This is a genomic window from Blautia sp. NSJ-140, from assembly GCF_022868965.1.
GTDB lineage: Bacteria > Bacillota > Clostridia > Lachnospirales > Lachnospiraceae > Blautia_A.
Window position 1 is genome coordinate 1 of the sequence record NZ_JALIFS010000003.1, and the last position, 230,686, is coordinate 230,686.

Genomic DNA, 230,686 nt, shown 5'->3' on the forward strand with positions numbered 1-230,686 from the left:
GACCGCTGGTGGACCGGTTGGCTTGCCAAAGCCATGGCCGGGTAGCCAAGTCCGGAAGGGATAAACGCTGAAGGCATCTAAGCGTGAAGCCCCCCTCAAGATGAGATATCCCATTCTTAGTGAAGTAAACCCCCTTGAAGACGACGAGGTAGATAGGGCAGAGGTGGAAGTGTGGTAACACATGGAGCTGACTGTTACTAATCGGGTGAGGGCTTGACCAATAAGCCGAGGAAGCGGGGATAACCTCCGCTGGTGAATCGGTACGCAGGTTAGAATTGATTCAACAAAAAGATTAACCATCAACAAGCATGTATGTAGTTTTTAAGGTACAAAGGGAAAGAGGAAATCAGGAGAAAAATCAGTACATGGATTTTTCTCCTGATTTTGTTGTATATGATCATACATCTCCCACCATTTACATCTCCTTTTCCATATGCTACAATAGGTAAGACCAAAGGAGCCTGACCAGACTGTGAGGAGGTGTAGGCTTCGATCTTTGAACTTGATTGGGGTAATTTCATCGTAAGGAGGAAAGAAAAGAGTATGTTTAATTTTCTTGTGACTGCCGAAGGCGGTCTAACAACGGCAGGATATGTCGTATCTGTTATTGCAGTCCTGATTTTGATAATTCTGATAGCAGTATTACTTCAGAAAAACACATCTGTATTAAAATTTACCACACAGCAGCTGGTTACCTGTGCAGTAGCATTGGCACTTGCATATGTAACCTCCTACATTAAGATATTTAAACTGCCATTTGGCGGATCTGTGACCTTGTTCAGTATGCTGTTTATTGTTCTGATCGGTTACTGGTATGGCATTAAGGTAGGAATTCTTACCGGCCTTGTATATGGGATTTTTCAGTTCCTCCAGGAGCCATATGTCCTTTCATTTTTTCAGGTATGCTGTGATTACATTCTGGCATTTGGAGCCATGGGACTTTCAGGATTATTTACAAAATCCAGAAAACATGGTCTTCTTAAAGCATACATAATAGCAATTCTGGCAAGAGGGGCATTCCATGCACTTGGCGGATATCTTTACTGGATGGATTATATGCCGGATAATTTTCCGAAGTCTCTGACAGCTTTGTATCCGATCATTTATAATTACAGTTATATTCTTCTGGAAGGTGTACTGACGATCGTAGTGATTTCTATTCCGGCAGTATCCAGTGCACTTGGGCGAATGCGAATAATGGCAACTGGTGGAAACCGACAATCTGCAGCCACCGAAAAATAATTAATACAGACACATAAATAAAAAGAGATCGTTCAAGCTATTACGATCTTTTTTTTATTGAAAAATCGCAAAAAGTTATATAAAACAAACCAAAAACACAAAGAATACTTTTCACCTAAAGAAAGTTGTGCTATGATAATCAGGCGGAATAATTTCCCATTCAAACGGATGAATGCAAGTCCCCGCCCACAGTTTATTGCTTCTCGCAACCACATAGGAGACTTCCTTGATTCGGTTAAAATATTACAGACAGATATAACATATCTGAATATATAAAATACAAAAGAAAAAGCAGCCATACAGTTGCGAAAAGGAGGAGAAAAAGATGTCTAAGAAAATCGAACGAAATGATCCCTGCTGGTGTGGAAGCGGAAAAAAATATAAAAAATGTCATGAAGCATTTGATGAAAAAATGGAACTCATGAAAAAGAAGGGGTATGCAGTTCTTGACCATGATCTGATCAAGACACCTGCACAGATCGAGAAGATCAAAGAGAGCTGCAAGATTAATGTTGCAGTTCTTGATTATGTTGCAGAGCATATCAGACCAGGTGTAACGACACAGCAGATCGATGACTGGGTACATGAAGAAACAGTACGTCATGGCGGAATTCCGGCACCACTTGATTATGAAGGTTTTCCAAAAAGTGTATGTACATCTATCAACGAGGTAGTATGCCACGGAATCCCGGATGAAGAAATTGTTTTAAAAGAAGGTGACATTGTCAATGTAGATGTATCTACCATTTATCAGGGATATTTTTCTGATTCCTCCCGTATGTTCTGTATTGGGCAGGTAAGTCCGGAGAAGGAGAAGCTTGTCCGTGTGACAAAAGAATGCGTAGAGCTTGGCCTTGAACAGGTAAAACCATGGACACCGATCGGAAATATGGGAAGTGCCGTACACAAACATGCAGTGGAAAACGGCTATACAGTTGTGAGAGAAATTGGCGGACATGGTGTAGGTCTTGAGTTTCATGAAGATCCATGGGTAAGCTACACATCTAAGGAAGGTTCAGGTGTACTCATGGTACCAGGAATGATCTTTACTATTGAACCGATGGTCAATATGGGATCTGATGAAATCTATACAGATGAGATCGATGACTGGACAGTGCGGACAGAGGATGGACTGCCATCGGCACAGTGGGAGATCATGGTCCTTGTCACAGAAACAGGACATGAGGTCCTTTGCTGGTAAAAGCCCTCGAAAATCTGGAAAAAAAGTCCTTGCAATGAGAAGTTATCTAGTGTATAATCACAGATGTTGTGATAAAAGATGGTCCTCTGTTACCATATGTGTATTAAGAACATCCAGTATAATTAAGGAGAGAAAGAAATGAACGAAATTATTAAGAACATTGAGTCCGCTCAGCTGAAAGCTGAAGTACCGCAGTTCCGCGTAGGAGACACAGTAAGAGTACATGCACTGATCAAAGAGGGAACACGTGAGCGTGTTCAGATCTTCGAGGGTACAGTACTTAAGAGACAGGGCGGAAGCACAAGAGAGACTTTCACAGTAAGAAAGAGCTCCAATGGTGTTGGTGTTGAGAAAACATGGCCGCTTCATTCCCCACATGTAGTTAAGGTTGAGGTTATCCGTCATGGTAAAGTACGCCGTGCGAAACTGAACTACCTGAGAGATCGTGTAGGTAAAGCAGCTAAGGTTAAAGAGCTTGTAAAATAATTTCATAAGTAAAGAGGCAGGGACAATAACATTTGCTATTGTCCCTCTTTTTACATCAGTGCGTATGCGTGTAAAAGCACATACAGGGGATAGAATATGGGATTAAATAAGAAGATAAATATTGAAAATCTGAAGGAAAACAGAGCTGTTTCCGAAGCAAGGGAGAAGCTTCGTGATGACAGGACAAGAGGAATCGTGAAGTGGGTATTTGAAATTATTGTGACCCTGGTTTTTGCTGTGCTGGTTGCAATCTCTGCATTTCAGACTGTGACATTGCAGGAAAGTGCCATGGAACCCACGTATTCTGTAAGTGAAAAGTTTTTTGTAAACAGGGCTTTATATAAGATCAGTTCACCAAAACGTGGAGATGTGATCGTTTTTAAAACAAGCGCCAGTGATTCGGCAGCCCTGCATATCCGACGTGTGATCGGCCTTCCTGGGGAGACTGTTCAGATTAAAGACGGGAAGATCTATATCAACGGCAAGGTTTATGAAGAAAACGGAGCTTATCAGGATATGACAGATGGAGGACTTGCGAATAGTGCTATAACTCTGGAAAGCGGGGAATATTTTGTCCTTGGTGATAATCGCAATAACAGTGAAGACAGCCGCTTCAGCGATATCGGAAATATCAGTAAGAAGTACATTATCGGGAAAGTTTGGTTTACAGTTTCTCCGAAAAATAAAATAGGTTTTATAAAATAGATCAAAGTAAACAGATTAAAGTACAGATAAATGAGGTGAATTATGAACGTACAGTGGTATCCAGGCCATATGACGAAGGCGAAGCGTCAGATGCAGGAAGATATCAAGCTGATCGATCTGATCATTGAGCTTGTAGATGCAAGAGTTCCTCTTTCCAGCCGAAATCCGGATATTGATGAGCTGGGAAAAAACAAGGCACGTATGATCCTTCTCAACAAAGCAGATCTTGCCGATGAGAGACAGAACCGTGCCTGGATGGAATACTTCAAAGAAAAAGGAATCTATGCGGTAAGTATTGATTCCCGCAATAAGGGATCTATGAAGGCCGTTTCTGCGGCGATCACAGAGGCATGTAAGGAAAAGACAGAGAGAGACCGAAGACGAGGAATCAAAAACCGTCCGGTACGTGCGATGGTTGCAGGAATCCCTAATGTTGGAAAATCAACATTTATCAATACCTTTGCAGGAAAAGCCTGTGCCAAGACCGGTAATAAACCAGGAGTTACAAAAGGAAAACAGTGGATACGTCTGAATAAAAGTGTGGAGCTTCTGGATACCCCAGGAATTCTCTGGCCGAAATTTGAAGATCAGGAAGTTGGAATGCGTCTTGCCTATATCGGTTCGATCAAGGACGATATTCTGAATATTGAAGAACTTGCCCTGGGTCTGATCGGATATCTGCAGGAGTTTTATCCGGCAGCGATCAGAGAGAGATACAATGTAGAAGAAGAGCTGAAACCGCTGGATATCCTTACTGCAGTTGCAAAAGCAAGAGGATGTCTGAAAAAGGGCGAAGAGCTTGACTATGAGAAAGCATCCCGCCTTTTGCTGGAAGAATTTCGTTCCGGAAAACTGGGAAAAGTGACTCTGGAGTTTCCAAAAGGACCGGAGGAAGTGTAATGGAAACAATGAAAGATATCAAGGCGCGTTTTGCGTCAGCGAAGGAGGGCGAATATAACGCCCTTTTTCGTCATTATGAAAATGATGAGAGAAGCGGTGTACAGAAACTGATCCAGCAGTATCACAAAAAGCTTCAGGCTTTGGAGGATGAGCGTGTACGTACAGAGAGCATGAAGAAATATGAACATGAATATGAGCATCTTGGATATCTTTGTGGGATCGATGAGGTAGGAAGAGGCCCTCTTGCCGGACCGGTTGTCGCCTGTGCGGTGATCCTTCCGAAAGACTGCAATATTTTATGGCTGAATGATTCTAAAAAGCTTACAGCTAAGAAGAGAGACGAATTGTACGATGTGATTCTGGAGGGAGCAGTTTCTGTTGGAATCGGAATGGCAAGTCCGGAGAGGATTGATGAGATCAATATCCTGCAGGCAACCTATGAGGCAATGCGTCAGGCAGTGAGCAGGCTCTCTGTACAGCCACAGCTGCTTTTGAACGATGCGGTTACCATACCGGAAATCCAGATTCCGCAGGTACCTATCATCAAAGGTGATGCAAAAAGTGTATCCATTGCGGCAGCAAGTATTGTTGCCAAAGTGACCAGAGACCGGATGATGGAAGAATATGATAAGGTTCTTCCGGAATACGGATTTGCCTCCAATAAGGGATATGGTTCTGCAGCGCATATTGAAGCACTGAAGAAATATGGACCAAGTCCGATACACAGAAAAACATTTATCACACATTTTGTATAAAAATACTTAAGATACCGACATCAAAAACAGAAAGGTTTTGTTTATCTGAAGGAAAATAGAAGACAGAAGGGCAGCTATTATGAAGGAATTGCTGCAGCGTTCCTGGCAGAAAAGGGGCTGCAGATCAAGGAAAGAAATTTTCGCTGCCGAAGTGGGGAGATCGATCTTGTTGCGCAGGATGGAAGATATCTGGTGTTTATTGAAGTGAAATACAGAAAGAACGGAAAGAGTGGAAGTCCTTTTTCAGCGGTAGGGAGAGAAAAACAGCGGATCATCAGCAAAGTGGCAATGTTTTATCTGATTGCCCATGGATACCGGGAGCTGCCTCCCTGCCGTTTTGACGTAGTAGGAATTGATGGAGAGAACATCCACTGGATAAAAAATGCTTTTGATTTTTGCAGTTGAAAGGACTGGTCACATAAGATGAAAATAAAATGGTATAAAGATAAACAGCTAATGAATGTAAATCAGAAGAATGAGGTTACCTGGCTTACATATCCTGCTTTTGAGAAATTTCCCGGGATCGTACATGGCTTCAGTACCCGCCTGGGAGGAGTAAGCCAGGGGATTTACGAATCTATGAACTTAAGCTTCACAAGAGGGGATGATGAGGCTGCGGTGAGGGAAAATTATCGCAGACTTTCTGATGCTATGGGATTTTCCATGGAAGATATCGTAACTTCTGATCAGACACATACCACCAATGTACGTGTGGTCACGGAAGAAGACAGAGGAAATGGAATCACAAAACCAAGGCCTTATGCAGATGTGGACGGAATGATCACCAATGTGCCGGGACTGGTGCTGGCAACGTTTTATGCGGACTGTGTACCACTTTTCTTTATAGATCCGGTACATAAAGCTGTGGGACTTTCTCATTCCGGCTGGAGAGGTACTGTAGGAAAGATTGGTAAAGCGACGGTGGAAAAGATGACTGAGGAATTTCAGACAGATCCTTCAGAGCTTTATGCAGCCATTGGTCCTTCTATCTGTCAGGATTGCTATGAAGTCAGTGAAGATGTGATCGATCAGTTTAGAGAGGCGTTTGAAGAAAAATACTGGGATGCGCTTTTTTACAGAAAACCAGATGGGAAATATCAGCTGAATCTGTGGGAGGCGAACAGGAGGATCTTTCTGGATGCAGGCATAAAAGAAGAGCGGATCTCAATGCCGGGCATCTGCACCTGCTGTAATCCGCTCTTTCTTTACTCACACAGGGCTTCTCACGGGAAACGTGGAAACCTGGGAGCATTTATTACTGTTCGTTGACTTTTTTCATGAGATTCATGATCTTTTCGTTGCTGGAACGAACCTTCTCGACAGATACATCATGATTGATGATATCGATGATACTTGCAAGATATTTGCTCATATTTGCTTCGATATAGTATGGACGGTCAAGAAGCTCAGGAATACGATAGTTAAGGTTGGTTGTGATGACTCTGTCCAGCCAGCCTTTTTCGTAATATTCATCAAATTTGGCTACGCCATCTGTAAACAGACCGTAGGTTGTGCAGACGAATACACGTCCGGCTTTACGCTCTTTGAGCTGACGGGCAACATCCAGCATACTTTCTCCGGAAGAGATCATATCGTCGATGATGACAACGTCTTTGCCCTCTACGGAATCTCCGAGGAATTCGTGAGCAACGATCGGGTTCTTTCCGTTGACAACGGTGGAGTAATCACGGCGTTTGTAGAACATACCCATATCGACTCCAAGGATATTGGAGAAGTATACAGCACGGGACATAGCACCTTCATCCGGGCTGATGATCATGAGATGATCATTGTCAAGCTTGAAATCAGGGACATTTTTGACCAGAGCCTTCAGGAACTGGTATGTGGGGAAAAAGTTATCAAAGCCCTTCAGCGGAATAGAGTTCTGTACACGTGGGTCATGAGCGTCAAAAGTAATGATGTTGGAAACGCCCATGGCACTTAACTCGCGAAGTGCAAGTGCACAGTCAAGAGATTCCCTCTTGGTGCGTCTGTGCTGACGTCCCTCGTAAAGGAATGGCATGATAACGTTGATACGGTGTGCTTTACCGGTGGCTGCGGAGATGATTCTCTTCAGATCCTGGTAATGATCATCCGGAGACATGTGGTTTTCATGACCGCATACGCTGTAAGTAAGACTGTAATTGGTCACATCTACCATGATATAAAGGTCTGTTCCGCGGACAGATTCCTTGATGTAACCTTTACCTTCACCGGTCCCGAAACGTGGGCATTCGCAGTCTACAAGGAAAGATTTTTCTGCATATCCCTGTGGGATGATGGTGGATTTCTTGGCGGCTACAAGTTCTTTACGGAATTTAACCAGCTTTTTGTCAACCTCCTCGGCCAGTTCGCGGCATCCGGCAAGTGCGGCGATTCGGATCGGGGCAACAGGCATAGACTTTTCCAGCAATTCTATGTTTGGCATAATATTCCTCCTAAGTGTATGTCATTAAAAATTCTCAGTCTATTTATAACATCAGACCCACGTGTCAGTCAAGGTGTTTTCTCAAAGTGTTGATTTTTAAGAGCAAAGTTGTTATTATATACGGGATAGAAAAGGGAGATAATGATGAAATTAAGAAAGCATATGATTTCCAGGGTGCTGCCCGACAGTATTGCCGAGGAGCTGGGGCTGGAGCCGGGAGACAGACTTGTGTCTGTGAACGGACAGCCTGTGGAAGATGTCTTCGATTACCGGTATCTCATGAATGAAGAGCTCGTGGTGCTTTTGGTAGAGAAGCCTGATGGCGAGGAGTGGGAGCTGGAGGTAGAGAAGGAATATGAGGAAGACCTTGGAATAGAATTTGAGAACGGAGGACTGATGGATGACTATCGCTCCTGTTCAAATAAGTGTATGTTCTGTTTTATTGACCAGATGCCGCCGGGTATGCGTGAGACGCTGTATTTTAAGGATGATGATTCCAGGCTTTCCTTTCTTCAAGGAAATTATGTTACGCTTACCAATATGAGTGAGAAGGATATTGAGCGTGTGATCCGCTATCATCTGGAACCGATCAATATTTCGTTCCAGGCAATGAATCCGGAACTCAGGTGTAAAATGCTGCATAACCGTTTTGCAGGAAAGGCTCTGGATAAGGTGGATATGCTGTACAATGCAGGAATCACCATGAATGGACAGATCGTACTGTGTAAGGGTGTCAATGACGGAGACGAGCTGGAATACAGCCTTGAAAAGCTTTCTGCTTATGCGCCGATCCTTCAGAGCGTTTCTGTTGTACCGGTAGGACTTACCAAATACAGAAAAGGTCTTTATCCTCTGGAACCTTTTAATAAGGAAGATGCTGAAAAAGTCCTGGGGCAGATCGAACGCTGGCAGAAGATCATGATGGAGAAATATGGGATCCATTTTATCCATGCTTCAGACGAATGGTATATTCTGGCAGACAGGGAGCTTCCCTGTGAGGATGAATATGATGGATATCTGCAGCTTGAGAATGGTGTGGGAATGCTCAGGCTTCTGGAAACAGAAGTAAAAGAAACGCTGGAGGGGCTTTCCGGTGACGACCGTAAGGTGACAGGCAGGATCGCCACAGGAAAACTGGCGGCGCCTTTTATCGCACGCTATATAAAAGAAATCCAGAAGAAATATCCCAATGTGCAGATTTCGGTCACAACCATCGAGAATCGTTTTTTCGGTGAAAAGATCACAGTGTCCGGTCTGATCACCGGGCAGGATCTGAAAGAGCAGCTTTCCGGTCTTGATCTTGGAGAGAAGCTTCTGATCCCATGCAGCATGCTGAAAGGTGATGAGGAGATTTTTCTGGATGACATGACACTGGAAGAACTTTCGGAAGCACTGAACACAGAAATTGTAATCGTAGACACAGGAGGACATGATCTGGTGGAAGCCGTGATCTACCCTCCGGAACATAAACAAACAAGAAGGAGACAGATTTATGAGCAAACCAGTAGTAGCAATAGTGGGAAGGCCTAATGTAGGCAAATCCACTCTGTTTAACGCTCTGGCAGGTGACAATATTTCCATAGTAAAGGATACACCGGGAGTAACCCGTGACAGGATTTACGCAGATGTCACATGGCTTGACAGGACATTTACCCTGATCGATACAGGTGGAATTGAGCCGGACAGCAGCGATATCATCCTCTCCAGAATGAGAGAGCAGGCACAGATCGCCATTGATACGGCAGACGTGATCATTTTTATCACAGACGTCCGTCAGGGCCTTGTGGATTCCGATGCCAAGGTGGCAGACATGCTCCGCCGCAGCGGCAAGCCGGTACGTCTTGTAGTTAACAAGGTAGACAGCCACCAGAAATATATGATGGATGTATATGAGTTTTACAATCTTGGAATCGGAGAACCGATCCCGATTTCCGCAGCTAACAGACAAGGCCTTGGAGACATGCTGGATGAGGTGATCAAAGAGTTCCCGGATAAGAGTGAAGAGGAAGATCAGGATGATATTCCAAAGATCGCCATTGTAGGAAAGCCGAACGTGGGAAAATCTTCGCTGATCAATAAGCTTCTTGGAGAGGAGCGTGTGATCGTATCCAATATCGCAGGAACCACTCGTGATGCTATTGACACAAAGGTTACCTGGAACAAAAAAGATTATATTTTTATCGATACCGCAGGACTTCGACGCAAGGGTAAGGTAAAAGAAGAGATCGAGCGCTACAGTGTTATCCGTACTGTGACGGCTGTAGAGCGCGCAGATGTGGTTGTAGTTGTGATCGATGCCTCCGAGGGTGTTACCGAGCAGGATGCTAAGATCGCAGGAATCGCTCATGACAGAGGAAAGGGTATTATCGTAGCGGTAAATAAATGGGATGCCATTGAGAAAAATGACAAGACCATCTACAAGCATACGGAAAAGATCCGTCAGATCCTTTCCTTTATGCCATACGCGCAGATCATCTTTATCTCTGCAAAAACAGGTCAGAGACTTCCGAAGCTTTTCGAGAATATCGATACAGTTATCGAAAATCAGACACTCCGTATCCAGACAGGTGTTCTTAATGAGATCCTTTCTGAGGCAGTCGCTCTTCAGCAGCCGCCGTCTGACAGAGGAAGAAGACTGAAGATCTTCTATATGACACAGGTTGCGGTAAAACCGCCGACATTTGTTATCTTTGTCAATGACAAGGAACTGATGCATTTTTCCTATGTAAGATATCTGGAGAACAAGATCAGAGATGCTTTTGGATTTTCTGGAACTTCTCTGAAATTTATTATCCGCGAGCGCGGGGAAAAGGAATAAAAGTATGGAACGTATTATTTGTCTTGTTATCGGTTATGCATGCGGGCTTTTTCAGACAGGCTATATTATTGGAAAAATCCACAAGACAGATATCAGAAAGCATGGCAGCGGGAATGCTGGTACTACGAATGCCTTCCGGACCTTTGGAAAGAAGGCGGGAGCGATCACCCTGCTGGGAGACTGCCTGAAGTGTGTACTGGCTATTGCGATCGTGAGAATGGTTTATGGAAATTCCATGAATGGTATCCTTCCGCTTCTTATCCTTTATGCGGCATTAGGATGTATCCTTGGACACAATTTTCCGATTTCTATGGAATTTCGTGGCGGAAAGGGAATTGCTGCTTCTGTGGGCATGATCATTGCTTTTGACTGGCGGATATTTATTGTATGTGCAGTTGTCTTTTTTGCGCTGTTCTTTACAACACATTATGTATCGCTTTGCTCTCTCAGTGCATATGCGGTGGCTTTTATCCTGGTCCTTGCTTTTGGGCATATGGGAAAATATGGGATGGATCAGCCGCATACCGTTGAGCTTTATATTGTGATGGCAGTTCTTACAGCAATGGCGTTCTACAGACACAGGGCAAACATTGTAAGACTGTTTCATGGAACAGAGAATAAGGTGTTTTTAAGCAGTAAGAATAAAAAATAAGAGGTAAGATTTATGGCAAAAATCAGCGTACTGGGTTCGGGAAGCTGGGGATTAGCCCTGGCACTCCTGTTGCATAATAATGGCCATGAAGTCCTTCTCTGGTCAGCAAGACCGGAGAATGCCCGGAAACTCCGGGAAAAAAGAGAAAATCCTGACAGGCTTCCGGGGGTACGGCTTCCGGATGAAATCGATGTCCTGACGGATATGGAGCGTGCACTTAAGGACGTGGATGTAACAGTTCTGGCAGTAGCTTCCCCGTATATCCGGAGTACTGCACACAAGATGGCACCGTTTGTCTGCAAGGATCAGAAGATTGTCAATGTTGCAAAAGGCATTGAGGAAAAGACACTGAAAACACTCAGTGAGGTGATCGAAGAAGAAATCCCGCAGGGTAATGTAGCCGTACTTTCCGGTCCAAGCCATGCGGAAGAAGTAGGACGCGGACTTCCTACAACCTGTGTGATCAGCGCACATTCACAGGAAACTGCGGAATACCTTCAGAGCATTTTTATGAGCCCTGTGTTCCGTGTGTATACAACACCGGATATTCTTGGGGTAGAGCTTGGCGGAGCATTGAAAAATGTGATCGCACTGGCAGCAGGTACTGCCGACGGCCTTGGATATGGAGATAATACCAAGGCAGCACTGATTACCAGGGGAATCACGGAGATAGGAAGACTTGGCAAAAAAATGGGTGCGCAGATGGAGACCTTTTACGGCCTGTCCGGGATCGGAGACCTGATCGTGACCTGTGCAAGTAAGCATAGCCGTAATCGAAAGGCCGGATACCTGATCGGCCAGGGATATACGATGGAAGAAGCTATGAAAGAAGTGCAGATGGTTGTGGAAGGCGTTTATTCTGCAAGAGCTGCAAGAGAGCTTGCAGAGAAATATGAGGTGGAGATGCCTATCATAACGGAAGTGAACCGCGTACTGTTTGAAGGAAAATCAGCAGCGGAAGCAGTAATGGACCTGATGCTGCGTGATAAAAAAGTGGAAACGCCCATGCTTCCGTGGGAAAATGCGTGAGCGGATCAGTCAAGTATTTATCAGTTTCAGACATGTGAAATACTAAGCGCAGAATTATAGGATTACCATATCAGGTGAAAAGAAAAAAAGATATCTGCCAGGAGATCACTTATAATCTGGCAGATATCTTTTTGCATTATTATGGAAATTAAAACTGAATATCACGGAGATCTTCCGGAACATGAGAAGTATGCAGATCTTCGTTCAGTGTATCGATGATCGCCATATCTTCATCCTCGATATTGAAGTCAAAGATGTTTCCATTGCTACGGATTCGTTCCGGGTTGATGGATTTCGGAATGACAGAAATTCCCTTCTGTATTGCCCAGCGAAGTCCGATCTGAGCAGGTGTCCGGGCATATTTGGTCCCCAGAACACACATTACATCATTATCAAAATATGCACCTCTTGCCAGAGGAGCATAAGCCTGTACCTGAATACCGAAAGCCTTGCAGTATTCGATCAGTTCAGTAGGGTAACACAAAGGATGGCACTCGATCTGGTTTACAGCAGGAATAATCCCGGATATCTTACGAAGCTCTTCCAGATGCCGGATATCAAAATTACTGACGCCGATACTTAAAGCACGTCCGGAGTCAAGAATGGATTCCAGCTCTTTCCAGGTGCTTAAATAGCAGCCGGGAACCGGCCAGTGTATCAGATAGAGATCTACATAACTGACTTTCAGACGGTCGAGGCTACGGGAAAATGCTCCCTGGACATCGCCGAGACGCTGCGCATTGTTCCAGATCTTGCTGGTGATGAAAAGATCCTTTCTGGGAACTCCGCATTTGGCAATGGCACGTCCAACGCTTTCTTCATTTTTATAAACAGAAGCGGTATCGATCATGCGGTAGCCGGCGGAAATAGCAGATGTGACGGCTGCTTCGGCCTGTACGTCATCGGGCAACTTGTATACGCCAAGCCCCAGAAGAGGCATTTCTCTGTCGTTGTTCAGAAAAACAGTTTTTTTCAAAATAATTCCTCCTTGTATGTTCTGCTTTCCATGCTTTTGCTATTATAGCACAAAAATATGAAAGAATCACATCAATTATATTACAAAAGTGATAAAGCTTAGACTTGGCCAGGAAAGCAGATTGGGTAAAGAGTAATGGTTTGAAGAAACTAACTTCGTTAAAAATGAAACAATCGAGTTAATTTACTGTCAAAGTTTTTGGAAAAATAGGAAAAACAGCATATAATTTTGGCTATTTTTTATAATTATTTTCTTGATAATAACAGTGAAAAGATGTATAATGAATTTAATTGATAAATTCTTGTCATGAGAGTGTCCGTACGGCGGATACAGGAAAGGGGTATTTATGCATTTAATCAAAGATGAGAATGGCAATCTTGTTCAGCATGGACATGCAGATAGCCATGAACATACACATGAGCACACCCATGAGGATGGTGTGACTCACAGCCATACACACAGCCATGCGGAAGGAGACAGCCATTGTCATACACACGGTGATGGGCACTGCGGTTCCTGTGAGAATGGTGACTGCAAGAATGAGACTGTAGCACTTCTTACCTATATGCTGCAGCATAACGAGCATCATGCTGCAGAACTTGATCAGATGGCTGACAATCTTAAGAAGCTTAACATGGATGCAGCTGCTAAGACGATCAAAGAGGCAGTAGCAGATTTTCAGAAAGGTAATATGAGGCTTGGACTTGCCCTTACACTTGTTAAGGAAGAGTTGAAATAAAAACTGACAGAATAGTTTTGACAGCATAGTGGTTAAATGACGCCACTTATTTGGAGGAATGATTATGTGTCTTGCAACAGTATATAAGGAAGAAGATAATTCTGTAATTTTTAAGAATGTAAGCCGGATCGATGTAGACGGAAATAAATTGATCCTTCGTGATATCATGGGAGATGAGCGTGAGGTAGAAGGCAGTATCCTTATGGTGGATCTTGCAAACAGCATCGTGAAACTGCAGTGTAACTGATATGATCAAGACGTAAGATGTGGAGGGACGATCGATGAAATTATCTGAAGCAATGAGAGAAAAAATGTTGCTTTCCTTTGAACTTTTTCCGCCAAAGACAGAAAAAGGCATGGCAAATCTGCCGGGAACCATTGAACATCTCATGAAGTATAGACCGGAGTATATTTCCTGTACATACGGTGCCGGCGGCGGAAATGTCGGAGCCAACAGGGAAGTATGCCAGATGATCAGGAATGCAGGAACTATTCCTGTAACACACTTCACAGTGATCAAGAACACAAAAGAAGGAATCAGACAGCAGTTGGAACGGTATCTGTCAGATGGCGTTGACCATATGTTGGCACTTCGCGGAGATATTCCGCTTGGTGAGACAACGACCTGCGGAGACTTCAATTATGCGACAGACCTTGTTAAATTTGTCCGTGATGAATTTGGCGATAAGTTTGAGATTGCAGTAGCCGGTTCACCGGAAGGCCATATCGCATGCAGAAGCTTGGATGCTGACATTGCTGTTTTGAGACAGAAACAGGACAATGGTGCTGATTATATCATGACTCAGCTCTGCTGGGATATGGAACAGTTTAAATACTGGTTGGACGCTATCCGCGAGGCTGGAGTGACAATGCCTGTAGATGTTGGCGTAATGCCGATTTTGGATCAGGCAGCTACCATTAATATGGCCCTTTCACGTAACGGCTGTGTAATGGACAGTGAGCTTTGCAGGCTGATCTCCAGGAACTGGCTGTTCCCGAATCCGTTTAACGCTAAAGATGCTGATGGTAAACCATTTGACATGTTCTATGAGGACAAGGTTAAACGATTCAAAGAAGAAGGAATCGAATACACCATCAGACAGATCGATGAGTATCGCGCTCTTGGTGTTGACGGTATCCATCTTTATGCATTAAACAAATGGAAAGATGTATCCGAGATCATTGACAGATCCGGACTTCGTACACTTATCTAATCATTAACGAAATAAATAAGAATTCCGGCACGATGCGGAGGTGTCAGAACAGTATCAGGCACCTCCCTTATGCGCCGGCATAACAGATATTAAATCAGGAGGTGCCCGTTTTATGGCACATGTTATTGCAGTCGCCGGAAAAGGCGGCGTTGGAAAAACTACATTATGCGGAATGCTGATCCAGTATCTCTGCGAAAAGAAAAAAGGACCTGTACTGGCGGTAGATGCAGATGCCAATTCAAATCTGAACGAGGTTCTTGGCGTAGAAGTAGATACGACTCTTGGCGATGTCCGTGAGGAGATCGCACATGCCGAGATGACAGAGAAAAGCCCGATTCCAAAAGGAATGTCCAAGGCAGATTATGCAGAGGTACGTTTCGAGGATGCTCTTGCTGAGGAAGATGATTACGATCTTCTTGTGATGGGAAGAACCCAGGGAAAAGGATGCTATTGCTTTGTGAATGGCCTGCTTCAGGCACAGCTTGCCAAATACCAGAAGAATTATCCATATATTGTTGTGGATAATGAAGCAGGAATGGAACATATCAGCAGAGGAATCCTTCCGAGCATGGAGACAGCAATTCTTGTAAGTGACTGTTCCAGAAGAGGCGTACAGGCAGTTGGCAGGATTGCAGAGCTTATTAAGGAATGTGATATGAAACCTTCCAGAGTGGGCCTTATTATCAACCGCGCACCAAAAGCAGAACTGAATCCGGGAATCCTTGAGGAGATCCAGAAACAGGGACTCGATCTGATCGGTGTAGTACCACAGGATGAGACAGTTTATGAATATGACTGCGACGGGAAACCAACCGTTACTCTTCCTGAAGATAATCCGATGAGAAAAGCAGCTTTTGAAATTTTTGATAAATTAGGTTTATAATTAAATATAAACCTTTTTTTAAAAAAGAGAATAACCCATGGGTGGGGATGGGTTCCTGCCCGGGGCTTATTATAAAAAAGAAAAAATAAATAGATGTGCTATTAAAGGAGGTCTATAATGAGTGAATTCAAATTAACTACAGTGGAGGAATTTGAAGCCGCTACAGCCCGTCTTCTCGAGACAGGTGCAAAGGTAGGAGCAGATGCATGGCAGATCCGTGCAAAGAACCAGACTCCGCACTGTAAATTCGGTGAGCAGGGTATCTGCTGCCGTATCTGTGCAATGGGACCGTGCCGTATTACACCGAAGGCTCCAAGAGGAGTCTGCGGATGTGATGCTCATGGTATCGTAGGAAGAAACTTCCTTAAATTTACAGCTGGTGGTGCAGCTACTCACTCCGATCATGGTCGTGAGATCTGTCATACACTGTACTGTGCAAAAGAGGGCGGAAATTATCAGGTAAAAGATCCTGAGAAACTTCTTCGCATTGCTAAAGAGTGGGGCGTAGAAACAGAAGGCAAGGATATCTATGATCTGGCTCATGAGATGGCAGAGATCGGTCTTATGGAATATGGTAAACCGTTCGGATATCAGAGATTCCTTGACAGAATGCCTGCAGGACAGAAAGAAAAACTGATCGAGAACGAAATCGCACCACGTGCTATCGACCGTGAGGTTGCAAGTTCCCTGCATATGAGTCATATGGGATGTTCTTCTCTTCCGGAAGCACTTGTAAAACAGTCTATTCGCTGTGGACTGGCTGATGGATGGGGCGGTTCCATGATGGGAACAGAGTTCTCTGATGTATTATTCGGAACCCCGAAGCCGCTTGACACAGAGGCTAACCTTGGAGTAATGGTTGAAGAGAACGTAAACATTGTTGTACACGGACATGATCCGAGTCTTTCTGAGATGATCTGTGAGTATGCAGACAGCAAAGAAATGATCGATTATGCAAAATCTGTAGGAGCAAAAGGAATCACCGTTTCCGGTGTATGCTGTACTTCTAATGAGGTAGCTATGCGTCGTGGTGTTCCGATGGCTGGTAACTTCCTGCAGCAGGAGAACGTGGTACTGACAGGTGCCTGCGAGGCAATCGTAGTTGACGTTCAGTGTATCTTCCCTGCATTAGGACCTCTGAGCAAATGCTTCCATACCAAATTTGTTACAACTTCTCCGATCGCTCAGATGCCGGATTCTGAATTTATCAGATTCAACGCTGAGACAGCAGGAGAAAATGCAAAAGCAATCGTTAAGATGGCTATCGATAACTTCAAGAACAGAAAACCTGAGCTTGTACATATCCCACAGATGAAACAGAAAGCTACTGTTGGTTACTCAGTAGAAGCAATCGTTAAAGTTCTTGATGGTGTTACAAACTCTCAGGTTGACGTAACAGGAACAACCAAACCATTACTTGAGTGCATCACTTCCGGTGTTATCCGTGGTGCTGTCGCTATGGTTGGATGTAACAATCCTAAGATCCGTCCTGACTATGCACATATCGAACTGATGAAGAAGTGTATCGCAAATGATATCATTATCATTGCTTCCGGATGTTCAGCACAGGCAGCTGCAAAAGCTGGTCTGATGGACAAATCTGCAAGAGATCTCTGTGGTGCAGGTCTGAAACGTGTCTGTGAGCTGGCTGACATCCCGCCGGTACTTCATATGGGATCCTGTGTAGATATCTCCCGTATGATGATTCTGGCTGCTGAACTTGCAAAAGATTCAGGACTTCAGATCAATCAGCTTCCGGTAGTAGGATGTGCTCCTGAGTGGATGTCTGAAAAAGCTGTATCCATCGGTAACTATGTAGTTGGTACCGGTATTGATACATTCCTTGGTGTTGATCCATATGTTTCCGGTTCTTCAGAAATGTGTGAACTTCTTACAGAGGGAACAAGAAAATGGACAGGTGCTGCTTATACAGTAGAGACAGACATCGAGAAATTAGTTGATCTTATGATCGAGAGAATTGAAGAGAAGAGAACAGCATTAGGAATCTAATCCGTTGCGATCTTTAAAATGTTATAAAAGGTGGAAGACGTAAAATGAAAATAGCAGTAACCGGTAAAGGCGGAGTAGGAAAGACAACTTTCGCAGCAACACTTGCAAGATTGTACGCAGATGAGGGTAAAAAAGTCCTTGCGGCGGATGTGGATCCGGATGCGAACCTGGGTCTTGCCCTTGGATTTGACGAGGAAACCTTGGATTCTATTGTTCCGATCTCAAAAATGCGTAAGCTTATAGAAGAACGTACCGGAGCCAACAGCCAGAATCAGTTTTATAAGCTGAACCCAAAGGTAGACGATATTCCGGATACTTATGGAAAAACCTGTAATGGCGTAAAGCTGCTTGTCCTTGGGACTGTGGAAACAGGTGGAGGCGGATGCGTCTGTCCTGAACATGTGATGCTTAAAAGAGTGATCAATAACCTTGTGATCCACAGAGATGATGTGGTGATCATGGATATGGAAGCCGGCCTGGAACATCTGGGCCGGGGCACCACGGAGAGCATGGATGAATTTATTGTAGTGATCGAACCAGGGGCAAGAAGTGTACAGACCTATAAGAATGTTAAACGTCTTGCAAAGGATCTGGGAGTTTCTCAGGTTAAGGTCGTGGCCAATAAGGTAAGAAATCCGGAGGATGAGGAATTTATTCGGAATAAGATCCCGGCGGAGGATCTGCTTGGAATGATCCACTACAATACAGAAGTTATAGATGCTGATCGTCAGGGAAAATCTCCCTACGATTTCAGTGAAACTGTAACAGCTGAAATCAGAAAAATCAAAGACAAAATTGATCAGAATTCAATTCTGTAAAAATAGGAGGTATTACAGTGACTTTATTTGATAGAGTATTCGGCGGAAACGATGCTGTATATGGTTTAACAGAGGGTGCTATCGACGGCGCGATCGCTCAGTATGGCGAAGACAAAGCTGTCAGCTTCCCGAATACCGCTTACAGCCTTCCTTGCTACTATGCTGTAACAGGAACAAAAGTTACAACATTAAAAGAATTAAAAGAAGCTCTTGGCGTTGTTAAAACACTTATGACAAGAGAGAAGAGACTGAACGATGCGTTCATGTCCGGTGTTGCCACAGCACTCTGTGCAGAGTTTATCGAAGTTCTGAAATATATCGATGGAGCAACTCCTTATGAAGAGCCATGTTATGGACATCTTGGAGATGCAGTGATCCGTGAGCTCGGTGTACCGCTTGTAACAGGCGATATCCCAGGCGTTGCAGTTATCCTTGGTTCTGCTCCTACTACAGAAGAGGGTGTTGCCCTTGTAAAGAGCTATCAGGCACAGGGTATCCTTGTAACACTGGTTGGAGGAATTATCGACCAGGTTGCTGAAGCTGGAATGAAGACAGGCGCTAACGTACGTGTTATTCCTCTTGGAAAAGATGTTACATCTGTTGTTCATGTAGTTTCTGTTGCAATCCGTGCAGCTCTGATCTTCGGTAATGTAACACCTGGAGATGCAGGAACACTTATGAAATACACAATGGATCGTGTACCGGCATTCGTTAACGCATTCAAACCTCTGGATGATGTGATCGTAGCATGCGGCGCAGGTGCTATCGCACTTGGCTTCCCGGTTGTTACAAATGAGACAGAGAATATCTTCCGCGTACCGAAGAGCCTTATCGTTCAGGAGGACGTAAGCAAATTCAACGCTACTTCCCTTGAGGCACGTGACATTAAGATCAAGATCACAAATATCGATATTCCGGTTGCTTTCGCATCTGCATTCGAGGGTGAGATCATCCGTCGTAAAGACATGCAGGTTGAGTTCGATGGTTCCCGTGTAGACTGTGCAGAGCTTGTACATACCTGCGATGCATCTGAGATCGAGGATCACAAGATCACAGTAATCGGACCGGAAGTAGATGAGATGGAATTCGGCAGCAAGAACAGTATTGCGTATGTTGTTAAAGTTGCAGGTAAAAACATGCAGGCTGACTTTGAGCCGGTTATCGAGCGTAAATTCCACAACTACATCAACTGTATCGAGGGTGTATACCATACAGGACAGCGTGATATGCAGCGTATCCGTATCAGCATTGACGCATTTAATGCAGGATTCAGAATCAAACATATCGGTGAAGTTCTTTATGCATCTGTTAAAAATGAGTTCGATGCAGTTGTTGATAAATGTGAGGTTGTTATCTATACAGATCCTGCTGAGTGTACAAGAATCCGTCATGAGGTTGCAATCCCGATCTTTGACAAACGTGATGAGCGTCTTGATACTCTGACAGATGAATCTGTTGATGTATATTACAGCTGTATCCTTTGCCAGGCATTTGCGCCAAGCCATGTATGTGTAGTAACACCGGAGAGACTTGGACTTTGTGGTGCGGTTTCATGGCTGGATGCAAAAGCTACACATCAGCTTGACCCGGCTGGTCCTTGCCAGATCATCACAAAAGAGCGTCCAATCGATGAGAACCTTGGTGCTTATGAGGACGTTGATGAGGCAGTTCAGAAATTCTCCCAGGGTGCTCTGGAGCACGTTACACTGTACTCCATCATGCAGGATCCGATGACTTCCTGCGGATGCTTCGAGTGTATCTGCGGTATCGAGCCATTCTCCAACGGTGTTGTTATTGCCAACCGTGAGTATGCAGGCATGACACCACTTGGAATGACATTCCCTGAGATGGCATCCATGACAGGTGGTGGAGTTCAGACACCTGGATTCATGGGACATGGTAAACATTTCATTTCCTCCAAGAAGTTCATGAAGGCTGAGGGCGGTATCGAGCGTATCGTATGGATGCCGAAAGAACTGAAAGAATTCGTAGCTGACAGACTTAATAAGACTGCAAAAGAGCTTTACGGAATCGATAACTTTACAGACATGATCGGTGATGAGACGATTGCAGAAGACCCAGAGACACTGGTTGCATTCCTTACAGAAAAAGGACATCCGGCTCTCGGACTTGATCCGATGATGTAATTTGTCAGGGAGAAAGGATGTGCGGACATCCTTTCTCCTGTAAACTGTTAAAAAGTTTGTTGCTTTTTTAACAGAAATATAGTGCTGCATCTTGCCAATAACTGGTGTTATGTAGTATAATATGAGAAGCTCTGTAGTTTTTAATTATTATTTTTAAGGAGGCTAACGAAAAATGCCGTTTAATCAGAAACCACAAAAGTTCAATGCAAAGATTAATGCTGTCACAATCGGAAGCGGAGATAAGACTGTGACAATTGGTGGGGATTGTACATTCCCATTTTATTCCTTTGACGCAGAGTCAGAGAACTGCCCGAAGATCGGTGTAGAAATCTCTGATATGGGTCTTGAGGGCGTATCTGAAGGTATCAAAGCTTACTATGAAGGCGCTACAACAATGGCTGACATTGCTAAGAAAGCTGCAGCTATGGAGGGTGCTGACTTTGTTGCACTTATTCTTGAGGGCGGCGACCCGAACGGTGTTAACAAATCTATCGATGAGCTGATCGCAGTTGTTAAAGAAGTTGCAGATGCAGTTGACTGTCCGCTGGTTGTAGAGGGATGCAAGAATGTTGAGAAGGATGCAGAGCTCCTTCCGAAGGTTGCAGAGGCTCTTCAGGGCAGAAATGCACTGATCCTTTCCGAGAAAGAGGAGAACTACAAAGCGATCGGTGCAGCAGCAGGTCTTGCTTACAATCAGATCGTAGGCGCTGAGTCTGCCGTTGATATCAACCTTGCTAAACAGCTTAACGTTGTTACTACACAGCTTGGTGTAGATGCTAAGAAGATCGTTATGAATATCGGTAGTGCAGCAGTTGGTTATGGATATGAGTACGTAGTATCTACTATGGACCGTATCAAAGGTGCCGCTTTAGGCCAGAATGATAACATGCTGCAGATGCCTATTATTACACCTGTATCCGCTGAGACATGGAATGTTAAAGAGGCAATGGCTTCTGAAGCAGACATGCCGGCATGGGGACCACAGGACGAGCGTGGAATCGACATGGAAGTTGAGACAGCAGCAGCTGATCTTGCAGCTGGTTCTGATGCAGTTATCTTAAGACATCCGGAATCTGTTAAGACAATTTCCAAGCTGATCAAAGCACTTGCGTAATAAATAGGAGGATAAAGAGCTATGGCACTGAATGGTATTCAGATCTTTAAATTAACACCAAAGAAAAACTGTAAGGAATGTGGATGCCCTACATGTATGGCTTTCTCTATGAAAGTTGCACAGGGCGCTATGAAAATTGAGCAATGTCCTCATATGTCAGAGGATGCATTAGCATCTCTTTCTGAGGCAACTGCACCGCCAATGAAAACTATCAAAATCGGAACAGGCGATGGAGAGTTTACACTTGGTGGCGAGACTGTTCTTTTCAGACATGAGAAGACATTTGTAAGCAAAACAAGATATGCCGTATCACTTTGCACATGCATGAGTGATGAAGAAGTAGAAGCAAAACTTGCAGAGATCCCGCACGTTGACTATGATCGTATCGGTGAGAGAATGCATGTAGAGCTTGTTTATGTAAACTGCGATGAGAATGCAGATGCTGCAAAATTTACAGCACTTGTAGAGAAGGCTAAAGGTCTTGGAAGAACACTGATCCTTGGCTGTACAGATCCTGAGATCGCAAAAGCTGCCCTTGAAGTATGTAAGGACGGCAAACCGGTTCTTAACGGAGCAAACGCTTCCAACTACGAGGCAATGAGCAAGGTTGCTACAGATGCAGGCGTAGTTCTCGGTGTATCCGGTAAGGACATCAATGAGTTATATGATACTACAGCAGCTATTGAGAAACTTGGCAACAAGAATCTCGTACTTGATACAACAGGAGCTGACATCAAAGAGACCTTTGCAAATACTGTACAGGTTCGTCGTGCAGCTCTTAAGAATCAGGATAGAACATTTGGTTATCCTTCTATCGTTAACCTTGTTAAACTTGCGAAGGGTGACAAACATTTACAGGCAGCACTTGCTTCCCTGTTTACTATGAAATATGGTTCCATCATCGTTATGGAGCAGATGACATATGCAGAGGCACTTCCGCTGTTCGGACTTCGTCAGAATGTATTTACAGATCCTCAGAAGCCGATGAAGGTAGAGCCGGGTATTTATCCTCTGAACGGAGCAGACGAGAATTCTCTCGTTGTAACAACAGTAGACTTTGCTCTTACATATTTCGTAGTATCTGGCGAGCTGGAGCGTTCCGGTGTTCCGCTTAACCTGGTGATCAATGATGCAGGCGGACTTTCCGTACTTACATCCTGGGCAGCAGGTAAATTCTCCGGAAACAGCATCTCCGAGTACATCAAAGAGAATGTTGAGCCGAAGGTTAAATGCAGAAGACTGGTTATTCCTGGTAAAGTAGCAGTTCTTAAGGGCGATCTTGAGGCTAAGCTTCCTGGATGGGAGATCATCGTAGGACCAAGAGAAGCAGTACAGCTTGTGAAATTCTTAAAAGACCTTGACGCATAAGCTTGAGGTTTAAGAAATCAGCTGTCCGGCAATATCGCCGACAGTTATAAGCGGCTGTGCAGGTTTGCTGCACAGCCATATCCTACTAATATGTAAAGGAGAACACGAGTATGGCAAAATTTGTAACAATTGGGGAGAGACTTTCAACAACAGCACCGGCAGTAAATAAAGCATTTACTGAGAGAGATCCTGAGCCGATCATCAAAAGAGCAAAACAGCAGCTTGATGCAGGCGCTACATATCTTGACGTAAACATCGGACCTGCTGAGAACGATGGCGAGGACCTTATGAAATGGGCAGTACAGCTCCTTCAGTCTGAGTTTGACAATGTTCCGCTTGCTCTGGATACTACAAACCAGAAAGCTATTGAGGCTGGTATTTCCGTATACAACAGAAGCAAAGGTAAACCGATCGTAAACTCTGCAGATGCTGGAGACAGAATTTCCAATATCGACCTTGCAGCAGCTAACGATGCGATCTGTATCGCACTTTGCTCTTCCGGTATGGTTGCATCAGACAATGACGAGCGTATGATGCATTGCCAGAACATGCTTGAGAGAGGTCTTGGCCTTGGTATGGAAGCAGAGGATCTCTGGTTTGATCCGCTTTTCCTTGTTGTAAAAGGAATGCAGGACAAACAGATGGAAGTTCTTGAGGCAATCAAGATGTTCTCCGAGATGGGTCTGAACTCCACTGGCGGTCTTTCCAACAACAGTAACGGTATGCCAAAACATATCCGTCCGATCATGGACTCTGCTCTTGTAGCTATGGCTATGATGAATGGTCTTACATCTGCAATCGTTAACCCTAACGACCTTCGTCTTATGGAGACAATCAAATCCTGTGACGTATTCAAGGGTAACACACTTTACGCAGATTCTTACCTTGAGATCTAATTTGGCGTGTGAACAAAACAGGAGCGCTGTTTCAGAGGCTGGGGGCTTCGGCCTTCAGCCTCTTTTTTACTAATATAGTTTAGTCTAACTCCCAACGCCACAGGTGGAAGACGAATAACTTTTACGAGGCGAGAAAGGTGGTTGCCGAATGTTTAAGGTGACTTTTGCTTTTGAAAATGGCAGTACGGTAGAAGCATTTGCCAATGCGGGGGATAATTTACTGGAGGTTGCTCGTGGCGCCAATGTGGCTATCGATGCACCATGTTCCGGAAACGGAGCCTGTGGAAAATGTCGGGTACAGTTAAAAAGCGGAGAACTGGACTCAAAGAAAACTCTTCATATTTCGGATGAAGAATATGGCGCAGGCTGGCGTCTGGCCTGTATGAGCAAGATCAGTGCAGATGTGGAGGTTCTTGTTCCGGATATTGCATCCGCATATAAGAGCCGAATGAAAGTGGCTGATTTAAGCTCAAAAGAAGAAATTGCTATTTTTGAAAATGCCAAGCATGAAGTTGAGATGGCTGGCATAGAACTTACAAACAGTCTTGATGTTATAGAAGTACACATGGAGGAACCATCTCTGGATGATACCATGCCGGATAATGAGAGACTGACACGGGCACTGCGGAAATATATGAATCTTAAACATATCAGAATTCCCTATTCCGTGCTGAAAAAACTTCCGGATGTACTTCGAAACAGTAAATTTTCAGTGAAATGTGTGGTTCGTACAACACCGAACGACATGTTTGTATACGATATTTTTGACAGTAAAGAAGATGTTGTGATCGGTGGTCTTGCCGTAGATATCGGTACCACAACAGTTTCTGCAGTTCTGATCAATATGGAAAGCGGAGAGATCCTGGCCAAAAGCTCTTCCGGAAACGGACAGATCCGTTTTGGTGCGGATGTTATCAACCGTATTATTGAATCTCAGAAACCTGGAGGAAAAAAGAAGCTTCAGGATGCAGTGATCAAAGAGACCATCAATCCGATGATCCACGAGATGTGCAGAAGCATTCACTTCCCGGAGGAACAGATCTACCGGATGTGTGTTGCTTCCAATACAACCATGAATCATCTGTTTGCAGGGATCAATGCGGATCCGCTTCGCATGGAGCCGTATATTCCTACATTTTTCAAAACAAATTCCTTATTTGCATCCGATGTGGGAATTGAGATCAATCCGGATGCACATATTATCATGGCTCCGAATATCGGAAGCTATGTAGGTGGAGATATCACTGCCGGTACACTGGTAAGTATGATCTGGAACAGACCGGAATTTTCTCTGTTTATCGACCTTGGTACTAACGGAGAGCTTGTGTTCGGTAATTCCGATTTTATGATGAGCTGTGCATGTTCCGCAGGTCCTGCCTTTGAGGGTGGAGATATCAGCTGCGGTATGCGTGCTACAGACGGTGCTATTGAGGCATGTACCATTGATAAAGAAACTATGGAACCGACATATAAGGTTGTAGGCGAACCTGGAACCAAACCGGTAGGACTTTGCGGTTCCGGTATCATTGATGTGATCAGTGAACTTTTTATGACAGGAATCATCAATCCGAAGGGCAAATTTGTTCGTGAAGGCAAAAGAATCCGTCACGATCATTATGGCATGGGAAGCTATGTGATCGCGTTTGAAGAGGAAGCCGGTTCTGCCAAGGATGTTGAGATCACAGAAGTAGATATTGATAATTTTATCCGTGCCAAAGGCGCTATTTTCTCTGCAATCCGTACTATGCTGAATTCTCTTGATTTCGATGTTTCCATGATCGATGACGTATATGTTGCCGGTGGAATCGGAAGCGGGATCAATATGTCTAATGCAGTGCATATCGGAATGTTCCCGGATATTCCTCTTGAGAAATTCCACTATATTGGTAACTCTTCTCTTACAGGTGCTTATCTGATGCTTCATTCCACACCGGCAGAGAAAAAGACATACGAACTTGCATCCAATATGACTTATCTGGAGCTTTCTACAGTTCCGACTTATATGGATGAGTTTGTAGGTGCATGCTTTATTCCACATACGGACACAAATCTGTTTCCGTCTGTTATGGAAGAACAGCAGAAGAGATAAAGCAGACTAAAACAGCAGAGGTAAAACATGGCTTTTAGTATAAATGACTTGAATTATGAAAAAGACAGCAAGGAAAGAATGCCCTGGGAGCATTATATAGAGGAGTTCAGTAAGGCAGACCCGGCAGAAATTGCCGGACGTCTTTCACTTCCTTATGACGAAGAGAAGAAAGTACTGACTCTGAAATTCCTGGAAAGCGTTTATTATATTTCCTGGCCGGATTTTCAGGTAACTCATGAAGAAGACGATGCGGGATTTTATCCTCTTGAGGAAATGCATTATGCAAAGATCCTTGCTATCCGTTTTCTGCTGAACGGGAATGTATCTCAGGGAAGCGGAAGGTTTAAAACATACAGGGAAATGCCCTGGGGAGAGGTTTATCTCCGTCAGTTTGATGGCAGGTGCATCAAACGCCTGGCTTTCACATACGGAAACAGACTTAAGGATTTCAAGGAAATCATGGAACACATCCATGCGGTTCTCGTGGATCATGGAGATATTGCATACCAGGTGGAGATCTTTCCAGGATATGTAGTTCAGATGATCCTCTGGGAGGGGGATGATGAATTTCCGCCGTCCTCACAGATCTTGTTTTCTGATAATTTTCCGGTTTCCTTTGCGGCTGAGGATATGGCCGTTATGGGAGACGTTATCATTGGGTCTTTAAAGGCATTTCTGAAATGTCTTTAAAAATGAAAAATAGTTAAGAACAGGATGGGACCTGTTTTTATAGAGATGCAGTTTTAAGGGATTAAAAACTGTAAAAATACCTAAAGGGAGGTAACATTATGGGATTTAAAAGTGACATCGAAATTGCACAGGAGTGCGAAATGCTTCCAATCACACAGATTGCAGAGAAGGCAGGTATTGACGACAAATATCTGGAGCAGTACGGTAAGTACAAAGCAAAAATTGATTACAATCTGTTAAAAGAGAGTGACAAGAAAGATGGTAAGCTGATCCTCGTAACAGCTATCAACCCGACACCTGCAGGAGAGGGAAAAACAACAACAACCGTTGGTCTTGCAGATGCAATGCAGAAAATGGGCAAAAAAGTAATGGTAGCTCTTCGTGAGCCATCCCTCGGACCGGTATTCGGTGTAAAAGGTGGTGCAGCAGGCGGCGGTTATGCACAGGTAGTTCCGATGGAGGATATCAACCTTCACTTTACCGGTGACTTCCATGCGATCGGTGCGGCAAACAACCTTCTTGCAGCAATGATCGACAACCATATCTTCCAGGGTAATGACCTGAACATTGACCCGAGAAAGATCACATGGAGACGTTGCGTGGACATGAACGACCGTCAGCTTCGTAATGTAGTAGATGGTCTTGGCGGAAGAACAAACGGTATGCCTCGTGAAGACGGATACGACATCACAGTTGCATCTGAGATCATGGCAGTTCTTTGCCTCGCAAGTGACATCAAAGACCTGAAAGAGAGACTTTCCAGAATCATCATCGGATATACCTATGGTAAAGTTTCCGAGCAGAAACCGGTAACAGCTGGTGATCTTCATGCAGAGGGTGCTATGACAGCACTTCTGAAAGATGCCCTGAAACCAAACCTTGTACAGACACTGGAGCATGTTCCTGCAATCGTACACGGCGGACCATTCGCAAACATCGCTCATGGATGTAACTCCGTAACAGCTACAAAGATGGCTATGAAACTTGCAGATTATGCTATCACAGAGGCTGGATTCGGTGCTGACCTTGGTGCAGAGAAATTCCTTGACATCAAGTGTCGTATGGCAGGTCTTCATCCAAGCGCAGTTGTTATCGTAGCTACTGTTCGTGCACTGAAATACAACGGTGGTGTTCCGAAGGCAGATCTGAACAACGAGAACCTTGAGGCTCTTGAGAAAGGTCTTCCAAACCTTCTGAAACATGTAAGCAATATCAAGAATGTATACAAACTTCCATGTGTAGTTGCTATCAATGCATTCCCGACCGATACCAAGGCAGAGCTTGACCTGGTTGAGGCAAAATGTAAAGAGCTTGGCGTTAACGTTGCACTTTCCGAGGTATGGGCAAAAGGCGGCGAAGGCGGCATGAAGCTTGCTGAGGAAGTTATCCGTCTTGTTGAGGAGCCAAACGATTTCACATATGCTTACGAGCTTGAGGGATCCATCGAGGATAAACTGAATAACATCGTACAGAAAGTTTACGGTGGTAAGAAAGTTGTTCTTACAGCAAATGCTCAGAAACAGGCAAAACAGCTGGAAGCACTTGGATTTGGCAACTGCCCGATCTGCGTAGCTAAGACACAGTACAGCCTGACAGATGATCAGACAAAACTTGGTGCGCCGAAAGATTTTGAGGTAACAGTACGTAACCTTAAGATCTCTGCTGGTGCAGGATTTATCGTAGCTCTTACAGGTGAGATCATGACTATGCCAGGTCTCCCGAAAGTACCGGCTGCAACTAAGATTGATGTAGATGAGACAGGAAAGATCACAGGTCTCTTCTAATCACAATAGAAGATATGAAACAACCGGAGGGGGCTTTTTATAAGGCCCCCAATGGGCTCTCAGGAGTGCTAAAATAAGAATATAAGGAGGAGAGTCCTATGGGATTTTCTACAAGTACTTGTACTGAATTTGTCGAGGTATTAAGCTCCAAGGCACCGGTTCCAGGCGGCGGCGGTGCATCTGCCCTTGTAGGTGCTGTTGGTACAGCTCTTGGAAATATGGTTGGAAGCCTTACTGTCGGTAAGAAAAAATATGCGGATGTAGAAGATGAAATGTGGGAGCTGAAAAAGAAATGTGATCAGCTTCAGAAAGATTTCCTTCATCTGATCGAGAGAGATGCGGAAGTTTTTGAGCCTCTTTCCAAGGCTTACGGAATGCCAAGAGAGACAGAAGAAGAGAAGGCTGAGAAGGCTCGGGTAATGGAAGCAGCCCTCAAGGAAGCATGCTCTGTTCCTATGGAGATCATGGAGAAATGCTGCGAGGCTATTGAACTTATCGTTGAGTTCGGAGCAAAAGGTTCCAAGCTTGCAATCAGTGATGCCGGTGTAGGTGCTGCATTCTGCAAAGCAGCTCTTAAGGGAGCAAGCCTGAATGTGTACATTAACACAAAATCCATGGCTGACCGTGCGTATGCAGAGGAATTAAATAAAAAAGCAGACGCTATGCTTGAGAAATATACAAAGATTGCAGACGAGACATTTGACAGTGTTCTCGGAAGACTGAAATAGGAGGAACCAGACAAATGGCAAAGCAGTTATTAGGTAAAGAAGTTACAGCAGCTCTCAATGAGAAGATCAAAGCTAACGTTGCAGAGCTTCAGGCAAAAGGTGTAGATCCTACCCTTTGCATCATCCGCGTTGGTGAGAACCCAAGCGATATTTCCTACGAGAGAGGTGCTACAAAGCGCTGTGAGACTCTTGGTGTTGCATGTGAGAAGATCCTTCTTCCGGAGGATGTTTCCCAGGATGAGCTTCTTGCAACCATTGATAAAGTAAACAAAGATGACAAGATCCACGGAGTTCTTCTGTTCCGTCCGCTTCCGAAACATCTGGATCAGGCAGTGATCGAGAATGCACTTGCAGCAGAGAAGGATGTTGACTGTATGACAGATCTTTCAATGTCTGGTGTATTCACAGGCAAGAAGATCGGATTCCCGCCATGTACACCGCAGGCATGCATGGAGATCCTTGATCACTATGGAATCGACTGCACAGGCAAAAAAGCGGTTGTTATCGGAAGAAGCCTTGTAGTTGGTAAACCGGCTGCCATGATGCTTGTTAAGAAAAATGCGACAGTAACGATCTGCCATACAAGAACCGTTGATATGCCGTCTGTTGCAAAAGAGGCGGATATCGTCATCGTTGCAGCTGGTCGTGCTGGTGTTGTCGGCGCTGATTATGTCAGAGAGGGACAGACCATTATCGATGTTGGTATCAATGTCAATGCAGAGGGTAAGCTTTGTGGTGATGTTGATTATGCGGCAGTTGAGCCAATCGTTGATGCGATCACACCGGTTCCTGGCGGAGTAGGAAGTGTTACAACTTCTGTTCTTGTAGGACACGTAGTTGAAGCAGCAATGAGAAAAGCGCAGTAATAAAGGATTGATTATTGATATATGTACAGATTCCGAAATAGTTTTTGTTTACGGATGATGATGCTTGCAGGCGTTCTGGTATTCGGAACGCCTGTGGGTGTTTTTGCAGAAGAAGCGGATCATTCCATGGAGGGACAGATCTCCAAGCCCCAGCCATCCGGAGAGAGTGATGCAGATAGTTTTGTGGATGATTCCACAGATAATACTTACGGATATTATACGATCATGGGGTGTACCACAGTGACTGGGGAGGATATGGTGGCGCAGTATGAGGCGCAGAATGTGGAATATCCTTCCGGTATCCTGACAGAGGGTGGTGCACCGGACATTGATACGTTTTGCACAATTGTGACAGAGGAAGCGGATGCGGAGGGTGTCCGCGGGGAGGTTGTTTTTGAGCAGGCGATGCTTGAGACCGGTTGGCTTCAGTTTGGCGGAGATGCCAGTGCCGGGCAGTTTAATTTTTCCGGACTTGGGACTACCGGCGGCGGTGTTGCCGGAAATTCCTTTCCGGATGTCAGGACCGGGATCCGGGCTCAGGTACAGCATCTGAAAGCTTATGCGTCTTCGGATGAACTGAACCAGGTCTGTGTGGATAACCGCTTTCAGTATGTGACCCGGGAGAGTGCACCTTATGTGGAATGGCTTGGGATTCAGGAGAATCCTTACGGCGGTGGATGGGCCGCCGGGAGAAGCTATGGATATAAGCTTAGAAGCCTTCTGGCAAATCTGAAAGGTGAGGAATATACCTGGCCGGAGAGCACAGAGACTGTGGAGAAATGATGAAATGGAGATGTGCGTCTGAATAAAAACAGGCGCACATCTTTTTGTGTCAAAGATTAATTAATTCAATTCCAGATTTTCAAGTTCCTGAGATGGAATCTTAGGGTCTGAGCCATCTACATATTTCTTGAGTGCTTTGGAGGTTTTTGCGAAGCCGGCATTGGTTCCGGCACCGCCGATGCAGCCTCCCGGACAGGCCATTCCTTCGATCATGCAGTTTTTGATCTTACCGGCTTTGGCCAGAGTGAGGACTTTTTTGCACTCAGCGAGGCTTTCAGCGTGTTCGATGTGGACGGGGACATCAGGATAATATTCCTTCAGACAGGCTTCGATAGCACCTGCTACGCCGCCTGCGATGGCATATCCTCTTCCGGCAGCTGTTGCAGTCTGGGTTTCTTCCGGAATGTCCTCGCATGCAGATGGAATGATATCTCTGGCATCGAACAATCCCCAAAGTTCTTCGAAAGTGATAACGAAATCCACATCACTTCTTACGGAATGACGCATGGCTTCCAGTTTTTTGGAGGCGCATGGTCCGATGAATACTACTTTCGTATTGGGATGTTCTTTTTTTACAATGCGGGCAGTTGCCACCATCGGGGTCAGTTCCTGTGAGATGTTGTCGATCATAGCCGGGAAGTATTTCTTCGCCATTACAGACCATGACGGGCAGCAGGATGTAAGCAGGAACGGGAGATTGCCGGTGGCTACTTCTGTTGCATAATGATGGGCCTCGGAAATACAGCCGATATCTGCGCCGAGTGCTACTTCATAAATATTGGAAAATCCAAGCTGAGTTAAAGCAGAGCGGAATTTACCGGGAGTTACATCTTCACCGAACTGATTGATGTAAGCTGGTGCAACTTCTGCAATAATCTCAGTTCCCTCACGGAGGGCATGTGCCAGCTGGAAAATCTGGGATTTATCAGAGATGGCACCGAATGGGCAGCTGACCATACACATGCCGCAGGACACACATTTATCCTGGTTGATGGAAGCGCGTCCCTGTTCATCGCTTTCGATGGCTTTTACACCGCAGGCGCGTTCGCAGGGACGTTCTTTATGGGCGATGGCGTCGTAAGGACAGACAGCTTTGCATCTTCCGCAATGGATACATTTGTCCTGGTCGATGAAAGATTTTCCGTTTACCATGGAAATGGCGCCTTTGGGGCAGGTGAGTAAACAGGGATGTGCAACACAGCCGCGGCACATGTTGCTGACTTCGTATTTGTTGGATTCACATGCGGAACATGCGGAAGGAATCACCTGCATAAGAGGTGGTTCATAATATTTTTCATCAATATTGCTGGCTTTTACGCCATCAGTAAGATGTACAGAACGGTTCTCCGGGCGGAGGGAAAGTCCCATGGCCAGACGGACACGTTCACTTGCAACAGCTCTTTCACGATAGATGCTCTCGCGGTATTTCGCACGTTCCTCTACAATATTGTAAGGGATGGATTCAATATCGTGAATCAGGGATTCGTCCGTGGATTCAAATCCGATCTTCGCAATTTCTGTAAAAATCTTTCGCCGGATCTGTTTAACTGGTGTGTCGAGATTTCGCATAAATGTTCTCCTTTTCAAAAAATGATTAAAATGTTTTCCACGCACTTTTTATTCATCTTATAGTAATTGAGAAATAAAATCAACAATAGGAAATGTTTTTTTAGCAGAAACAAAAAAAGAATATTTGTTTCTTTATTGTCATGAATGTTAAAAAATGCACATTTATTATAAAAAATAGATGCAAAACCAGTAAGACGTTGTAAACTTTCTAATATATTCTGAAAAAAACGAAAAAATATCTTGTGAAAAATGACGATATAAGTTATAATTAAAAGCACGAAAATAGTGCAATATAATGATAGGCACGTAAATGAGGCACTGACAGAGTGTTAAAGCATTAACCTGTAGTGGAACAGGTTGATCAAGTGGAAAATCTATGAGAAACAAGGAGGGAACCGAATGTTAGACCAGACGTATTACAGGAAAACGGACGAGATCATCGAGCACTACGGCCGGAAAGCTGCATCACTGATTCCGATCATGCAGGATATTCAGGCTGAGTACCGTTATCTTCCGGGAGAGCTTCTTACTTATGTTGCGGAACAGATTGGTGTAAAAGAAGCGAAGGCGTACAGTGTAGCTACTTTCTATGAGAACTTTTCCTTTGAGCCGAAGGGCAAGTACATCATCAAGGTATGTGACGGTACTGCCTGTCATGTACGTAAGTCCATGCCTGTAAAGGAAGCAATGCTGAAGGAGCTTGGACTGAGTCATAAGAAGCATACTACAGATGATATGATGTTTACCGTTGAGACAGTCTCCTGTCTTGGTGCCTGCGGACTTGCACCGACACTGACTGTAAATGATGAAGTTCACCCGAAGATGACTCCTGAGAAGGCTGTTGAGCTTTTAAATGAATTGAGAGGTGAGAGCGTATGAGTATAACCAGTATGGAAGATCTGAAAAACAAACAGGCTGAGGTTAAGAAGAATCTTGATGGCTATACCTGCCGTGTTCTCGTCTGTTCCGGTACCGGATGTATTGCTTCCGGTGCTCAGAAGATTTATGAAGAAATGTCAAGACTTTGCGAGGGAATCGAGGGCGTTGCAGTTGAGATGCAGAAGGATGTTCCTCATGTAGGAATCGTTAAGACCGGATGCCAGGGCTTATGTGAGCTTGGTCCTCTTATGAGAATTGAGCCATATGATTATCAGTATGTACATGTTCAGGTAGATGACTGTCGCGAGATCGTAGAGAAGACCGTGATCTGCGGACTGCCTGTTGAGCGTCTGTTTTATCGTCATGATGATGAGGCCTGTCCGCATCCGAGTGACATTCCGTTCCTGAACCAGCAGACAAGGATCGTTCTTGAGAACTGTGGCAAGATCGATGCAGAGTCCATTGATGAATATATTTCCGTAGGCGGCTTTTCCGCAATGGCGAAGGCGTTCTTTGAAATGACCCCACAGGATGTTATTGATGAGATCACGAAATCCGGCCTCCGCGGCCGTGGCGGTGCAGGTTTCCCTGCAGGCAAGAAATGGTCACAGGTTGCACGCCAGCCGGAAAAAGTCCGTTATGTAGTATGTAACGGTGATGAGGGTGACCCGGGAGCCTTTATGGATGGCTCCGTAATGGAAGGTGATCCTTACAAGATGATCGAGGGTATGGTGATCGCTGCCTATGCAGTAGGTGCAGAGGATGGTTATATCTATGTACGTGCCGAGTATCCTCTTTCTGTACAGAGACTCCGGATGGCCATTGAGCAGGCAGAGTCCTATGGCCTTCTTGGCGATAATATCCTTGGTTCCGGTATCAATTTCCACTTACATATCAATCGCGGTGCCGGAGCGTTCGTATGTGGTGAAGGTTCTGCCCTGACTGCCTCTATCGAAGGCAACAGAGGTATGCCTCGAGTAAAACCTCCGAGAACTGTCGAGCAGGGTCTGTGGGGTAAACCTACCGTTCTCAATAACGTAGAGACCTACGCCAACGTACCGAAGATCATCCTTCAGGGTGCTGACTGGTTCCACACCATCGGTACAGAAGGAAGCCCCGGAACAAAGACCTTCTCACTTACCGGTTCCATTGAGAACACCGGTCTTATCGAGGTGCCGATGGGAACAAGTCTCCGTCATATTATCTATGATATCGGCGGCGGTCTTAAGAGTGGTGCTGCATTTAAGGGAGTACAGATCGGCGGACCATCCGGTGGATGTCTGATCGATGACCAGATCGATCATCCGCTTGATTTTGATTCCGTTAAGAAGCTGGACGCTATCATGGGATCCGGCGGACTGGTTGTTATGGATGAGAATACCTGTATGGTAGAGGTTGCACGTTTCTTCATGAGCTTTACACAGCGTGAGAGCTGTGGTAAATGTGTTCCTTGCCGTGAGGGTACCAAACGTATGCTTGAGATCCTGGAGAGGATCGTTGAAGGTAAGGGTGAGCTTTCCGATCTGGATGAGCTGGAAGAGCTTGCGAACATGGTTCAGAGCATGGCACTGTGCGGCCTCGGTAAGAGTGCACCGCTTCCGGTCATCAGTACTCTGAAGCGTTTCCGTGACGAATATGTAGAGCATATCGTAGATAAGAAATGTCGTGCGAAGGTCTGCACGGCGCTCCGTCAATTCCATATCAATCCTGAGTTCTGTATCGGCTGTGGCAAGTGTGCGAAGAACTGTCCGGCTGGTGCGATTTCAGGAAAGATCAAGCATCCACATGTAATCAACAACGACGTATGTATCAAATGCGGATCCTGTAAGGATAACTGTAACTTTGATGCGATTTATGTGGAAGCATAGAAGGGAGGATATCTTATGGGTACAATGACAATTGACGGAAGAAAAGTAGAATTTACCGACGAAAAAAATGTCCTGACAGTCATCAGGAATGCCGGTATCAATATCCCCACACTGTGCTATCATTCAGAGGTTTCCACATTTGGTGCCTGTCGTCTCTGTACAGTTGAGGATGACAGAGGCAAGACATTTGCTTCCTGTTCCGAGCAGCCGAGAGACGGAATGGTTATCTATACCAATTCCGGCCGTATTAAGAAATATCGTAAACTGATCGTGGAGCTGCTTCTTGCAGCACATTGCCGTGACTGTACAACCTGTGTAAAGAGCGGCGAATGTATCCTGCAGGAGCTGGCACATCGCCTTGGTGTGCGTAATATCCGCTTCGAAAATACAAGAGAACAGCATGAGATCGATGACAGTTCACCGTCCATCATCCGTGATCCGAACAAATGTATCCTCTGCGGCAACTGTGTACGTGCCTGCGAGGAGCTTCAGGGAATCGGAGCTCTTGGATTCGCATTCCGTGGAACAGAAGCCATGGTTATGCCTGCATTCAATAAAAAGATTGCTGAGACACAGTGTGTAAACTGTGGTCAGTGCCGTGTTTACTGTCCGACAGGTGCGATCTCTATCCGTACACATATGGATGAAGTATGGGATGCACTGGCTGATAAGAATACTCGTGTTGTTGCACAGGTTGCACCGGCAGTTCGTGTTGCAGTTGGTGATCATTACGGACTTGCCAAAGGCAGAAGTGTTATGGGTAAAATCGTTAACGCGCTTCACAGAATGGGCTTTGACGAAGTATACGATACCACATTCAGTGCCGACCTTACCATCATGGAAGAGACCAAGGAGTTCCTAAACAGAGTGGAGAAGGGTGAGAATCTTCCGCTTCTGACTTCCTGCTGTCCTGCATGGGTGAAGTTTATCACTGATCAATATAAAGAATATGTTCCGAACATTTCTACCTGCCGTTCCCCACAGGGAATGATGTCTGCGGTTATCAAGGAATACTTCCGTGATCCGGAGCATGCAGCAGGCAAGAAGACCGTTATGGTTTCCATTATGCCATGTACAGCCAAGAAGGCAGAGGCAATCCGCCCGAACAGCTTTACCGATGGCGAGCAGGATACCGATATCGTTATCACAACCACAGAGCTTCTCCGCATGATCGATAACTTTGGTCTTGATTTTGCAACACTGGATCCGGAAGCATGTGATATGCCGTTTGGATTTGGTTCCGGCGGTGGCGTTATCTTCGGTGTTACCGGTGGTGTTACCGAGGCAGTTCTTCGAAGACTGAGCCCGGATCACAGCAAGGAAGCCATGCATGAGATTGCAGAGTGCGGTGTTCGTGGTGAAGAGGGAATCAAGGAATTTACCGTGCCGTATAAAGGAATGGATATCAATGTATGTGTTGCCAGCGGCCTTGCAAATGCAAGAATCGTTATGGAACGTGTAAAGAACGGTGAGGCAAACTATCATCTGATCGAGGTTATGGCGTGCCGCCGTGGATGTATCATGGGTGGTGGTCAGCCGACCAGATCCGGTGACAGGACCAAGGCAGCCAGAGCAAGGGGTCTGTATAATGCAGATAATACCATGATCATCAAGAAATCCGATGAGAACCCGCTGGTTCTGGAGCTTTATGAGGGACTTCTCAAGGGCAAGGAGCATCATCTGCTTCATAATGAGTTTTATATTAAAGACTGATGTAAGGAATACAAATGGCTGCTGTTCTCGTTGAACAGCAGCATATAAGAAGCCTTCCGGGCATATACTGTGGTATGCGGGAACTATCTTTTGCAGATGGTTTCCGGAGCTTACAGGCCAGTATATGCAGGGAGGCTTTTTTATATGGAAAACTTTCAGGTTTACCGTGATATCCAGGCACGGACGGGCGGGGATATCTACATAGGGGTTGTGGGCCCGGTCCGTACAGGAAAATCCACATTTATCCGGAGATTTATGGAACTGGTGGCACTGCCTGCGCTTAGTGAGGGAAAAAGAGCAGAGCTTCAGGATGAACTGCCGCTCAGTGGCGCCGGGAAAATGATCACAACTGTAGAACCCAAATTCATTCCAAAAGAAGCGGTGGAGGTATCCATAGGGGAAAATCAGAAGATCCGGGTAAAGCTTATTGACTGTGTGGGCTTTTTGGTAAAGAATGCATCCGGAAATGTGGAAGAAGGCAGGGAACGGATGGTCAAAACACCATGGCAGGAAAAAGCAATCCCGTTTCATGATGCGGCCCGGATCGGGACGGAAAAAGTGATCAGCCAGCATTCCACCATTGGAATTGTAGTTACAACAGATGGAAGCTTCGGGGAAATTCCAAGAGAAAATTTTATTCCGGCAGAAGAACAGACGATAAAAGAGCTGAAAGCCCAGGGAAAACCCTTTCTGATCCTGGTAAACTCCCAGACTCCCTACAGTGAGGAAACCGGAAAAACTGTAAAACATCTGGAAGAGAAATTCGGAGTATCCGTTCTGGCAGTCAACTGTGAACAGCTTAGAAAAGAGGATGTGACCAGGATCCTGGAGAAGATCCTTTATGAATTCCCGGTTAGTGAGATAGAGCTTTTTGTTCCCAGATGGGTGGAGATGCTTTCTCCGGAACATGAGGTAAAGGCGGCTCTGTTAAATGAGATTCGGGAAAAGATGACAAGACTTACTCATGTGCGTGATGTAAGCAGAGAATCGGTATATCTGGAATGTCCATATGTGGAAGATACATTGCTTGAACAGATCAGTCTTTCCGATGGAAAAGTCCGTATCCGGATCGCAGTAAAAGACATTTATTATTATCAGATGCTCAGTGAAATGAGCGGGATATCCATGGAAAGCGAATATGAACTGATCCAGACCATAAAAGAGCTTGCCGGTATGAAGGAACAATTTGTAAAAGTCCAGGCTGCCCTGGAAGCGGTAAAAGGAACAGGGTATGGGGTTGTTGTGCCTGAGCTTTCCGAGATCACTATTGAGGAACCTGAGGTGATCCGTCAGGGAAATAAATTCGGAGTAAAGATCCGGTCAAAAAGTCCGTCCATTCATATGATCCGGGCGGAGATCGAAACGGAGATCGCTCCGATCGTTGGTACAGAACAGCAGGCGGAGGATCTGATAAAGTATATCAGAGAAAGTCCGGAGCGAGGGGAAAGTATCTGGGAGACCAATATTTTCGGAAAATCCATCCAGCAGCTGGTGGAAGACGGAATCCGGAACAAGCTGGCCATGATCAGTGAAGAAAGTCAGGTGAAGCTTCAGGATACTATGAAGAAGATCGTAAACGACAGCAAAGGCGGACTGGTGTGTATCATCATATGAATGGAGAATAGAATTGCAAAGCAAAAAGGACGTTCTTCAGCAGACGTCCTTTTTTTGATGTTGTTTTTTCCATTCTGCGATAAACTGAAGCTGTTCCTGGTCAGATAGTTCCTGGGAAGCGGCGTCATTTCCTGCAGCGGCACAGCAGAAAAGAACAAAGATCTGGAGTCCGAAGAATACAAGAAAAAAGAGAAGCATAGAAAAACCTCCTTTATTTTTCAGATATGTTAAGTATTGGAGGAGATAATGTATTTTATACATTATATTGCAAGAAAATCTAATTATCACCGGGTATGAAGATTTTTAAAACAGGAGGAAAAGAAACCATGAAAAAGAGAAGATTCGCACAGCTTGTTCTCATGATCACAATGCTGTTTTGCCTGACATTTGGTACAGTGTGTGCGCAGGCGGCAACAACAGCAACCACAACAACCGCAAAAGCAGCCATTAAAAATGGCTGGAAAAAAGAGGGCGGCCAGTATTATTACTACATAGGACAGGCTAAGGGCTGGCATACCGGTGTTTATGGAAACTACAGCTACGGAATGGACAATCAGATCCAGAAAACAGTTGATTTCCGTACAGGAAGAGGAAACTAAATAAAAAATATACAGCAAAGATCCCGGGGATTCAGATGTAAGATCCCGGGGTCTTTTTATATAAAACGAGTAGCGGGAAAGATGGCCGCAGAATAAGCTAAAGAAAGGTCAGCTGTCCGACGGGAGAGCTTTGGAAAGGTATAAAAGGATGTATACAGGGAAAGGGATAGGCGTGGCAGTTCTGGATACCGGTATTTTTCCCCATATAGATTTTGGCAGCCGTATTTCCGTGTTTCGTGATTTTACAGGAATCAGACGCAGCCCATATGATGATAACGGACATGGGACTCATGTCAGCGGGATCCTTGCAGGGGACGGAACTGCATCAGGTGGAAAATATAAAGGGGCTGCACCTGGCTGTAGTATCGCTGCTCTGAAGGTTCTGGATCGTTTCGGGAACGGAAGCAGGGAGGATGTGATGCGGGCATTTCGGTGGATCATGGAGTTTGGAAGCATTTATCATATCCGTATCGTTAATATTTCAGTGGGAACAACATCCCGGGATCATAAGGAACAGACAGATCTTCTTGAAGGAGTGGAAAAACTCTGGGATCTGGGATTTGTGGTGGTAGCTGCAGCAGGAAATCAGGGACCGGGGGCCGGCACGGTAACAGCACCGGGAAGCAGCCGGAAGATCATTACCGTAGGCTCCAGTGATATGCTGAATGGCAGAAAGGCAGTTTCCGGAAGAGGCCCTACCTTTGACTGTGTATGCAAACCGGATCTGGTAGCGCCGGGAAGCCAGGTCATTGCCTGTGCACCGGGACTGCCGTACTCATATGGGCTCAAAAGCGGAACCTCCATGTCGACGCCTCTGGTGTCAGGAGGAATCGCCTGCCTTCTGGAAAAAGATCCTCGGCTTTCTAATGTAGAGGTAAAGATGTTGTTAAGAGAAAGTGCAGAAGATATGGGACTTCCCAGAAATCAGCAGGGATGGGGAAAATTTAACTGTGAAAAACTGTTGGCAGGTTGAATTATTATACAATTCTTATAAACAAAGCGTGGTAACGCACAAAAGCGTTGACGGAACCGGAAAATATGAGTACAATGTACAGTAAAAGTGCTGAAGAAAGATTCTAAAGGAAAGAGCACCTGGAATCCGAACAGGAGAATAAACCTCAAAAGGAGAAAATAATATGGAAAAAATCAAAATGCAGACACCTTTAGTTGAGATGGACGGAGACGAGATGACCCGTATCCTGTGGCAGATCATCAAGGATGAACTTCTCACACCGTATCTGGAACTGAATACAGAATATTATGATCTTGGTCTTGAGCACAGAAATGAGACAGATGATCAGGTTACCATTGATGCAGCAGAAGCAACCAAAAAATACGGAGTAGCCGTAAAATGTGCCACGATCACACCAAATGCAGCCAGAATGGAAGAGTACGACCTGAAAAAAATGTACAAAAGTCCAAACGGAACGATCCGTGCCATTCTTGATGGAACTGTATTCCGTGCGCCGATCGTTGTAAAGGGAATCGAGCCATGTGTAAAGAACTGGGTGAAACCGATCACACTTGCACGTCATGCATATGGAGATATCTATAAGAATACAGAATTCTATATTGACAAGCCGGGAGATGCATATCTTGTATTTGAGGGCGAAGATGGAGAAGAGCGTAAGGAGCTGATCCAGCATTTTGACGGAGCAGGTGTTCTCCGTGGCATGCATAATCTTGATGATTCCGTAAAGAGCTTTGCGAGAAGCTGCTTTAATTATGCATTGGACACAAAGCAGGATGTATGGTTCGGAAGCAAGGATACCATTTCCAAAACATATGATGGAAGATTTAAAGAGATTTTCCAGCAGATATTTGATGCAGAGTTTAAGGATAAATTTGAGGAAGCTGGCCTGACCTATTTCTACAGTCTGATCGATGATATCGTAGCCCGTGTTATGAAGGCAGATGGCGGTTTTATCTGGGCATGCAAGAACTATGACGGAGATGTTATGAGTGACATGGTATCTTCCGCATTTGGCTCTCTTGCCATGATGACCTCTGTACTGGTATCACCGAAGGGATATTTTGAGTATGAGGCTGCCCACGGAACAGTTCAGAGACACTATTATCGTCATCTTGAGGGAAAAGAAACATCCACAAACTCCGTTGCAACGATCTTTGCATGGACAGGAGCTCTCCGCAAGAGAGGTGAACTGGACGGAAATGAGGCACTTGCTGATTTTGCAGAAAAACTGGAAAAAGCAACACTGGATACCATTGAAAGCGGAAAGATGACCAAGGATCTTGCATTGATCACTTCCCTGAAAGAGGTACAGGTATTGAACAGCAAAGAGTTTATCCTTGCTGTAAAGACAAAACTGGATGAACTGATGGCATAAATAACAGAAATTTCAGAACTTCAAGTAATCTCATAAAAATAAAAAACTGCACCGGAAGATCCTGGGATGGATCACGGTGCAGTTTTTTCATGAGGGATATATGTGGATCATCTTATCTCTGTCAGACCGAAGCGTTCATGGCCTGCTGTACATGTTCCACAAGGATCTGCCGGACCTGGGGATATTCTCCAAGTCCCTTCAGTACAGGGGTGACTTCATATCCTTCGGAAGAAAGACGGTTCATCCAGGAGTCCGAATCTGCACCGGCCAGATCGTTCTGTGCATGGTCGCCGGCTACGATCATGAAAGGCGCCAGCACGATCTTTTTCGGATGAAAGCTGTCGGCAGCCCGGAGAAGGGAGTCCAGGGCCGGATAGGCTTCTACAGTTCCAAGAAAAATATTTTTATGTCCGGTATCTTTAAAACGGTAATCCAAAGCAGCATAAACCGTGTTTGCGTAGTGCTCTGTTCCATGTCCCATCAGTACAAGTGCAGTGTCCGGATCCATGTCCCGGAATTCATCTGCAACTACCCGGACGATCGCCTGGTTATCTTCTTCCGTTGTGAGAAGAGGATTTCCGAAAACAATACTGGAAAAACGGTCACGAAAAGAAAGCGCATCGGCTTTCATCTGATCATTTTCGATACCGTTGATCACATGAGTCGGCTGTACGATCACATCGGTGATACCATCCAGAAGCATCTGTTCCAGAGCTTCCTTTACCGTGTGGATCGTAAGACCGTCCCGCTTTTTCAGTTTGGCAATGATCATTTTGCTTGTCCATGCACGGTAGGTGGGACAGGCAGGGAATGCATCGGCAATATCGTGCTCGATGGCTTCGATGGTAAGTTTACGGGTGTTTTCATAGCTTGTGCCGAAACTTACTACTAGGATCGCTTTTTTTGAAGCTGAGTTCATACGGGGATTTCCTCCATCCTGATAATTATGGTGATTATGATAAACTCTTTATATTTCTCCGCTGGAATATAAAGATAATCCGCAATTTCTACCATAAGATATTATAAAAGGGAGGGCTGACATTGTCAATCGTAGTTGACTTTCCCTGTGGAAATGTTTATCATTATAAAAGATTGTGAAAACAAAGGAGAAACGTAGGACATGAGTATATTCATGCTTGGAATCGATCATAATATGGCACCTGTAGATGTCAGAGCGCAGTTTGCCTTTACCCGCAAAAATACCGGAGAGGCGCTGCACAGGCTGAAAGAAGAAGCTGGGATCTGCGGGTGTATTATTCTGTCGACCTGTAACCGGCTGGAACTGTGGGTAAGTACTGCAGATGAGAAGAAGCCGTACCTGTATCAGTGGCTTTGTTCGTTGAAAGGTGTGCAGGGAGAACAATACCAGAAGTATTTTACCAGCAGAGAAAATGAAGAGGCGGTGGAGCACCTTTTTTATCTTACCAGCGGACTGAAATCCCAGATTCTGGGGGAAGATCAGATCCTGACCCAGGTAAAAGAGGCGTTGAGCATGTCAAGGGATGAGTTTACCACAGACAGTGTTCTGGAGGTGCTTTTCCGTATGGCGGTAACTGCAGGCAAGAAGATCAAAACGGAAGTGCCGTTTTCCCATGGAAATCCTTCTGTGATCCATCAGGCTATCCGTTTTCTGGCAGAAGGCGGTTACGATGTTCGCAATAAAGTCTGTATGGTGATCGGAAACGGTGAGATGGGGAAGATGGCTGCCCAGACACTGCGTGAAGCAGGAGCGGATGTGACGGTTACGATCCGTCAGTACAGAAGTGGTGTTGTGAGTATTCCGGTTGGATGCAGCAGGATCAATTATGGTGAGAGAATGGACTATCTGCCGGAGTGTGACCTGGTGGTCAGCGCAACAGCAAGCCCCAATTATACACTGACGGAAGAATTGTTTGAGGATGTACGTGTGGAACGACCTATGATCCTTATCGATCTGGCAGTTCCAAGAGATATTGATCCGGAGATCCGAAAAAAAGATAACATCACACTTTATGATATGGACAGCTTCCGAACCGACGAGACACCGAAGGAACTTGCAGATAACCTGGAAGCAGCAGGCTCCATTGTGAAGGACCAGATGAACGAATTTTTCCAGTGGCTGGAAGGTCGTGATATCATCCCGCGCATCCAGGAGATCAAAGCGGATGCTGTGGAAGATCTGAACCTGAGGATCGAAAAAATCTTCCGGAAAACTCCTATGGAGGATTCAGACAGAGAAAACCTGAAAAAAGCAGTGGATATTGCAGCCGGAAAGGTTGTAAACAAGCTGATCTTCGGGCTTCGGGACAGTCTGAATCAGGATGCTTTTCTGGAATGTGTGGAAGGACTGGAGAAACTTTATGAAGAATAAACCTTATTTCCCCATGTTTATAGACCTGTCCGATAAAAATATCGTTGTGGCAGGAGGCGGCAATATTGCTACCAGAAGAATAAAGACTCTTCTGAAATTTACAAGAAATATCACAGTGGTGGCTACAAAAGTGACCCAGGAACTTATGGACCTTGGAAAAGCAGGAACTGTAACTTTACATATCCGTCCCGTGAAACGTTCAGACTTTGCCAACGCATATATGGTGATCGCAGCCACCAATGACTGGAAGCTGAATGATGAGATCCACCGTGTCTGTAAGGAGGAGGGCATTTATGTCAATGTAGCCTCCGACCGGGAAGCCTGTGATTTTTATTTCCCAGGCGTATATATGCGGGATGAAATGGTAGTTGGAGTTACAGCCAGCGGACTGGATCATAAAAAAGCAAAGCGTGTAAGGGAAGAAATCCAGAAAGCGCTGGAAAAAGTACTGGGAGAGCAGGATGAAGATGAAGAGAGATAAGATCGTGATCGGCAGCAGAGAGAGTAAGCTTGCAGTGCTGCAGAGCGAAATGGTCCGTGACTACATAAAAGAAAAAAATCCGGATCTGGAAGTGGAAATCCTCACTATGAAAACTACCGGGGATATCATTCTGGACCGTACACTGGATAAGGTTGGCGGAAAAGGGCTTTTTGTAAAGGAACTGGATAAAGCACTGATAGATGGAAGAAGTATTCTTTCTGTACACAGCCTGAAAGATATGCCTATGGAGGTTCCGGAGGAACTGCCGCTGCTGGCTTTTTCCAAAAGAGAAGATCCGAGAGACGTACTGGTTCTTCCTGATGGAGTTTCTGAACTTGATAAAAGCAAGCCCCTTGGGTGCTCCAGCTTAAGGAGAACCTTACAGCTTAAAAAACTGTATCCGGATATGGATGTCAGAAGTATCCGCGGAAATCTTCAGACAAGACTCCGGAAGCTGGATGAAGGACAGTACAGTGCATTGATCCTGGCTGCTGCCGGTCTTAAGAGACTTGGATTGGAATCCAGGATCAACCGGTATTTTACAGCAGATGAGATCATTCCGGCTGCTGGTCAGGGAATCCTTGCTGTACAGGGAAGAAAAGGGGAAGCTTATGATTTCCTGGAGGACTACTGTGATAAGGATGCCTGGGCCGCGGGAAGTGCGGAGCGTGCTTTTGTAAAGCTCCTGGATGGAGGATGCTCTTCTCCGGTGGCTGCCCATGCGGAAATTCTCGGGGATGAGATCTATCTCAGAGGGCTTTATTATAATGAAAAAGACGGTTCCTATGTAACAGGAACACTGCGTGGCAATAAGGCAGATGCGGAAAGCTTAGGCAGGGAACTGGCAGAAACTCTTCGGAAAAAAGGAGAAAACAGATGAAAACAGGAAAAGTATGGCTGGTAGGAGCGGGTCCTGGCGATATCGGCCTTTTTACATTAAAAGGCCTCAAAGTGCTAGAACAGGCAGATGTGGTCGTCTATGACAGTCTGGTAGGTCAGGGAGTTCTGTCAAGAATCCCGGAAAATGTCAAGCTGATCAATGTAGGCAAACGTGCCAGTCACCATATCATGCGTCAGGAAAATATCAATCAGGTACTTCTTGAGGAGGCACAGCGGGGTCTTCGTGTGGTGCGCCTGAAAGGCGGAGATCCATTCCTCTTTGGAAGAGGAGGAGAGGAACTGGAGCTTCTTCGGGAGAATGGGATTCCTTATGAGGTTGTTCCGGGTGTTACTTCCTCCATTGCAGTACCGGCATATAACGGGGTTCCGGTAACACACAGGGATTTCTGTTCTTCAGTCCACATCATTACAGGACATAAGAGGGCCGGAGAAGAATACGATATAGACTTCCGTGCGCTTGTTGATACAAAGGGAACTCTTGTGTTTCTGATGGGCGTGTCCGCGCTTCCGGATATCTGCGAGGGTCTGATAGGTGCAGGAATGGAAAAGGATATGCCTGCGGCGATCCTGCAGAAGGGAACTACAGCAGGTCAGAAACGGATCGTAGCAACAGTTTCTACCCTGGAAGAAGAGGTGAAACGTCAGGGAATCGAGACCCCGGCGATCATTGTGGTGGGTAAGGTGTGTACACTGGCAGAGAAGTTTGGCTGGTATGAAGAACTGCCGCTTTCAGGATGGAAAGTCCTTGTCACAAGACCGAAAGAGCTTGTTTCCAGAACTGCGGACAAGCTTCGTGAAAAAGGCGCGGAGGTTCTGGAACTTCCGGCGATCCGTACTGTCCCCATGGAAGACCAGAACCGTCTCTATAAAGCACTGGATCACCTGGAGGAATATCAGTGGCTTGTATTTACCAGCCCTACAGGTGTAAGGGTATTTTTTGAGGAACTGATCCGTCATGGAAAAGATATCCGTGCCATGGGAAATGCCCGTTTGGCCGTGATCGGGGAAGGAACAAAAAAGGCCCTGAAGGAAAGAGGTCTGCTGGCAGATTTTGTGCCTTCGGTATATGACGGGGATACTCTTGGAAAGGAACTTTCAGAGCTTCTCTCCGGTGGAGAAAAGATACTCATCCCGCGGGCAGAAAAGGGAAATGAAAAACTCACTGCATTTCTTGCACAGGCAGGTGCTGTGATCGAGGATGTTCCGACCTATCAGACTCTTTACGAAAAGAGCCAGCTCATCGATGAGAAGAAGGAATTTGAAACAGGACAGATCAGCTGTGCGGTGTTTACAAGTGCCTCCACTGTGAAGGGATTTGTGGAGGGAACAAAAGGACTGGATTATTCAAAGGTTAAGGCAGCCTGCATCGGCAGACAGACGAAGGCGGCTGCTGAGAGCTTTGGAATGAAAGCATATATGTCAGAAAAAGCCACCATTGACAGTCTTGTCAAGCTGGTGGAGGATATGAAAAGGAGCGAATGATCATGGAACTGACAAAAAGACCAAGAAGATTAAGAGGCAGCGAAAACCTTCGTAAAATGGTACGTGAGACAAGAATGGATAAATCTTCTCTTATGTATCCTATGTTCGTAATGGAAGGAGAAAATAAGGAAGAAGAAATTCCGTCCATGACTGGGCAGTACCGTTACAGCCTGGACCGTCTTCCATATAAACTGGAGCAGCTTTCCAAAGCCGGTGTAGGCAGTGTGATGTTTTTTGGTATTCCTGACCATAAGGATGAAGTGGGCAGCGGTGCCTATGATCCGGAGGGAATCGTTCAGAGAGCTCTTCACATTGCAAAAGAGAAATTTCCGGAGCTTTATTATGTAACAGATGTATGCATGTGTGAGTATACTTCCCATGGCCATTGCGGTGTTCTCTGCGGTCATGATGTGGACAATGACAAGACGCTGGAGCTTCTTGCAAAAACAGCACTTTCCCACGTGGAGGCAGGTGCAGATATGGTTGCTCCGTCTGATATGATGGATGGTCGTGTTGCAGCAATCCGTCAGTGTCTGGACAAGGCCGGACACTACACAACACCGATCATGTCCTATGCAGTAAAATATGCTTCTGCATTTTATGGCCCGTTCCGTGAGGCTGCAGATTCTGCGCCGTCCTTTGGCGACAGAAAAAGCTACCAGATGGATCCGCACAACAGCAGAGAAGGACTGAAAGAGGCACTTGCAGATGTGGAAGAGGGCGCAGATATCATCATGGTAAAACCGGCTCTTGCATACCAGGACATGATCTGGCAGGTAAAGGAGATCACAAACGTTCCGGTTGCCGCATACAGTGTCAGTGGTGAGTATGCAATGGTAAAAGCAGCAGCTGCAAACGGCTGGATCGACGAAGAAAGGATCGTGGGCGAGATGGCTACCGGGGCATTCCGTTCCGGTGCGCAGATCTATCTTACCTATTATGCGGAGCTTCTGGCAAGACTTATGGATGAAGGGAGAATCGGCTGATGACAAGATCAGAACAGTTATTTGAGCGTGCGGTAAAAAGAATCCCGGGAGGCGTAAACAGCCCGGTAAGATCTTACGGAGCGATCGGTGAGGCACCTCGTTTTATTGAAAAAGCAGATAAATGCTACATCTATGATGTAGATGGAAACCGCTATGTGGATTACATTGATTCCTGGGGCCCGATGATCCTGGGACATAACTTCCCGGAGATCCGCGAGAGTGTGATCAAGGCCTGCGAAAATGGTCTGAGCTTTGGCTGTGCTACAGGAATCGAAGTAGAGATCGCTGAATTTATCTGTGAACATATTCCACATGTAGATATGATCCGTATGGTAAACTCAGGAACAGAGGCTGTTATGAGTGCCATCCGTGCAGCAAGAGGTTTTACCGGAAAAGACAAGATCATCAAATTTGCAGGCTGCTATCACGGACACAGTGACTGCCTTCTGGTAAGTGCCGGTTCCGGTGTCATGGCAAGTGGTATTCCGGACAGCGCCGGTGTTCCGAAGGGCTGTACACAGGATACTATGACGGCTACCTACAATGATGCCGCCAGTGTGGAAGCACTTCTCAAACAGGAAGAGGGAAATGTGGCAGCAGTGATCGTGGAAGCAGTAGGAGCAAACATGGGTGTGGTTCCTCCGAAACCAGGTTTCTTAAAGCGGCTTCGTGAGCTCTGCGATGAGCACAATTGTCTGCTGATCTTTGATGAAGTGATCACAGGCTTCCGACTTGCCTTTGGCGGAGCAGCAGAGTATTTTGGTATCCGTCCGGATCTTGTCACCTACGGGAAAATAATCGGCGCAGGAATGCCGGTAGGCGCTTATGGCGGACGTAAGGAGATCATGGATCTGATCTCACCGTGTGGTCCTGTATACCAGGCAGGTACCTTAAGCGGAAACCCGGTTGCCATGGCTGCAGGTTTCACACAGCTGAAATATCTCTATGAGCATCAGGAAATCTACAAAGATCTGGCTGCCAAAGGTGAGAAGCTTTACGGCGGCTTGAAGAAGATCGTGGAGGAAAAAGGTCTTCCATATCAGGTAAACTATGATTCTTCTCTGGCAAGTATTTTCTTTACAGACCAGGAGGTAAAAGACTATGTTTCTGCAAAAACATCCAACCTGGAGCTTTTTGCAAAATATTTCAAGGGAATGCTGAAACGAGGCATTCATCTTGCACCTTCCCAGTTTGAGGCGATGTTCCTTTCCACAGCGCATACAGATGAAGTAATTGATGAAACTCTGGAAGCAATGAGAGGCGCTTTGGGAGATCTGTAAAGAGGCGTAATGGATGCGCAGGAGCCGATCCATTTGCGTGGATCATGTGTGAACGCCATAGTGAACGGCAGCTTTGCGTAAAAAATTGCACAAAAGATAACAGGATGGTAACTTGTTCTTGCAGAAGCTTTGTGATAAAATAAACACAAAAATACGTAACCAATGTAAAAAGCAGGAGGCCAGAACTTATGGGAAAAAAGAAGTACGTGGCTTACGTGGGAACATATACCCATGGAACCAGTAAGGGAATTCAGGTATACGATGTAGATGTAGAAAAAGGAACACTCACAGAACGAAGCGAAGTGGAAGTCAGCAATGCTTCTCATCTGGCGGTATCAAAAAACGGTAAATATCTGTATTCCATTGAGGATGAAGGTGTAGCTGTATTTGAAAGAGACAAGAACGGTGATCTTACCCGCCTCAACAGTGTGGATATCAACGGAATGCGAGGCTGCTATCTTGCAACAGATGTGGACGGAAGATATCTTTATGTGGCAGGGTACCATGATGGTAAGGTAACGGTTGTACATACACATAAAGACGGCCGTCTGGGAAGTGTTATGGACGGCGTTTTCCACAAGGGACTTGGAAGCGTGGCAGAGCGTAACTTCCGTCCGCATGTTAATTGTGTACGTCCGACACCGGATAATAAGTATCTCTGTGCGGTAGATAATGGTATCGATCAGGTTAAGATCTATCGTATCAATAAGAAGAAAGACAAACTGGAGCTGGTTGACATTCTTCGCTGCCCGAGAGAGAGCGGCCCTCGTATCATCCGTTTCAGTGATGACGGAAGATTTGCATATCTTCTTTTTGAGCTCAGCAATGAGGTGAAGGTATACAGCTATGACGGAAGCGGTAAGAATCCGGAGTTCCAGCTGCTTCAGAGCATTACCACTCTTGGAAAAGAGGATTCCAATGATGCGCTTCATAACGCAGCTTCCGGTATGTCTCTTTCTGCGGACGGTAAATATCTTTTCTGTACAACAGCAGGGGAAAATACTGTGACTATGTATGCAGTAGACCAGGAAACAGGCCTTCTGACCAAGAAATTTACACTTCCGATCAGTGGTGATTACCCGAAGGATCTTATGATCTTCCCGGATAACAAGCATATTGCTGTTGCCAATCATGCCAGCAACAGTATTACCGTTTTCACTGTGGATTATGAAAAGAATATCATCATGATGAACGAAAAACCGAGAAAGATCGAGACACCGAACAGTATCCATATCTGGCCGGTACCGGATACATGCGAGCAGTTGGATTAAGATCGGGATTAATCAAAGTAAGCTTTATACAGGCGGACAAAAACAGACTCAGGGACGAGTAGGAACTTTCCCTGAGTCTGTCTTTTTTTGCACATTTATAATTTCTATCCGACAGGTCAAAATACGAAATTACCGCTGATAAAATTCGTGGATACGATCCATCCGTGCACTCATATTGTTAAAAAGCGCATCTGTAATGGTAAGTGCTGCCATAGCTTCCACAACGACTACTGCACGTGGTACGATCACCGGATCATGCCGGCCTTTGATCTCAAGCTCCAGATTTTCTCCGGTGTTGGTCACAGTAGACTGAGACTGACTGATGGAAGGCGTCGGTTTGATATGTGCACGGAGAATGATATCACTGCCGTCACTCATACCGCCCATAATACCACCTGCGTGGTTGGAGGTTTTGGAAATAATACCGTCTTTCTGTACAAAACCGTCGTTGTCTTCGGAACCGGTAAGACGTGTCACATTGATGCCGTCACCGATCTCAACAGCTTTTACAGCACCAATGGACATGATCGCATGAGCGAGGGTAGCATCCAGCTTGTCAAAAACCGTATCGCCCAGACCGGCAGGAACGTTTTTGATGCGGCATTCGATCACGCCGCCGGCACTGTCCTGACTGTTCAGGCACTGTTCGAGATAGGCAGATGCCTTTGCGGCTGCGTCGGCATCTGGCATGCAGAGTGCATTATTTCGGATCTCTTCTTCTGAGAAGGACCGGATCTCTACAGGACCGATGGATCTTGCGTAGGTAGTAAATGTAATGCCAAGTTCGTTTAACAGCTTGATGGCAATGGCACCGGCTGCCACACGTCCGGCGGTTTCTCTTCCGGAGGAGCGTCCACCTCCACGGTAATCACGGAATCCATATTTCTGTTCAAAGGTAAAGTCTGCGTGACCGGGACGATAGGAGTATGCGATATTTCCGTAATCTCTGGAACGCTGATCTGTATTGCGGATCAGAAGAGAAATTGGAGTACCGGTAGTCTTTCCTTCAAAAACTCCGGAAAGGATCTCCACCAGATCGCCTTCCTTACGGGCAGTTGTATAACGGCTCTGACCGGGCTTTCTCCGGTCAAGAAAAACCTGGATATCTTCTTCACAGAGAGAAAGACCTGCGGGACAGCCGTCGAGAACGGCACCGATGGCCTTGCCGTGAGATTCTCCCCAGGTGGTAACCACGAATTTTTTTCCGAATGATGACTGACTCATTTGTATAACTTCCTTTCGTTGGAATTCTGGAATCATTATATAGGAAGCCGGAAAAAATGTAAAGAACGTGGAATGCAGAATGAATTTTTATGTAAAGATCATGTGAAATTAATTAAAAGCCTTTTTAAAAAGAAAATGTATGAATTGACAAAGCTATTTTGACTATTTATAATAAAAAAGAATTTTGCTCTGGCAAAAGAAAAGCAAGAGAAGGGAAGTGGGAATCGTGGTAAGGATTTACAAGACAATAGACGGAGCCATCCACCAGATACAGGAACCGGAGGAAGGCTGCTGGATTGCGCTGACGAATCCGACGGCAACAGAGATTTTTGAATTTTCCGAGAAGTTTGATATAGAGGTTGACGATTTACGATCCCCTTTGGATGAGGAAGAACGGTCACGTATCGAAGTTGAGGATAATTATACACTGATCCTGGTTGACGTTCCTATGATCGAGGAACGTAATGACAAGGACTGGTATGGGACAATACCGCTTGGCATCATTGTGACGGGATCTATGATCTTTACCATCTGCCTGGAGGACACACCGGTTCTTACCAGATTTATGGAGGGAAGAGTCCGGAGCTTTTTTACCTATATGAAGACCCGTTTTATCTTTCAGATCCTTTACAGAAATGCGAGTATGTACCTGCGTTATCTGCGTATCATTGACAAAAAAAGTGAGCAGGTGGAAGAAAAACTGCATCTTTCCACAAGAAATGAGGAGCTGATCGAGCTTCTGGAGCTGCAGAAATCCCTGACTTATTTTATTACGTCACTCCGGTCTAACGAGGTTGTGCTGGAGAAGCTTCTGAAGATAGACAGCATCAAAAAATATCCGGAGGACACCGATCTTCTGGAGGATGTCATCACTGAGAATAAGCAGGCGATCGAAATGGCCAATGTGTACAGCGGTATCCTGAACGGAACTATGGATGCTTTTGCATCGATCATCTCCAACAATATGAATATCGTTATGAAAGTACTGGCGATCATTACCATTGTCATGAGTATTCCGACCATTGTGTTCAGTGCTTACGGAATGAATGTGGCTGGTTCCGGTATGCCTTTATCAAGGAGTCCATTGGGATTTCTGATCATTATCCTGATTTCTGTGGCGATTAGTGTTGTGGCAGCGATCATTCTTTCCAAGAAGCGATTTTTCTGATTTTCAAAAGTTTTCTGAAAGGAGATTTTAATGAAATTTATTGATAAGCTGGAACGTAAATTTGGAAGATTTGGGATTCCGAATCTGACTGTTTACATCATCGGATGCTATGTGCTGGGATATTTTCTGGCCATGTTTGCTCCGGGAGTTTTGAATATGCTGAGTCTTGATATGTCCATGGTCATGAAGGGACAGATCTGGAGACTGGTGACATGGGTGATCTATCCGCCATCCAGTGTGGGAGGAACCGGAAATCTTGTGATGTTCCTTCTCGCAATCTTTTTCTTCTATTATCCGATCGGTACTTCACTGGAACGTACCTGGGGAACTTTCCGGTACACATTGTATATTTTTTCAGGTGTTTTGTTTACTGTGATCGCAGCAGTGCTTTTACATGTATTTACAGGTGGTTATGTGGTGATGAACGGGATCGCCTACTCTCTTGGCGGAAATATTTTTACCACATATTATATCAGTCTTTCCATTTTCCTTGCCTATGCAGTCACATATCCGGATCTTCAGCTGCTTCTTATGTTTGTGATCCCGATCAGGATGAAATGGATGGCCTTTGTATACGGACTGTTTATTGCGTGGGATATCGTATCTTATCTTCGAGTCGGGCTTTGGGTAGGCGTGGTGCCGATCGTAGCATCACTTTTAAACTTTGTGATCTTTTATTTCAGTACCCGAGATATGAATCGTTACAATCCGAAGGAAATTCACAGGAGGCAGCAGTTTAAGAAGGCGATGGCTCCTTCCAGAACGGGCTCTGGTCCGGATGGGATCGCCAAGCATAAATGTGCGATCTGCGGACGTACTGAAAAGGATGATCCAAACCTGGAGTTCCGTTTCTGCTCAAAGTGCAACGGAAATTATGAATATTGTCAGGATCATTTATTTACACATAAACACGTACAGTAAAACGCACAAACGAAGGAGAGCATTATTATGAAAAAAACTAAGATTATCTGTACACTTGGACCTGCCAGCAATAACAGGGAAACTCTGAAGGCTCTTATGGAGAATGGAATGGATATTGCCAGATTCAACTTTTCTCACGGAGACCACGAGGAACAGAAGGGCCGTGTGGATATGATCAAAGAGCTTCGTGAGGAACTTGATATGCCTATTGCCATGCTTCTTGACACAAAGGGACCGGAGATCCGTACCAGACTTTTAAAGGACGGACAGAAGGTTAAGCTGGAAGCAGGAAAACAGTTTGTACTTGGAATTGGCGATTTTGAAGGCGACAGCACAAAGGTCGCTATCACATATGAGACACTTTACAAGGATGTAAAACCGGGAAACAGGATTCTCATTGATGATGGTCTGATTGAGCTTGAGGTTAAGACAATCAGGGGAACTGATATTGTCTGTGATATCTTAAACGGTGGTGAGCTGGGAGAGAAGAAGGGTGTGAATGTTCCCTATGTAAAAGTAAATCTTCCGGGAATCACAGAGCAGGATAAAAAGGATATCATCTTTGGTATCGAACAGAAATTTGATTTCATCGCGGCATCTTTTGTCCGTTCCGCAGAGGTGATCCGTGAGATCCGTAAGCTTCTGAATGATAATGGCGGAAAAGATATCGGTATTATCGCGAAGATCGAGAATGCAGAGGGTGTTGAGAATATTGATTCCATCATTGAAGCATCTGATGGTATCATGGTTGCCAGAGGAGATCTCGGTGTGGAAATTCCTGCAAGCCAGGTACCTCACATCCAGAAGGAGATCATCCGTAAGTGTAACGAACATTATACACCGGTTATTACGGCAACACAGATGCTTGATTCCATGATCCGTAATCCGCGTCCTACACGTGCAGAGGTAGCTGATGTTGCCAATGCGATCTACGACGGAACCGATGCGATCATGCTCTCCGGAGAGACAGCAGCCGGCAAATATCCGATTGATGCTCTTAAGATGATGGCAGATATCGCAGAGATGACAGAGCCGCATCTGGATTATAAAGTGTTTATTGAACATCGTTCCATGGACGGAAGAGAGAAGATCTCCAGTGCAGTGGCACTTGCAACGGTGCGTACTGCAAAGAACCTGAAGGCGAACGCTATCGTAACACCGACAATGAGTGGAAATACAGCCAGACTGATCTCCAATTTCCGCCCGAAGGTTCCGATCTATGCGATCACACCGAACTCAACTATCCAGCATAAACTTCAGCTGATCTGGGGTGTAACACCTCTGAAAGGATATCAGAGAGATACCACGGACCATATCATGTCTCAGGCTATGAATGTTGTCCGTAGCCGTCATCTGATACATAAAGGAGACCTTGTTGTATTTACAGCAGGAGACCCTGCGACCAACATGACAAACGGTCGTGGTGCAGTGACAAATATGATGCACGTGATCGAGGCAGAATAAGACTGAGGTTTCTTCGGGAATAGCAGTCGAAAAAACAGGAGATGCAGTTATTATGAAAAAAGAACCATTTGTGACACTTGAGAAACTCAACGAGATTACTGAAAAGTTTCCGACACCCTTCCATCTCTATGATGAGAAAGGAATCCGTGAGAATGCAAAAGCCCTGAAAGAGGCTTTTGCATGGAACAAAGGATTCAAGGAATTTTTTGCGGTAAAGGCAACACCGAATCCATATCTGATCAATATTCTGCAGGAGTATGGCTGTGGCTGCGACTGCTCCTCAGAAACAGAACTTATGATGGCCAAGGCAGTAGGCTGCAAAAAGGGCGATATCATGTTTTCTTCCAATGACACACCGGAGAAAGAGTTCAGATATGCAGATGAGATCGGTGGAATCATCAACCTTGATGACATCACACATATTGAGAGCGTAGAGAAAGCTCTCGGAAAAATCCCGGAAGTGATCAGCTGCCGTTACAATCCAGGTGGAGTATTCAAGATCAGTAACGGTATCATGGATAATCCCGGAGATGCAAAATACGGAATGACTACCGAGCAGATCTTTGACGCATTCCGTATCCTAAAATCCAAAGGTGCCAAAGAGTTCGGAATCCATGCATTCCTTGCAAGCAACACAGTGACAAATGATTATTATCCAATGCTTGCAAAGGTTATGTTTGAGCTTGCCGTGAAGCTTCAGAAGGAGACAGGTGCACACATTAAATTCATCAACCTTTCCGGTGGTATCGGAATTCCTTATAAACCGGATCAGGAGCCAAACGATATCCGTGTGATCGGTGAGGGTGTCCGAAAGGTTTATGAAGAAGTCCTTGTTCCGGAAGGAATGGGTGATGTTGCGATCTATACAGAGCTTGGCCGTTTCATGATGGGACCGTATGGCTGCCTTGTCACAAAAGCGATCCATGAGAAACATACACATAAAGAATATATCGGCGTAGATGCCTGCGCAGTAAATCTGATGCGTCCGGCTATGTATGGTGCTTATCATCACATTACGGTTATGGGTAAGGAGAACGAACCGTGTGATCATAAATATGATGTGACAGGTTCCCTCTGTGAGAATAATGATAAATTTGCCATTGACCGTATGCTTCCGAAAATCGATAAGGGAGATCTTCTTGTGATCCATGATACAGGTGCTCATGGTTTTGCAATGGGCTACAACTACAATGGTAAACTGAAATCTGCAGAGATCCTTCTTCATGAGGACGGCAGCTTTGAGATGATCCGTCGTGCCGAGACACCGAGAGATTATTTTGCAACATTTGACTGCTTCCCTGTTTTTGAGAAACTTCTTCAGGATGAAGACGAATTGAAATAAAATAGCAGAAATATATAAAAACAGCCTTCTGTGCATCCTGGTAATGATGCTGGAAGGCTGTTTCATGTTTAAGCGTCTGATAAGAGGTATAAGACCGCGAGCAAGGCGGAAGGGGGTCAATGCAGGGTTACTGCTTCCGGCTTCCGGAGATTTCTGCCAGGGCCTTTCTAAACTCAAAGAAAAACAGGATGGCGGTAAATGTAACTGCCAGGATATCTGCAACCGGCTCGGCCATATAAACTGCATTTGTCCGGTCAGAACGGAAAATATGGGGCAGAATATAGATCAGCGGGATGACCAGAACAAATTTTCGGACAATAGCCACAATGATGGAATCTTTGGCTCTGCCAAGGGAGATAAAGGTCATCTGGCAGGCAATCTGGATACCAAAGATAAACACAACTGCCATATAGATCCGGAGAGCTGTCTTTGTGAAAGCAAGTAATGTACTGTCCGAAGTAAACATTCCGGCAAAGAGCTGCGGGAAGATCATAATGATCAGCCACAGGATCACGGAATAAGAAACACTTGTTTTTACAAGAAGCTTAAATGTAGAACGTACACGTTTTTCGTTACGTGCACCATAGTTGTAGCTGATGATAGGCTGTGCACCCTGACCAAGCCCCTGAAGAGGAAGCATGGCAAACTGCATGACGCTGGTAAGGATGGTCATGGCTCCTACGGCAACATCCCCGCCGTATTTTAAGAGGGAGGAGTTGTAGCAGACAGAGATAACGCTTTCACTGAGCTGCATGACAAAGAGAGAAGAGCCAAGAGCCATACAGGGCAGAATGATATCGGCTTTCAGTTTCATGGTGCTTTTCCGAAGCTTCAGGAAGGTCTTTTTTCCAAAGAGGAATGAGAGGACCCAGATGCAGGAAAATGCCTGGGAGATCACCGTTGCCAGAGCAGCGCCCCGGACACCCATGTGGAATCCGAAAATAAAAACCGGATCCAGAATAATGTTGGAGATCGCACCGATCAGTACAGAGAGCATTCCGGTTTTTGCGAATCCCTGGGCTGTGATGAAATTATTCATGCCAAGAGTCAGCTGTACAAAGATAGTTCCTACTGAATAGATATTCATGTAACCCACCGCATAGTCGATGGTGTTTGCACTGGCGCCGAATGCAAGGAGAAGGATGCGGTTTCCGAGAAACAGGATAACAGTCAGGATCAGGGAGATGATGATCTGCATGGTGAAGCAGTTTCCGAGAGTCTGTTCGGCTTTTGACGTGTCATTTTTACCCATAAAGATGCTGGCTCTGGGAGCGCCTCCGTTTCCGACAAGAGCAGCAAAGGCGGATACGACCATGATAAGCGGCATACAGACACCTACACCGGTAAGGGCAAGAGCACCCTCTCCGGGAATATGACCAATATAGATACGGTCGACGATATTGTAGAGCATATTGATGAGCTGTGCGGCAACTGTAGGAAGTGCAAGCCGCAGAAGCAGCTTTCCGACAGGCTCGGTTCCTAAAAAGCTTTTGTCTTTTTCCATTTTTTTATTCCTTTCGTGATTTTTTTGTATTATATAATAAAGACCTGACAGATTTCTCCGTCAGGTCTTTTATGCGAATGCCGCTGGCCGGACTCGAACCGGCACGGATTGCTCCGCTTGATTTTGAGTCAAGTGCGTCTGCCAATTCCGCCACAGCGGCATAACCATTTATTATAATAGCACAGTATCAGGTGGTTTGCAAGGAATTTTTCAGAATAAAGGTATTATTTGGAAATATTTTTAATTCTAAAATGTTTATGAAATCGGATGAGGCATCCTTGAAATTGACTGAAAAAAGTGGTACAGTGTACTACAAGGCTGTACCACCTGATATAGCACTGTGGATATAGCAATATACTATAAGATAACGGAGGAGACTGCATGAATCTGAATTCCAAAAAACCAGAGAAGCGGCCGCTGTATGTATATTATATCATTGCGGTCGTCATTATTGTTCTGCTGAATGTTTTTGCTCTTCCTGCTCTTTCTGAGAGAAGTGTAAAAGAAACCGATTACACCACCTTTCTGAAAGCCGTAGACAGAGGAAAAGTATATGAGGCAACCCTTAATTCCGATTACATTTATTATACTATGAAAGTGGATGGAAATGATGTCTATTGCAAGACGGTATCTGTGGATGATCAGGATCTTGTATCACATCTTTACGATGCAGGAGTAAGTATAGAGGGAACTGCACCCCAGAGGCAGTCATTGCTTTTGTCTTTGATCCTGGGATATGTACTTCCGATCGCGATCTTTGTTCTTCTGGGACGCTGGCTCAGCAAGAAGATGATGAGCTCCATGGGCAGCGGAGGACCGGGAGGAATGATGTCCTTTGGCAAAAGCAATGCCAAGGTTTATGTGAAATCCTCTACGGGAATCAAATTTTCAGATGTTGCCGGTGAGGATGAAGCCAAGGAGCTTTTGACGGAAATTGTAGATTTCCTTCATAATCCGGAGAAATACAGAGAGATCGGTGCTTCCATGCCGAAGGGTGCCCTTCTTGTAGGCCCTCCAGGAACCGGTAAAACCCTTCTTGCCAAGGCAGTTGCCGGTGAGGCGGAGGTTCCGTTTTTCTCAATTTCCGGTTCGGAATTTGTGGAGATGTTTGTTGGTATGGGTGCTGCCAAGGTACGTGATCTTTTTAAACAGGCCAATGAGAAAGCACCATGTATCGTATTTATTGATGAGATCGATACCATCGGCAAGAAACGTGACGGCTCCGGAATGGGCGGCGGAAACGATGAGCGTGAACAGACACTGAACCAGCTTCTGACAGAGATGGACGGTTTTGACGGTTCCAAGGGTGTTGTGATCCTGGCAGCTACCAACCGACCGGATTCCCTTGACCCTGCACTTCTTCGTCCTGGACGTTTTGACAGAAGGATCCCGGTTGAGCTTCCGGATCTTCAGGGGCGTGAGGAAATCCTGAAGGTTCATGCCAAGAAGATCAAAATTGCGGACACAGTCCGGTTTGATGAAATTGCCAAGGCGGCAGTCGGGGCCTCCGGTGCGGAGCTTGCCAATATTGTCAACGAGGCAGCTCTCCGTGCAGTCCGCGATGGACGGAAATTTGCCACACAGGCGGATTTTGAAGAAAGTATTGAAGTTGTTATTGCCGGATATCAGAAAAAGAACCGTGTACTTTCCAATAAGGAAAAACTGATCGTTTCCTATCATGAGGTTGGTCATGCACTGGTTGCTGCCAAGCAGACAGATTCTGCACCGGTCCATAAGATCACGATCATTCCACGTACCTCCGGTGCACTGGGATATACCATGCAGGTGGATGAACAGGAACATTTCCTGATGAGTAAGGAAGAACTGGAGAATAAGATCGCTACATTTACAGGCGGCCGTGCAGCGGAAGAGCTGATCTTCCATTCTATTACTACCGGTGCCTCCAATGATATTGAGCAGGCGACCAAGATTGCCAGAGCGATGATCAGCAGGTATGGTATGAGTGATGATTTTGACATGGTTGCCATGGAAAATGTGAGCAATCAGTATCTTGGCGGAGACGCAAGTCTCACCTGTTCCTTTGAGACGCAGACGCTTCTGGATAAGAAGGTTGTGGAGCTTGTAAGACGGGAGCATGAAAAGGCTACGAAGATCCTGACGGATAATATCGGAAAGCTTCATGAGATTGCCAAGTATCTGTATGAGCATGAGACGATTACCGGTGAGGAGTTTATGAAGATACTGAATGAAGCACCGGTGGAGATTGAGGATACACAGGAAAATTAATCAGGATAGCAAGAAAAAAGCGGGGTCCGAGAGACTCCGCTTTTGTTGTAAAAATATAAATTGTTTAGATTATTTACCAGATTTCCGGGTGTACCTTGGAGCAGGTGAGAGCAAGGCTTCCGGGGCCGATGTGGCAGGAAACGCTCAGGGAGAGAGGGAAGATGTTGACTTCACCGATGTTTGGGAAGGTGGTGAGGACTTCTTTTCGGAATTCTTCGGCCGCTTCCAGGTTGTGGGAGTGGATGACATCCAGGTTGATCTTTTCTCCGAAGCGGTCTGCAATGTCATCTTTGATGGCTTTAGTCATAGTGTTTTTTGCCTGAGTCATGGTGCGGGCCTTGGAGAAGGCGTCCAGCTTTTCGCCCTGAATCTGCAGAACCGGCTTCAGACGGAGCATGGTTCCGATGGCTGCTGCAGCAGGAGTGATGCGGCCGCCCTGTTTCAGGTACTTCAGAGTAGCTACAGTGATATAGATGCTGGAGTCGAAGCGGGTTTCTTCCAGCCAGGTTCCGATCTCATCGGCAGAGAGACCGTTTTTAGCCTGCTGGACAGCCTCGATGGCAGAGTAACGTAAGGTTCCGGAGATCCTCTGGTTATTTACGACACGTACACGGCCATCATAGTCTTCTGCAAGCATACGGGCAGTCTGCATGGAGCTGGAGAGACCGCTGGACATGGGGATATGTACGATCTCGTCGTAGTCTTTGAGCAGCTTGTCCCAGAGGGTAGTGACGGATTCCGGTGTGGGCTGGGATGTGGAAACTCTGCAGCCTGGATTTTGTTCAAGATGCTGAAAGAATTCTGATTGGTTCATGTCAATGTCTTCCAGATATTCCTTATCATCTATAAAAAACGGCATTGGAAGCATGTAGATGCCAAGATCTTTTACCTGAGCGGGAGACATGCCGCAGTTACTGTCTGTAACGATTGCTATAGATTTCATAATGGTGATCCTCCTTGCCTGGATTTTCATATTTGGTCAGTTTTTCTGTTTCCTGACCGTGACATCTCAAGTATACCACAGGAAACCGCCCTTGTCATTCAACGTTTAATTCGCTATAATGGTAACATTCTGGGAAGTGTTTCTCCGGCCCGGGCGAATTGTCGGGCTGAATTTCAGAAGAAGCTTTTGGGTAAGAGAGAATCTGCTGCTTTGAAAGAGAGGGAAAATATGAATTGTCGTATTGCAGAGGGAATGGTTAATAGATATATCGATCATACGTTGCCGTTGAATGATCTGGAGGATTTTCTGAAGCATATTGAGAAGTGTTCCTCCTGCTACGATGAGCTTGCCACATATTTCATTGTACATAAGGCCATGCAGCAGCTGGATGAGAAACAGGAAGATTCTGTTCTGGATTTTAAGGAGCTTCTGGAAGAGGATATCCGAAAATCCAAAAGGTATATCCGAAAAAAGAAATTTCACAGAGCGATCGCTGCAGTGGCAGTCTGCGTTCTGATCGCAGCACTGGTGGTCTTTCTTGTTTTTGTGATCCTGGAACTGAAGGAGGGAATTTGATTTTGAGTGAAAAAATATTACTGATCGATGGTCACAGCATCCTGAACCGTGCGTTTTATGGTCTGCCGGATCTTACCAATGCAGAAGGACGTCATACAGGTGCGGTATATGGATTTCTGAATATTATGTTCAGGATCATGGAGGAAGAGAAGCCGGAGTATCTTACCGTTGCGTTTGATCTGAGTGCACCTACGTTCCGGCATAAGAGATATGAAGCCTACAAAGGCACCCGAAAACCTATGCCGGAGGAGCTTCGGGAACAGGTTCCGCTGATCAAGGAGATGCTTTCTGCCATGGGAATCAACATCATGTCCCTGGAAGGCTATGAAGCAGATGATCTTCTTGGTACGGTCGCCAGAAGAAGTGAAGCAAAGGGCATGGATGTTACCGTTCTTTCCGGAGACCGGGATCTTCTTCAGCTTGCCACAGATAAGGTGCTAATCCGGCTTCCGAAGACTGTCCGGGGAAAGACAACCATTGAAAACTACCATACAGCGGAAGTTCTTGAGAAATATCAGGTAACGCCGCCGCAGATTATAGAACTGAAAGCACTGATGGGCGACAGCTCCGATAATATTCCGGGAATCCCGGGCGTTGGAGAGAAAACCGCGACCAAGATGATCGTGCAGTTCGGTTCCATTGAGAATGCTCATGAGCATCTGGAAGAGGTAAAGCCTAATAAGGCGAAAGAATCTCTCCGCGAGCATTATGATCTGGCGCAGCTTTCCAAAGAACTTGCAACCATCAACACAGACAGTCCGCTGGAATTTTCCTACGAAAAAGCGAAAGTGGAAAATCCCTATACTCCAGAGGCATATGAATTGTGTAAACGCCTGGAATTTAAGAACATGCTGAACCGTTTTGATCCGGCTACGACAGCAGATTCCTCCATGGAACTGGAATTTTTTACCTGCAATGATCTTTCCGGTGTGGAGGCACTGTTTGAAAAAGCAGCGCAGAAAGATCAGGTGGGTATTTCTGTTCTTGCAGATCCGGATCAGGTGTATACTGTGGGATTGGTCCTGGATGAAAAAGAAATCTATCAGATTCCGGTGGGAGGACTTCTCACAGGGGATTACCTTTGCGGAAAACTGAAAACTCTGGCGGACAGTACGGTACTCTGTGCTATGGATATTAAATCAGTTCTCAAACATGTTTCCCTTGACGATTCGAAGAAGGTTTTTGATGCAGGGGTTGCTGCATATCTTCTGAATCCGCTGAAATCTTCTTATTCCCATGATGACATCGCCAGAGAATATCTGGATGGTATGATGCTCCCCTCAAAGGAAGACCTTCTTGGAAAGACTTCTCTGAAAAAGGCCTGGGAAGAGGAGTTGGAATGTCTTGGAAATTATGCCTGCTATCAGGCGTTTGTGCCCTGCATGGCCCGAAAAGTTCTTCTTGAAAAACTGGATGAAACAGGCATGCGTAAGGTTTATGATGAGATCGAGCTTCCTCTTGTCTTTACCCTGGATTCTATGGAAAAATGGGGGATTTCCGTTAAGGGTGAAGAGCTTAAGAGCTATGGCGAAAAACTTAAAGTCCGTATCCAGGAGCTGGAAAAAACCATCTGGCAGGAAGCCGGGGAGGAGTTTAATATCAATTCCCCGAAACAGCTGGGTGTGATCCTTTTTGAAAAGCTGGGACTTCCAGGTGGAAAGAAGACCAAGACAGGCTATTCCACAGCTGCGGATATCCTGGATAAGCTGGCGCCGGATCATGCCATCGTAAAAGATATCCTGGAGTACCGCCAGCTGACCAAGCTGAAATCCACTTATGCAGATGGTCTCGGAAATGTGATCGGAGAAGATGGAAGGATCCACTCTACTTTTAATCAGACGATCACAGCAACCGGTCGTATCAGCAGTACAGATCCGAATCTCCAGAACATACCGGTCCGTATGGAACTGGGCAGGCTGATCCGTAAGGTTTTTGTGCCGGAAGAGGGCTTTGTATTTCTGGATGCAGATTATTCCCAGATCGAGCTTCGTGTGCTGGCACATATGTCCGGCGATGAAAAACTGATCCAGGCTTATCGTGAGGCGGAGGATATCCACCGGCTCACCGCATCCCAGGTGTTTCATGTGCCGCTGGATGAGGTGACATCCCTTCAGCGAAGAAATGCCAAGGCGGTAAATTTCGGAATCGTTTATGGGATCAGTTCCTTTGGACTGAGCCAGGATCTGAGTATTACCAGAAAAGAGGCAGCTGCCTATATTGAGAAATATTTTGAGACCTATCCGAAGATCAAGGGTTTTCTGGACGGTCTGGTAAAGGATGGCAAGGAACACGGTTATGTGACAACTATGTTCGGCAGACGAAGGCCCGTGCCGGAGCTGAAATCCAGTAATTTCATGCAGCGCTCCTTCGGAGAACGTGTAGCCATGAACTCTCCGATCCAGGGTACTGCAGCAGATATCATCAAAATAGCCATGAACCATGTTTACGAACGAATGAAAAAAGAGGGACTGCGTTCAAGGCTGGTGCTGCAGGTTCACGATGAGCTTCTGATTGAGACAAAGAAAGAAGAGATCGAGGAAGTTTCCCGTATTCTGGAAGAAGAGATGAAGGGAGCTGCAGATCTTGCAGTGGAACTTGACGTAGATATGCACCAGGGTGACAGCTGGTATGAGGCGAAATAAATGAGAGTGATCGGAGTAACCGGCGGAGTAGGGGCCGGAAAAAGTACAGTACTTGGAATCCTGGAAGAAGATTTCCAGGCATATGTGATCCAGGCAGACCAGCTTGGTCACATTCTGATGGAACCGGGGGAAGAGTGTTACGATGCGGTGATCGCATTGTTTGGAAAAGAAATCATAAAAAAAGATAAAACTATTGACCGGAAACGGATTTCTGATGTAGTATTCACAGATAAGGATATGCTTTTGAAATTAAACGGGATCATTCATCCGGCTGTAAAGCAGAGAATCCTGGATCTTCTTGGAGAACAGAAGGATGCCGGAAGAGGAATCTGTGTTGTGGAAGCTGCTCTTTTTCTGGAAGAGAATTATCAGGAATTCTGTGATGAAGTCTGGTATGTGTATACAGAGGAGGAAATCCGGATCCGTCGTCTGATGGAAAGCCGCGGCTATTCCAGAGAGAAATCTCTTGGCATTATCCGAAACCAGGTATCTGACCAGGTTTTCAGAGAACATACGGATTATGTGATCGGGAATAATGGAGATCTGAAGGAAACCCGGAGACAGATCAGAGAAGGGATAGAGAGAAATGAGACTTTGTAGTATTGCCAGCGGAAGCAGCGGCAACTGTATTTATGTGGGCTCTGAGGAGGCGCATGTTCTGGTAGATGTGGGGATCAGCGGGAAGAGTATCGAAAAAGGCCTGAATTCCCTGGATCTTACCGGGAAAGATGTGGATGGCATCCTGATCACACATGAACATTCTGACCATATCAAGGGACTGGGAGTGATCTCCAGAAAATACGGAATTCCCATCTATACCACAGGTGGAACGGCAGATGCGATGCTTCGTATGAAATCCCTTGGGAAAATGCCGGAGGGCTTGATCCACGAGATCCGGGAGGATGAGCCTTTTGAGATCAAGGACCTGACGGTAAATCCTTTTACCATTCCCCATGATGCCGCACAGCCGGTGGGCTACCGCCTGGAATGTGGAGAGCATTCTGTGGGCATTGCCACAGACCTTGGAAAATATAATGATTACATTGTAAAAAATCTGGAGAATCTGGATGCGGTGCTTTTGGAAGCGAATCATGACATCCGTATGCTTCAGGTTGGAAAATACCCTTATTATCTCAAACAGAGGATTCTGGGAGACCGTGGGCATCTCTCCAATGAGAATGCAGGACGTCTGCTTTGTCGGATCCTTCATGATAATTTGAAGGCGGTTTTTCTAGGCCATTTAAGCAGAGAAAACAATTATGAAGAACTTGCCTACGAGACTGTGTGCTCGGAGGTGACACTTGGTGACAACCCGTACCGTTCCAGGGATTTTAAGATCCAGGTAGCGAAGAGGGATCACATATCAGAAATAATCACAGTGTAGAAAGGAAAAAACGATGAAGAAGACAATTATCACAGTAGTAGGAAACGACACAGTAGGAATTATTGCAAAGGTTTGTACATATCTTGCAGAGAATCAGGTTAATATTCTGGATATTTCTCAGACCATCGTTCAGGGTTACTTCAACATGATGATGATCGCAGACACAGCAAAATGTGAAAAGGATGGCGGTGAACTTGCAAGAGAACTTGAGAATCTGGGCAAGGAAATCGGTGTTGTGATCCACTGCCAGCATGAAGATATTTTTAACATGATGCATCGAGTATGATCAGGCACCGAATGCGGATTGCGAATGCATATGATATCTACTTTACATCAATCATCAGGGAGAAAATAAAATGATCAATATTTTTGAGGTAAACGAGACAAATAAAATGATCGAGCAGGAGAATCTGGATGTGCGTACCATCACCATGGGTATCAGCCTTCTGGACTGTATCGATCCTGACCTGGATGCACTGAATCAGAAAATATACGAAAAGATCACCACAAAGGCCAGAAATCTGGTGGCTACCGGTGATGAGATCGCAACCGAGTACGGTATCCCGGTTGTAAATAAACGAATTTCCGTAACACCCATTGCTCTGGTTGGCGGGGCTGCATGTAAGAAACCGGAGGATTTTGTGACCATCGCAAGAACACTGGATAAATGTGCCAAGGAAGTTGGCGTTAACTTTATCGGCGGATATTCTGCACTGGTAAGCAAGGGAATGACTCCGGCAGAAGAGCTTCTCATCCGCTCCATTCCTCAGGCAATGGCAGAAACAGAGCGTGTCTGCAGTTCTGTAAACGTTGGTTCCACCAAGACCGGTATCAACATGGATGCCGTAAAGCTGATGGGCGAGATCGTCCTTGCAACAGCAGAGGCTACTAAGGACCAGGATTCTCTTGGATGTGCCAAACTTGTGGTGTTCTGCAACGCACCGGATGACAATCCGTTCATGGCAGGCGCGTTCCACGGTGTCACAGAGGCGGACTGCATCATCAACGTAGGTGTCAGTGGCCCCGGAGTTGTGAAGAAAGCCCTGGAGCAGGTTCGTGGAGAGGACTTCGGAACCCTCTGCGAGATGATCAAACGTACTGCGTTTAAGGTTACACGAGTTGGACAGCTGGTTGCACGTGAGGCGTCCAAGCGTCTTGACGTGCCGTTTGGTATCGTGGATCTTTCTCTTGCACCGACACCGGCTATCGGTGATTCCGTAGCTGAGATCCTGGAAGAGATCGGCCTTGAGAGAGCCGGCGCACCGGGAACAACTGCAGCGCTTGCACTTCTCAACGACCAGGTGAAGAAAGGCGGCGTTATGGCAGCAGCAGCTGTGGGCGGATTAAGTGGTGCCTTTATTCCTGTCAGCGAGGATCAGGGAATGATCGATGCGGTAAACGAGGGAGCTCTTACTCTGGAGAAGCTGGAAGCCATGACCTGTGTATGCTCTGTTGGTCTGGACATGATCGCAGTTCCGGGAGATACCAAGGCGACCACACTGGCAGGTATCATCGCAGATGAGTCTGCCATCGGTATGGTAAATCAGAAGACAACTGCAGTACGTCTCATCCCGGTTATCGGTAAGGGTGTGGGCGAAACGGTTGAGTTCGGAGGTCTTCTTGGATATGCTCCGATCATGCCTGTAAATTCCTTCTCCTGTGATGCATTTGTACAGAGAGGCGGAAGGATCCCGGCACCGATCCACAGCTTTAAGAATTAATTTTATTTTGGGACTTGACAGACTTACGTTGATGTGCTAAAGTAAACACAACTTAAAAAACAAACCAGTGAGAAAGAGAAGTAAACATTTCAGGAAGCTTCACAGAGAGCGGTGATGGTGGAAATCCGCAGGGGACCGGATGTTGAATGGACTTTCGAGGGCGGCCCGAACTATTTATCTGTACAGTAGGCGCCGACGGGAACCGAACCCGTTACCAATGAGGAGTGTATGTTAGTACGCCGGAAAGTGGACGATTCGTCAATTTGAGTGGTACCGCGATAATAAAGAACTTTTATTACCGTCTCAAGCATGATATAAGCTTGGGACGGTTTTTGTGTTACAGGAAAAGCGATTCTGTTGCATGAAAGTTGTTCCGGAAAAGCAGACCGCAGGGTGTACAAATAAGTAATCATAAGCGGAATAAGAAGGGAGAACAAAATTATGAAAAAAAGAATGTTAGTGATCGCAGCAGCAGTAGCAGCAACAACTATGATGATGACAAGTCCGGTTATGGCGGAGGATTTTAAAGTAGGCATCTGCAATTATGTAGATGATGCTTCCCTGAACCAGATCGTAGACAATATCCAGTCCCGTCTGGAAGAGCTTGGCAAAGAAAAGGGTGTTACATTTGATGTGTCTTATGACAACTGTAATGCAGATGCCAGTGTTATGGAACAGATCATTTCAGATTTTCAGGCGGATAAGGTTGACCTGATGGTAGGTGTGGCTACACCGGTAGCAATGCGTATGCAGTCTGCTACAGAAGGAAGTGATACACCGGTTGTTTTCTCAGCAGTATCTGATCCGGTTGGCTCCGGTCTTGTAGATTCTCTGGATGCTCCTGGCGCAAACATTACAGGAACCAGTGATTACCTGGATACTTCTTCTATTATGAAACTGATCCAGGCACAGAATCCGGATGTAAAGAAGATCGGTCTCCTCTATGATGTAGGACAGGATTCCTCCACAACAGCAATTCAGGAAGCAAAAGATTATCTGGATAAAGAGGGAATCGAATATGTAGAGCGTACCGGAACCACTACCGATGAAGTCCAGCTCGCAGCAGATGCACTGATCGCTGACGGTGTGGATGCCGTATTTACACCTACGGACAACACTATCATGACAGCAGAGCTTTCTATTTATGAAAAATTCATCGACGCAGGAATCCCGCACTACACAGGTGCCGACTCCTTTGCATTAAATGGTGCCTTTGTAGGATATGGTGTTGATTATGCAAATCTGGGACAGAAAACAGCCGATATGATCGCTGACATCCTGGTAGATAATGCGGATCCGTCTAAGACAGCTGTTGAAACCTTTGACAATGGTACTGCAACAGTTAATACAGAAACCTGCAAGGCACTCGGACTTGATTTCGATACCGTAAAGAAGGCATTTGAGCCTCTCTGCACACAGGTAAATGAGATCACAACTGCAGAAAGCTTTGATGAAGTAGAATCAAAATAAATTAACCGCTTACCTTTGTGAGCAGTTATGAAATAAATCCAATTGGAGGGAATCACTGTGACGATTGCAACTATGCTCTCCCTCGGGGAGACTGCCCTGAAGCTTGGACTGATCTGTTCTCTGACAGTTCTTGCTTTGTTCCTTAGTTATTCCATGCTGAATGTCTGCGACCTTTCTACAGACGGCTGCTTTACCTTCGGGGCCGCTGTAGGAGCCGTAGTTGCTGTAAGCGGACATCCGTTTCTGTCCATTGCGGCAGCCATGGCAGCAGGTGTTACATCAGGATTTGTAACGGCTATCCTGCAGACGAAGCTGGGAGTAGACAGCCTGCTTGCAGGTATCATTGTAAATACGGCGTTATATTCCGTAAATATCGCAGTTATGGGAGGCTCATCCCTGATCAATATGAATCGGACGACCACAGTATTTACCATGATGAAGGATGCGCTTGCAGGTACACCGTTAAAAGGCAGGGAGGATATCCTCATTGCAGCCATCGCAGTGATCCTCGTGATCGTATTTCTGGTATTCTTTCTGAAAACAAGACTTGGCCTTGCGATCCGGGCAACCGGAAATAATTCTGATATGGTAAAATCTTCCTCCATCAATCCGGTCTTTACAACGGTGATCGGCCTTTGCGTGGCAAATGCATTTACCGCACTTTCCGGATGCCTTCTGTCTCAGTCACAGAAATCCGTAGATATCAACATCGGTCAGGGTATGGTCACCATCGCACTGGCATCCTTGCTGATCGGAGGTACCCTTCTCGGACATGGAGGAATTTTTGTGAGAGCGGTGGGAATGGTGCTTGGTTCCTTTATCTTCCGCCTTGTGTATACCATCGCACTTCGGTTCAATATGCCGGCATTTATGCTGAAGCTGGTATCTTCTGTGATCGTTGTTCTTGCAATTTCCGGTCCGTATCTTAAGAAACAGTGGCCGCAGATCCGAAGAAGAATGACTCATGCAAAAGGGGGAAGATGATCTATGTTAAAAATCAGCCATATTTCAAAAACATTTAATCCGGGAACCGTAAACGAAAAAAAGGCGATCACAGATCTTTCCCTGGAACTGAAAAAAGGCGACTTTGCTACGATCATCGGTTCCAATGGTGCAGGAAAATCAACACTTTTTAATGCGATCTGCGGTGATTTTCTTACAGATGCCGGTTCGATCGAGCTGGATGGCAGGGATATTACATTTATGCCGCAGCATGCACGTGCAAAAGAGATCGGACGCCTTTATCAGGACCCGATGCGTGGTACTGCGCCGGGAATGACGATTGAAGAGAATCTTGCACTTGCAGCCGGCAAGGGTGGTTGGCTTTCCCGCACGACCCGGCAGGAAAAAGAGCGTTTTCGTGAAGAATTAAAGAAGCTGGACATTGGACTGGAAGAGAGGATGAGCCATCCGGTAGGTCTTCTTTCCGGCGGACAGAGACAGGCGCTGACGCTTTTGATGGCAACCATGAATCCGCCGAAATTACTTCTTCTGGATGAGCATACTGCAGCCCTTGATCCGGGAACTGCTGAGAAAGTCCTTGATCTCACCAGACGGATCGTGGAAGAAAATCAGCTGACATGTCTGATGATCACACACAATATGCAGTCAGCAATTGATCTTGGGAACCGTATCCTGATGATGGACTCCGGCAATATCGTGCTGGATATCGGTGGTGAGGAGAAGAAGAACATGACCGTGGATGGTCTCCTTGAGAAATTTAAGACAGGAGCCGGAAAGGCTTTGGACAATGATCGTATTCTTTTGTCTGAATAAATAAATTTCAAAACACCGGAATATATTAAGAAAGCTGTAGCGGAAGCCGCTGTGGATCTTAAATGATCCGCAGCGGCTTTTTCATCTCGTGGATGAAAGGCTGACCTGTTTTGTGACAGAGAAGCATTTCGTAAAGATTGGAAGCCGCACAGGTTTCATTAAAAAGCCGGAGCGCAGTTTTATCGAGGATCGCAGATGCATCTGCGGCTTTGGTGATCAGCGGGATTGAGGAGCTTTTCTTGATCTGGCTGAGAAGCGGAGCGCTGTTTTTTCGAAAGCCAAGTACCCGGGCATAGGGAATATGTCCGGGTGCGTTTGTTTTTTGGTCAAGAAAGATCCGGACAAGGCTGCGGCAGATAGCAGAACGGGTAATATCCCGTGTTTTCAAAAGATCCGCAAACTGGGAAAAACCTTCATATTGATTTCGGGATTTCAGGATACGCCGGATCAGTGCCTCCGAAAGCTCCGGATACATTTTCAAAGTTTTTTCGGATTCCAGAAGCAGTTTGTAATGCAGAGGAAGATCCAGTGCTGAGTCAGAAAGCCATGCTCCTTTTTTGAGAGAATCCAGGAAGCAGGGAAGGGAAGCAGAAGGGATCAATCGGGAAAGATCAGCAGACTGCACAGCCTCTTCGGATTTTTTCATAAGGCTCCGGATGCCGGAAGCAGAGGGAAACTCTTCGTCGGAAAGAAGAGAAAAATCTGTATCATGATAACCACTTCCCTTTCTTAAAAGTGCATGAGGAAGGATCCGGCTGTTAAGACGGAGAAGTGCTTTGCAGTATTCGATTCCCAGGATGTTGTTAGGAGAAGAAAGAATGAGGTCAACATGTTTTGATGAAGCACCGAATGTGTTATGTGCGGAAGTGGATTTTCCACGAATGTAACGGATCAAAGCACTGCTTCTTGCAGCAGGAAAACTCATTCCGGTACGAAGATTCTGCTGAAGGAATTCGCGGTATTCAAACGGTTCCTTTACAAAAATCCGTGCAATATTCATAAGAGTCTCTGTATCTCCGCATTCACTTCCGAAACATAGCTCATCTACAACACTAAGCCCGTCAAGAAGACTTATCCCTCCTCTGGAAAAACCCTCTGCACTGGCTGTTGCTGTCTGTACCGGCATTTCCAGGACCAGATCAGCGCCTCCAAGAAGAGCCATCTCAGCCCGGAGATGTTTTTCCATAAGGGCAGGAGCCCCTCTCTGTACAAAATCCCCGCTCATGGCGATCACAACATAATCAGCACCAAGGACCTCCCGGGCATAGCGGATCTGGTATTCGTGGCCTTTGTGAAAGGGGTTATATTCTGCAATGATTCCAACAACTTTCATATAAAAAAGTACCTGCCGTTTCTAAAAATTCAAATCTTGAAATAAGTTTTTATATTATGATAATGGTGCTATTTTAACATAAGCAATGTAAAAAGTTAAGCGGCATTCGAAATCTGTTTTGCTGTCATAAAACCGAATGCTGCTGTACGCTCTGTATCCGGCAACGCCCTTTGTAAGATACAGAAATCACGCAAATGCATGATCATGAGCCGAAATCCTCTGACCATCTGTGACATTTACCCACAAAAAACACCTCGCAGAACATTGTCGGTGAACAGTAATAATTGCACTTCAAAAAATACGCAGTATAGCCATTTTCTGACAATGAAACGCTTGAAAAGAAAAGGGTAAGGGGGTATAATGAACATAGTGTAGTGCCCGAACAGACACTAGCGTTTTTGTTACATCAAGAAAGGAGCCATTTAATCATGGGATTTGTTGAACTGCTTAAAAAAAGAGCAAAAGAAAGCGTAAAAACAATTGTACTGCCAGAGACAGAGGATATGAGAACTCTTGAGGCAACTGACAAGATTCTGAAAGAGGGAGTTGCAAAGATCATCCTCATCGGTAATGAGGAAGAGATCAACAAGAAAGCTGCAGAGGGCGGCTTTGATATTTCCGGTGCACAGATCGTAGATCCGGAGAAATCTGACAGAACTCAGGCATATATTGATAAATTTGTAGAGCTGAGAGCAAAGAAAGGAATGACACCTGAGAAAGCGAAAGAGATCCTTCATACTCAGTACCCATACTATGGCGTAATGATGGTTAAGATGGGGGATGCAGACGGTATGGTATCCGGTGCATGCCATTCTACAGCAGATACACTTCGTCCATGCCTTCAGATCCTGAAGACAAAACCGGGAACCAAGCTTGTATCCGCATTCTTCCTGATCGTAGTTCCGGATTGCGAGTATGGTGCAAACGGTGCATTCGTATTTGCTGATTCCGGTCTGAACCAGAACCCGACTCCGGACGAGCTTTCTGCGATCGCAGCATCTTCTGCTGAGTCCTTCAAGCTTCTTGTTCAGGAGGAGCCGATCGTAGCTATGCTTTCTCACTCCACCAAGGGAAGTGCAAAGCATCCTGACGTAGATAAAGTCGTAGAGGCTACAAGAATTGCCAAAGAGGAGCATCCGGAGCTTAAACTTGACGGAGAGTTCCAGCTTGATGCAGCTATCGTTCCAAGCGTAGGCGCATCCAAAGCACCGGGAAGCGAAGTAGCAGGTAAAGCTAATGTACTGGTATTCCCTGACCTTGATGCAGGTAACATCGGATACAAGCTTGCTCAGCGTCTTGGTAAAGCAGAAGCATACGGACCTGTTACACAGGGTATCGCAAAACCTGTAAACGACCTGTCCCGCGGATGCTCTGCAGACGATATTGTAGGCGTTGTAGCAATCACAGCAGTACAGTGCCAGGCAGAGGATAAATAATTATTAAAAGATCAGGAGAGTTAAATCATGAACGTATTAGTTATCAACTGTGGAAGTTCTTCATTAAAATATCAGTTAATCGATTCTGAGACAGAGAATGTACTTGCAAAGGGTCTCTGCGAGAGAATCGGTATCGACGGAAGACTGGTATACCAGAAAGCCGGATGTGACAAAGAGATCACAGAGGCAGCTATGCCAACACATAAAGAAGCGATCCAGATGGTACTGGATGCTCTTACAAACGATAAGACAGGTGCGATCGGAAGCCTTAAAGAGGTTAATGCAATCGGACATCGTGTCGTACATGGAGGCGAGAAATTCGCTTCTTCCGCAGTGATCACAGACGAGATGATCAAAGCAGTAGAAGAGTGCAACGACCTTGCACCGCTTCACAACCCGGCGAACCTCATTGGTATCCGTGTATGTGCAGAGCTTATGCCGGGCGTACCGCAGGTAGGCGTATTTGATACTGCTTTCCATCAGACAATGCCTGCTAAAGCATATCTCTATGGACTTCCGCTTGACTTCTACAAGAAATATAAAGTAAGAAGATACGGTTTCCACGGAACATCTCACAGCTTCGTATCCAAGAGAGCTGTTGATTTCCTTGGCCTTGACAAAGACAACTCAAAAGTTATCGTCTGCCACCTTGGAAACGGATCTTCTATCAGCGCAGTTGTAAATGGCAAATGCGTAGATACAACAATGGGTCTTACACCACTTGAAGGTGTTGTTATGGGAACTCGTTCCGGTAACATCGATCCGGCTATCATGGAGTTCATTGCTAAGAAAGAGAATCTGGACATCGAGGGCGTTATGAACGTACTTAACAAGAAATCCGGTCTTCTCGGACTTTCCGGCGGACTTTCCAGTGATTTCCGTGACCTCAACGAGGCAGCTGAAGGCGGAAACGAGGATGCAGCTAACGCGATCGACGTTCTCTGCTATGGCATCGCTAAATTCGTAGGCGGATATGTTGCAGCAATGAATGGTGTTGACGCGATCGTCTTCACAGCAGGTATCGGCGAGAATGCGATCCCGGTACGTGAGAAGGTTGTCAGCTATCTCGGATACCTTGGCGTAACACTTGACAAAGATGCTAACGGACATCGTGGCGAGGAGATCGTGATCTCCACACCGGATTCCAAGGTTAAGGTTGCAGTTATCCCGACAAACGAGGAGCTTGCAATCTGCCGTGAGACTGTAGCACTGGTATAAGCAGCTGTTTCTGTATCGGTACAGAACCGTTCGGGCATGATCGGTAATCAGGCAGAATTATATATTACTGTGGATTAGCAGTATACATTCGGGGGGCGGACAATTAAAGGTCCACCCCCGTAATTTACCCTGAATTTCTGATTAAGCCAACAGTAACAAAAAATTAAAAAAATGTAATATTTTCCCGAAAATAACGTTGACAAATCACAAGACCATATGTATAATGGATTGAGTGTGGATAGGAGAGACTTATGCAGATTCATTTATTAGACATTTCTTCCTGTGATGGCAAGACGATCCAGGAATCAGTTATTCCTGAACTGGAGAAGATTGATTTTCAGATGGGAAGTTTTCCGGTACTTGCGAAGGAACCGGTAGAGCTTACGATCACCAATACCGGTGATAAGGTTCTTGAACTTACAGGAACCGGTAAGATTACAGTGGGTATTCCCTGTGACCGTTGTCTTGAGACAGTAGCCGTTGAGATACCGCTGGAATTTAAAAAGAAGCTTGATATGAAGCTTTCTGATGAAGAACGTGTCAATGATCTGGATGAAAGCAGCTATCTCACAGGTATGAACCTGGATGTGGACCGGTTGGTCTATCTTGAGGTATTGATATGCTGGCCTTTAAAGGTCTTATGTAAAGAAGACTGTAAAGGTATCTGCAGCCGCTGCGGGAAGAACCTGAATGAAGGTCCCTGCGGATGCAAGGAGGAGCCTAAGGATCCCCGCATGGCAGCTATCAGTGATATATTCAGTAAATTTAAGGAGGTGTAACCTATGTCCATTTGTCCTAAGAACAAATCTTCCAAAGCTAGACGTGACAAGAGAAGAGCGAACTGGAAAATGAGCGCTATGAACCTTGTTAAATGTAGCAAATGTGGAGCACTTATGATGCCACACAGAGTTTGCAAAGCTTGCGGAAGCTACAATAAGAAGGAAATCATCAAAGTTGAGGACTAATTTTAATTAGACAGTCAATATATGATGCGAAAAGAGTCTGGTATGCTGAGATAAGTATACCGGCTTTTTTTATACTCTGGGGGAAAATAAAAAAATATGAAACAGAACAAGAATCAGAAAAATACCGCCGTGAACCAGATCACAGAGGGAGTGGTCTGGAAGCAGCTTCTGATATTCTTTTTTCCGATCCTGTTTGGAACTCTGTTCCAGCAGATCTACAATACTGCGGATACGGTTGTAGTAGGACGCTTTGTGGGAAAAGAAGCATTGGCAGCAGTAGGAGGCTCATCCAGTATGATCGTGAATCTGATCGTAGGTTTTTTTGTAGGTTTATGTTCCGGTGCGTCTGTAGTGATTTCTCATTATTATGGGGCGAAAGACCACAAAAATCTCAAAAAAACACTTCACACATCCATGATCTTCTGCCTGGCCGCCAGTATTATTGTTGGAACAGCAGGTTTTATCCTGGCTGAGCCGATCCTTCGCCTGATGAAAACACCGGCAGAAGTAATTCCCGATTCTGTATTGTATCTTCATATCTATTTTGCGGGGACATTTTTCAATCTGGTCTACAACATGGTATCCAGTATCTTAAGAGCAGTAGGTGATTCTAAAAGACCGCTCTATGTGCTGATCATTACCTGTTTGTTGAATATTCTGCTGGATGTTGTATTTGTAGTGATCTTTCATATGGGAGTCCTCGGTGTTGCACTTGCAACAGTCAGTTGCCAGGCAGTCAGTGCCATCCTTGTAACCTGGTTCCTGATGCGTGCAGAGGATATTTATCGTCTGGAATTTTATGAGATTCGTTTTGATCTTCGTTCTCTGTGGGCAGTTCTCAGGATCGGACTTCCGGCAGGACTGGAATCAGTGATGTACAACATTGCCAATCTCACCATTCAGATTTTTGTCAATGAGCTGGGGACTGATACTGTGGCAGCCTGGGGAACTATGGGAAAGATTGATGCGGTGTTCTGGATGGTATGCAATGCTTTTGCCATCTCAATTACCACCTTTGTAGGACAGAATTATGGTGCCAGAAAATACAACCGTATGCGAAAAAGTGTCCGCGTCTGTATGGTGATGGCATACATTTCGGCGTTTATTGTAAGCGGAACACTTATTCTGTTCGCAAATCCGATCTACCATTTGTTTACAACAGATCAGGTGGTTGTAGACATTGGGGTGCATATGATTCGTTTCCTGATTCCATCCTATGCCATTTATGTTGTGATCGGAATTCTTTCCGGAGCGCTGCGTGGTTCCGGAAGAGTATTGGTTCCGATGATTCTGACCTGTGGTGGGGTCTGCCTGCTCCGGATCATCTGGTTGTTTGTCTTTGTAAGATCGCATCCAGGGATCGACAGTATCATGCTCAGTTATCCGGTATCCTGGATAATTACTGCGGTATTGTTTGTCATCTATTATTTCCGGCGATTTCCAGGTATGCAGAAAAAGAAATAACGATATATGAAAAGGTGCTGATTCTGTGCAATAGCAGTGATCAGCACCTTTGTTTTGTTCGAAAGATGTCGATTTATTACGTATAGATTTGATTGCCTGAAAGCTGAAAAAGAGGTATTCTGGATGCAGATAGATGAAACATATGTAATGGGGATGACCAGATATGTATAATCTGCAAAAAACAATACGATATGGTTTTTGGTTGATATTTGAAGTTATTGCGCTGTGTGTCGGTATGATTTATAACGCGAGAACTGTACGGGCTGAACTTGAAGTGCAGCAGCCGGACAGAAAGGTAACAGAAGTTGTTACTGAAAATTGGACCGTGATCAGTGGAAAACGTCTGGATCTTATCCTGAAATATATGGGAGATATAAATTTTGAAAAAGATGGGATCAGTCTTCGTATCCCTGCTTCTGTGGCACAAAGCTGGAAGGTAGCAGAGAATGGCACAATACAGACACTGGTACAAAAGGTTTCCGATCATTCATATGAAATAAAGATCTATAAAGGAATTCAGAAGATCACGGATATTCCGGGAAGCCGGATCATGATACCTGTAAAAGAGATATTTCCCAAGGAAGATATGGAAACTATGGAAATTACGGATTCCCAAGGAAGAAAATTTAAGACATTCCTGGATAAAAATCAGGATATTCTGATCGTTGACACGGACGAGACAGGAATCTTCTGTGTAAAAAGTCGAAAAAAAGATATAAAAGGGAATCCTTTTGAAATGGCAGCCCTGACGGCAGCAACAGTGCTAACAGTGCTGATCGTAGGAATCCGAAGCAGATCCGGAAAGCGAGGTGACAGTCATAAAGGAGAAAAGTAGGCAATGGACCCTGATCTTTGGACTTACTGTAGTGTTATCTATGACTGCTTTTTTTATGATGTATCTCGTGAACAATGAATATACAGCGAAAGGCGAGCAGACCATTCAGGGAATCCTTTGTCTGGATAATAAAGATGCGGCGGCAAAGCTACATTATCTTGCCAGGGAATGGCAATATTTTCCGGGAAAGCTGCTTACACCTGAGATGCTGAAAAAGAATCCAGGATATTACAGTTGTTATATTTCGATCGGAGAGCGTAATGAAATGGAACTGGGGAATGAAGAGGCCTCTTCGTATGGATGTGGGACATACCGGATGTTTCTGATCCTGCCCGAGGAGGAAAAAATCTGGGCTGTTTCGCTGACGGAGGTTTTTTCTGCATATCGGATCTATATCAATGGAGAACTGGCCGGGGAAGTGGGGAATCCTGACGAAAAATCTTATAAGGACAGGATCATGAACCGTGTTTTTACATTTCAGGGATCCGGGGCTGTGGAAATTGTCATAGCAGCAGCAGACAGAAACCATACCAGATCCGGAATCCGGTACATTCCGGTTTTTGGATCTCCGTTTCGGGTAAGTATACAGAGAGGAATGCGGGCACTTGGAAGCGGTTGTGCCATTGCATTCTGTAGCTGTATTATGTTCGGGACACTTATGGTATATATCAGAACCAGGACAAAAGAATTTGCCATTTTTAATCTGGTCTGCCTCTGTGTAGTGGGATATTCTGTCTGTCCCCTGATACATAATTTTTTTCTTCTGCCCACAAGACCCTGGTATGCACTGGAAACTATGATCTATTATCTGATCCTTTCCTGTATGATCCGGCTTGAGGATTGTATTATGGGGAAAAAACGGGGGAGATATCTGACTCTTCTGATCAATCTCTGGATCGTGATCGCTTTCTTTCTGGAGAGCTTTGCGGACATACTTCCCTCGGCCGGGATTCTTTATGAAGCTGCCTGGATCAGTGAAGCTGTCAAAGGAGTGGCGGCAGTTTATATGCTGCTCAATACTTTTGGAGAAACAGATTGCAGATATGGAAAAATCGTTTTGGTGGGAACAACGGTTTATGCCTGTTCTCTTGTGGCAGATAGGATAGGGTATCTTTATGAGCCGATTTTTGGAGGAGGTTTCCCGGAGACAGGTGGGCTGGTACTGACAGCTGCGTTTGGCTGTGTTCTGTGGAGAGATCTGTCAGAAGCATATAAGATCCGTCTGACTTATGAGGTATACAGTCATCAGACTGAACTTCGTCTCCTTGCCCAGAAAAATCATTATGACCGGTTAAAGGAACAGATGGAAGAAACCAGTCGTGTCCGCCATGATATGCGTCAGCACCTTCGTGTTCTGACGGCATTGCTGGAACGGGAGCAGTATAAAGAAATGCAGAAATATCTTTGCCGGTATACCCGGGAATTCCAGGAACGGCTAACCTATCAGTCTTACTGTAAAAATCAGGTTGCCGATGCGATTTTACATTATTATGAAGAATTATGCAGAAAAAACGGGATCGTTTTTCAGTGTCAGGTAGAAGCACCGGAAAAAACAGGGATCCAGGATACAGATTTCTGTCGTCTCTTTGGAAATCTTCTGGAAAATGCCATAGAAGCGGCACAGCTTTGTCCGAAAGGCAGTTCCAGATTTGTCCGTGTACAGATACGTACCAGAAATAATAAACTTCTTATAAAAGAAGAGAACAGCTGCACAGATCCCTTACGCAGAAATAAAACAGGATTTTTTTCAGGTAAGCATTCCGGACAGGGGATCGGAACTGCGTCGATCATGGAAATTGCGGCACGTTATGGAGGGTTTGCGGATTTTCAGTCTGAAAATGGCATTTTTAAAGCTGAGATATTTCTTCATCTGACGCAAAGAGATACTGAAGATAGGCTTTACGGATAGCAGAAGAGCCACGTTTCCGGATCTGGACGACCTCCCCGTTGTCCAGAAGGAAGCCTTCTTCAGAAGCTTCCTGTATACGATCCATATTGACGATACAGCCACGGTAACAGGAGAGAAAATTAGGGCAGTCCCTGATCTGTTCCTCAAATTTGTGAAAGGTAAGATAAGAACGGACCGGACCGGCATCGGTATGAAGGCACACTGCATTTCGGAATGTGTCTGCATATAAAATGCTGCGCAGAGGGACCCGGATGGGAATCCGGTCAGAAACGACTTCAATGTACCGGGATGCCAGCAAATGCCTGGATTGAAAGGAATCCAGAATGGAACAGAGTTTTTCGGGCTGAAAGGGTTTCAGAAGATAATAGGAGGCTCCTACATCATAGCTTTCCACAGCAAAATCACTGCTGGTAGTGACAAAAACAAGGATGCAGTCATCGGACTGTCTTCGGATCCTGCGCGCAGCTTCCATACCTGTCATCCCGTTCATATAAATATCCAGGAACAGAATCTGAAATTTTCCGGGCTGATAATCTTCAAAAAATTCTTCTGCGCTGAAAAACTGATAGATTTCTGCCTGGATCTGTTTTTTCTCAAAATAGAAAACAGCGATATTCTTCAGGTCTTCTGCATCCGTTGAGATGTCATCAATAATTGCAATATTCAAAATAATATAACCTCCGATTTATAAAAGAGTAGTAAAAACAGTATATCATAACTTTTATGTATATCCAATGTCGGATTTTTGCCTGGAATGACGTATTTTGTAGAAGGTTATCAGAAATGAATGTGTTTTTGGCAGATATTTAACACAAAAATGTCATATTTCATGGAAACTGTCATTTTGTCACAGGTCTGTTGTTATTTCCTGATAATTTTTTTACAATAGTGGCAGAAAATACGAAAGGCGGTGGATATACGAAAAAGAAGGGAAGCAGCTGGCGACACCAGAAACTGTTGACCAAGATCCAGATAAAAAAACAATCCCCCAAAGGGGCTGTATTTCCATATGGGAGGTACAGCCCTTTCCCCTGTCATAACAGTGATTCTTGACGGAAACGCGGAAATTCGCTATCATGGAAATGATTTTTATATACTTTGGAAGAAAACGGAGAAAATGCGCATGAATATTCTTAATATAGAACATATCCACAAAATTTTTGGAGATAAGGTGATATTTGATGATATCTCCTGCGGCATCGATCAGGGAGAAAAAATAGGTATCATCGGTGTAAACGGAACCGGTAAGACTACTTTGCTCCGCGTGATCGCCGGAGAGGAAGAACCGGACGAAGGGCAGGTGATCACTCAGAACGGGATCCGGATCAGCTGGCTTCCCCAGACTCCGGAATTTCCGCAGCATATGACCATTCTGGACTATGTGGCAGAAGGCAAATGGCAGAAGGACTGGAGTACCGAAAGTGAGGCCAGACGCATGCTGAATACACTTGGTATTACCGATCAGAATATTAACATGGACAATCTTTCCGGTGGTGAAAAGAAAAGAGTGGCGCTGGCCAGGATGCTTTTAAATCCGGCTGACATTCTGATCCTGGATGAGCCTACCAACCATCTGGACGGAGAAATGGTCACATGGCTGGAAGATTTTCTCCGGAATTTCCGTGGAACGGTGATCATGGTCACTCATGACCGTTATTTCCTGGACCGTGTGGCAAACCGGATTCTGGAGATCAGCCACGGAAAATTATATTCCTATGCAGGAGATTATTCCAGATTTCTGGAGCTGAAAGCACAGAGAGAGGAAATGGAGCTTGCCAGTGACCGGAAGCGCCGCAGCGTACTTCGGATGGAACTGGAATGGGCAGCAAGAGGCTGCCGCGCCAGAAGTACCAAACAGAGAGCAAGGCTTGACCGTTTGGAAGCACTGAAGGCGGGAAAAACCCCGCTGAAAGAGCAGAATGTGGAAATGGATTCCATTGAGACCCGTATGGGAAAGAAAACCATAGAGTTTCATCATGTAAGTAAAACCATCGAAGGTCGTCTTTTGATCAATGATTTTGATCATATTGTTCTTCGTGACCAGCGCCTTGGGATCATCGGACCAAATGGCTGCGGTAAGTCCACGCTTCTTAAAATGGCAGATGGACTGATCTTGCCGGATTCCGGAGAGATTCAGATCGGAGAAACGATCCGTATCGGATATCTTGCCCAAAACGTTCCGGATATGGATGGAAGACAGCGGGTGATCGATTATATCCGTGAAGTGGCGGAATATGTTCCGACAAAAGAAGGAAGGATCACAGCTTCCCAGATGCTTGAGAGATTTCTTTTTGATCCGGCCATGCAGTACACTCCGGTGGAGAAGCTTTCCGGAGGTGAGAAGCGAAGACTGTATCTTCTGAAGGTTCTGATGGAGGCACCAAATGTTCTTCTTCTTGATGAGCCCGGAAATGATCTTGATATTCCCACCATGACCATTCTTGAGGACTATCTGGATTCTTTTTCCGGCATCGTGATCACGGTGTCTCATGACCGCTATTTCCTGGATAATGTGGTGAACCGTATTATGGCATTTGAGGGAGATGGCCGGCTTGTCCAGTATGAGGGCGGTTATACGGATTATCTGGAAGCGAAGGAAAGAAAGGGACAGTCTCTGGAAACGCGCGCGGATATGAATGGAGGTACAGTACAGGGAGAAACAGCTGAGCCTGAGAAAAAGAAATCCGCTGCAGATACCTGGAAACAGAACCGGAAACAGAAACTGAAATTTACCTATAAAGAACAGAAAGAATTTGACACTATTGACGATGACATCGCAGCGTTGGAAGAACGTCTGGAGCAGATTGATAAAGAGATGGCTGCCAATGCCACAAATGCGGGAAAACTCCGGGAGCTTTCCGACGAGCAGCAGGAAATCCAGCAGAAACTGGACGAAAAAATGGATCGCTGGGTATATTTAAATGATCTTGCAGAACAGATTGAAAATCAGAAAGAGTAAAAGATATTGACTTCTCAGGCAAAACTCTAGTATCATAAATAACGGCACGTTAACCGGATAAACTGCGAAGCAGTTATTCGTTTATGAGCAGGTAGCGAATGCGGATTTCGAATATCCGCTTAAATTTTGGTACTCTGCAATGAAAATCCTTATACGGATGTGTCTGAGGATTTTCACTACAGTGTACCATATGCATTCCGAAAAGATTTCGGACAGAGAAAGGACAACATATGTCAGAAATAGTAAAAGTCGTTGTAGATGCAATGGGTGGTGACAATGCTCCCGAGGAACCGGTAAAAGCCGCAGTGGAAGCTGTGAAAGAAAAAGAGAACATCCAGGTTATCCTTACAGGAGTACAGGATGTGATCGAAGCAGAGCTCCGGAAATATCCGGATTATCCTAAGGACAGGATCCGTGTGGTGCATGCGTCTCAGGTGATCGAGACTGCGGAACCTCCGGTCATGGCTATCCAGAAAAAGAAAGATTCCTCAATTGTAGTGGGATTAAACCTTGTAAAAAAACAGGAGGCCGATGCCTTTGTTTCCTCCGGAAGCACCGGTGCGGTACTGGTAGGAGGACAGGTGATCGTAGGCAGGATCAAAGGAATCCGGAGACCACCTCTTGCTCCGCTGATTCCTACCGCAAAGGGCGTTTCCCTTCTGATCGACTGTGGTGCCAATGTAGATGCCAGACCAGATCATCTGGTACAGTTTGCGCAGATGGGTTCCATCTATATGGAAAATGTAGTGGGTATTAAGAAACCGAGAGTTGCTATCGTTAATAATGGTGCTGAGGAAGAAAAGGGCAATGCGCTGGTAAAAGCTACATTCCCTCTGTTAAAAGCATGTAAGGATATCAATTTTATCGGAAGCATTGAGGCGAGAGATATCCCGTCAGGTTATGCAGATGTAGTAGTCTGTGAGGCTTTTGTAGGAAACGTGATCCTCAAGCTTTATGAAGGTGTTGGAGCTACTCTGATATCTATGATCAAAAAAGGTATGATGACAAACATTCGCAGTAAAATGGGAGCTCTGATGGTAAAACCTGCTCTTAAGAAAACCTTAAAATCATTTGATGCCAGTGAATATGGCGGAGCACCGCTTCTTGGTCTGAAAGGTCTTGTGGTCAAAAGCCACGGAAGTGCCAGTAGTGTAGAAATCCGTCATGCGATCTTTCAGTGCGAGCAGTTTAAGGAAGAGAAGATCAATGAAAAGATCGAGGAGTTTATAGCAGCTGAGCAGAAAGCACAGGCAAAAGAAAAAAGCGAAAAAAAATAAAACCGGGATTGCCGGAAATATTACAGACAGAACAGGAGGCGAACAGTCGTGGAACTGGAAATGCTGAAGACCATCATCGAAAAAACTCTGGGAAGAAATATGGATGCCATTACAGAAAAAACTACCTTTGTGGATGATCTGGGAGTGGATTCTCTGGATTTTTTTCAGATTCTTATTGATCTGGAGGAAACTTTTGATGTTCGTATCGACCCGGAGGAAGCCGAGGAGATCGTTACTGTCGGCGATGCAGTGGAGACTCTTCGCCGGGTAACGAAGGGAAGAAGAAATGGAAAATAATTTAAAAAAGCTGGAGCAGACTATCGGATACCAGTTTACCGCAAAATCTTTACTGGAGCAGGCAATGACACACAGCTCCTATGCCAACGAAAAACACCTTGGAAAGCTTGGATGCAATGAGCGTCTGGAGTTCCTTGGAGATGCGGTGCTGGAGCTGATCAGCAGTGATTTCCTGTACAAAAAATTCCGAAATAATCAGGAAGGTGAGTTGACCAAGAAACGTGCCAGTATGGTATGTGAAAAGAGTCTTGCCTACTGTGCAAGAGAATTCGGGCTTCCGGAGTTTATCCTCCTTGGAAGAGGTGAGGAAATGATGGGCGGTCGTAAAAGAGATTCCATCGTTTCTGATGCCCTGGAATCTCTGATCGGGGCTATGTATCTGGACGGTGGATTTGAACCGGCACAGGCTTTTGTTATGAAATTTATCCTGAACGATCTGGAGGATAAGAGGATTTTTTATGACAGTAAGACAGTGCTTCAGGAAATGGTGCAGGAAGGCGGAAATCATCCGGTGGAATATCGTCTCCTGAAAGAAGAGGGACCGGACCACAGTAAGAGTTTTACTGTGGAGGCGCTGATCAACGGAAAAAGTATGGGAACCGGAACCGGCCATACAAAAAAGGCAGCAGAACAGGCTGCAGCCCTAGAGGCAATACGCAGTATAAAATAACAGCAGGTGGCCAATGTATCTGAAAAATATAGAGGTGCAGGGATTTAAATCCTTTGCACAGAAAATAAATTTTGAATTTCATAACGGGATCACTGGCATCGTAGGACCTAACGGCAGCGGAAAAAGCAATGTTGGTGATGCAGTCCGCTGGGTTCTGGGAGAACAGAGCGCCAAGCAGCTTCGAGGCGGAAATATGCAGGATGTTATCTTTTCAGGAACGGAGCTTCGCAAGCCTCTGAGCTTTGCGTCCGTGGCTATTACACTTGATAACAGCGATCACAAGCTTCCGGTGGATTTTGAAGAAGTAACCGTTACCAGAAGACTGTATCGTTCCGGTGAGAGCGAATACCGTATCAACGGCAGCTCCTGCCGTCTGAAGGACATCAATGAGATGTTCTATGATACCGGTATCGGAAAAGAAGGATATTCCATCATCGGACAGGGACAGATCGATAAGATCTTAAGTGGAAAACCCGAAGAACGCCGAGAGCTTTTTGACGAGGCAGCCGGGATCGTCAAATTTAAAAGACGAAAAAATACCACACTGAAGAAGCTGGAGGAAGAACAACAGAATCTGGTTCGTGTCACGGACATCTTAAGTGAGCTGACCAAACAGCTGGAACCGCTGGAACGTCAGTCTGAGACTGCAAAAATATATCTGGCAAAAAGAGATAATCTGAAAGAGCTGGATATAAATATGTTCCTCCTGGAATATGAACACACCGGAAATCTGATCCGCGAGCTGGAAGAAAAAACCAGGATCGCAGAAAATCAGTTAAAAGAAGCCCAGGATACTCATAGTCGTACTAAGGATGAATATGAACGTCTGGAAAAAATACTGGAAGAGCTCAATGAGCGGATGGAGGCGTTGCGGGAAGAAAGCAGGGATCGTGCTATCCGTAAACAACAGCTGTCCGGTGAGATCAATGTTCTTCATGAGCAGATCCTGGCAGGAGAGCAGAACGACAGTCATTATCGCAGCCGTCTTTTAGCAGTTCAGGAAGATACGGAGAAAAAATCTGCAGACCAGGAGGCGCTGGAAGAACAAAAATCGGATCTTCAGGCAAATTTACGGGAGATCAACAGAAAACTTGCTGACGAGCAGAAAAAAATGGATAATATCCAGAGCAGCATAGAAGAATGTACCCAGGCAGTGGAAGATGGTAAGAATGAGATTATTGAGATCCTTAATTCTCGTGCAAACACCAAAGGTAAGGCACAGCGTTTTGATGCCATGAAGGAGCAGTTGGATATCCGGAAAGCAGGGATCAGTCAGAGGATCCTTTCCCTGAAAACCCAGGAAGAGGAGCAGCAGTCAGCGATCGATCAGGCACAGAAGGAATACGACACTATCACGAAGGCCATTCAGGAAACCAGAGAAGAAGGCAGCCGTCTTACAAAAGAGATCCATGCCATTCAGGAAATCCTTAAACAGCAGAATGCACAGCTGGAAAAGGAACAGACGTCCTATCACAGAGAGGCATCCAGACTGGAATCTCTCCGCAATATCACAGAACGTTATGATGGATATGGAAACAGTATTCGTCGTGTCATGGAACAGAAGGATCATGTTCCTGGTATCCGTGGCGTAGTGGCGGATATCATCCACGTAGAAAAAAATTACGAGATCGCTATTGAGACAGCTCTTGGCGGAAGCATTCAGAATATCGTTACGGATAACGAGCAGACTGCCAAGCAGATGATTGAATTCCTGAAGAAAAACCGGTATGGTCGTGCGACTTTTCTCCCATTAAACAGCATTTCTTCAAGAGGCGAGTTTAATCAGAGAGGTGCGTTGAACGAACCGGGAGCTATTGGTCTTGCCAGTGGCCTGGTAACTGCAGAGAAGGAATATGACGGTCTGATCGGATATCTTCTTGGCAGAGTGCTGGTGGTGGATCATATCGATCATGCTATTGCCATTGCCAGAAAATACCGGCACAGTATCCGTATGGTAACGTTGGAGGGAGAATCCTTGAGTCCAGGCGGTTCTATGACCGGTGGAGCTTTTAAGAACAACAGCAATCTTCTCGGCCGTCGCCGTGAGATCGAGGAACTGGAAAAGAAGGTAAAAGAGCTGGCAGCCGGGTATAATGAGATCCGACAGTCCATGGAAGATAACCGCAGCAGGAGAAATGAGATGCGCGATACTGTGGCGGCGCTGCAGCAGAAATTTCAGGAACAATCCATTCAGCAGAATACAGCCAGGTTGAACATTGAACAGCTGGAGAAAAAAGCGGAGGAGATCCGCGGCGGATATACCAGGATCGAGAGGGAGCAGGAGGAGATCCGTCTTCAGGCAAGAAACATGCAGGCAGATAACATAAAGATCACGCAGGAGCTGGAAGCATCCAAAAGGGATGAGGAAGAGCTGGAGACCTTTATCGAGACCCGGCAGAAGGAGCTGGAGGACTGGAAAAAGGACGAAGCGGAGACCTCAGAGAAGCTGGAAAAGATCCGTCTTGACGCATCTGCATCCCAGCAGAAGGAGAGCTTCATAAAGGAAAATCTGCGGCGCCTGAAAGAGGAAGTTGAAGTTCTTTCGAAAGAAAGGGAAGAAATTCTGGATTCTCTGGAAAAAGGCAGCCAGGAAACTGCAGAAAAGAGAAAGACTATCGACAAGGTACGTAAGGAGATCGAAGGCTTTGCCGCAAAAGAAGAGGCGGCTGCAAAACAGCTGGAAAAATGGCAGCAGGAAAAGGAAGAGCGCACAAAAAGTCATAAGGAGTTTTTTGAAAAGCGTGATGAGCTGTCCGGCCAGATCAGTCTTCTGGACAAAGAATGCTTCCGACTGAAGACTCAGGCAGAAAAGATCGAGGAGAACCGGGAAGCAAGAATTTCCTATATGTGGGAAGAATACGAGATCACTCCGAATAATGCCTTGCAGTACAGAAAAGAAGAAATGAATGACAGGCATGTGATGAAGCAGCAGATCCATAAATTAAAAGAGGAGATACGCTCTCTCGGCTCCGTCAACGTCAATGCAATTGAGGATTACAAAGAGCTGCTGGAGCGGCATACCTTCCTGAGTGGTCAGTACAACGATCTTTTGGAAGCGGAAAAAACGCTGGAGCAGATCATCCAGGAGCTGGATGAGGGCATGCGTAAGCAGTTCAGCGAAAAATTCGGAGAGATCCAGAAGGAATTTGATAAAGCCTTCAAAGAACTGTTCGGCGGAGGCCGGGGAACTCTGGAACTTGCGGAAGACGAGGATATCCTTGAGGCAGGGATCAGGATCATTTCCCAGCCGCCCGGAAAAAAACTTCAGAACATGATGCAGCTTTCCGGTGGAGAAAAAGCACTGACAGCCATTGCGCTTCTTTTTGCTATCCAGAATCTGAAGCCTTCACCATTCTGTCTTCTGGATGAGATCGAGGCTGCACTGGATGATTCCAATGTAGGACGTTTTGCGGGATATCTTCAGAAGTTGACGAAGAACACACAATTTATTATAATAACACATAGACGTGGTACCATGAATGCAGCAGACAGGCTTTATGGAATTACCATGCAGGAAAAAGGGGTATCCACGCTGGTATCCGTAGATTTAGTAGAGAACCAGCTTACCCAGTAACAGAGGGGATGAATCAGTATGGCAGAAGAAAAAAAAGGATTTTTTAAACGTCTGGTAAGCGGACTTACCAAAACGCGAGACAATATCGTTGCCGGCTTTGATTCCATTTTCAGCGGTTTTTCCAGTATTGATGATGATTTTTATGAAGAACTGGAAGAGATCCTGATCATGGGAGATATCGGCATTAACGCAACCACCTCCATTCTGGAGCATTTAAAGGAGCAGGTTGCTGAGCAGCATATCAAGGAGCCGTCCCAGTGCAAACAGCTTCTGATCGACAGCATCAAAAAACAGATGCAGGTAGAAAGCACAGAATATGAGTTCGAGAACCGGAAATCCGTGATCCTTGTGATCGGTGTCAATGGAGTAGGTAAGACTACCTCTGTAGGCAAACTGGCCGGTAAATTAAAGGATCAGGGAAAAAAGGTCATCCTCGGAGCAGCAGATACCTTCCGTGCGGCAGCCGGGGAGCAGCTGACACAGTGGGCCAACCGTGCAGGCGTTGAGATTATCGGCGGCCAGGACGGAGCAGATCCGGCATCTGTTGTCTATGATGCAGTGGCAGCAGCCAAAGCCAGAAATGCAGATGTTCTGATCTGCGATACCGCAGGAAGACTTCATAATAAGAAAAATCTTATGGAAGAGCTTCGCAAGATTTACCGTATTCTGGAACGTGAGTATCCGGAAGCATATTTGGAAACGCTGGTAGTTCTTGACGGAACCACAGGCCAGAATGCGCTTTCTCAGGCAAGACAGTTTGCCGAGGTCGCCAATGTTACCGGAATCATTCTTACCAAACTTGATGGTACAGCCAAGGGCGGAATCGCAGTAGCAATCCAGTCTGAGCTTGACATACCAGTAAAATACATCGGAGTAGGCGAAAGTATTGATGACCTGCAGAAATTTGACGCAGATGCATTTGTAAACGCCCTCTTTGACGTAGAAGAAAGGAGCTAAATACAAATGCTTACATTAGAAAGCTTTGAGGAAGCGGCAGCAAAAGTAAAAGAAGTGACACAGGAAACAAAGCTGATATACAGCAGTTATTTCTCGGATATGACAGGAAACAAGGTTTATCTGAAACCAGAGAATATGCAGCGTACCGGTGCATATAAGGTGCGTGGTGCATATTACAAGATCAGTACACTTTCTGATGAAGAGAGAAATAAAGGTCTGATCACGGCATCTGCAGGAAATCATGCCCAGGGTGTTGCTTATGCTGCACACAAATATGGAGTAAAAGCAGTCATTGTCATGCCAACTACTACACCACTGATCAAGGTGGAGCGTACTAAGAGTTACGGTGCGGAGGTTATTCTTCACGGAGACGTATATGACGAAGCCTGTGCACATGCACTTGCCCTTGCAGAGGAAAAAGGCTATACTTTTATCCATCCTTTTGATGATCCGGCAGTAGCAACCGGTCAGGGAACCATTGCCATGGAGATCGTGCAGGAACTTCCTCTTGTAGATTACATACTGGTACCGATCGGAGGGGGCGGACTTGCTACAGGTGTCTCCACACTTGCGAAGCTTCTGAACCCGCACATCAAAGTCATCGGTGTTGAGCCGGCAGGCGCGGCATGTATGAAAGCATCCCTGGAGAAGGGGGAGGTCGTAACGCTTCCTCACGTAAATACTATCGCAGATGGTACTGCAGTACAGACTCCGGGAAAAAATATCTTCCCATATATCCAGGAAAATCTGGACGATATCATTACCATCGATGATGATGAGCTGATTGTGGCTTTTTTGGATATGGTAGAAAACCACAAGATGATCGTAGAGAACTCAGGACTTCTTACCGTAGCAGCTCTCCGTCATCTGGATGTAAAAAATAAGAAGATCGTTTCCATCTTAAGTGGTGGAAATATGGATGTGATCACCATGTCATCTGTTGTACAGCACGGACTGATCCAGCGTGACCGTATCTTTACCGTATCCGTACTTATCCCGGATAAGCCAGGTGAACTGGTACGTGTTGCAAGTGTGATCGCTGAAAATCAGGGTAATGTTATCAAACTGGATCATAACCAGTTTGTAAGTACGAACCGAAATGCAGCCGTAGAACTTCGGATCACTATGGAAGCTTTCGGAACAGATCATAAGAATCAGATCGTTGCAGCTCTGGAAAAAGCGGGTTGCAAACCGAGAGTGGTACGTGCTATACTGTAGGACATGTTATATTGCAATAACTGAAACTTCTGACCGGACTGTTGCATATGATGTAACAGCCCGGTCTTTTGCGAAAATACCTGCATAGACAGAAAGGACAGATAAATATGTGTGGAATTGTAGGATTTACAGGTAGACACCAGGCAGCTCCGATCCTTTTAGATGGACTCTCCAAGCTGGAATACAGAGGATATGATTCCGCTGGAATCGCCGTACGTGACGGAGAGGGCGAGACTGAAGTGATCAAAGCCAAGGGAAGACTGAAAGTTCTGTCAGAAAAGACAAATGGCGGAGAGACAGTACCGGGAACCTGTGGTATCGGCCATACCAGATGGGCAACTCATGGTGAACCCTCTGAGAACAATGCACATCCTCATATGACAGACGATGGTAATATCGTAGCAGTCCACAACGGCATCATTGAGAACTATCAGGAACTGAAAAATAAGCTCACCCGTAAAGGATATACTTTCTATTCTGAGACCGATACCGAGGTAGCAGTCAAACTGATTGACTATTATTACAAGAAATATGAGGGAACACCGGTGGATGCCATCACACATTCCATGGTGCGTATCCGTGGTTCCTATGCCCTTGCGATCATGTTCAAGGATTATCCGGGTGAAATATATGTAGCCAGAAAAGACAGCCCCATGATCCTTGGAGTGGCAGAAGATGAATCTTTTATCGCTTCTGACGTACCGGCAATCCTGAAATACACCCGCAATGTATATTATATCGGCAATCTGGAGATGGCGCGTGTGAAAAAAGGCGAAGTCACCTTCTACAATCTTGATGGAGATGAGATCGAGAAAGAGCTGAAAACCATTGAGTGGGATGCAGAAGCAGCAGAAAAAGCCGGATATGAGCATTTCATGATGAAGGAGATCCATGAACAGCCAAAGGCAGTACTGGATACGTTGAATTCCGTGCTCAAGGATGGAAAGATCGACCTCAGTGAAGTTGGCCTGGAAGAAGAAAGCATCCGGAATATCCAGCAGATTTATATCATAGCTTGCGGCTCCGCTTATCATGTAGGAATGGCAGCACAGTATGTGATCGAGGATCTTGCACAGATCCCGGTAAGGGTAGAGCTCGCTTCCGAATTCCGTTACCGAAAAATGGCCCTTAACACCAACAGCCTTGCAGTGATCATCAGCCAGTCCGGTGAAACAGCAGACAGTCTTGCAGCACTTCGTAAATGCAGGGAAAATGGTATTCGTACACTGGGAATCGTTAATGTAGTGGGATCTTCCATTGCACGTGAGGCTGATAATGTATTTTATACTCTGGCCGGACCGGAGATTTCTGTAGCTACTACCAAGGCGTACAGCACACAGCTGATCGCAGCTTATACACTGGCGATCCAGTTTGCAATGGTAAGAGGAACGATCACAGAAGAAGCCTACAGCAATTATATCAGTGAACTGCAGACACTTCCGGATAAGATCTGTAAGATCCTGGAAGATAAGGAGCGTATCCAGTGGTTTGCCTCAAAACAGGCAAATGTAAAAGATGCTTTCTTTGTAGGAAGAGGAATTGATTACGCTATCAGCCTGGAGGGCAGTCTGAAGATGAAAGAGATCAGTTACATTCATTCTGAAGCCTATGCTGCCGGAGAGCTGAAACACGGAACGATCTCCCTGATCGAAGACGGGACTCTTGTGATCGGTGTGCTGACCCAGCCGGATCTCTACGAAAAAACCGTCAGCAATATGGTTGAGTGTAAGAGCCGTGGCGCCTACCTTATGGGCTTGACCACATTTGGCAATTACAATATCGAGGATACCGCAGATTTCACCGTCTACATCCCGAAAACAGACCCGCACTTTGCAACATCCCTGGCAGTGATCCCGCTTCAGCTTCTGGGCTACTACGTAAGCGTAGCCAAAGGCCTGGATGTGGATAAGCCACGAAATCTGGCGAAGAGCGTGACAGTGGAGTAAAAAATATATATGGACTATAGAGAAAGCCTCAGAGTATGTATATGCGAAAATACTCTGAGGCTTTTTTATAAAATCTTTACGCAAAAATAGTTTCATGGTATCATATAGACATATGATGCTGTGAAATTATTTTGCTTTTCAGGGGATATTAAGAAGGGGTGACGGGTACATGCTTATGCCGGTAGTGCCAGAGAGGAGATTGAACTGAAACCAGAGTGCCCGGACAGCCATAGAGCAGATAAAGGAGAAAAATTATCCGGAGTCTTTACAGAAATGTACAGGGAATATCCTGGCTTGTGGGGATCAATTATAACAAACCAATCAACAGTGGTAAGCTTTTGGAGCTGCTGTCACAGTACAAATAATAAGATAGGAAAAAATATATGAAGAATACAGTGGTGATCTTTAATGCCGGTATCGGTGCGCTGACTCTTGGTTTTCAAAATGCCGGTTATGAGATTTTGAAAGCATATGAGCCGGACAGAAAAGTGATAGAGATCTATCAGGAAAATATAAGTCAAAATGTAACTGCATGCAGCCTTTCTTCCATAGATCCTGCCACAGTTCCGGACAGTGATGTCTGGGCTTTTGATCTGACGCAGTCGAAAGCAGAAGAGGTGTTTTATAGTTTGACCCTGGTGCAAAGAAGACGACCGCCGGCCATTCTTTTTGTTATGAAAAAGCAATTATGGAAAGGGTTCATAAAGGAGCACATTTTTCAGCTGCAAGAATATGGATACCATATCACGCATAAAAATATCCAGAGTTCGGAGGTTACTGCATTTCCGCTGCGGGAAGAATTTGCATATATTGTTTCAAAAAGAGTGAATGCTTCGGATATGATCATGCCGGTGCAGGTCCATAAGAGTAGTATCCTGTTGGATGGCTGGGTGGAAATGAATCCACAGGATTCCTGGTATTACAGAATTGATTTTGCGAAAGAGAAGATTGATGCTTCGCATGCCGGTGACAGCGTTTTGTGTTGGGAAAAAGGCGGTTATCGGGAATCCGGGCAGGTTCGCCTGAATCTGATAAAAATGCCGCTGATCCGTATCCATGGCGTCTATCATAAGATCACACACAATGAAATAGCCAGATTAAAGGGATTTCCGGAAGATTTTCCACGTTCTGTGTCAAACAAAAGCCGAATGTACAGAAGTCTGGTATATGCGCCGAACATAAAAGTGACAGAACAAGTCGTTCGCAATCTCTGCGTAGAACCCTATATAAATTCAGAGGGTGATGTGCAGATGAAAAACTGGGAAAATATGGCCCGCTTTAAGCAGCTTTTTGAAAAATACCTTACATATAAAGGGGTTTCTTTCCAAAGCGATGAATGGGTCTTTATGACCAGAATGTACAGTGATTCCAAAGAAATCGCTACACTTAAACGGTTGCAGAGTTATAGCCGTCTGGTTGGAAAAGCAGTGTCAGATCAGAAAAAGGATCTGCCATTACAAAATATCTGTGTAGTGGCGAATCTGGTCTCTAATGAGACTAAGAGAAAGTACGAAGAGGCGAAGCTTGGATATGTCTGGGACATCCGAAATGTGCTGTGGCTCTTTGAGGACTATCCGGAACTGAAGAACGAACTGATCTCGATTCTGAATTATTCGGTGGAAAACATAGAACCGGAGAGACCGGAGCCTTTTATCTTTGAGGAAAGCAGCCAGATGGAGAATACGGATCCGGAATCGGTTGCTGACAGCTATATAGCGCAGTTAAAAGTGTTGGAGACCGGTAGTGCAGCTTTCAAGAAATATGAGGAACTTTGTGTTTCTATTCTGAAATATATCCTTGGAGAATATCTGACTTTGTGGGAGCAGCAGAAGACAACAGAGGAAAATCTGTATCGTTTTGACATGTGCTGTAAGATCAAAAACGGGGTGACACAGGATTTTTTTGACACGATCTGTAAGTATTTTTCTACGAAGGATATCGTGTTCGAGTTTAAAAACTATGAAAAGCCTATTACTCAGAGGGAAATTTACACTACAGAAAAATATCTGTACGAAAAAGCTCTCCGCAAAGTTGCGATCATTATTTCCAGAAAAGGAGCGGATAAACATGCGAAAATGGCTGCACGGGGAAGTCTACGGGAAAGCGGGAAACTGATCATCTGCCTGTCCGATGAAGATTTGAAAGCGATGCTCCAGATAAAAAAAGAAGGGGAAAAAACAACGGGAGGGTATTTGGAAGATATTTTGGATGATATGCTGATGCGCCTGGAAAAATAGAAAATTTTGTGAAAAATAACTCAAAAATACTCATTTCGAAGGCAGAGTTTTAGAAGATGATCCGCTGCCTTCGAATTTTTTTATTTTCGAAATAAATCTGTTGTTGTAATATGGAAATTGATGTGGCATAATAAATGGGAAAATGTTAAAAATAAGAAAAATCCAGATTAAGGAAATGTAAAGTTGCATTTTCAGGATAACATGGCTCCTGACAAATTATGACAGGAAGCGAGTATGACAAAGGAGAAAATTATGGCAATTTTTTCAATGATCTTATCTTTGTTGTGTGGAGTATCATTATTTTTGTTTGGTATGTCCCTAATGGGCGATGGTCTGAAGCTGGCAGCTGGTAATAAGCTGGAAGCATTTCTTTATAAGATGACCAATACTCCGCTGAAGGGTGTCGCACTTGGTACTGGTGTTACCAGTGTGATCCAGTCGTCTTCTGCGACGACAGTTATGGTGATCGGTTTTGTAAACTCCGGTATGATGAAATTGAAACAGGCGATCGGTATCATCATGGGAGCCAATATCGGAACCAGTATTACTGGCTGGATCTTATGTCTTTCTTATATTGAAGGATCCAATGGAATCGCCAGTGTTCTTTCTACAGCAACTATTTCTGCGGTTGTGGCTGTAGTTGGTATTATTTTCCGTATGTTCTGTAAGCGTACCTTACATAAGAATGTGGGAAATATCATGCTTGGTTTTGCGATCCTGATGACAGGTATGCAGATGATGAGTGGTGCGGTATCTCCATTGCGTGAGAGTCCGATGTTCATCAAGATGCTGACTATGTTTTCCAATCCGATCGCAGGTATTCTCGTAGGTATCGCTTTTACTGCGGTACTCCAGAGTGCGTCTGCAACAGTCGGTGTGCTCCAGGCTCTTTCCGTAACCGGTATCCTGACATTTGCAAGTGCATTTCCGATCGTTCTTGGTATCGGTGTTGGTGCTGCATGTCCAGTTCTGATCTCAGCCATCGGAGCAAATAAGAACGGTAAAAGAACTGCTCTTGTATATCTGATCAATGACCTGTTTGGTCTGATCCTCTGGTCAGTGATCTTTTATACCGTGAATGCGTTTGTACATTTTACATTTATGGATATGACCATGACACCGGTAGCGATCGCACTTTTGAATACGGTGTTCCGTCTGGCAACGGTTATCGTGCTGTTTCCATTCATTCCAAAGATCGAGAAGCTGGTATGCTGGCTTGTGAAGGATGACAAAGAAGATCTGGAAGATGAGGCAGACTTTGATCTTCTGGAAGAGCGTCTTCTGAATTACCCGGCCCTTGCTATCGCACAGTGTCACCGTGTAATGAACGGAATGTCCAAGAAGCTCCGTAAGAATGTCAACAGAGCCATGAATCTTCTGAATGATTATCAGCAGGATAAGTATGATAAGGTTCAGCGAAAAGAGGATCTGATCGACAAGTATGAAAGTCGTCTAGGAGAGTATCTGATCCAGCTGACAAAGAGAGAGATGAATTCTGCACAGACAAGACAGACTTCACTGTATCTGCATACGATCAATGACTTTGAGCGTATCGGTGATCATGCTTCTTACATTGCTCATATGTCCAATGAAATGCATGATAATCATACGAATTTTTCGCAGGAAGCCTGGGATGAGCTGAATGTTGTTATGGAGGCAGTTCGTGAGGATATCAATATAACCTGCAATGCTTTCATGAAAGACGATAAAGAAATGGCACAGAGAGTAGCACCTCTCGGAGCTGTGATCACAGGACTTTGTGATGTACTGAAGATGCGTCATGCAGAGCGACTGAGCCAGGGCAAATGCGGACTGGAAGAGGGAACGGTATTTAGTGATATCCTCAACAGTTTCTGTCGTATCGCAACTCACTGTGCAAGTGCTATGGTGGCACTTATGAAGAGCGGAGAGACAGGATCTGATCTTCATATTCACGATTCCAAGATCTATCCTACAAACAGTGCGGACTACTACCAGTATTTCAAGGAATACGGACAGAAATATGATATTGGAAATCAGGAAGGCCATATGCTCAGCATGGAGCCGGAAGAAGTAGAATAAGAAATTCAGGCAGCGGAAATGTAGATATTCCGCTGCTGTTTTTGTTAGGGATTTGCCCTAACAATGAAAAAAGAAAGGGCTGTCGCACTAATTTTTTAGTGCGACAGCCCCTTTGTACTGAGGTGATTATAGTTCAGAGAACAAAATATGTCAACCCTCTATTTTTTATTACTTTTTGTAAAAAACATATAATTGCTGATAATTACAAATAAGGGTTATCAAAATACAGATTTCATGATATGATAAACCTATCAGATAGCGTGAGACATATAATGGGGATATGTATCTCGCAGAAAGAAAAGGGAGGGTTTTATTATGGGTGAAAGTATGATCACATCGTTTGACGGAACGAAACTGTATCTGAAAAAAGAAACGGCAGCAGACAATAAAGCTGTGATCGTGATTGTCCACGGACTTTGTGAGCACCAGGGCAGGTACGATTATTTTGCGGAAAAACTTCATGAGGCGGGAATCGGAACCTATCGTTTTGATCACAGAGGACATGGACGGTCTGAGGGTGAAGAGACTTTTTATTCCGATTTCAATGAGCTTCTGGACGACACCAACGTAGTTGTGGATATGGCAATTGAAGAAAATCCGGATGTTCCGGTATTTCTTCTGGGACACAGCATGGGCGGATTTACGGTTTCTCTGTACGGAGCCAAATATCCGGACAAAAAGCTCCGGGGGATCATTACCAGTGGTGCGCTGACCGCAGATAACGGCAATCTGATACGTGGTGTGCCGGGAGAAATGGATGTACATACGCGCCTTGCCAATCAGCTGGGTTCAGGTGTATGCTCTGTACAGGAAGTAGTAGACTGGTACGGAAAAGATCCATACAATAAACAGTCCTTTACAGCGGGGTTATGCTATGCGATCTGCGACGGACTTGACTGGTTCAAAGAGAAAAAAGCAGAGTTCCATTATCCGGTCCTTATGACACACGGCGAGAAAGATGGTCTGGTAAGTGTACAGGATACCTATGATTTCTTTAAGGAAGCAGGATCAAAAGACAAACAGATGAAGATTTACGGCGGACTTTTTCATGAGATCCTGAATGAGTATTGTAAAGATGAAGTGATCGGGGATATGATCCGGTGGATGGAAGTGAGAATCTGAATATAAACAAATTGTTTTACAAGTAGCAGCAAAGCCAGGTGGAAACATATAACACCTGGCTTTCTTTTGCAAAGAGATTCTGTTACAATAGCAGGATGAAAACAAGAAGACAGAACAGGAGAAAAATAACCATGTCAAATATCATAGAAATCACAGATTTCAACGCTTCGGAGCTGGATGTATATGCCAGGATCTCGGAGATACAGCTTTTGAACCGGGCAGAACCGGAGAAGGGGATCTTTATTGCGGAGAGCCCGAAGGTTATTGAGAGAGCTTTAGATTCCGGGTGCCAGCCGATTTCTTTTCTGGTGGAACATAAACATGTTGAGGGTGAGGCAAAAGAACTGATCCGTCGTTGTGGAGACATCCCGGTTTATACGGCAGAATTTGATGTGTTGACGCAGCTGACTGGATTCAAGCTGACAAGAGGAATGCTCTGTGCAATGCGCCGGCCGGCGTTGCCTGATATAGTCGATGTATGCAAAAATGCCCGCAGGATCGCAGTTCTGGAAAATGTGGTAAATCCTACTAATATAGGCGCGATCTTTCGTTCTGCGGCGGCTCTTGGAATGGATGCGGTACTGCTGACACCGGGATGCAGCAATCCACTGTATCGCCGTGCGATCCGTGTCAGCATGGGAACTGTATTTCAGATACCATGGACTTTTTTTGATGAAAAAACAGAGTGGAAAACGGAAGGAATCCGGTCTCTGAAAGCGATGGGATTTAAGACGGCAGCCATGGCTCTTAGGGAGGATTCCTTTGATATTGATGATCCTCATCTGATGGCAGAAGAAAAACTGGCAGTAGTTCTTGGAACAGAGGGGGATGGCCTTGCTTCGGAGACCATTGCGGATTGTGATTATACGGTATGTATTCCAATGGCACACGGTGTGGATTCACTGAATGTGGCGGCAGCCAGTGCAGTTGCATTTTGGCAGCTGGGAAAACGCTAAATATTTAAGAGAGTTCCCGTTTTTTATGATCTTGTATTCCGGTTTTCTTCTTCCATATCCATCAGATGAAAAGAAAGCAACAGATACAGGATCTCGTTTCTGTCTGTAAGATCTGAATCCAGAAAAGCTTTGATCTTATCCAGACGATAAAGAAGAGTACTTCTGTGGATAAATAAAGCGTTGGCAGTATGAGAAATGTTCTGGTTGTGCTCCAGAAAACAACGCAGTGTTTCATAGAGATGAGATTGCTTTGCCTCATCCTTATATTTCATTGACAGAAGCTTTTCGTGACAGACCATGTAAGCAGGAAGCTTTCTGGTTGCCTGTTCCAGAATATAGGGCAGAGCGATGGAGTCAAAATAGTGGATACTTTCTGCGGGATTTTTGCGTTTTCCAACCTGCAGGGTAACAGAAGCCTGCGTGTATTGCCGGTGGAAATTGAAATGTCCAAGCATCTTCCGGCTGTATCCGGCGCTTAACATGCTGCTTTTGATAAAACCCTCGATCTTATCGGAAATCTCATGGATAGTCAGAGTGCAGAGATCCAGATTGATAAAAAGCACCGCATTTCCTTTATATTCGGTAGCACAGCTGGCCGGGATTGTATTTTCAAGATAATTACAGATGGCATTGAGGGTCAGATTTTTCTGGTCGATCAGCCCGGTCTGGATCAAAATACATTGATATATATGGGAAGAAAGCCACCCTACATTTGTCAGCTGCTGACTGATTTTTACATAATCAGCTCCGGGATCAGTCAGAATGGACATAAAAATCTGATGCAGAGGAAAAGCTTTATCCCGGCTGTGCATGATTCCTGTGGAAAGTGCATGGAATACCATCTGGGAAAGGTACTCCAGAACAAAACCAAACGTATCATCCAGGGGAACCTCACCTTCGGAAAACATCAGCCTGTATACTGCTTTATCATTATTGGAGATATTTACGCAAAGAGAAGGAGCAGTAAGGCCATTTCCCGGATAATAAAAATATCCGGCTTTATAAAAAGCCTCTTCGTAATGAGGATCCTGCTTCAGGCTGTCCACAATAGCCCAGGAATTTTCAGTGGAACCCAAAACAGAATTGGAAAGATCACTTAGATTCCAGTCTCTGGAGGCAATGATAGTAAAATCCATACCGATCAGCATCATTGGATTGGGAATAATGGAAGCTGTAAGATCCAGAAGCTCCTGGATAGATGCGTTCCGGAGACGGGAATCCATCAGGGACTGATTCCACTGATCATAGAGGATAAAAATATCCTGAATCCTGTTAAAGACAATATTGACTGGAATATCTTCAGGGATGATACACATGTTTGGCTGAGTTAATTCGTAGTTCTGATAGATTTTTCCAATCATCAGGAACAGAATATTTTTGGGATGATGAAAAGTGAGCTGAAAATCCGGATCTGTGATAAGGTAAACACGTCCATCCTGAAGAACGGTGTTCTTTTCAAAGCAGGAAGGGCAGGAAAGGGTGGGGGATGTATCCAGCCTGGATGTATGCATGGAAAATGATTTCTGCAGGTGATAGCATATGAGTTTTGCACTGAGTTTCAAGGAAAATCCTCCTTCCTATATTTTGTAGGAAAAAACAGGAATAATAGCCATATTATGTGGAATTGTGATTCTTTTGATTTACAGTATAATAGAATCATAAGGAAAAAACAAGTGCAGAAACAAGCCTTTTATGTTGGGGTGTGGCAAAACAAGTGCGGAAAAAAGGCTTTCCTGCATAATAACGTAGAGGAGGTGCGTTTATGTTAACAAAAAGACAAAATATGCTGGAAGTGATCCGCGGAGGAAATCCGGATCGTTTTGTAAAACAGTATGAGGGACTGACATTTGTTCTGAATACTCCATATCAGACGAAGTATCCTATGATGCCGGAAGGACCTGGTGCACCAACAGTAAAATGCGGATGGGGATATTATAATTCCTGGCCTGCAGGAACACCGGGAGCGTTTCCGCTCCATGATCCGGAGCATCTGGTATGTCCGGACGTCGCAGAGTGGAAAAAATATGTAAAGGCACCGGACATCAACTACACGGCAGAGGACTGGAAAGAATGCCAGGAGACAGTTGCCGGAATTGACCGGAATGAAACCATGGTTACTGCAATGGTTGCACCTGGAGTTTTTGAGATGTGCCATTATCTCTGTGAGATCCAGAATACCATGATCAATTTCTACGAAGAGCCGGAAGCCATGCATGAACTGATCGAATATATTACAGAGTGGGAACTGAAATGGGCAGAGCAGATCTGCACCTATATGAAACCGGATGTTGTCTTCCATCATGATGACTGGGGAACACAGAAGTCTACATTTATCAGTGTGGATATGTTCCGTGAGTTCTTTATGGATTCTTACAAACGTATTTACGGATATTACCATGATCATGGTGTTGAACTGATCATCCACCATAATGACAGCTACAGTGCAACATTGGTTCCGACAATGATCGAGATGGGAATTGATGTATGGCAGGGCTGTATGTCTGTTAATGATCTTCCGAAGCTGATCAAAGAATATGGAAAAGATATCACATTTATGGGTGGTATCGATAACGGTAAAGTAGATCGCTTTGACTGGAATCAGGAAATGATCGAAGAGTCAACAGATCAGCTTTGCAGAGACTGTGGTAAGCTTTATTTTATCCCATGTACCACCCATGGCCTGAATTTCTCATGTATCCCAGGTGTATATGAGGCAGTGGATCAGGAAATCGATAAAATGACAAAGGAAATGTTTTGATCGAAGCATAAGACTTATTAATAAGAAGCAAATAGAATAACAAAGGTCGGAAAAGCCTGCAAAACCCAGCAGAAAAGTGCTTTTCCGGCCTTTTTTTGTGAAATTCAGGAAAAAATAAATTTGTAAAGCAAAAACCCTTGACAGGTGTGTCGGAATCGTGTATGATAGCCAAGGTGATTACAGATGGAGAAATTTGTAGAGCAGACATTTTTATTTGATTTTTATGGAGAGCTTCTGACAGAGAGGCAGCGGCAGGTGTACACCAGTGTGGTATTTGAGGATTATTCCTTAAGTGAGGTTGCTGAGGAACTTGGCATCAGCAGACAGGGTGTGCATGATATGATCAGACGGTGCAATCGGACGTTGGAAGAATATGAAGAGAAGCTTCATCTGGTCGAGAAATTCCTGAACATCCGCAGTCAGGTCATAAAGATCCATGAACTGGCTGACAAGTACCACGCCGAAGATATTGCGGCGATTTCCAATGTGATATTAGAGGAGTTATGATCAATGGCATTTGAGAGTTTAACAGATAAACTGCAGAATGTATTTAAGAAGCTGAAGGGCAAGGGCCGTCTCACAGAGGCTGATGTCAAGGTGGCACTGAAGGAAGTTAAGATGGCGCTTCTGGAAGCGGATGTTAACTTTAAGGTCGTTAAGCAGTTTACGAAATCCGTTCAGGAAAAGGCTATCGGACAGGATGTTATGAATGGTCTGAATCCGGGACAGATGGTGATCAAGATCGTAAATGATGAGCTGGTCAACCTGATGGGAAGTGAGACAACAGAGCTTCCGATCAAACCGGGAATGGATCTTACCGTTCTTATGATGGTCGGTCTTCAGGGTGCAGGTAAGACAACGACGGTTGCCAAGCTGGCAGGCAAACTGAAATCCAAGGGAAAGAGACCACTGCTTGTGGCCTGTGATGTTTACCGTCCGGCAGCGATTACACAGTTGCAGGTAAACGGTGAGAAACAGGGCGTCGAGGTCTTTTCCATGGGAGATAAGCAGAATCCCGTGGATATTGCAAAAGCAGCTATCGAGCATGCGAAATCCAATCAGCAGAATGTTGTGCTCATCGATACAGCAGGACGTCTTCACATTGATGAGGATATGATGCAGGAGCTTGAGGATATCAAAGCGAATGTGAATGTAGATGCTACAGTGCTTGTAGTTGATGCCATGACAGGACAGGATGCAGTAAATGTGGCGCAGAACTTTTCTGATAAAGTCGGCATTGATGGTGTGATCCTGACTAAGATGGACGGTGATACACGAGGCGGCGCTGCGCTTTCCATTAAAGCCGTGACCGGCAAACCGATCTTCTATGTTGGTATGGGAGAGAAGCTTTCAGATCTGGAACAGTTTTATCCAGAACGTATGGCTTCCAGGATCCTTGGAATGGGAGATGTAATGAGTCTGATCGAGAAGGTGGAAGCCTCTGTGGATCAGGAACAGGCTCAGGAGATGCAGAAGAAGCTGAAGAAAATGGACTTCGACTTCAATGATTATCTTACCAGCATGGAGCAGATGAACAAGATGGGTGGTATTTCCAGTATCCTGAACATGCTTCCCGGAATGGGCGGTAAGATGAAGGATATCGAGGGTATGATCGATGAAAAGGCTATGGACCGTACCAAGTCCATCATTCTTTCCATGACACCTCAGGAGAGAAGTAACCCCAACATTCTGAACATCTCACGCAAGAACCGTATCGCCAGAGGCGCCGGAGTGGATATTACAGAAGTAAATCGTCTTGTGAAGCAGTTTGAGCAGAGCAAGAAGATGATGAAACAGATGCCGGGATTAACAGGCGGCAAGATGAACATGGGAAAAAGAGGTGGCTTTAAGCTTCCCTTTTAATAAATAACAATAAATTTTCAGAAAGATAATTGGAGGAAAACAAAAATGGCAGTTAAGATCAGATTAAGAAGAATGGGACAGAAGAAAGCACCTTTCTATAGAATCGTAGTAGCAGATTCCCGCTGCAAACGTGACGGAAGATGTATCGCAGAGATCGGAACATATGATCCGAATCTTGACCCAAGCGTATACAAAATCGATGAAGAGGCAGCTAAAAAATGGCTTGCAGCTGGTGCTCAGCCTACAGAGGTAGTTGCTAAGCTTCTTAAACTTGCCGGAATCGAGAAATAATACCTGACAGATTTGGATCTGTGACCTCAATGAGGCAGGAGCAAGGAGGTATGTAATGAAACAACTTGTAGAAGTAATTGCAAAATCTCTTGTTGAAAATCCGGATGAAGTAGTCGTTACTGAGACTGAAAAAGACGACGCGATTGTTGTTGAACTGAAGGTCGGACCAGCCGATATGGGTAAGGTTATCGGAAGACAGGGCAGAATTGCCAAGGCAATCCGTACTGTTGTGAAAGCGGCTTCTTCAAAAAGCAGCAAAAAAGTGATTGTAGATATTCTGCAATGAAAAAGAGACAGGAGCTGTGGATTCCATGGCTCCTGTTTTTACTCTGAAAGGGAGCAAAAATGGAAGATTTATTAAAGGTAGGAGTTATTACAACGACCCATGGCGTCCGTGGTGAAGTAAAAGTTTTTCCGACAACGGATGACGCAGAGCGTTTTCTTGATATTGAATATGTGCTTCTGGATACAGGAAAAGAGCTTCGCAGACTGAATATTCAGAATGTAAAGTTTTTTAAAAATCTTGCGATCCTGAAGTTTGAAGGCATTGACAACATCAATGATATTGAAATGTATAAGGGCCGTGAGCTTTGGATCCCACGTGAAGAGGCACAGGAGCTTGGCGAGGACGAATATTATGTGGCGGATCTCATCGGAATGGAGGTACTTCTGGAGAATGGGGAGAAATTCGGAGTGCTCCGTGATGTGATGGAGACCGGCGCCAATGATGTTTATATTGTAGATCGTGTGGATGGCGAGGAAATCCTGCTTCCTGCGATCCATGACTGTGTTCTTGATGTGGATGTGGAAAAAAATACCATGACTGTACATTTGATGAAAGGGCTTGTTTAAATGAATTATCATGTACTTACATTATTTCCGGAAATGATCGAGAACGGAATGAACACAAGTATTACAGGCCGTGCCATTACAAAGGGACTGTTATCACTGGAAGCGATCAATATACGGGATTTTGCATTCAATAAGCACCAGAAGGTAGATGATTATCCTTATGGCGGCGGAGCCGGAATGCTGATGCAGGCGGAGCCGGTATATCTGTCTTATGAATCCATTGCAGAACGTATTGGAAGGAAACCCCGCGTGATCTTTCTGACTCCTCAGGGAAAAACCTTCAATCAGGATATGGCAAAAGAGTTTGCCCTGGAAGAAGACCTGGTTTTCCTCTGTGGTCATTATGAGGGAATTGATGAGCGTGTTCTGGAAGAAATCGTAACAGACTATGTTTCCATTGGTGATTATGTACTTACCGGAGGAGAACTTCCGGCTATGGTCATGATGGATTCTATTTCCAGAATGGTACCAGGTGTTCTGAATAATCAGGAATCCGGTGAGACGGAATCCTTTTCCGGGAATCTTCTGGAGTATCCCCAGTACAGCCGCCCGGAGGAATGGCATGGCAAAAAGGTTCCGGAGGTGCTGCTTTCCGGACACCATGCCAATGTGGATAAATGGAGAAGAGAGCAGTCTATCATCCGTACAGCCAAATGGAGGCCGGATCTTTTACCAAAAGCTGATCTGACCAACAAAGAGTGGAACGAGGTCCGCAGGCTTCGCAAACAGTGGAAAGAGGAAGTGGAAAAATAATTATGAAAACATCAGATTTTTATTATGATCTGCCGCAGGAACTGATCGCTCAGGATCCGCTGGAGGACAGAAGTTCTTCCAGACTGATGCATCTGTCCCTGAAAGATGGAAGTATCGAACATCGTCATTTTACCGATATACTGGATTACCTGCATAAGGGAGACTGTCTTGTGATCAATGATACCAAGGTTATCCCGGCACGTCTTTATGGTCACAAGGAAGAAACTGGAGCGCTGATCGAGATCCTGCTTCTGAAACGCCGCGAAAATGATATCTGGGAGTGTCTTGTAAAGCCGGGAAAAAAAGCACGTCCCGGTGCAAAGATCACTTTTGGTGACGGTATCCTGAAGGGTGAGATCATTGATATTGTAGATGAGGGAAACCGTCTGATTCAGTTCCATTATGAGGGGATTTTCGAAGAGATCCTGGATCAGCTGGGAGAAATGCCGCTGCCGCCGTATATTACCCACAAGCTGAAGGATAAGAACCGTTATCAGACTGTATATGCAAAGAATGAGGGATCTGCTGCCGCACCTACCGCAGGACTTCACTTCACGCCGGAGCTTCTTGAGAAAGTAAAGGAGAAGGGTGTGAATATTGCACATGTAACTTTACATGTAGGTCTCGGAACCTTCCGCCCGGTAAAGGTAGATGATGTAGAAAAGCACCACATGCACTCGGAGTTTTATATTGTGGAAGAAGATCAGGCAAAACTGATCAATGATACAAAGAAAAACGGCGGAAGAGTGATTTCTGTGGGAACTACCAGCTGCCGTACTCTGGAGTCCGCAGCCGGAGAGGATGGAATCGTGAAGGCCGGAAGCGGATGGACAGAGATCTTTATCTATCCTGGATATAAATTCAAAGCTATCGATGGACTGATCACCAATTTCCATCTGCCGGAGTCAACGCTTCTGATGTTAGTTTCAGCCCTTGCCGGAAAAGAACATATTATGGCTGCTTATGAAGAAGCTGTGAAGGAAAGATATCGTTTCTTCAGTTTCGGGGATGCGATGCTGATGATATAACATCAAAATCTAACATTTGTTGGGCGAAGAGATCATACAAAGAACAGAAAGAAACCAGGAGGCAAAACGCTTCCTGGTTATTTTTTTGGCCTAAAATATGCCAGTGTTAATTTTTATAGGTGAATTTATGTGTAAGACCATTTTTGAATGTGATGGACGTAACTTTGCCATCTGACACATAAACAGAATCTAAAATTGTTTCCATGTAGGCATGAAGAATTTCAGGATCAACTGAAGTTGCAAGATTCTTATAATAAATATATTTTCGGTTCTTCAATTCTTTCTGTATGAGAAGATGGCTTGCCTGTTTGATAAATTCCTCATCGGTGAGGTATGAATCGGGATTTTGTGTTAATAGTCCAAGCCTGTTGTTGATCGTTTTCAAATGAGAGACAATTTCGTTTTTACGGAGGATATAATCCTTCTCTGATATAGAACGTTCGGAATACAGGTAAAGGTCCTGCAAACGCTGCATTGCGCGCTCCTGTTTTTCCTTTTCTTTTTTTAATGAAGAAAGTTCTGGATCAATAGCTGCTTTTCTTTTTCGGGGTTTCTTAATAGCAAAAACATATGAATCATCAGAACCATATCTTGAAAGGAGATTGAAGAAACAGTTCAGGCCATCTTTGTCAATACATTTGATATTTGAAAAGACGGAACCGGACAATAAAGCATTTTGTAAATCCTCAGGGGAGGTAATGGATGAAAAACTCTTTTTAGCATTGAGCATATTTAATATATAGTTAATTACAAATTCCCCTATAATTATGTCGTTGAATATAGCATTGTCACATTTCTTTGTATTTCTCCTTAACGGGCAACTATAATTTGAAGGGCGGTATCCATCAACATGTAGCCTACCGGGAGTGCAGATTAGCTTATTCCCGCATTTTCCGCAATAAGCAATACCGCGAAATACATGAGTATTTTTGGAGGTATGGAGCCTTCCAATAACATTATCAACAGATCTAATATTTGATGCGCGAAGAGATTTCATTAATTCATGTTCTTCCAATGTGAAGATTGCAGGATGGTGATTCGGGATAAGGACCCATTCATCCTCCGGGTTGGGAATCCTAACATCTGCTACTTTACATCTGTTGTATCTATAAATGCCAGCATAAAAGGGACTTGATGCAATTTTCCATGCAGAAGTAGGAGTCCAGTCATGACCAGAACGGGTTCTATATCCTGCCTCGTTTAGCGCTTTGGCGGTATAGGTAAATGACTTGCTGCTAAGGTATAAGTCTCTGATTTTGCGGCACACTTCTGCTTCGTCCTCTCGGATGGAGAAAGTAAGAGTTTCAGAATCGTAATCATATCCAAAGGGAATCCGACCGCCGTTCCACTGGCCGTTATTGGCTCTTGAAATCATTGTTGCGGTGACACGTTCAGAAGTCATGTTTCTTTCCAATTCAGCAAATACCAAGACTATTTTAAGCATAGCTTCACCGATAGCTGTTGAAGTGTCAAACTGTTCATTTTTACTTACGAAAGTAACTCTTAGTGATTGAAGCTCTTTATACATTTGTGCAAAATCCAGAAGGTTTCTGGATATTCTATCTATTTTCCATACAAGTACATGGGAAAATTCGCCCTTCCGGATTCTTCCCATCATATCTTGAAACGCTGGACGATCAGTGTTTTTTCCTGAATATCCGGCATCTTCAAAAAACTCATAATTATCAGTACCGAGAATAAGTTGACAATATGCTGCAAGGTCTTTTCTCTGCATAGGTATGGAGTCTTTGTCTACTTGGTGAATAGTTGACACTCGGATGTATATTGCTACTTTTGTTTCGCGAGAGGAGGCAGATACACCCCTCAAAGCTGTTTTTCGTTTATTCATGATATTTCTCCCAAACACACAAAGAAAGCCCCTGCATGGGGCTGTCCTTGTTTCTAAATGATATGTGGCACATATTTGTTAAGTACAGACCACACAATTTCCCTATCTCTTTGATCTGCCAGTTGATAACAAGCAAGGAGCCGTTGAAGTTCTAAGACAAAAGCATCCTTTTCTGGAACCAATGGTTTTTGCGGTTGAATAGTGCGTTTTTCTTCCATAAGAAAACCTCCGATTATTTGGTTTTATTATTCCGATACCATTCAAAATAGTTAGAGGATATTATGCTCTCTTATCATTAACATACTTTTCCGGAGTGGAGACGATATGAGTGCGTAAGAAATCCTTGCAAAGCTGCTGTCTGTCTTCCGGAATCTGAGAAATGATTTCAACCCATTCACTATCAAGCTCATTATTTTGAGTGGGAATGGAGCATGAGGATTTACCAGGACCATATACCAGCTCGTCCAGGCTAATATTTAGATGCTCTGCTATCTCCATCACAATGTCTAAGCGTGGGAATTTTCCTACTTTCCAACCGCCTGTATTACCGCTTGCGCGGCCTATTTCAGCTAAAACAGTAGTAATATTTGTGCCTTTTCTTGAACAGGCAGCTTTTAAGTTATCGTAGAACATAGTACCTCCTTCATAAAAAACTCAGAAAAATGAGCTAAAGGTATTGACGAACTCATTATTACGAGTTAATATAACAAATGTAAGATGAATTTGAAGATGATTTTAAAGTTTATTTTAAAGATAAAATTCATCTTCATTATAAAGAAAAAAATAAAAAAAGTAAAGAAAAGAAAGGAGCAAAACATATGGCGGAAAAGCTGTCTCCTTGGTGTAAAAAAGCCAAGATTGCCATGATTCAGAAAGATATCGGAGTTTCTGATATGGCAGAAAAGCTCGGTAACAATCGCTCATACATTTCTTCCGTTTTAAATGGCCGTGTGGTATCACCTCCGATCAGGAAAAGAATAAGTGATTATTTGAATATTACTGATGATGATTTCTGTTCAAATGATTGAGCATGAACTCATTATAAAAGATGAGGAGTGAAAACAGAATGGAGTTTGATTGTACAAAAGAGGGAAAAAACATTTATTTTGCCTGTAGAGAAAAGGCAGCAAAATACAATGATCTTCTAAACAGCAGAGAAAGAGCTGCTGAGTTGCTGGGAATCTCAACATCAACTCTGGCAAATCATGAGCTGGGAGTAACCAAAAATGTACCACCAGATACGGTGGTTATGATGTCTGATCTGTACAAGACACCGGAACTGCGCAGCTATTATTGCAAACACGAATGTCCAATAGGAAGAAATCTTCCGTTAGCAACTCAGATAAGTGGTTTGCAGGGCATTACAGTAAAAATATTGAACAGTCTGGATGAAGATGGAGTACGAACTATGAAGAAACAACTCCTGAGCATTGCCGAAGATGGAGAAATTACAGCAGATGAGCAGGATGAGTTCGATGGAATAGTAAAAAAATTGGAAGTTTTGGCAACAGCAATGTTTTTTAATTATGACAATGACAAAAAGGTATATGTTATCCCGATGCTTCCAGAAAAAATCGCTCTTACTGTGAATGGTAAGTTGACTTCTATGGATATAGACCGTTTTGGAGAGGTACTGCATAGGGGGAAAAGGGATGCGATTCAAATTGAGTTTGAAAGCATATTTCCTCCTAAGTTTGGGAGCAATTACTGTTCCTGCCTAAAAAAAGAATTTAAGAGTCCGGCAGTATGGCATAAATGGATGTTATCACTTTCGAATTGTAAGAATCCATTTCATTTTGTACTTGTAGGTTCTCCGTTCAAAATCAATATGTATGCGGACATTGTATCTTATGCTCCGTATGAAAAGGGCGGAGATGTAGGTGCGATTTATTACAAGATAAAAATTAAGGAGCACAGAAAACCTTCCATCAGTACATATAACAAGAAGAAAAAGAAGACCACAACATCTGGAAAGAGGCCAAGCAATAAGGATACGCTGAAATATAAGGTAACTGCAAATAGTGGTTTGCATTTAAGAAAGGCTCCAAATGGGGAGATAATAGCATTGATTCCGAATGGGAAGAGTGTGAAATCTGATGGAAAGAAAAATGGAAATTAAGGATATGGACAATGCAGGTATGGAAAAAGACCTGCTGATGAAAAGCTGGAGTACATACGCTGCAACTGCCAATTCCTCAAAAGGCAAGTGCATTATAGCAATTATAAGCACCGACCTTGGTAAGAAATGCCAGGATCAGTATATGGAAGATCAGATACAGACATATGCAAAGAGCATTGAAAAGACATATGGAGTCATGCCGGACACCGCAATGATGGAATGCATCAACATCCTGCATCAAGGTGGAAATAGTGCTTTGAAAAGAATCTTGTCTAAGACTGCGAAACCGTACACCGCAGACAAGATTTACACGACATTGTGCCTGGACCCGAAAGACCCGACTTCGAATCAGGTAGGCGATTATGAAGATAGGCAGAAGGCAGTCATTTCAATGATTCGCAAATATGCCATAGAAAACAAGAAAGGAGAAACTACAATGGGAGTAAAGATTAGTAATTGCGGACATGACGAAAACGGAAGATATGCCGGTGGAAAAGCCGGTGATCAGACTGGGACAGAGTATCAGATCATGGACTGGTACAGCAGACCATGGTTCTGCGTTCTGAGATTTGAAGATAAAATAATTGCGAACATGATTGCAGATATGGCAATAAAAGCAGCTCGGAACGACCATGTTGGCTACGATCAAGGAACAGCAGGGAATAGCAATGACAGATATACGTTCTGGCAGCAGCTCAAAGCTAATGGATATGACCCTGCTAAAATAAAAAAAGACTGCGAGAGTGATTGTAGTGCCAGCACAGCGGCCATCGTTAAAGGAGCGGGATATCGCCTTGGAAATACAGCTCTGCAGAATGTGAGTATTTATCTTACAACACATAATATGCGGAAGGCTCTTGAAAATGCTGGCGCACAGGTGCTTACTGATGCTAAATATTTGACTTCTGGAGATTATATCGAAGCTGGCGATATTCTTCTGAATGACGATCATCATGTAGCAATCGCGGTGACGAGCGGAACAAAAGTATCGGCATCCGATGTGGAGAAGAAACAGAACACGGTAGCTTATGTGGCAAGGTTTATCAAAGATTGCAAGTGCTACAGTGTAGCCGGTAAAACTCAGGCAAAACTGTTTCCGGTAATTAAAAAGAACGCTGTCGTAGATGTGATGAAGTATACGGAAAAAATAAAGGGAAAAAGATGGTACTTCATCCGGATTCCGTATCCAAATGATGAGGGATTCGTATTTGAATTTGTCCCTGCAGGATATTTCAAAAGACTGTAGAAAATATTCCGTAAATGTGGTAACATGATTTTGCTGCGCGCCTCCGGCAGGAAGGAGGTGAGGTCTAATGCAGGATTTATTCATCAGTTTGCTTGTCTCTATCGTAGCAGGCGTAATTAGCTACTACATTTGCAAATGGCTGGATGGAGACGAATAAGCAGCGCAGACAGCCTGAAGGCATAAGCCACCTTACATAAACGGAATAGAAAACCCCCGAAAGTCTGGACCACTTTCAGGGGTTTTCGTTTTGTCTAATGCAATTTCATCAGTTTGCTTAGCTGTTATTATCATATGCTATAGCCAGTAAAATGTCAACTTCAAAATATTGAGTTCACTACCCTTCCCCGATGCCTGAATGGTGTCGGGACTTTTTTATTTGTCCTGGGATAATCCTGGTGCAAAAGAGCATATGTATTTAACTATATTTATATACTCTATACTAAACTTAAATCTCGTCAAGTCGCTTGTAAGCCAATCTGTCCCTGGTATTTCTGAGGATGAAGCTGGTGCAAATGATCATATATATTTATCTATTATCTTATATCTTATTCTAAATCTAAGTCTGAGCCAGCCAAAGGCTGAAAAGTGGCTGACAAATTAAAGCCAACAAATGTTGGAAAAACAACTCGTTTCTGTGAGATTTCAATAAAAAATCAGCATATAATCTGTGAAAGGTTAACAAAATAGAGCTTTAGAAACAGCTTGTTACGATAGCTTTATAAACTTTATCATCAACCTCAATCAAGCTTCTTTTTCCGCTTTTAAATGCGATAGCAACGGTATAGATTCCTTTGTTTTTAGCAGAAACACCACCTGCAAGCATACCTACAGGACCGAGTAAAGCACCTCCAACAATCCCACGAGCAATTCCGCTTTTGGCACTTTTTCTATGCTCATCGGTAATGAGCTCGTAATTTTCAACAGTATCTTTATTGATACCGGTTCTTTCTTTGCCGAATCCCTTCTCGATACTTACAACGCCAAGAAAAGATGATACAGGTTGATTTATGTAATCACCTGCTATTACCATATTTTTTGCTTTAGCCATTTTTATTTTTCCTCCTTGTGGTAAAGATCAACATATCCGGTCTGCTCGATTCCGAAAGGAGTAAGTTCGTAGTATTTTCTTTCAAAACATTCTACATTTCCGGAAGATAATACTTGGTTTATAAGATCCTGTTTCTTTCCGGATGGAGTACGTCCATTTTTTAATAAAAATGCTTTTAGGTCAGGAACAGTCATCTTCGACAATGTAAAAGTTGGCGGAGCATACCAGAGAAGCCCAGAGACTAAAGCGTGTTGAATTACATTGCAATAATCAATGTGATATTCGTGCGTAAAGTAGCCTGGAATATAATCAAGCAAAACCGATTTGTGATGAATATATTTTATAAAAAGCAATTCCGAATCGCTGAAAGATGTATCAGAAATATTCGCAGGTGCAGAAATAATATGGTCATGATCAAGGTTCTGAGCAGCCTCAAGAGCCTTTTCGTGTATATTTTGAGCTTGTTTAGACGATGCCATAGATTTTGCAGTTATTTCGTCCCAATTCGCTTCGTATTTCTGGTTTGCTTCATCAATATATTTCTGACGCATATTGGAGATTTCATCTTCTGTCATGCCGGTTAGTTCAGAGAGCCTGGATAAATCTCTTTTAATTACAGGTTTTGTTTGAATAGGTGAATCATCAGGTGAAGATGAATAGAAATCATGAATATTGCGTAAGCGATAGAAATCTTGTTGATAATCGCTACCTAATTGTCCTAAGGCATCATGTAATTGTTGCTCATATTCAGGATCATACTCAGTGGAAGATAAATTTTGCTCATGCTGAATGATATCTTTTCCATCCATGTAATTTACGTCAATGGAGTAAATTAAATCTGCATATGGGATGCTTTGTAACGATTTTATAGTCTTTTTCACAGGAAGATTTTTATTGTCCGATAAAGCTGATTGATATAAAGCAAGAGCGTTTCCAGTAATGCCGTATTTATTATAACAGTCAGCGAGCTTCTTTTTGGTCAGAGAAAGCTGATAGCGAGACATATCAGGGTAGGAATCAATGCGATTTAACTTACTGAGAATCTTTTTTTCAGTTTGAACAGAAAAAGAAGATTCGAGCAAATCAATCATTTTCAGAATTGAATTGTTGATTTCATAGGGAGATAAATGTGCCATAATAAGCCTCCCTTGAAAGAGTAGAAAATATCAAGATATTATCAGAAAACTTCGGGGGGGGGGTAAAATTTTTGTTCTTTTTCATAGAAAAAATCTCCTTTTTTATTTAATGATACCACTCTTAGGAGAAGACAACAACCACAATAAAATGAGTTGTGATACACAGCAAGAAAAAACTCAAATTTTGTAAAATATGGTATTGACACCTACCTACTACGTGTTATATTAAACTCAACAAAACGAGTTACAGAAATAATAAAACTCAATATAGCAAGTGCGAATGGGAGGACATAGATATGGCAGTGACAAAGGACGAAGAATTTAAGGCATTGGAGAAAATGAGAAAAATCGTTGAGGGACTTGGAGAAGACAGCTATATTGGCACAGCTTTTGAAGGATGCTTTGAAGTAGCAGAAGATAACATCAGGAATGATTTTTTATGCAGCATGAGACAAAGATGGCTGTCGGCAGAAAAAGAGACAGAAAAATTCAGCCAGGAACTTAAAGAACGTGATAACCAGATCGAACAGCTTAAGAAAGAAATTAACGGACTGGAAAGTGACAGAGAGGCATTAACTAAAAGATGTGAATCGTTGTCAGATAATAATACTAAGTTATGGAATCAATACAGAGAATGCCAGGAGAAAGTAGAACCGGCAGAAATGGAAATTATGCAACTGAAAGCAAAATTATACGATTTAATTTGCAAATAAAATAGCCGAAACGGTCAGAAATGACCGTCCACCAGGAATGACCGCCTGGTGCTGATGATGGCAGGTCAATGCGGTTGGTATTGGACAACAAGTTTTGCTGGTTTTTAAGGAGAAAAGCAGAGGCGGTAAGCAAGACCGAGCAGAGAACGCCTGAAAATGCTCAATGTAGAATAACAAGTTTACTGATTTTAAAGTGAAATCAGATACGGGAGTGGAAGCACCGGAATAACACTGCACAGGTTGTAAAGTATGAGGCAGCCATATAAATTCACATACCCAATCGCCTATTTTATGGCACGAAAGAAAGTGATTCGTAGATTTGTTATCTACGCCCTGGGCAGTACAGGGAAATGCCAGACAAGAGAAAATGAGAATGAAGAAAGTACGGAGGGCATGATTTTATGAACAGAGAATACAGAAAAAGATTGTTTGCTCTTATGGACGAGATTGATGATCTTGCACAAATGGGTATTAAGTTGGAAAAAGAAGAGATTACAGGCGAGATAGAAATGCCGCAGGAACCTGAGAAAAAGGAACCGGTACAGTGCAAAAGTGCAGCTGCGGATGAAGAAATTTACAAAGAGGAAACCGGACCGAATCACGATACAACAAAGAGATATGCTGCAAGTTTTAAGAAATTTATTGTTAACATGCATAAGATTCAAGGGAAAACTATTGATGAGATCACACAGCGATATGGGGTGTCAAAAGCAACCGTTACAAAATGGTGCAGTGATGCCAGATACATTGATGGAATCAGCCTGGAAGCAATGAAGGGAAAAACAGAAGCATTGGAAAAGGAAAACGAAAAGCTTAGAGAAGAAAATGCGAGACTGCAGAGAATGATCGCCCTTGCATTTGGACAGGGGAAGGAGGCACAGGCATGAAGATTAAAGACTTTAAGGTAGGGCAGGAAGTATATGTGTATTCAGACAGAGATTTGATGCTACTAAAGGAACAGGCGGCACAGGTATATACGGTTGCTAAAATCGGGAGAAAATACCTTTATGCTGCGAAAGGAAAGTATAACAATGTTAAATCGGTACCAGAGTATTTACTGCAGTGTTTTCGGGAACCGGAGTGGACGGATGAATTTCTGGAACTGAATATTGACTACGGATACAAAGTAATAATGTTTCCGGATATGGAAAAAGCAAATGATTGTTTCGAGAAAAGAAAACTTATAAGACTGTTCGAAACAAAAGTAAGTTGGAACCAGTACAAGATAGATGATCTTAGAAAGATAAAAAATATTTTGGGGGTTTAAAAGTGACAGCATTACAGAAGATATTTCAGAGTTATTATGAAAATCGGATTGAGAGCGATGAACCGGATCCGGAAAGAATGGCAGTTACATATAAAAGGGTTCTTGATACCTTGAATGAGCTACAAATCGGGCATAGCGGCATAGATGATATTATGTTATGGGTAAGTCAGTATGGAGCAGCAGCGGAGGAAACAGGATTCTACGCAGGATTCCAGATGGCGTGGGAATTATTGAAGAGTATGCAGGAGGGCACAGAATAAATCTAAAAGGGGATGGCTCAATAAAATGAGCTGTCCTTAATTTTTTCTCATTTTTTGTAAAACAGGGTATTGACACTACTAACCTACGTGTTATATTAAACTCATAAGAACGAGTTATAAACAAACAAAACTCACATAACTGAGGAAGATTACAAAAAAATGATGGACGGAGCAAAAAACAAAAAATACATCCGGAATCTGTTGGCATCAAATGGAACAATGTGTGGAAAAGGAGATTTTTAAGGAGGTTCAGCAATGGAACGGTACGAACTGGCGAATGGAAAGGTGTATGAGATCACCAGATGGAGTGATACATGTACAGTGACACATAAAGGCGGTATTGTTTATTCTGGCTCCTATGCAGAATGCAGGAAATATATCAACAATCAGAAATGAGAAAGAGAGGGCAAAGGGCATGGCACAGATTATTCAGTTTCCGGTAAAGGAAAAGCAGGTCAGCAATGGATATGACAATTTATCCAGACTGATTGCAGTTGCGGCTACAAAAGAGGTTCTTAATTTTTATATTGAGAGCATAGAGCAGATGGAAGAAAGCGGAAATCTGCTGGATGGAGAAGCACAGAAGCTGACAGAACAGGGAAGAGAGAAACGGTTAGAAATGGCAAAACCGGATCCTGTTGAAAAAGAACCGGTCGAAAATCCTGGCGTATATTGTTATACACCTGAGATGGGGCAGAAGAAACCAGACTGCCAGATGGAGGCAAGTCGAGGATATTGCGGTGGACATTGGTATATTGATACGCCTCTGGAAATAAAAGGAAGAGGGATTACTTTTCTGAAAAAATATGCGGATAAGGATTTCTGTGTTCCCGGTAATTATAGAGTTGGATGGAACGAATACAGAGTTACAGACAGAGCTTTTGGAATCCTGAAAACTAAATACAGTATCTCGCAGGAATGCCTGCTTGATTGATAAATAATCTGCCATGGGGAACCGGAGCAGGAAATAAGAGGAGGAATGATGAAAATGGAATATCGAAAAAATAGAAAAACCCCTGACGTTATGTTGCTTGCAAATAATCAAAGAAAAATGCATGGAGTACCTATGTGGAGAAAAAAGAACAAGAAGAAAAGATACTATACACGGTGCGAGGCAGACGAAACGATCACGACATTTTTGGAGTATTGTAACAGAGAATAGGAGGAATTTATGTGCGAGGACGAATACTGGGAAAACCGCAGAGAGGAATGGGAAAACCCAAGGACATATAGAAAATATAATACTTGGGATGAAGACGAGCCTATATATGAAAGCGGAAACTTATTCCTGGATGGCGAAATAGAGGAGATTGAAAAAGAACGGGGATATCCGATGGAAGAACTGTACGAAGGCGATCTGCTTGATATAGTGGAGGAACAGAAAGGTATCGTTGCTGATTCGGCGGAATGGAACGATAACTGGGGCTGTATTGAATACAGGTACCAAGTGGCATAGAGGAGGAAGAAATGCAGAACATTGTAGAATTTATCAAAGAGGAAATGTCAAACAGAGGAATGACATACGATTTATTGGCTGAAAAGGTAGGGACAAGCAGACAGAATCTTTGGTTGAAACTGAATAAAAATACCAGACCGAATTTTGAAACAATAAAAAAAATTCTCTCAGCACTTGACTACGATTTGAAAGTAGAGAAAAAAGAAGAAACTGCTGATCCTGGAGAAAAAGAATTTGAAGCTTTTTTAGGAAGCACTTATGAAGAACAGGTAAGTTATGAGTGCGTTCAAGCGTTGCTTGCGACAATAGGGTATGCTTTGAAAATAAAAACTCAAAAAAATGAGGAAAATGTTAAAGAGGGTATTGACAACTACTAACTACGTGTTAAATTATAATTACAAACTCAATTAAATGAGTTTAAGAAAGGCAGGTGAGAAAATGGAGGAGTTTGAAATGCCAACTAAAAACACAGGGGACATGGTTGTGAGAGCAATGCGATGGGCTTTAGCACATGGACATACAGCAGAAGAAGCATACGACTTAGCAACTTATATGACAGGAAATGAACTTCCAGAAAAAGAAGTAGAGAAGAAAGAGAAAAAAGAATAAGGCTCCGGAGCCTACCTGAGAAATAGAACCGGAGCCAAAATCCAAATGAACCGGGACGGTTTTCACCTGCCGCCGCCTCGGTTTGATATTAACACAGGGGCAGGAAGAAAACAAGGGGGGCATGACATTGAATGATGAAATTGTGATCTGCAAAGAATGCAAGAAACCTGAATACTGGGGCGAAATGAGATGGCTCAGTGGTCGGTGCGTATGTCGAGACTGCTACAAAGCAAATTATGAGCAGGAAACTAAAGAGCCTTATACATGGGATGATCTGGACGGGAAGCGTCCAACAATGAATGAGTACAGAGAACAGGAGAGAAGAAAATGCGAAAATATGAATTGAGCATCAGTGCGGATTATGTTCCAGGATGGGGCGTAACAGAAGCAGTGAGAGAGTTCTTCCAGAACTCCATTGATGAGGAAACCAGAGACAGTAGCAACAAAATGTTATTTGAATATGACGAGGCAGAAGAAAAACTGATAATCGGAAACAAGCATAGCGAGCTGGATATTAAGACACTTCTGTTCGGAACGACCACTAAAAATGATGATGATGCAATGATCGGGAATCATGGAGAAGGGTACAAAATTGCAACGGTTGTTCTTCTGAGATTAGGCAAAACAGTTGTATTTAACAATTACTGCAGGCGTGAAGTCTGGAGACCGAGACTGGTAAAATCCAGAAAATATGATGGTGCTTTAGTACCTACATTTTTTGTAGAAACTGCGGCAGTATGGGAGAAAGTACCAGATCATAGCCTTATAATTGAAATTTCCGGAATTACGCTAGAAGAATATGAGGCGGTAAAAAAGTCCAATCTTCATTTACAGGGAGATTACAAAAAAATAGAAACAATATATGGAGATATTCTGGAAAGTCCGGAATACAAAGGAAAGATATTTGTCGGAGGGTTATATATCTGCGAAGAACCAAGACTTGACATTGGAGTAGACTTCAAGCCCTGCTATGTGAGATTGGAAAGAGACAGAAGCATGGTTGATTCATTCGATGTTCGCTGGTACGCTTCCAAAATGGTTGAAGATGCTAAGAATGCAGAACTGTTGAAGAAATCTATTGATTCATACAGCGGCCAGTACATTATGTGTGAGCGTGTACCGGAAGACCTGAAAAATGAGATTGCAGAAGATTTTATCAATGAATATGGTGCTAAGGCAGCGCCGGTTACAGATCAGAAAGATATGGAAGCTTTAAAAAAGCGAGGTTACAAGCCGGTCATTGTTTCCGAGGCAAAGAAAAAAGTTATTCTTGCTTCTACATATTTTGAAGATGTGGAGGAAGAAAACAGAAAAATCAGAGAATCCCAGAAACCGTTATGCGAAAGATTTTGCAATTTTGCAGAAAGAATCGAATCCAAGTTGAATGAGGACGAAATCATTGAGCTATACGGATTCCTGGATGAATTATCAGACGAAGAGGAGGAAAAGGAAGAATGAAAGAAAGAATCTATTACGAGATCAATGAGAAGTCTGCAAGGTCTGCTCATGAAATGATGTCATTTCGAGATTACAAAGAAGGCAGCCTGACAGCGGAATACAAAGGATATGTTGACGAAGCGTATGTTCTGGCAGACAAGGTTGCTGAGAGCAGACCGGAGGAAGCTGACAGGGTATATGGTATCGCAGACAGATATTCAAAAAAGATGGCGGCCAATTTGAATAATCGAAGTCGTATCGGTTGTATGTGCCCATCGGTTATGATCTCCGGATCAGCAAATTTTCCAGTGAAGAAGAAAGAAAAACAGAATGCAGCATCCGATAGAAATCACCAAGAGTTCCAGGAAATCCAGAAGATGCTGAACAGGATTCGGAGCATTGGAAACGGAAAGGGCATTATCAAATCTGGTGATGCGGATGCAGTAGAACGCTTGGAGAAGAAACTGAACGGGTTAAAGGAACTGCAGGAAAAGATGAAAGCTACAAATGCTTATTACAGGAAGAATAAAACCTTGGACAATTGCCCTGTACTGACACAGGAACAGATTGATAGCCTGAAAGAGAAAATGCAGAAGGACTGGCATTATGAGGACAAGCCTTTTGTCACATACCAGCTTTCAAACAATAATGCAGAGATTCACCGGATAGAAGGCAGGCTAAAGAAGCTTAGAGCGGCTAAAACGGAAGGAAATACTGAAAGCGAGAATAAGTATTTCCGTACCGTTGAAAATACGGAGATCATGCGGTTACAGTTGTTCTTTGAAGGTAAACCGGAACCAGAAGTGAGAGACGTGCTGAAAAAGAACGGATTCAGATGGAGCCCTAAAAATAGTTGCTGGCAGAGACAGCTTACAGACAATGCCAGATATGCACTGGATAGAATAAAAAAAGAACTGGAGGAGTAGAAAAATGGCAAAAAGAAATATAGGAGGGTACACAACTACCAGAGAAGTGTATAAGACAGTAAAGAAATATGATCATCAGCAGTTTGATGAGTTTTGCACGCGCGTTTATACCAACGGTTTCAATGATGGAAAAAAATCATCAACCGAGAAACCGGTAAAAACGATTACGGATGAACAGCTTATGGAAGTGATTGGAGAGGTCAAAGGCGTAGGACCGGCATTGAGAGGCAAAATCAAAGATGCAATCGAAGCTAAGTTTGGGAGCATAGGAAATGGCAAAAAGGCAGAGGAGCAGGAAGGAACAGCTTGCTGAGGTTATCAGGGAATCTCACGAACAATGGAAAAGGATTTGGGAAAACGGGGGCAACGATCCATTTTGGACAGATGGAGTAAATCTGAATCTGGTAAGAAATCATATTATATATGGCCGCAGGCTATGTGAGGAGGAATTGCAGGAGGAAGATTATCCAGAAGAATATTATTTGCCACTTCCAGAAGAAGTACCACCAAGTTATATGGTTAAAAGTGATGAGATCCGGCAAAAAGCATATGAACGGATGCAAAATATAAAGAAAAATTCAGATTATATACGGCTATTTGGGAAAAGTGAAAAGAGTCAGAAAGAAACAAATATAATCAGGTACATTTCTGGATATAGTCAAAGTATTTCGGAAGATGATCTTGTTGCGATGCGAAGGTTTATACACTGGGATTTTTCTGGAATGATGCAGAAAGCACAAGAAGATAAGAAAGAGGATACTTCGGTTATAAAGGCAGAAAAGCCTTTGCCGGAAGGACAATTATCAATATTTGACTTATTCAATATATAGAGGAGGACACAAAATGTTAATTAGAAGTCAGGATAAAGAAATGATAATAAACATGGCTGCAACCAATCATATTTATGTCAGAGAAGTATATCGACCAAGCGGAAGTTTAATTGATATAAGCTCTGATGAAATGAGATTAGGATATTATTCTACCAAAGAAAAAGCTATCAAGGTAATGGACATGATTCAGGAAGCCTATTGTGACTTTATGGCAGTAAGAAATGGTGATATGTGGTGTGGTAAAGATTCTGTCTTTCAGATGCCAGAAGATTCGGAGGTGGAAGTATGAGCCATATCAAAGACAGATTAAAGCAGTACAAAGATGAGTATTCAAAGTACGGTAAGTACGATGGACTTTATGTTGCGGATGTTCTGGAAATGCTTGAGCAGCTTCAGGGCGATCTGGAACAGGACGAGAAAGAAAATGGGTGGATTCCGGTCAGCGAGAGACTGCCGGATGTAAGCGGAACATATCAAGCAACTTGCATGGACGGAAGAATACATCGTTCAACCTACGCAAAATTTCAAAGCAAATTGAAACGATGGGAACTAACTGGTGCTAGGTCATATTGGAAAGTCATAGCCTGGATGCTACTTCCGAAACCATATAAGGAGAATGATGATAAATGAAAAATAAAGTTACAAACCTTGATATTGTTGTCCAAGTAATTAGCGGAAAACCTTATTATTCGCTGAAATATAAGGAACTCGGAAATAATTATTTCAATGTTGGATATAGCTCATATTCGCTTGAGAATGTTATCGCATGGAAAAACGAATATTTCGATATGATTCAATGGAATGAAGATGACGGCTGGATTCCGGTAGATGAGAAATTACCGGAAGAATGTGTGCCTGTAAATATTGTATGGATAAATCGGAATCCGGAGACTTATTGCTCAAAAATAAAAGATGTTCCGTTTTCTGCGACCGGAGTTTACTACAACGGAAATTGGTATTGGTATTCCTCCACTTGTGTTAATTATCTGTCAGAATACGGGAAATGCGAATGGGACTTGATTGATAAAGCAGTTGATATTACTCATTGGCAACCATTACCAGAGCCACCGCATATGGAGGACTAAACATAGTGAAAATAACGCAATGTCAAGGCGAGGGACAAGGAAGTTGCAAACGATGCAACGACAAGGGAATCTGGAATGTAAATTGGATGTGTTTCCTGTACAAAATAGAGGGGCTTGAAGGGTGTTATTGTAGAAAGTGTGTAAAGGAAATCATGCGAGAGGAGGACTAAATGGGAAGATGCAAATTAGACTGTCCGGACGGTGAAACAGAATGCTGTATTTGCTGTGATAAACAGGATTCATGCCAATGCAGATGTGATGAGATGGATGGTTACGAATATGCGGAGGAGTGTGAAGATTATGAAACAGGAGAATAAAATTGCAGAACTTAAACCTTGCCCGTTCTGTGGAAAAGAGATAGATACAGAGAAAAATGTATACATTCCAGAAAGAGACTGGGCACCGTCTTTTTACGATCCTGACAGTGGGGGAAATCCAATAGCTATTCACTGTGAATGCGGATTAACATTTTACACAGGAACATGGGATTGGAAGGAAGCTGTTGAAATATGGAACAGGAGGGCGAGAGATGAAGTTGATTGATTTATTGGCAACAATTGACGCAGATGTTGAGAGTGACGAGAAAGTCCAGATATGCCATCCAGGAAGAAACTGGGAGGATTACGATGAATTTAGTACCGGTTCAAAACTGTTGAAACCATTTTACGATTTAAAGGTAAAATCTCTATCTGCAATAAACACAGATGTGATTAGAGTTGACTTGGATTTTGATGAGAAAGGTGGTGAAACAGATGAGTAGACTGATTGATGCAGATAAGATCGATTTTAACGAAGTTTTTGTTGGTGCAAGTGAATTTGCACAAGACACAAGAAATGCGGCACAAATGTTGATTGATAATCAGCCGACAGCTTTTGATGTGGACAAGGTTGTTGAACAATTAGAAGGATTAAAAATGAGATACTTCTTAACAATTGCGAATACAGGCGATACAGATAAAGATTGTGCTTACGAAAATATTGCAAATACAATTGATAAAGCAGTTGAAATTGTGAAAGGTGGTGGAGTTGAATGAGAGAAATTCTTTTCAAGGCAAAGCGGATTGATAATGGTGAATGGGTTGAGGGGTGTTTAGTAATAGATCATTCACGGTCAAACTTATTTGAATATCGAATGCAACCAGTTGAATCAGGCGTTTTATACGCACCACCTATTAATCCAGAAACGCTCTGCCAATACACAGGCTTGACAGATAAGAATGGAAATAGAATCTGGGAGAATGATATTTTAATAGCACACTTGGACGAATCTTACCCAGAAGATGTAACATATGAAACTATTGAATGGGGCATGTCAGGATGGGTAACACGCGAAGCCGGTAGCACAGACAGACAATATCTTGATGAGTTTGATCTGGAACATTATGAAGTAGTTGGCAATATATTCGACAATAAAGAATTGTTACAGGAGGAACATGGATGAGTAAATCAGTATTAGTGATAGACACACCAACAAATTGTTATGATTGTCCATTGAAGCCATTGCCGGAGGAGAAAGAAGAGGAATATTGGAGAAGTAAACTTAGTCTTGCATGGATTCGAGGTTGGAACACTTGTATTAGCAAAATTATAGGAGGCGAAGTAGATGATTGATCTGGCAAATAAATGTGTATTAGTCAGAACGCATGAAGAGTATAAAAATATTCTGAAAGTAGCAAAGAAACAAGGATATAGATGGTACGGCGAAAAAGAAGTGTATCTATATCCCTTTGAAGAACAGCAAGTTCCGGATATATTAAAGTTCTATAGTAATAAAGAATTAACAAGAAATGCCAGCCTTACACCGGGATATGAATTAGTAGAAGCATCAGACGTAACTGAAGATGAGAAGAAGCTCAAAGATGCTATAAGCCTTGTCAGAACATTCACTAAATACCCAAACAGAACAGCATTGACGGACTCATTTATTAAGTCTTTAAAGTTACTTGCAGATACTGTAGAAAGTCAGATGGAGGAGATGAAAATAACTGCAATTGCAAGAGAAAATTTAAGTAATATATATGGCGGCTTAGTTCCGAACGAAATTAAATTAGAACTCAGCGGACAGATCGTACCAGACAGCTATGGTAAACGAATCGGATACTACGATGTAGAAAAAAAATCCTACGTGTCATATTTCAAGAAAGACAAAGAAGAAGGTAATACAGATTGTTTTGATGCCTACAAAAATAGTGGTTGCGTCAAAGAAAAAAGGCATGAAATATATACGGAACGTGATATCAAAGAGGTAATTGATTATTATCTTATGTATGATATCAAGGAAAGCAGTAAGAATGAACCGACTGAAATTGAAGATTATATTAGTCGTGGAATCTATATAAATGGATATCATAAATGCAGATATGAGCTTTTGTTTGCAGCTGATGGAATGATCTCAAGAGTAGTTGTTGAATATAAGACCAATAATATCCCTATGTATGATTTTATAAAAGGAATGGAAGATGATATATCAGAGATTCTTGAAGATGATTCTTGCGAAGACAATATTTTCTATGGAATTATAAAGAATCATGAAATCATGATGTTTGATGAATTTGCGTGTGGAAACAATGTTGAAATCGAAAATGCAGATGACCTTACCGAAATGCTGGCATCTGTTAGGATGCTCAGTTGCGAGTTCGTTAAAAATGGTTCTAAGAGAGGCGAAGTAGATGGAGAGAATAACACTTGAAGAAGCAATTAAATACGAAAAAGAAGTAGCAGAAAGAAATTATAGAGATACGGAATACGAATCAATAGACTCTATAGACGATGACATTAAAACAATTTACAGAGAACGTGCAAAAGAACATGAACAGCTTGCAAATTGGCTGGAAGAACTGAAATCTTACAAAGAAGCAGAAGAACAAGGGTTGATTGTGAGGCTGCTGTGTAAGGCTGGAACAGAAGTTTTTGCTGTTTCTTCAGGGAGTAGTCATTATGTAGTAAAATGTCGAATTAAAAAAATTGAAAGTAGCCTGACCGAACCCGAAAAAATAAGTTACTTTTTAGAGCCGATTGAATACAGGAGATGCAGCTTTAGATATTTTAGTAATGAGTTTGGCAAAACAGTATTTCTCACCCATGAAGCAGCAAAAAAGAAGCTGGAGGAGATGAAGAAAAATGATGAACGAAAAAACGGCAATCTACTGTATGATGGTAGACATTGATGAGAAGCGTTGCGAAGATTGTCCTGAATGTGGAAAAATGACAGGCGGCGAGCATTGTGCAAAGAGAGCAGTGAAAATGGCAATAAAAGCATTGGAGAAACAGGTACCGAAAAATCCCATACTTAATATGAATGTAAAAAGCCATATTTTTGTTGATTATGCAGACGGACATGGTGAATGTAAGATACAGATAAATAATTGGTGGAATTGTCCGAACTGTGGAGCAATAGTTGGAGAAAGAAGAATCTTACGAAATAATCGCATCTATGATCAAAAGAAAAAAGTGTATTGTGACAGATGCTGACAGAAATTAGATTGGAGCAAAGAAAATGACATACAGCATTGATAAAAACATTATTGCTAAAAGTATTAATCATTACGGAGAAGAAATTCAGGCAACCGTCTGTATGGAGGAATGTGCGGAACTGATACAGGCGATCAGTAAGATGAAACGTGGAATAGATGCTAAAGATAATCTTGTAGAGGAAATCGCGGATGTATTAATTTGCATTGAAATGTTAAAACAGCTTTATAATGTCCTGGATTTAGATATTGAGAGCTGGATTATGCAGAAACAGCAGAGGGTAATGGATGAGATGAAAGAAGCGTAGCCTATGGAAAATAAAATATGTGCCACTTGCATTGACAATGACAATGGTTTTTGCGACAGAAAAGGTGTAATGATTAAGGGCGAAAATTTTTGTGAAAAATGGAAAACCAAGCAGAACAGGTGGAAAGAAAAAAGTATGATCAAAAAATTATTGTTTTGGCTTATTAAGGCTAAAACAGTAAATTGTATGCATTGCTGCTTATGGTGTGAATACTGGGAGCAGTGCCAGGAAGAATATAATATGCTTAAGTTAGGACTACAAAAGAAAACGATGATTAATGAAAAGAATCAGAGGAGGAGTGAAGATGAATAAAGTTGTATTAGTAGGAAGGCTGACAAGGGATCCAGAAGTGAAATATTCTCATGGAGATAATGCAACTGCTATTGCAAGATTTACACTGGCAGTAGATAGAAAAATCAAAAGGGATAATGAGGAAGCTGCGGATTTTATTTCGTGTATTGATTTTGGACGAATGGCAGAATTTGCAGAAAAGTATTTTAGAAAAGGTACGAAGATTGCAATTTCCGGACGTATTCAAGCAGGAAGCTATACTAACCGTGAAGGACAGAAGGTTTACACTACAGAGGTGGTTATAGAGGAACAGGAATTTTCAGAAAGCAAAGCGGCTAGTCAGCAAAATAACTCTGGAGCTGAACGAACTTATTCAGGAGGCCAACAGGCAAAACAGCCGCAACAGTCCCGAACGAGTTCGGACGGTTTTATGGATGTAGACGATGATGTTCTTCCATTTAATTAAGAAAGAGCAGGAAGGTAAGAAGAACTTCCTATTATATGTAACCTAACAAATGTTAGAATTTGAATGTGTTTCATATGTATCGGGGATGCCATGATGATCGAATAAAATCCAAAATTACTCTTTATATTAATAATATCCCAACGGATCGTAGCATGGAAACATGCAGCACAGGATCTGTTGGGATATTATTTTTTGTTATGCTATTTATTCTTCATTGTCAGAGCCTTCCGATGTAGCGGATGAAGAATCCGCGGCAGGAATCGCAGCACTGCATTCCTCTATCTTGGATTTGATCCTGGATGCCTCATCTCCGGATGCAGGAGTTGGCTGATAATTGTTGTAGCCATCTGCGGAAGAAATAGAGCAGGGAATGATATTGGTCACGTTATCAGCCTGTACGCCTTCTGAGGTGACAGTGAAGGTCTGCTGGAAGATCATGGTGTCCATATCACTTGGAGAACTGTTTCCTCCAAAACAGAAATTGCCAAGACTGTAGACGATGTTTTTTCCTTTATAGGTTTCGATTCCCTGGAGTACATGCGGATGATGGCCACATACCAGATCTGCACCTTCATCGATAGCAAGACGGCCAAGGGTCATCTGATTGGTATCGGGAACTGTTTCGGTCTCATTGCCCCAGTGGAAGATCACAACTATAAGCTCTGCTCCATCTGCTTTGACCTTTGCGATATTATCTTTCAGCTGCTGTTCGCGTCCAAGATGATCCTTCAGCTCATAAATTCCGACAAGGCCAACTTTGATCCCCTTGATGTCCATAACCGCAGTATCATCATAACCGAAGTGTGTAATGCCTGCATTATCCAGAGCAGTCAGAGTATCCGTGTAGCTCTGCTCTCCGTAATCATGGCTGTGATTGTTTGCAGTGTTTACGGCTTCAACGGAACCGCTGGTGAGTATCTGAGCATATTCGGCAGGTGCTTTAAATGCAAAGGTTTTATCTTCTCTGGCATCGGAATCGGTGAGGGTTCCTTCAAAATTGGCAATTGTCAGGTCATCTGCCTCAAAGATGCTTTTTACATTTTTAAAGAAATAATCTTTGCCGTTGTTGTCGTAGTATGCGTTCAGACTTGTGTCATAATCAAAGGTCTCATCGGTACCCAACGTGCAGTCACCGACTACACTGAGCGTCAGTGAAACGGGATCTTTCACAGCAGCAGCTTCTTCTTTTGCCTTTTTTGCGGCCTCCTCTTCCTGTGCCTTCTGCAGTGCGGCGGCTTCTGCAGCTTTACGGGAAGAAATGCATGCACGTGCGGAAAAAATGATCACAAGAATAAGTATGATCAGGATCCCGCCAGCTGCAAGAAACATTTTCTGACGGCGTACCTGGTAATATCTGGATTTTTTGCTGATGTCATTCCTGCGAGTCCCAGTGAAATGTGAACGGGAATTTCGGGATGCAGAACCAGATTGCTTCTGACGTGTTTCTCGTGCTCTGGCGGCTTCCCTGCGTGCCTGCTCCGGATCATGGCCATGAGGCGGCCGCCTTCGATTGTCGTTTGCCATTCTTTTTCTCCTTCATATGTAAAGATATCTTTATTATAGAAAGAATGGTAAGTATTGTAAAGAAAGAATCGCGGACTTTTCAGAAAAAGAAGTTTTTGATATAATAGTTAAGCCAGAAGGCAGAAATATAAACTACAGGGAGATGGTGCTGACATGGTATTATATATCGGAAATCATACAAGTTCGTCCAAAGGCTATGCCGCCATGGGACGTCAGATGCTGAAAAACGGCGGAAATACGTTCGCTTTTTTTACCCGCAATCCCAGAGGAGGCAAGGCAAAAGAGATCGATCCCGTAGATGTGGAAAGATTTCTGAAGCTTTCCGGGGAAAATCATTTTGGAAAGCTGGTGGCACATGCACCGTATACCATGAATGCCTGTGCCGCAAAAGAAAATCTGAGAGATTTTGCAAGAGAGATTATGGCAGATGATCTGAAACGCATGGAATATACGCCGGGAAATTATTATAATTTTCACCCGGGCAGTCATGTAGGACAGGGAACTGAGACGGGAATTGCCAAAATTTCGGAAATCCTCAATGATGTCCTTACAGAAGAACAGAGTACGATCGTCCTTCTGGAAACCATGTCCGGCAAGGGTTCGGAAGTAGGAGCAACATTTCAGGAGCTTCGTGATATCATTGACAGGGTGGAAAAAAATAATAAACTGGGTGTTTGTCTGGATACCTGTCATGTATGGGATGGCGGTTATGACATTGTCCATGATCTGGATGGTGTTCTTGATGAGTTTGACCAGGTGATCGGCCTTTCCAGATTGAAGGCTGTTCATCTTAACGACAGTATAAATGGACTGGGCAGTCATAAGGATCGTCATGCAAAGATCGGCGAAGGTCAGATCGGCCTGGATGCACTTGTGAATGTGGTGTGCCATCCGGCTCTTGAGGGAATCCCCTTTATTCTGGAGACACCAAATGATGATGAAGGATGGAAAAGAGAAATTTCACTTTTACGAGAACGATATTCCATGAAAGGAGATTGATCCATGAAAAAGTTCAGATATTTTATTCTGGTGATTGCCGGGGTGGCGGTTATGCTGGGAGGCTGCAAAGATAAGGAAAAATATGACGAATCCGCTTTTCAGGATGACCTGGAACCTCTGAGTGAGGATGAAGTGGAAGCCATGGACCAGAATGGTGATGGTGAGATGGCAGTAGCTGATGAAAGCGACCTGGAGCAGCTGCAGGATTCTGAAGGTGCTGCAGGATCAGGAGATACAGATGGGTCCGCTTCATCGGATGCAGCAGACTCGCAGAGCAAAAAGAAACTGGATGAAAATGGCACTTATACAGATAAAGATGAAGTGGCCCAGTACATTTATGAGTATGGCCATGTACCCTCCAATCTGACTGCTGCAGACTATGATAATGCAGACAGTATGCTTCCGGTAGAGGAGGGTGTCACCTATCAGCAGTGCAGCCTTGATGATGCAGGGAAACAGAAGCTGATCTTTACTCAGGATGCAAAGCGCATTTATTACACAGACGATGACGGACAGTCTTTTGACGAGATCTATTAAAACCAAAAGAACAAAATAAGACCCCCGGATACAGATAAACGATCAGTATCCGGGGGATTTTGCGTGTCAGGGCTGAGAATGATCAGTGGACCAGATTCTTCATTTCAGCTCCATCCATAAAAGCTTTTGCGTTTTCCAGGGTTGTCTCCGCAATATTGGTAAGTGCTTCTACCGTAAAGAATCCCTGATGTGAGGTCATGGTCACATTTGGGAAGGACAGAAGACGCTGGATCGTGGAAGTAGGAAGAATGCTGCTTGACATGTCTTCATATACATATGCGGATTCTTCTTCGTAAACATCCAGACCAACGGCGAAGAATTTGTGATCACGGATACCTGCGATCAGATCATCTGTTTTGATCAGTCCACCTCTGGAGGTATTTACAAGGATCACACCATCTTTCATTTTTGCAATAGTTTCGGAGTTGATCAGATGCTCTGTTTCCGGAGTCATCGGACAGTGCAGACTGATCAGATCACTGGTGGAAAGGAGTTCGTCCAGTGAAACATACTCCAGAAAGTCAAGATTTTTATTAGGGAAAAGATCATAAGCAATTACTTTCATGCCAAAGCCGCGACAGATTTTTGCCATTGCCTGACCGATTTTTCCGGTGCCGATGATGCCGGCAGTTTTCTGATAAAAGTTAACGCCCATGAGACCGTTCAGTGCAAAGTTATTTTCACGGCATTTGATATATGCCTTATGGGTGTGCCGGTTGGCGGTAAGGGCCAGTGCCATGGCGTGTTCGGCAACTGCTTCCGGAGAATAACCGGGAACACGTGCCACCTGGATCCCACATTTTGCTGTAGTTTCCAGATCAACATTATTGTATCCGGCACAGCGCATCAGGATCAGTTTTACACCCTGGCGGTGAAGCTCCTCAATGACCGGTGCGCCGAGATCTGCATTTACAAATGCACAGATGGCATCGTAGCCGTGGGCAAGAGCTGCGGTTTCTTCATGGATATTTGCTTCAATGAATTTAATTTCAATACCTGGATAAGATGGAAGCAGCTTCTCAAAAAAATCCCTATCGTAGCTCTTGGTGTCATAAAACAAAATTTTCATAATCGTTGCTCCTCTCTGGAAATAATTATTTTCCGAAAAAATAATACCATAATAGTAGGAATTTGGAAAGTGGGAAAAGCAATAAAATTTATCAAAAAAATGGTTTTGTTTTGGGATTATAGTATCCATAATAAATAAAAATTATACGAAATACAAAAAAAGAGAGCATTTTATGCATTGTCATCTGATGGAACAGATGTTGTGATACATGAAAATGCTCTCTGTCTGGATAAAAGATAATTATTCTGCCAGACTATAAAGATCGGAATAGAATTCCGGATAGGAGATGTTGACACATTCTCCGTTTTTGATGGAAAGTGATCCCTCACAAAGCAGTCCTGCTACTGCAAAAGACATAGCTACACGATGATCCAGATGAGAATCGATCTCTGCGCCATGAAGGGCTTTTCCACCATGAATGATCATGCCATCTTCGGTTGCCTGGATATCTGCGCCCATTTTCCGAAGATTTTCTGTCATAACCTGGATGCGGTCGGACTCTTTGACACGAAGCTCCTGTGCATCCCGGATAACCGTGGTTCCTTCTGCAAAAGCTGCCATAACGGCGATCATCGGAAGTTCATCGATCAGAGTAGGAATGATCGCACCTTCTATCGTGGTCCCGTGAAGAGCAGAGGAGCGGATCAGAAGATCGGCAGTAGGTTCGCCCTCTGTGGTCTTGTTGAGAAGAGTGATATCTGCTCCCATGGCCCTGCATACACGAAGGATGCCGTCACGGGTCGGGTTGATTCCTACATTTTTCAGAAGGATCTCACTGTTGGGAACAAGAAGACCAGCTGCGATAAAATAAGCTGCAGAAGAGATATCCCCCGGAACCAGGAGCTCACGTCCGTAAAGAGATGGATCCGGTTTGATGGATGCTGTTGTTCCCTCTGAGGTTACATCGGCGCCAAAGTAATTCAGCATGATCTCCGTGTGATTTCTGGAAAGGACCGGTTCTGTTACACGAGTAATGCCGTCAGAGTACATTCCGGCAAGAAGTACGCAGGATTTTACCTGGGCAGATGCTACCGGAGAATTGTAGTGGATGGCATGGAGCTTTTTTCCGGAGATCTTAAGCGGTGCACATCCGTTTCCGTTGAGACTTATGATATCGGCACCCATTTGGGAAAGCGGAGTCATGATCCGTTTCATAGGGCGTTTCTGGATGGAAGCATCGCCGGTAAGCTCTGATACAAAGTTCTGTCCTGCAAGGATCCCGGAGATGAGACGGGTGGTAGTGCCGCTGTTGCCGACATCAAGAGTCTCTGACGGAGCACTGAGACCATGGAGACCTTTTCCGTGAACCAGGATCTCTCCTTCTGTATTTTCAATGTTAATACCCATTTTCCGGAAACAGGAAATAGTTGAGAGACAGTCTGCGCCCTCCAGAAAATTTGTGATCCTGGTAGTGCCTTCTGCAAGAGAGCCGAACATGACAGCTCTGTGAGAAATGGATTTATCTCCGGGAATGGCGAGAGAACCGGATAATTTCTTAGCTTTTTTGATTTCCATATTAGTACCTGCCTGTATTGTTATTTTTGAAATACATGGCAGCAGATCAGATATCTGCTGCCGTTTATATATCAGCGTTCGCAGATCTTGTAATTACGTTTTGTAAGAAGCACTTTAGCCTGCTCCAGGGCTGCGTCTGTATAAAATTCGATCTTCAGAACGCCATCTTCAAATTCTCGGTTGTGGATAATACCGATATTTTTGATGTTGACCTTTTCTGTTGCAAGGATGGTTGCAATGGTTGCAATGGCACCGGCCTCATCTGCCACATCAATATAAAGGACATAGGAGCGGGGGATCAGGCTGTTGTCTATAATGTCAATGGAGTCACGGTAATCCTTGGAGCTTGCAAACATGTCAAAGATGTTGTCAGCTTCTTTGTTGTCAATGGAACAGCGGATCTGGATCAGCATACGGATAAATTCATCCAGAACCGTGGAAATGTTTTTCTGATTTTCCAGACAGATCTGTTCCCACATAACCGGTGAAGAAGAGGCAATACGTGTGATATCACGGAAACCGCCGGCTGCGATCATTTTCATATACTGGGCGTCGTTATCCAGAAGATTTACAAGATTTACGAGAGCAGAGGCTACAATATGAGGAAGGTGGCTGACTCCTGCCGTGATGAAATCATGTTCTTCTGCAGTGATAACAAGGGGGATCGCACCAAGAGAGGAGATCAGTTCTGTGAAATCAGAAATTTTTTCCAAAGCAACTTCTCCTCCCGGAGTGATGATATAGTAAGCATTTTCCAGGAGATGATCACTGGAATTGGAAAAACCGCTGCGTTCGGAGCCTGCCATTGGATGACCGCCGATGAAGCGTCCTTCAAGTCCGAGCTCGGTTACTTTTTCGTGGATAACGTTTTTTACACTGCCTACATCTGTGAGGATACAGTTCTCTCCAAGAGAAGCTTTGATCTTTTCCATGTATTCCACATTGAATTCTACAGGTGCACAGAGAAAAAGATAATCACAGTTATATAACTGTTCATCTTCAATATCACAGATCCCGTTGATCACGTTTAAACTGACCGCCTCTGCCAGAGCGCTTCTGTCTTTGTCAAAGGCAATCAGGCGATAATCCGGGTGAAATTTTCGTATGGTTTTGGCAATGGAGCCGCCAATCAGTCCAAGGCCGATAAAACCTATGGTTTTCATAGTACTTCAGAGTCCTTTCAGGTTACTTTTTACTTTTATTCTTTAATAGTGTAAATCACGGCTATATTGTAAAAGAAAGTGTGAAAAATGTCAACAAATGTTAGAGGAAACAGGAAGGCCATTTTTATAGCTGTTTACCGTAATGTTTTGCGAATAGGGAAGAGTAATAGAAAGTTACTGTTCATTGGTAATATTCCGCGGAGCGTGTTGCTGAGAACGGAGTGAACAGTAACAATAGAAAAAGGCTTGAGAAATCAGAGATTTCGGACGTATAATATAATAAGAAAAAACAATATAAGATACAGAGGAGAATTTAGCATGAAATATCAGTCAGTAATGGATCTTCACACACACACCGTAGCCAGCGGACATGCATACTGCACACTTCGCGAGATGGCCAGGGCTGCTTCCGATAAAGGTCTTGAACTCCTGGGGATCACAGAGCATGCACCGAAAATGCCGGGAACCTGTCATAAGTTTTATTTTCAGAATATAAAGGTAGTACCCCGTGAAATGTATGGGATCCAGCTGCTTCTGGGTTCGGAGGTGAATATCCTGGATGCGGCGGGAACGGTAGATCTTGAGCAGAAAACCCTGGAGAAGCTGGACGTGGTCATTGCAAGTCTTCATGTTCCATGCATCAGACCAGGCAGCAGGCAGGAGAATACGGAGGCCTATCTTAATGCTATGAAGAATCCGTGTGTCAATATCATCGGACATCCGGATGACGGAAGATACGATATCGATTATGAGGCGCTTGTACAGGGAGCCAGAGAATACGGTAAAGTCCTGGAACTGAACAACCACTCCATGGACCCTGACTGTAACCGTGAGAATGCAGGGGAGAATGATACCATCATGCTGGAATACTGCAAAAAATATCGGGTACCTGTGGTTATGGACAGTGATGCCCATTTTGACCTTCTGATCGGGGAGTTTGATCTTGCCAGAGACCTTCTGACCAAACTGGATTTTCCGGAAGAGCTGGTACTGAACCGTTCTGTGGATGCCGTGAAAAAGTATGTAAACCGGAAATTCTGAAAGAAAGACGACTGTTCTGTATTAATTGACGGTAATGCGAAAAATTTTCTGAAAAAAAGTTGTCAAAATTGAATAAAATACTTGAAATTTGCATGGAAATTTAGTAAAATGTGAACATATTAAGTAAGACAAACAGGGAGGTATTACATATGGACGTTTTCAGAACAGACCGAATCAGAAATGTAGTCCTATTAGGTCATGGTGGCGCAGGCAAAACAACACTGGCTGAGGCAATGGCTTATCTGGCAGGTATGACGAGCAGACTCGGACGTGTTGAGGATGGCAATACTGTCAGCGATTATGACAAGGAAGAAATAAAGAGACATTTTTCCATCACAACTTCTCTGATCCCGGTACCATGGGACAAGATGAAGGTAAATGTACTGGATACTCCCGGATACTTCGATTTTGTGGGAGAAGTTGAGGAGGCAGTCAGCGCCGCAGATGCAGCGATCATCGTTGTTTCCGGTAAGGCCGGTGTCCAGGTAGGAACACAGAAAGCATGGAATCTCTGTGAGAAATATAAGCTTCCGCGAATGATCTTTGTTACAGATATGGACGTGGATGATGTCAGCTATCGTGAGGTCGTGGAAGAGCTGACAGAGCTGTACGGCAAGAGAATCGCTCCTCTTCATTTCCCAATCCGTGAGGATGGTAAGTTTGTAGGTTATGTCAATGTTGTGAAGCAGGCAGGAAGAAGATATATTGACAAGGCCGGCAAGGAAGAATGCCCGGTTCCGGATTATCTGACAGAATATCTTGAGAAATATCATGAAACTCTGATGGAGTCTGTTGCAGAGACAAGCGAAGAGTTTATGGACCGTTATTTCGAGGGAGATACCTTCTCCGTAGCAGAGATTTCCGCAGCTATTGCAACCAATGTACAGGATGGAAGTATTGTTCCGGTATGCATGGGATCACCGGTGAACCTTCGCGGTGTATCTAACCTTTTGGATGATATCTGCGGTTACTTCCCAAGCCCAAGCGGACGTTCCTGCAATGGTATCGCACAGAAGACTAACGAGATCTTTGAGGCCAATTATGACTTTGCCAAGGCAAAATCTGCCTATGTATTTAAGACCATCGCGGATCCGTTCCTTGGTAAATATTCTCTGATCAAGGTATGCTCCGGTGTGCTGAAATCCGATGATACACTTCTTAATGTAGAGAAGGGAACAGAGGAGCGTGTAAACAAGCTTTATGTCATGGAAGGTTCCAAACCGATCGAAGTTCCGGAGCTTTTTGCAGGGGATATCGGTGCCATCGCCAAGCTTGGCAGTGTACAGACCGGTGACAGCCTTGCAACCAAGGCGAATCCGATCCTTTATCCAAAGGCTATACTTTCCACGCCATATACATACAAGAGATTTAAGGCAGTGAAGAAGGGTGACGAGGATAAGATCGCACAGTCCCTTGCCAAGATGATGACAGAGGACAGAACATTGAAGGTTGTCAATGACAGTGCAAACCGTCAGAGTCTGATCTACGGTATGGGTGATCAGCATCTGGATATCGTTGTCAGCAAGCTGAAGGAGCGCTATAAAGTGGATGTGGAGCTTTCCAAACCGAAGGTTCCGTTCCGTGAAACACTTCGTAAGAATTCAGATGTGGAAGGCAAACATAAGAAACAGTCCGGCGGACACGGACAGTATGGCCACGTTAAGATGCGCTTTGAGCCATCTGGTGATCTGGAGACACCTTATGTATTTGAGCAGGTAGTTGTGGGTGGTGCAGTTCCGAAGAACTACTTCCCGGCTGTTGAGAAGGGACTTCAGGAATGTGTTCTGAAGGGACCTCTGGCTGCATATCCAGTCGTTGGTGTGAAGGCAACCCTTTACGATGGATCTTATCATCCGGTAGATTCTTCTGAGATGGCATTTAAGATGGCAACTATCCTTGCCTTCAAGAAGGGCTTTATGGAAGCTTCTCCTGTACTTCTTGAGCCGATCATCTCCATGAAGGTTACAGTTCCGGATAAATATACCGGTGATGTTATGGGAGATCTGAACAAGAGACGTGGTCGTGTTCTCGGAATGAATCCGGATCACGAAGGAAATACCATCATTGAGGCAGATGTTCCGCTTCTTGAGATTTATGGTTATTCCACAGTCCTTCGTTCCATGACCGGTGGAAGCGGAGATTTCTCCTATGAATTTGCACGCTATGAGCAGGCTCCTAATGATATCCAGGAGAAAGAGATCGCGGCACGTGCAAGCAAGATTGACAGTGCTGACGAATAAACAGAGAGATCCTTTAAGGCAGAATAAAGAGTTGACAGGCTGCAGCATTTGCTGTAGCCTGTTTTTAGGTGCATTTGAAAATAAGCAGTCAGAGAAACGAATTGTGCTCATACAGGTTATTGAAGCATGAGCAAAAAGAAAAGAGAGAGGACAAAAAAATGTTAGTATGTGATTATATCGTGGAACAGATTGACGGAGATTATGCACATCTGAAGCGTGTGGATCAGCCGGAGGAGGAACTGAAAGTGGTTGCCAGAGCATTACTTCCGGCAGAAATCTATGAGGGCTGTGAGCTTCATTATGAGCTGATGCAGTATTCAATGAAATGATAAGGCTGCAGGATATCGCGGATATGGCAGGTGTCAGTCGTACAACCGTATCTAATGTGATCAATGGAAATACAAAACGGGTTTCACAGAGCACCATTGACCGGATCACGGCGATCCTGAAGGAGCAGAATTATGTTCCTCACATGGGATCTGTGATGCTATCAGGACACGGCTCAAGGATCATTGGAGTGGTTCTTGGTTTTTCCTTCATTCATGGTATGCAGTCTCTGCAGGATTCTTTTGTGGGAGAGATCACAGGAACGCTGCAGGTCGAAGCAGAAAACAGAGGCTATTATATTATGCTCATTGGCGGTGAACGGATCGATAATGTGGTAGATATGGCATCCCGTTGGAATGTGGAAGGTCTTATCATTATAGGGTATAATGAAGAACAGTATCACCAGCTTTCCAGAAAGCTGAATAAAAAAATGGTATTGATCGATGCCTATCCGAAGGGCGGATATAGCTTTCAGAATGTAGGAGTGGATGATTATTCCGGCGGATATCAGATCGGGGAATATCTGTATTCCTGTGGATACCACCGGGCACTTTTTGTTGCGGAAACAGAGCAGGACAGTGATTATGCCAGATGGCTTGGATTCAAACAGGCTATGGAAAAAAATGGCGGCTTCTGCAGCCGCTCCCGCTATGTGGTGGTTCCCCAGGAACCCCGGCGCAGACTGAAAAAATATGAAGAGCTGCTGCCTCATTTTCTGGAGACAAAGGCACTGGCATTTTCTTCGGATTACACAGCTGTGGAAGCCATCAATTTTTTTACAGACAAGGGAATCCGGATTCCGGATCAGATTTCCATTACCGGTTTTGATGATAATTTTTATGCGCAGATCGTCAGGCCAAAGCTGACCACTATTCATCAGGATATTCATCAGAAAGCAGTTCTGGCCCTGCGGAAGCTGCTTCTTATGGCAGAGGGAAAGGAACCTGCTGAAAAAAATGTAAAAAGCCCTGTCTGGCTTGTAAAGAGAGATTCTGTAAAAGAGTAGCAGGATCTCTTTTTTTATGTTGTGATGACTTTTCCTGGCGCCTTTCCGGAATGTGGTGGGAATTCTTTCGCCGGACAGCAGTGCTTTATTGTTAAAACTGCATAAAAAAAACAGAAAAGTTTGGCAGTAATTTAAGTTTCACGAGAAACCTGTTGATTTTAAAGGGTGAATAGGATATGCTGATTTCAGAATCAACAGAAAAAGGAGGCCATTTATCATGAAAAAAAGCTGGTGGAAAGAAAGCGTGGTATATCAGATCTACCCGAGAAGTTTTAAGGACAGCAACGGAGACGGAATTGGTGATATTCCCGGGATTATAGAAAAACTGGACTATCTGAAAGAACTGGGAGTAAATGTTCTCTGGATCTCACCCATGCTGGAATCTCCGCAGGACGACAATGGCTATGATATTTCCGATTATCGTAGGATCTATAAAGAATATGGAACCATGGAGGATTATGAAAAACTTCTTGAAGAAGCGCATAAACGGGGCATTAAGATCCTCATGGATCTGGTCGTAAACCATACTTCCGACGAACACAACTGGTTTATTGAAAGCAGGAAATCCAAAGATAATCCTTACAGGGATTACTATATCTGGAGAGAACCGGTGAATGGAAAAGAACCGAATAACTGGGGAAGTGTATTCGGAGGACCTGCATGGGAGTATGATCCTCAGACAGAGATGTATTATCTTCACCTGTTTTCCAGAAAACAGCCGGATCTGAACTGGGAAAATGAAAAGGTCCGTCAGGAAGTTTATGATATGATGAATTTCTGGTGTGAAAAAGGAATCGACGGTTTCCGAATGGACGTGATCAGCATGATCTCCAAGGATCAGTCATATCCGGATGGAGAAATGAACGGAGGATTATACGGTGATTTCGGTCCTTACTGCGTCCATGGCCCGAGGATCCATGAGTTTCTTCAGGAAATGAACAGAGAAGTTTTATCCCGATATGATGTGATGACAGTTGGAGAAACCTCCGGTGTGACTATCGAAGAGGCACAGAAATATGCAGGTGAGGACAGGAATGAGCTGAACATGGTATTTCAGTTTGAGCATGTAGAGGGACAGGGATCAGAACATGGCAAATGGACTACTGAGAAATACGATTTCCAGGAATTTAAAAAGGTTATGATCAAATGGCAGGAAGAGCTTGCGGGAAAAGCATGGAACAGTCTGTTTCTTGGAAATCATGACCAGCCAAGAAGTGTTTCCAGATTTGGAAATGATAATCCGGCATACAGGGAAACTTCAGCCAAGATGCTGGCAACCTGTCTTCATATGATGCAGGGAACTCCTTATGTTTATCAGGGAGAAGAGCTTGGAATGACCAATGCTTATTTTACAGAGCTTAAGGATTATCGTGATATCGAGAGCATTCAGTATTTCCATGAATATACAGAAGCAGGTATTTATACACCGGAATACATGATGAAGTGCCTGATGCTGAGAGGACGTGACAATGCCAGAACACCAATGCAGTGGGAGGATTCTCATCAGGCCGGCTTTACGGAGGGAACGCCATGGATCAGGGTAAACTCCAATTATAAGGAGATCAATGCGAAGCAGCAGCTTTCAGACCCGGATTCTATTTTCCATTATTATCAGAAGCTTATCCGTTTAAGAAAAGAAAAACCGGTGATCGTTTACGGTGCTTTCGAGGCACTTTACAGAGATCATGATCAGATTTTTGCATATACCAGAACCCTTGAGGGAGAGAAGCTTCTCACAGTCTGCAATTTCAGTGAGCATGTGGCAGAAATGGAAATTCCGGAAGAATTTCAGAAAAATGCAGAATGTCTGATCACAAATCTTGGAAGAAAGGATTTTGAAAAGAAAGTGCTCATGAAACCTTATGAGGCATTTGTTCTTTACAGAAAGCTGTAACAGGAGAGGGAAAAATGATAAAAAAATATGTATATGGAGAGCCCTTTGAGACTGAGGCACTGACAGAAAACATTGAGACAGAAGAGGGAAAACCAGGGTATGGAGAAATCTGTGCAGAAGACGGTTTTTCTTTTACTTATATCATGGATGAAGAGGATATCATTTATGGACTGGGAGAATCCAACCGCGGTATCAACAAGAGAGGATTTATTTACACCAGTAACTGTACCGATGATCCGGAGCATACCGAGGATAAACATTCCCTGTACGGTGCACATAATCTCATTATTGTGTCCGGAAAAGAAACCTTTGGAATGTTTTTTGACTATCCGGCAGCGATCACCTTTGACATTGGCTATACCAGAATGGATACCATGAAGGTGACCTGCGAAAATGCAGACCTGAAGCTTTATGTGATCGAAGGGGAGAGTCCCTATGATATTGTAAAGCAGTTCCGGCATGTGATCGGAAGAAGCTATATCCCGCCGAAATTTGCCTTTGGATTTGGTCAGAGCAGATGGGGCTATACTACAAAAGAGGATTTCCGGAAGGTTGCAGCCGGATATCGTGAAAATCATATTCCCATTGATATGATCTATATGGATATCGATTATATGCAGTCTTATAAGGACTTTACATTAAGTGAAGAGAATTTTCAGGATTTTCCGGAATTCGTAAAGGAACTGAAAAATCAGGATATCCGTCTGATCCCGATCATCGATGCCGGCGTCAAGGTAGAGCCGGGATACGATGTTTATGAGGAGGGTGTCAAAAACCGCTACTTCTGCCAGAGAGAGGACGGCAGTGATTTTGTAGCTGCTGTATGGCCGGGGGATACTCATTTTCCGGATGTATTGAACAAAGATGCCAGAAAATGGTTCGGTGACAAATACCGTTTCCTGATCGAGAAGGGAATCGACGGTTTCTGGAACGATATGAATGAGCCGGCGATCTTCTATTCCACAGAGGGAATGAAAGAGGTCAAAGAGCTTGCAGGAGAATTTGCAAAAGATACGGAAGGAAAGATCCATATCTGGAATATGCAGAGCGCACTTCGCAATGCAGCAAACAATCCTGAAGATTATCGGAGATTTTACCATAATGTGGATGGCAGAAAGATCCGCCATGACAAAGTCCATAACCTGTTTGGCTACAATATGACCAGAGCAGCAGGGGAGGCTTTTGAACGGATCGATCCGGAAAAACGTTTTCTGATGTTTTCCAGATCATCTTATATTGGTATGCATCGCTACGGAGGAATCTGGACCGGCGATAATAAATCTTGGTGGGCTCATATCCTTTTGAACCTGAAGATGATGCCATCTCTGAATATGTGTGGTTTCCTGTATGCGGGAGCAGATCTGGGCGGATTTGGCGCTGATACAACAAGAGAACTGCTGCTTCGTTTCCTGGCACTTGGAGTATTCACACCGCTGATGCGTGATCATACAGCGATTGGTACCAGAGAGCAAGAATGCTACCAGTTCGAAAATGTGGAGGATTTCCGCCATGTGATCGGTGTAAGATATCGTCTTATTCCATATCTTTACAGTGAATATATGAAGGCTGCTCTGAACGATGATATGTATTTCCGGCCGTTAGGCTTTGTTTACCCGGAGGATAAGATTGCCGTACATGTGGAGGATCAGCTGCTCCTTGGAAATGAGATCATGATCGCTCCGGTTTATGAACAGAACGCAAGAGGCCGTTATGTATATCTTCCGGAGGAGATGAAATTTGTGAAATTCCTTCCGGACGGAACCATTGCAGAGGAGATCCTGGAAAAAGGTGTACATTATGTGGAAGTGGCACTGAATGAGATCCCGCTGTTTATCCGGAAGGGGAAATGTATTCCGGTTGCAGAAGCAGCGGAATGTGTGGCAGCTCTGGATACAAAAAATATGCAGCTTCTCGGATATGAAGGTGCGGAGTATACCTTATATGAAGACGATGGAATCCATAAGGATTACGACAGAGAAGAAAATTACCGTGTTCTGAAAAAATAAAGTCAGCAAAATGAAATATAAATTTCTGTGTTACATCATTTACGTTAGACATTATAAAGAATATAGGATGTGAACAGTTGATAAACAGAAAAGCCGTAAGTATATGTGAAAGTTTCTTAAACATATATCTTACGGCTTTTCTGCTATTGATTTACATAAAATATATTATGTAAAGTAATTTGTGCTTTGTTTAAATAACACTTCAGAAAAATCTGTTTATGCTTCTTCCTCAATCTTGATAACATTTTTCAGTACAGAGCAGCATGCCATGTCACCGATAACATTGACACAGGTGGCGCCCATATCACAGAGGGTATTGATGCTGATATAAACACCAAGAACCCCGGCAGGAAGTCCGGCCATAGTTGCCAGTGCTGCGAAAGATGCGATAGCACCACCGGGAACACCTGGAGTACCAACGGAAAGCAGTACGTTTGCAAGAAGGATAATGATCATAAGAGGAATACTTACATGGATTCCGCAGGCGTTTGCAAAGAACATGATCATAAAGGACATCAGGATAGATACAGCATCCATATTAACGGTAGCACCAAGAGGAATGGCGATGCTGGTGATCTGGTTGGATACGCCCATTTCTTCTTCCATACACTGCTTGCTTAATGGAATGGTTGCGGAGCTTGAGCAGGTTCCGAAGGCGTTCAGTGCTGCCGGCAGGATCGCTTTCAGGAATTTCAGCGGACTCTGTTTGCCGATCAGCTTTACAGAGAGACCGTACACTACAATAGCGAAGCCAAAGAATGCCACATACAGAATAACAAGCTGTGTTGCAAGGGAAATGATCGTTTCAGTTCCGTTGGCTTCCACAACCGGTACGATGGTACAGAAAACACCGATGGGTGTAAAGTACATGATGGTTGTGATGATCTTCAGGCATACTTCATTGACGGAATCAATCAGATTCAGGAATGGAGTTCCTTTTTCACCGACTGCGATCAGTGTGAAACCGATGATCAGGGCAAACACCAGAACCTGGAGCATGTTTCCGTCAGCAAATGCGGCGATTGGGTTGGAAGGGATCAGGTTTTTCAGGGTATCAAGGATACTGCTCATTTCTGTAGCCTGAATGTCTGCCGTTGCCATCTCAAATTTGACTCCCTCTCCGAGATGGATCAGTCTCGGGATGATCAGTCCGCACAGGCTGGCAAGTGCCGTTGTGCAGAGAAAATAGATCATGGATGCTGCAGTGATCTTGCCGGTAGTACGTGCGTTTCCGATGGAACAGATCCCAATGACAATGGAACAGAAGACCATGGGAAAGATCATCATGTTCAGGGCGTTCATGTAGATACTTCCGATCAGACTGGTCACAGTGAGGACAGGTTCAAACCGTCCGGCCAGGAAAAGCCCTGTGAGAATACCCAGGATCAGTCCTGTAAAGATCGCACCGGTAATATGCTTCCGGTACCAGGAATAAAAAGATTTCATTTATGCGTTCCCTCCTAAGATAAATATGTATGTATAATATAGGAAAATACATGCAGGAAATTATATCATGTGAAAAAAGAAGCGTCAACTAAACCAGGCCAGGATTGCAGGTTCATGTATATTTTGATGGAAAAGGGCTGTTTTTGGATTTCTGTTTGACAAATACATCATAAGTAGTTAAAATTAATAGCAGTGTGTGAAAGCATTAAAGTATTAATACTGAGTAATTTGTCAGGAGGAATAAAAAAATGGCTGCACCTTATAACCATAGAGCCATCGAAGCGAAATGGCGCACAAACTGGGAGAAAAAGCCGGTAAATGTCAATGATGGCAAGAAACCGAAATACTACTGTCTGGATATGTTCCCGTATCCGTCCGGAAACGGTCTTCATGTAGGACACTGGAGAGGCTATGTGATCTCTGATGTATGGAGCCGCTATAAAATGCTCCAGGGTTATTACCTGATCCACCCGATGGGATGGGACGCTTTTGGTCTCCCGGCTGAGAATTATGCCATCAAGATGGGTGTTCATCCGGCAGTATCCACAGCAGCAAACATCAAAAATATCAAACGTCAGATCAACGATATCGCAGCAATCTATGACTGGGATATGGAGGTTAACACAACAGATCCGGAATTCTATAAATGGACACAGTGGATCTTTGTAAAAATGTTCAAAGAGGGTCTTGCATATGAGAAGGAGTTCCCGATCAACTGGTGCCCTTCCTGTAAGACAGGTCTTGCAAACGAAGAGGTTGTAAACGGATGCTGCGAGCGTTGTGGTACTCCGGTTACCAAAAAGAACCTCCGTCAGTGGATGCTCCGCATCACAAAATATGCAGACAGACTTTTAAGTGATCTGGATAAACTGGACTGGCCGGAGAAGGTTAAAAAGATGCAGACAGACTGGATCGGCAAATCCTACGGCGCAGAGGTCGATTTCCCGGTTGAGGGAAGAGAAGAGAAGATCACTGTCTATACAACAAGACCGGATACTCTTCACGGAGCAACATTCATGGTACTTGCACCGGAGCATGCTCTTGCAAAATCTCTTGCAACAGACGAGACAAGAGAGGCTGTAGAGAAATATATCTTTGATGCTTCCATGAAATCCAATGTAGACCGTCTTCAGGATAAAGAGAAGACCGGTGTGTTCACAGGTACTTATGCGATCAATCCGCTGAACGGTGAGAAGCTTCCGATCTGGCTTTCTGACTATGTACTTGCTGATTATGGTACAGGTGCTATCATGTGTGTACCTGCTCATGATGACCGTGACTTTGAGTTCGCAAAGAAATTTGATATTCCGATCATCCAGGTTATCGCAAAAGACGGTAAAGAAATTCAGAATATGACAGAAGCTTACACAGAGGCTTCCGGAACCATGATCAATTCCGGTGAGTGGAACGGAATGGAATCTTCCGTACTGAAGAAGGAAGCACCGCATATCATCGAGAAGCTGGGCATCGGACGTAAGACTGTCAACTATAAACTGAGAGACTGGGTATTCTCCCGTCAGCGTTACTGGGGTGAGCCGATCCCGATCGTACACTGCCCGAAATGTGGTGCGGTACCGGTACCGGAGGATCAGCTTCCGTTAAGACTTCCGGAGGTAGAAAGCTACCAGCCGACAGGAACCGGAGAGTCACCGCTTGCAGCTATTGACGAGTGGGTAAATACCACATGCCCATGCTGTGGTGCTCCTGCAAAACGTGAGACAAACACTATGCCTCAGTGGGCAGGATCTTCCTGGTATTTCCTCCGTTATGTAGATAGTAAGAATAATAAAGAACTGGTTTCCAAAGAGAAAGCGGATAAATATCTGCCGGTAGATATGTATATCGGTGGTGTAGAGCATGCTGTTCTTCATCTTCTGTACTCCAGATTCTACACCAAGTTCCTGTATGATATCGGAGCTATTGATTTCGATGAGCCGTTTGTCAAGCTGTTCAACCAGGGTATGATCACAGGTAAAAACGGAATCAAGATGAGTAAATCCAAAGGAAATGTTATTTCACCGGATGATCTTGTAAATGATTACGGATGTGATTCCTTACGTATGTATGAGCTGTTCGTAGGACCGCCGGAACTGGATGCAGAATGGGATGACAGAGGAATCGATGGCGTATCCAGATTCCTGAAACGTTTCTGGACACTGGCTCTTGACAGCATTGAGAAAGATATCCCGGCTACCAAGGAGATGGAGAAAACTCGTCATAAGATGGTATATGATATCACCAGCAGACTTGAAGCATTCAGCCTGAATACTGTAGTGTCCGGATTTATGGAATACACAAACAAGCTGATCGCTATCGCAAAGCAGAATGACGGTGCTGTTGACAAAGAAACCATCGAGACAGTTACCATTCTTCTTGCGCCATTTGTTCCTCATATTGCAGAGGAGATCTGGGAGAAGCTTGGTCATGAGGATTCCATTTTCCATGCACAGTGGCCGGCTCACGATGAGGAGCTTATGAAGGATGATGAGATCGAGGTTCCGGTTCAGATTAACGGCAAGACCAAGGCTGTTATCAGTATTCCGGCAGAAATCTCCAAAGAAGATGCGATTGCCGAAGGAAAGAAGGCAGTTGCAGATAAGATTTCCGGAAATATCATCAAAGAGATTTACGTACCGAAGAAGATCATCAATATCGTAGTAAAGAAATAAGATATATTAAAAACACCCGAAGCAGGGCGGAATATTTTTTCTGCCTTTGCCAGGGTGTTTTTTTGTGGAGAAACATCATGAAAACAGTAAGTATGCACAAAAATAACAAATGTTATTTAGCGAAGATGTTAATAATATTTAGGCATTTTAACAGATTTGCCTAATTTTTGGTCATACCAATTATATTGTCTATTGTTATTCAAATGAAAAAAACGTACAGTAACACCATGAGTCAGGCAAAGACCGAGAGATGGCTTTGCTGCTCAAAATGCAGTGTGACGGAATGAGGATGTCCGTTTGGCTGGATCTGCATATCTACATATTGAGAGAAATAAGGAGAGATAGTATGAGCGCAATGAATACACTTAAGAAATTCGGACTTGAACAGGCATTCAACTATGTTTACAAAGATCCGGATAAGAATTTTATCAAGATCATGGACTGGGCAGATAAATTTTCCGGTGGTGGATTTCCTACACAGAGAGCGATGATCCGCGAAGCCATTTCCAATCCGGAACATCCGTATTATCCGTTTATTCATAGATTGGTAACTGATATTGATCCACATGTTATGAAAACTCTGGCTGCAAACTTCTTTATCAATGCAAACCTTGCAGGCTGGCCGAGACAGGATGAATGCCGTAAAAAATATGGCTGTAATATTCCGTGGGCGATCCTTCTTGATCCTACAAGTGCCTGTAATCTGCACTGTACAGGATGCTGGGCAGCAGAGTATGGAAACAAGCTGAACCTCACTTATGATGAGATCGATGATATTATCCGCCAGGGTAAAGAGCTTGGTGTTTATATGTATATTTATACAGGAGGAGAACCTCTTGTAAGAAAAAAAGATCTGATCCGTCTTTGCGAGAAGCATAATGACTGTATCTTCCTTTCTTTCACAAATGCAACACTGATCGATGAGGATTTTGCAAATGATATGCTTCGGGTAGGAAACTTTGTTCCTGCGATTTCACTGGAAGGATTTGAGACTGCAACAGATGGCAGAAGAGGAAATGGTGTATACCAGAAGGTTATCAGGGCAATTAATCTCCTCAGAGAAAAGAAGCTTGTTTTTGGTATCTCCGCATGTTACACAAGTGCGAATTTTGCATCCATTACATCTGAGGAGTTTTATGACAGCCTGATCGATCTTGGAGCGTATTTCATCTGGTATTTCCATTACATGCCAGTTGGAAATGATGCTGCACCGGAGCTGCTCCCAACACCTGAACAGAGAAGAGAAACTTATGAGCGTATCCGCAGATACCGTGCAACAAAGCCGTTATTTGCCATGGATTTCCAGAATGATGCAGAGTTTGTGGGAGGATGTATTGCAGGCGGCCGTCGCTATCTGCATATCAATGCAAACGGCGATATTGATCCATGTGTGTTTATCCACTATTCTGATTCCAATATCCGCGAAAAAACACTTCTGGAAGCACTGCAGTCTCCGATGATGATGGCATATCATGATGGACAGCCGTTCAATGACAATATGTACCGTCCATGTCCGATGCTTGAAAATCCGCAGAAGCTGAGAGAAATGGTAGAAAAATCCGGAGCACATTCCACAGATCTTCAGTCACCGGAGAGTGCGGAGCATCTCTGTGCGAAATGTGACCGGTATGCTGAAAACTGGAAGCCGGTAGCAGAGGAGATGTGGAAGGAAGACCAGGAGAGAAGGGCAGCGAAGAAAGGCTGCTGATCCTGAAACTTAAAAAAGCAGAACTTATGAAAGAGCACGGTACCGGAAACAGGTGCCGGTGCTCTTTTTTTGAAAACGGAGGGATCAGACCATGAAAAAAATGATTGATAACATCAGAAAATATCTGCCGGCGGTGCTCTTTCTTGTATTTCTCCTTTTCTGTATCCGTTATAGAGAGGATCTGTCTGTGAGAAGGATCTTAAGCTATACACCGGAGGAACCTGTTAAGGCTGCATTACTTATGCTTGGGCTTTATGCAGTGAAAAGTGTTTCTTTTATATTTCCAATTGCGATCCTGCAGCTTGCTGTAGGGCATCTGTTTTCTACAGGAACAGCACTTCTGGTGAACTTTCTGGGAAGAGCAGTCACATTGGCACTTCCATATTGGATGGGACGCTTCTCAGGTGCATCCATGGTGGAAAGTCTTACATCTAAATATCCGAAGCTGAGAACAGTAGTAGATTACCAGAACGGAAATTCCCTGTATATTTCATTTTTTATGCGGACATTGAACTTTTTACCGGGAGATGCTGTGAGTCTGTTTCTCGGAGCTGAAAAGATCCCATTTGAAACCTATATGGCAGGTGGCATGCTTGGAACGCTGCCGGGAGTTATTCTCGCTACAATATTTGGAGCAAATATCAAAAATCCGAAGTCTCCGGCATTCTGGCTCTCCGCAGTGCTTCTTGTGATGATCAGTGTATTCTCGATCCTGATACACAGGCATATTTCCCGGAAGAAAAAATAACAGTGCTTTCTCTTCCTGCTTTTACTGAGAGGAAAAATGTAGTATAATGCAGACAGTAAAGAAAAGAAGGGAAAGAACATGGGGATAGATCATAACAAAAGATTAAAGGAACATTTATATTATTACAGTGCAAGAATCAGCCGGGATATGTCAAATCTGATCAAGTGGCTGGTTCTTGCTGTCATTACAGGATGTATCGTAGGAGCTGCCAGCACACTGTTTTCTTTTACGTTGAAGGCAGTAACCGGTTACCGGAAGGCTCATGAATGGATTTTTCTTTTGCTTCCGTTATCCGGTCTTGTCATTGTATTTTTGTATGAGAAGCTTGGAAAAGAGGATGGAGGGACCAATCAGGTTCTTTCTACCGTGCGTTCCAGAGATAATGTGCCGATCCTTTCTGCACCACTGATCTTTATCACAACGGCACTGACTCATCTTACCGGTGGTTCTGCGGGACGTGAGGGAGCAGCAATCCAGCTTGGAGGAAGTATTGCCAACCAGCTTGGAAGATGGATCCATCTGGACGAGGAGGACCGTCATGTAATTGTCATGTGCGGCATGAGCGCGGCGTTTTCCGCATTGTTTGGAACACCGATGGCAGCGGCAGTTTTTGCGCTGGAAGTGGTTAGCGTGGGAGTGATGTATTATGCGGCACTGATGCCATGTATGATCGCGTCACTGGTCGCTTCCGGATTTGCAGCCGGAATGGGAGTCACGCCGGAAAGTTTTCATGTGACAGATATTCCGGCACTGACTGTGGAAACTGGCCTGAAAATGGGAGTGATCGCTCTGGGCTGTGCAATTGTCAGCATTATGTTCTGTATTGCCCTGAATGGTGCAGCAGGACTTTATGGCAGATGGTTTAAGAATAAATATGTCAGGGTTGCAGTGGGTGCCTGCCTGGTCATTGTTGTCACCTTTATTCTGAGAACAGATGAATATATGGGCGCTGGTGCGGAGCTTATTGAAAAAGCGGTGGAAAACGGACAGGCGGGTACTTTCGCCTTTTTCTGGAAAATGGTGCTTACTGCACTGACTATGCGTGCAGGATTCCGTGGGGGAGAGATCGTACCTTCTTTCTGCATCGGAGCCACCTTTGGCTGTGTGATGGGTAATCTCATGGGAATTTCTCCGTCAATCTGTGCAGCCTGCGGAATGGCAGCAGTTTTCTGCGGTGTGACCAACTGTCCGATCACTTCGATCCTGATTGCTTTTGAAATGTTTGGATTTAAGGGAGTATCCTTCTATCTAATCGCAGTATCTATCAGCTATGCGGCATCGGGGTATTATGGCCTTTACAAGGATCAGACCATTGTGTACTCAAAATATAAAGCAAAATATGTGAACCGGCATACCAGATTCTGATATAGAGCGAAATATGAAGGGCGTGTGTATACTGGCGTAATATCCTATGGAATACCGCATGGACATGTATGGAAAATATCTGGACATCTGCGGAAATCTGATGTAATATATTAAACGTTAGTATTTACAGAAAGGCAGATTTTGAAGTATGGAAGAGAAGATTCTTGATTTTATCATGGAGTATGCACAGAAGAATGAGGGAATTCCGTTTCAGGTGATCGAGGAGAATTTTAATATCGTTATGGATGATAAGCTGAAAGATATCATCAGCGATGCGATCTGGGACAGAGATAATGTTTCTGATGTGATCATAGAAAGTGACCGTTATGTGATCACCTGTTTTGAAGATTAATGAGGATATCTGTGACCGTTACGGTAATGGAATTAAGAAGTCTGAATATGAGGAGAATGCGTATATGGCATTCTCCTTTTTTCGTCAATCTGTCAAAAGAATCCAAAGGAATTGAAGTCCCCAAAAAAGAATGGTATCCTAAAGAAAAAAGTAGATGGGGTGGTTGAAATGAACAGAAAATATGAGATTAGCACAAAAGAAAATAGGGAATTCCTGAAAGCATCCTGTGAGGATCTTTTGAATTTTGGACATCGGTTTCCTTCACCGAATGGAGGTTCCTATTATCTGGGGGACGACGGAACACCATGGAAGGACAGAAACCGGGAAACCTGGATCACCTGTCGTATGGCGCATGTATACAGTCTGGGTCTGATGCTTGGCCACGAGGGAAGCGGAGAGCTTGTGGATGCGGCGCTGAAAGGCCTTAAGGGAGAACTTCACGATGAAAAAAACGGTGGCTGGTATGCAGGTGTAACACCGGAAGGAGATATTGTGCCCAATAAACAGTGTTATGCCCATGCATTTGTGATCCTGGCTGCATCTTCCGCACTGATAGCCGGAAGGTCCGGGGCGGAGGAACTTCTTGAGGAGGCTCTGGCTGTTTATGATCAGTATTTCTGGAATGAAGAGGAGGGACTGGCCTGCGATACCTGGAATACGGAATTTACCGTGCTGGATGATTACCGTGGATTAAATGCCAATATGCACACGGTAGAGGCTTTTCTGGCAGCCGGAGATGTTATTGGAGATAAGAAATATCATATCCGTGCAGGCAGGATCATTGATCATGTAATTGGATGGGCAGAAGATAATAACTGGAGGATTCCGGAACATTTTACGAAGGAATGGGTGGCAGATCTTGACTGCAACCGTGACCGTCCGGATGATCCGTTCAAGCCATATGGAGCGACACCGGGCCATGGAATCGAATGGGCAAGACTGATCACACAGTGGGCACTTGCAAACTGCGGAGAAGAGAAAGAAAAACTGGAAAAATATCTCCAGGCAGCAGAGAAACTTTACACAACAGCAATAAAAGATGGCTGGAATGCAGATGGTGCACCGGGAATTGTATACACGACAGATTGGAATGGCAAACCGGTGGTACGTGACCGTATGCACTGGACTCTTGCAGAAGCGATCAATACCTCTGCAGTTCTTTATCATGTGACCGGTAAGGAGAAATATGCGAAAGATTATGCTGAGTTTATGAAGTACCTGGATGAAGTGGTCATGGATCACGAAAACGGTTCCTGGTTTCACCAACTGGATGAGACAAATCATCTGAAGGGAACTGTATGGCCGGGAAAATCCGATCTGTATCATGCGCTGCAGTCCACACTGATCCCGTATCATAAAGCAGATACATCCATTGCACCGGCAGTGGAGAAAAAACTGGAGATCTGAACAAAAATCGTTTTGTGATTTTTGTTCATGAGCATATAATGAAGCGGAGTGCGAATGTCCACTGAAAACATAAAAAACCTTCCTGTGTTTACAGAAAAATTTCTCAGGACAGATACTTGCAGAGACACAGGTATCCTGTCTTGGAGAAATACGAGAACACAGGAAGGTTTTTTTAGTTTACTCCGTGACCTCTTTCAGATCCGAAATATCCGGAGAAGCCATGAGAGAATAATTGGTGTAATAAACAACGAAACCGGGTTTTGCACCGGCAGGTTTTTTTACATGTTTTTTCTGGATATAATCGATCTCTACCTTGGGAGCAGAGTGCCCTTTGGAGTACCAGGCTGCCAGGCGTCCTGCTTCTTCGAAGGTACGGTCCGGAAGTTCACCATCTTTGGTGCGGACGATCACATGGGAACCAGCCATCTTCTTTGCATGGAACCACCAGTCATTTCCGGTTGCAAACTTGAAAGTCAGCTCATCATTCTGGAAATTGTTTTTTCCCACATAGATATCAAAACCGTCACTGGATATGTAGTGGAGCGGTTTGGATTTCGGCTGGGCTTTCTGGCCTTTTTTGTTAGTGTAGTGACGTTTGATATAGCCGTACTCAGTGAGCTCTTCCTTGATCTGGGAAAGGTCACTTTCGGATCTGGCGATATCCAGAGCATTGGAGATAGATTCCAGATGAGAGATCTCACTTTCCGTATCTGCGATCTGTTCGGTGACGGCTTCCTCTGTACGCTTCAGCTTTCCGTATTTATCAAAATATTTCTTGGAATTCTGTGCCGGTGTCAATGTCGGGTCAAGAGGGATAGTGATTTCCTCGTTGGTGTAATAGTTCAGTGCCTTAAAGGATCTGCAGCCTTCTTCAAGCCCGTATCCATAGGTGTTGATCAGTTCACCGTAGACCTTGAATTTATCTTTTTTTGAAGTATCATTCAACTGCTTTTTCTGGATGTTGTATTTTTTTCGATTACGTTCCAGAGCGGTCTGTACTACACGGCGAAGATCGGAGGATTTCTGGTGGATGCGTGTCAACAGACTCTTGGTAGCATAATAGGTCTCCAGCATAACAGAAACACTGTCAAAGGTTTCACTGCGGTATTCACTGCCAAACTGCTGATAAGGAAAGACACCGTATTCCACAGGCTCATCTCCGCGGTAGACAATATTCGGGGTGAACTCTCTGTTCCGGATCTGCTCAATAAGGCGGAGAAAGGTATGATAAAGATGGGTGCAGGCCGTTTCATCCAGGGACTGCGCTGCATCACTTCCGTCAATGGATGCACGGTAGCAGATCTCCTCAGCCATTACCGGGCTCATACCGGTGAGGGAAGTATAAAGCGCTTTGGAAATGTTTACCGGTTTTTTGCAGATATGTCCGGTAAATTCTTCCTCGGAAACTGTCAGCGGATTTTCTTTATCTCGGGTATTTGGAATGAAATATTCTCTTCCTGGAAGGACTTCACGGACAGAACTCATATGGGAAGAGACATGTTTGATACTGTCCAGGATCATGCCTTTTTCATCGCAGAAGATGATGTTGCTGTGTTTGCCCATCAGCTCCATGATCAGGCGCTTCCGGCAGGGGTCGCCAAGTTCATTGAGATGCTCCAGCTCAAATTCCACCACACGCTCCATTCCCGGCTGTTTTACATCCAGGATTCGGGCGCTTCCGATATGCTTTCGAAGAAGCATGCAGAAGTTCGGTGCAGTTAAAGGACTGATACGGTTCTTATCTGTAAAATAGATCAGAGGAAGGGATGCGCTTGCACTTAAGAGAAGACGTTTCTGTCCATTTGCGCCTTTTCCTGTGATCAAAAGTTCATCGTTTTCCGGCTGGGCGATTTTATTGATACGTCCGCCTTTTAAATTATCATCAATCTCTGCCACGAGAGCAGAAACTGTAATTCCGTCAAATGCCATGATTTTACCTCCATTTCAGTTGCTGTTCACTCCGTTCACAGCAACTCATTTCAACATCGATCATTATAACAGTAAAAAAAGAGTTTGACTAGGGTTTTGGAATGAACTATAATAAATCCGTATGCAATCATTGGCTGCATTTATCAGCAGCTGATAAACTTAAGAGGCAGTATTGGAGGATAACATGATAAAAAGTATGACCGGCTTTGGCAGGGCAGAAGCAGTTTCCAGAGAACGTAAGGTTTCTGTTGAACTGAAATCCGTCAATCACAGATATCTGGATCTGAACATCAAAATGCCGAAAAGACTCAGCTATTTTGAGGGAGAGATCCGAAATGTGATGAAGACTTATATCCGCCGCGGCAAAGTTGATGTGTTCATCACCTACGAAGACTATACAATGGGCGGAATGGCTCTGAAGTACAATGCAGAGCTGGCAAGGGAATATCTGGGCTATTTGAACCAGATGAGTGAGGAACTGGGGATTGAGAATGATATCCGTGTTTCCACACTTTCCAGATATCCGGATGTGTTTACAATGGAAGAGCAGGCTCCGGATGAGGAAGAACTCTGGAATTTTCTGGAGGGTCCGCTTCATGAGGCCTGTCGGAAATTTGTGGAGACCCGCCAGCGTGAGGGCGCTAATCTGAAACAGGATCTTCTTGGGAAGCTGGACGGACTGGAAGCAAAGGTCGATGTAGTGGAAAAACGTTCTCCGGAAGTAGTGAAGGCTTATCGGGAGAAACTGGAAACCAAGATGCATGAGCTTCTTGAAGATAACCAGATCGATGATTCCAGGATCGCCGCAGAGGTGATACTTTTTTCAGATAAGATCTGCAATGATGAGGAGACGGTACGTCTTCGAAGCCACATCCACGGAATGAGAAAGATCCTGGATGAGAACGAGGGCGTGGGACGTAAGATGGATTTCATGGCACAGGAGATGAACCGTGAGGCGAACACCATCCTGTCTAAATCCAATGATCTTACCGTATCTAACGCGGCTATCGATCTGAAGACAGAGATCGAGAAGATTCGTGAGCAGATCCAGAATATCGAGTAACCGGACAGGAAACAGGCTGTACACAGACAGAAAGGGAGAGCGTAAATGGCGAAACTCATTAATGTAGGCTTTGGAAATGTTGTCAATTCACGCAAGATCGTGGCTGTGGTAAGTCCGGATGCCGCTCCTGTAAAGCGCATGATACAGAGTGTCAAGGGAACCCGAACTCTGATCGATGCCACACAGGGAAGAAAAACAAAAGCAGTGATCGTTACTTCCGATGATTATCTTGTCCTTTCCGCTCTGCAGCCGGAAACCATTGCCAGGAGATTTTCGGAAGCGTATGGAGAAGAAACGAGGGAGGAAGGAAATGAGTAAGGGAATTTTAGTTGTTGTTTCGGGATTTTCCGGTTCCGGAAAAGGTACTGTCATGAAACGTCTGATGGAAAAATATGACAATTATGCATTATCTGTTTCTGTTACTACCAGAAATCCAAGACCGGGCGAGAAGGACGGAGAGGCTTATTTCTTCCGCACAAAAGAAGAATTTGAACAGCTGATCCGGGAAGACGGACTGATCGAGTATGCACAGTATGTGGAGAATTATTATGGCACACCCCGCAAATATGTGGAGGAGCAGCTTTCCGCAGGGAAAGATGTGATTCTTGAGATTGAGATCCAGGGTGCCATGAAGATCCGTGAGAAGTTTCCGGATACACTGCTGGTATTTGTATGTCCGCCGTCTATGGAGGAGCTTAAGAACCGTCTGGTAGGTCGCGGAACAGAGACTCTGGATGTGATCAACGGGCGTCTCAGAAGAGCGGTTGAAGAATCCAGAGGAATGGATAAATATGATTATCTCCTGATCAATGATGATCTGGAGGAATGTGTTGATACACTTCATGAGACCATCCGGTGTGAGCGCATGCGTACATCCAGGAATCATGATTTTGTATCCAGGATCCAGAAAGAAGCGGAAGCTTTTTTATAAATACCAATTAATAAGTTAAATACGGCCCTGCCGTTACAGAAGGGAGAAAAGATATGATACATCCATCTTATTCAGAATTAATTGAGGCTATCAACACAAACAACGAGGACGACGATGAGGCTCTCGTGCTGAACAGCCGTTATTCTCTTGTACTTGCAGCTAGCAAACGTGCCCGCCAGCTGATCGCAGGAGCAGAGCCGCTTGTACCGGGTGCAGCAGGAAAGAAACCGCTTTCTGTTGCCATTGATGAGCTCTACAAGGGTAAGGTAAAGATCCTTCCCGGACAGGAAGAAGAGGAAGAGCTGGAGGCTCTTGAAGCTGAGAAGGAGGCTCTTGAGGCAGCAGAGGGCGAGACCGCAGAAGGCACTGAGACTGCAGAAGCAGCTCAGACGGAAGCGGAGTAATTTTATGAAAATATTATTCATCTCTCTTGGCTGTGACAAGAACCTGGCGGATTCCGAAGAAATGCTGGGACTTCTTACAGCCGGAGGTCATGAGATCACAGACGATGAAACGCAGGCAGATGCAATCGTGATCAATACCTGCTGTTTTATCAAGGATGCCAAGGAAGAGAGTGTGGAAACCATTCTTGAAATGGCAGAGTACAAAAAAACAGGAAGCTGCCATGCACTGATCGTTACCGGCTGTATGGCACAGCGATACCAGAAAGAGATCATTGAGGAGGTTCCGGAGGTCGATGCTGTTCTTGGAACTACATCCTACGGCGACATCGTAAAGGCTCTGGAAGAAGCAGTAGCCGGAAATCATTTCGAAGAATTCCGTGATATTGATTATCTGCCGGATACAGGAAGCAAACGTGTCCTTACAACAGGTGGACATTTCGGCTACCTGAAGATCGCGGAAGGCTGCGACAAGCACTGTACCTACTGCATCATCCCGAAGCTCAGAGGTAAATTTCGAAGCGTTCCTATGGAGCGCCTCATTGCCCAGGCAGAGGATATGGCTGAACAGGGAGTGAAAGAACTGATCCTGGTAGCACAGGAGACCACCGTTTACGGAAGAGATCTTTATGGCAAAAAATCTCTTCATATTCTTTTAAAGAAACTCTGTGAGATCAGAGGTATCCGTTGGATCCGCATCCTTTACTGTTATCCGGAGGAGATTTACGATGAACTGATCGAAACCATTCGTGATGAGAAGAAGATCTGTCATTATCTGGATATTCCGATCCAGCACGCGTCGGACCGCATTCTTAAGAGAATGGGCCGCCGTACTTCCAAACAGGAACTGATCGATATTGTCGAAAAGCTCCGCAGGGAGATTCCGGATATTATACTGCGTACAACTCTGATCACCGGATTTCCGGGTGAGACGGAGGAAGACCATGAAGAACTGAAGGAATTCGTAGATGAGATGGAATTTGATCGCCTTGGTGTCTTCACTTACTCTCCGGAGGAGAATACCCCGGCAGCAGAGATGGCAGACCAGGTTCCGGAAGAAGTGAAGGAAGAACGCAGAGACGAGCTGATGGAACTTCAGCAGGAAATCTCTTACGACAGAGGTCAGGATCGTATCGGACAGGAACTTCTTGTTATGATCGAGGGAAAAGTTGCAGATGAAAGTGCCTATATCGGACGTACCTATGGGGATGCACCGAAGGTTGACGGATATATTTTCGTTCAGACAGGCGAACTGCTTATGACAGGTGATTTTGCAAAGGTACGTGTGACAGGTGCGCTTGAGTATGATTTGATAGGAGTGCTGAGCGATGAATACACCGAATAAACTTACAGTTGCAAGAATGATACTTGTACCATTTCTTGTAGTTTTCTTACTGACAGGATGGGGAGGAGAAGCAAACCGCTGGATCTGTCTTGCGATTTTTGTCGCAGCAAGTGTGACAGATTGGTTTGACGGTCATCTTGCCAGAAAATATAACCTGATAACCAATTTTGGAAAATTTATGGACCCGCTGGCTGACAAGCTTCTGGTATGCTCTGCCATGATCTGTATGATTGAGGTTGACAAGCTTCCGGCATGGGTTGTGATCATTATCATCGGACGGGAATTTATCATCAGTGGTTTCCGTCTGATCGCAGCTGAGAACGGAATTGTCATTGCCGCAAATTACTGGGGAAAATTTAAAACCGTTTCCCAGATGATCATGATCATACTTCTGATGCTGGATTTCGGAGGTGTTTTTGCAGTGCTGACACAGATATTTATCTGGCTGTCTGTTGCACTGACCATCATCTCCCTGCTGACTTATATCATGCAGAACAGAAAGGTCCTTTCCATGCAGGAGTAGGGATCAAAGTATACGAAAGGAGTTTCTTTTCATGATCACAGAGCTGATATCCGTAGGAACCGAGATCCTTCTTGGAAATATCGTAAATACCAACAGTGCCTATCTTTCTGAAAAATGCGCCCTGCTTGGGTTAAGCGTTTACTATCAGGATGTAGTAGGTGATAATGAAGGCCGTATGCGTGACGTGATCCGTACCGCACTGGACCGTTCTGATGTTGTGATCCTCACAGGAGGCCTTGGACCAACAGAGGATGATATCACCAAGGAAGTAACTGCGGATCTGATGGGAATGCCGCTTAAGGAAGATTCCCACTCAAGGAAACTGATCGATAAATATCTGAAGGAATATGAGAAAAACAATCCTCAGAGACGTATCACGAAGAACAACTATAAACAGGCCATGGTCCCTGAGGGAGCCATTGTTCTTGACAATCATAACGGAACTGCTCCAGGACTGATCCTTGAGAAAAAAGGAAAAACCGCAATCCTTCTTCCGGGCCCTCCCAATGAACTGAAGCCCATGTTCGAGGAGTACGTTGTCCCGTATCTGCAGAAAAACCAGCCGGAGATCATTGTATCCCAGATGGTGAAGATCAGCGGGATCGGTGAGAGTCAGGTAGCAGAGGAGATCCAGGATCTGATTGAAAGTCAGACTAATCCTACCATTGCACCTTATGCCAAAACCGGTGAAGTGCATCTTCGTGTGACAGCAAGCGCAGAGAATGAAAAGGTCTGCAGAAAGCTGATCAAACCGGTTGTCAAGGAGCTGAAGAAGCGTTTTGGAAAGAATGTTTTTGCCACAGATGAGAGTAAGACACTTGAGGAAGCAGTGATCGATCTTCTGAAAGAAAAAGATCTGAAGCTATCCCTGGCGGAATCGCTCACCGGCGGTATGATTGCCCAGCGCATTGTCAATGTATCCGGTGCGTCGGAGGTGTTTGGCTATGGCTTTGTGACTTACAGTAACAAGGCCAAGCATAAATGTCTGGGAGTGAAGAAGCGTACTCTGAAGGAGCAGGGGGCAGTTTCCGCCAAATGTGCCAGAGAAATGGCAAAGGGTGCCTGCAAAGCATCTGGAGCAGATATCAGTATTTCCGTGACGGGTCTGGCAGGACCGGGAGGCGGAACAAAGGAAACTCCGGTTGGTACTGTATTTATGGGCTGCTGCTATAAGGGCAAGGCCATTGCCAAAGAGTTCCATTTCACAGGAAACCGCACGCGGATCCGCGAGCAGACTACAGCGCATGCGCTGGCGATGTTACGTGACTGTATCATTATGAGCAGATAGCGAATGTCTTGATCATCTGTCTGGCGTTACAGATCAACCATAATATTTTTTTATACAACAGGACTGATTTTTAAACAGATGAAACTTTTGAATTCAAGTATCTGTATCAAAAATCAGTCCTGTTGTATTTTTGTTTCCTGATAATAAGCCTTGGTATGAGCGACGAAAGAATATAAATGATCATATTTGCAAGGATACTATCATAAGTGCTAGTGTTTTTATCAGGGATTTCCTCTAAAATGTGGTTAAAGCAATATATGACGTAAATATACGTTTTACCGGAAAGAGGGAAATCAGAATGAAAAAGAAAAAAAATCTGTTGTGTTTTGTGCTGCTGATCAGCCTTATTTTTACGATGGCATTCGGAAGTGTGACTGTCAGCGCCGCACCAAAACTGAACAGAACAAAAGTAACTCTATTAAAAGGTGAGAAGCCAACACTTAAGGTTACCGGGACCAGGCAGAAGGTTGCCTGGAGATCGTCCAAAAAGAGCGTTGCGACCGTAAACAGCAAAGGCCAGGTGGTTGCCAAAAATAAAGGTTCCGCAACGATCTATGCAAAGGTAAGCAAAAAAACATATAAGTGTGTTGTAAAGGTAGAGACACCGAAGCTCAGCAGGACATCGCTGACATTAACAGAAAAAAAATCCAGTGCCATTAAACTGACAGGAACAACTGTGAAGGTGAAATATTCTTCTTCCAATCCTAAGATCGCACGTGTGGATTCCAAAGGAAAGATCACCGCAGTGAAAAAAGGAACGGCAGTAATCACAGCGAAGGCAAATACGAAGAAATTTAACTGTAAGGTTACAGTAAAAGCAGCGCAGAAACCGAAGCCGACACCTACACCGATGCCGAAACCATCTTTAAGTGCCACCACCTTAAATATGAATAAAGGTGATGTGAGACAGCTTCAGGTTGGGATCAGTCCTGGCATGATCTTTTTACCAGGATCAAACAGCCGGCAGGAAACTATGAATATTGATCGAATATGAATGCTCCGCCATTCAATCCCATTCTAAAAAAGGAATCGACAGCGTAAAAACTGTCGGTTCCTTTTGGGGATACATAATAGAATATCTCATCGGTGCAGCGCATATTTTTCAATGGCGCGTGCTACACCGTCTTCGTCATTGGAAGCAGTAATATAATCGGCTGCTTTTTTTACCTGGGGCTGTGCATTGGCCATGGCTACGCCAAAACCGACTTCCCGGAGAAGATGGACATCGTTGTCACCGTCTCCGCATGCCATAATGGATTCTCTTGGGATTCCCAGCATTTCGCCAAGAGCAACAAGAGCGGTTCCTTTGTTGACACCGGCGGCGTTGATCTCAATATTGTAGCTTAAGGAGCCTACAAGCTCCAGCTCCTTAAGTTCACTTAATTCCTTCCAGGCGGCGGCACGTTCCTCCATGTCTGCAAAAAGCGCCTGGACTTTATCCATGCTTCTGTTTTCTTTTGTAATGACATCCTGGATGTCTGGAACCGCGATACGGGTAGTACGGACATAATTCCACATATTAGGGTCGTGATGGTATTTTCCTACATTATCAAGCTTGGCAGCGTCTGCATATCCCTGACCGTCAAAATAGATCTCACTTAAAGTATCATATTTTTCAAAGATACGGAGAGCTTTTTTTGCACTTTCCATGGGAAGAAGCTGCTCGATAAGAAGTTTATTATGGTCTGTATCAAGGACTCTGGCTCCGTTGGAGGTGAGAGCATAGTGAATTCCCGGAAAATTTCTCAGTTCCGCGGGAATGCCGGTATATGGCCGGCCGGTAGCCATCAGAACAAGGATACCTGCATCAATAGCTTCCCTGAGAACGCGCCTGGTATTTTCTGTGAGTTCTTTTTTTGTATTCAGAAGAGTTCCGTCCAGATCAAGACCGATCATTTTTATCTGCTGCATATTTAAGATTTCCTTTCCCGGTTAAGGTCACATATACAGAAAAACCGTCCCGAAAAAACATTTTCCGGGACGGTACCTATCTGTTTATCAGATATCAAGAAGATCACTGTAAACTTTCAGTGCTCCGTCTGTATCATGAGCGAGAACACGTTTTGCAAGAACCTTACCAAGCTGTACACCCTCCTGGTCAAAGCTGTTCAGGTTCCATACAAAGCCCTGGAACATGATCTTGTTCTCAAAGTGTGCAAGAAGCGCACCCAGAGACTTCGGTGTAAGTTCCTCACCAATAATGATACTGGAAGGACGTCCGCCCTTGAAGTTTTTGTTCAGGTTCTCATCTTCTTTTCCACATGCAAAAGCAACGATCTGTGCTGCAACGTTTGCACAGAGCTTCTGCTGGCTTGTGCTGTTCTCGATATCAACATCAACACCAAGCTGGCTCTTCTTAAAGCCGATGAACTGAAGCGGAACAATATTAGTTCCCTGATGCAGAAGCTGGTAGAAGGAGTGCTGTCCGTTGGTTCCTGGCTCACCAAAGATCACCGGTCCGGTCACATAATCCACCGGCTCACCAAAGCGGTTTACAGATTTACCGTTAGACTCCATATCACACTGCTGAAGATGAGCAGGGAAGCGGCTTAATGCCTGTGAGTATGGTAAAACTGCAGTAGAAGGATATCCCTGTACATTTCTCTCATAAACGCCGATCAGGGCATCCAGCATATCCGGGTTCTCAAGAATGTTCTTATTTGTTGCAAGCTTATCCTCCTCGGCAGCTCCGTCAAGCAGCTCTGCGAATACTTCCGGTCCGAATGCCAGGGAAAGGATTGCTCCGCCTACACCGGAAACAGAAGAATAACGTCCGCCGATATAATCATCCATAAAGATTGCGGTAAGGTAGTCATCGCTCTTTGCCAGAGGAGAAGTCTCACTGGTTACTGCAAGCATATGCTTGGACGGGTTTAAGCCGGCTTTTGTGAGAGCGTCTTTTACGAATGCCTCGTTAGTCAGAGTCTCGAGGGTTGTACCGGATTTGGATACAACGATGAAAAGAGAGTGAGCAAGATCTACAGATGCAAGAACAGCAGCTGCATCATCCGGGTCAACGTTGCTGATGAATTTTGCTTCCATCTTGAAGGTGTTGTTTGCCTTTGCCCAGTTTTCAAGTGCGATATATAATGCACGCGGTCCCAGGTCACTTCCGCCGATACCGATCTGTACAACCGTAGTGAATTTCTCACCGGCTTCATTTGTGATCTCGCCTGCATGTACTTTGTTTGCAAAATCTGCAGCTTTCTTCTGCTGAGCTACATAGAATTCTCGCTTGTCCACACCGTCAACAACAACAGGCTCGCCAAGCTGTGTACGTGCAAGATGATGAAGGACCATACGTTTCTCGCCTGTGTTGATCACTGCGCCGTTATATAATTCCTGGAATTTTTCGATCAGTTCTGCCTCATCAGCCAGTTTGGAAAGTGCGTCAAGAACGGTCTCGTCCACTTCCTTAGCTGCGTAATTGTAAGCCAGACCTGCTGCCATCGGTACGCTGTACTTCTTTACACGTTCTGCACCCTGCTCGCCGGACATTGCTTCTGCAATGTTCACGTGATCTTTCAGACCGTTAAGTTTGCTGTAAGAAGCAAGAGTGTCCAGATTTTTCCATGTTGCCATAATCATATTCCTCCTTTAATGACTGTGATCAGAGATATCAACATAAATCCTTCGGATATCTTTTTCACAATTGTCTACAGCCAATTATACTGAAAAAAGCTCTGGATTTCAACGGAAGGAACGATTTAATTGGTGAAAATCTTGTTAAATAAGGTAAAAAATATCAGAGATAACAGGATCGTGACGGAAATATGAAGAAGTTTCCGTCAGCAACAGGACAGGAATGGGGAAATATGATATGATAGAAAACAGATCACCCGGAGAAAAAAGCCGGGAAAATAATAAGTGATGAAGGGAATTGTTTTATGGAGGAAATGAAGAAAAAAGGAAATGTGATCGCACTGCTGCCTATCGGTGTTTTTCTGGTCCTGTATCTGGGACTGGGGATTTTGTTTGAGTATGTGATGAAGATCCCTATGGGATTTTATAATGTACCGATCGTTGTGGCTTTTCTGTCTGCGATCCTGGTGGCATGTGTTCAGAACAGAACGATCAGCTTTGACAGAAAGCTGGAGCTTATGGCAAAAGGAGTAGGAGATAAAAATATCATCACCATGCTTCTGATCTTTCTGACCGCAGGCTCTTTTGTGGGTGTTGTGGGGCGCAGCAGTGCAGAAAGTGTGGCCTACTGTATGCTTTCTCTGATACCGGCACGTTTTTCTGTTGCGGTATTGTTTGTAGTTGCCTGCTTCGTATCTGTGGCTATGGGAACTTCCGTTGGGACGATCACGCTTCTTACCCCTATTGCGGTAGCGGTTTCCAAAGCTTCCGGTTTTGATATGGCATTTTGTGTGGCATCGGTGATGGGAGGAGCCATGTTTGGTGACAACCTTTCTTTTATTTCTGATACCACGATCGCAGCCTGCAACGGTCAGGGCTGTCAGATGAAAGATAAATTCCGGGAAAATTTCTGGATCGCATTTCCGGCAGCTGTTGTTACACTGCTCCTGATCCTTATTCTGTCTTTTCAGACAGAGATTCAGGGAAGAGTGGTACAGGATTATCATCTTGTGCAGATCCTTCCGTATGTTCTGGTGCTGATCGGCGGGATTATCGGCATCAATGTATTTGTGGTACTTCTGATCGGAATTGTCTCCGGAGCATTTATTATGCTTCTTGGAGGACATATCACGCCAGTGGAGCTTCTGACAAATATTGGCTCCGGTGTTTCCGGGATGTTTGAGACCTGTATGGTGGCTATCCTTGTAGCAGCCATGTGTGCGCTGATCCGGGAGCATGGAGGCTTTGAAGCACTGCTTTCCGGAATACAGAGAGTTTTTAAAGGGAAAAAAGGCGGACTTCTTGGTATGGGACTTCTGGTTGGAACTATGGATATCGCAACAGCCAATAATACGGTGGCCATTGTTATGGCCAACCCCATTGCAAAGGAAATGGCGCTGGAATATAAGATCACTTCCAGAAAGACAGCTTCTATCCTGGATACATTTTCCTGTATTTTCCAGGGGGTGATTCCATATGGAGCCCAGATGCTGGTTGCCATTTCTGCGGCAAAGGAACTGGGATTTGAGCTTTCTGCTTTTCAGATCATGCCGAAACTGTTTTACCCCATGCTTCTGCTTGTGAGTTCTCTGATCGCGATCTTTGGTATAAAAGGCGGGGATGATAAATGAATCAGGAAGAGATGATCCGGGATGTCCGGAAAAGACTGTTTGAAATGCAGGATACAGGATATCGGGATTTTCATGCAAGGCTGGTTCCGACTGTGGAGAAAGAAAAGATCATCGGTATCCGGACACCGATACTCCGGAAATTTGCAAAAGAATTTGGAAAAACAGAAAGATCCGAAATGTTCCTGAAGGTTCTTCCTCATCAGTATTATGAGGAAAATAATCTCCATGGCCTGCTGATCGAGCAGATCAGAGATTATGATAAATGTCTGAAAGAACTGGAGCGTTTTCTTCCGCACATTGATAACTGGGCGACCTGTGATCTGCTGGCGCTCCATATGATGAAAAAACACCGTGATATATTTATCCGGGAGATTTATCGCTGGATGGAGTCGGATAAGCCGTATATCATCCGGTTCGGGATCAGTATGCTGATGCGCCATTATCTGGACGAAGGATTTAAACCGGAATATCCGGAGAAAGTGGCAGCGATCCGCTCGGAAGAATATTATGTAAATATGATGCGAGCCTGGTATTTTGCTACAGCGCTGGCAAAACAGTATGAGAAGATCCTTCCATTCCTGGAAGAGCAGAGAATGGATATCTGGACTCATAACAAGACGATCCAGAAATCCATTGAAAGCTACCGGATCACACAGGAGCAGAAGGATCATCTCAGGACACTGCGGATAAAGAAATAAACAGCAGGTAAGGGTTGGAATATGAAGGCAATATCAATCTATGCACTTACAAGAAATCAAAATATGGAATGTGTCCAGAAGCTGGAACGCCAGCTTTCCGGCAGAGATTTTTTTCTCAGGATCAAAGAGTGGGAACTGGAAAGTATGAAAGTACTGGTGAAGCAACTGGAACTGCATATGGAAGAAGTATATAAGCTCCGGCTTTTTTATTCGTTCCAGATCCCGAAGCTTGGAAAGGAGTTTGATCTCCTTCAGATCAAGGATGATCAGATCGTAAATATTGAACTGAAAAGTGGCAGTGTATCGGATGAGGCTATTCGAAGACAGCTGATCCAGAACCGGTATTATCTGTCTGTTTTTGGGAAACCGATCCTATCCTATACCTATATCAGCAGTGAAGATCGTCTGGTGAGACTGACCAATCACGATCACATTGTGGAGGGGGACTGGAAACAGCTATGTATTGCATTGGGGAAAGAAAGCCCGGACTATGAGGGAGATATCGAGGATCTGTTTCAGGCAGAGCTTTATCTGATCTCTCCGCTGACAGAACCGGAGCGTTTTCTCAAAAAAGAGTATTTCCTTACTTCCCAGCAGAGAGATATTGAACGGCAGATTCTGAAGAGAATACGTGGAGAAAGAGGAGGATATTTCTGGTTCAGCGGACTTCCAGGAACCGGAAAAACATTGTTGCTTTATGATATTGCGATGAAGTTGTCCGTGCGCCAGAGAGTCTGTATCATTCACTGTGGAGAGGCGGGAAAAGAATGGAAGATTCTTCATGAACGTCTACGGCGGATAGATTTTCTGGCAGATACTCAGCTGGACGGAACGACGGATCTTGGCTGTTACAGCAGCATTCTGGTAGATGAAGCACATCTTCTTTCCCCGGAAAAATTGTCTGTTCTGCTTACCTGGAGTGAGCGCCGGCCTGTGATCTTTTCCAGTGATTCCGAAGATGTGATATCACCGGAGGAGTTGGATCGAAGTATTGTGGAGGGACTGGGAAAGCTGCCGGGAATTCAGAAATTCCATCTGACAAACCGGATCCGTACCAATGCGGAACTGTCTTCTTTTATTCAGAACATGGTACATCTGCCGGAAAAAAGAAGCTCCAGATGGTATCCGCATATTGTGGTGATGTATGCCAACAATAACAGTGAGGCGGAAAAGCTTCTGCATGATCTTGTGAAACAGGGATTTAAGGAGCGGACAGAAGAGGCTTCCGGGCAGCCTGGTGTCCAGGCGGTGAGACCTGAGGAGAAGATTGTCGTATTGCTGGATGAACAATATTATTATGATGAAAACGGATATCTCAGATCCAGGTGTTCTTCGGGAGAATATTCTAATGTACGAAGTCTTTTTCACCTTCTGAACCAGGCAAAAGAGAGCCTTGCCCTGGTGGTGAAGGAGAATATGGCAGTATATGAAGTGCTGCTTGAGATCCTGCAGATGAAGAAAAAGCATATACGTTGAATTTTCGTGACTGTAAACTAACTGACTCTCCCTTGAAATCCCCCACCATTCCGTATATAATGGGAACGTTGTGGGGGATTTTCCCTGCTTGGCATTATGTTAAACAATAACTTCTGAAAGGAATATTATGAGAACTCTAGCTTTAAGCGATGAAATTTTAATGAAGGTTGACAAAGCTGCCCGCTATATCGGCGGTGAAGTCAACTCCGTAATGAAAGATAAAAATGCGGTAGATATCCGTTTCGCAATGTGCTTCCCGGATGTCTATGAAATCCTTTTTCTATTCGATGCCAAAACACAATATATAGTGTCTGGGAATGTTATTTGATAACAATATTTTGATGCCGATAAGTGTTGCTTGATACCAAATGACATTAAATGATACGATGACAAGTACCCATTTTTGACCATATTTTCTCATGATTTTTTACCCCATTTTTTACACTTTATGCCCCTTTCATTTACAAATCTTATTTCTCTAATACAAAAGACAAATATGTTATGACCAATCTTTTATTCTGTACTTAAATAGAATTTATGATGTCAAAAAATAACATACTAAACTCCAAATGCAGCAGATAACCTCTGCCAGAAGATTTTCTTACAGTTCTACTATGTAAGATATTTTTGGCAGAGGTTATTTTTTGTAAAAACATTTGCAATATTAATAAGGTCTTATTTTGGCTTATACTTATTGACTATACCTTCGCTGTTTTCAGCATTGGGGGATGCTGTCATTTCTTTAAGGGTATTTACCAAACTATCTGCTTCATCAAGTCTTAGTCTATAATCCCTTTCCAAGTTTGCTAATCTATTTATAATTTGATGAATTTCATTCTTGTCAAGAACAACACCTGAATTGCAGGAAGAAAATATTGTAGAAAACCGATTTAGCAGAATAACAGATCTAATGTTTGCAGACAGCAGCAGAGAATTGTTGAAAAACGAATTGTAAAAAGATTTGCATAAGAAAATAAATAGTATTTGGCAGAAGAGTTGTTTGTTATTAATCCGATATGGAAAATAGAAGAAACTACCTGGATGGATATCTGCTATGCCCGTCTGACGGGAAAAGATGTCAGTTCGCTGGAATCTTTGTCCTACCGGGAAATCCAGGACAAAGAAAATGATTTTTTATTCCAGGCGGAAGGGCTGGTTCAGAAACAGTTGGAAATGGCTCAGCATAATGATTATCTGGATAAAAGGGATTTTGTGTCTTTTTCTTACAAAGGTCATACCATTTACGATCCATGGATCCGGGAAGATATGCAGGGCGAGCCGTTTGCCTGGAGCCTGCATGAAGATCTAAAAGCAGGTGTAAATCCATTTGAATATTATGGAAAGAAACTTGTTGCAAGATTTATAGTTGAAATTGTGGAGAAAAACCAATGAATACAGATTGGGAAAAATTATCTCCGCTACAGCTCGGACAATTCGGGGAATACTATGCAAAGATGGAATTTGCTTCTTATGGATACGAAGTATATACCTCAGAAGTGGATGACCATGGCGTGGATTTTATTGCAAAGAAAAAGGATACCGGAATTTTTTATGAAGTACAGGTAAAATCCCAGTATAAGGGCAAATATCTATTCGTAAAAAAAGATAAGTTGGTTATGGACGACCATCATCTGGTCTGCTTTCTTCATTTCTTTCAGAACCAGCTGCCTGTTGTATATATTATCCCTGCGACGGCCTGGAGCCATCCAAATGCGGCACTCGTGGACCGGACATATGGTAAGCCGGGACAAACGAGCAAACCAGAATGGGGCATCAGTCTGGCAAAGAAAAACCTTCCTTTGATTGAAAAGTATAAGGCAGAAAAATTTCTTCAGAAATAAGAAAATGGGAAAAGCCAGGGCATATCACATTACGCTCTGGCTCTTGTTTTCATAAGCTGTTAATATATTCCAATAATTTGATTGTTTCTTCGGGGGTCAGATGGTATTCTGGTTCCATACACAATTGTAACAGAATGCTTTGGTCAAAGAAATCTTTGATTTTTAAAATAACAGAATCTAACATAATGAGTTTTCCTCCTTCCGTAACATCCATTGTATCAGTTTTGCACATATCTCACAATGAACAACATCGCCCATAATTATAATTCCATAATTATAATACAAAACAGATACTATTTTTCTGGAAAATCAAAAAATCAGATTGACTTTTTCAAGGATGCTGTTAGAATAGCAGTATAAACATTTGCAACTAAATACGCATTAGGATTCGGATAATTCTTCAAGGGCTTAGTGCGTCATATTGAGAAACTGTACTGAGCTTGATGAATGAATATGGGCTCAGTTTTTTATTTCTTAAAAGCCCTGTAATCCATCCTAATGCGGAGTTGGAACTGCGTATAGTTTTCCAACAGAGACATGCTGCTTCTGACAACAGCAGGGGATGGTAACCGACAGCCGGAAACTAAAAATCGTAGAATTCCATGGAGGTAAATGTTTATGAAGAAATTAGAATTTGCAAATATCGTATGTGAGGTATCGGTTACTGAAAACTATAAAATGTTCTCAGAAGTAACGTGTGAATACGAAAAAGATACAGTTGCTTATGCAGTGGAGCGTTTCTTCTGCCGCAGCAGCCGTTTCCGTCGGGAATGCACTCTGGAGAGCTGGCAGATCCGTACGACAAAGGGAAGAGAAAGAATACATAAGTTTTCTTACCTGATTCCATCCGTTCTTCTGGAACTTCCAGGCAACTGGACTAGACTGGCAGGAGAGATTAATGCAGCAGGTGTAAAAGTATGGAAAGTGGAACTGCTTCTGGAGCATCCTTGTTTTCAGAAAGCAATGCCGAGAAAGGTAGGCTGAAGAGAAAATTATGATTTATATTGATCAGATTCCGAACATCTGCACATCAGACTATGATGAGGTTTGGTGGATTGTCCGTTCTCCGGATAGTTCACCAAAAGAAGAAAAACTGGTCCAATCCCTGGCTCCGTCCAGTGAACTCTTCCTGAGATATCGGAAGGCTTTCCATGCTGGACAGTTTGGTCCGGAATTTTTCCAGAAAGAATATGTTCCGCAATTCATTTCAGAACTATCGAAAAATGAAAATGCGAAAGCTAATCTGGATTATCTGTGCAGAGAAGGCAGCAGAAGAAAGATTGTCCTTGGATGTTATTGCGAAGAAGAGGCGCTTTGCCATAGAAGCATCATTGCAGGGATCTTGCTTGGAATGGGAGCAGAGATTGATACCAGTACAGAATACAGGAAATATTATGAAATGTTCCGCCGTTGCATCTGACATGGCAAAAGTGCAGGAAAAAGGCACCTCCAGAACAGAGGTGCCTACAATTTGCCATTTTGTTTGATATCTTGTACAGCTTAGATCTGCTGAGATTGGACTTGCCTTAAATAAATTACAGCCTGTCCAAATAGTACATGCTGATAATGCGTTCTACGTTGTCATCATAACCGTATTTGCTCCGCATGTAATCAATCAGTTCCTCTGCCTTACGTTCCCATTTTTCTCTTTCAGCACTTGTACGGGCATCGGAATGTTTACGCAGAATCTTATCTGCCTTTTCATTGAATTTGTACCAGTCATCTGAACTTGTTTCTAATCTTGCCATTTTTTGATCCTCCTATAATATGTTTTTATATGTATCAGCGAAGACGGTCGAGGTAATTATCATTGATAATCATCTGAACCTGTTTGTCGCCAAGACCATATTCTGCTCGCATTTCTCTTGCCAGGGCCTCTCCTTTTTCTGCCCATTTGTCTCTTTCGTCATAAGTCGTCGCATCCGCACATTTGCGGTGGATATAATCCGCTTCTTCTTTCAGTCTGTAATCTTCATCTGACCCACTTCTCAAAAAACTCATAGAAAATTCCTCCTTAATGTTTTTTTAATTTTCTGGATGGAACCAGAATGTTATTGGATTTTTTCTTGCCCATTATCTTAGCTATCTGCTACACCTCCGCTCTTATTTTCTTCCCCGTCTGATACAGAGAGGGTGGGAGATGAGAGGTCTGCGCCATCCAAAAGTTTTGCTTTTAACAAATGCACTTTTCTTATAAAAATCGTCCATATTTCTAAAAATATTGCATATTAGTGATGCAATCGCTTTAGGAAGGAGGATGGTTTGTAGAAAAGCAAGAAATCCCCTGCCTCTAAATGAAGCGTAGGCAATGGGATGAATTTTAAAAGAAACTTAACGGCAGCGGTGGGCGGAGAGAAATCGGTATCCCCCCGTTGACATGAGGTTAACCACAGTCGGGATCATCCCGGCGTGTCAGACTCCGTAAATACCGACTGCGAGTTGAAACAACATAGCAGTTTTCATTCCATATGGATGGACGATGCCCAGATGTGGAAGGTTCTGAAACCAGGAATCGGAATCTTCAGGGAACAGATCAGAAGATTCCTTAAAACTGTTTTTCTGGCTTTTGTCTGTATAGGTTATTGTTTTTCGCCTCCTTTCTTGTTGTTGGTATTATCATAAAACAACTTTCTTTAAAATGCGATGTCAGTATATTACGAAAGGGGGATTGACACCATACAATATGAAATCGGCAGCAGATATATGGTTAAAACCATATAGTGCAGGGTCTGATCCATGATAACACTAATTCGGTCGTACCTGGCTTTTAGGGTATCAATTAAGAAATGAGAGAGAAATACCAGCAGTATCCTCTGATCCAAACCGAAACAGAGATAAAATGGAAAACAATACAAACTGCAATGAACGAACATATGATATGAATTTTTTCCTTTTGTTTCTGCTATGTATGGTGTCTGTAGGAAGTAATCCCCAAGCAGATGGCAGAAGAAAAGCTGTATGGTTTTCTCCAGCAAAAATTTCGCTTCCTTTGTTAATCGAAGTTTATATCAGGATTTAACTCTGCCGGACTTTGCCATTCAATTCCAAACTGTTCTTTCAGAATCTTCTTTTTGGTTCCCCAATACAGATGGCAGAAACCAAAACGCTCTTTTTCATTTTCTCCAATCTGCTTTCGGATCAAACGTTCCAATTCCAGCTCTATTTTTAAATATTCGTCTGTATATTCGATAGGATCTTCTTTATGATCTTTTGGCGTATCCCAAAAAGAATATCCATACTTCAAACGGAATTCCATATCTTTGAGCTCTTTCCAAAATGCCAGTTTTTTATCTTCGACCAACTCGTCCGTGAATTGTAAGCTGGCATCTGGCAGCTTTTTGCATAGAATTTCTTCCAGAACACTGTTACTTTTCAAATCAGAATCAATGGCAACCAGAAAATGCTCCATAATCTGGGTCAGTTTCTCCTTTGTGATTTCACCATTTTTATACTCATCAACCAGAGCAAGAAAGAATGATTCTGCAAACTTTGCCGGAAAAGTACCTTCCGGATTCTTCCAGAATATATTCTGGATTTTGAGAGAATCTGAATCAATTGAAAGTTTGTCCAGCACCTCCCGTACTAAAGCTGTATAAATTCTATTATCCAAGATCCAGATAACATCTCCGGGTTCCAGATCTCCATTGTATTTACAAAGATATTTTTTGGTGTGCCCATGTTTGTCCTTTCCAAAAATTACGTAACAATACATAAAAATAATCCTCGTCTTTCTATTATTTTTTACTATACATGCATATATGCATCAGAAGAATATTACCCTGCTTCATAGGCAGACATTCAGAATCCATTTTCATGTCTGATATCTACCTTTCTATATACCACATCAGTTCCTGCTTATCAAACACAATGACAGCCTCAAAGAACTCCCACTCATCATCGTCATCAAATCTACAGATGTAGCGGATGGTGTTTCCTTTCTGCTCTTCCTGAAGTACTGAAAGATCCAGTGTCTTTCCTCTATAGTGGCAATGGTAAGGTTTTACACGACCGTCTGGGTGAAACCAAACAGAGACTGGGATTGGTTCTAATGTTTTATTCATAATCATGTCCTCCTAAAAATATTTCTTGACATAATCCTAACAAATATAATGACTTTTTTATAGCCTACTTTTCGTAATCATCTGACACCAGGACTGTTGCAAATAATCTTAAAAGAGGATATCCGCTTTATGCAGAAAAACGTGAATTTAACGGGACACCGGGGAAACAGAGAAATTGCGGCATGTACCGTATAAGCCTACGCCATGGACGGAAGAGAGAAGGCTCCGTCTGAAAGCTGTGTAAGAACCTTTCAAAAGAAAGGCACTGGTAGACGAAACAGAAAGGTGGAAAGAAAGCCTGGTTCCCTATCAGAAACCAGTAACAGTCGTGAGTCTTTCAATGCTGGCCACTACAAACTATTGGAAATGAACTTTCACTGTATGTTTTTTTGAAAAATTTGTACTATTTAAGCCTGTGACACAAATAAAGTGTTTCAGCTTTTTTACTTCCTTTTGACCCAAATAACATATTAAGATCATCAATATTTAAAAGAGTTTAAAATGCGAAGAAAAACGGTTCTTTTTCTGTGCCTGTTAACCTCTATGGCAGGTATTTTATCTGGATGTGGAGGGAACAAAACAGGCGAAACAAATGTAACACTGGAAACTTTGGCTGAAGACCCATCTGGTTCCCCAACCATTACTTCCGATGCTGGAACCATACAGTTTAAGGGCACAACATCCAAAGATGAAGTGTATGATTTTGGATACAAAGCATCTGATTATATATCCCTGGGAGATTACAGTAACATTAAAGTTGAACAGACTCCGTCTGAAGAAGTGACAGATGATGAAATACAGTCCAGGATTTCGGATCTGATGAAAAAAAAGGAAATATGGATTGATAAAACAGAAGGTAGCATAAACCGATATGATCTTGTGAATCTGGATATTATCTGCACCGTCGATGGGAAAGAGTATACCCCAGGTAGCAAAAAGGATATGAATCTAAATGTTGGGGCAGGAAATTATTTTTCAGAATTTGAAGAAAAATTGATTGGGAAACAGCTCGGGGATACCATTACATTTGAACTTGCTCTTCCAGATAATGATACGTTTACACAACAGGCTGGGAAAAAGGGGGTTTTTACCGTATACCTGAAAGCTGTTCGGACACAACCACAGCTTACTGATGAAATTGCAGTAAAGCTGTCTGATCAAAAGTATCAGTCTGTTAAAGAATACCAGCAGTATATAAAAGAAATGCTGGAGGCAGAAAAAGAAGAGCAGCATAACTATAATGTCTTTATGGAAGTTATGACGCAAATTGCTGATTCTATAGACATAAAAGAAATTCCAGAAGAAGAGTCAGAGAATGATCTGACCTATGAAAAGATCCAGCAAGAAGCAGACGCAAAGGGAATTGCACCTGCAGAACTTGCTCAGGAATATGAAGTGGCTGGCAAAAAAATATCCATGGATAGCACGGAAGAACATTCTATGGATCTTCTGATTCTTTATATTGCAGATCAGAATGGCATTACTGTTACCGGTGGTGATATTGCAGAGTACAAATCCAGTCTTCTGGAAAGAGGTACTTATTCGGAAGAAGAACTTGATAAAACACTGAGTGAACGAAAGCTGGCGCATCTGGCATTAAATAGAAAGGTTTTGGCATTTGTCGCAGAATGTGCTGAAAATTAATTTTTATAAAAATGGGCTGATTGTAATACAAAATAACATATTAGAAATAAAAGCAAGCTTTTCACAAATGAACTTTTCTTATAAAAATCGTCCGTATTTCTAAAAGTATTGCATATTAATAATGCAATCGCTTTAGAAATACGGACGATTTGTAGAAAAGCAAGAAATCCCCTGCCTCTAAACGAAGCGTAGGCAGTGGGATGAATTGTAAAAGAAACTTAACGGCAGCGGTGGGCGGAGAGAAATCGGTATCCCCGCTGACATGAGGCTAACCACAGTCGGGATCATCCCGGCTTGTCAGACTCCGTAAATACCGACTGTGAGTTGAAACAATTAAGCAAGAAGAATTGAAAAAGAAATATAAGTTGATATTTGTTGTTACATCACTGAGCCCTTCGGGGCTCTTTTTATTACCAGAACGAAATCCCAGTGCGAATGTTGCCAGCTTCAGCCGTGCAGAGGACGTCAATCTGCAACTATCTTTCAGACATAGTACAAGATGAATTCGCCACATGAATATAAGATTCTAATGTATTTTATCTTTTGATTTTATATAGATGTCGAAAAATGTCTGTTTTTGTCGAATTTTAAGCATATTTACCAATTTTTTATATTGTTTCATAATAACATATGGTAATATATGCCATAAAATGGTATAATATATGATGCGTTTAATAGAAACTTATTAGCTTTTTTAAGACGTATCAGGTGTCAGTCTGTTACGAAAACCTCAATTGCCAATAGGTTGCTTTCATGAGATAATCTATATGAATTAAAAGTAACTTATCTTCATAAAAAATTGAAGATATCATTTATTTGAGAAATGAGACAAATATGGACAACAGATATTATTATTCCATCTGCAATGAATTAGAGAAAGATATATATACCTGCATTTTAGAAGGATTACTGGATTATCAGGATATTATCTACATAAATAGCCATTATCCAATTACCTCTGCAATGGTTGGCACTATATTTAAGATGGTACTATATGACAATCCAAAAATCTTTTACACAAGCACACAGGGTTGCATGCTTGAACAGACTGGTGCATCTGTAAGGATACGTCCAAAATATTTTTTCTCAGCGCATTCTACTGTTGAATTACTGGAATGGTTAGATGAACGTATTACAGAAATATGTACTCCAATACTTCATGTAGAGGATCAGTTTTCAAAGGAAATCTTCATCCATAATTATCTTATCCAGAATGTAAACTACAGTGCATCTGTTGTTTCCCAGCCTGTGAATGCTTACACTGTAGTCGGAACCCTTCTGGAAAACAACAGTGTATGTGCTGGCGTTGCATTAAGCTTCAAGCTTCTTATGGATTATCTTGGGGTACCATGTATTGTAGCGACAGGAATTACAACGAATGAATCCGGTAACTCAGAACATCATGCCTGGAATCTAGTATCCATTGATCATTCTTATTATCAGGTTGACGCCACGTGGGATTTGCTAAATGGACAGGATAGCCGGATTATTAAATATGATTATTTTAATCTGACTTCCAGTGAAATGTATCAGAGCCGGATTCCTGATCATGAATATCCACCGTGTACCAGCCACCGTTACAATTATTTTTCATATACAGAATCCATTGTGCATTCACCTGGTGAATTAGTTTCTTATGTTATAAAACAGATTCATCTAGGTGAAAACAGGATTTATTTTAAATATACCTTTGATTCATCCACAATGAAGGATAATCTAAAATATTATTTGAAAAAAGTGCCATTTCTTGGTGCTTACCGTTACTGGATTAATGAAACTACTCGAACTGTATTCATTATGAGGATATAAAATGGAAGATTTAGAAAACATCCGGTTAAACATTAACAGCAGTATAGTAAAACTGAAAAGAGAATGGAATTCTGTCCGGGAAACATGGAAGGATTCCAAGGCGAAAGAATATGAAAAAAAATATCTTACTCCTGTCGTAATAAAGCAGTCCAGTATTTCACATGATATTGAAACACTTGGAAAAGTAGCTGATAAATTAAAACGGCTTGGAGTTGACATTTAATTTAATGTCAGGAGGGTTATATTGTGATAAAAATCCACCCAGAAGTAGTAAACATATGTGAAGCTTTACAAACAATGGTTTCGCAGTATATACGAGACTTTTCGGAAATCGAAAACTGGTTTGAAATCCAGGATGATAAACTGCTAAAGCTCAACCAGGACGAAATAAACAAGTGGCTCAGGGAGGCTAACCTCTATAAGTCAGAGCTGAAGACACAAAGAGATCATTTCCTGCATCTTGGGGAAGAACAGCTTGCAGCTATGAAATCTAACGAATCTATTTATTCTTTAAATGACAGAAGCTACTCAAAAAGAAAAAACGCAGGGAAGCTTGTTTTAGCGGATTCTTATGAATACCCATATGAAAACAACAACAATCCTCTAGACCAGCTGGACTATATTAATGAACGACTGCAGGAGCTGATTGCCATTTATTCTAATAAAAATCCGCCGCATATATTCCGGGAGTTCATGTCACGGAAAGGAACAAAAAGGCATCAGGCATATGCTGAGATGGAGTTTCTGATGGATAGGGCAGAGGTGTTAGTAGGGTTGCTGGATAAATCAGCACGATCTGTTGGACGGATTCATGAAGATATCGATACAAATGCAGAAAACAAGATTTCTGAAATTAAAGACTCTTATAATGCGGATGCCAAACAGCTTGATTTGGAATATGTAGAACGGGTTAAAGCTGCACGGCAGCAGTTTGAACAGTCACTTCAGACTGCGTTGCCAGTAGAAGATCTCTTGGATCTGGATAACCGTGCAGAGAAATGTTCCCTTGCTGAGGGGGCCTATAAAACAGTTGCTTCTATGCCAGAAGATATCTGCGTAGGTTCTTTTGAGTTTGAGATAAATGTTACAAAGGAGCATGAATACATAACCGATGTCCTTGCCTCATTATACGGATCCTATATCCAAAACGGGACAATTCTTGTACTGCCTCTTCTGTTAAAAGCAGAGACAACACATTTACTGTTTATCAACAATAAAGATGCAGAGGGTGTGGCTGTTGAATCAGTAAAAGGCTTTATCTGCCATTATCTGCTTAATATGCCAGTATCCAGTGTAAACTGCTTTTTTATTGATGGCTACCATTCCGGAGCAAATTTTAAAATATTTTCACCATTAAATAATGTAGACAGTAGCATTGTCCGGAACGAAGTAGCAACTTCTTCCCAAAGCATCAACAAATTGCTTGACATTATTTTGAAATCAAATGAAGCTCTTGTGCAGAAAAAATTAAATGGTTATGATACCTTGTTTGATTTTAACCACGCATCAGGAAGCATTTATGAGCGTTATTCATTGCTTGTGATTGATAACTTTCCTAAAGGGTTTAACGATGAAGCTCTCGAAAAGTTAGAAAGAATTCTGATTCAAAGTGAACAGTGCGGGGTAAGCATTATAATAAATTATAATGAAAATCTTTTCTCAGATGAATATGGTGACGTAACCAAAAAAATCAATTTGCTGCGGCAACGTATGTGCTGTCAGTTTCACGCATCAGATCTGCTTTTTCCGGAAGAAGATGTCCCATATACATTCCGTTTAAACAAGACGCCTTCTAACTGGAACAGCTTATTAAAAACTTATGCTGAAGAAGTTGTAAGTAATAGTACAAAGTCTGAACCGCTCAGTAAGCTTCTGACAGACGATGCAGAGATGTTTTCCAGAAACTCCTGCAACAGTCTGGTTATTCCATTTGGTATGGGCGGCCCAGGCAAAGTGCAGAACCTGATTTTTGGAAAAGGGGTTTCCCACAGTGGCATTCTAATAGGTACCACAGGATCTGGAAAATCCACACTTTTACATTCCATTATCCTGAGTGCCATTGCACACTATGGACCTGACGAATTATCTTTATACCTTCTGGATTTTAAGGAGGGTGTAGAATTTTCATTATATGCGAATAACCAAGTTCCACAGGTCAAATTTGTTTCCATTGAAAGCCAACAGGAACTCGGATTAAGCATTCTTGGCAAGTTATGTGAAGAAATAACTGAGAGAAGTAAAGCGTTCGGGGAAGCAAAAGTAAAGGATATCGAATCCTATCGCAGGATAACTGGAAAGCCCCTGCCAAGAGTGTTAGTAATCATTGATGAATTTCAGGTTTTATTCGATATTAATACAAACTATAAGGTCGCCGAAGAATGTGCCAACTATATGAATAAATTAATCAAACAGGGACGTTCTTTTGGTATCAATGTCTTAATTGCGTCACAGGGCATTGCGCGTCTCCATGATATTTCCCTGGACGCTGGGCTGTTTGCCCAGATGACGGTGCGTATTGTGTTGAAATGCGATGACGATGATGCTGAATTTATGTTAAAAAAGAATTCAAAAATCACTAATACTTTTGGCTCAACACAAGGAGCTGGCGCATATATTGCAGATGATTCCTGTGATCCGGAAAAGTTTGTAACTGCATTTATGCCAGACTCAGACAGAGTAGAATTCCTGCAAAGCGTTGGAAAATATTATGCTGATCAGGGAATTCTCCCAGAAATTGTTGTATATGATGGTTCAAAAAGTGTTTATTTTAATGAACTCCTTAGTTCAACCGATAAACTCGAAGGAATTGTGGGATATGATGAAGACTACACGCTTGTTCTGGGTGAATCAATGGGAGATGTAAAACCTGCAGTTATGAAATTTAATGCGGTAAATAAGAATCATTTGCTTCTTATTACAAATGATCAGGAAAAATCCAGAAAACTGTTTCTGAATTATATTCAATGTCTGCTGATTGCTAAAAGCAGAGATTCTGAGTTCAGCACAGTTTCTCCATTCATTTTCCTTTGCGATCAAAAAATTCAGACCAGAAAAGCAGATAAAAATGATTTACTTTTAGAATTGAGTAACGGCATGGAAGATATCTTCTATACCAAAAACAGCAAGGGAATTTCAGAAGCACTGAATACCTTATATGAAGAATTTCAACAAAGGGAAGAAGATTCCGATGATATCAATCAACCATTATTTTTGTTTCTTTTTGGTCTACAGAATATGGATAGGATATTGGAAACATTTGATGGAGAAACGGACTTTGATATGGAAGATCCATTTGCACTAGACGATAACGATAATTGTGACAGCAAAAAATCGCCAGGCCAGATATTCCGGATACTGCTTCAGAAAGGCGCACAGCGAAATATTTTTATTGTGGCCTGGATGGACAGTGCCCAAAGTGTCAAAAAACTGGAATTTGGTGACATCGAATATTTTGGAAATAAGGTACTCGGAAAAATGAGCTCTGCCGAATCAGATGTATTAATTGACTCCTCTATCGCAGGAAAACTCAACGAAACCCAGCTCGTTTACAGCAACCTGAATTCTGAAATACAAAAATTGAAGATATACCAGTAATAACTGGATAATATCTATAGGAAACTTATGAAAAAGGAGAGAGATAATTATGGCAAAAGCATCCGCAGATTCTGAAGCAATCAGAAATTTTTCAAAACAGGTAAAACAGTATGTTACACAGCAGGAAGCTCTGATTACAAAGCTGAAATCCCAGTATTCAACAGCCGGCAGCCAGTGGAACGATCTGCAGTATCAGAAATTCGGTCAGGCGTTAGGAGAGCTTGAAAAAACAATCAAAAGAACAGCTCCTGCATTTCTGGAATATTCAAAGAAACTTGATACAAAAGCAAAACAGATAGATGTATATCTTGGTAAATAATGGGAAAGGCAGAAACTACCACGGAATCCATGGAACACATGGCTTCCATTGTCAATGATGTTGCATCTGATATTTCAACAGAATCTCAAAAGCTGCTGAAAATGGTCAATTACATTGAGACAAAAACAAAATCGGCCATACAGCACAGCGAAGACCAGATGTCTGCATGGAAACATGAAATTCAGGATCTTGAAAATGAAATTGCTTCATACAGAGCAATGGAAGATGAAGATCATGACTATAGTGCACAAATTGCCGCATGCCAGCACCAGATCAGCATCCTTCATTCACGTATCCGGAAAGAACGTCTTAGAAACAATGACATCCGACAGACATTATCCAGGTTCCGCCAGGAAAGCTCACAGGCGTTAAAAACTGCTAAACAGGTTCATCTCGCCGCTGAAAATGCAAATACAGACGGAAAAGAATATATTTCACGGAAAACAAATATTCTGAGCACTGGATACGGCAAGATCGTTACAGGGGTTTCCGCCATAGGCATGGGATTAGGACTGCTTTCCCATGGATCCGATACAGATTCTTCATCTGGGGGGCGTTCATCGCTCTTTGGAGGAGGAAACGAGGGACAGGGAGCCTTTTCCGTAACAGATTTTGGAAGCAATAAGGGAAATGCACAAGAATGGGGAATGCAGGCATTTCAGGAATGGAACGATTCATTAAGTATCGTTGAAAGGCAAGCATTGATTGATTATAAAAAAGAATTATACCCGCATGAATCAAGTTATTATGTAAACATCAATGATACACTGAGAGGCAAGGATTCTTTTAGAGATGGGAACCAAATGCGTTATATGCGTATGCATAGTGCCCTCAGCCGTGCATCTGTGCCCTCAGATGTAACTGTTTACAGGGCTATATCGAGGGATGCCTACCATAACATGATAGAAAACGCTCGGGTGGCTGGAGGAGATGGCTTACGGGATAATGGATTTATGAGTTGTTCACTGGTTTCAGACAATATATTTACAAATTCGAGTGACGTAATTATGCGACTCACCGTCACAGAAGGCTCAAGAGGTGCATACATAGGGAACGTTGGATCTGAATTTGCAAATGAATGTGAACTGCTCCTTGATTGTGGCAGCAGCATATTTGTTACCGAAACATCTGATGTCCCAAGAAGTACGATTACCGGAAACCCGGCAGACACAGATACCATCACACTAGTTACTGGTGTCGTTGAAGCTTAATAAAATAAATGGTAAGGAGATGTTTTATCAATGGAAAGAAATAAACGTTTTCTTTATGAAAATGGAGACCTCGAAATAGTGACAAATCAGTGTAAGGACTGTGCGTATAGGACAAACCATCCTTTATCCTGCCAGAAATACGCAAGGATTCCCAATGGGACACGCAGTGGAAAACTGCAGTGTCCATATAAAAAACAGGTCTGAGTAAAAATTTAAGGAGGCGTATCAATTATGTCTTTATCTCCGGACAAGCATATTGAGCTTCAAGAAGCACCTTCTACAGATAAAGAATTTTCGGCCGACAGCATTATCGGCAATAATCTTATTCACGAACCAGAAAAAAACAGAGCGGAAGAAGAAAGGATAAGAATCTATAATCTTTTGCGTCGTGGTGATCCTGTAACCATAAATAAAAATGGAATCATGAGTGGGATTAGCGTGAGAGTAAAAAGTTTAAACGCCTCATGAAGAAAGCGTCCCTGAAATATCCTGCAGCGGATCTTGACAGTTCAATCTACGATCCAGAACGTCAGCTGAATACACACGTCATAGAACTTCTGGCCAAGTGTGATTGGATCGATGAGCCGAATAACCTACTGATGACCGGAGGGGCCGGTGCTGGGAAAACGCACATCGCCTGCGCCTTATGTATCACAGCAATGCATCAGAATCGTACTGTTAAATATATACGTGCGAACACTCTTTTAAAGGAATCAGATTATGCCAGGCAGGAAGGTAATTACTTCGAGTATTCGAATGAAATGGCCGCTTATGATCTCATGGTGATAGATGATTTCGGCTTAATGGATCTGGATATCGAAAAATGCCGCGACCTGTTTGAAATCATCGAGTCCAGAGACTGCCGCAAGGCAACTATTATTATCTCACAGATTCCAGTATCCGGATGGTATCAACTTTTTGGAGATTCCACCTATGCAGATGCCTGCTTAAGCCGAATGACATCCAAGGCATATCGTCTTGAATTTCCTGGCAGGGATCGTAGAGTAAACAACGGTAACTAATAAACCTGCTGAGCTTTGCTCAGTTTGAAGCGGAATGGCGCTCCGTTCCTCTGGAACGGATGCGCAGTTCTTGCGGAATATGCAAAGAAATTTTTTTGATGAAAGGAGAAAATACATTATGAAAAGCAAAAAAGAAGACACAAAACTTTACAAAGGGATTATTGGCTTTGCCAAGACAGCTGCCGGTATGAACTGCGAGTATGGAGATTACTAGGATATCAAACAATATTTCCGGTATCCTGGGGAACTTCTGGAAAGAATGGAAGAGCAGGGAGTTACATCTATCAGTGATTACATCTCTGTTATGAAAGGTCTTTCCAGAATAGGAAAATATCATACAGACGGGACTTTTATTGGATCCCAGCTGGAAGATTTCCTGAAACGGGCAAAGGAAAAAGCAGTAAAAGAACAGAACCTGATCCTGTTATACCAGGTCTTGGTCTTTAGTTATCTGGATTCGGAGCCTGCAACACTGACAGGAGAGGATATCTCTCTTTTACTTACATCTGCCAAGGAAAGCAACCTGGAAGATCTCTTTGAATTTCTATCACTGTTTTTTGAAGAAGAACGATCCCGTTATTGGAAAGAAAATAAGGCAGCTGAGACAAGATTGATCAAAAAAATACTGACTGTCAAAAGAGAAGAAATTATAGGCATATCCAAAATACCAGTGTTGGAGCATGACACCTTTTATATGTCTGTCATTTCCTTCTTTCGCAATCTGAAGATATCTATTCTTAGAGATTGCATGGAAACAAATTTCGAAGAGACTTTCGGTAAAGATCTTGGACAAATGATTCTCGTTTTTTCAGCATTGTACGAAGAACCCGTGAAAACTAAAAATGAAAAGTTCCTGAAAAATTTGGGATATACCGAAATGGATATTTTAAATTTGAATTCTGGTATTTGGTTTCTGAATAATGAACGGACTTATCTTCAGCAAATGTCTGCCATCAAATGGTGGAGACTTTTAAAGAGATGGTTCCAGGAACTGTTCCATCAGGAAACAGAAATTTCTTTTACAGATTGTTTAAGGACCTTTGTAAGAGAATATTTTGACGGTCAAAAAATGCCCCAGAAAATCGATGGTGAAAATATCATTAGGGAATTCCTGCTGAAAGGCTTCCAGCCTGGGGTACCGAATGTTTGGAACTCATACCTTTTATTTGACCTGCTGACCATGAAAATAAGTGATAATTATCGGTATGATGTTTACAATGCCCAAAATCAGGTACCACGCTGGGATGAACTAAATGGTACCCATAAGCTTTCTGCCAGCAGGAAAGAAGAAGAGGAATGGCTTCGCGGCCTGGTGCAGTACCTGTATCCGGAAGGGATCAAAAAAGAATCCGATTATGGTTCTGCACTTCCTGTGCTCCCAAAACGTCTGGTTCAGATTTATGCCCATGTTCTTCAGGAATATATTGCGGACCAGAAGAAACTGGAAGAGAAAGAACCTGTTTTGGATGATATTTTCGATCAGGATATCAAAGAATTCCTGTATCAGCAGGCGTCCTATTTCACTGCAGAGCAACTGCATCCTTTATTTGAATCCGGATATCTGGATTTTTCTGAATTTGTGAAAATCAATTCCATGGAGTCAAGAAAATATCTTAGAGAAATGGACAGTCCATACCTTCTGGCATTCCTGAAAGATTTTTGTGAAAGCAGGAACTGGATATTTACGGGAAAAGAAGCCGATTATCTGGAAAAGGCAATGAAAGACAGCTGGGTGATAAGCATTGCTTATCATAAAACAGATAAACCTGTTCTTTTCCGTAAATTCTCAGAGGAAGAATGCGAAACCATGCTGGGATTGATATGTGAATTGATCACAAGGATTCCGGACATCTGCCCCCTTTCTGATTTAATGGCCGGTTTCATTTCAAACGGACAAAGCTGAAAAATCATTGGGGAAGAGATTTGTGCAAAATGGTACAAGGCTCTTGAAGCCAGAAATTATAATGCTCTGAATGTTCTTCGCCAGGATTATCTCTCCGAAAAAGAATATGAAGCGTATGTTCAGAAGAAAAAAGAACTGGAAGAGGAAAATAGAAAAAACAAGGAACGTGAAAATCTGAATGCTATTAGAGAAAAGCTGGATGCTGAATTGAATGGACTTTCAGACGCAGAAAGACTGGATATTCTCTCTAAGAAAATGCCGTCTTATGTAAGCGGTTATTCTAAAGATTTAACCGTCATTGCAATTCTGGACGCATACCGGAATCTGAGTGCAATGATTCCTGTAACCAAAAAGGTATTCCGTAAATGCACAAATTTCTTTTTGGAATGTTACGACAGTGACTATATCACCAGAAAAGAATTCATGGATTTTGTAAGTAAATTAATGGAGGAAACTAAAAATGAATAAATATTTAGAAAACACAGTTTGGAACCTGGAATTTCTGGATTACACCAGAAAGGTGAACCTGCCAAAATCCGCCCTGACACAGATCAGGGACAAGGCAGCAGCATTGGAGCATATGAAACTGCTCCAGGCAAAACTGCCAGATGCTGGATATCATGTATCTGGTGAAAGGCAGGCAGTTTCCGTATCTTTGCTGGCTGACAGAAAAACAGTAGAAGTACTGAACCTGCTCACAGCCGATCAAAAGATAGATTCTGACTATGTCGAACCACTCGGTAAATTTCTGAAAACTGGTTGGGAATTTGAACCGGATGTCCTGGCAGACTGTATCAAACGTTATGTTCAGTTGGAAGGATATCAGAGCTGTTCCTGCAATATACGGGATGTCCAGCTTTTATATCTGCTGCTGAAGACAGGCCATGAAAAATTAGTGGACATTCTCTATGCAGGACGTTGTTCCAGGGAAGCAAGGAAATTTATACTTGGCGAATGCTGTCATGCAGACAGTTTTAAAGAACTGGAAAACAGTATTGAGAAATACTATGTTTTGGAAAGCCTTCCAAAGGATTTCGATGTTTCCAATGAAGCTTCCCATATCTGTGAATTTCCGGATATCCTCCGCCAGCCAGGAGCTTTGAGCATTTATGCTTTTGGAAAAGGCTACTGCAGCAGTGTTAAGCTGCAGAACGGACGTGATTACCGTGAGTCTGCAGAAATTGTCGGAGAAACCGTAAATAAACTGCGTGAAAGATATTCAAAAGAAAATCCGGATTCAGACCCGGACATGGTTTTATCTGGATATTTTCAAAAAGCTTCTTACGTCAGGTTTGACCTGAAACTGTTAAAAGGCTTTCTTCAGAACATATCTGGTTTTAGCACGGACGAAATTTCCAATGCAGTTGCAACCAATGCCTGCTTCCTAGCTGTGTGTACTGGTAACAGGTATACGGACCTCATCAACCGTATCTATGGATCGGAAGAAGGTTCTGATGACCTTGCCGCTATCGCATTGATGGCGATTAAGGAACATAAGAAATCGTTCCTGAGGCTGATGGAAGAACAGCTTGGCCTGTTCCTGAAACTGCCTCTTAACTCCATCTTTTATTACTACAGGGACAAGTTCTGGAGCCTCTGCAATGTCAATACTTTACAGAAAACAGATATTGAAACTCTCCTGAAAAGGGACAAAGACGAAAAATATCTGTATGTAAGGAACAATGCTGACCTGGAATATCTGAATGGGACTTTTACCTTTGGAGAACTGGCAGCACTTACCCTGCAGCCTGCATGGATCCGGAAAATTTACAGCAGTTTGGATTCCACTATGAAAGTGGACGAAAAACTCAGACGCATCCGGCAGCTGTTCCACGGTGGCATATCAGGAAATGGTCTTTCTGATGAAGCCTGTGAGGTAGTAAGCTGTGCTTTATCTGATGAATCCTTTGAACAATACTGCAAACGCCGTCAAATTGAACATGTAGCGAAAAATGATATGTTTCATCTTATGCTGAAAGAAAAGGAAATTACTGAAATAGTCAGACTGGCTGATTCAGCAAAAACGGGAATGGATGTAACTATTATTCTGCGCAATCTTATGAAGCCGGAACTGTTTGCTCTTGGACTGGAAAAGTTTAAACAGGCTTTTACAGACCTTGACGAAGACAGCAAGTGGCTGAAAGAAAAGCTGGAGATCCCGGAAGAATATGCAGAATCATTTATGAATTTCTGTTTGAAGGGAAATGCATCAATTGGCCATGACTATTATGAAGATCAGGGATACAACCATACACAGCAGTCTGAAAATATTCTGCTGCTTGCAAAGGCTGAAATTTACGGAAAGCTTGACGAGGTAAAATACCAGAATTTCCAGTCAGAAATCGGATTCCCTGTAACAGATACTTTAGAATCTATCTGGAGAGAAAATCTTTCTATTGCAAACGGAAAAATTAAGATCTCCGAATATACAGACTTTCAGAGCAGCATGGAAATCGGTGTAAAACCTGCAAGAACCTGTATGCATTATGCAAACGGTATGTATAATGAATGTTTGCTGGCAACTTTTGATGCCAATAAGAAAGTTGTGTATGTGACGGAAAACGGGGAAATTATTGGACGTGCTTTAATGCGTCTTACAAAGTGTTCGGATTCCAAAAATCCAAAGGAAGCATCTTCTCTGCACTTTACAGACGTTGAAAAAGGCGATATCGTTTCCGATGAAAAGCTGATTCTTTTCCTGGAAAGATGTTATAAAAATGGATTTTCCGGTAAAAAGGGAGACCGCATTTTTGAAGCATTGTATGAACTGGCAAAAGAAAAGGCAGAAAAGCTGGGCATTGAACTGGTTTTGGCTCTGGATTATGGGTGTATTGCATTAAAAAATGGTTATATGCGAAAGTCATCTTATATTTATGTTTCCAGAAGCAAAAATGGAAACCAGTATCTGGATTCACTGGGAGGTAACTGTGAAAAGGGTGGATACTATGTATCTGGAAATTTCTTTTTCGCTTCATGATGTACATAAGAAAAAGCTGGGGAAACCCGGCTTTTTTCTTTGCAATCAGATGGGGAATACATATTAAAGCTGAATCTAAATGTATCGAAGAAAGGAGCCAAAAACAAATATGGATTAGATTCTAAAAATATCGATGGAGGAAATTATTATGAAACTTCAAAAATTCTATGGTCAGACATGTAACCATGCTTTTTTACCAGTATATTCAGGAAAAGGGCATAATTCCTGTAAAGTTTTTGTATCCAAATTTCAGGAAAAAGAAAACAGAGAAATGGAGAGTTTTACCTTTCACGAAGAATTTCCATCCCTGGATGACTGTATCCAGTGGGCACTGTTTCAGCTTATGCCGCTAAGCAAAAATAAAGCAGTCCATGTAGTTGTTTTTGATATGGACGGAAATGCAGCTGTAAGCTATATCTCATTCGATGCCTTAATCCGGGATATCTGGAAGAGTCTGGGAAATATCCCACTTACTGTGGATGACAAGCAGACCGTCAACTGGTTTATCTTCCCAAAAGGGACAGAAAAGGAAACTGTCTGGAACTGGTTTGACAAATATTATACCGGCGGAGTTATGAAACTTATCGGTGGAAATTGTTAAGGAGAAGAGCAATGGTTAATTACAGAACGCAGATCAAGAAAGCTGCGAGTTCCTTTGAACTCAGTTGCATCTGGGAGGATGTCAGAAATGCATATTGGAACAAAAAGACTATCTCCAGAAAAATGTATGACAAAAGAGCAGCTGAAATTGTAGCAAAGAGAAAGCAACTTAATGATTGATTTTGGAGGAATTTATTATGATAAAAAAAGAAGAAAGAGCTGAATTTATAGGACAGGTCATCGATATTTTCGAGGATTTCCTGGATGAAAAGTGTATTACGATTCCCAATGCTCAATGCTGAAAGGGATGCAGATCTAGATTATAATCCGGAAAATCCTATTAATTTTTATGGCAATGATTACGATGCTGTGAAAGAAAAACTGGAACAATTGTTCCGAAACTGGAAGGTTTTAGAAGATGAACGGCCATTAATTGATTATCAATTTAAAGTATCCATTAACGGAGCAAGATGCGAAGGATCTGTTTCCGTGAAGGCAGTGGATTCGGATGATGCATACCAGAAAGCACAGGAGAAAGTCTCTGACAGACTCTGCAGGGCTTTTCCAGAACTGGATATCGAATACGATGTTGAGCCCGTAGAAAGCGAAGGTTATCCAATCTACCGTATCTCATCTAAGCGGAACCGTTTTGATGCCATGTCAACGGCTACGGAAACGGCGAATATCCAAAGGGCGAGAGAACTTTTCCAGATGTTAGTTTCCGATAATGCAGAAGCATGGCTGGAAATACGGACGTCTAAAACCGCAGAGTGGTCTACGATTCAGCGGTATTTCAAAAAATAAATCCATATTTCAGAGAGTCTTTTTGGCTCTCTTTTTTCTTTGCCATTTTTCAGAATTACATATTAGGAATGAATCTAAATATACCGAGTAGAAAGGAGAGAAAATTAAATATGGATTAGATAGGAATTTTTTATGAACAACTTTTATTTTACTTTTGGCTCAGATCCAATTTTTCCGTATTACCGGGGATATCTGATTGTTAAGGCTACAAATGAAGAAGAGGCCTTTGAAAAATTCAGAAATAAATATCCAGATACACATCCAGGATGTCTGTGCTGTGCATTCTGGTATACGCAGAAAAAATGGGATAAGATTGAGGTAGATATGGAAACTTGTCATGAAATAATTGAATGATTTATTACGGAGGAATTTTTATGTTTATATTAATGGAATGCTGTGACCGCGACATGGCCCTGATTGATTCTTATATTGAAGAAAAGGATGCTTTTCGCCAAATGGAAGCCAATCTTGCAGAAGCAATGAGTTTAGAAAAGATCCCTGATGACTGGAATCAGATAGAGTTTGACCGTGAAGAAGACTTCGATATCGAGAAGGACGCTGCATGGTATAACCGATCTGATTGCAAATATGACTGGAAGATTTTCGAAATCAAACCAAAACTGACTTCACAGGAGCTTTCTGAGGCAAATACTGAGTTTGTTACAAACTGGATGCGTGAAACACTGGAAAATGATTTCGATGTTCCTGAAGATAAGTCGCAAGAATATGCTGAATGGGCATATGAAAAATACTGCGAAGGAAATGGTGAAACACAGTACCAGTGTGTGGAAGCAGCATATGAAGAGTATCAGAAAGATTATGGCTCTGAAGAAGAGGATGAGAAAGATTTTCTTCCTGCTGCCACCTGTGGATGCTGTATGCAGTGCTACGAAGGTGGCTGGTGCGACCGCTTCCAGAATAATGTGGTTCCTGATGAGGAAGGCTGTGACCATGTCCATGGTGATTATATCAAGAAAGTATATGCTCTTAATACATATATGAGTACATACGACCTGGAAGGACTCAGTCTTGAAAAAGTATCAAAAAAACTCGGATATGATCCGGAAGATATCCGGATTATGGATGCCATTTAACGTAATTTTCTCCTGGCTATCAACAATAGTCAGGAGAAATCAAAGGAGGAACTTATATGTCTTGGGTAAGAGATAGTCTTGTCATTAATGATATGTCAAAGAAAAGTATTGCAGCCGCATACGCACATATTGACCGGCGTGTGAAAAACAATTCAGATCTGGTTGAATTTCCAAATGCCGGGGCCAGGTTTAAAATTCATGAAGTTTCTGTTCCAGAACCTCTGGCTGACAGGGAAGCAGCTGAAGAGTTTCTGGATGAACGTGATGACTGGCACCGGAACTGGAATGTAGTTGTTCCATTTTATGATAAGGAAAATTGCAAGCCAACGAAAAATATGCAGATCTTGTTAAAAGACTCCAGGCAGAACAGGAGAAGCTTGCTGAATATACCAAAGCACATAGCTTTTCATCATTTAAGGTGGCATTGGTTACCTGTACAGGCTGTGGGTCAAAACTGAATAAAGATTACATCAAAGGCTTTTGCTGCCCTTTATGCCGGCATGATATGCGTTCTGATACCGTCAAGAATACTTGTGAACGGTATCAGCAGAAAATCAAAAACATTCAGAAAGAAATCCGAGTAGAAGAGAAAAAAGCTTCTGGAAAAGCAGTAGTGCGGTATCTGGTAATGTTCGAGGAGTACTGTGGATAAGAAAGGAAATTTATAATGAAAAAAAATAGTGATAATGAGATTTTGAAGGAACTTGTAGGAAAGAAGTTCCAAGTTAAAAATTTTGAAACAGAAATTGGAAAAATTATGAAAAAGAGAAGTTCTGCAAAGCTGTGGTGGCCTAATATGCCAGATACAGTCAGAGACGAAAGTGGTATTTCCCATAAGGTGAATTACCGTTGCATTCCGGAATCTTCTTCCTGTCGGAAGATGTTCTGTTTTGTTTTAGAACATATGGATGGGATAGTGCTGATCAAAGAAAGATATCTGCAAAAAATCTAATCTATGTATTTATGAAAAAAGGGCATCCGAAGATGTTCTTTTTTCTGTTTCAGGAAAAGCAATATGTCGCATACCGTTTCGTATCTCATCCGGAAAAAGAATGGGTTCGTCCTGTTGAAGATTTTTTGAGCAAAGTGAACCGCGAGAAATATCCTGATGTACAGCAGAAATACCGTTTCGTATGTATATAATAAGCACTATTTTACGGGCAGCTTCTGAAAAATACAGAACCTGTTACCTTCTCCCAGCCAAACCGCTGGCTTGATGGGGCAGTGGTATATAACACGTATGCAAATCTGAATATACAGTAATATAACAGGCAGTCTTTTCTAAGGCTGCCTGTCTGCTTATTTTCAATTTCTTTCTCGGATCCCAGTTTTTGATTTCGTAAGGTCCGCCTAAAACTTTGCATTTAAAGATCATTTTGTGTCCATACTCATTATCCTCAAAAGGAATTGCTTCCCATGTAATCTTTTCGTATACCGGATCGACAATTATATCCCCTTGCGCAGAAACCACCCCATATCCGTTCTCTTTTTCTATTATTGCAAAACTATTGTAATGTAATTCCGAAATTTCCAAAACCTCTGGTATTTCCATTACAACAGATATTGTCTCCAATTGTCCATCTGTATTAATGCGGAACAGTACCCCTTTTCCGTCGCGCAGGGCGGTTCCTTCCGCTGTTACCTCGGGCAATGAATTGATCATGGTACATTGGTCAAGGAGAATTTCGCCTTTTTTGTTAATAATTGCCCAACCGTCTGTTGTTTCCACTCTGGCATATTGTCCCTGATTTTCCCATGGATATGCCTGCCTGTAATCCCGGGTTATTCTTTTCCCTTTTTCATCAATGAAAAAATAATTTTTTCCATCTTTGCTAACACAAGCAGAATTTTTATTCATAGGAGTTGCTTCCTGAAAACTTGGCTTGATTAATTCCTCACCGTTATATTTAGAAATATAACCATATAATCCGTTAGAACCTATTATCCGAAGCATGTCGCTATCAAAATTTTCTTCAATTATTGGGTAATAGTCAGATATACGCTCACCATTTTGCTGCAGATAGGCTCCCATATTGCCATATTGAATCAATCTATTTTCATCTGAGATGGTATTTTTACTTCCGGAATAGTCTTCTGAAGCGTTCATGTTACGCTCTGCATAAGCCTTATTGGATGAATACGCAAGAAGCATACATATTCCGAAAACGACGAGAGAGAGAACAATCTGAGTTTTAAGAGGAAGAGAATCTTTTTCGTCAATTGCGTCTTCCAGATAAGGATATATTGAGTTCCAGACTTCTTTCATCTTCATCATTTTGTAAGCTCCTTTGATCTTATTTTTTCCTGCCTGTCATGGATACAGATTAACAGACCTGTGATTGCCAAACAGATCAGCATACTTGCAAACTGCTGCTTCATAGGCATTTCTTCCTCGTATTCTGCCAGTAGCAATTCTAAAACTTTCTTTACCATGTCTAATCCTCCTAGGTTACTTTTATTAATCTATTTAAACATTTGTCAAGAGCTTTGTAAATTCTTGGTTTCATAACATACTGACATTTGCAAAAAGAGGCTTTTCTGGTATAATTTCTTATAGTCAATATGTGAAGTTTAAAGAGGGACAGCCTTATGAATACGAAAGGATTCTACAGCATTCGTGACAACTTTCTAATTGTTGCTTCTTTATGGAGCAGCAAACACCACACCAAACAAATATAGGGAAGTTCCTTATCGATGCAATGGCAGTAATTGTCCGATGTATAACAAGAGATTATTAGAGGAGAACATCATGTATGAATACGAAAGATAAGTGTGATTGCAAATACTGTAAAGATCTTTTTATAGAAAAAGCAATATCAGTTCAAAAACCAGATGTTACAAAAAAACTTAATGATACCATTCAGAATGGGATAATCAGCCGTAATGAATGTATGTACCCTGAAGATTATCAGAAAGAAATTTTAGACAGTTGCTGGGATACATCTCAAAGATGGGCAAAAGCTGTAGATCACTTAATTGATGATAATCTTCAAATTCCTGGAAAAACAATAAAAAAAGGAATTATCTCTGATATTTTTTCAATTACAGACCTTCACGAAAGAGAAATATTTGTAAATCACGAATTTGGAGAAGATTCAATTTCTGATGATGAAGATCGAACTATTTATGAAAGATATTTCCGAAATAAAACACTGGAAAATTTTTCTCTTTCAAGGCAGGCTCTTGGCGATATGGCTTCCAAATGTTATGGTGGTGGAAAATTTACCCGCAATGTAATTGACCAGTGGCGTGGTGGATCCGTTCCATATGACAGAGTCAAGGTTATAAAACTAGCTTTCTGGGCAAAATGTACACTTGAAGAAACAAATAAACTTTTGGAATGTGCCGGTATGCATAAGCTGTATTTGAAAGGAACTTCATCCAGTGCCACCTTACAGAACTCTTTGCAGGATATGGTCTACATATTCATGCTTGGACATAAATGTTATTCATTCGCAACAGCCCAGGAATTCATTGATAAATTAGACTATCATCTGTTAATAACCGCACAACTAGAGATAGATTCCGAAAAAAATAAAGAAACTAGCGAAGATGTATCAACCACAAGTCTGCTTTATGAACTCAATAACTTGAATTTCGAGCAGTCCAGTTTTATTGAATATTTTAAAAAGTATGTTCCGCATTTTATTTCCTCTTACAATATGTTAAATGGAAATCTTGCAATACTGTTTACTGATAAATACTGCATTTGCAAAAACAACCAACTTGATGCCTCTCAGAATTCTATTCGTGCTTTGACAAACAGTGCTCTACGATTTTCCGCAAAAACTAACGGAACACACTCGACTCCAAAGGGTGAGATTGACAAGTGGCCGTCCAGTCTAAGTAATTTGTTATATGCCGCATTCGGAATTGTAAAAAGACCAAAAAAGCAGAAAAAAAATTCTAAAAAGCAGGAAACAGTCCCCGAGCCAATTCACAAACATATGGAACGTATTTTCAGCCGCAATGACATTATTACTATGGGGCTCATATTAAATTGCAGTAAAGCAGGAATCAACAACCTTCTTAATCTGGCACAGGAACCTCCTTTGTATGCAAGAAATTTTATTGAAAACATTGTTATGACAGCATCTGATAATACTACTGGATATATATGCGAAGTGTCATCCCAAGATCTTATTGACCAATTTACAAGTGTTTACAGCAATTGTTATGGAATTACAAAGCAGGATTTCTCTGAAGCAATATCTGCTTTTCAACGTTTTTCAAATTATCCTTCTAAATATGATAAGGAATATATGGATTTCACAGATGCTATTACCGCTATGAAATCTTTGCGGAGGTATGGCTGGATCAGATCTATTTCTGTAGCTGCTGTTATATATCCAACAAAAAGTTTCGATATTCTTCAATTTAAACCTCTGGCAGGAGCAGATAACGAAAGTTTAAAAAGGATACTTACCAGTACAGACAAAGCAGTTAGAAAATCCAGACCAAATCCTGAATCAAATGCATGTCAAAATCTATTTGTAATCAAAGTGAATTTCAGGTATGTGATAAAAAATCAACGACGCAAAACTAAGAAACCCCTTGAACCTGCTGAAAAAACCATTTGTTTAAAGAAACTACAGATTGTACGCCCAATGTCATTCCGTTATTCTAAGGAGTTACTTTCTCTGTATCCGGAAAATGTAATGTTTGATTTTTTGGTAAGGAAAACATCTTTTTATTTAAAAGATAACGATTTCAGAAAATATTTAATATAATTTTAGAAAAATATCATATTTTTTAAAAGGAGAAACTAGTTTATGAGTTATCTTTGCATTTTTGATGGAGATTTTGCTTATTATAATGAGTCTGACTATTTCAAAGAGGGAAAATCGTATATCCTTGAAAAGAAAGACCTGGAATATGAAACAAACATATCTTTCCGTCCATATTCTGCACTACAAAACATGGATATGCAAATAAGCCAAGGAAGAATCACTTATCTCTATCAAAACCTATATTATACAGAGTATTTGAACGAACTTCCAACCCAATTCAATAATCATAGTATTTTTGAGGAAACTTTTCCCATTTCCATGGAAAGAAATTTACCTAATGTGTTTTCATTTATGCGAAAAGATCCTGCAGATCCTGAAAAAATCTTTCCTGTAGTATTTATGTTTTTATCTGCCCATAAAAATAACTGGGATTTTTATTTCATGCAAACCGAGACCATCAGAATCAACGGAAGTGGTATGGGGAGGGAAATAGAATTGGATGACGTTCCATATGATTTTCTTACATTCAGTTATAATGAATCGAAACAAGCATACCAGTTGGATACTTCTGAAGATGTTCGAAATAATTTTTTCTTGATTAATGATGATAACGTCCTGATCTCTCTTGAAAATGAATTATTGCTGGAAAATGCTAAAACATACCGTTTTATTTATGATGATAAATATATATTTATAGTAGGAGGATCATTTATCTTATATGCCAAATTATAAACTTTCTTTTTCTGCTGCTGGTGAAACATGCAGAGGAACTAACCATGAAAATAATGAAGACAATTTCCTCATTGGCTCCCATTATAAAAAGGAATGCGACACAGACAGGGATTCTTTTTCCTTTACAGCCACCAACCGTTGCCGGTACAGCCTGTTTGCAGTATTTGATGGGATGGGCGGCGGTCCTTATGGGGAATATGCTTCCCTGTATGCAGCAGAAGAATTCTATAACGTACATATGAAACTAAATGACAAGCTTTCTCCGGAACAAGTATCCTGCATGATTTCGGATGCTTTTCAAACAGCCAATAACAGGATTATCCGGAGTCCTCATATGATTCTTGGCACAACAGCAGCAGTCTGCGTGTTGGATCGTGAAAAAGAATCGGCACAATTTTTCTGGTCCGGTGATTCCAGGGGATATTTATACCGGGATAAAATCCTTTTCCAGATGACAGAAGATCAGTCTAAAGCGGCGTTATCAGTTAAAAATGGACTGTATTCCAAAGATGACCCACGGTACAAGTCAGATCTTAACAAATTAACAGCTTTCATTGGAATGGATGCATATGGCTATGAGTTTCATCCATTAGAAACCACATGGATTACACTAAAACAGGATGATATGATTTTTTTGATGACCGATGGGATTTCTTCCGTATGCAGTAACTATGCTATTCGGGCGGTTATACAAAAAAATACAGAACTTTTTGCAACTGTGCCATTACTTTATTCTGCCAGTTCCTCTGGCTCACAGGATGACCTTTCAGTGATACAAATTAAAATATATTAAAAAAACATGAGGAAGAATGATATGGGAGTATTTGAAAATAAAAACTACAATTATTCTTTGACAGAAATAAAAGATGAAAACGAGAGAAAAGCAGTCCGGAAATCAAAAATGGAAGCTGTGAAAGAATTCTTCAAAGTTGATACCATTACAGAACTCGGAACCGGATCTGGTGGCAGGACAATCGTTTATCAGGTAAACCATTATGCGGTAAAACTGATTTGTGGGGTTACCCAAAAATGTAACGGTGAAAACCTGAACAGCAAAATGACGGAATTAGATTGCTTAATTGCAGAAAACCTTAATATTAACAAAAATTTCTGCCGTGAAATGATAAACATGACCATATTAAGCAGCATAACTGACAATACTGCAGGTAAGCTTAATATAATCCCTTTTACTGGAACTGCCACACGTCTTTCATGGAAATGTGACAGCTTTAACAGAATTGGGGTAGATTATGCAATTCAGATGCCTTTGGCAAAATGCCTGACTGATGAAATGGATACTTATAAGTTTCAGAAACAGGATATTCCAAAAGAACAACCAGAAGATTTTACCAAAATCCTTACTGTCGGTATTGATCTCTGTGATGCTCTTATTGTGATGCAGATGCACCAAAACAAACTTATCCATCAGGATATCAAGCCACAAAATATTTTTTTGTATCATGATAATTACTGCCTGGGGGATTTCGGTATTGCAAGAGAAGAAGATAGTCCTCAGTTTTTTCAGGAAGGTACCAGGAATTACTGGGCTCCAGAGCAGGCAAATGGATCGTCAGTTGATCACCGATGCGATATTTATTCGCTGGGACTGGTTCTTTACGAATTGGCAGATACCGTTCCGGTTCATAATCATTATAAGCAGAGAATAGATGATAAAAAACTTCCGGAGCTTGAATCAGATATCCCGGAAGGCCTGAAGAAAGTTCTGTCAAACGCCTGTGAATATGAGCCGGATTTCCGTTATCAGACAGCAGAAGCAATGAAGAAAGATTTATGCAGATTGATGGAAGATCCGGATTATGTTCCTAGCTCAACCAGGGATAACTACTATTCTTCCCGAAAAGCAACGTCACAGCCAGGCAGATCACAGATGTCGTCAGGCATTAGTCTCCCATCCCGGAATATTATGAGAAGTGGGCCTGCAAATTTCCAACGACAGCGCCAAGCGAACAGATTCCTTCAACCGGAAACTGCATGGAAAGCCGGGAAATTATGGTATGAAGAAAGCCGGAGAACAGGTTGCCGTTTTGCAGGTCTTAATATTGACAAGACTATTATGCCATTATCTGCAGTTTCTTCCAATGCGATTAATTTCCCAATTAACGTGTCTACAGATCCGGAAGAGACTGTAGGCTTGAAACCGTTGTCTGGAGTTCTGAAATATCCTGAAACACTTCATAATATGTATCTGATTGGAGAGGGCGGTATAGGAAAAACCACTGCTCTAAACTCTATAATGGAAGACACTTACAGAGATAAGGCCTACCACCCAGAAGAAAATGGGAAAAATATAATCCCTTTGTTTGTTGAACTCTCCAAAGCCCCGGCAGATTACTGCAGTGCGTATCATGCTTCCCATTCAACTTTTATTCAGAGATATCTGTATATGCTGCTTGGATCTGTAGACAAACAATACCTTCTTTCTGAAAATACTGAAGAAATGTCAAGAATTATGGAGAGAGATGATACTTCCATTATGGAAAACATTGATCAGCTTCTGCGTGCGGATGAGGAACATACACAGTATCTCCTGCTTCTGGATGGGTTAAATGAGGTCTCTAAGAAACAGCTTTCTACGAAAGAAAAAGATTTCCTTGGTACTCCGTCAGAACTGATTGTGGAGGAAATAAAAGAACTACTGGAAAAACATAAGAATATTACTGTTATTATCACAAGCCGAGCGGATGAGACTTTGAGTGATCTGGATGCTTTCTTTGAACGCCTTTTTTTAACCGGTGTCAGCGAAGATATTATTAAAGAATATTTGGACGGATGTAAGATTTCCTCTGAACAGGTCAATAAAAACAGTCGGCTTATGGAAACATTAAAAATCCCGCTTTTCCTGAAGCTTTATGGAGAACTGTATAACACGGCAGATATTTCTACACCGGGAGAGATTCTTTACTCATTTTTCAGTGAACGCAGCACCAAGTATACTGCCCGCAACCGGATTGCTGAAATCAAGATGGACCGTCAAAAAGCAGGAGACGGATATGAGACCAATTCTCTTGATGAAAAAATGCAGGGATTTATTTTTGATTTCCTGCTGCCGGAACTGGGATGGTATATGGAGAAAAATGATCTGTATGCAGTTGACCTTTCCACATTCAAACAAGTGATAGATTCTGTCCTGAAGGGAGAAAAGGAAACAGATATCTGTGGTATATATGGAAGGAAATTTTTTAAAGAGTATCTGAGAGGAGAAGATCCTGCTCCAAATACGCAGACATATGCAAAACAGTTACTTAACTTAAGAGGGCCTCTTGATGATAATTACGCATCTATGATAGCCAAGTATTGTGTTTATTCTTTAGGTATCTTGTATGCCAATAATCAAAGTTACAGCTTTATTCATCAGCATATCAGGGATTTTTTTGCTGCAACGAAGATTATTACAGATATGAAAATGGCTTACTATATAAACTGCTTGGACAATGACAAAGAAAAAGGGCGTCAATGTTTAAATTGCTTGAATAAAGATTTGCTGAGTGAAGATGTTATCCGGTTTATAGGGGAAATACTGGGTGAATATAAAAATGCACCAGATTTTGTTAATGGAAAATGGAATATAAAGGCAAAAAACTCCGACAATATCTATTTTTCAGATAATGGATGTGTTTTAGTAACCAGTATATTGGATTTATTTCGAAATTATTTTCCGCATCAAGGCAGCACAGAATATGGGGTTTGGAATCTTTTGAAAATCATGTACACAGCAAGAAAGACTTTAGCTGCAACGGATTTAAAAGCTCTGGATCTAAGAAATTGTTCGCTCAATGGTATCGAATTATATGATGCTGATTTATCAGATTCTCTTATCTACCATGAAACTTTATTTCCGAGTGGACATGATGGCGTTATTACAAGAGCATTAATTTCGCCTTCTGGAAAAAATGTTTTTACTGGTGGACGTGATGGAAAGTTGAAATTATGGCATTTGAAAACAGCAAAATGTATTAAAGACGTAAAAAAATATGACTGTCCAATCAACAGTCTTTCTATGTCACAAAATTATATTGCTGTTTCAACAAGTTCATATGTAGAAATCCTTGACATTCATACGTATGAAGTAAAAAGAAAATTCAACGCTTATTATGGGTTATTTAGCCCTAATGGAAAATATCTTCTTTTGTTGTATCATATGAAAAAAGCACGGCTAGTGAGTATAAATGATGGCGAAATTTCTTTGATAAAAAAATTATCACATACTGTCAGGAACTCTTATATAGATGGCATCCCAAATTTCTCAAAGTATGTTTTTTCTCCCGATAGTAATTACTTTACACTTAACGTTTCTTTTCAATCAAAAAGGACTATAGAATTATGGTCCACAAAAAACGGTATGCATATAACTGATATTGACGAAAGTGATTATGGAAACACTGGTATTGCTTTCAGCCCCGATGGAAAATATCTATTGGCTGTAGATTGTTTATCTTATATTATTAAATTGTATGAATTTGATCAGAATACAGGGAATACGCACTTGATTCAAAATGTACAACTTATGAGTGCTCTGGATTACGAAATATCACAAATAACTTGTATTCAATTCGTATCAAATGGACAATATGTGTTAATCGGAAGTAACTATGGAAACCTGTTTCTATGTAACTTTAAAACATTATTAAATTCTCCTCAAGATATTAGTAATAATTGCTGGCACCTGACGGGACATGACGATTCTATAAACAGTATTTCTGAATATGTCCATAATAGTACGAGTTATGTATTAACAGGCTCCAGTGACTGTAAAGTAAAAATATGGAATCTACGAACCAAAAAGTGTATTTCTTTACTACATAAAGGAGATATAAGCTCGACTTTATCTGCTTGTTACATTCTAAATGGAAAATATATTGTTATTTCAGGCAACAGCAGGGAACTGCAAATCTTTGATCCAGCCACGGGTAAATATGTTGATAGAATTGGTACCTTAGAACATTACACATGGAAAGAGACATGGAAAGTATCGTATCATGAAAAAACTAAGCAGCTTGCAGTTGTATTGGATAATGGATCTGTTGCACTGTACCGTTATCTGAATGGCATTTTTGCTCATCAGGAAACAGTAAAAATGATGGATACTTATATCAGCGAATTTAAGTTCAGCCCTGATGGTAATAAACTCTTAACGCTTTCTTATCTGGGTGAGTTTTTATGTATCTATGATATCCCATCTAAAAAATTGATTGTTTTGAATAAAATAAGCAGGATATGTACAGATACTATAAAACAAACTCAGGAGATGCCACAAAACACAACGCATTTATCCATAGATTATTCATTCAGGGGAATGGGCGCATCATTTACCCCTGGTGGAGATACCGTTCTTGTAAGTCTGCGAAATGCTGATTCAATAGGATACTTAGATTCCTACACTGGATCATTTAAAAAAATTGACCATGCATATTATGAACCTTATAGAAAAAACATTCTCCACAGGCTTTACAAAGAGTCAGAAAACATTGCAGGAGAACGACCTATGAAACGTGTTGTAGCTATTGAGTACAGCTCGGATGGCAAATATTTATATATTGCTCGAAATGGAGGACGAGTTGAATTATGGAGTACTTTTACCAAAAAGTGTCTTGCTATTTTAAAGGCATTTAATGCGGAGGCCTATAATTTAGCGATATCATCCGATGGTGACTACATTGCTTTTTCAACATGTGGTCCAAATATAAAAATTTTCAGAATGTCTGACATACAGAAAACGGATTCTTTCGACTTATGTTTTTCCGATAATATTAAAGATTGGAAATGCAAATATAACATAAGAGGTGCATGGAGGTTTGAAGATAAGGAATTTGCCAACAAATTTTACCGTTTAATCTACAACACGAAAGAAGGCCATACGCAGCCAATAACAGGAATGGAATTCAGTCCCGATAAACACCAATTATTAACCACTTCCCATGATAAAACTGTAAAAATATGGGATTTAACCTGCGACACAGAAGGAGCAGAAGGACAGTATAACATGTTGCCGCAATGCTTACATTCTATAGAATTCGTACCAGGCCTTAAAGTAAAAAACACTGTAATCGATAATTTACATGCAGAATCAACCTTAACCGAACATGATTTGAATATGTTGAAAGTATATGGGGCTGTTTTTCATTAACAATTATGAGGTAGCACGATATGTTTGAAAAAATAAATTATAATTATTCTTTGAAAGAATTTGAAGATGGTGAAAAATCAGCAATACGGAAGGCAAAACAGGAGGCAGTGAAAGATTTTTTCAGAACCGATACTATTAAAGAGCTTGGTACCGGATCCGGTGGACGGACAATTGTTTATCAAATAAACAACAACGCTGTAAAACTGATCTGCTGTGTTACAAAAAAATGCAATACAAAAAATCTGAATGATGAAATGACCAGGCTGAATGATATGGTGGAAAGGGATATTCGCATTGGCAACAATGTTTTCCGTGAAATATCCAACTGGGCAAAATTAAGAAGTTCTAATAATATTTCCAATATAAATGCCAATATAATCCCCTTTACCGGAACTGCTACACGTCTTTCATGGAAATGCGACAGGTTTAACAGGATCGGCGTAGATTATGCGATTGTAATGCCGCTTGCAAAATGCATGACGGATATGGTTGGTACTTATAAATATCGAAAACAAGCGATGCCTCAAAAAGAGCCAGAAAATCTTGCAAAGATCCTTACTATCGGTATAGACCTTTGTGATGCCCTTATTTGGATACATAAAAATAATTTATTCCATCAAGATATTAAACCTGAAAATATTTTCTGGTTTAATGAACACTATTGTCTTGGTGATTTTGGAATTGCAAGAGAAGAGAATTACCCTCAATTTTTCCAGGAAGGTACCCGGAATTACTGGGCTCCTGAACAGGCAAATGGAAATGCAAGCGTTGACCACCGCTGTGATATTTATTCGTTAGGCCTGGTTCTTTATGAACTGGCAGATACCGTTCCGATTCACAGTCATTATGAGCAGAGAATAGATGATAAAAAACTTCCGGAGCTTGAATCAGAGGTCCCGGAAGGCCTGAAAAAAATTTTGTCAAACGTCTGTGAATATGATCCTGATTTCCGTTACCAGACAGCAGAAGAGATGAAGGAAGATTTGTGTCGGCTGATGAAAAATCCGGATTATGTCCCTGGAGCAACCAGGGATAACTATTATTCTTCCCGAAAAGCAGTGGCACAGCCAGGCAGATCACAGATGTCGTCAGACATTAGTCTCCCATCCCGGAATATTATCCATAGCGGGGCTGCGAATTTCCAACGGCAACGTCAGGCAAACAGATTCCTACAACCGGAAACTGCATGGAAAGCCGGAAAATTATGGTATCAAGAAAATCAGAAGCAAGGCCGTCGTTTTGCAGATCTTGTTATTAATAAGAAAATTATGCCATTATCAGTCCATTCTTCCCATATGACTGTTTTTCCAATCCGCGTATCTGCTGATCCAGAAGATACTACTGATGTGAAACCGTTGTCCGAAATTCTTGCCCATAAGGAAACTCTTCATAATATGTATCTGATTGGAGAGGGCGGTATAGGGAAAACCACTGCTCTAAACTCTATTATGGAAGACACCTACAGGGATAATGCCTACCACCCAGAAGAAAATGGAAAAAACATAATTCCTTTATTTGTTGAACTTTCCAAAGCCCCGGCAGACTACTGCAGCGCGTATCATGCTTCCCATTCGACTTTTATTCAAAGGTATCTGTATATGCTGCTTGGCTCTGTGGACAAACGATACCTTCTTTCTGAAAATGCTGAAGAAATGTCACGAATCATGGAAAGAGAAGATACTTCCATCCTGGAAAGTGTTGAGCAGCTTCTGCGTGCCGGTGAAGGTCATACGCAGTATCTGTTACTTTTGGATGGATTAAATGAAGTGTCAAAGAAACAGCTGTCTACAGAAGAAGGCAAGTATCTGGGAACTCCTTCAGAATTGATTGTTGAAGAAATCAAGGAACTTTTAGAAAAGCATAAGAATATCACAGCCATTATTACCAGCAGGGCTGATGAAACACTGCCTGCTCTGGATGATTTCTTTAAACGCCTTTATTTAACAGGACTCAGCCCTGATATGATAGAAAATTATTTAACATCCTATGGCATTTCTTTTGATGAAATTAAAAACAACAGCCGCCTCATGAAAACTTTGAAAGTCCCATTATTCCTGAAGTTTTACAGTCAGTTATATGATCATGGAGATGTCTCTACCCCTGGAGAAATTTTATATTCCTTTTATAGTGAATGTGGTCTAAAATACACAGCCCGTAACCGCATCATAGAAATAAGTGCGGATCATAAAAAAGCTGGAGATAGTTATAATACCAATTGTATTGACAAGAAAATGCAATGGTTCATCCTGGACTTCCTGCTGCCGGAACTGGGATGGTATATGGAAAAAAATGATCTGTATACAGTTGACCTTTCCACATTCAAGCGAGTGATAGATTCTGTCCTAAAGGGAGAGAAGGAAACAGATATCTGTGGTAAATATGGCAGAATGTATTTCAAAGATTATCTTTCAGGAGAAGATGCTGTTCCAAATACAAAAACCTATGCAGAACAGATGCTTGATTTAGAAGAGCCTATGCATGACTATGCAGCAGTGATTGCAAGATACTGCGTGTATTCTTTAGGCATATTATATGCCACTGACCAAAACTACAGCTTTATTCATCAGCACATCAGGGATTTTTTTGCTGCGATGAAGATTATTACAGATATGAAAATGGCTGTATTCATTTCAAAAAATGGTTTAAATCAAGCAGCCTGCTTGCAATATTTAATGAATATTAATGACAGCCTGCTCAGCCAAAGTGTTATTCATTATATTGGAGAGATAGCGAAAGAGCATCTTAATCTTCCTGAAAAAAATGGAAAAGAATGGAAAGATATCACGCCTGCTAATGGAATTCGGGCTTTAATAATCAACGTAATAAATTTGTATCGTAATTATTTTTATCCAAATAATGACGTGGTCGGATATGGCGTGAAAAATTTATTAAAAATCATATATTATTCCAGGCATACTCTGAATGGATTAGATTTGTCCTGTCTTGATTTACGTAACTGTTATTTCAATGATATTGATATAAACGACGTAAATATGACTGGGTGTCTTGTTAATTCTAATAATTTGGTTTCAGAAATTAATTGTGGGGAAATTTATAAAACTGCTTTTTCAAAATCTGGTGATTACGTTTTTATAGCAGGAGAAGATGGAACGCTGTCTCTATGGCACCGCAAAACTTGCACTTACATCAAAACGATAAAAAAATATCGTGCCACAATATATAACCTTTCTACAAGCGAGAAGTATATTGCAGTTTCTACCCGTAAGAAAACTGAAATTTTAGATATCCATACTTTCGAGGTTGTAAAAAGGTTTAATTCATACAATGCTGTCTTTAGCCCTGATGGAAGATATCTTGTTTTGGCATTTTATAAGAAAAAAGCCAGATTGTATGATACAGCAACTTTTAAAAATTTTTATGTACTAAACTATACGGCATATCATTATATAAGCGATTTTTGCAGAGGCTTCGATCTCCTTTGTTTTTCATCAGATAATGAGCACTTTGCTATGGCAACAAGAAAGAGGTTTTTATTAAACGGAATATCGGACAAAGTCCTCACGATCCAAGTATGGAACATCAACATAAGAACTTCTTTTCAAATTGAATTAGAACATTATGCGTTGAGCAATGAAATTGTAAGCATGGATTTTTCTAATAAACACAATCTACTGGCGGTCACAACAATGGAATGTGGCACAATACACGTTTTTTCAATATCAGATGATTGGGAAAAAGCAGTATTGTTGCATTCTATTAATCTTGATGCCAAAGGATTTATTTCTTCTGCAAAGTTTGTTCAAAATGACTCTGTTATTGCAGTTTCTTTTGCAAGTGGTCAACTAATTTTTCTGGATTATGATGATTACGATAAGAACCACGAACTGCGCTTTTTAGAAAGGGAAGAACACATTGCGAGCATTTCACATACTACGAAATTTCAAAACGCAAACTCATCATACCTTATAACAGGATCAGCAGATCATAGTGCCAAATTATGGGATACAAAAAAAATGCAATGTATTGGAACCTTTAATAAAATGGGTTTCCAGGGTATAGCGTCAGCTCTTTTTATAAAAAATGGAAAATATATTGTTACTAGTGGAAGAACTAATAGTATTTTAATCTGGGATTCCAAGTCAGGGAAATGTCTAAAAACAATTGACAATTTTCCATTATGTACTTCAAACATGGCATATCATGAAGCAAAACAACAGCTGGCAGTTTCTCTTATAGACGGAAGAGTTTTTTTGTATGAATTTGAGTGTGATTCACTGAAAGCGAATTACCTGTATACTTTTTGGATGCATGATGCCGCAATACTTAGATTGACATATAGTGCAAATGGAGATTATCTGCTAGGAATTGGATATAACAAACATATATCATCTGTGGCAATATATAATTTTGATAAAAAAAACAAAATTAAATTAGCTGGAGATAAAATGGGTATAATCTGCGCTACATTTTATGATAGTGCTGGAAAAACTATTCTGGTAGGAACTTTTTCTGGTTCCTTAGAAATATATTCTTCAGATACCGGAAAATTTATAAAAACGATGACTTGCGATTTTACTTCACCTTATTACGAATCTAAAAGACATCAATTATTTCAACACAATGAAAAGTGTACAATCGCAGTTCATGTTGATTTTAATAATGATTTTTTATATTTAGTAGAAAATATGGCATATTTAGAAGTGTTAAACAGGAACACTGAACAATGCTTAGCCGTATTAAACCGGTCCTATTGCAATGGCATCTATGGGACAGAAATATTCACCAGCAAACAAGGCAATTATATTACTTCAACTACTAGAACCCCAAATATAAAAATATATCGAGCAAACGACTGGCAAACTACATATAGGATATTAGGCTCATGGAAAAAAGAAAATTCTGGAGTTATAAATATGATACATTGTTCTCATTATAAAAAATATAATGGCCATCAAAATATTATAACATATGTGGATTTTGCCCCACAAGAAGATAGAATAATAACGGCATCTGCCGATGGAACTGTAAAAATATGGAAATTACCGCATCCAGAGGCAAATAAATCGATGATATTAACCCCCATTTGTACATTGCATTGCGTTCCGGGATTAAAAATTCAAGGTTTAAAATTAGAAAAACTTCACTCTGAGTCAAACTTGTCAAATGAGGATAAAAGTATTTTCAAAACATATGGTGCAATCACGGATGAAAAATAAAAGTATCCGTTGGCAATGGTTCTTCAAGAACAGCGCAATCCCCATGTTTATAAAATTTCATGACACGGGGATTGCGCCTTAACAGGAACCATTGGATATTCCGTGTTCAAAATTCATCCAACGAAGTCCAAAATGGATTATACATCTTTTTGGTTGACTTTTCCTTTTGGTATAAATCAATCTTTTCTAATGTTCTGTTTTTCCAACAATAATAGCACAAACAAATGATATCTAATATGAAAAGCATCAGAAAGTGCTCGGGATCTTTTATAAAAAGAATTATAAGCATGAAAATCCCAAATCCAACAGAAAATTTGTCCCATATAAGAGACGATTCCAACGCATTTATTTTTTCTGGTGTATTTTTTTCGCATAGTTTCTCATTGGCTGCGAAATTGCGTTTAACTGTTCCAGCTTATCCCATATTTTAGTTGCTTCCATTCTGCTTTTTGCTGTCAAATGGTAATCGGTTAGATCAGAAGTAATGGAAAGCAGCATAATAGTATATGGATCAGGATCCGTGGGATGAATATCGGACAGATCTTTGGCAATCGTGTAAGCACGATCATAGTTTTTCATTTTTAAATGTTCTCCTGCCTGCGAAATGCGGGCAGCATATTTATAGGTCGCTTTGTCTGCAATCCTTTCAGAAAAGACAGTATCACAGTATGTACAGCGATACTTTCCATTTTCAAATACAATTTTGTTTCCACCGCAATTTGGACATTTCTGTTCATACATAGTATCACCTGCTAGACTTTAGATTATTTGCTGAGCATCTCTTTCTTTGGAAAATCTGATCTTTCGACAACACCTTTCTCTTGGTCAAATTTCTCCATCATGATCCGCATGCTGTTGTTCAGTGAATAAATGTTGCTTTTCAGGATGGAAAAGGAATTGGTATAATCTGGATAATAATTCTTGCAATAGGAAGCCATCGGGATCAGGAAGTCATCTGTCTCCTTGATGTACTTACGCATCCGTTCAAAGGTAAACGTATACAGGCTGGTGCTGTTATGCAGGCGGTCACTAAGTTTGATCAGAGATGCCTTACAGTTTCGCTCAATCTTTTTAAAATACACGCTTAGCTCGTATTCATCCAGCCCGGATTCCTTGGTCAGAAGTGTAATAATATCCAGTACCTCCTGGGAAAGATGGTACTCCGTAATCAGTTCCCGCCCTTTGAGGGGAAGCTTATCACTGCAGTCTTCCAACAGGTCATGAAGCAGGGCAGCAGCAAGCGTTGTATCATCATCAATCCCATAATTGATTAAAGTACTGCAGACTTTTAACGGATGGACAATGTACGGCATTCCGTCCTTCCGGTACTGGCCATTATGGAAATGTCTTGCCACTGCCAGCGCAATCAGCGTCTGCTTCAGGTTTTTTGCTACTGCAAATCCTTTGATAAACATGTAGGATTTGATGTACTTTTCTGTATCCACTTCGTTATAAGTTTCAACCAGTGGAATAATGTTTCGTTTCTTCTGCATTTCGATTCCTCCTTATCTAAACCACAATAGTAACCTGTACTATTCTTATACCACACATCCAGATTTCTGAATATCCACCCTTTCGTAACGTACTGACACCCCATTTTCCCTCTGCTCTTTCGCAACATATTGACATTGAGTTGCCCCAATCCCCATGTTATGCTCATATTATCAAATCAATGGAATACCCTCGCATAAAGGCTATTCCGAGAAATAAAACCAGGGAGGAAACCATTATGAAATATGTTGTTATCGATCTTGAAATGAATCCAGTTGCTTCTGTCTACAAGGCAGAGCGCACAATCTGCAAACTCGAAGTAATTGAAATTGGCGCTGTCCTGCTGGATGAGACGTACCAGGAAATTGGCAGTTTTGTCACTCTTGTCAAACCATATTTCAATTCCCGCATTGAAAAAAGATACGAAAAACTGACGGGAATTAAAACATCCATGGTGGAATCGGCACCTTATTTTGATGATGCCTTACATATGTTTTTTTCCTGGTGCAACAGTATCCAGGGTGAAATTCAGATCATCCAGTGGAGCGATAATGATTTTGCCCAGATTTCAAAGGAAATCCAATTAAAAAATATCTCTTTATCCATTCAGGATAAAAAATACATTGACACTACATGGTTTGATTTTCAGGCTGAGTATGGATCCACCCTTGGCCTGGAACACAATATTTCCTTAAAAGACGCGGTCATGTACGCAGGAGAAGACTTCTGCGGACGCCAGCATGATGCCCTTGTGGACGCAAGAAATACAGCGGGGTTATTTGGAATTGTGCGTGATGAAGCCAAATGCCAGAAAACACTCCAGCATGTCATTGAAGCGCTGAAGCCTAAGGATGATTTTTCTCTTGGTGATCTGTTTGATTTTTCAGCACTGTCATTCTCTGCTTAATGTTTTCAGTAGATGAGAAAAGGAGAGTGAACCATGAGTGATTACTTTATCCCGCTGGGAGGGGGAAACGAAATAGGCGCATCAGCCTATTACCTCTCCATCGAGGGTATACATATTCTTTTGGACTGCGGAGCCAGGCTGAAAGGAGATGAGTTATACCCAGATTATGAGAGGCTTCTGTATGAACTGAATGATTATTCTGATCTTGACCTGATCCTCATCAGTCATGCACATTATGACCATATCGGATCCATCGCAAGGATTGCCTCCCTTGCCCCGAATGCAGAGATTATAACCACAGAAGCCTCAAAAAGGCTGATTTATACGCAGCTTCTGGAGTTCGGACGTATATCCGGGCGAAAAGAAATTGACAAGATCAAAAATGAGCGTTACCGGAAAGCACAGATCCTTATGGAACGTATCCATACCCGACCTGTTGCAAAACCATTTCTCATCCATGGATGTAAAATTACTCTGCTGCCAGCCGGACATATGCCAGGGGCAGTTATGATCCATCTGGAAACCGGGCATCATGATATTCTGTATACCGGGGATTTCAGTTTAGCTTCCATGTTTGGGGTAAATGGCATGCGCCTTCCGGAACAGCTTCATCCAAAAACTCTTCTGATCAACATTCCGAATGCTTATCAGAAAGAGGATACGTGGGAAAACCTGTTCAGTGAAGGCACTCCCACGGACTTACCGGCTTCCTATTCCGGACTAAAAGATATCATTCAGGAACACAGAAAACTCGGAGATGGCATCTATCTTGTTTCGAGAAGCATACCGAAACATCTGGATCTGTTTTACTTCCTGAGTTCTGTTTTTCCTGAACTCCCTGTTTACCTGGAACCAAAGAGCAGGGCAGTGGCAGACATTCTTTCGGACATGGGATATCAGATATACACCCCAAACATTCATATCACTGAAAACATACCGACAAAAAACTGTATTGTAGTTGGCCAGGAAGCAAAACGGACAGGATGTGTTTCCATCCCCTTTGACAACTATAGTCTTCATGCATCAATTCCGGAAACACTTTCATTCATCCAGTATCTTATGCCGGATTTCATGTATGTACTGCACACCCGTCCCGTGAAAGAAAAGATACCGCTCGCTCACGCTGTAAAAAAACTGCAGCCCACGCTCAACGCAGTACAGTCTGTGAACGGTGAAAAATATTATTTAAAGAGGACAAAGAAAATGAAATACGATCAAATCTACCGTTCCGTAATGGAAGAAGAACTCGAAATAGCAGAAAAGCAGTTGTCTGAGTACCGAAGAGGACGGCATAAATCCACTTTTGAATGGATTGCCATTTATGGGAGCCTGCTGTATCCGGGACTGCATCCACACGATGCTTATTACAAACTTCAGGATTCTTTTGTGAAAGAGTCTGGCATTACCTATGATGATTACCGCACTGCTTTACATAATACAAATCTTGACAGTGAAGACCGCAGAAGATATGTGCTCGGTTTTGTAGAAAACCAGATGGCTGTATTAAAGAAAGCTCTTGATGGAAATATGGACGCTATATCCAATTTCTCCGAACTCACAGAAAACCTGAATCTGCGCGACCGCCAAAATGGAAAACTCTATTTTATTGGAAAGTACATGGTTATTTTCATGATTATGGCTGATCCAGATCTGAAAGATGACAAATATCTGCCTGTTGCATTTACCTTCGGGGCCCGCTACTGTGACAGACTGCTCAGGAACCTGCGTGGACAGCTGCTGAAAAACAGTGGCATGAAGCGGAAAAGAAAATCTGCCAAAGATGTCCTTCAGGAAACAGAGCATGTGCTTTCTGAATCTGCCAAAGCGGAAGGGATGGCTTCCGGAGATAAATACGAGCAGCTTCAGTTCAAATACGATAACTGCAGAAATTCCCTGGAACTGGTACAGGCCATGCTGGATGAATTAAATGAAACCATCGATGAAACCGCAGCAGAAGCAAAAGACGCGGCCATTGCATCTTTTTATACCAGCATGAACTCCGAATCTTACGGACATCTTCTGGACAGTATTGAACTGGTGGACAGAAGACTCGCCGCATTAAAAGAAAACAAAGTAAAAATCCCGCCGCAAGTTCTTCCACTGACAATTGTATTCAAACAGCTGCTTCGTTTTATCAAAGACAGCGGCATTCACCCACTTGACTCTACCGGACGTGAATTTATGGCAGAAGCAGAGGATCTGTCCGGATACACCTACATCGGAGAGCCATTCAGCTATGAAGGTGAAAAGAAATCTGTTACCGTAGAAAAACCTGGATGGCAATATGGAAATACCATTATTTCCCTTCCAACAGTACGCGAAAAAGAAGAATAGGAGAATCGATTATGTCCGAAAAACAATATTATACTGCCATTGATCTTGGAACGACTAATTCCGTTATCGCTTATGGAAACATGCAGAATAATACCATGAAACCAATCGTACTGGAGCTTGACCGCAAAAACGATACAGGAAGCAAGTCAAGAAATCCCCTTCTTCCCTCCGTTGTATTCTATTACAAGAACAGTGACGGAAAAATGACTGCCGATATCGGAGATTATGCGAAAAGCAGATACGGAACCCGCAGCGGTTATGTATGCAAGTCAGTAAAATCATTAATGGGTACCAGCGACCAGGTACCCCTTGTTGATGAAATCCCGGACAAGACCCCTTCTGATGTTTCCGCACAGATTCTTTCTTTCATGATCAATTCTGCCAAAAAGCGGCTGTTTCAGAATGAACTAAGTGATGTTATTATAACCGTACCTGCTTCCTTTGATTCAGACCAGTGCCAGGCTACTCTCGATGCCGCACGGAAGGCGAGAATCAATGTGGAAAATCTGCATGATGTCCTGCTTTATGAACCTAAGGCAGTTATTTATGATTTCATGCGGATGCAGGAATGCGGGGAGATTCCTTCTGACCTGCTGTCGCTGGATACAGAAAAGAACGTCCTTGTATTTGACCTCGGAGGCGGAACCCTCGATGTTACAATCCACCGGGTAGGTTATACAGAAAAAGGGATCCTTAACATCAAGGATCTGGCAATCAGCAGATATACGCTTCTTGGCGGTGATAATTTTGATGAACTGCTGGCCGCAGATATGTTAAAACGTTTTGAAGATAGCAATGGTATTAAAGTAAGCATTAAACGAAAAGAAGAGGTCATGTGCAAATTAAGAAAACTGGCTGAAAAATTAAAAGTAGACCTGTCCCAGGCCTATGACAGTGCCAGAATGTCTGACATTGACCTTCCAGAAGATTATGAACTGGAAGTTATGGACATTGATCTTTATGATTCTTATGCTTATGCCGACACTTATACCAGATCGGATGTAGAAAGGATTGTATCCCCACTTATGGGATATAAGTATAAGCTGGAGGATGCATCAAAAATCCAGCATATGGCGGAAAGGGACGTAAATAACATCATCTACCCTGTTCTTGATGTCATCGATAAATGTGGGAAAGATACAAAAATAGATGCGGTTATTTTAAATGGAGGCATGACCAAGTTTTATCTTATCCCAAAACGTTTAAAGGATTTCTTCGGGTTTGAACCACTGACAACCAGTGATCCCGATTTATCCGTAGCAAGGGGAGCTGTATATTACCATTACTGCCTCCACAAATATAATGTACGTAAGCTGGAAGATCCATCATCTTCTGAAAAAACAAACGTATGCACCAGTGCTCTGCATCCAGGCATTGCATTTAATACCAGCACCATTTTAAACGATACCATTAACCTCGGATTACGAGGTGAGTATGTAAGCCAGCTAATTCCGGCAGGTACTGAACTTCCTTATAAATCGGAAGAAATCCGTGACAAGTATAAACTGGATAAGGCAACAAGCTCCCTGGGTATCGAAATGTTCCTCGGACGGGGTAAAACAAAGAACCTCCCAAACCGCAGGATAGCTACAAGGACAGTAAAATTCGGCAGGAGTTATCCGGCAGATACTCCTATCAGTTTTCAGATCTACATTAACCCGCTGCGAATGATGACCATGGAAGCCTGGATCACCGGACAGCCTGAAACAAAGAAAACAATGGAAATGGATATGGCGTCCTTAAAACGTACAGAAAGAACATCCAAAAATATCAGTACCGTCGAGAAAATAAAATTAAACCCCAAAAGCGAACTGAACGAACTGCGGGCTCTGTCTGATAGGAACAAGAATAAACTCGGACATGAATTGAATCCGCAGCTATCCAGAGCCTTGGAAACCATCGGTCAGGCATCTAATCCTGAAGATTTCTTTGAGCCATGTATGGATATCGCGAAAACCTGCAAGCAGTCGGACCTCATGCTGGCATATATCTATATGATTGCAGGAATGTTCAAGGATGGCTGGAACGACCAGCAGAAGAGACAGGTGCTTTCCTATGCCAGACAACATTTTTCCCCATATGCTTCCGCAATCAAACAGAACTACTATGTACTGCGAAGGACCCTGGAAGTCATCGGACAGTTCGGGAAAAACTTTGCTGATTTCTGCACGGAATATATGGGGCGGATTTACGGTGACAGTACCCAGTTCAAAAATGTCATCCTGCAGATGGTGATCCGCTATGAGCACGACGACAAAAAGGTAGCTGAATTCCTGAACAACTATTTCCAGACAGCAGATTTTAACCAGTGGATCGCTTCCCTTATGGCTGACCGCTTCGGCTCCGGTACTTCTATGGAAAACCAGAAGTACTTGGTGAAATTCATCAAAACAATCACGCCATGGTTATCTCTGGAAGACGAGAACGGTACGGATAAATTCACTGCACTCCTTATTGCAGAACTCTGTACCAATCAGGCTGATAATCCCATCTGTGCGGACAGCTATACCATGAAACATACATGGTCTGCAATCAAAAATTATCTTGCTAAAGAAGATGATCCCATGTTTGTTTCCACGGTAACCGATCTGTGGAATGGAACAGCTCTCAGTCTTGAGGAGACGGGTGTTCTCAATGAGCATCTCGCCTGCAACTAATATCTTCTGAAAGCAGATATTTCGCATTTCTTAATGTATTGACATCAGAATAACAAAAACTTCTATAGTATATTTTTATCGTGAAGAACCCCTGACTTCAGTCATGGGTTTCTTCACAGGTACCATTAAGTATGCCGGCATGATTTGTAACTGTAAAACCAGTAAATGTCAGAAGGAGAAGAAGATATGATTGAAAAATTATTAAAAGCTATCAGCTTGAAAGATGAGGACTGCACAGAAGAATTAGATAATGCAAGTCAAAAGACTTCTTTTATTACAACAATGATCATCTTTGCACTTATAGGCGCAGCAGCAGTCGGATACCTTTTTTATATGAGAAACAATACGAAATATAAATACGATGACTCCTTAACTGTTTCAAAAAATGGAACCCATATTGTATATGATGAGAGTGGGGCATATTTAATGCAGCAGGAAAATGTGTTATCCGATACCTACATGGCAATCCAAAAGGATCCATTCTCTGATTATTGCCGTGTCATAGACAAGGAAGGTCTTATCGGCTTTATTGCAAAAGAAGACGGAAGGGAAACCATATTCCCACAATATACCGAGGCTTCTCCGATGGAATACGGTTCGTCATGTGTCAACTCTGGAAAAGGTTACTATTACGTTTCTGAAAACGGAAAATATATGACGGGTTATTATGAAGAAGCTGATTCATGGGGACGTCAGGGAACCATGGCAAGGGTCAAAAAATCAGATGGGTGGGCAGTGATTGATAGACAAGGAACCATTCTTATTGACAAATGCGATTCCATTGATAGCCTTCCGGTTATTTCAGACAACGGGACAGCGGTACGGGATGGACATGTGTTATTACTTCATTACTCCGATTCTTCAGACGAAAGTGCTTCCGTGCAGGTTGTAAAAGAATTTGAGCAGTTTACTGAGGTTGCTGAGGTCTTTAATAGTCAATTTGCTATAGTAAAAGGAACGGATGGCTATGGAGCAATAGATTTTAACGGAAATATGATTGTTCCTGCAGTATATAAGGATCTGACTTGGGACAGTTATAAGATTCAGGGTGAAGTTTTTAAGAAAGAGATTATTTTTAAAGGAAAAAAAGAAAATAATAGATTGGATGTGGTAGATTGGAAACCGCAATCAGACTGACTTGTGTATGCGTAATATTAAAAAGAGCCTGTGTCTTAACAGGTTCTTTTTTTCTTATAAAAAATCGCCAGAGAATGCCAGAAATGACATATTAGAAATAAACAGATGGAAGAAAAATGTTTGGAGGTATTGATATGGCATCTAATCTTATTCAGACCAATCAGATTGCAAAGATACAGACAAGTAAAAAACTGATTGCATTTTACGACAAACTCCGTCCAGCTCCAATTGAGCACTATGCACAGATACATGCAAAAGGAGAAGAAGTCTCCGGCTCAAAAACCAGTTCTTTGATTGGCATTTCTATTCAGGATTATTCCAATGGAACCGGGCAGAATAACACGATTGTACAGTTCAACCTTACTCCAGAGCAGATCCAATTCCTGCTGACCCGCATTGAAGCCGGCTTCCAGGAATTTGAATGGAGTTCTGACAAAATTTTCGGAGTTCCAGATGCAAATGGATATTCCATTGCCCAGAAATTTGTCATTACAAGACATTCCTTGAAACAGGACGGTTCTATGTCTAATAATCCATGGTTTATTTCCGTATCAAATGGGCATGGCATCCGTGTGCAGAACCGTATGGGTGGATATTATATGAAAGGCGGTTCCTATCAGCAGGAAAAATCCGCATTCATTAATTTGAATGATATGGATTTATATACCCTGTTAAAAAGAACAGATTCTTTTATCCGAAATTGGGAAATACTCTCTGCATCCCAGATGATATACCAGGGGCAACAGGCATATGCGCAGTATTTAGCTTCCATAAAACAGCAGAGCATGCAGCAAGGACAGACACCGGTATATCAGCCGGTACCTCCTGTCTCTACACCGATTAATAACCAGTATGAACAACAGTATAGTAACAATTATGACTATGGCCCGTATCCTTATAGTAATAACAGCCAGCAGGGTACCGGATACGAACAATCTTCCCTTCCGTATGATTACAATGCCCCATTTGGCAGATAGGAGACAAAATGAGTAACACCAATACATACAGAGCCGTCCTTCGCTATCCTGGAAGTAAATGGCGGATAGCAAAACAACTCTGTGACATGATTCCTGAACATAAATCCTACCTTGAACCATATTTTGGAAGTGGGGCAGTATTTTTTACTAAACAACCTTCTAGGATTGAGACAATTAATGACTTGGATCTGGATGTTGTGAACCTGTTTTCCTGTCTGCAAAAAGATCCCGAAAAGCTGGCTTCGATGATATATGCGACACCATATTCCAGATATCTGTACGAACAGCAATCCATCTCCATTCCTGTTATGGGGCCTTATCAAAAAGCTTTAAGCTTCCTGATCAGATGCTGGATGGGACATGGATACCGGACAAACGGTTATAAAAACGGTTGGAAAAATGATATACAGGGCCGGGAAAAGGCGTATGCTGTCCTGAACTGGAACCGTCTTCCGGGATGGGTGCTGTCAGCTGCTGAGCGTCTCAAGGATGCTCAAATTGACTGCAGACCTGCTCTCGATCTCATTGAACGTTTCAACTACGAGGATGTCTTCATGTATGTAGACCCTCCGTATCTGCTCAGTACCAGATATTCAAAGCAATATCTGCATGAACTGGATGAGAAAGATCATGAGCAGCTGCTGGATATACTTCTCGTTTCAAAGTCCAAGGTTATGGTAAGTGGATACACATCGAACTTATATGACCAAAAGCTTTCTGGGTGGGAGAGGGTAGAACTGAAAAGCCAGACGGAATCCGGCAGGGCTGCGACGGAGGTGGTCTGGATGAATTATCATCCTCCGAAAGGTTCTTATGTACAACAACAACTAAAACTTGATGATTAAGGAGAGACCTATGACGAAAAAAGATATTGCATTTTTTAAAAAGATAATCGGTAATTCTGATTATACCCCTATTTCAAAAATCGCATCGTGTTATGTAGATATTTCCCATGATGATATCCGTTACCAAAAACCACAAACGTTTATGCGGCTGGATGAATCTGAACTTACTCAATACTGCCAGCTTTTCAAAAAAGGTGTTTCTGGAAAGCTTGGGACAACTGTCATTGAACTGGACGTGACAGAAAACCTGATCGACCCACTCCGTGATAATGGTATCTCTGACATGGATGAAATCGAACGTGTTGCGTTGACTATTCGCGATAATTATAATGCAGAAGGAAATTACTGCATTTTTTTGCTTCTGGAGCTTATGATATTCCGGGAAAAGACGGAAAAGATAGCGAGGAAGTATATTCCTTTATTCTTGTACTTGTCCAGCCGTGTAATTTAAGCAAGCCAGGCATCAAGTATGATTCCCCCAAGAACGAATTCTCGAACAGGATGACCGAACCAATGCTGGATCCTCCAACTTATGCCTTTCTTTATCCTGCATTAGATGAACTACATACAGATGTCAGTAAAGCTGTATTTTATAGCAAAAATGAAAAAATTTCCGGAAAAGCCGGGCAAATTATTCCTGCACTGTTTGGAACAGAGATTCCATTAAGTCCAGACAGTCAGAAAGAAGGATTTCATGAACTTTTGCACTCTGCTTATGATGGACGAGTTCCATATGATGCCATTTTTAACGTATACGACCATCTACAGGAAACATTAGTTGATATGCAGCTTTCAGGGGAAGACGTAAAACTATCTGAAAAAGAGCTGGTTGATGCAATTATAGAATACGGAGATGTTTCAGACGAGAAAAAAGAAGGTCTGAAAGAAGCATCGGCGGGGTACAAGGGCTGCTCATTTTCCGTTAGCAATCTTGTACCTGAAAAAGTCAGTATAGACACTGGGGATGCTACTATAAAAACCGGAATAGAAAGACTTTCGCAGGTTGAGCGCAGAATCATAGATGGTATTGATTATTATTTGATTCCAGCAGGTGATTCTGCAATAGATGGTATCCTTTCTGCAAATATAAGAAAAAAATAGTAGTCAGCTTCTCAGTTATTGAAAGTCAGATCTTTGAATGACTGCCCGTATACAGCAAGGCTTGCGGTCTGGACAGGATACAATGACCTGCAGTCCTGTTTCCCAGATATTGCGGAACAGTGGTCTGAGAAAAACCGTTTCCTGAAACCAGATAAGATATACAAATTTTCGAAGATGAAGATCTGGTGGAAATGTCCAGTATGCGCCCCGGATGCTCCGGATGCAATTTCTGTTCCGGATGCCTATTTTCGAATTTCACAATCAATGTCCGTTTCGGGTATCCCATATATTTCTGAATACATTTTTAATTGAGCAATTGTTGGTTTAACCTTTCCCGTCTCATGGTTTACAATCGTTGTATTAGAAGTATGCATAAGCTCTGCAACCTCTTTCTGTTTTAATCCTTTATTAATACGGCATGCAGCCAGTTTCCATTTCATATTAAAAAGTCCTCCAAAACTCAGATGTCCTATAAATAATATGTACGAAAAAAAATTTTTTGTCAAAAAACAAAAAGACCGGAAACCGGCCTTTTGTTTCTACAGCTTCAAGTAGGAAAGAATATCTGCAACTTCATTTTCCAGGCTTCCATCTCCAACAGAAACAATATGATCTGCAAGCACTTTGTTCTTTTCTTCAAATTCAAAAGAGACGATCCTGTCAGCAACCTGTTCCCTTCTTAATGCCGGCTTCTGTATAATAGACATGATACAGTCCCGTTTGTCACGGTCGGCATATATGATTTCACATTGTCCGGGATACGCATTATAAACACTTAAGCATCCTGAAATATCCATAACAATAACCGGATAATGATTCTGAGCAAGAGCCCGGTCGATATCTCTTTTCTTTGTACCATATTGTTCACCACAATACCATGTCGTTTCAATAAATTCCATCCGCCGGAACAGGAAATCGAAAAAAGTAGCAGAAACCGTTTCCGCATTATGTTTACGTCCCTTTGCTGTAGTACAGGTTTTAATCAGTTCCATACGCTTATCTGCTTCACAAAGTGCCGCTGCCAGATCCCGCTTTCTGCTGCCGGAAGGCCCTACTATACACAGTATTTTAGGTATCCTGGATATATTTGCTTTGTTACCATTCATAAAATCCACCAGTGTCAAAAAATCCGCATAATCATCCACACAGCAGATACCTGACGCATTCTGGTTCCAGGGCTGCCGGAAGAGTACTGGGAGACTACAGTTTGATTCCAACAGGTTATGTATCCCGTCATCCAGCATAATATCTGCATGAAACAAATCTTTCCTCTTTCCCATGATAATATGATCTACCGGGAATTCCGGAAACAGCGTCATAATCCTCTGAATACGTTCGCCCATGAATTCTGGATATACCGCAGTGGCTATAAACACTTCAGCCTTTTCCATTAAAGATCCCAGAAATTCTTTCGCACCAGGCAGGGCAGGCTGGTTTTCATAAAATTCTGTATAATTGAAAAACTGCATCCTGTCATCCAGCTCATTTCCCAATTCTCCCCATTTTGTAATATCGGATATATTGTAATACTGGCCTGTAGTCTGCCCCAGAAGCTGCAGGGCATATTCATTACAGGATAACAGTACATCATCCGCATCACATATTATTTTTAGTTTCTTGTAAGCCATAGTTTCTTTCTCCTTTTCATCAAAATTATTTTTGTCGTATTTAATATGTGTTCTTACTCTGTAAACAAGAAAGAAATTGATTTCACCAAAATTATTAGCACATATTTCAGAAAAAAACTTTCCAATCGAACATATTATTTACATCACCAAAAGAAAGGAGAAGACTCAGATGAAAGGATCCAAACTGTATGATATGGATGATTTACAGGAACTTCTCGGCATCGGAAGGACCAGGGCATATGAACTGGTAAAGGAAGCTTACAAGACACAGAGCCCTTTCAAAGTTATCAAACTTGGAAAACTTTACCGCATTCCAAAGAAACCATTTGATGACTGGCTGGAAGGGAACACGTAACATATTATTGTTTAATGATGCATCATATTGACACAGAATGTTACTGCGTGATAAAGTTAACTTGTCAATGAAGGGGGCATTCTGTGTTACTTTAAAGGAGGACCACAATGCAAGTATCATTGACAAATTATAATGTATTTGAAAAAAATGGTTCATGGAACCATATTGAAAAGAAAATCAATGCAAAGACATACGCAATTGAGTATGACATTAAAACCGGATTCCAGTCAAAAGAGGAAGCATCTGAAAGCTATCTTATTTCAGAGGAGATTTACAGAAAGGCAATTTTCCGTATCAAGAATCTTACCCAGAACTCCTATACTTTTGCAGAATATCTGCAGTACTGGCATGAACACTACCTGACAGAATTTACAGACAGCAGCAACCAGCTAAAGTATTTCTGGGTAATTTACAAAATCATACTGCCCAAAATCCGCAGAGATGTTCTATTAAGTATGCTGACAGACACTTTTGTAAATGATTTGCTTTCCGAATGTAAAAAGTACAGCAACAGTTCCGGCGAGATGACTTATAAGGTTCTGCGCGTCATTTTAAAAGAGGCAGAAAAGAGTGGTTTCATATCGCCAAAAGTTCTTTTGGGAATAAAACCTTGTTATTCAAGCAGAAAAAAATAGATCTATACACAAAAGAGCAAATAAGCTCTTTTGTTCGTACCGCTAAGGTTTATCATACTTGTTATTTTGAAATCCTGCTTGCTTTGGTATGTGGGCTGAGAACGGGTGAAATCTTAGGTCTCAAATATTCTGATTTCCACAAAAAATCCCGAACCCTTACAATACAGCGGTAGTATACCAGGGATTATCATTACTCTTCTGAAAGGACTTTCAAACCACCGAAAACCTTAAACAGTAACCGGTGCCTCGTAGTTCCATCTGCTATTTTTGATGAATTGAAAATCCGCAGGGAAGAAAATGAACGTATCATTGCAAAGACTGGAAATCGTGACTTCAAGGATTATGTCTGCCTTGGAATGTATGGGCGGATAAAAAGTGATGCAACACTTAATACAGGAATTAATGCTATTACCAAATCCTGTAATCTGCCTCACATTTCCATGCACACACTAAGACACATGTGTGCAACTGCATTAATTGAGATGAACATTCCTCTGGAGAAGATTTCGGAAGTACTCGGACACAAAAATATTAATACAACCTTTGATATTTACTGCGGTATTATGGATGCCCAAGATCAGATCAAGGCAACTATATCTCATACCATGGATCCTGCCATCGCCCTGACAAACAGTGGAGGTGGAAAATAATGCATGTAAAAGAAATAAAACGTCCGGACGTAAGGGAAACATTTTTTTATGGAAAGATTATTTCATGGAAATTTAATGACAGTATCGTATATCTGAAGTCAAGAAAAAAATACTGTTACAGGGTAACGTTTACCTTTGAATCTGGAGATCAGGCGGATTACCAAAAAGGTGGGTTTGACACCAAGACAGAAGCTTCCAAGGCAAGGGAAATTGTAATAGCGCAGTTATATAACCAGGAATTTTTTCCATATGATTATACAGTAAAAGAGTTTTTTGATTACTGGCTGTATTATTATATGATTGACACAAAGGATATTGCATATAACACATTTATGTCTTACCGAAATATCATCTATAATTACCTGGTTAAGGCAATCGGTAATAAATACCTCTGCGATTTAAAAAGTGATGACTTTATCAAGGGACTTGATACCATTAAGTCTCCTGATATGCTGAGAGTTGCTTATGGAGTATTATCTGGTTCGTTTAAGTATGCCCGGATAAACGGTTATGTTTCCAATAACCTCGTGGATTCTGCAATCACTCTTCATAAAGCCCAAAAAAGAGGAACCAGAAGAGAATATGTCAAAAAGCAGAAAAAGGAATTTCAGAAGAAATTATCAGACCGTTCAAACGTCTATTCTGTAGAACAGGTATCCATGCCTTTATATACCTGCAAAACAGAAGAACCGCATATCTTTATGGCTATGCTGCTTGCTGTTACAACTGGATTGAGAATTTCAGAAACGATTGCTGTCAAGTATCAAAACATTGATTTTATGAACAACAAGCTTTATGTGGAAAGCCAGTTGGGACGCACAATTACAAATGACGGTGTCCCAGGACAGAACTTATTAACGCAGGAAAAACGTACCAAAACTCATAACAGCGTCAGAGAAGTGCCGTTAGCCGACTTTGTAATTGATGAAATCATTCTTCAACGCAGACATTATGATGAACTAAAAGAGTATCTGGGAGACGATTTCCATGATCTTGGATATCTTATATGCCAGGACAATGGTCTGCCATGGAACAGAAGTTTTAAAGACAAACCATATAAAAGAGTTGTAAAAAAATGCGGGTTCCGCTTTATTGAATGGAGAAAACTACGAACCACATATGCTACAATACTTTCCCAGTATCATGTGAGCATGAAAGCAATTTCAACTAGCCTTGGGCATTACAGCTCTGATTTTACAAAAGAGATTTATGTAAAATCGAAAATGAAAGTAGTTAATCTTGCTTCTATGATACAACCGTTTGTGGACGAAGTCATTCCTGAATCTAAAAATGCTCATTCACTGGATATGCCGGATGTAACAGGGTATTATGACATATAATCTTGAATTTACCTGTTGATGCGTTTATAATAGCAAAAGATATATGTCAAATTTTCACCCTACATGGCACTTGGTTTTTGAGAAAAATGTTCTCTGACAGGAATTGTTTTTTTTGTGCTATATGGACCGGAAAAAACCTTATAAATACTGGCTTTTCACAAAACGTGATATTTATTGTCAAGTATTTGTAGAAAACCCATTTTTTGACCAAACGCCCTGAACAGCCTTTTTTAGAGGGTTTTCAGCAGGTGAAATGACATATTATTTAATATGAGTTATATATTGTACAGACTGCTTACTAATTCGACCAGCTTGTATAATATGTACAACTAGCGAAAGGAAAACTATGAGAAAATTAGCATTAAATGATGAAATATTGCTAAAAGTTGACAAAGCAGCCCGCTATATCGGTGGTGAAGTCAATTCCGTAATGAAAGACCTGTCTAAAATTGACATTAGAGTTGCCATGTGCTTCCCGGATGTCTACGAGATCGGAATGTCAAACCTCGGCATGATGATCCTCTATAACATGTTCAACCAGCGTGAGGACGTATGGTGTGAGCGGCTCTTTTCCCCATGGCCGGATCTGGATAAGGTGATGAGGGAGAAGAAGATCCCGTTGTTTGCACTGGAATCCCAGGAGCCGATCCGGGATTTTGATTTTCTTGGAATTACGATTGGGTACGAGATGTGCTATACCAATATCCTCCAGGTACTGGATCTCAGTGGTATCCCGCTGAAAAGCGCAGACCGTGGTGAGGATTTCCCTATTGTGATCGGTGGTGGTGCCTGTGCGTATAATCCGGAGCCGCTGGCACCTTTTTTTGATATGTTTTATATCGGAGAAGGTGAAACTGTTTATGATGCACTTTTTGATGCGTACAAGGCCAATAAAAAGGCTGGTGGCAGCAGGAAGGATTTTCTCCTGGCAGCAGCTAAGATTCCTGGAATTTATGTTCCGTCTCTCTATGAAGTTACCTATAAAGAAGATGGTACGATCGCATCCTTTGCACCGACGGCGGATGGTGTTCCTGAGAAGGTCCAGAAACAGCTGATCATTGATATGGAAAAGGAATACCGGGCTGTGGAGGCGCCGGTTGTTCCTCACATCAAGGCAACACAGGATCGTGTAACTCTTGAGATCCAGAGAGGATGCATTCGAGGCTGTCGTTTCTGCCAGGCAGGTATGATCTACCGTCCGACCCGTGAACGTGATGTGGAGACTTTGAAGGAATCGGCGCGTACCATGCTGAAAAATACAGGACATGAAGAGATTTCCCTCAGTTCCTTAAGCTCCAGTGACTATTCCCAGCTGAAAGAACTGGTGAACTTCCTGATCGAAGAGTTTCATGGAAAGGCTGTTAATATTTCCTTACCATCTCTCAGGATCGATGCGTTTGCACTGGATGTTATGAGTAAAGTGCAGGATGTAAAGAAAAGCAGCCTGACCTTTGCTCCGGAGGCTGGTTCTCAGCGACTTCGTGACGTTATCAACAAAGGCCTGACAGAGGAAGTGATCCTCCATGGTGCAGGCGAAGCGTTCAAGGGCGGCTGGAATCAGGTGAAGCTTTACTTTATGCTTGGTCTTCCCACAGAAACAGAAGACGATATGAAGGGAATTGCTCATCTGGCACAGAAGATCGCAGAGACCTATTATGAGGTGGTTCCGAAAGAACAGCGTAAAGGTAAGGTACAGATCAACGTCAGCACTTCTTTCTTTGTGCCGAAGCCCTTTACCCCATTTCAGTGGGCACCAATGTATACGGAGCAGGATTTTGTGGAAAAAGCCAAGGTGGTTAAAAATGAAGTCCGTGCCCAACTGAATCAGAGAAGTATCCGTTATAACTGGCATGAACCGGATGTAACAGCTCTGGAAGGATTTCTCGCACGTGGGGACAGACGATGTGCGGATGTGATCCTGAAGGCTTATGAAAAAGGTGCCCTTTACGATGCCTGGACAGAAAATTTTGATTATGATATCTGGAAGGATGCTATGGCTGAATGCGGAGTGGATATGACATTCTACACACTTCGTGAAAGAAGCCTGGATGAGATCCTTCCATGGGATTTCATTGATACCGGTGTCAGCCGCAGATTCCTGGAGCGAGAATGGCAGCGTGCAAAAGAGGGTGTTGTGACAGAAAACTGCCGTCAGAAATGTTCCGCATGTGGAGCTATGAAATTTAAAGGAGGTGTCTGCCTTGAAGGTAAGAATTAAATTCAGCAAAGAGGGTCCTATGAAGTTTGTGGGACATCTGGATACCATGCGTTATTTCCAGAAAGCGCTTCGTCGTGCAGAGCTTCCGGTAGCGTTTTCCGGCGGGTACAGCCCGCATATGATCATGTCTTTTGCGGTTCCACTTGGAGTAGGGATGGAGAGTCTCGGAGATTATTTTGACCTGGAAATGGCAGAAGATATGCCTACTGCAGAGATCGCAGCCCGGCTGGAGGAACAGATGGCAGAGGGGATGCATATCGTAAGTGTTCGCAAGGTAGAGGATGGAAAAGCGGGTAAAGCGATGGCGTTGGTGGCAGCAGCAGATTATCTTGTGGAGTTCCGTCCGGGCAAAGAGCCTTCTATCGACTGGAAAGGACAAGTGAAGGAATTTCTGGCACAGCCGGAGATCAAAGTGACCAAGCAGACTAAGCGCAGCGAAAAGGAAATCGATCTCCGCCCGAATATCTATAAAATGGAAGTAAGAGAGAATGGGTTCTTCTATATGCTGGCATCTGCAAGCTCTAATTATACGAAGCCGGAGATGGTAACAAACACCTTTTTTCATTGGCTTGGAGAAGAACTTCCGGAATTTGCCTTCACAGTGAAACGTCTGGAAATGTATGCCGATGAAGGAGAAAATGCAAGTCCACGTTTTGTGACTCTGGAATCATTAGGTGAGGAAATTGAGTAAACTGATCATTACAAGAATGGAGATCCATGGTGTGTCCTGTACAGTAGCGGCCCTTTCAGAGGAGGAACGGATCGTCGAGATCCGGCTGGAATCCGATCAGGAAAAATCCATTCTTGGAAATATATACACCGGACAGGTCGAAAATATCGCATCCAATATCCAGGCGGCTTTTGTGCAGATCGAGCCTGGAAAGAGATGCTACTACCCTCTTGCGGAGGCACAGAGAGCTGTTTTTTCCGCAGGAAGAAAAGGCAACGGACCATTGCGGCCTGGAGATGAGCTTCTGGTCCAGGTAAGCAGGGATGCCATGAAGGGGAAACTTCCGGCATTGACCTCCAATCTGAATTTTACGGGAAGATATCTTGTTCTCACTACAGGAGATAAAAAGTTTGGTCTGTCTTCCAAGCTGGCACAGGAAGACCGCCATCGCCTCAGCGGATGGCTGAAAGAAGAAGCAGAGCGTCCGGATAAGGAATTCGGGATCATTGTCCGGACCAATGCCGCAGATGCTTCCAAAGAAGAGATCCTGAAGGAACTGGAGTGGCTGAAGGGCCGCTACCATAAAGCTGTGGTCCAGGGACGGAACCGAACCTGTTTCAGTCTGGTACTGGAGACAGAACCATTTTATGTGGCGGCTGTGAGAGATGCGTATGGTCGTGACCTGGATGAGATCATTACCGATGTGCCGGAAATCAGAGAAATGATCCTGGGATATCTGGAAGAGATCAGCCCGGAGCTTAAAGAGAAGCTTCGTTTTTATCAGGACAAACTTCTTCCGCTTTATAAGCTGTATCGCGTGGAAACTGCACTGGATGCGATCCAGAAAGAAAAAGTATGGCTGAACAGTGGCGGATTTCTGGTGATCCAGCAGACGGAAGCCTTTGTATCCATTGATGTAAACAGTGGAAAATATACCGGAAAAAAGAAAATGGAAGAAACCTTCCGCAAGATCAATCTGGAAGCGGCTGCGGAGATCAGCCGGCAGTTACGGCTGCGTAATCTTTCAGGTATTATCCTGATTGATTTTATCAACATGGAAAATCCGGATCACAGAGATGAACTCTTTCATGTTTTACAGAAGCTTCTCAGAAAAGATCCGATAAAGAGCAGGGCCATTGATATCACACCATTGCATATCCTGGAAATGACCAGAAAGAAAGTAAGACGTCCGGTGATTGAGGACATTCGGGAACTTACAAAAAAATAATAAAAATGTCAAAAAAACTATTGACATAACAGTATGTCACTGTTATGATAATCGAGTATGCCGCACAAAGAGGTTAAAGAGCTTCAGTTTCAGAACAGAAGCCACCGAATTTGGCGAGTAAATAATTAGGAGGTGCCACAAATGTACGCAATTATTGCAACAGGTGGTAAACAGTACAAGGTTGCCGAGGGTGACGTAATTAAAGTTGAAAAGCTCGGTGTAGAAGCTGGTGAAACCGTAACATTTGACAACGTGATCGCAGTCAGCAATGACGGATTAAAGGTTGGCGAGGATGTAAAAGATGCCAGTGTTACCGCTTCTGTAGTTGAAAACGGTAAGAATCGCAAGGTCATCGTTTACAAATACAAACGCAAAACTGGATATCACAAGAAAAACGGACACAGACAGCAGTACACCAAGGTTAAGATCGAAAAGATTAACGGTTAATCTGGTGTCATCATGATTACAATTAAAGTCAGAAAGAAAAACGGATCTTACGAAGAATTTATTTCGAAGGGACATGCCGGTTATGCGGAAGCCGGACAGGATATTGTCTGTGCTGCGGTATCTGCACTGATCATTACCACGGTGAATTCTCTTGAGAAATTCACAGATGATAAATTTGATGTGCAGGAAAATGATGGATTTGTTTCCATTCATTTCAGAAATGATCTTTCTGAACGGGGGATGCTCCTTATGGATTCCTTACTTCTCGGTCTGACGGAAATTGCTGGTAGTTATAACAATCGATATTTGACAGTAAAAGTCAAGGAGGTGTAACAACAATGATGAAGATGAACCTTCAGTTATTCGCACATAAAAAAGGAGTTGGTTCTACAAAGAACGGTCGTGATTCCGAGTCTAAGAGATTAGGTGCGAAAAGAGCAGACGGACAGTTTGTAAAAGCCGGAAACATTCTTTACAGACAGCGCGGAACCAAGATTCACCCAGGTGAAAACGTAGGCTGCGGTAAAGACTATACTTTATTTGCACTTACAGACGGAGTCGTAAGATTCACAAGAAAAGGTCGCGATAAGAAACAGGTTTCTATCGTTCCTGTAGACGCAGAGTAATGAAATAGGTAAAAGGCTTCAAATCGATCCGGTTTGGAGCCTTTTTTTGGAATAGAGGTGTAATATGTTTGCAGATAGAGCAAGGATCATTATCCGCTCCGGTAAAGGCGGCGACGGACATGTAAGCTTCCGCCGTGAACTGTATGTACCCAATGGCGGGCCGGACGGCGGCGATGGTGGCCGTGGCGGTGATGTGATTTTTGAGATCGACGAGGGCCAGAATACTCTCGGAGACTACAGACACAGAAGAAAATATAAAGCTGAGGATGGCCAGGAAGGCGGTAAAAAACGCTGCCATGGTGCAGATGGTAAGGATGTGGTCCTGAAGGTTCCGGAAGGTACGGTGATCATGGATGCGGAATCCGGCAAGGTCATCGCGGATATGTCCGGTGAGAATCGCAGACAGATCGTATTAAAAGGCGGTCGTGGTGGAAAAGGCAATCAGCACTATGCAACAGCTACCATGCAGGTACCGAAATATGCCCAGCCTGGACAGCCGGCTCAGGAACTTGAGGTTCTCCTTGAACTTAAAGTGATCGCAGATGTTGGTCTGGTAGGATTTCCGAATGTTGGTAAATCTACCTTCCTTTCCCGTGTGACAAATGCACAGCCGAAGATCGCCAACTATCATTTTACAACGTTAAGTCCTAATCTTGGCGTTGTAGATACTGATAACGGCGGCTTTGTTATCGCTGATATCCCGGGACTGATCGAGGGCGCATCGGAAGGTGTAGGGCTTGGACATGAATTCCTCCGTCATATTGAGCGTACACGAGTTATCATCCATATTGTAGATGCAGCTTCCGTAGAAGGTCGTGATCCAGTGGAGGATATCCACAAGATCAATAAAGAACTGGAGGCCTACAATCCGGAAATTGCAGCAAGACCACAGGTGATCGCAGCCAACAAGATCGACTGTATTTTTGATGATGGCGAAGAAAGCCCTATTGATCAACTGAAAGCAGAATTTGAGCCACAGGGCATTTCGGTTTATCCAATCTCAGCCGTTACCGGGCAGGGTGTCAGAGAACTCCTTTTCCATGTGAAAGAGCTTCTGGATAAGAGCCCGATGAAACCGGTAGTGTTTGAACAGGAATTCTTCCCGGAAGATGTTCTTGTAAATGAAAATCTTCCATTTACTGTGGAGCGCAGCGAGGAAGATCCGGAAGTATTCCTTGTGGAAGGTCCTAAGATTGAAAAAATGCTTGGCTATACAAATCTGGATTCCGAGAAGGGCTTTGCTTTCTTCCAGAAATTCCTGAAAGAGGGCGGTATCCTGGAGGAACTGGAGAAAGCCGGTATCCAGGAAGGTGATACGGTTCGTATGTATGGCTTTGATTTTGATTATTATAAATAAAGAGGTATGACAATGACAAGTAAGCAGAGAGCATATTTAAAAGGCCTTGCCATGACAATGGATCCGATCCTTCAGCTTGGCAAGGGTGGTCTTACTCCTGAAAATACCGCTGCTGTTGAGGAAGCTCTTGCAGCAAGAGAGCTGATCAAGATCAGCGTTCTTCAGAACTGTCTGGAGGATCCGCGTGAAATGGCACAGGTTCTTGCAGAGAGAACAAGATCTCAGGTAGTACAGGTGATCGGTAAAAAGATCGTTCTCTACAGAGAAGGTAAAAAGGACAAGAAAAAAATCATTCTTCCCTAATCTCGGGAGGTTATAAATGAGCAAAGCAACAAAGAAAATAGGAATCATGGGTGGTACTTTTGATCCCATTCATATGGGGCATTTGATCCTGGGAGAAAAAGCCTATGAACAGCTTGAACTTGATAAGGTTTTGTTTATGCCCTGCGGAAATCCACCTCATAAACGGAACCGTAAGGGCAGAGCGACTGATGAACAGCGTGCGGAAATGGTCCGTCTTGCCATAGAGGATAATCCTCACTTTGAGCTGTCTCTGATCGAGATGCATGAGGAAGGCTATACGTATACTTACCGGACTCTGGAACAGCTGAATAAAGCGAATCCGGACACAGAGTATTATTTTATCATCGGTGCAGATTCGCTTTTTAATTTTGATACCTGGATGGAACCGGAACGCATTTGTCATGAAGCAGTACTGGTAGTGGCAACCAGAGATCATACTCCATTGAAGGAACTTGATCAGCAGATGCAACTTCTGTCACAGAAGTATAACGGAAATTTTATTCGACTGGATACCATGAATATTGATGTTTCCAGTGAACTGCTCCGTTCCTGGCATGAAAGCGGGCAGAGTCTCCGCTACTATGTTCCCCAGCCTGTGATTTCCTATATCGAGAAAAATGATATCTATAAAGGAAATGATTCAGATGGGAAAATATGATTTTATCAAGATAAAAAAGAAACTTTCCAAATATCTGG

The 230,686-nt window shown here is 42.9% G+C and carries 222 protein-coding genes, 1 tRNA gene, 1 rRNA gene, 1 other RNA gene, 2 pseudogenes and 1 other annotated feature (1 of these 228 cut by a window edge); of the genes and pseudogenes, 191 read left to right on the top strand and 36 right to left on the bottom strand.

Translation table 11 applies throughout. From position 1 onward, the window contains the following. The 9 genes from MUB50_RS04280 to pgeF form a co-directional block, all read left to right on the top strand. Window positions 1–221, top strand: a 23S ribosomal RNA gene (locus MUB50_RS04280); the annotation flags it as partial. Between the two features lie 322 nt (window positions 222–543). Further along, window positions 544–1,242 (top strand): energy-coupled thiamine transporter ThiT, encoded by a 699-nt coding sequence (locus MUB50_RS04285; protein ID WP_227573914.1) that lies wholly within the window; start codon window positions 544–546, stop codon window positions 1,240–1,242. A 325-nt stretch (window positions 1,243–1,567) separates the two neighbouring features. Beyond that, window positions 1,568–2,443: a methionyl aminopeptidase gene (locus tag MUB50_RS04290; protein WP_244790323.1), complete on the top strand. Its 876-nt coding sequence runs from the start codon at window positions 1,568–1,570 to the stop codon at window positions 2,441–2,443. Between the two features lie 138 nt (window positions 2,444–2,581). Continuing rightward, window positions 2,582–2,929: a 50S ribosomal protein L19 gene (rplS, locus tag MUB50_RS04295; RefSeq protein WP_015525316.1), complete on the top strand. Its 348-nt coding sequence runs from the start codon at window positions 2,582–2,584 to the stop codon at window positions 2,927–2,929. 96 nt (window positions 2,930–3,025) lie between these two features. Then, window positions 3,026–3,634 (top strand): signal peptidase I, encoded by a 609-nt coding sequence (lepB, locus tag MUB50_RS04300; protein ID WP_118369132.1) that lies wholly within the window; start codon window positions 3,026–3,028, stop codon window positions 3,632–3,634. A gap of 42 nt (window positions 3,635–3,676) precedes the next feature. Next, window positions 3,677–4,534 (top strand): ribosome biogenesis GTPase YlqF, encoded by an 858-nt coding sequence (gene ylqF, locus MUB50_RS04305; RefSeq protein ID WP_227573916.1) that lies wholly within the window; start codon window positions 3,677–3,679, stop codon window positions 4,532–4,534. Continuing rightward, window positions 4,534–5,289 carry a ribonuclease HII gene (locus MUB50_RS04310; RefSeq protein WP_244790325.1) on the top strand — a complete coding sequence of 252 codons (756 nt, stop codon included), beginning with the start codon at window positions 4,534–4,536 and terminating at the stop codon, window positions 5,287–5,289. The genes ylqF and MUB50_RS04310 overlap by 1 nt, the downstream gene beginning before the upstream one ends. A 45-nt stretch (window positions 5,290–5,334) precedes the next feature. Then, on the top strand, window positions 5,335–5,694 hold the full coding sequence (locus MUB50_RS04315; RefSeq protein WP_118369136.1) for a YraN family protein: 360 nt from the start codon (window positions 5,335–5,337) through the stop codon (window positions 5,692–5,694). Between the two features lie 18 nt (window positions 5,695–5,712). Beyond that, the gene (gene pgeF, locus MUB50_RS04320; RefSeq protein ID WP_244790327.1) at window positions 5,713–6,558 is read left to right on the top strand and encodes a peptidoglycan editing factor PgeF; all 846 of its coding nucleotides are present in this window, start codon (window positions 5,713–5,715) and stop codon (window positions 6,556–6,558) included. On the opposite strand, the gene MUB50_RS04325 is transcribed toward pgeF, so the two are convergent. Next, window positions 6,545–7,717 (bottom strand): ribose-phosphate pyrophosphokinase, encoded by a 1,173-nt coding sequence (locus tag MUB50_RS04325; RefSeq protein ID WP_059085936.1) that lies wholly within the window; start codon window positions 7,715–7,717, stop codon window positions 6,545–6,547. The two genes, pgeF and MUB50_RS04325, sit on opposite strands and share 14 nt — an antisense overlap. A 144-nt stretch (window positions 7,718–7,861) precedes the next feature. Between MUB50_RS04325 and MUB50_RS04330 the strand changes: the two genes are divergently transcribed. Genes MUB50_RS04330 through MUB50_RS04345 form a run of 4 tightly spaced genes read left to right on the top strand, consistent with a single transcriptional unit; the run spans window position 7,862 to window position 12,216 of the window. Next, window positions 7,862–9,247, top strand: a complete 1,386-nt coding sequence (locus tag MUB50_RS04330) for a DUF512 domain-containing protein (RefSeq protein WP_244790329.1) — start codon at window positions 7,862–7,864, stop codon at window positions 9,245–9,247. Then, the gene (gene der, locus MUB50_RS04335; RefSeq protein ID WP_015525309.1) at window positions 9,210–10,535 is read left to right on the top strand and encodes a ribosome biogenesis GTPase Der; all 1,326 of its coding nucleotides are present in this window, start codon (window positions 9,210–9,212) and stop codon (window positions 10,533–10,535) included. The genes MUB50_RS04330 and der overlap by 38 nt, the downstream gene beginning before the upstream one ends. 4 nt (window positions 10,536–10,539) lie before the next feature. Then, on the top strand, window positions 10,540–11,187 hold the full coding sequence (plsY, locus tag MUB50_RS04340; RefSeq protein ID WP_118624902.1) for a glycerol-3-phosphate 1-O-acyltransferase PlsY: 648 nt from the start codon (window positions 10,540–10,542) through the stop codon (window positions 11,185–11,187). Between the two features lie 12 nt (window positions 11,188–11,199). Further along, window positions 11,200–12,216, top strand: coding sequence for an NAD(P)H-dependent glycerol-3-phosphate dehydrogenase (locus MUB50_RS04345; protein WP_118514485.1), 1,017 nt, complete (start codon window positions 11,200–11,202; stop codon window positions 12,214–12,216). Window positions 12,217–12,364: 148 nt separating this feature from the next. Here MUB50_RS04345 and MUB50_RS04350 read toward each other — a convergent pair whose 3' ends face one another. Beyond that, the gene (locus MUB50_RS04350) at window positions 12,365–13,192 is read right to left on the bottom strand and encodes an aldo/keto reductase (protein ID WP_173753590.1); all 828 of its coding nucleotides are present in this window, start codon (window positions 13,190–13,192) and stop codon (window positions 12,365–12,367) included. 346 nt (window positions 13,193–13,538) lie between these two features. Between MUB50_RS04350 and MUB50_RS04355 the strand changes: the two genes are divergently transcribed. The 16 genes from MUB50_RS04355 (at window position 13,539) to MUB50_RS04430 (ending at window position 31,321) form a co-directional block, all read left to right on the top strand. Then, the gene (locus MUB50_RS04355; RefSeq protein WP_118514483.1) at window positions 13,539–13,931 is read left to right on the top strand and encodes a cobalt transporter; all 393 of its coding nucleotides are present in this window, start codon (window positions 13,539–13,541) and stop codon (window positions 13,929–13,931) included. Between the two features lie 64 nt (window positions 13,932–13,995). Then, the gene (locus tag MUB50_RS04360; RefSeq protein WP_118514481.1) at window positions 13,996–14,178 is read left to right on the top strand and encodes a CooT family nickel-binding protein; all 183 of its coding nucleotides are present in this window, start codon (window positions 13,996–13,998) and stop codon (window positions 14,176–14,178) included. 34 nt (window positions 14,179–14,212) lie between these two features. Continuing rightward, window positions 14,213–15,145, top strand: a complete 933-nt coding sequence (locus tag MUB50_RS04365) for a methylenetetrahydrofolate reductase (protein ID WP_118514479.1) — start codon at window positions 14,213–14,215, stop codon at window positions 15,143–15,145. 112 nt (window positions 15,146–15,257) lie between these two features. Then, entirely contained in the window at window positions 15,258–16,028 is a 771-nt protein-coding gene (locus MUB50_RS04370) for an ATP-binding protein (protein WP_118514477.1), read from the top strand. A gap of 117 nt (window positions 16,029–16,145) precedes the next feature. Next, on the top strand, window positions 16,146–18,038 hold the full coding sequence (gene cooS / locus MUB50_RS04375) for an anaerobic carbon-monoxide dehydrogenase catalytic subunit (protein WP_118514475.1): 1,893 nt from the start codon (window positions 16,146–16,148) through the stop codon (window positions 18,036–18,038). Between the two features lie 44 nt (window positions 18,039–18,082). Continuing rightward, the gene (locus MUB50_RS04380; RefSeq protein WP_118514473.1) at window positions 18,083–18,856 is read left to right on the top strand and encodes an ATP-binding protein; all 774 of its coding nucleotides are present in this window, start codon (window positions 18,083–18,085) and stop codon (window positions 18,854–18,856) included. Between the two features lie 17 nt (window positions 18,857–18,873). Continuing rightward, window positions 18,874–21,003 carry an acetyl-CoA decarbonylase/synthase complex subunit alpha/beta gene (gene acsB / locus MUB50_RS04385; protein ID WP_118514471.1) on the top strand — a complete coding sequence of 710 codons (2,130 nt, stop codon included), beginning with the start codon at window positions 18,874–18,876 and terminating at the stop codon, window positions 21,001–21,003. A 172-nt stretch (window positions 21,004–21,175) separates the two neighbouring features. After that, on the top strand, window positions 21,176–22,117 hold the full coding sequence (gene acsD / locus MUB50_RS04390) for an acetyl-CoA decarbonylase/synthase complex subunit delta (RefSeq protein ID WP_015525297.1): 942 nt from the start codon (window positions 21,176–21,178) through the stop codon (window positions 22,115–22,117). A 21-nt stretch (window positions 22,118–22,138) separates the two neighbouring features. Further along, complete coding sequence (gene acsC, locus MUB50_RS04395; RefSeq protein ID WP_118514469.1) at window positions 22,139–23,485, top strand: acetyl-CoA decarbonylase/synthase complex subunit gamma; 1,347 nt, start codon at window positions 22,139–22,141, stop codon at window positions 23,483–23,485. A 110-nt stretch (window positions 23,486–23,595) separates the two neighbouring features. After that, window positions 23,596–24,381 carry a carbon monoxide dehydrogenase/acetyl-CoA synthase methytransferase subunit gene (gene acsE / locus MUB50_RS04400; protein ID WP_015525295.1) on the top strand — a complete coding sequence of 262 codons (786 nt, stop codon included), beginning with the start codon at window positions 23,596–23,598 and terminating at the stop codon, window positions 24,379–24,381. A 148-nt stretch (window positions 24,382–24,529) separates the two neighbouring features. Next, on the top strand, window positions 24,530–26,470 hold the full coding sequence (gene acsV / locus MUB50_RS04405) for a corrinoid activation/regeneration protein AcsV (RefSeq protein ID WP_118624900.1): 1,941 nt from the start codon (window positions 24,530–24,532) through the stop codon (window positions 26,468–26,470). A gap of 27 nt (window positions 26,471–26,497) precedes the next feature. Continuing rightward, window positions 26,498–27,160, top strand: coding sequence for a DUF3786 domain-containing protein (locus MUB50_RS04410; RefSeq protein WP_118624898.1), 663 nt, complete (start codon window positions 26,498–26,500; stop codon window positions 27,158–27,160). 98 nt (window positions 27,161–27,258) lie between these two features. Then, window positions 27,259–28,944 (top strand): formate--tetrahydrofolate ligase, encoded by a 1,686-nt coding sequence (locus MUB50_RS04415; protein ID WP_118624896.1) that lies wholly within the window; start codon window positions 27,259–27,261, stop codon window positions 28,942–28,944. Between the two features lie 98 nt (window positions 28,945–29,042). Beyond that, on the top strand, window positions 29,043–29,672 hold the full coding sequence (locus MUB50_RS04420) for a cyclodeaminase/cyclohydrolase family protein (RefSeq protein WP_021977714.1): 630 nt from the start codon (window positions 29,043–29,045) through the stop codon (window positions 29,670–29,672). A gap of 14 nt (window positions 29,673–29,686) precedes the next feature. After that, window positions 29,687–30,538, top strand: a complete 852-nt coding sequence (locus MUB50_RS04425) for a bifunctional 5,10-methylenetetrahydrofolate dehydrogenase/5,10-methenyltetrahydrofolate cyclohydrolase (protein ID WP_015525289.1) — start codon at window positions 29,687–29,689, stop codon at window positions 30,536–30,538. A 21-nt stretch (window positions 30,539–30,559) separates the two neighbouring features. Then, on the top strand, window positions 30,560–31,321 hold the full coding sequence (locus tag MUB50_RS04430; RefSeq protein WP_306466233.1) for a glucosaminidase domain-containing protein: 762 nt from the start codon (window positions 30,560–30,562) through the stop codon (window positions 31,319–31,321). A 60-nt stretch (window positions 31,322–31,381) separates the two neighbouring features. On the opposite strand, the gene MUB50_RS04435 is transcribed toward MUB50_RS04430, so the two are convergent. Then, on the bottom strand, window positions 31,382–32,890 hold the full coding sequence (locus MUB50_RS04435; protein WP_118624894.1) for a 4Fe-4S dicluster domain-containing protein: 1,509 nt from the start codon (window positions 32,888–32,890) through the stop codon (window positions 31,382–31,384). Window positions 32,891–33,289: 399 nt separating this feature from the next. Here MUB50_RS04435 and MUB50_RS04440 point away from each other — a divergent pair, with 399 nt between their 5' ends. The 4 genes from MUB50_RS04440 to spoIVA all read left to right on the top strand — a co-directional run bounded on the left by MUB50_RS04440 (window position 33,290) and on the right by spoIVA (window position 38,964). After that, window positions 33,290–33,769, top strand: coding sequence for a complex I 24 kDa subunit family protein (locus MUB50_RS04440; RefSeq protein WP_015525285.1), 480 nt, complete (start codon window positions 33,290–33,292; stop codon window positions 33,767–33,769). Continuing rightward, complete coding sequence (locus MUB50_RS04445; RefSeq protein WP_118514461.1) at window positions 33,766–35,637, top strand: NADH-quinone oxidoreductase subunit NuoF; 1,872 nt, start codon at window positions 33,766–33,768, stop codon at window positions 35,635–35,637. Before MUB50_RS04440 ends, MUB50_RS04445 begins: the two co-directional genes overlap by 4 nt. 15 nt (window positions 35,638–35,652) lie before the next feature. Then, window positions 35,653–37,350 (top strand): [FeFe] hydrogenase, group A, encoded by a 1,698-nt coding sequence (locus MUB50_RS04450; protein WP_118514459.1) that lies wholly within the window; start codon window positions 35,653–35,655, stop codon window positions 37,348–37,350. Window positions 37,351–37,494: 144 nt separating this feature from the next. Then, the gene (spoIVA, locus tag MUB50_RS04455) at window positions 37,495–38,964 is read left to right on the top strand and encodes a stage IV sporulation protein A (protein WP_118624892.1); all 1,470 of its coding nucleotides are present in this window, start codon (window positions 37,495–37,497) and stop codon (window positions 38,962–38,964) included. Window positions 38,965–39,000: 36 nt separating this feature from the next. On the opposite strand, the gene MUB50_RS04460 is transcribed toward spoIVA, so the two are convergent. Next, window positions 39,001–39,162, bottom strand: coding sequence for a hypothetical protein (locus MUB50_RS04460; protein WP_015525281.1), 162 nt, complete (start codon window positions 39,160–39,162; stop codon window positions 39,001–39,003). Between the two features lie 128 nt (window positions 39,163–39,290). Between MUB50_RS04460 and MUB50_RS04465 the strand changes: the two genes are divergently transcribed. From MUB50_RS04465 to MUB50_RS04475, 3 genes are all read left to right on the top strand, one after another. Beyond that, window positions 39,291–39,563: a hypothetical protein gene (locus MUB50_RS04465; protein WP_118624890.1), complete on the top strand. Its 273-nt coding sequence runs from the start codon at window positions 39,291–39,293 to the stop codon at window positions 39,561–39,563. Window positions 39,564–39,711: 148 nt separating this feature from the next. After that, on the top strand, window positions 39,712–40,536 hold the full coding sequence (locus MUB50_RS04470) for a S8 family peptidase (RefSeq protein WP_118514453.1): 825 nt from the start codon (window positions 39,712–39,714) through the stop codon (window positions 40,534–40,536). A 163-nt stretch (window positions 40,537–40,699) separates the two neighbouring features. Further along, complete coding sequence (locus tag MUB50_RS04475) at window positions 40,700–41,911, top strand: NADP-dependent isocitrate dehydrogenase (protein ID WP_118514451.1); 1,212 nt, start codon at window positions 40,700–40,702, stop codon at window positions 41,909–41,911. Between the two features lie 121 nt (window positions 41,912–42,032). Here MUB50_RS04475 and MUB50_RS04480 read toward each other — a convergent pair whose 3' ends face one another. Continuing rightward, window positions 42,033–42,830: a sirohydrochlorin cobaltochelatase gene (locus tag MUB50_RS04480; RefSeq protein ID WP_118514449.1), complete on the bottom strand. Its 798-nt coding sequence runs from the start codon at window positions 42,828–42,830 to the stop codon at window positions 42,033–42,035. 201 nt (window positions 42,831–43,031) lie between these two features. On the opposite strand from MUB50_RS04480, the gene hemA reads away from it, so the two are divergent. From hemA to MUB50_RS04515, 7 genes are all read left to right on the top strand, one after another. Next, window positions 43,032–44,261 (top strand): glutamyl-tRNA reductase, encoded by a 1,230-nt coding sequence (gene hemA, locus MUB50_RS04485; RefSeq protein ID WP_118624888.1) that lies wholly within the window; start codon window positions 43,032–43,034, stop codon window positions 44,259–44,261. Continuing rightward, the gene (locus tag MUB50_RS04490; RefSeq protein WP_118514445.1) at window positions 44,251–44,742 is read left to right on the top strand and encodes a precorrin-2 dehydrogenase/sirohydrochlorin ferrochelatase family protein; all 492 of its coding nucleotides are present in this window, start codon (window positions 44,251–44,253) and stop codon (window positions 44,740–44,742) included. Before hemA ends, MUB50_RS04490 begins: the two co-directional genes overlap by 11 nt. Continuing rightward, window positions 44,729–45,622 (top strand): hydroxymethylbilane synthase, encoded by an 894-nt coding sequence (gene hemC / locus MUB50_RS04495; RefSeq protein WP_334303619.1) that lies wholly within the window; start codon window positions 44,729–44,731, stop codon window positions 45,620–45,622. Before MUB50_RS04490 ends, hemC begins: the two co-directional genes overlap by 14 nt. Next, a complete protein-coding gene (gene cobA / locus MUB50_RS04500) occupies window positions 45,619–47,124 on the top strand; it encodes a uroporphyrinogen-III C-methyltransferase (RefSeq protein WP_118624884.1) in 1,506 nt (501 codons plus the stop codon). The genes hemC and cobA overlap by 4 nt, the downstream gene beginning before the upstream one ends. A 2-nt stretch (window positions 47,125–47,126) precedes the next feature. After that, window positions 47,127–48,110: a porphobilinogen synthase gene (hemB, locus tag MUB50_RS04505; protein ID WP_118624882.1), complete on the top strand. Its 984-nt coding sequence runs from the start codon at window positions 47,127–47,129 to the stop codon at window positions 48,108–48,110. Further along, window positions 48,110–49,390: a glutamate-1-semialdehyde 2,1-aminomutase gene (gene hemL / locus MUB50_RS04510; protein ID WP_015525262.1), complete on the top strand. Its 1,281-nt coding sequence runs from the start codon at window positions 48,110–48,112 to the stop codon at window positions 49,388–49,390. The genes hemB and hemL overlap by 1 nt, the downstream gene beginning before the upstream one ends. A gap of 188 nt (window positions 49,391–49,578) precedes the next feature. After that, window positions 49,579–50,661 (top strand): lactonase family protein, encoded by a 1,083-nt coding sequence (locus tag MUB50_RS04515; RefSeq protein WP_118369173.1) that lies wholly within the window; start codon window positions 49,579–49,581, stop codon window positions 50,659–50,661. 129 nt (window positions 50,662–50,790) lie between these two features. On the opposite strand, the gene aroC is transcribed toward MUB50_RS04515, so the two are convergent. Beyond that, window positions 50,791–51,885, bottom strand: a complete 1,095-nt coding sequence (gene aroC / locus MUB50_RS04520) for a chorismate synthase (protein ID WP_118624880.1) — start codon at window positions 51,883–51,885, stop codon at window positions 50,791–50,793. A gap of 226 nt (window positions 51,886–52,111) precedes the next feature. Here aroC and MUB50_RS04525 point away from each other — a divergent pair, with 226 nt between their 5' ends. Genes MUB50_RS04525 through MUB50_RS04540 form a run of 4 tightly spaced genes read left to right on the top strand, consistent with a single transcriptional unit; the run spans window position 52,112 to window position 56,780 of the window. Beyond that, window positions 52,112–53,053 (top strand): magnesium transporter CorA family protein, encoded by a 942-nt coding sequence (locus tag MUB50_RS04525; protein WP_022426904.1) that lies wholly within the window; start codon window positions 52,112–52,114, stop codon window positions 53,051–53,053. A gap of 30 nt (window positions 53,054–53,083) precedes the next feature. Further along, window positions 53,084–53,974: a hypothetical protein gene (locus MUB50_RS04530; RefSeq protein WP_118514435.1), complete on the top strand. Its 891-nt coding sequence runs from the start codon at window positions 53,084–53,086 to the stop codon at window positions 53,972–53,974. 27 nt (window positions 53,975–54,001) lie between these two features. Continuing rightward, window positions 54,002–55,438: a pyruvate kinase gene (pyk, locus tag MUB50_RS04535; RefSeq protein WP_118514433.1), complete on the top strand. Its 1,437-nt coding sequence runs from the start codon at window positions 54,002–54,004 to the stop codon at window positions 55,436–55,438. A 52-nt stretch (window positions 55,439–55,490) separates the two neighbouring features. Then, window positions 55,491–56,780, top strand: a complete 1,290-nt coding sequence (locus tag MUB50_RS04540) for a diaminopimelate decarboxylase (RefSeq protein WP_059085911.1) — start codon at window positions 55,491–55,493, stop codon at window positions 56,778–56,780. A gap of 127 nt (window positions 56,781–56,907) precedes the next feature. On the opposite strand, the gene MUB50_RS04545 is transcribed toward MUB50_RS04540, so the two are convergent. Together MUB50_RS04545 and MUB50_RS04550 are read right to left on the bottom strand one after the other, a co-directional pair. Then, the gene (locus tag MUB50_RS04545; RefSeq protein WP_118514431.1) at window positions 56,908–58,284 is read right to left on the bottom strand and encodes an MATE family efflux transporter; all 1,377 of its coding nucleotides are present in this window, start codon (window positions 58,282–58,284) and stop codon (window positions 56,908–56,910) included. 78 nt (window positions 58,285–58,362) lie between these two features. Further along, window positions 58,363–58,444 (bottom strand) — tRNA-Leu (locus MUB50_RS04550). A 221-nt stretch (window positions 58,445–58,665) separates the two neighbouring features. Between MUB50_RS04550 and ftsH the strand changes: the two genes are divergently transcribed. Next, window positions 58,666–60,531: an ATP-dependent zinc metalloprotease FtsH gene (ftsH, locus tag MUB50_RS04555; RefSeq protein ID WP_118514429.1), complete on the top strand. Its 1,866-nt coding sequence runs from the start codon at window positions 58,666–58,668 to the stop codon at window positions 60,529–60,531. A 73-nt stretch (window positions 60,532–60,604) separates the two neighbouring features. On the opposite strand, the gene MUB50_RS04560 is transcribed toward ftsH, so the two are convergent. Beyond that, window positions 60,605–61,474, bottom strand: a complete 870-nt coding sequence (locus MUB50_RS04560; protein ID WP_118514427.1) for a DegV family protein — start codon at window positions 61,472–61,474, stop codon at window positions 60,605–60,607. 228 nt (window positions 61,475–61,702) lie between these two features. Between MUB50_RS04560 and MUB50_RS04565 the strand changes: the two genes are divergently transcribed. The 9 genes from MUB50_RS04565 (at window position 61,703) to MUB50_RS04605 (ending at window position 71,043) form a co-directional block, all read left to right on the top strand. Then, window positions 61,703–62,050 carry an anti-sigma factor family protein gene (locus MUB50_RS04565; RefSeq protein WP_244790331.1) on the top strand — a complete coding sequence of 116 codons (348 nt, stop codon included), beginning with the start codon at window positions 61,703–61,705 and terminating at the stop codon, window positions 62,048–62,050. Between the two features lie 2 nt (window positions 62,051–62,052). Further along, window positions 62,053–64,692, top strand: coding sequence for a DNA polymerase I (polA, locus tag MUB50_RS04570; RefSeq protein WP_244790333.1), 2,640 nt, complete (start codon window positions 62,053–62,055; stop codon window positions 64,690–64,692). Beyond that, the gene (gene coaE, locus MUB50_RS04575; protein WP_118514421.1) at window positions 64,693–65,292 is read left to right on the top strand and encodes a dephospho-CoA kinase; all 600 of its coding nucleotides are present in this window, start codon (window positions 64,693–64,695) and stop codon (window positions 65,290–65,292) included. Then, window positions 65,279–66,076 carry an MBL fold metallo-hydrolase gene (locus MUB50_RS04580; RefSeq protein WP_022427103.1) on the top strand — a complete coding sequence of 266 codons (798 nt, stop codon included), beginning with the start codon at window positions 65,279–65,281 and terminating at the stop codon, window positions 66,074–66,076. The genes coaE and MUB50_RS04580 overlap by 14 nt, the downstream gene beginning before the upstream one ends. 13 nt (window positions 66,077–66,089) lie before the next feature. Beyond that, window positions 66,090–66,362: an ACT domain-containing protein gene (locus MUB50_RS04585; protein ID WP_118514417.1), complete on the top strand. Its 273-nt coding sequence runs from the start codon at window positions 66,090–66,092 to the stop codon at window positions 66,360–66,362. 70 nt (window positions 66,363–66,432) lie between these two features. Next, window positions 66,433–67,797, top strand: coding sequence for a PFL family protein (locus MUB50_RS04590; RefSeq protein WP_118514415.1), 1,365 nt, complete (start codon window positions 66,433–66,435; stop codon window positions 67,795–67,797). Between the two features lie 58 nt (window positions 67,798–67,855). Further along, window positions 67,856–68,106 (top strand) — a binding site (T-box leader). A gap of 132 nt (window positions 68,107–68,238) precedes the next feature. Continuing rightward, complete coding sequence (locus MUB50_RS04595) at window positions 68,239–69,267, top strand: ABC transporter substrate-binding protein (RefSeq protein WP_118624868.1); 1,029 nt, start codon at window positions 68,239–68,241, stop codon at window positions 69,265–69,267. A gap of 72 nt (window positions 69,268–69,339) precedes the next feature. Next, on the top strand, window positions 69,340–70,251 hold the full coding sequence (locus MUB50_RS04600; RefSeq protein WP_118624922.1) for an ABC transporter permease: 912 nt from the start codon (window positions 69,340–69,342) through the stop codon (window positions 70,249–70,251). 3 nt (window positions 70,252–70,254) lie between these two features. Further along, on the top strand, window positions 70,255–71,043 hold the full coding sequence (locus MUB50_RS04605) for an ABC transporter ATP-binding protein (RefSeq protein ID WP_118624866.1): 789 nt from the start codon (window positions 70,255–70,257) through the stop codon (window positions 71,041–71,043). Window positions 71,044–71,101: 58 nt separating this feature from the next. On the opposite strand, the gene MUB50_RS04610 is transcribed toward MUB50_RS04605, so the two are convergent. Further along, entirely contained in the window at window positions 71,102–72,376 is a 1,275-nt protein-coding gene (locus MUB50_RS04610; RefSeq protein WP_118624864.1) for a tRNA(Met) cytidine acetate ligase, read from the bottom strand. Between the two features lie 428 nt (window positions 72,377–72,804). Between MUB50_RS04610 and pta the strand changes: the two genes are divergently transcribed. From pta to MUB50_RS17020, 7 genes are all read left to right on the top strand, one after another. Beyond that, on the top strand, window positions 72,805–73,812 hold the full coding sequence (gene pta / locus MUB50_RS04615; protein WP_015525244.1) for a phosphate acetyltransferase: 1,008 nt from the start codon (window positions 72,805–72,807) through the stop codon (window positions 73,810–73,812). 27 nt (window positions 73,813–73,839) lie between these two features. Next, window positions 73,840–75,030, top strand: a complete 1,191-nt coding sequence (locus tag MUB50_RS04620) for an acetate/propionate family kinase (protein ID WP_118369303.1) — start codon at window positions 73,840–73,842, stop codon at window positions 75,028–75,030. Between the two features lie 251 nt (window positions 75,031–75,281). Continuing rightward, window positions 75,282–75,809 (top strand): YceD family protein, encoded by a 528-nt coding sequence (locus MUB50_RS04625; RefSeq protein WP_021652543.1) that lies wholly within the window; start codon window positions 75,282–75,284, stop codon window positions 75,807–75,809. A 3-nt stretch (window positions 75,810–75,812) separates the two neighbouring features. After that, window positions 75,813–75,995, top strand: a complete 183-nt coding sequence (rpmF, locus tag MUB50_RS04630) for a 50S ribosomal protein L32 (protein ID WP_015525241.1) — start codon at window positions 75,813–75,815, stop codon at window positions 75,993–75,995. A 96-nt stretch (window positions 75,996–76,091) separates the two neighbouring features. Continuing rightward, window positions 76,092–77,459 carry an MATE family efflux transporter gene (locus tag MUB50_RS04635; protein ID WP_118624862.1) on the top strand — a complete coding sequence of 456 codons (1,368 nt, stop codon included), beginning with the start codon at window positions 76,092–76,094 and terminating at the stop codon, window positions 77,457–77,459. Between the two features lie 235 nt (window positions 77,460–77,694). Further along, on the top strand, window positions 77,695–78,294 hold the full coding sequence (locus tag MUB50_RS04640; protein WP_147419229.1) for a hypothetical protein: 600 nt from the start codon (window positions 77,695–77,697) through the stop codon (window positions 78,292–78,294). Beyond that, a complete protein-coding gene (locus MUB50_RS17020) occupies window positions 78,269–80,203 on the top strand; it encodes a GHKL domain-containing protein (RefSeq protein WP_147419616.1) in 1,935 nt (644 codons plus the stop codon). Before MUB50_RS04640 ends, MUB50_RS17020 begins: the two co-directional genes overlap by 26 nt. Here the strand turns inward: MUB50_RS17020 and MUB50_RS04650 are convergent. Beyond that, window positions 80,142–80,870, bottom strand: coding sequence for a LytR/AlgR family response regulator transcription factor (locus tag MUB50_RS04650; RefSeq protein WP_118514401.1), 729 nt, complete (start codon window positions 80,868–80,870; stop codon window positions 80,142–80,144). The two genes, MUB50_RS17020 and MUB50_RS04650, sit on opposite strands and share 62 nt — an antisense overlap. Window positions 80,871–81,326: 456 nt before the next feature. On the opposite strand from MUB50_RS04650, the gene MUB50_RS04655 reads away from it, so the two are divergent. From MUB50_RS04655 to MUB50_RS04710, 12 genes are all read left to right on the top strand, one after another. Then, a complete protein-coding gene (locus tag MUB50_RS04655) occupies window positions 81,327–83,162 on the top strand; it encodes an ABC-F family ATP-binding cassette domain-containing protein (RefSeq protein WP_118369321.1) in 1,836 nt (611 codons plus the stop codon). Between the two features lie 230 nt (window positions 83,163–83,392). Further along, a complete protein-coding gene (gene plsX / locus MUB50_RS04660) occupies window positions 83,393–84,439 on the top strand; it encodes a phosphate acyltransferase PlsX (RefSeq protein ID WP_118514399.1) in 1,047 nt (348 codons plus the stop codon). Window positions 84,440–84,487: 48 nt separating this feature from the next. Beyond that, complete coding sequence (locus MUB50_RS04665; protein WP_118369315.1) at window positions 84,488–84,736, top strand: acyl carrier protein; 249 nt, start codon at window positions 84,488–84,490, stop codon at window positions 84,734–84,736. Next, complete coding sequence (rnc, locus tag MUB50_RS04670; protein WP_021652555.1) at window positions 84,726–85,406, top strand: ribonuclease III; 681 nt, start codon at window positions 84,726–84,728, stop codon at window positions 85,404–85,406. The genes MUB50_RS04665 and rnc overlap by 11 nt, the downstream gene beginning before the upstream one ends. Before the next feature lie 13 nt (window positions 85,407–85,419). Further along, a complete protein-coding gene (gene smc, locus MUB50_RS04675) occupies window positions 85,420–88,980 on the top strand; it encodes a chromosome segregation protein SMC (RefSeq protein WP_244790335.1) in 3,561 nt (1,186 codons plus the stop codon). Window positions 88,981–88,998: 18 nt separating this feature from the next. After that, on the top strand, window positions 88,999–89,937 hold the full coding sequence (gene ftsY / locus MUB50_RS04680) for a signal recognition particle-docking protein FtsY (RefSeq protein ID WP_118062468.1): 939 nt from the start codon (window positions 88,999–89,001) through the stop codon (window positions 89,935–89,937). Window positions 89,938–89,943: 6 nt separating this feature from the next. Next, window positions 89,944–91,155, top strand: a complete 1,212-nt coding sequence (gene ilvA, locus MUB50_RS04685) for a threonine ammonia-lyase (RefSeq protein WP_015525229.1) — start codon at window positions 89,944–89,946, stop codon at window positions 91,153–91,155. Between the two features lie 107 nt (window positions 91,156–91,262). Beyond that, complete coding sequence (gene glmS / locus MUB50_RS04690) at window positions 91,263–93,101, top strand: glutamine--fructose-6-phosphate transaminase (isomerizing) (protein ID WP_244790337.1); 1,839 nt, start codon at window positions 91,263–91,265, stop codon at window positions 93,099–93,101. Between the two features lie 383 nt (window positions 93,102–93,484). Next, a complete protein-coding gene (locus MUB50_RS04695; protein ID WP_244790339.1) occupies window positions 93,485–95,338 on the top strand; it encodes a DNA cytosine methyltransferase in 1,854 nt (617 codons plus the stop codon). A gap of 252 nt (window positions 95,339–95,590) precedes the next feature. Beyond that, the gene (locus MUB50_RS04700) at window positions 95,591–97,399 is read left to right on the top strand and encodes a Na/Pi cotransporter family protein (RefSeq protein WP_118608070.1); all 1,809 of its coding nucleotides are present in this window, start codon (window positions 95,591–95,593) and stop codon (window positions 97,397–97,399) included. A gap of 315 nt (window positions 97,400–97,714) precedes the next feature. Beyond that, window positions 97,715–98,521 (top strand): alpha/beta hydrolase, encoded by an 807-nt coding sequence (locus MUB50_RS04705; RefSeq protein ID WP_173760455.1) that lies wholly within the window; start codon window positions 97,715–97,717, stop codon window positions 98,519–98,521. Window positions 98,522–98,652: 131 nt separating this feature from the next. Beyond that, entirely contained in the window at window positions 98,653–99,477 is an 825-nt protein-coding gene (locus MUB50_RS04710) for a TrmH family RNA methyltransferase (protein ID WP_114002543.1), read from the top strand. A 23-nt stretch (window positions 99,478–99,500) separates the two neighbouring features. Here the strand turns inward: MUB50_RS04710 and MUB50_RS04715 are convergent, their stop codons facing one another. Next, window positions 99,501–101,039 carry a PucR family transcriptional regulator gene (locus MUB50_RS04715; protein WP_244790341.1) on the bottom strand — a complete coding sequence of 513 codons (1,539 nt, stop codon included), beginning with the start codon at window positions 101,037–101,039 and terminating at the stop codon, window positions 99,501–99,503. A 200-nt stretch (window positions 101,040–101,239) separates the two neighbouring features. On the opposite strand from MUB50_RS04715, the gene MUB50_RS04720 reads away from it, so the two are divergent. The 8 genes from MUB50_RS04720 (at window position 101,240) to queA (ending at window position 107,022) form a co-directional block, all read left to right on the top strand. Further along, window positions 101,240–102,235 (top strand): uroporphyrinogen decarboxylase family protein, encoded by a 996-nt coding sequence (locus MUB50_RS04720; RefSeq protein ID WP_118369245.1) that lies wholly within the window; start codon window positions 101,240–101,242, stop codon window positions 102,233–102,235. Window positions 102,236–102,418: 183 nt separating this feature from the next. Beyond that, entirely contained in the window at window positions 102,419–102,742 is a 324-nt protein-coding gene (ylxM, locus tag MUB50_RS04725; protein WP_015525222.1) for a YlxM family DNA-binding protein, read from the top strand. 3 nt (window positions 102,743–102,745) lie between these two features. Then, complete coding sequence (gene ffh, locus MUB50_RS04730; protein WP_015525221.1) at window positions 102,746–104,098, top strand: signal recognition particle protein; 1,353 nt, start codon at window positions 102,746–102,748, stop codon at window positions 104,096–104,098. A gap of 45 nt (window positions 104,099–104,143) precedes the next feature. After that, complete coding sequence (gene rpsP / locus MUB50_RS04735) at window positions 104,144–104,389, top strand: 30S ribosomal protein S16 (RefSeq protein WP_015525220.1); 246 nt, start codon at window positions 104,144–104,146, stop codon at window positions 104,387–104,389. 55 nt (window positions 104,390–104,444) lie between these two features. Further along, entirely contained in the window at window positions 104,445–104,675 is a 231-nt protein-coding gene (locus tag MUB50_RS04740) for a KH domain-containing protein (RefSeq protein ID WP_015525219.1), read from the top strand. A gap of 59 nt (window positions 104,676–104,734) precedes the next feature. Continuing rightward, entirely contained in the window at window positions 104,735–105,241 is a 507-nt protein-coding gene (gene rimM / locus MUB50_RS04745) for a ribosome maturation factor RimM (protein ID WP_059085894.1), read from the top strand. Next, window positions 105,242–105,994: a tRNA (guanosine(37)-N1)-methyltransferase TrmD gene (gene trmD / locus MUB50_RS04750; protein ID WP_015525216.1), complete on the top strand. Its 753-nt coding sequence runs from the start codon at window positions 105,242–105,244 to the stop codon at window positions 105,992–105,994. 2 nt (window positions 105,995–105,996) lie between these two features. After that, window positions 105,997–107,022, top strand: a complete 1,026-nt coding sequence (gene queA, locus MUB50_RS04755; protein ID WP_244802517.1) for a tRNA preQ1(34) S-adenosylmethionine ribosyltransferase-isomerase QueA — start codon at window positions 105,997–105,999, stop codon at window positions 107,020–107,022. A 106-nt stretch (window positions 107,023–107,128) separates the two neighbouring features. On the opposite strand, the gene MUB50_RS04760 is transcribed toward queA, so the two are convergent. The 3 genes from MUB50_RS04760 to MUB50_RS04770 all read right to left on the bottom strand — a co-directional run bounded on the left by MUB50_RS04760 (window position 107,129) and on the right by MUB50_RS04770 (window position 109,504). Then, entirely contained in the window at window positions 107,129–108,871 is a 1,743-nt protein-coding gene (locus MUB50_RS04760; protein ID WP_244790680.1) for a recombinase family protein, read from the bottom strand. Window positions 108,872–108,924: 53 nt separating this feature from the next. After that, window positions 108,925–109,089: a hypothetical protein gene (locus MUB50_RS04765; protein ID WP_244790678.1), complete on the bottom strand. Its 165-nt coding sequence runs from the start codon at window positions 109,087–109,089 to the stop codon at window positions 108,925–108,927. A gap of 61 nt (window positions 109,090–109,150) precedes the next feature. Further along, window positions 109,151–109,504 carry a hypothetical protein gene (locus MUB50_RS04770; protein ID WP_244790676.1) on the bottom strand — a complete coding sequence of 118 codons (354 nt, stop codon included), beginning with the start codon at window positions 109,502–109,504 and terminating at the stop codon, window positions 109,151–109,153. Window positions 109,505–109,689: 185 nt separating this feature from the next. On the opposite strand from MUB50_RS04770, the gene MUB50_RS04775 reads away from it, so the two are divergent. The 3 genes from MUB50_RS04775 to MUB50_RS04785 are packed head-to-tail and all read left to right on the top strand — an operon-like array spanning window position 109,690 to window position 112,236. Continuing rightward, window positions 109,690–109,899, top strand: a complete 210-nt coding sequence (locus MUB50_RS04775) for a helix-turn-helix domain-containing protein (RefSeq protein ID WP_244790674.1) — start codon at window positions 109,690–109,692, stop codon at window positions 109,897–109,899. Window positions 109,900–109,937: 38 nt separating this feature from the next. Next, a complete protein-coding gene (locus tag MUB50_RS04780; protein WP_244802518.1) occupies window positions 109,938–110,990 on the top strand; it encodes a helix-turn-helix domain-containing protein in 1,053 nt (350 codons plus the stop codon). Then, complete coding sequence (locus MUB50_RS04785; protein ID WP_244802519.1) at window positions 110,968–112,236, top strand: hypothetical protein; 1,269 nt, start codon at window positions 110,968–110,970, stop codon at window positions 112,234–112,236. Before MUB50_RS04780 ends, MUB50_RS04785 begins: the two co-directional genes overlap by 23 nt. Before the next feature lie 691 nt (window positions 112,237–112,927). Here MUB50_RS04785 and MUB50_RS04790 read toward each other — a convergent pair. Next, window positions 112,928–113,284, bottom strand: a complete 357-nt coding sequence (locus MUB50_RS04790) for a hypothetical protein (RefSeq protein WP_244790566.1) — start codon at window positions 113,282–113,284, stop codon at window positions 112,928–112,930. A gap of 2 nt (window positions 113,285–113,286) precedes the next feature. Then, window positions 113,287–114,420 (bottom strand): SAP domain-containing protein, encoded by a 1,134-nt coding sequence (locus MUB50_RS04795; protein WP_244790564.1) that lies wholly within the window; start codon window positions 114,418–114,420, stop codon window positions 113,287–113,289. Window positions 114,421–114,716: 296 nt separating this feature from the next. Here MUB50_RS04795 and MUB50_RS04800 point away from each other — a divergent pair, with 296 nt between their 5' ends. The 31 genes from MUB50_RS04800 (at window position 114,717) to MUB50_RS04950 (ending at window position 127,538) form a co-directional block, all read left to right on the top strand. Further along, on the top strand, window positions 114,717–115,133 hold the full coding sequence (locus MUB50_RS04800; RefSeq protein WP_244790563.1) for a hypothetical protein: 417 nt from the start codon (window positions 114,717–114,719) through the stop codon (window positions 115,131–115,133). Window positions 115,134–115,136: 3 nt separating this feature from the next. Then, window positions 115,137–115,203, top strand: an RNA gene (locus MUB50_RS04805) — hammerhead ribozyme type II. Between the two features lie 331 nt (window positions 115,204–115,534). Further along, window positions 115,535–116,020 carry a transposase gene (locus tag MUB50_RS04810; RefSeq protein ID WP_244790561.1) on the top strand — a complete coding sequence of 162 codons (486 nt, stop codon included), beginning with the start codon at window positions 115,535–115,537 and terminating at the stop codon, window positions 116,018–116,020. Continuing rightward, a complete protein-coding gene (locus tag MUB50_RS04815) occupies window positions 116,017–116,400 on the top strand; it encodes a beta barrel domain-containing protein (RefSeq protein ID WP_244790559.1) in 384 nt (127 codons plus the stop codon). Before MUB50_RS04810 ends, MUB50_RS04815 begins: the two co-directional genes overlap by 4 nt. A gap of 2 nt (window positions 116,401–116,402) precedes the next feature. Continuing rightward, on the top strand, window positions 116,403–116,660 hold the full coding sequence (locus MUB50_RS04820; protein ID WP_244790557.1) for a hypothetical protein: 258 nt from the start codon (window positions 116,403–116,405) through the stop codon (window positions 116,658–116,660). Window positions 116,661–116,915: 255 nt separating this feature from the next. Beyond that, window positions 116,916–117,056 (top strand): hypothetical protein, encoded by a 141-nt coding sequence (locus MUB50_RS04825; protein WP_244790555.1) that lies wholly within the window; start codon window positions 116,916–116,918, stop codon window positions 117,054–117,056. A 19-nt stretch (window positions 117,057–117,075) separates the two neighbouring features. Next, window positions 117,076–117,594 carry a hypothetical protein gene (locus MUB50_RS04830; RefSeq protein WP_244790553.1) on the top strand — a complete coding sequence of 173 codons (519 nt, stop codon included), beginning with the start codon at window positions 117,076–117,078 and terminating at the stop codon, window positions 117,592–117,594. Between the two features lie 54 nt (window positions 117,595–117,648). Then, a complete protein-coding gene (locus MUB50_RS04835; protein WP_244790551.1) occupies window positions 117,649–117,822 on the top strand; it encodes a hypothetical protein in 174 nt (57 codons plus the stop codon). Window positions 117,823–117,831: 9 nt separating this feature from the next. Next, window positions 117,832–118,116 carry a hypothetical protein gene (locus tag MUB50_RS04840; protein ID WP_244790549.1) on the top strand — a complete coding sequence of 95 codons (285 nt, stop codon included), beginning with the start codon at window positions 117,832–117,834 and terminating at the stop codon, window positions 118,114–118,116. Between the two features lie 11 nt (window positions 118,117–118,127). After that, a complete protein-coding gene (locus tag MUB50_RS04845; protein WP_244790547.1) occupies window positions 118,128–118,493 on the top strand; it encodes a helix-turn-helix domain-containing protein in 366 nt (121 codons plus the stop codon). Between the two features lie 61 nt (window positions 118,494–118,554). Further along, window positions 118,555–118,725, top strand: a complete 171-nt coding sequence (locus MUB50_RS04850; protein ID WP_244790545.1) for a hypothetical protein — start codon at window positions 118,555–118,557, stop codon at window positions 118,723–118,725. 121 nt (window positions 118,726–118,846) lie between these two features. Beyond that, window positions 118,847–119,071 (top strand): hypothetical protein, encoded by a 225-nt coding sequence (locus tag MUB50_RS04855; protein WP_044925536.1) that lies wholly within the window; start codon window positions 118,847–118,849, stop codon window positions 119,069–119,071. Beyond that, on the top strand, window positions 119,053–120,183 hold the full coding sequence (locus MUB50_RS04860; protein ID WP_244790543.1) for a hypothetical protein: 1,131 nt from the start codon (window positions 119,053–119,055) through the stop codon (window positions 120,181–120,183). Before MUB50_RS04855 ends, MUB50_RS04860 begins: the two co-directional genes overlap by 19 nt. Then, window positions 120,180–121,088, top strand: coding sequence for a hypothetical protein (locus tag MUB50_RS04865; protein ID WP_244790541.1), 909 nt, complete (start codon window positions 120,180–120,182; stop codon window positions 121,086–121,088). Before MUB50_RS04860 ends, MUB50_RS04865 begins: the two co-directional genes overlap by 4 nt. Before the next feature lie 4 nt (window positions 121,089–121,092). Further along, window positions 121,093–121,401 (top strand): glutathione peroxidase, encoded by a 309-nt coding sequence (locus MUB50_RS04870; protein ID WP_244790539.1) that lies wholly within the window; start codon window positions 121,093–121,095, stop codon window positions 121,399–121,401. Beyond that, window positions 121,361–121,918, top strand: coding sequence for a hypothetical protein (locus MUB50_RS04875; protein ID WP_244790537.1), 558 nt, complete (start codon window positions 121,361–121,363; stop codon window positions 121,916–121,918). The genes MUB50_RS04870 and MUB50_RS04875 overlap by 41 nt, the downstream gene beginning before the upstream one ends. 13 nt (window positions 121,919–121,931) lie before the next feature. Further along, window positions 121,932–122,207, top strand: coding sequence for a hypothetical protein (locus tag MUB50_RS04880; RefSeq protein WP_244790535.1), 276 nt, complete (start codon window positions 121,932–121,934; stop codon window positions 122,205–122,207). Beyond that, window positions 122,204–122,548 (top strand): DUF551 domain-containing protein, encoded by a 345-nt coding sequence (locus MUB50_RS04885; RefSeq protein ID WP_244790533.1) that lies wholly within the window; start codon window positions 122,204–122,206, stop codon window positions 122,546–122,548. The genes MUB50_RS04880 and MUB50_RS04885 overlap by 4 nt, the downstream gene beginning before the upstream one ends. Continuing rightward, window positions 122,545–123,003, top strand: a complete 459-nt coding sequence (locus tag MUB50_RS04890; protein WP_244790531.1) for a DUF551 domain-containing protein — start codon at window positions 122,545–122,547, stop codon at window positions 123,001–123,003. The genes MUB50_RS04885 and MUB50_RS04890 overlap by 4 nt, the downstream gene beginning before the upstream one ends. 170 nt (window positions 123,004–123,173) lie before the next feature. Beyond that, window positions 123,174–123,320, top strand: a complete 147-nt coding sequence (locus tag MUB50_RS04895; protein WP_244790530.1) for a hypothetical protein — start codon at window positions 123,174–123,176, stop codon at window positions 123,318–123,320. Next, entirely contained in the window at window positions 123,304–123,546 is a 243-nt protein-coding gene (locus MUB50_RS04900; protein WP_244790528.1) for a Lar family restriction alleviation protein, read from the top strand. Before MUB50_RS04895 ends, MUB50_RS04900 begins: the two co-directional genes overlap by 17 nt. Continuing rightward, a complete protein-coding gene (locus MUB50_RS04905; protein ID WP_244790526.1) occupies window positions 123,533–123,763 on the top strand; it encodes a hypothetical protein in 231 nt (76 codons plus the stop codon). Before MUB50_RS04900 ends, MUB50_RS04905 begins: the two co-directional genes overlap by 14 nt. Further along, complete coding sequence (locus MUB50_RS04910; RefSeq protein ID WP_244790524.1) at window positions 123,756–124,037, top strand: hypothetical protein; 282 nt, start codon at window positions 123,756–123,758, stop codon at window positions 124,035–124,037. The genes MUB50_RS04905 and MUB50_RS04910 overlap by 8 nt, the downstream gene beginning before the upstream one ends. Beyond that, entirely contained in the window at window positions 124,034–124,444 is a 411-nt protein-coding gene (locus MUB50_RS04915; protein ID WP_244790522.1) for a YopX family protein, read from the top strand. Before MUB50_RS04910 ends, MUB50_RS04915 begins: the two co-directional genes overlap by 4 nt. Then, on the top strand, window positions 124,441–124,614 hold the full coding sequence (locus MUB50_RS04920; RefSeq protein ID WP_244790520.1) for a hypothetical protein: 174 nt from the start codon (window positions 124,441–124,443) through the stop codon (window positions 124,612–124,614). Before MUB50_RS04915 ends, MUB50_RS04920 begins: the two co-directional genes overlap by 4 nt. Then, window positions 124,607–125,692 carry a hypothetical protein gene (locus tag MUB50_RS04925; protein WP_244790518.1) on the top strand — a complete coding sequence of 362 codons (1,086 nt, stop codon included), beginning with the start codon at window positions 124,607–124,609 and terminating at the stop codon, window positions 125,690–125,692. Before MUB50_RS04920 ends, MUB50_RS04925 begins: the two co-directional genes overlap by 8 nt. Continuing rightward, window positions 125,673–126,170, top strand: a complete 498-nt coding sequence (locus MUB50_RS04930; protein WP_244790516.1) for a hypothetical protein — start codon at window positions 125,673–125,675, stop codon at window positions 126,168–126,170. Before MUB50_RS04925 ends, MUB50_RS04930 begins: the two co-directional genes overlap by 20 nt. Then, complete coding sequence (locus tag MUB50_RS04935) at window positions 126,124–126,474, top strand: hypothetical protein (protein ID WP_244790514.1); 351 nt, start codon at window positions 126,124–126,126, stop codon at window positions 126,472–126,474. The genes MUB50_RS04930 and MUB50_RS04935 overlap by 47 nt, the downstream gene beginning before the upstream one ends. 25 nt (window positions 126,475–126,499) lie before the next feature. Then, window positions 126,500–126,781 (top strand): MazG nucleotide pyrophosphohydrolase domain-containing protein, encoded by a 282-nt coding sequence (locus MUB50_RS04940; RefSeq protein WP_244790512.1) that lies wholly within the window; start codon window positions 126,500–126,502, stop codon window positions 126,779–126,781. Between the two features lie 3 nt (window positions 126,782–126,784). Continuing rightward, window positions 126,785–127,093, top strand: coding sequence for a hypothetical protein (locus MUB50_RS04945; RefSeq protein ID WP_244790510.1), 309 nt, complete (start codon window positions 126,785–126,787; stop codon window positions 127,091–127,093). Next, complete coding sequence (locus MUB50_RS04950; protein WP_244790509.1) at window positions 127,086–127,538, top strand: single-stranded DNA-binding protein; 453 nt, start codon at window positions 127,086–127,088, stop codon at window positions 127,536–127,538. The genes MUB50_RS04945 and MUB50_RS04950 overlap by 8 nt, the downstream gene beginning before the upstream one ends. 204 nt (window positions 127,539–127,742) lie before the next feature. On the opposite strand, the gene MUB50_RS04955 is transcribed toward MUB50_RS04950, so the two are convergent. Next, entirely contained in the window at window positions 127,743–129,062 is a 1,320-nt protein-coding gene (locus MUB50_RS04955) for a CapA family protein (RefSeq protein ID WP_244790343.1), read from the bottom strand. Between the two features lie 153 nt (window positions 129,063–129,215). On the opposite strand from MUB50_RS04955, the gene MUB50_RS04960 reads away from it, so the two are divergent. Further along, a complete protein-coding gene (locus tag MUB50_RS04960; RefSeq protein WP_110104267.1) occupies window positions 129,216–130,061 on the top strand; it encodes a deoxyribonuclease IV in 846 nt (281 codons plus the stop codon). 3 nt (window positions 130,062–130,064) lie between these two features. Further along, window positions 130,065–130,598 (top strand): ribonuclease domain-containing protein, encoded by a 534-nt coding sequence (locus tag MUB50_RS04965; protein ID WP_244790345.1) that lies wholly within the window; start codon window positions 130,065–130,067, stop codon window positions 130,596–130,598. Between the two features lie 82 nt (window positions 130,599–130,680). Here MUB50_RS04965 and MUB50_RS04970 read toward each other — a convergent pair whose 3' ends face one another. The 3 genes from MUB50_RS04970 to MUB50_RS04980 form a co-directional block, all read right to left on the bottom strand. Beyond that, complete coding sequence (locus tag MUB50_RS04970; protein WP_110104269.1) at window positions 130,681–131,667, bottom strand: 2-hydroxyacid dehydrogenase; 987 nt, start codon at window positions 131,665–131,667, stop codon at window positions 130,681–130,683. A gap of 240 nt (window positions 131,668–131,907) precedes the next feature. Continuing rightward, on the bottom strand, window positions 131,908–133,182 hold the full coding sequence (gene aroA / locus MUB50_RS04975) for a 3-phosphoshikimate 1-carboxyvinyltransferase (RefSeq protein ID WP_244790347.1): 1,275 nt from the start codon (window positions 133,180–133,182) through the stop codon (window positions 131,908–131,910). 71 nt (window positions 133,183–133,253) lie between these two features. Next, window positions 133,254–134,345 carry a prephenate dehydrogenase gene (locus tag MUB50_RS04980; protein ID WP_110104271.1) on the bottom strand — a complete coding sequence of 364 codons (1,092 nt, stop codon included), beginning with the start codon at window positions 134,343–134,345 and terminating at the stop codon, window positions 133,254–133,256. 318 nt (window positions 134,346–134,663) lie between these two features. On the opposite strand from MUB50_RS04980, the gene MUB50_RS04985 reads away from it, so the two are divergent. The 6 genes from MUB50_RS04985 (at window position 134,664) to MUB50_RS05010 (ending at window position 142,859) form a co-directional block, all read left to right on the top strand. Beyond that, complete coding sequence (locus tag MUB50_RS04985) at window positions 134,664–135,386, top strand: phosphatase (protein ID WP_244790349.1); 723 nt, start codon at window positions 134,664–134,666, stop codon at window positions 135,384–135,386. A gap of 149 nt (window positions 135,387–135,535) precedes the next feature. Further along, window positions 135,536–137,626 carry an elongation factor G gene (locus tag MUB50_RS04990; protein ID WP_110103913.1) on the top strand — a complete coding sequence of 697 codons (2,091 nt, stop codon included), beginning with the start codon at window positions 135,536–135,538 and terminating at the stop codon, window positions 137,624–137,626. 158 nt (window positions 137,627–137,784) lie between these two features. Continuing rightward, the gene (locus MUB50_RS04995; RefSeq protein ID WP_015525206.1) at window positions 137,785–137,955 is read left to right on the top strand and encodes a hypothetical protein; all 171 of its coding nucleotides are present in this window, start codon (window positions 137,785–137,787) and stop codon (window positions 137,953–137,955) included. Continuing rightward, window positions 137,952–138,959, top strand: coding sequence for a LacI family DNA-binding transcriptional regulator (locus MUB50_RS05000; protein WP_118515381.1), 1,008 nt, complete (start codon window positions 137,952–137,954; stop codon window positions 138,957–138,959). The genes MUB50_RS04995 and MUB50_RS05000 overlap by 4 nt, the downstream gene beginning before the upstream one ends. Before the next feature lie 217 nt (window positions 138,960–139,176). Further along, window positions 139,177–140,853, top strand: coding sequence for a glycoside hydrolase family 13 protein (locus MUB50_RS05005; protein ID WP_173753619.1), 1,677 nt, complete (start codon window positions 139,177–139,179; stop codon window positions 140,851–140,853). 14 nt (window positions 140,854–140,867) lie between these two features. Beyond that, the gene (locus MUB50_RS05010) at window positions 140,868–142,859 is read left to right on the top strand and encodes a glycoside hydrolase family 31 protein (protein WP_173753620.1); all 1,992 of its coding nucleotides are present in this window, start codon (window positions 140,868–140,870) and stop codon (window positions 142,857–142,859) included. A gap of 216 nt (window positions 142,860–143,075) precedes the next feature. Here MUB50_RS05010 and MUB50_RS05015 read toward each other — a convergent pair whose 3' ends face one another. After that, the gene (locus MUB50_RS05015) at window positions 143,076–144,305 is read right to left on the bottom strand and encodes a dicarboxylate/amino acid:cation symporter (protein WP_118624826.1); all 1,230 of its coding nucleotides are present in this window, start codon (window positions 144,303–144,305) and stop codon (window positions 143,076–143,078) included. Between the two features lie 248 nt (window positions 144,306–144,553). Here MUB50_RS05015 and leuS point away from each other — a divergent pair, with 248 nt between their 5' ends. From leuS to MUB50_RS05045, 6 genes are all read left to right on the top strand, one after another. Next, window positions 144,554–146,974, top strand: a complete 2,421-nt coding sequence (gene leuS / locus MUB50_RS05020) for a leucine--tRNA ligase (RefSeq protein ID WP_118515389.1) — start codon at window positions 144,554–144,556, stop codon at window positions 146,972–146,974. A gap of 346 nt (window positions 146,975–147,320) precedes the next feature. Further along, window positions 147,321–148,682, top strand: coding sequence for a radical SAM protein (locus tag MUB50_RS05025; protein ID WP_173753622.1), 1,362 nt, complete (start codon window positions 147,321–147,323; stop codon window positions 148,680–148,682). Window positions 148,683–148,773: 91 nt separating this feature from the next. Beyond that, complete coding sequence (locus MUB50_RS05030; RefSeq protein WP_173753623.1) at window positions 148,774–149,430, top strand: TVP38/TMEM64 family protein; 657 nt, start codon at window positions 148,774–148,776, stop codon at window positions 149,428–149,430. A gap of 78 nt (window positions 149,431–149,508) precedes the next feature. Further along, on the top strand, window positions 149,509–150,795 hold the full coding sequence (locus MUB50_RS05035; protein WP_118515395.1) for a chloride channel protein: 1,287 nt from the start codon (window positions 149,509–149,511) through the stop codon (window positions 150,793–150,795). A gap of 148 nt (window positions 150,796–150,943) precedes the next feature. Next, a complete protein-coding gene (locus MUB50_RS05040; RefSeq protein WP_244790351.1) occupies window positions 150,944–151,147 on the top strand; it encodes a hypothetical protein in 204 nt (67 codons plus the stop codon). A 168-nt stretch (window positions 151,148–151,315) separates the two neighbouring features. Beyond that, on the top strand, window positions 151,316–152,554 hold the full coding sequence (locus MUB50_RS05045; protein WP_244790353.1) for an AGE family epimerase/isomerase: 1,239 nt from the start codon (window positions 151,316–151,318) through the stop codon (window positions 152,552–152,554). A gap of 177 nt (window positions 152,555–152,731) precedes the next feature. Here MUB50_RS05045 and MUB50_RS05050 read toward each other — a convergent pair whose 3' ends face one another. Beyond that, window positions 152,732–154,483 carry an Rqc2 family fibronectin-binding protein gene (locus MUB50_RS05050; RefSeq protein WP_118624816.1) on the bottom strand — a complete coding sequence of 584 codons (1,752 nt, stop codon included), beginning with the start codon at window positions 154,481–154,483 and terminating at the stop codon, window positions 152,732–152,734. A gap of 184 nt (window positions 154,484–154,667) precedes the next feature. Between MUB50_RS05050 and MUB50_RS05055 the strand changes: the two genes are divergently transcribed. From MUB50_RS05055 to MUB50_RS05090, 8 genes and pseudogenes are all read left to right on the top strand, one after another. Beyond that, window positions 154,668–155,546 (top strand): YicC/YloC family endoribonuclease, encoded by an 879-nt coding sequence (locus MUB50_RS05055; RefSeq protein WP_118515403.1) that lies wholly within the window; start codon window positions 154,668–154,670, stop codon window positions 155,544–155,546. A 45-nt stretch (window positions 155,547–155,591) separates the two neighbouring features. Then, window positions 155,592–155,864, top strand: coding sequence for a DUF370 domain-containing protein (locus MUB50_RS05060; protein ID WP_021978072.1), 273 nt, complete (start codon window positions 155,592–155,594; stop codon window positions 155,862–155,864). Then, the gene (gmk, locus tag MUB50_RS05065) at window positions 155,857–156,477 is read left to right on the top strand and encodes a guanylate kinase (RefSeq protein ID WP_015525188.1); all 621 of its coding nucleotides are present in this window, start codon (window positions 155,857–155,859) and stop codon (window positions 156,475–156,477) included. The genes MUB50_RS05060 and gmk overlap by 8 nt, the downstream gene beginning before the upstream one ends. Before the next feature lie 53 nt (window positions 156,478–156,530). Beyond that, window positions 156,531–156,785: pseudogene (gene rpoZ, locus MUB50_RS05070) on the top strand (DNA-directed RNA polymerase subunit omega); the annotation flags it as partial. A gap of 100 nt (window positions 156,786–156,885) precedes the next feature. Continuing rightward, a complete protein-coding gene (gene rimO, locus MUB50_RS05075; RefSeq protein ID WP_118624814.1) occupies window positions 156,886–158,223 on the top strand; it encodes a 30S ribosomal protein S12 methylthiotransferase RimO in 1,338 nt (445 codons plus the stop codon). Continuing rightward, window positions 158,207–158,746 (top strand): CDP-diacylglycerol--glycerol-3-phosphate 3-phosphatidyltransferase, encoded by a 540-nt coding sequence (pgsA, locus tag MUB50_RS05080; RefSeq protein WP_015525184.1) that lies wholly within the window; start codon window positions 158,207–158,209, stop codon window positions 158,744–158,746. Before rimO ends, pgsA begins: the two co-directional genes overlap by 17 nt. Window positions 158,747–158,777: 31 nt before the next feature. Continuing rightward, entirely contained in the window at window positions 158,778–160,034 is a 1,257-nt protein-coding gene (locus MUB50_RS05085; protein ID WP_118515409.1) for a competence/damage-inducible protein A, read from the top strand. A 298-nt stretch (window positions 160,035–160,332) separates the two neighbouring features. Next, on the top strand, window positions 160,333–161,028 hold the full coding sequence (locus MUB50_RS05090) for an Ig-like domain-containing protein (RefSeq protein WP_118624812.1): 696 nt from the start codon (window positions 160,333–160,335) through the stop codon (window positions 161,026–161,028). A gap of 86 nt (window positions 161,029–161,114) precedes the next feature. Here MUB50_RS05090 and MUB50_RS05095 read toward each other — a convergent pair whose 3' ends face one another. Next, window positions 161,115–161,945 carry a Cof-type HAD-IIB family hydrolase gene (locus tag MUB50_RS05095; protein WP_118624810.1) on the bottom strand — a complete coding sequence of 277 codons (831 nt, stop codon included), beginning with the start codon at window positions 161,943–161,945 and terminating at the stop codon, window positions 161,115–161,117. Between the two features lie 87 nt (window positions 161,946–162,032). Then, window positions 162,033–163,616 (bottom strand): glucose-6-phosphate isomerase, encoded by a 1,584-nt coding sequence (locus tag MUB50_RS05100; protein ID WP_118624808.1) that lies wholly within the window; start codon window positions 163,614–163,616, stop codon window positions 162,033–162,035. Between the two features lie 314 nt (window positions 163,617–163,930). Here MUB50_RS05100 and MUB50_RS05105 point away from each other — a divergent pair, with 314 nt between their 5' ends. The 8 genes from MUB50_RS05105 (at window position 163,931) to MUB50_RS05140 (ending at window position 170,682) form a co-directional block, all read left to right on the top strand. Next, window positions 163,931–165,247 (top strand): Na+/H+ antiporter NhaC family protein, encoded by a 1,317-nt coding sequence (locus tag MUB50_RS05105; RefSeq protein ID WP_114001687.1) that lies wholly within the window; start codon window positions 163,931–163,933, stop codon window positions 165,245–165,247. Further along, window positions 165,244–165,945 carry a DNA alkylation repair protein gene (locus MUB50_RS05110; RefSeq protein ID WP_118624806.1) on the top strand — a complete coding sequence of 234 codons (702 nt, stop codon included), beginning with the start codon at window positions 165,244–165,246 and terminating at the stop codon, window positions 165,943–165,945. Before MUB50_RS05105 ends, MUB50_RS05110 begins: the two co-directional genes overlap by 4 nt. A 21-nt stretch (window positions 165,946–165,966) precedes the next feature. Further along, on the top strand, window positions 165,967–167,421 hold the full coding sequence (locus MUB50_RS05115; protein ID WP_118624804.1) for an ATP-binding protein: 1,455 nt from the start codon (window positions 165,967–165,969) through the stop codon (window positions 167,419–167,421). 127 nt (window positions 167,422–167,548) lie between these two features. Beyond that, window positions 167,549–167,749: a hypothetical protein gene (locus tag MUB50_RS05120; RefSeq protein WP_118624802.1), complete on the top strand. Its 201-nt coding sequence runs from the start codon at window positions 167,549–167,551 to the stop codon at window positions 167,747–167,749. 713 nt (window positions 167,750–168,462) lie between these two features. Beyond that, entirely contained in the window at window positions 168,463–168,813 is a 351-nt protein-coding gene (locus MUB50_RS05125; protein ID WP_118624800.1) for a hypothetical protein, read from the top strand. Continuing rightward, on the top strand, window positions 168,810–169,262 hold the full coding sequence (locus MUB50_RS05130) for a DUF4365 domain-containing protein (protein WP_118624798.1): 453 nt from the start codon (window positions 168,810–168,812) through the stop codon (window positions 169,260–169,262). The genes MUB50_RS05125 and MUB50_RS05130 overlap by 4 nt, the downstream gene beginning before the upstream one ends. Window positions 169,263–169,880: 618 nt before the next feature. Beyond that, window positions 169,881–170,246, top strand: a complete 366-nt coding sequence (locus MUB50_RS05135) for a hypothetical protein (RefSeq protein ID WP_118624796.1) — start codon at window positions 169,881–169,883, stop codon at window positions 170,244–170,246. 10 nt (window positions 170,247–170,256) lie between these two features. Then, the gene (locus MUB50_RS05140; RefSeq protein WP_118624794.1) at window positions 170,257–170,682 is read left to right on the top strand and encodes a DUF488 domain-containing protein; all 426 of its coding nucleotides are present in this window, start codon (window positions 170,257–170,259) and stop codon (window positions 170,680–170,682) included. A 115-nt stretch (window positions 170,683–170,797) separates the two neighbouring features. Here the strand turns inward: MUB50_RS05140 and MUB50_RS05145 are convergent, their stop codons facing one another. From MUB50_RS05145 to MUB50_RS05165, 5 genes are all read right to left on the bottom strand, one after another. Beyond that, a complete protein-coding gene (locus tag MUB50_RS05145; protein ID WP_118624792.1) occupies window positions 170,798–171,010 on the bottom strand; it encodes a hypothetical protein in 213 nt (70 codons plus the stop codon). Window positions 171,011–171,044: 34 nt separating this feature from the next. Then, entirely contained in the window at window positions 171,045–171,263 is a 219-nt protein-coding gene (locus MUB50_RS05150) for a hypothetical protein (protein WP_118624790.1), read from the bottom strand. A gap of 653 nt (window positions 171,264–171,916) precedes the next feature. Continuing rightward, entirely contained in the window at window positions 171,917–172,237 is a 321-nt protein-coding gene (locus tag MUB50_RS17150) for a DUF3307 domain-containing protein (protein ID WP_244790355.1), read from the bottom strand. Window positions 172,238–172,254: 17 nt separating this feature from the next. Further along, a complete protein-coding gene (locus MUB50_RS05160) occupies window positions 172,255–172,671 on the bottom strand; it encodes a hypothetical protein (protein WP_244790357.1) in 417 nt (138 codons plus the stop codon). A gap of 415 nt (window positions 172,672–173,086) precedes the next feature. Further along, entirely contained in the window at window positions 173,087–173,323 is a 237-nt protein-coding gene (locus MUB50_RS05165) for a hypothetical protein (RefSeq protein ID WP_118624786.1), read from the bottom strand. An 819-nt stretch (window positions 173,324–174,142) separates the two neighbouring features. Between MUB50_RS05165 and MUB50_RS05170 the strand changes: the two genes are divergently transcribed. From MUB50_RS05170 to MUB50_RS05245, 16 genes are all read left to right on the top strand, one after another. Beyond that, window positions 174,143–174,967 (top strand): hypothetical protein, encoded by an 825-nt coding sequence (locus MUB50_RS05170; protein WP_244790359.1) that lies wholly within the window; start codon window positions 174,143–174,145, stop codon window positions 174,965–174,967. An 834-nt stretch (window positions 174,968–175,801) separates the two neighbouring features. Beyond that, window positions 175,802–176,776, top strand: coding sequence for a transglutaminase domain-containing protein (locus MUB50_RS05175; protein ID WP_118624782.1), 975 nt, complete (start codon window positions 175,802–175,804; stop codon window positions 176,774–176,776). A 1-nt stretch (window position 176,777) separates the two neighbouring features. Then, window positions 176,778–176,999: a hypothetical protein gene (locus MUB50_RS05180; RefSeq protein WP_118624780.1), complete on the top strand. Its 222-nt coding sequence runs from the start codon at window positions 176,778–176,780 to the stop codon at window positions 176,997–176,999. A 23-nt stretch (window positions 177,000–177,022) separates the two neighbouring features. Continuing rightward, complete coding sequence (locus tag MUB50_RS17025; RefSeq protein WP_118624778.1) at window positions 177,023–180,370, top strand: FtsK/SpoIIIE domain-containing protein; 3,348 nt, start codon at window positions 177,023–177,025, stop codon at window positions 180,368–180,370. Window positions 180,371–180,419: 49 nt separating this feature from the next. Beyond that, window positions 180,420–180,689, top strand: a complete 270-nt coding sequence (locus MUB50_RS05190) for a WXG100 family type VII secretion target (protein WP_118624776.1) — start codon at window positions 180,420–180,422, stop codon at window positions 180,687–180,689. Continuing rightward, a complete protein-coding gene (locus MUB50_RS05195) occupies window positions 180,689–181,900 on the top strand; it encodes an ADP-ribosyltransferase (protein WP_118624774.1) in 1,212 nt (403 codons plus the stop codon). The genes MUB50_RS05190 and MUB50_RS05195 overlap by 1 nt, the downstream gene beginning before the upstream one ends. A 231-nt stretch (window positions 181,901–182,131) precedes the next feature. After that, window positions 182,132–182,368, top strand: a complete 237-nt coding sequence (locus MUB50_RS05200; protein WP_244802520.1) for a hypothetical protein — start codon at window positions 182,132–182,134, stop codon at window positions 182,366–182,368. After that, window positions 182,365–182,922 carry an ATP-binding protein gene (locus MUB50_RS05205; RefSeq protein ID WP_244790367.1) on the top strand — a complete coding sequence of 186 codons (558 nt, stop codon included), beginning with the start codon at window positions 182,365–182,367 and terminating at the stop codon, window positions 182,920–182,922. Before MUB50_RS05200 ends, MUB50_RS05205 begins: the two co-directional genes overlap by 4 nt. A gap of 259 nt (window positions 182,923–183,181) precedes the next feature. Beyond that, a complete protein-coding gene (locus MUB50_RS05210) occupies window positions 183,182–184,825 on the top strand; it encodes a hypothetical protein (RefSeq protein ID WP_118624756.1) in 1,644 nt (547 codons plus the stop codon). Window positions 184,826–185,032: 207 nt separating this feature from the next. Continuing rightward, the gene (locus MUB50_RS05215; protein WP_118624754.1) at window positions 185,033–185,293 is read left to right on the top strand and encodes a hypothetical protein; all 261 of its coding nucleotides are present in this window, start codon (window positions 185,033–185,035) and stop codon (window positions 185,291–185,293) included. Beyond that, on the top strand, window positions 185,286–187,802 hold the full coding sequence (locus tag MUB50_RS05220) for a hypothetical protein (RefSeq protein ID WP_118624752.1): 2,517 nt from the start codon (window positions 185,286–185,288) through the stop codon (window positions 187,800–187,802). Before MUB50_RS05215 ends, MUB50_RS05220 begins: the two co-directional genes overlap by 8 nt. Before the next feature lie 148 nt (window positions 187,803–187,950). Continuing rightward, window positions 187,951–188,403 carry a hypothetical protein gene (locus MUB50_RS05225; protein WP_118624750.1) on the top strand — a complete coding sequence of 151 codons (453 nt, stop codon included), beginning with the start codon at window positions 187,951–187,953 and terminating at the stop codon, window positions 188,401–188,403. A gap of 263 nt (window positions 188,404–188,666) precedes the next feature. Then, window positions 188,667–189,206, top strand: a complete 540-nt coding sequence (locus MUB50_RS05230; RefSeq protein ID WP_147419614.1) for a hypothetical protein — start codon at window positions 188,667–188,669, stop codon at window positions 189,204–189,206. Between the two features lie 374 nt (window positions 189,207–189,580). Beyond that, window positions 189,581–190,300, top strand: coding sequence for a hypothetical protein (locus MUB50_RS05235; protein ID WP_118624744.1), 720 nt, complete (start codon window positions 189,581–189,583; stop codon window positions 190,298–190,300). A gap of 56 nt (window positions 190,301–190,356) precedes the next feature. Next, on the top strand, window positions 190,357–190,758 hold the full coding sequence (locus MUB50_RS05240; protein WP_118624742.1) for a hypothetical protein: 402 nt from the start codon (window positions 190,357–190,359) through the stop codon (window positions 190,756–190,758). A gap of 209 nt (window positions 190,759–190,967) precedes the next feature. Continuing rightward, a complete protein-coding gene (locus tag MUB50_RS05245) occupies window positions 190,968–191,252 on the top strand; it encodes a hypothetical protein (protein ID WP_118624738.1) in 285 nt (94 codons plus the stop codon). Window positions 191,253–191,486: 234 nt separating this feature from the next. Here the strand turns inward: MUB50_RS05245 and MUB50_RS05255 are convergent, their stop codons facing one another. Further along, window positions 191,487–192,575, bottom strand: a complete 1,089-nt coding sequence (locus MUB50_RS05255; RefSeq protein ID WP_118624734.1) for a WG repeat-containing protein — start codon at window positions 192,573–192,575, stop codon at window positions 191,487–191,489. Further along, window positions 192,572–192,733, bottom strand: a complete 162-nt coding sequence (locus MUB50_RS05260; protein WP_182433970.1) for a hypothetical protein — start codon at window positions 192,731–192,733, stop codon at window positions 192,572–192,574. Before MUB50_RS05260 ends, MUB50_RS05255 begins: the two co-directional genes overlap by 4 nt. 320 nt (window positions 192,734–193,053) lie before the next feature. On the opposite strand from MUB50_RS05260, the gene MUB50_RS05265 reads away from it, so the two are divergent. Genes MUB50_RS05265 through MUB50_RS05285 form a run of 5 tightly spaced genes read left to right on the top strand, consistent with a single transcriptional unit; the run spans window position 193,054 to window position 207,084 of the window. Continuing rightward, window positions 193,054–195,030, top strand: coding sequence for a hypothetical protein (locus MUB50_RS05265; protein WP_118624732.1), 1,977 nt, complete (start codon window positions 193,054–193,056; stop codon window positions 195,028–195,030). A gap of 42 nt (window positions 195,031–195,072) precedes the next feature. Beyond that, a complete protein-coding gene (locus MUB50_RS05270; protein ID WP_118624730.1) occupies window positions 195,073–195,762 on the top strand; it encodes a hypothetical protein in 690 nt (229 codons plus the stop codon). Further along, window positions 195,749–196,555, top strand: a complete 807-nt coding sequence (locus tag MUB50_RS05275) for a PP2C family protein-serine/threonine phosphatase (RefSeq protein WP_118624728.1) — start codon at window positions 195,749–195,751, stop codon at window positions 196,553–196,555. The genes MUB50_RS05270 and MUB50_RS05275 overlap by 14 nt, the downstream gene beginning before the upstream one ends. Before the next feature lie 21 nt (window positions 196,556–196,576). Further along, window positions 196,577–201,907, top strand: a complete 5,331-nt coding sequence (locus MUB50_RS05280; protein WP_182433969.1) for a protein kinase domain-containing protein — start codon at window positions 196,577–196,579, stop codon at window positions 201,905–201,907. 20 nt (window positions 201,908–201,927) lie between these two features. Then, on the top strand, window positions 201,928–207,084 hold the full coding sequence (locus MUB50_RS05285) for a protein kinase domain-containing protein (protein WP_118624724.1): 5,157 nt from the start codon (window positions 201,928–201,930) through the stop codon (window positions 207,082–207,084). 345 nt (window positions 207,085–207,429) lie between these two features. Here MUB50_RS05285 and MUB50_RS05290 read toward each other — a convergent pair whose 3' ends face one another. Together MUB50_RS05290 and MUB50_RS05295 are read right to left on the bottom strand one after the other, a co-directional pair. Further along, window positions 207,430–207,825 (bottom strand): TFIIB-type zinc ribbon-containing protein, encoded by a 396-nt coding sequence (locus MUB50_RS05290; protein WP_118624722.1) that lies wholly within the window; start codon window positions 207,823–207,825, stop codon window positions 207,430–207,432. A 23-nt stretch (window positions 207,826–207,848) separates the two neighbouring features. Beyond that, window positions 207,849–208,577 (bottom strand): HD domain-containing protein, encoded by a 729-nt coding sequence (locus tag MUB50_RS05295; RefSeq protein WP_118624720.1) that lies wholly within the window; start codon window positions 208,575–208,577, stop codon window positions 207,849–207,851. A 236-nt stretch (window positions 208,578–208,813) separates the two neighbouring features. Between MUB50_RS05295 and MUB50_RS05300 the strand changes: the two genes are divergently transcribed. The 8 genes and pseudogenes from MUB50_RS05300 to MUB50_RS17350 all read left to right on the top strand — a co-directional run bounded on the left by MUB50_RS05300 (window position 208,814) and on the right by MUB50_RS17350 (window position 218,845). Beyond that, window positions 208,814–209,482 carry a 3'-5' exonuclease gene (locus MUB50_RS05300; protein ID WP_182433968.1) on the top strand — a complete coding sequence of 223 codons (669 nt, stop codon included), beginning with the start codon at window positions 208,814–208,816 and terminating at the stop codon, window positions 209,480–209,482. A 33-nt stretch (window positions 209,483–209,515) separates the two neighbouring features. Then, window positions 209,516–211,816 (top strand): MBL fold metallo-hydrolase, encoded by a 2,301-nt coding sequence (locus MUB50_RS05305; RefSeq protein ID WP_118624716.1) that lies wholly within the window; start codon window positions 209,516–209,518, stop codon window positions 211,814–211,816. Between the two features lie 11 nt (window positions 211,817–211,827). Further along, window positions 211,828–214,473, top strand: coding sequence for an Hsp70 family protein (locus MUB50_RS05310; protein ID WP_244802522.1), 2,646 nt, complete (start codon window positions 211,828–211,830; stop codon window positions 214,471–214,473). 186 nt (window positions 214,474–214,659) lie between these two features. Beyond that, the gene (locus MUB50_RS05315) at window positions 214,660–215,610 is read left to right on the top strand and encodes a WG repeat-containing protein (RefSeq protein WP_244802523.1); all 951 of its coding nucleotides are present in this window, start codon (window positions 214,660–214,662) and stop codon (window positions 215,608–215,610) included. 134 nt (window positions 215,611–215,744) lie between these two features. After that, a complete protein-coding gene (locus tag MUB50_RS05320; RefSeq protein ID WP_244802524.1) occupies window positions 215,745–216,587 on the top strand; it encodes a hypothetical protein in 843 nt (280 codons plus the stop codon). Between the two features lie 8 nt (window positions 216,588–216,595). Continuing rightward, entirely contained in the window at window positions 216,596–217,432 is an 837-nt protein-coding gene (locus MUB50_RS05325; RefSeq protein WP_244790374.1) for a DNA adenine methylase, read from the top strand. A 10-nt stretch (window positions 217,433–217,442) separates the two neighbouring features. Beyond that, window positions 217,443–218,533 (top strand): annotated as a pseudogene (locus MUB50_RS05330) (DUF4317 family protein). Window positions 218,534–218,566: 33 nt separating this feature from the next. Then, window positions 218,567–218,845 (top strand): zinc-ribbon domain-containing protein, encoded by a 279-nt coding sequence (locus MUB50_RS17350; RefSeq protein ID WP_442863185.1) that lies wholly within the window; start codon window positions 218,567–218,569, stop codon window positions 218,843–218,845. On the opposite strand, the gene MUB50_RS05335 is transcribed toward MUB50_RS17350, so the two are convergent. Next, window positions 218,776–218,973, bottom strand: coding sequence for a helix-turn-helix transcriptional regulator (locus MUB50_RS05335; RefSeq protein ID WP_215706590.1), 198 nt, complete (start codon window positions 218,971–218,973; stop codon window positions 218,776–218,778). The two genes, MUB50_RS17350 and MUB50_RS05335, sit on opposite strands and share 70 nt — an antisense overlap. A gap of 99 nt (window positions 218,974–219,072) precedes the next feature. Further along, a complete protein-coding gene (locus tag MUB50_RS05340) occupies window positions 219,073–220,161 on the bottom strand; it encodes a 5' nucleotidase, NT5C type (RefSeq protein ID WP_244790376.1) in 1,089 nt (362 codons plus the stop codon). Window positions 220,162–220,330: 169 nt separating this feature from the next. Between MUB50_RS05340 and MUB50_RS05345 the strand changes: the two genes are divergently transcribed. The 14 genes from MUB50_RS05345 to yqeK form a co-directional block, all read left to right on the top strand. Then, window positions 220,331–220,516 carry a helix-turn-helix domain-containing protein gene (locus tag MUB50_RS05345; RefSeq protein WP_244790378.1) on the top strand — a complete coding sequence of 62 codons (186 nt, stop codon included), beginning with the start codon at window positions 220,331–220,333 and terminating at the stop codon, window positions 220,514–220,516. A 107-nt stretch (window positions 220,517–220,623) separates the two neighbouring features. Continuing rightward, entirely contained in the window at window positions 220,624–221,151 is a 528-nt protein-coding gene (locus tag MUB50_RS05350) for a hypothetical protein (RefSeq protein ID WP_244790380.1), read from the top strand. A gap of 275 nt (window positions 221,152–221,426) precedes the next feature. After that, the gene (locus MUB50_RS05355) at window positions 221,427–221,801 is read left to right on the top strand and encodes a tyrosine-type recombinase/integrase (protein WP_244790382.1); all 375 of its coding nucleotides are present in this window, start codon (window positions 221,427–221,429) and stop codon (window positions 221,799–221,801) included. Continuing rightward, on the top strand, window positions 221,801–223,141 hold the full coding sequence (locus MUB50_RS05360) for a site-specific integrase (RefSeq protein WP_244790384.1): 1,341 nt from the start codon (window positions 221,801–221,803) through the stop codon (window positions 223,139–223,141). The genes MUB50_RS05355 and MUB50_RS05360 overlap by 1 nt, the downstream gene beginning before the upstream one ends. 346 nt (window positions 223,142–223,487) lie before the next feature. Then, a complete protein-coding gene (locus tag MUB50_RS05365; protein ID WP_244790386.1) occupies window positions 223,488–225,359 on the top strand; it encodes a TIGR03960 family B12-binding radical SAM protein in 1,872 nt (623 codons plus the stop codon). Further along, a complete protein-coding gene (locus MUB50_RS05370) occupies window positions 225,334–226,050 on the top strand; it encodes a TIGR03936 family radical SAM-associated protein (RefSeq protein ID WP_334297425.1) in 717 nt (238 codons plus the stop codon). Before MUB50_RS05365 ends, MUB50_RS05370 begins: the two co-directional genes overlap by 26 nt. Continuing rightward, complete coding sequence (locus tag MUB50_RS05375; RefSeq protein ID WP_334303617.1) at window positions 226,034–227,257, top strand: ribonuclease E/G; 1,224 nt, start codon at window positions 226,034–226,036, stop codon at window positions 227,255–227,257. The genes MUB50_RS05370 and MUB50_RS05375 overlap by 17 nt, the downstream gene beginning before the upstream one ends. Before the next feature lie 141 nt (window positions 227,258–227,398). Continuing rightward, window positions 227,399–227,704: a 50S ribosomal protein L21 gene (gene rplU, locus MUB50_RS05380; protein WP_015525170.1), complete on the top strand. Its 306-nt coding sequence runs from the start codon at window positions 227,399–227,401 to the stop codon at window positions 227,702–227,704. Between the two features lie 12 nt (window positions 227,705–227,716). Next, window positions 227,717–228,037, top strand: a complete 321-nt coding sequence (locus MUB50_RS05385) for a ribosomal-processing cysteine protease Prp (RefSeq protein WP_244790388.1) — start codon at window positions 227,717–227,719, stop codon at window positions 228,035–228,037. A 5-nt stretch (window positions 228,038–228,042) separates the two neighbouring features. Continuing rightward, window positions 228,043–228,330 carry a 50S ribosomal protein L27 gene (gene rpmA, locus MUB50_RS05390; RefSeq protein WP_015525168.1) on the top strand — a complete coding sequence of 96 codons (288 nt, stop codon included), beginning with the start codon at window positions 228,043–228,045 and terminating at the stop codon, window positions 228,328–228,330. Between the two features lie 64 nt (window positions 228,331–228,394). Then, window positions 228,395–229,687, top strand: coding sequence for a GTPase ObgE (gene obgE / locus MUB50_RS05395; RefSeq protein WP_114001606.1), 1,293 nt, complete (start codon window positions 228,395–228,397; stop codon window positions 229,685–229,687). 12 nt (window positions 229,688–229,699) lie between these two features. After that, complete coding sequence (gene yhbY, locus MUB50_RS05400) at window positions 229,700–229,990, top strand: ribosome assembly RNA-binding protein YhbY (RefSeq protein WP_021978046.1); 291 nt, start codon at window positions 229,700–229,702, stop codon at window positions 229,988–229,990. A 16-nt stretch (window positions 229,991–230,006) separates the two neighbouring features. Beyond that, window positions 230,007–230,648, top strand: coding sequence for a nicotinate-nucleotide adenylyltransferase (nadD, locus tag MUB50_RS05405; protein ID WP_118624700.1), 642 nt, complete (start codon window positions 230,007–230,009; stop codon window positions 230,646–230,648). Further along, window positions 230,635–230,686: the beginning of a bis(5'-nucleosyl)-tetraphosphatase (symmetrical) YqeK gene (gene yqeK / locus MUB50_RS05410; protein ID WP_015525164.1), read on the top strand. 563 nt of this gene lie beyond the right edge of the window; the window shows 52 of its 615 coding nt (coding positions 1–52); its start codon is at window positions 230,635–230,637; its stop codon lies beyond the right edge, outside the window. The genes nadD and yqeK overlap by 14 nt, the downstream gene beginning before the upstream one ends.

Bases quoted from the DNA above. Each gene is read 5' to 3' on its own strand.
- MUB50_RS04285 (WP_227573914.1), top strand. From the start codon at position 544: ATGTTTAATTTTCTTGTGACTGCCGAAGGCGGTCTAACAACGGCAGGA.
- MUB50_RS04290 (WP_244790323.1), top strand. From the start codon at position 1,568: ATGTCTAAGAAAATCGAACGAAATGATCCCTGCTGGTGTGGAAGCGGA.
- rplS (WP_015525316.1), top strand. From the start codon at position 2,582: ATGAACGAAATTATTAAGAACATTGAGTCCGCTCAGCTGAAAGCTGAA.
- lepB (WP_118369132.1), top strand. From the start codon at position 3,026: ATGGGATTAAATAAGAAGATAAATATTGAAAATCTGAAGGAAAACAGA.
- ylqF (WP_227573916.1), top strand. From the start codon at position 3,677: ATGAACGTACAGTGGTATCCAGGCCATATGACGAAGGCGAAGCGTCAG.
- MUB50_RS04310 (WP_244790325.1), top strand. From the start codon at position 4,534: ATGGAAACAATGAAAGATATCAAGGCGCGTTTTGCGTCAGCGAAGGAG.
- pgeF (WP_244790327.1), top strand. From the start codon at position 5,713: ATGAAAATAAAATGGTATAAAGATAAACAGCTAATGAATGTAAATCAG.
- MUB50_RS04325 (WP_059085936.1), bottom strand. From the start codon at position 7,717: ATGCCAAACATAGAATTGCTGGAAAAGTCTATGCCTGTTGCCCCGATC.
- MUB50_RS04330 (WP_244790329.1), top strand. From the start codon at position 7,862: ATGAAATTAAGAAAGCATATGATTTCCAGGGTGCTGCCCGACAGTATT.
- der (WP_015525309.1), top strand. From the start codon at position 9,210: ATGAGCAAACCAGTAGTAGCAATAGTGGGAAGGCCTAATGTAGGCAAA.
- plsY (WP_118624902.1), top strand. From the start codon at position 10,540: ATGGAACGTATTATTTGTCTTGTTATCGGTTATGCATGCGGGCTTTTT.
- MUB50_RS04345 (WP_118514485.1), top strand. From the start codon at position 11,200: ATGGCAAAAATCAGCGTACTGGGTTCGGGAAGCTGGGGATTAGCCCTG.
- MUB50_RS04355 (WP_118514483.1), top strand. From the start codon at position 13,539: ATGCATTTAATCAAAGATGAGAATGGCAATCTTGTTCAGCATGGACAT.
- MUB50_RS04360 (WP_118514481.1), top strand. From the start codon at position 13,996: ATGTGTCTTGCAACAGTATATAAGGAAGAAGATAATTCTGTAATTTTT.
- MUB50_RS04365 (WP_118514479.1), top strand. From the start codon at position 14,213: ATGAAATTATCTGAAGCAATGAGAGAAAAAATGTTGCTTTCCTTTGAA.
- MUB50_RS04370 (WP_118514477.1), top strand. From the start codon at position 15,258: ATGGCACATGTTATTGCAGTCGCCGGAAAAGGCGGCGTTGGAAAAACT.
- cooS (WP_118514475.1), top strand. From the start codon at position 16,146: ATGAGTGAATTCAAATTAACTACAGTGGAGGAATTTGAAGCCGCTACA.
- MUB50_RS04380 (WP_118514473.1), top strand. From the start codon at position 18,083: ATGAAAATAGCAGTAACCGGTAAAGGCGGAGTAGGAAAGACAACTTTC.
- acsD (WP_015525297.1), top strand. From the start codon at position 21,176: ATGCCGTTTAATCAGAAACCACAAAAGTTCAATGCAAAGATTAATGCT.
- acsC (WP_118514469.1), top strand. From the start codon at position 22,139: ATGGCACTGAATGGTATTCAGATCTTTAAATTAACACCAAAGAAAAAC.
- acsE (WP_015525295.1), top strand. From the start codon at position 23,596: ATGGCAAAATTTGTAACAATTGGGGAGAGACTTTCAACAACAGCACCG.
- acsV (WP_118624900.1), top strand. From the start codon at position 24,530: ATGTTTAAGGTGACTTTTGCTTTTGAAAATGGCAGTACGGTAGAAGCA.
- MUB50_RS04410 (WP_118624898.1), top strand. From the start codon at position 26,498: ATGGCTTTTAGTATAAATGACTTGAATTATGAAAAAGACAGCAAGGAA.
- MUB50_RS04415 (WP_118624896.1), top strand. From the start codon at position 27,259: ATGGGATTTAAAAGTGACATCGAAATTGCACAGGAGTGCGAAATGCTT.
- MUB50_RS04420 (WP_021977714.1), top strand. From the start codon at position 29,043: ATGGGATTTTCTACAAGTACTTGTACTGAATTTGTCGAGGTATTAAGC.
- MUB50_RS04425 (WP_015525289.1), top strand. From the start codon at position 29,687: ATGGCAAAGCAGTTATTAGGTAAAGAAGTTACAGCAGCTCTCAATGAG.
- MUB50_RS04430 (WP_306466233.1), top strand. From the start codon at position 30,560: ATGTACAGATTCCGAAATAGTTTTTGTTTACGGATGATGATGCTTGCA.
- MUB50_RS04435 (WP_118624894.1), bottom strand. From the start codon at position 32,890: ATGCGAAATCTCGACACACCAGTTAAACAGATCCGGCGAAAGATTTTT.
- MUB50_RS04440 (WP_015525285.1), top strand. From the start codon at position 33,290: ATGTTAGACCAGACGTATTACAGGAAAACGGACGAGATCATCGAGCAC.
- MUB50_RS04445 (WP_118514461.1), top strand. From the start codon at position 33,766: ATGAGTATAACCAGTATGGAAGATCTGAAAAACAAACAGGCTGAGGTT.
- MUB50_RS04450 (WP_118514459.1), top strand. From the start codon at position 35,653: ATGGGTACAATGACAATTGACGGAAGAAAAGTAGAATTTACCGACGAA.
- spoIVA (WP_118624892.1), top strand. From the start codon at position 37,495: ATGGAAAACTTTCAGGTTTACCGTGATATCCAGGCACGGACGGGCGGG.
- MUB50_RS04460 (WP_015525281.1), bottom strand. From the start codon at position 39,162: ATGCTTCTCTTTTTTCTTGTATTCTTCGGACTCCAGATCTTTGTTCTT.
- MUB50_RS04465 (WP_118624890.1), top strand. From the start codon at position 39,291: ATGAAAAAGAGAAGATTCGCACAGCTTGTTCTCATGATCACAATGCTG.
- MUB50_RS04470 (WP_118514453.1), top strand. From the start codon at position 39,712: ATGTATACAGGGAAAGGGATAGGCGTGGCAGTTCTGGATACCGGTATT.
- MUB50_RS04475 (WP_118514451.1), top strand. From the start codon at position 40,700: ATGGAAAAAATCAAAATGCAGACACCTTTAGTTGAGATGGACGGAGAC.
- MUB50_RS04480 (WP_118514449.1), bottom strand. From the start codon at position 42,830: ATGAACTCAGCTTCAAAAAAAGCGATCCTAGTAGTAAGTTTCGGCACA.
- hemA (WP_118624888.1), top strand. From the start codon at position 43,032: ATGAGTATATTCATGCTTGGAATCGATCATAATATGGCACCTGTAGAT.
- MUB50_RS04490 (WP_118514445.1), top strand. From the start codon at position 44,251: ATGAAGAATAAACCTTATTTCCCCATGTTTATAGACCTGTCCGATAAA.
- hemC (WP_334303619.1), top strand. From the start codon at position 44,729: ATGAAGAGAGATAAGATCGTGATCGGCAGCAGAGAGAGTAAGCTTGCA.
- cobA (WP_118624884.1), top strand. From the start codon at position 45,619: ATGAAAACAGGAAAAGTATGGCTGGTAGGAGCGGGTCCTGGCGATATC.
- hemB (WP_118624882.1), top strand. From the start codon at position 47,127: ATGGAACTGACAAAAAGACCAAGAAGATTAAGAGGCAGCGAAAACCTT.
- hemL (WP_015525262.1), top strand. From the start codon at position 48,110: ATGACAAGATCAGAACAGTTATTTGAGCGTGCGGTAAAAAGAATCCCG.
- MUB50_RS04515 (WP_118369173.1), top strand. From the start codon at position 49,579: ATGGGAAAAAAGAAGTACGTGGCTTACGTGGGAACATATACCCATGGA.
- aroC (WP_118624880.1), bottom strand. From the start codon at position 51,885: ATGAGTCAGTCATCATTCGGAAAAAAATTCGTGGTTACCACCTGGGGA.
- MUB50_RS04530 (WP_118514435.1), top strand. From the start codon at position 53,084: ATGAAATTTATTGATAAGCTGGAACGTAAATTTGGAAGATTTGGGATT.
- pyk (WP_118514433.1), top strand. From the start codon at position 54,002: ATGAAAAAAACTAAGATTATCTGTACACTTGGACCTGCCAGCAATAAC.
- MUB50_RS04540 (WP_059085911.1), top strand. From the start codon at position 55,491: ATGAAAAAAGAACCATTTGTGACACTTGAGAAACTCAACGAGATTACT.
- MUB50_RS04545 (WP_118514431.1), bottom strand. From the start codon at position 58,284: ATGGAAAAAGACAAAAGCTTTTTAGGAACCGAGCCTGTCGGAAAGCTG.
- ftsH (WP_118514429.1), top strand. From the start codon at position 58,666: ATGAATCTGAATTCCAAAAAACCAGAGAAGCGGCCGCTGTATGTATAT.
- MUB50_RS04560 (WP_118514427.1), bottom strand. From the start codon at position 61,474: ATGAAATCTATAGCAATCGTTACAGACAGTAACTGCGGCATGTCTCCC.
- MUB50_RS04565 (WP_244790331.1), top strand. From the start codon at position 61,703: ATGAATTGTCGTATTGCAGAGGGAATGGTTAATAGATATATCGATCAT.
- coaE (WP_118514421.1), top strand. From the start codon at position 64,693: ATGAGAGTGATCGGAGTAACCGGCGGAGTAGGGGCCGGAAAAAGTACA.
- MUB50_RS04580 (WP_022427103.1), top strand. From the start codon at position 65,279: ATGAGACTTTGTAGTATTGCCAGCGGAAGCAGCGGCAACTGTATTTAT.
- MUB50_RS04585 (WP_118514417.1), top strand. From the start codon at position 66,090: ATGAAGAAGACAATTATCACAGTAGTAGGAAACGACACAGTAGGAATT.
- MUB50_RS04590 (WP_118514415.1), top strand. From the start codon at position 66,433: ATGATCAATATTTTTGAGGTAAACGAGACAAATAAAATGATCGAGCAG.
- MUB50_RS04595 (WP_118624868.1), top strand. From the start codon at position 68,239: ATGAAAAAAAGAATGTTAGTGATCGCAGCAGCAGTAGCAGCAACAACT.
- MUB50_RS04600 (WP_118624922.1), top strand. From the start codon at position 69,340: ATGCTCTCCCTCGGGGAGACTGCCCTGAAGCTTGGACTGATCTGTTCT.
- MUB50_RS04605 (WP_118624866.1), top strand. From the start codon at position 70,255: ATGTTAAAAATCAGCCATATTTCAAAAACATTTAATCCGGGAACCGTA.
- MUB50_RS04610 (WP_118624864.1), bottom strand. From the start codon at position 72,376: ATGAAAGTTGTTGGAATCATTGCAGAATATAACCCCTTTCACAAAGGC.
- pta (WP_015525244.1), top strand. From the start codon at position 72,805: ATGGGATTTGTTGAACTGCTTAAAAAAAGAGCAAAAGAAAGCGTAAAA.
- MUB50_RS04620 (WP_118369303.1), top strand. From the start codon at position 73,840: ATGAACGTATTAGTTATCAACTGTGGAAGTTCTTCATTAAAATATCAG.
- MUB50_RS04625 (WP_021652543.1), top strand. From the start codon at position 75,282: ATGCAGATTCATTTATTAGACATTTCTTCCTGTGATGGCAAGACGATC.
- rpmF (WP_015525241.1), top strand. From the start codon at position 75,813: ATGTCCATTTGTCCTAAGAACAAATCTTCCAAAGCTAGACGTGACAAG.
- MUB50_RS04635 (WP_118624862.1), top strand. From the start codon at position 76,092: ATGAAACAGAACAAGAATCAGAAAAATACCGCCGTGAACCAGATCACA.
- MUB50_RS04640 (WP_147419229.1), top strand. From the start codon at position 77,695: ATGATTTATAACGCGAGAACTGTACGGGCTGAACTTGAAGTGCAGCAG.
- MUB50_RS04655 (WP_118369321.1), top strand. From the start codon at position 81,327: ATGAATATTCTTAATATAGAACATATCCACAAAATTTTTGGAGATAAG.
- plsX (WP_118514399.1), top strand. From the start codon at position 83,393: ATGTCAGAAATAGTAAAAGTCGTTGTAGATGCAATGGGTGGTGACAAT.
- rnc (WP_021652555.1), top strand. From the start codon at position 84,726: ATGGAAAATAATTTAAAAAAGCTGGAGCAGACTATCGGATACCAGTTT.
- smc (WP_244790335.1), top strand. From the start codon at position 85,420: ATGTATCTGAAAAATATAGAGGTGCAGGGATTTAAATCCTTTGCACAG.
- ftsY (WP_118062468.1), top strand. From the start codon at position 88,999: ATGGCAGAAGAAAAAAAAGGATTTTTTAAACGTCTGGTAAGCGGACTT.
- ilvA (WP_015525229.1), top strand. From the start codon at position 89,944: ATGCTTACATTAGAAAGCTTTGAGGAAGCGGCAGCAAAAGTAAAAGAA.
- glmS (WP_244790337.1), top strand. From the start codon at position 91,263: ATGTGTGGAATTGTAGGATTTACAGGTAGACACCAGGCAGCTCCGATC.
- MUB50_RS04695 (WP_244790339.1), top strand. From the start codon at position 93,485: ATGAAGAATACAGTGGTGATCTTTAATGCCGGTATCGGTGCGCTGACT.
- MUB50_RS04700 (WP_118608070.1), top strand. From the start codon at position 95,591: ATGGCAATTTTTTCAATGATCTTATCTTTGTTGTGTGGAGTATCATTA.
- MUB50_RS04705 (WP_173760455.1), top strand. From the start codon at position 97,715: ATGGGTGAAAGTATGATCACATCGTTTGACGGAACGAAACTGTATCTG.
- MUB50_RS04710 (WP_114002543.1), top strand. From the start codon at position 98,653: ATGTCAAATATCATAGAAATCACAGATTTCAACGCTTCGGAGCTGGAT.
- MUB50_RS04720 (WP_118369245.1), top strand. From the start codon at position 101,240: ATGTTAACAAAAAGACAAAATATGCTGGAAGTGATCCGCGGAGGAAAT.
- ylxM (WP_015525222.1), top strand. From the start codon at position 102,419: ATGGAGAAATTTGTAGAGCAGACATTTTTATTTGATTTTTATGGAGAG.
- ffh (WP_015525221.1), top strand. From the start codon at position 102,746: ATGGCATTTGAGAGTTTAACAGATAAACTGCAGAATGTATTTAAGAAG.
- rpsP (WP_015525220.1), top strand. From the start codon at position 104,144: ATGGCAGTTAAGATCAGATTAAGAAGAATGGGACAGAAGAAAGCACCT.
- MUB50_RS04740 (WP_015525219.1), top strand. From the start codon at position 104,445: ATGAAACAACTTGTAGAAGTAATTGCAAAATCTCTTGTTGAAAATCCG.
- rimM (WP_059085894.1), top strand. From the start codon at position 104,735: ATGGAAGATTTATTAAAGGTAGGAGTTATTACAACGACCCATGGCGTC.
- trmD (WP_015525216.1), top strand. From the start codon at position 105,242: ATGAATTATCATGTACTTACATTATTTCCGGAAATGATCGAGAACGGA.
- queA (WP_244802517.1), top strand. From the start codon at position 105,997: ATGAAAACATCAGATTTTTATTATGATCTGCCGCAGGAACTGATCGCT.
- MUB50_RS04760 (WP_244790680.1), bottom strand. From the start codon at position 108,871: ATGAATAAACGAAAAACAGCTTTGAGGGGTGTATCTGCCTCCTCTCGC.
- MUB50_RS04765 (WP_244790678.1), bottom strand. From the start codon at position 109,089: ATGGAAGAAAAACGCACTATTCAACCGCAAAAACCATTGGTTCCAGAA.
- MUB50_RS04770 (WP_244790676.1), bottom strand. From the start codon at position 109,504: ATGTTCTACGATAACTTAAAAGCTGCCTGTTCAAGAAAAGGCACAAAT.
- MUB50_RS04775 (WP_244790674.1), top strand. From the start codon at position 109,690: ATGGCGGAAAAGCTGTCTCCTTGGTGTAAAAAAGCCAAGATTGCCATG.
- MUB50_RS04780 (WP_244802518.1), top strand. From the start codon at position 109,938: ATGGAGTTTGATTGTACAAAAGAGGGAAAAAACATTTATTTTGCCTGT.
- MUB50_RS04785 (WP_244802519.1), top strand. From the start codon at position 110,968: ATGGAAAGAAAAATGGAAATTAAGGATATGGACAATGCAGGTATGGAA.
- MUB50_RS04790 (WP_244790566.1), bottom strand. From the start codon at position 113,284: ATGGCTAAAGCAAAAAATATGGTAATAGCAGGTGATTACATAAATCAA.
- MUB50_RS04795 (WP_244790564.1), bottom strand. From the start codon at position 114,420: ATGGCACATTTATCTCCCTATGAAATCAACAATTCAATTCTGAAAATG.
- MUB50_RS04800 (WP_244790563.1), top strand. From the start codon at position 114,717: ATGGCAGTGACAAAGGACGAAGAATTTAAGGCATTGGAGAAAATGAGA.
- MUB50_RS04810 (WP_244790561.1), top strand. From the start codon at position 115,535: ATGAACAGAGAATACAGAAAAAGATTGTTTGCTCTTATGGACGAGATT.
- MUB50_RS04815 (WP_244790559.1), top strand. From the start codon at position 116,017: ATGAAGATTAAAGACTTTAAGGTAGGGCAGGAAGTATATGTGTATTCA.
- MUB50_RS04825 (WP_244790555.1), top strand. From the start codon at position 116,916: ATGGAACGGTACGAACTGGCGAATGGAAAGGTGTATGAGATCACCAGA.
- MUB50_RS04830 (WP_244790553.1), top strand. From the start codon at position 117,076: ATGGCACAGATTATTCAGTTTCCGGTAAAGGAAAAGCAGGTCAGCAAT.
- MUB50_RS04835 (WP_244790551.1), top strand. From the start codon at position 117,649: ATGGAATATCGAAAAAATAGAAAAACCCCTGACGTTATGTTGCTTGCA.
- MUB50_RS04840 (WP_244790549.1), top strand. From the start codon at position 117,832: ATGTGCGAGGACGAATACTGGGAAAACCGCAGAGAGGAATGGGAAAAC.
- MUB50_RS04845 (WP_244790547.1), top strand. From the start codon at position 118,128: ATGCAGAACATTGTAGAATTTATCAAAGAGGAAATGTCAAACAGAGGA.
- MUB50_RS04850 (WP_244790545.1), top strand. From the start codon at position 118,555: ATGGAGGAGTTTGAAATGCCAACTAAAAACACAGGGGACATGGTTGTG.
- MUB50_RS04855 (WP_044925536.1), top strand. From the start codon at position 118,847: ATGACATTGAATGATGAAATTGTGATCTGCAAAGAATGCAAGAAACCT.
- MUB50_RS04860 (WP_244790543.1), top strand. From the start codon at position 119,053: ATGCGAAAATATGAATTGAGCATCAGTGCGGATTATGTTCCAGGATGG.
- MUB50_RS04865 (WP_244790541.1), top strand. From the start codon at position 120,180: ATGAAAGAAAGAATCTATTACGAGATCAATGAGAAGTCTGCAAGGTCT.
- MUB50_RS04870 (WP_244790539.1), top strand. From the start codon at position 121,093: ATGGCAAAAAGAAATATAGGAGGGTACACAACTACCAGAGAAGTGTAT.
- MUB50_RS04875 (WP_244790537.1), top strand. From the start codon at position 121,361: ATGGCAAAAAGGCAGAGGAGCAGGAAGGAACAGCTTGCTGAGGTTATC.
- MUB50_RS04880 (WP_244790535.1), top strand. From the start codon at position 121,932: ATGTTAATTAGAAGTCAGGATAAAGAAATGATAATAAACATGGCTGCA.
- MUB50_RS04885 (WP_244790533.1), top strand. From the start codon at position 122,204: ATGAGCCATATCAAAGACAGATTAAAGCAGTACAAAGATGAGTATTCA.
- MUB50_RS04890 (WP_244790531.1), top strand. From the start codon at position 122,545: ATGAAAAATAAAGTTACAAACCTTGATATTGTTGTCCAAGTAATTAGC.
- MUB50_RS04895 (WP_244790530.1), top strand. From the start codon at position 123,174: ATGGGAAGATGCAAATTAGACTGTCCGGACGGTGAAACAGAATGCTGT.
- MUB50_RS04900 (WP_244790528.1), top strand. From the start codon at position 123,304: ATGAAACAGGAGAATAAAATTGCAGAACTTAAACCTTGCCCGTTCTGT.
- MUB50_RS04905 (WP_244790526.1), top strand. From the start codon at position 123,533: ATGAAGTTGATTGATTTATTGGCAACAATTGACGCAGATGTTGAGAGT.
- MUB50_RS04910 (WP_244790524.1), top strand. From the start codon at position 123,756: ATGAGTAGACTGATTGATGCAGATAAGATCGATTTTAACGAAGTTTTT.
- MUB50_RS04915 (WP_244790522.1), top strand. From the start codon at position 124,034: ATGAGAGAAATTCTTTTCAAGGCAAAGCGGATTGATAATGGTGAATGG.
- MUB50_RS04920 (WP_244790520.1), top strand. From the start codon at position 124,441: ATGAGTAAATCAGTATTAGTGATAGACACACCAACAAATTGTTATGAT.
- MUB50_RS04925 (WP_244790518.1), top strand. From the start codon at position 124,607: ATGATTGATCTGGCAAATAAATGTGTATTAGTCAGAACGCATGAAGAG.
- MUB50_RS04930 (WP_244790516.1), top strand. From the start codon at position 125,673: ATGGAGAGAATAACACTTGAAGAAGCAATTAAATACGAAAAAGAAGTA.
- MUB50_RS04935 (WP_244790514.1), top strand. From the start codon at position 126,124: ATGATGAACGAAAAAACGGCAATCTACTGTATGATGGTAGACATTGAT.
- MUB50_RS04940 (WP_244790512.1), top strand. From the start codon at position 126,500: ATGACATACAGCATTGATAAAAACATTATTGCTAAAAGTATTAATCAT.
- MUB50_RS04945 (WP_244790510.1), top strand. From the start codon at position 126,785: ATGGAAAATAAAATATGTGCCACTTGCATTGACAATGACAATGGTTTT.
- MUB50_RS04950 (WP_244790509.1), top strand. From the start codon at position 127,086: ATGAATAAAGTTGTATTAGTAGGAAGGCTGACAAGGGATCCAGAAGTG.
- MUB50_RS04955 (WP_244790343.1), bottom strand. From the start codon at position 129,062: ATGGCAAACGACAATCGAAGGCGGCCGCCTCATGGCCATGATCCGGAG.
- MUB50_RS04960 (WP_110104267.1), top strand. From the start codon at position 129,216: ATGGTATTATATATCGGAAATCATACAAGTTCGTCCAAAGGCTATGCC.
- MUB50_RS04965 (WP_244790345.1), top strand. From the start codon at position 130,065: ATGAAAAAGTTCAGATATTTTATTCTGGTGATTGCCGGGGTGGCGGTT.
- MUB50_RS04970 (WP_110104269.1), bottom strand. From the start codon at position 131,667: ATGAAAATTTTGTTTTATGACACCAAGAGCTACGATAGGGATTTTTTT.
- aroA (WP_244790347.1), bottom strand. From the start codon at position 133,182: ATGGAAATCAAAAAAGCTAAGAAATTATCCGGTTCTCTCGCCATTCCC.
- MUB50_RS04980 (WP_110104271.1), bottom strand. From the start codon at position 134,345: ATGAAAACCATAGGTTTTATCGGCCTTGGACTGATTGGCGGCTCCATT.
- MUB50_RS04985 (WP_244790349.1), top strand. From the start codon at position 134,664: ATGAAATATCAGTCAGTAATGGATCTTCACACACACACCGTAGCCAGC.
- MUB50_RS04990 (WP_110103913.1), top strand. From the start codon at position 135,536: ATGGACGTTTTCAGAACAGACCGAATCAGAAATGTAGTCCTATTAGGT.
- MUB50_RS04995 (WP_015525206.1), top strand. From the start codon at position 137,785: ATGTTAGTATGTGATTATATCGTGGAACAGATTGACGGAGATTATGCA.
- MUB50_RS05000 (WP_118515381.1), top strand. From the start codon at position 137,952: ATGATAAGGCTGCAGGATATCGCGGATATGGCAGGTGTCAGTCGTACA.
- MUB50_RS05005 (WP_173753619.1), top strand. From the start codon at position 139,177: ATGAAAAAAAGCTGGTGGAAAGAAAGCGTGGTATATCAGATCTACCCG.
- MUB50_RS05010 (WP_173753620.1), top strand. From the start codon at position 140,868: ATGATAAAAAAATATGTATATGGAGAGCCCTTTGAGACTGAGGCACTG.
- MUB50_RS05015 (WP_118624826.1), bottom strand. From the start codon at position 144,305: ATGAAATCTTTTTATTCCTGGTACCGGAAGCATATTACCGGTGCGATC.
- leuS (WP_118515389.1), top strand. From the start codon at position 144,554: ATGGCTGCACCTTATAACCATAGAGCCATCGAAGCGAAATGGCGCACA.
- MUB50_RS05025 (WP_173753622.1), top strand. From the start codon at position 147,321: ATGAGCGCAATGAATACACTTAAGAAATTCGGACTTGAACAGGCATTC.
- MUB50_RS05030 (WP_173753623.1), top strand. From the start codon at position 148,774: ATGAAAAAAATGATTGATAACATCAGAAAATATCTGCCGGCGGTGCTC.
- MUB50_RS05035 (WP_118515395.1), top strand. From the start codon at position 149,509: ATGGGGATAGATCATAACAAAAGATTAAAGGAACATTTATATTATTAC.
- MUB50_RS05040 (WP_244790351.1), top strand. From the start codon at position 150,944: ATGGAAGAGAAGATTCTTGATTTTATCATGGAGTATGCACAGAAGAAT.
- MUB50_RS05045 (WP_244790353.1), top strand. From the start codon at position 151,316: ATGAACAGAAAATATGAGATTAGCACAAAAGAAAATAGGGAATTCCTG.
- MUB50_RS05050 (WP_118624816.1), bottom strand. From the start codon at position 154,483: ATGGCATTTGACGGAATTACAGTTTCTGCTCTCGTGGCAGAGATTGAT.
- MUB50_RS05055 (WP_118515403.1), top strand. From the start codon at position 154,668: ATGATAAAAAGTATGACCGGCTTTGGCAGGGCAGAAGCAGTTTCCAGA.
- MUB50_RS05060 (WP_021978072.1), top strand. From the start codon at position 155,592: ATGGCGAAACTCATTAATGTAGGCTTTGGAAATGTTGTCAATTCACGC.
- gmk (WP_015525188.1), top strand. From the start codon at position 155,857: ATGAGTAAGGGAATTTTAGTTGTTGTTTCGGGATTTTCCGGTTCCGGA.
- rimO (WP_118624814.1), top strand. From the start codon at position 156,886: ATGAAAATATTATTCATCTCTCTTGGCTGTGACAAGAACCTGGCGGAT.
- pgsA (WP_015525184.1), top strand. From the start codon at position 158,207: ATGAATACACCGAATAAACTTACAGTTGCAAGAATGATACTTGTACCA.
- MUB50_RS05085 (WP_118515409.1), top strand. From the start codon at position 158,778: ATGATCACAGAGCTGATATCCGTAGGAACCGAGATCCTTCTTGGAAAT.
- MUB50_RS05090 (WP_118624812.1), top strand. From the start codon at position 160,333: ATGAAAAAGAAAAAAAATCTGTTGTGTTTTGTGCTGCTGATCAGCCTT.
- MUB50_RS05095 (WP_118624810.1), bottom strand. From the start codon at position 161,945: ATGCAGCAGATAAAAATGATCGGTCTTGATCTGGACGGAACTCTTCTG.
- MUB50_RS05100 (WP_118624808.1), bottom strand. From the start codon at position 163,616: ATGGCAACATGGAAAAATCTGGACACTCTTGCTTCTTACAGCAAACTT.
- MUB50_RS05105 (WP_114001687.1), top strand. From the start codon at position 163,931: ATGAAGAAAAAAGGAAATGTGATCGCACTGCTGCCTATCGGTGTTTTT.
- MUB50_RS05110 (WP_118624806.1), top strand. From the start codon at position 165,244: ATGAATCAGGAAGAGATGATCCGGGATGTCCGGAAAAGACTGTTTGAA.
- MUB50_RS05115 (WP_118624804.1), top strand. From the start codon at position 165,967: ATGAAGGCAATATCAATCTATGCACTTACAAGAAATCAAAATATGGAA.
- MUB50_RS05120 (WP_118624802.1), top strand. From the start codon at position 167,549: ATGAGAACTCTAGCTTTAAGCGATGAAATTTTAATGAAGGTTGACAAA.
- MUB50_RS05125 (WP_118624800.1), top strand. From the start codon at position 168,463: ATGGATATCTGCTATGCCCGTCTGACGGGAAAAGATGTCAGTTCGCTG.
- MUB50_RS05130 (WP_118624798.1), top strand. From the start codon at position 168,810: ATGAATACAGATTGGGAAAAATTATCTCCGCTACAGCTCGGACAATTC.
- MUB50_RS05135 (WP_118624796.1), top strand. From the start codon at position 169,881: ATGAAGAAATTAGAATTTGCAAATATCGTATGTGAGGTATCGGTTACT.
- MUB50_RS05140 (WP_118624794.1), top strand. From the start codon at position 170,257: ATGATTTATATTGATCAGATTCCGAACATCTGCACATCAGACTATGAT.
- MUB50_RS05145 (WP_118624792.1), bottom strand. From the start codon at position 171,010: ATGGCAAGATTAGAAACAAGTTCAGATGACTGGTACAAATTCAATGAA.
- MUB50_RS05150 (WP_118624790.1), bottom strand. From the start codon at position 171,263: ATGAGTTTTTTGAGAAGTGGGTCAGATGAAGATTACAGACTGAAAGAA.
- MUB50_RS05160 (WP_244790357.1), bottom strand. From the start codon at position 172,671: ATGGAGCATTTTCTGGTTGCCATTGATTCTGATTTGAAAAGTAACAGT.
- MUB50_RS05165 (WP_118624786.1), bottom strand. From the start codon at position 173,323: ATGAATAAAACATTAGAACCAATCCCAGTCTCTGTTTGGTTTCACCCA.
- MUB50_RS05170 (WP_244790359.1), top strand. From the start codon at position 174,143: ATGAAAAAAAAGGAAATATGGATTGATAAAACAGAAGGTAGCATAAAC.
- MUB50_RS05175 (WP_118624782.1), top strand. From the start codon at position 175,802: ATGGACAACAGATATTATTATTCCATCTGCAATGAATTAGAGAAAGAT.
- MUB50_RS05180 (WP_118624780.1), top strand. From the start codon at position 176,778: ATGGAAGATTTAGAAAACATCCGGTTAAACATTAACAGCAGTATAGTA.
- MUB50_RS05190 (WP_118624776.1), top strand. From the start codon at position 180,420: ATGGCAAAAGCATCCGCAGATTCTGAAGCAATCAGAAATTTTTCAAAA.
- MUB50_RS05195 (WP_118624774.1), top strand. From the start codon at position 180,689: ATGGGAAAGGCAGAAACTACCACGGAATCCATGGAACACATGGCTTCC.
- MUB50_RS05200 (WP_244802520.1), top strand. From the start codon at position 182,132: ATGTCTTTATCTCCGGACAAGCATATTGAGCTTCAAGAAGCACCTTCT.
- MUB50_RS05205 (WP_244790367.1), top strand. From the start codon at position 182,365: ATGAAGAAAGCGTCCCTGAAATATCCTGCAGCGGATCTTGACAGTTCA.
- MUB50_RS05210 (WP_118624756.1), top strand. From the start codon at position 183,182: ATGGAAGAGCAGGGAGTTACATCTATCAGTGATTACATCTCTGTTATG.
- MUB50_RS05220 (WP_118624752.1), top strand. From the start codon at position 185,286: ATGAATAAATATTTAGAAAACACAGTTTGGAACCTGGAATTTCTGGAT.
- MUB50_RS05225 (WP_118624750.1), top strand. From the start codon at position 187,951: ATGAAACTTCAAAAATTCTATGGTCAGACATGTAACCATGCTTTTTTA.
- MUB50_RS05230 (WP_147419614.1), top strand. From the start codon at position 188,667: ATGAAAAGTGTATTACGATTCCCAATGCTCAATGCTGAAAGGGATGCA.
- MUB50_RS05235 (WP_118624744.1), top strand. From the start codon at position 189,581: ATGTTTATATTAATGGAATGCTGTGACCGCGACATGGCCCTGATTGAT.
- MUB50_RS05240 (WP_118624742.1), top strand. From the start codon at position 190,357: ATGTCTTGGGTAAGAGATAGTCTTGTCATTAATGATATGTCAAAGAAA.
- MUB50_RS05245 (WP_118624738.1), top strand. From the start codon at position 190,968: ATGAAAAAAAATAGTGATAATGAGATTTTGAAGGAACTTGTAGGAAAG.
- MUB50_RS05255 (WP_118624734.1), bottom strand. From the start codon at position 192,575: ATGATGAAGATGAAAGAAGTCTGGAACTCAATATATCCTTATCTGGAA.
- MUB50_RS05260 (WP_182433970.1), bottom strand. From the start codon at position 192,733: ATGGTAAAGAAAGTTTTAGAATTGCTACTGGCAGAATACGAGGAAGAA.
- MUB50_RS05265 (WP_118624732.1), top strand. From the start codon at position 193,054: ATGAATACGAAAGATAAGTGTGATTGCAAATACTGTAAAGATCTTTTT.
- MUB50_RS05270 (WP_118624730.1), top strand. From the start codon at position 195,073: ATGAGTTATCTTTGCATTTTTGATGGAGATTTTGCTTATTATAATGAG.
- MUB50_RS05275 (WP_118624728.1), top strand. From the start codon at position 195,749: ATGCCAAATTATAAACTTTCTTTTTCTGCTGCTGGTGAAACATGCAGA.
- MUB50_RS05280 (WP_182433969.1), top strand. From the start codon at position 196,577: ATGGGAGTATTTGAAAATAAAAACTACAATTATTCTTTGACAGAAATA.
- MUB50_RS05285 (WP_118624724.1), top strand. From the start codon at position 201,928: ATGTTTGAAAAAATAAATTATAATTATTCTTTGAAAGAATTTGAAGAT.
- MUB50_RS05290 (WP_118624722.1), bottom strand. From the start codon at position 207,825: ATGTATGAACAGAAATGTCCAAATTGCGGTGGAAACAAAATTGTATTT.
- MUB50_RS05295 (WP_118624720.1), bottom strand. From the start codon at position 208,577: ATGCAGAAGAAACGAAACATTATTCCACTGGTTGAAACTTATAACGAA.
- MUB50_RS05300 (WP_182433968.1), top strand. From the start codon at position 208,814: ATGAAATATGTTGTTATCGATCTTGAAATGAATCCAGTTGCTTCTGTC.
- MUB50_RS05305 (WP_118624716.1), top strand. From the start codon at position 209,516: ATGAGTGATTACTTTATCCCGCTGGGAGGGGGAAACGAAATAGGCGCA.
- MUB50_RS05310 (WP_244802522.1), top strand. From the start codon at position 211,828: ATGTCCGAAAAACAATATTATACTGCCATTGATCTTGGAACGACTAAT.
- MUB50_RS05315 (WP_244802523.1), top strand. From the start codon at position 214,660: ATGATTGAAAAATTATTAAAAGCTATCAGCTTGAAAGATGAGGACTGC.
- MUB50_RS05320 (WP_244802524.1), top strand. From the start codon at position 215,745: ATGGCATCTAATCTTATTCAGACCAATCAGATTGCAAAGATACAGACA.
- MUB50_RS05325 (WP_244790374.1), top strand. From the start codon at position 216,596: ATGAGTAACACCAATACATACAGAGCCGTCCTTCGCTATCCTGGAAGT.
- MUB50_RS05335 (WP_215706590.1), bottom strand. From the start codon at position 218,973: ATGAAATGGAAACTGGCTGCATGCCGTATTAATAAAGGATTAAAACAG.
- MUB50_RS05340 (WP_244790376.1), bottom strand. From the start codon at position 220,161: ATGGCTTACAAGAAACTAAAAATAATATGTGATGCGGATGATGTACTG.
- MUB50_RS05345 (WP_244790378.1), top strand. From the start codon at position 220,331: ATGAAAGGATCCAAACTGTATGATATGGATGATTTACAGGAACTTCTC.
- MUB50_RS05350 (WP_244790380.1), top strand. From the start codon at position 220,624: ATGCAAGTATCATTGACAAATTATAATGTATTTGAAAAAAATGGTTCA.
- MUB50_RS05360 (WP_244790384.1), top strand. From the start codon at position 221,801: ATGCATGTAAAAGAAATAAAACGTCCGGACGTAAGGGAAACATTTTTT.
- MUB50_RS05365 (WP_244790386.1), top strand. From the start codon at position 223,488: ATGAGAAAATTAGCATTAAATGATGAAATATTGCTAAAAGTTGACAAA.
- rplU (WP_015525170.1), top strand. From the start codon at position 227,399: ATGTACGCAATTATTGCAACAGGTGGTAAACAGTACAAGGTTGCCGAG.
- MUB50_RS05385 (WP_244790388.1), top strand. From the start codon at position 227,717: ATGATTACAATTAAAGTCAGAAAGAAAAACGGATCTTACGAAGAATTT.
- rpmA (WP_015525168.1), top strand. From the start codon at position 228,043: ATGATGAAGATGAACCTTCAGTTATTCGCACATAAAAAAGGAGTTGGT.
- obgE (WP_114001606.1), top strand. From the start codon at position 228,395: ATGTTTGCAGATAGAGCAAGGATCATTATCCGCTCCGGTAAAGGCGGC.
- yhbY (WP_021978046.1), top strand. From the start codon at position 229,700: ATGACAAGTAAGCAGAGAGCATATTTAAAAGGCCTTGCCATGACAATG.
- nadD (WP_118624700.1), top strand. From the start codon at position 230,007: ATGAGCAAAGCAACAAAGAAAATAGGAATCATGGGTGGTACTTTTGAT.